The organism is Plantactinospora sp. ZYX-F-223 (assembly GCF_039649625.1).
Classification (GTDB): domain Bacteria; phylum Actinomycetota; class Actinomycetes; order Mycobacteriales; family Micromonosporaceae; genus Plantactinospora.
Window position 1 is genome coordinate 1 of sequence record NZ_JBDJAV010000014.1, and the last position, 194,433, is coordinate 194,433.

Genomic DNA, 194,433 nt, shown 5'->3' on the forward strand with positions numbered 1-194,433 from the left:
GCCTTTGTCAACCTGGACCGCGCGGCGCTCACGCACCGCGTCCGACCTTGCGGTCCGCAGGACCGCACGGGGAGGGTGAGAAAGGTTCACTGAGCGCAGGCACACCTCCGCCCTACCCGGCGGCCCGAGCGGGACGACCGCGCCGGCCACCGGGTAGGGCGGAGGTGTTTCCAGCCCTGCCGGAAAGGGTTCAGTCGAAGTCGGTGGCGGAGTACTCCCGCGACTCGACCAGCACCATCCAGTTGCCCGAGTTGTCCCGGGCCACCGCCTCGACGCCGTACGGGCGCTCCTCCGGGGTGTGGATGAACTCGACGCCCTTGGCCCGCAGTTCGTCGTACGCCTTGCGGCAGTCGTCCACCTGCAGGCCGAGTCCGAACATGCCACCGGCGTCCATCTCCCGGTTGATCGCGGTCACCATCTCCGGCGAGTACGGCGGCCCCGGCAGCGTCAGGTGCACCTGTAGTTCCGGCTGGTTCGGGTGCTTGACCGTGCACCACCGGTAGGAACCGTCCGCGAGGGTGATGTCGGTGTGCTCCTCGAAGCCGAGCACATCGAGATAGAACGCCTTCGAGGCGTCGATATCCTTCACGAACACGCTGGTGATCGAGATGTTGGTAATCATGCGACCAGGCTAGGAGCCGTCACCGGACCCTGGCTTCTCCCCGGTTGCGGAGCCGCGCTCGGCCAGCCCCCACATGAACACGAAACAGCCCGGGATCCGGGGCGCACCGTTGGCGGCCCAGCGGCGCTGGAACTCGCGCGGCGTCTCGCCGACCAGTTCCCGGAACCTGCTGCTGAACGAGCCCAGGCTGGCGAACCCGACCGCGTGGCAGACCTCGGTGACGGTGAGGTTGGTGGCGCGCAGCAGGTCCTGGGCCCGCTCCACCCGCCGCCGGCTCAGGTGCGCCGCCGGGGAGACCCCGTACGTCGCTGTGAAGAGGCGCTGGAAGTGGTACTTGCTGATCCCGGCCACCGCCGCGAGGGTGCCCAGGTCCAGCGACTCGGCGTAGTGCCGGTCGGCGTAGTCGCGGGCCCGGCGCAGGTGCACCAGCAGGTCTCCCGGGGCCCGGCGCGGCGGCACGCTCACGGCGGGCCAGTCTAGGCCATCCAAAATCGCCGACCGGTGAACCGGGCCGATAAACCACAACCAGGTGCGAAGAGTAGGCGCGTGTCCGTTCCGGCCCCGATCCGAACGCCCTTCTCCTCACGTGTCCGTTTGCCGCTTTCTCGCCCTCGATCACTCGTCGCGCCATTAGTACCGCCCCGCGTACTCTCTGCGACTTCGCAGCTCAAGGCCGGCATGTTTCCAGTTTCCGAAAACACTGTGGCCTGCGTCACATCAATTTTGGAAGGTGTTTTTCCGCGCCGGCACCCCGGGTACGGCCTGGGGCTAGACGAAATGCGTTTGCCGAAATCGCCGCAGCGCCAGGGACTCAGCAAAGGGGACGATGAAATGAATAGAGCGACGCAGATCGCGGTGGGAGCCGGTGTCGGCTACCTGGTCGGCCGACACCGGAAGCTGGGTCTGGTCGCGGTGCTGGGCGGTGCGGCGGTGGCCGGACGGCTCAGCGGCGATCGCCGGCTACTGCGCCGGGGCGCGAAGCTGCTCGGCGACTCCTCCGAACTGGGCCGGATCGCCGGGTTGGGCGCACCGCTGCTTTCGGCGACCCGGGCTGCCGCGACCAGCGCGGTCACCCGGCGGATCGACTCGGTCAGCGCGGGGCTCCGGGAACGGACCGACCGGCAGCGCGCAGCCGGGCAGCGCGCAGCCGGACGCGGGCGACCGGACGAGCCGGACGAGCCCGCCGAGCGCCCCCGCCGGAAGCTCTCGGACATCCGCCCGACGGCCCGGCGGGGTCGACGACAGGCCGACGTCGAGGACGACGACCTCGACGAGTTCGAAGAGGATCAGTACGAGGACGACGACTCGGTGGACGAGGAGCCGGACACCGAAGCCGACCTGCGGGACGAGGACGTGCGGGAGAGCGATGTCGACCACCCGGACGCCGACGCGGGTGACGCCGACGACGCGGATGACGCCGACGACCTGGCTCGAACCCGTCCGGCTGCCGGTCGGGAGAGCGAGCGGAAGCGTCCCGGATCGACGTCCCGGCAACCGGCCCGACGCCGGACTCCGACCGAGGCCGCTCCGGTGCGGCGGAGGACCCGATGAGCCCGGCCACCGACGCGGCGAAGAGCCGGCCCACCGGCGGGCGGGCGGCGCGCTCGGCCGGACTCACCGAGGCGCTCCGGGGCCTGGCCGGGGCCGCCGGTGAGCACGTCCTCGCGGCCGCAACCAGCCGGGTCGGCGGCACCACTGACCGGCTCGTCCGGTACGCCGAGCGCGGCGGCCCGGCCGGGGCGGCGGCGAAGGCCGGTGCCGGACGGCTGGCCGAGGGTTCCTCCCCGGTACAGGCCGGGTTGGCCGCCGGACTGGCCGCCGTCAAGGAGCGGGTCCGGACGGCGCTGGGCCGGGGCGGCGGCGCGAAGGAGAAGCTCAAGGTGACCAACATCGTGGAGTCGATCGAGGTCGGCGTGCCACGGCGGCTGGCGTACGACCAGTGGACCCGGTTCGAGGACTTCCCCCGGTTCATGAAGAAGGTGGAGCACGTCGAGCGGGCCTCGGCCGAGGAACTGGCCTGGAAGGCACAGATCTTCTGGTCGCACCGCAGTTGGCGGTCCACCGTCACCGAACAGGTCCGGGACGAACGGATCGTGTGGCGGTCCACCGGGGACAAGGGCTCGGTCGACGGCGCGGTGACCTTCCACGAGATCGCCCCCGACCTGACCCGGATCCTGCTGGTTCTCGAGTACCACCCGCAGGGCCTGGTCGAACGGACCGGCAACCTCTGGCGGGCCCAGGGCCGCCGGGTACGCCTCGAACTCAAGCACTTCGCCCGGCACCTGATGACCCAGGCGATCCTGCACCCGGACGAGGTCCGGGGCTGGCGGGGTGAGATCCGGGACGGGCAGGTCTTCCGCGACGACGACTCGGCCCAACTGCCGGACGGCGCCGGGCAGCGGCGCCGGGGCGCGACGGAACGGTCCGGTGCCAGCGGCCGGGGCGGGGTCGAACGCACCGGACGCGGTGGCGCGGGACGCGGTGGCAGCGGTGCCGAGCGCCGTGGTGACGGTACGGAACGCCGTGGTGACGGTGCCGAGCGGGTCGATGCCGAGCGGGTCGGACGTAGCGGTGGTGGAGGACGACGGCGATGACGGAGATCGTGCGACGGACGGACGGCGCCCCATCCGGTGGAAGCGACTCCTCGGACCTGGCCGAGGTGGTCGGGTTGATCCTGGACAAGGGCGTGGTCATCGACGCCCACCTGGCGGTCAGCCTGGTCGGCATCCGGCTGCTGACCGTCGACGCCCGGGTCGTGGTGGCCAGCGTCGACACCTACCTGCGGTTCGCCGAGGCGACGAATCGACTCGACCTGTCGGCGACCCGGGACAAGGGTCTGCCCGACCTCGTGTCCGGCCCGAAGGCCGGACTGGCGGAGAAGGCCGGGGACGCCCTCGGCGAGATCGTCGGCGGCAGCGGCCGGGACCGGGACCGCGTCCCCCGCCGCCGTCGCCGGGAGGAGGACTGAAATGACCCGCACATCCATCGACTCCGGCGTCGGGCAGCTCCTCTACGGGCTGGTGCCGGCGGATGTCGAGGTGACCCCGCAGGCTCGTGGCCTGGGCGACCCGCTCGGGCCGGTCACCACGATCCGGCATGGCGACATCGCCGCCCTGGTCAGCGAGACTCCCCTGGACGTACGGCTGGGACGTCCCGAGGACCTGCTGGCCTACCGTGACCTGCTGGACGGCGTCGCGGTGACCGCCGAGGTCCCGGTACTGCCGGTGCGGTTCGGCACGGTGCTGCCAAGTACGGCGGCGGTGACCGAACTGCTGGCCCTGCGCCATGACGAGTACCGGGCCGCGCTGGTCGAGCTGGACGGCCGGGTCGAGTACGTCGTCCGGGCCCGGTACGTCGAGCGGACCCTGCTGACCGGCGTACTGGCCAAGGAGCCGGAGGCCGCCGACCTGCGCGACCGGCTGCGTGGCCGGCCGGCGGAGGCCGACGTCGACCTGCGGATCCGGCTCGGCGAGATCGTCGCTCGCGCGGTGGAGGCGCACCGGGCGGCCGACACCGAGCGGCTGACCGAAGCGCTCGACCCGTACTGCCTGGCCGAGGCGCCGCTGCCGGCGCACCACGAGCAGGACGCCGCCCGGGTCGCGTTCCTGGTCGAGCGACGGCGCCGGGCGGCCTTCACGGACGCGGTGCGGGACCTCGCCGACGCGTGGCGGGACTGGGCGACGGTACGGATGGTCGGCCCCGCCGCGCCCTGGGACTTCGTCCCCTCCGCGTCGGGACGGTGACGGCCGGTGTTGGGCATCCTGCTCTCCCTGCCGCTCGGCCCGGTACGCGGGCTTGCCGGGCTGGCCCGGCTCCTCCGCGACCAGGCGGAACGCGAACTGCACGACCCGGTCAACGTGCAGCGCGAGTTGGCCGAGCTGGCCGAGGCGGCGGCGGCCGGCGAGATCTCCGAACCGGAACTCGCGCAGGCAGAGCAGCGGATCCTCGACCGCCTGATCGCCCGACCCGACGTGTCGGACGTGGTACCTGAAGGGAGATGACATGGCCGCGCGCACTCACCGCGCCGACCGCGGCCGGGAGCACGACCGCTACCCGGACCAGGACGACGACCATCGCGAGGAGGACGACCGCCCCGACGACGATCGGTACGACGACGACGCGGACGACGAGGACCGGGCCGACGACGAGTCGGACGACAAGTACGACGACGAGTCGGACCACCGGACCGGGGACCGGCGGCGGCCGGCGCGGCGGCGTACCGGCCCGGCCCGGGTGGTCTCCGCGCAGGTCGCGGCCCGAAACGGCGCGCGGCACATCGCCGGCCTGACCGGCAAGCAGGTCACCGGCGTCACCTCGCTGGACCGCACGGAGCGGGGCTGGGTGGTCGGTGTGGAGGTCGTCGAGGACGCCCGGGTGCCCTCCTCGGCGGACATCCTCGCGGTCTACCGGACGGAGCTGGACACCGGTGGGGAGTTGGCCGGCTATCGGCGGACCCGGCGCTATCCGCGCGGCCGGGGCGACAGCGGCACCGGGGCGGCGTGACCGACATGTCGATGCCACAACCGGCCTACGGCCACGGTCACGGCCGCCCGGCGACCAGCGACACCGGCAACCTGGCGGACATCCTGGAGCGGGTACTCGACCGCGGCGTGGTGATCGCCGGCGACATCCGGGTCAACCTGCTCGACATCGAACTGCTGACCATCAAGCTGCGCCTGGTGGTCGCCTCCGTCGACACCGCCCGGGAGATGGGGATCGACTGGTGGGAGCACGACCCGTTCCTCGGCGGCCGTTCCCGCCCGTCCGTCGGGTCGGGTGCCGACGCGGGACGGTCCGATCGGGCGCTGCCGAACCGGACCGATCGGCGGACGGAGGAGGAGGAGCGATGAGCGGCGGATCCGGGATCTGGCTGCACGCCGTGACCCGGCACCTACGGCCCGACCGGCTGGCCGGGCTCACCGGTACGGGCGGGAGTCCGGTCGAGGCGGTGTGGGTCGGCGACCTGGTCGCGGTGGTGACGCCGGTGGATCTCGACGAGTACGGCGAGGCGGCACTGCACCGGAAACTGGGCGACCTGCGCTGGCTGGCGGCGGCGAACGCCCACCACCGGGTCATCGCGGCGGTCTGGCGGCTCGGCCCAGTTCTGCCGACCCGGCTGGCCACCGTCTACCGGGACGAGCCAGCGCTCCGGGCGGGGCTGCACGACCTGCGGGCGGAGTTCGCCGCCGCCCTCGATCGGCTCACCGACCGGGCCGAGTGGGGCGTGAAGGCGTACTCGGTGCGCGTGGCCGACGAGGCGGCGACGACCGCGCGGCCGTCCGGCGGCGGCGGTGCCGGTGCGGAGTACCTGCGCCGCCGGCGCGCCGCGCTCACGGCGGGCGAGGCGGCCCGGCAGGCGGCGGCGGAGGGCGCCGAAGCCGTACACGTGGCGCTGGCCGGGTACACCGAGGCGGCCCGCCGGCACCGGCCGCAGGACCGGAGCCTGAGCGGGGTACCGGACCCGATGGTGCTCAACGGCGCCTACCTGCTGCCCGGCGGGCGCGCGGCGGGATTCGGGAACCTGGTCCGGGAGCTGGGCGCCCGGTACCCGATGCTCCGGCTGGAGCTGACCGGCCCGTGGCCGCCGTACTCGTTCGCCGGGCTCGACGACTTCGCCGGGCTCGACGACACCGGCAGGCTCGATGACACCGGCGGGCTCCACGACGCCGGTCCCGGCCCGGCCGACGCTGCTGGAGTGCGGCGGTGACCGGGCGGGAGGTGGTGGACAGCCGGCCGGTCGCGCTGGTCGACCTGCTCGACCGGGTACTCGCCACCGGAGTCGTGGTCAGTGGCGACCTGGTGCTGTCGATCGCCGACGTGGACCTGGTGTACGTCTCGCTGCGGGCGCTGCTCGCCTCCGTACGCGCCGCCGACCGCCGGGACCCGACCGACGGCGGTACCCCGTGCTGAGCCCGGAGCGGCGCCGGCCGGGGCGGGTCGAGGTGGACCGGGGTGGGGTCGAGCGTGGCCTGGCCGGCCTGGTGCTCACCATCGTGGAGCTGCTGCGGCAGTTGATGGAACGGCAGGCGCTGCGCCGGATCGACCAGGGTGACCTGACCGAGGAACAGATCGAGCGGGTCGGCAGCACCCTGATGGCGCTGGACGAGCAGATGACGGAACTGCGGGAGCACTTCGGCCTGACACCGGAGGACCTCAACCTCGATCTCGGGCCGCTCGGCCCGCTGCTGCCCCGGGACTGACCGGAGCCCGCCGGCTGCCCGTGAGCGGGACCGGAGCCGGCCGGGTGCCCGGGAGCTGCCCGGATCCCGGCCGCCGGTGCCGCCGGTGCGACACTGGCCCGGTGTCACCGCCCGAATCCGCCGCCGATCTGCCGGTCCGGCACGTCCTGCCGGCCCTGACCGAGACGCTGGCGGAGCATGGCGCCGCCGTGCTGGTGGCGCCGCCCGGGGCCGGCAAGACCACGCTGGTCCCGCTGGCGCTGGCCGACCAGGTCGACGGGCGGATCGTCGTCGCACAGCCGCGCCGGGTCGCGGCCCGGGCCGCCGCCCGCCGGATGGCGGAGCTACGCGGCGAACGGGTCGGCGAAACCGTCGGGTACGCGGTGCGCGGCGAGCGCCGGACCAGTGCCCGGACCCGGATCGAGGTGGTCACCACCGGCCTGCTCGTGCAGCGGCTCCAGCACGATCCGGAGTTGCCCGGCGTCGGCGCGGTACTCCTCGACGAGGCCCACGAGCGGCAACTCGACGCCGATCTGGCCCTGGCGTTCGGCATCGAGGTCCGGGCGGCGCTCCGTCCGGAGCTGCGCCTGCTGGCGATGTCCGCGACCGCACAGGCGGAGCGGCTCGGCGACCTGCTCGGCACGGCGGCGGAGCCGGCCCCGGTGCTGCACGCCGAGGGTCGGGCGTACCCGGTGGACGTGGTCTGGTCCCCGCCGCCCCGGCCGGTCGACCCGCCGCACGGGCTGCGGGTCGATCCCCGGCTGCTCGACCACGTGGCGGCGACCGTACGCCGGGCGCTGGCCGAGCACGACGGCGACCTGCTCGTCTTTCTCCCCGGCGCAGGGGAGATCAACGGTGTCGCCGGCCGGCTGACCGGGCTGGCCGGCACGGACCTGGTACGCCTGCACGGCCGGCAGTCCAGTGCCGAGCAGGACGCCGCGCTCCGCCCGGCCGCCGGTCGGCGCCGGGTCGTGCTGGCCACCGCCGTCGCGGAGACCAGCCTCACCGTGCCCGGGGTGCGGGTGGTGGTCGACGCCGGGCTGAGCCGGGTGGCCCGGACCGACCTGGCCCGCGGACTCGGCGCGCTGGTGACGGTGCCGGTGTCCCGGGCGGCGGCGACCCAGCGGGCCGGGCGGGCCGGCCGGGAGGCGCCGGGCCGGGTCTACCGGTGCTGGTCGGCAGCGGACCACGACCGGCTGCCGGCGCAGCCCGAGCCGGAGATCGCGGTAGCCGACCTCACCTCCTTCGCGCTCCAGCTCGCCTGCTGGGGGCGCCCGGACGGCGCCGGGCTGGCGTTGCCGGATCCGCCTCCGGCGGCGGCGATGCAGGTGGCCCGGGCCACCCTGGCGGCACTCGGTGCGGTCGCCCCGGACGGCCGGGTGACCGGGCGGGGCCGGGCGATCGCGGCGGTCGGCGCGCATCCACGGCTGGCCCGGGCCCTGCTGGACGGCGCTGCCCGGGTCCGACCGCACCGGGCCGCCGAGGTGGTCGCGGTACTCGCCGAGTCCGCTCCCGGTGACGACCTGGTCGCCACCTGGCGCCGGCTCCGCTCCGGTACGGACCCCGCCAGCACCAGGTGGCGGGCGGAGGTGAACCGGCTGCGGGCCGCCCTCGACGAGTCGCAGCCCTCCGCCGGGCGGGACGACCGACAAGGCGGGCCCGACAACCAACGGACCGGACCCGACAACCAACGGAACGGACCCGACAACCAACGGAACGGACCCGACAACCAACGGAACGGACCCGACGACCAACGGACCGGGCGGGACGGCCGACGGAACGGGCCTGACGACCGACGGACCGTACCCGACGACCGGCAGACCGGGCCGGAACTGCCGGACGACCTGGCCGCCGGGCTGCTGGTCGGGCTGGCGTACCCGGAGCGGCTGGCCCGGGCCCGGCAGACCGGCGCCGAGACGTACCTGATGGCCGGTGGCACCGCGGCGGACCTGGCGCCGGGCTCGCCGCTGGTCGGGGCGGAGTGGCTGGCGATCTCAGTGGCCGACCGGGCACCGGGCCGCCGGGGTGCGGTGATCCGCCAGGCGGCGGTGGTGGACGGGGCCACCGCCCGGGAGGCCGGTGCCGCGCTGCTCGGGCGCGAGCAGGAGATCGCCTGGTCCGGCGAGGACGTGGTGGCCCGCGAGGTGGAGCGGCTGGGCGCGATCGTGCTGCTGGACCGCCCGCTGGCCCGGCCGGATCCGGCCCGGGTCGCCGCCGCGCTGCGGGACGGGTTGCGTCAGGTCGGGCTCGACCTGCTGACCTGGCCCCGGCCGGCGCGGGAGCTGCGGGCCCGGCTGGCGTTCTGCCGGCAGGCCCTCGGCGGCGAGTGGCCGGAGGTGACCGACGCGGCCCTGCTGGACCGGGCCGACGAGTGGCTCGGTCCGGAGCTGGCCACCGCCCGACGCCGGGCCGACCTGGCCCGGATCGACGTCCCGGCGGCACTCCGCCGGCTGCTGCCGTGGCGCGAGGCGGCCCGGCTGGACGAACTGGCCCCGGAGCGGCTCGCCGTGCCGAGCGGGTCACGGTACCGGGTGGACTACTCCGATCCGGCGGCACCGGTTCTCGCGGTCAAGTTGCAGGAGACGTTCGGGTGGCGGGACGTGCCCCGGATCGCCGACGGGCGGGTGCCGGTGCTGCTGCACCTGCTCTCCCCGGCCGGCCGTCCGGTCGCGGTGACCCGGGACCTCGCCTCCTTCTGGCGGACCGGCTATCCGCAGGTACGTGCCGAGTTGCGCGGTCGCTATCCCCGGCACCCGTGGCCGGTGGACCCGACCGGGGCGGCCCCGACCCGCGGCCTCCGACCCCGCCGCGGGTAGCCGGCCGCTGAACCTTCGTCAACCCGGACCGAGGTCGTGTTGTCGGTGCCGGGCAGGCCGTCGATCCGCGCGGTGGCCACGCTCGACGCCTCACCTGCGCGCGGCACCCACGAGGAGGGCTTCCGCTCCGCATACCCTCGAGGAGCCGGCACAGGCGCGGTCAGGGGATGTCGATGACGTCCGCGACCACGACGGTGATGTTGTCCGGCCCGCCGGCCCGCAGGGCCAGGTCGACCAGCCGCTGTGCGCAGCCGGCCGGTTCGGGGTAGCCGAGCAGCGCCTCGGCCAGGCTATCCGGTCGGACCACATTGGACAGCCCGTCGCTGCACAGCAGCCACCGGTCGCCGGGTTGGGGCACCACGGTGGTGTAGGTGGGGGTCACCGGCTCGCCCTGTAGGGCCCGGGTGACCACCGCCCGGCGGGGATGGCTGTGCGCCTCCTCCGGGCTGATCACCCCCTCGTCGACCAGCATCTGCACGAAGGTGTCGTCCCGGGTGAGCTGGGTCATCGTGCCGCCGCGCAGCAGGTACGCCCGGGAGTCGCCGACGTGGGCCAGAGCGAGGCAGGCACCGGTACGGGCGAGCAGCAGCGCGGTGAGGGTGGTGCCCATGCCCTGCCGGTCCGGGTCCTCGGCGATCGCTGCCCGGATGCCCGCGCTCGCCGTGTCCACGGCGCCCTGCAGGGCGGCGACCAGCCCCTCCTCCGGAGTCTCCACGTCCAGCGGCCGGATCGCGTCGATGGCGATGGTGCTGGCCAGGTCGCCGGCGGCCATTCCGCCCATGCCGTCGGCCACGGCGAGCAGCCAGGGTCCGGCGTGCACGGAATCCTGGTTCGCGCCTCGGATCAGGCCACGGTCGCTCACCGCCACGGATCGCAGCTTCAGGCTCATGGCTGGCAGCCTGCCAAAAAGACGGCCGAAATGCTTGCAGTAGATCACCAACGGGCCGGAGTGGCGATCGAAATTTACCGTACGTGGCTACGGTGATCACGAACCGCGAGCCGTTCCAGCGCCGGTAGCTGGTCCGCAGCCACCCACCGGCCGGAATTCGATCCAGCTCGGTCGATTGACATGCCGGAAACGGACTGGCAACATCGGCTCCGTATTGGGAGCGCTCCCACCAGCGCTGCCGGTTCCACCCCCGCGAACCCGAGTGCTTCACCGCCGCGAACCCGAGTGCTGCGGGCCCGCTGGCGGCACGCCCACCGGAAGGGATCCCCCGTGCTCCGACCCCGCCACCGCCACCGCCGGTCCGCCCGCGCGGTCACCCTGCTCGCCACCGCCGCCCTGCTGCTCACCGGCACCGCCACCGGGGCGCAGGCCCGGCCCGACGGCTCCGCCGGCACCCTGGCGGTCACCGAACACATCGTCAACGGCACCTTCACCGACAGCACCGCCCCGTGGTGGTCCACCACCAACCTCACCCTCGCCCCGGTCGACGGCCAGCTCTGCACCGAGGTCCCCGGCGGCACCGCCAACCCCTGGGACGCCAGCCTCGGCCACAACAACATCCCGCTGGGCGACGGTGCCGGCTACGCGCTGAGCTTCCGTGCCTCGGCCAGCGCGCCGGTCACGGTGAAAGCGAACGTGCAGCTCAACGAGGACCCGTACACCACGGTCTTCTCCCGGGACGTCGCGCTCGACGCCACCGCCGAGGAGTTCGGGTACGAGTTCACCGGCACCCTCGACTCAGCCAACGGCACCCTCACGTTCCAGCTCGGTGGCGCCACCGAGGCGTACACGTTCTGCCTGGACGACGTCTCGCTGACCAGTGACGCCGACACCGCACCGCCACCCGGCGGCGCCGAGCAGTTGACCAACGGGGACTTCGCCGACGGCACCTCCGGCTGGTACTCCTACGGCACCACCTCCACCGGGGTGACCGACGGCCGGCTCTGCTCCGAGGTGCCGGGCGGACTGGCCAACCCCTGGGACGGCGGCGTCGGGCAGAACGACGTGACGCTGATCGACGGCGAGTCGTACACGCTCTCCTTCGACGCCTCCGCCGCACCCGGCGCGACCGTACGGGTGGCGGTGCAGCTCGGCGTCGACCCGTACACCTCGTTCTTCGCCGAGGACATCACCTTCGGCCCGGAGGCGCAGCACATCGAGCGGACCTTCACCGCCACCGCCGACACCGAGGCCGCCCAGGTGGCGTTCCAGGTCGGCGGCGCCGCCTCGGCATACACCTTCTGCCTGGACAACGCCTCGCTGCTCGGTGGCGAGGAGGAGCCGCCGTACGTGCCGGACACCGGGCCGCGGGTCCGGGTCAACCAGGTCGGCTACCTGCCGGCCGGGCCGAAGAACGCCACGATCGTCACCGAAGCCACCGAGCCGCTGGGCTGGGAGCTGAAGTCGGCCGCCGGTGCCGTGCTGGCCAGCGGGCAGAGCACCCCGCGCGGCGTGGACCAGGCGTCGGCGCAGAACGTGCACACCGTCGACTTCTCCGCGTTCCGCACCCCGGGCACCGGCTACACGCTGACCGCCGACGGCCAGACCAGCCACCCGTTCGACATCTCGACCGACGTCTGGAAGCAGCTCCGCTCCGACTCTCTCCAGTTCTTCTACATCCAGCGCAGCGGGATCGCCATCGACGGCGACCTGGTCGGCGAGGCGTACGCCCGGCCGGCCGGGCACCTCGGGGTGGCGCCGAACCGGGGCGACACGGACGTACCCTGCCAGCCCGGCGTCTGCGACTACCGCCTCGACGTCCGGGGCGGCTGGTACGACGCCGGTGACCACGGCAAGTACGTGGTGAACGGCGGCATCGCCACCTACCAGCTACTGAGCGCCTTCGAGCGGACCAAGACCGCGCCCACCGCCGGCGGCGGTGCGGCGCTGGCCGACAGCACGCTGCGGGTGCCGGAACGCGACAACGGCGTGCCGGACATCCTCGACGAGGCGCGCTGGGAGCTGGAGTTCCTGCTCCGGATGCAGGTACCGGCCGGGCAGCCGCTGGCCGGGATGGCCCACCACAAGATCCACGACCAGAACTGGACCGGGCTGCCCCTGCAACCCGAGGACGACCCGGAGCTGCGCGAACTGCACCCGCCGTCCACGGCGGCGACGCTCAACCTGGCCGCCACCGCCGCGCAGTGCGCCCGGCTGTACGCCCCGTACGACGCCGCGTTCGCGGAGCGCTGCCGGACCGCGGCCAGCACGGCGTACGCGGCGGCCAAGGCCAACCCGACCCGGTACGCCGATCCGCAGGACGGCAACGGCGGTGGCTCGTACAGCGACGGCGACGTCACCGACGAGTTCTACTGGGCTGCCGCCGAGCTCTACCTGAGCACCGGTGGCGCGTCCTACCTGGCCGACCTGACCGCCTCGCCGCACCACACCGACGACGAGGTCTTCGGGGCGCACGGCTTCGGCTGGGGCAGCACCGCCGCGCTGGGCCGACTCGACCTGGCCACGGTGCCGAGCGGCCTGCCGACGGCCGAGCGGGACCGGATCCGCGCCTCGGTGGTGGCCGCCGCCGACGGCTACCTGGCCACCGCGCAGGGCCAGGCGTACGGGCTGCCGATGCCGGGCACCCCGGGCAGCTACTTCTGGGGCGCCAACAGCAACATCATCAACAACGCCGTCGTACTGGCCACCGCCTTCGACCTGACTGGACAGCCGAAGTACCGGGACGGCGCGGTGCAGGGCATGGACTACATCTTCGGCCGCAACGCGCTGAACCAGTCGTACGTGACCGGGTGGGGCGAGAAGGCGTCGAAGAACCAGCACAGCCGGATCTTCGGCAACCAGTACGACGAGTCGCTGCCGAACCCGCCGGCCGGCTCGATCGCCGGTGGCGCGAACGCCAGTCTCGACGACCCGTTCGCCGAGGAACTGCTGGAGGGGTGCGCGCCGATGTTCTGCTACGTCGACGACATCGCCTCGTACGCCACCAACGAGGTGGCGATCAACTGGAACTCGGCGCTGGCCTGGATCGCCTCGTTCCTCGCCGACCAGGGCGGCGGCACCTCGGTGCCGGCCGGCTCCGGCTGCCGGGTGACGTACGTCAACCACGGCGCCTGGGCCGAGGGCGGCGGGTTCACCGGGCAGGCGACCATCACCAACACCGGCAGTACGCCGATCAACGGCTGGACGCTGAGCTTCGCGTTCAACGGCGACCAGAAGGTCCGGGAGGCGTGGATGGCGAAGGTGACCCAGTCGGGCGCCCGGGTCACCGCGCGGAACGAGTCGTACAACTCGCGGATCATGCCGGGCGCCAGCCAGATGTTCGGCTTCAACGCCACCACCGCCGGTGGCCCGAACCCGAATCCGGTGCTGTTCACGGTCAACGGGGTGCCGTGCGGCTGACCCGGTGATGCGGTGGAGCCCCGACCCGTGCGGCGACGGGTCGGGGCTCCGTCCTGCTCAGCGCAGCCAGTCGAGCAGCCGGTCGCCCTGCTGCCAGACGGTCAGTGCGGAGAAGACCCCGAAGAGCAGCACCGACCAGACCAGCGCCGCCACCCGGTACGACCGGGGCCGGATCTGCTCGGGCAGCACCCGACGGTTGAGCAGCAGCAGCAGGATCGAGTAGAAGAACATCATCAGCCCACCGACGCAGGCCGAGATGACCAGCAGGATCAGCGGCTGGTCGAAGCCGGCCAGCAGGATGGCACAGCCGAGCCCGACCAGCCCCCAGACCAGCACGAAGTAGATCCGGCTCTCGGAGAACCGGGGCAGGTACGCCGTCTTGAGCACGTCGGCGGCGAGCCGGCTGGTGTAGTCGACGATGCCCATCGCGGCGGCGAAGAGCGAGAGCGCTCCGACCACCCAGAACAGGGTGCCGAACCACGGACCGACGATCTCCTTCAGCCGCTCCCCCTCGACCTGGAGGAACGAGACGCCGTTGGCCAGCCCGGGCACCCCGTACACGGTGGAGTAGGCCAGCAGCGAGGTCAGCACGATGGTGACGAACGAGATCAGCGCGAAGGTGACCGCCTGCTCCCGGTTGGCCAGCCGCCACCAGCGCCGCCAGCGGGCCAGGTTCTCCTCGGTCGGCTCGAAGACGAATCCGCGACCGTCCGGGGCCGCCTCCTCCCGGCCGGTGACCGGGCTGACCAGCCGGGGCACGTACGTGCCCATGCCGTAGCCCTTGTCCCGGATCCAGTTGGACTGCACCAGGTTCTGCCCGCCGCCGGCACCGGCGAAGACCAGCGCGGAGAGCATCAGCGCGAAGCCGAGTTCGGTGGGGAACTCCGGGGCGGTCACCGCGGTGGGCAGGTCGCCCCAGGCCCGGGCCGAGATGGCGAAGACCACCGCGACCGCGATGAAGACCAGCACCAGGCCGACCTTGACGAACTCGACCCGCTCCAGCGCGGTGTAGACCACCGGGGCCAGGGTGAGGGTGGCGCCGATCAGCAGCAGCAGGCCGACCGCGATCCAGGTGGCGTCGCCGCCGAACAGGTACGTCAGCATGGTGGCCGAACTGGACGCCCAGCCCGGCCAGAGGTTGGCGAAGTAGACCATGATCGCGAAGACCAGTCCCCAGTGCCGCCAGAACCGCGAGAAGCCGGTCAGTGCGGTCTCCCCGGTGGCCAGGGTGTAGCGCTCGATCTCCATGTTCAGGAACCACTGGGTGACGATGCCGACCGCGGCGGCCCAGAGGAAGACCAGCCCCACCTGCGAGGCGATGTACGGAAAGAGAATGAACTCGCCGGACGCCAGACCGACGCCGGCCGCGATCACCCCCGGTCCGATGATCGACCAGGCCGACCGGGGTGGTGGGGGTAGTTCCCGTACGGTGACGCCGGGCAGGTGTTTCGTCGGAAATCGGTCGGCGGCGGTCTGCGTCATCGGTGACCTCCAGGGGACGGGCACCGGCCCGGTGCTCCGGACACCGCCCGGGCGTCTCGGTCAGCGGGGCCGAGTGCGAGCTCGATTCGCAGTGGTGGTGATGGATAGATCTTCTGCCAACATGGACGCTGTGCCTAGGGATGAAATCGTCGTCCGGCCCGGTGGTTCCGACGACGTCGCCGCGGTGCTCGCCCTGCTCGACGGCGCCACCCGCTGGCTGGTGGAACGCGGCCGCACCGGCCAGTGGGGCAGTGCGCCGCACTCCGGCAACCCGCGCCGGATCGACCAGGTCCGGCGCTGGGCCGCCGAGGGCGGCCTCTACCTGGCCGAACTCGCCGGCCGCCCGGTCGGGGCGATCGTCGTCGGCGCGGCGGTGCCGCACGTCCCGGCCGCGACCGAACCCGAGTTGTACGTCAACCTGCTGGTCAGCGACCGGGCCCACGCCGGGCGGCGGATCGGCGCGCGACTGCTGGAGTACGCCGAGGAACTCGCCCGGGCCCAGGGGCTCGCCCTGCTCCGGGTGGACTGTTACGCCGGTGACGACGGCGCCCTGGTCCGCTACTACGAGAGTCAGGGCTTCACCGCCACCGAACCGTTCACCGTGCCGCTGGTCGACCGGTCCTGGCCGGGCCAGCTTCTCGAACGCCGCCTGAGCCGCCGTACCGGCGAGGACGGGCCGGCCGGGACCTGAGCCGGGCACCGGGTCAGCCCCGCTCCGACCCGCCCGTCCGCAACTCGGGGAGCACCTTTGCCCCGAAGGCGTCGACGAAGGCGTCCTGCCGCTGCCCGACGTGGTGCAGGTAGATCTCGTCGAAGCCGAGGTCGGCGTACTCGCGCAGCAGGGCCGCGTGCCGGCCGAGGTCGGCGGAGACGTTGACCACCTCGGCGACCCGTTCCGGCGACACCTGCTCGGAGAGGACGTCGAAGTGGTCGGTCAACTCCAGGTCCCAGCAGACCGGCGGGGCGAAGACGTTGCTGCGCCACTGGTCGTACGCGATCCGGGCCGCCTCCGCCGGGTCGGGCGCCCAGCTCAGGTGGACCTGGAGGTGCAGCTTGCCCCGGCCGCCCGCGTCCCGGTAGGCGTCGACCATCCGGCGCAGCCGGGACACCGGCGCGTTAACGGTGATCAGGCCGTCCGCCCACTCGGCGCACCTCCGGGCGGTCGCCTCGGTCACCGCGGCGCCGACCAGCGCGGGCGGTTCCGCCGGCCGGGTCCAGAGCCGGGCCCGGTCCACCGTGACCAGTCCATCGTGGCTGACCTCCTCGCCGGCCAGCAGCGCCCGGATCACCTCGACGCACTCCCGCAGCCGGGCCGTCCGGATCTCCTTGCGCGGCCAGCCCGCCCCGGTGACGTGCTCGTTGCTCGCCTCCCCGGTGCCCAGCGCGGCCCAGAACCGGCCGGGATACATCGCGGCGAGCGTGCCGATCGCCTGCGCGACGATCGCCGGGTGGTAGCGCTGGCCGGGCGCGTTGACCACGCCGAACGGCAGCGTGGTGGCCTGGAGCGCGGCGCCGAGCCAGGACCAGGCGAAGCCGGACTGCCCCTGCCGGGCGCTCCACGGCGAGAAGTGGTCGGAAGACATGGCCGCGTCGAAGCCCGCCTCCTGGGCCCGGACGACGGCCCGGAGCAACTCGGCGGGATGGATCTGCTCGTGTGAGGCGTGAAGCCCGAAGACCGTCATGGCGGTCTCCCGTACCCCGCCGCACCCGGCCCGCACACCCGGTACGCCGACGAGGAAACTTTTTCCACCTGAACCGCGCGGCGCTCGCGCACCGCGTCCGCCCTTGCGGCCCACCGCACCGCAAGGGCAGGTCGAACATGTCCAATATCCGCGGACCGTCAATCGGGCCGGTACGGCGGTGTGCGCTACTCGCTGTGCGCGCCCGCGCCGGGTCCGCCCGAGGACCCCGCGCCGATCCAGACGGCCTTGAGGTTGCAGAACTCCCGGATGCCCTGCGCCGACAACTCCCGGCCGTAGCCGGAGTTGCCGACCCCACCGAACGGCAGTTCCGGATAGGACGTGGTCATCCCGTTGACAAAGACCATTCCGGCGTCCAGGTCGGCGACGAAGCGCTGCTGCTCCGCCGGGTCCCGGGTCCAGGCGTTGGCGCCGAGACCGTAGTCGGTGCCGTTGGCCACCTCGATCGCCTCTTCGTAGGAGCCGACCCGGTAGAGCCCGGCTACCGGGCCGAAGACCTCGTCGGCGTACATCCGCATCTGCGGGGTCAGCTCGGTGACCACGGTCGGTGGGTACCACCAACCGGGCCGGTCCGGCACCTCCCCGCCGCAGAGCACCCGGGCCCCCTTGGCGACGGCGTCCCGGACCTGCTCGGCCACCTCGTCGCGACCCCGCTCGGTAGCGAGCGGCCCGACGTCGGTCCCGTCGTCCATCGGGTCGCCGACCCGCAGCGCCGACATCCGGGCCACGAACGCGTCGGTGAACTCGTCGTAGACGTCGGTGTGCACGATGAACCGCTTCGCCGCGATGCAGGACTGGCCGTTGTTCTGGCAGCGGGCCACCGTGGCCACCTCGGCGGCCCGGGCCACGTCGGCCGAGGGCATCACCACGAACGGGTCACTGCCGCCGAGTTCGAGCACGGTCTTCTTGACGTACTTCCCGGCGACGGACGCCACCGACCGGCCGGCGCCCTCGCTGCCGGTCAGCGTCGCCGCCCGGACCCGGGGGTCGGCGAGCACCTGCTCGATCCGCTCTGAACCGATCATCAACGTCTGGAACGCGCCGGCCGGGAAACCGGCCCGGCGGAACAGCTCGTCCAGATAGAGCGCGGTCTGCGGCACGTTCGAGGCGTGCTTGAGCAGACCCGCGTTGCCGGCCATCAGGGCCGGTGCGGCGAACCGCATCACCTGCCAGAGCGGGAAGTTCCACGGCATCACCGCCAGCACCGGGCCCATCGGGAAGTACCGGCCGTACGCCGAGGTGGCACCGATCGAAGCGGCGTCGGCGGGCTCGTCGGCGAGGAACCGCTCGGCGTGCGCCGCGTAGTACCGGCAGGCCGCCGCGCACTTGGCCACCTCGGCCTTGGCCGACGCGTACGTCTTGGCCATCTCCGTCGTCATCATCCGGGCCACGCCGTCGCACTCGACCTCCAGCAGGTCAGCCGCGGCGGACATCCACCGGGCCCGGTCGGCGAAGGTGGTGCCGCGCAACTCGTCGAAGCCGGCCGCCGCCCGGGCGAGGGCGGCCGTCAACTGCTCGTCGGTCATCTCGTCAAAGGTCTTGAGCACCTGTCCCGTGGTCGGGTCGATGGTGGCGATCGACATGTCGTACTCCCTCCGATGTCGGCGGATCGGGCGGCGCGCGGGTCACGGGCGGGCCGGACCGGCTCCGTGTTCACTCGAAGAGCGAGTGCTTCGTGCCCGGCGGCTCCTCCCGGCGCCGCGCGGCCCGGCGTCGCTGCACCACCGCCATGTCGATCACGGCGGCCAGGGCGAGGATGCCGAGGACCACCGCGAGGACCAACAGGTCGGCCCGGAGCGCCAGCACGCCGAGCACCACACAGATCACCAGACCGAACGCGGCCAGCACCAGGCGCAGGTTGAGCGCGCTGTACGGGTGGCCAACCGTCCCTTTCGCCCCTCGGGGCTGCGATCTCGCGGCCATTTCGCCGAACTACCCGGTATGGGCCCGGACTAACCTGGCCGGCCGCCCCTGGGCCGCCGGCCGGCGCGGCTCGTGACCCTGAAGACGACGCTCGGCGTGCCGCCGGTCCGGCCCGGGCCGGTGGGGGATTTCGCCGCCCGGTGGGTATAACGGGTGGATGACGACCGGTCCCACTCCCCCGCCCAGCCACGCCGACCTGCTGACCCGCCCGCTCTTCGCGCACCTGGCGACCACCCGCCCGGACGGCGGGCCGCAGAGCAACGTGATGTGGTTCGACTGGGACGGCGGGCTGATCAGGATGACCCACACCAAGCGCCGGCAGAAGTTCCGCAACGTGCGGCGCGATCCCCGGGTCGCGCTCTCGATCGCCGACCCCGACGACCCGTACCGGTTCCTCGAGGTGCGCGGTGTGGTGGAGAAGGTCGAGGACGACGACGAGGTCGCGTCCTTCTACCGTTCGCTGCAACAGCGGTACGACAACGTCTACGAGATCAAGGACGCGCCGGAACGGGTCATCGTCACGATCCGGCCGGAGAGCTTCGTCGCCGTCACCAACGGACAGCCACAGCGCACCCGCTGACCGTCCACCCCGGTCACCGCCGTCCACCCCGGTTTCGCTGCCGGCAGGGTGTGCCGCCGGACGTCGGGTGTCCGTGATCCGCGTGCCGGCGGCGGCCGGCGAGGGTTCCGGGCCGGCGGCGGCGCCGCGTACAGTTACGGAGCGATTGCTGTCCGCTCTGCACCGGGGGAAGCATGCCCAGACGTTGGACCGCCGCCGTCACCGCGCTGCTCGCGGCCTTCGCGCTGGCCTGCGAGGGGTCCGACGGCGGCGGCGGGGGCCAGCCCGATCCCCCGCCCGCCCCGCCCCGGCCCGGGCTGCCCGGCTCGATCGCGGCGCTCGGCGACTCCATCACCGCTGGCTTCGGCTCCTGCCTGATCCTCGCCGCCTGCCAGCGCAACTCCTGGTCGACCGGGGAGAGCAGCCGGGTGGAGAGCCTCTACCGGCAGCTCCGCGAGGTGAACCCGGCCATCCGCGGCAAGGCGCACAACGAGGCGGTGAACGGGGCCCGCGCCTCGGGACTGGCCAGCCAGGCCGCCGCGGCGGTACGCGCCAGGGTGGACTACGTGACCGTACTCATCGGAGCGAACGACGCCTGCCGGGGCGGGATCGAGGACATGACCGGTGTCGCGGCGTTCCGCACCGAGATCGACCGTGGACTCGCGACGCTGAAGAAGGGCCTGCCGAAGGCTCGGGTCCTGGTGGTGAGCATCCCGAACCTGTACCGGGTCTGGGAGGTCGGCCACGAGGACACCCGGGCGGTACGCGCCTGGCGGGGGCGGATCTGCCCCGCGCTGCTGGCCAGCCCCACCTCGACCGAGCCGGCCGACCGTACCCGCCGGTCGACGTTCCGGGCCCGGATCGACGCGTACAACGAGCAGCTCGCCGCCGCCTGCAAGGCGTACGGGTCCCGCTGCCGCTACGACGGCGGCGCCGCGCACCGGGTGCGGTTCGGCCTGGACCTGCTGAACCGGCTGGACTACTTCCACCCGAACGTGGCCGGGCAGAACGAACTGGCCAAGGTGGCCTGGCGGGCGTCGGGCCTGGCCGGCCAGGCCCGACGAGCCGACTGAGGCTACCGGCCGGGCGGCATGATCACGCGGGGCCGGTACAGCTCCTGGGACCGGGCCGCCAGGCTCTTGGTGGCCGACGAGTTCGCCCAACTGCCGAGCACCACCGCCGCCCCCGGCACCGCCTTGGCGAGCAGCCGCTTCGCGGCCCGGACACCGGCCATCTGCGCCAGCTTCAGGCCGAGCCGCAACATCACCTGGGCCAGCGGGGTCTCCGACCGGCCCCGCAGCGCGTCGACGCGCTCCCGCCCGGCGGCCACTCCGAGCGCCAGCCGCGCCGTCTCGGCGATCTTGTGTACCCGTTGCAGCACCAGCAGGTCGGTGGCCCGGTCGGGGTGCTCGGGGTCGTGCCCGTACGCCGCCGCGACGTAGAGCACCATCCGGGCCTGGGTCCAGGCCAGCACACCCATGTCGAGGACCGCGCCGGGCAGGCCGGCGGCGCCGGATATCGCCCCGGAGACCCGGGCGTGGTTGACGAACTTCCGGATCGCCGTCTCGGCCATGGCCTCCGGCGTCATCTGCGGATACCAGGCACGGGTGCGCTCGGCCCAGGCCCGGGCCTGCGGCCCGATCCGCCGGACCGCCTCCAGGGCGAGGTGCTCCGGGGCGTACTGCGGATCGGCCTTCATCCGCTCCCACAGCCCGCTGGGTGGGGCGACGGTCAGCTCCGGGTCGTCGGCGGGCTCGGCCGGGGGCGGCTCGACTGCGGTCGACTCGGCCGGGGGCGGCTCGGCCGCGACGCCCGGGTCGACCTGGGCCACCCCGACGGCGGCGCCCGGTGCGGCGTCCGGACGGGATGCCGGCCCCGGGTTCGCGGCGGCCGGCGGCGTACGGTCGGTCGGCGGCACCGGCGCGGCGGTTCCGCCGCCGCCCGGCTGGGACTCGGTCACGGGACACTCCGGATGTCGAGGGAAGGAATCAGGGTACGACCACGGCCCGGCCAGGACCGACGAGCGGTACGCACCGCCGAGGGGCGGCACCCACGCCCAGATGGTCGACGATCGCGGCAGCCACCTGGCCGACGGTCAGCGCCGGCCGCGCAGCCGGGACACGATCCGGCGCATCCGGTGCTGGTTCGACGGCTTGGCGAATTCGCGCCGGCCCCGCTCGACGAGCTGCCGGCCCTGCGGGGATCTGAGGAACATTCGGATCCGTTGCACCAGTGACGCCATCTCGGTCCTCCTCGGGTGGTCCTGGTACCAGGTGTACCCGATCCCCGGCCGCGCCACACCGGCCGCGCGATTCGGACGGGTCCACGCCTCCATGGTGGCCGGACCGATCAAGTCGACGTCCCGCCCCGCTCAGCGCCAGGACGGGACGAGCGTGTCGACCACCCTGGTCGCCTGGCCCTCGTGCTTGGCGTAGTGCTCGGGGTAGGCCGAGTACTGCACCGCCTGGGCCGCCTCGGTCAGCCGCATCCGCTGCCACCCGGGCACCTGGCGCAGCGCCTCGAAGAACCGCGCACTCGCGTACGCCGGGTCCATCAGGCGGTTCACCGGGCCCCAGCCGCTGCTGGTGCGCTGCTGGAACAGCCCGACCGAGTCGTGGTCCCAGCCGGTGCCCTGGTGCCGGTAGCGCTTGGACTCCGGCAGCACCTCGCTGGCCCGGTTGAGCAGGTTGCTCTCCTGCATGGCGGTGGCCACCCCGATGATCAGGCCCCGGCGCGGCATCCCCATGTCCCGGCCGGTCCGGACGATGGCCCGGGCGTTGTCCATCTGGACCTCGGTCAGCCCGGCCACCGGTTTCGCGTCGTCCAGCGGGGAAGACGTGTCCGGGTCCGCCTCGTCCGACTTCGCGGCGCCCGACCGGTCGTGGTCACCGGAGCGGCTCGGCCGGTCCGCCGAGCGGTCGGCGCCGGACCGGTCGCCGGTGCCGTCGTCCGGCCGGGAGAGCGCGACCCGGTCCTCGGCGTTCGCGGTGCTGCCGCCGGCGGGGTCGGCCGAGGGCGAGACCGCCTCGACGGCGGCCAGCACGCCGAGGCAGCAGAGCAGCCCGGCGGCCACCGCGACTCCGGCCGGGCGGCGCAGGCCGAGCCGGTCCGGCAGCCCGGTCCGGGCGGCCAGGGCGCCGGCCCGGACGGCGAGCCGGCGGGCGGGTGCTGCGGTCCGGCCGGCGGCCCGGCGCGCCGCGCGCTCGGCGGTCCGGACGGCGGGCACCCGGCGGACCCGGGCCAGCCCGGGCTCGACGGCGCGGCGGAGGCGTCGCGCCTGGGCTAGCAGCAGGGCCAGGACCGGCCCGGTGGCGACCCGCAGTCGGGCGGCCGCCACCCCCGCCAGCCGGCCGGCCACGGTGGCGCCGGGCCGGACCGCCCGGTCGACGGCAGCGGCGGCCCTAGCGAGCCGGCCCGACACGGCCGGGCCGAGCGGCCGGAGCCGGCCGATCAGGGCCGACAGCAGGAGTACGAACCTCCGCAGCCGGGCCGGCGTGGGCCGGAGGGTCCCGGGCGACTGGCGCGGCACGGCGCCGGATGTCGGGTCGGAGGAGGAGGCATCATCCGATCGGACAGTGCTGGGCACGGCGGAGTTCGCGGTCTCAGAACGGTCGTCGTCAGGCATCCGACGAGGCTAGGCATGTCGAAGGCCGACTACGGGGAGTCACCAGGTGGGCTACACCACATCTGCTGACCGAGCATTCGGTCAGTGGACCGCAGGCGCGGGCAGCGATGGCCAACCGGAACAAGTGCGGCATTCCAGAGAAATCGCGCTTCAGCCATCAATCAGGCGTATACCTTCTAATCAACCGTCACTCCACGCACCATCGACCGCCTCCTCCGATCGGCTGAGTCGTGCTCGGCCGGCCGGTCCCCCACCGGGTACCCGGACCGGTCCGTCTCGTGAGACCGTGGACTATGGCACCGGTCACCGACCCGCTTCCGCGCCGCGACCTCCGTCGGTTGCCAAAGACCAACCTGCACCTGCACCTCACCGGCTCGATGCGCCCGGAGACGCTGACCGAACTGGCGGACCGGGACGGGCTGCCGCTGCCCGAGCCGCTGCCGACCGGCGCCCTGCACGGCTGGGCCGCGTTCCAGCGCCGCTACGACCTGGCCCGGGCGGCGCTGCGTACCGCCGGGGACCTGAGCCGGGTGGTGGCGGAGGCGACCGCCGACAATGTCGCCGACGGCGCCGGCTGGGTGGAGATCCAGGTGGACCCCACGACGTACGCCGACCGGCTGGGTGGGCTGGAGCCGGTGGTGGAGGCGGTACTCGCCGGGGCGGCCGGCGGGCGTACCGGAGTGGTGCTGGCGGCCAGTTGGGCCGGACCGCCGGCCCAGGCGGACCGGGTCGCCCGGCTCGCCGCCCGGTACGCCGGGCACGGTGTCGTCGGCTTCGGGCTCTCCAACGACGAGCGCCGGGGCCGGATCGCGGACTTCGTCCCGGCGATGCGGACGGCTACCGAGGCCGGACTGCTGGCCGTGCCGCACAGCGGGTTCTACGAGCCGGCCTGGCACGTCCGGGACTGCGTCACGCTGCTCGGCGCGCACCGGGTCGGGCACGGGCTGACCGCGGCGGCCGACCCGGCCACCCTCGACCTGCTGGCCGGGCGGGCGGTGGCGATGGAGGTGTGTCCCAGCTCATATCCGCCGTTCGGCGTCACCACCGGGCTGGCGGCCACTCCGCTGCGTGCCCTGCTCACCGCCGGCGTGCCGGTGGCGCTCGGCACGGACGATCCGCTGCTGTTCGGCACGAACCTGCTCGACCAGTACGTGCTGGCCCGGGACGTACTCGGCTGCACCGACGCCGAGCTGGCCACCCTGGCCCGGTCCTCGGTCGAGGCGTCCGGCGCGCCGCCGGAGATCCGCACGACGATGCTGGCAGGGGTCGCGGAGTGGCTCGGTGGAATGGACCAAGATAGCGGCAGCGTTTGCTACATCGGGGCGCCGTCCGCGAAGGCGCGTCCCGGCGTACCCCAAGGAGGTCCTGACCGGTGCTCGACCCGAACGAGCTCTACGAACTCACCGACGACCTGCCCGAGCTGGGTCAGCCGGTGCTGATCCAGGCGCTTTCCGGCTTCGTCGACGCCGGAAACGCGACCCGGCTCGCCCGGGAACACCTGGTGTCGACCCTCGAGTCCCGGACGATCGCCACCTTCGACGTCGACCAACTGCTCGACTACCGCTCCCGGCGCCCCACGATGATCTTCGTCGAGGACCACTGGGAGCACTACGAGCAGCCGAAGCTCGAACTGCACCTGCTGCGTGACGACGAGAACACCCCGTTCCTGCTGCTGTCCGGCCCCGAGCCGGACTTCCAGTGGGAACGGTTCATCGCCGCCCTGACCAGCCTGATCCGCCGGCTCGGCGTACGCGTGACGATCGGGCTGAACGCGATCCCGATGGCGGTGCCGCACACCCGGCCGATCGGGGTGACCGCGCACGCCACCCGGCCGGAGCTGATCACCGGCTACGAGTCCTGGCTGCAACGCATCCAGGTGCCGGGCAGCGCCGGCAACCTGCTCGAGTTCCGCCTCGGCGAGCAGGGCCGGGACGCGGTCGGCTTCGCGGTGCACGTGCCGCACTACGTGGCCCAGACCGAATACCCGGGCGCGGCCGAACTGCTGCTCACCTCGGTCTCCCGGGCCACCGGCCTGCTGCTGCCCACCGAGTCGCTGCGGACCGCCGCCGAGGCCGTCCGGGTCGACATCGACCGGCAGGTGGCGCAGACCGACGAGGCGACCTCGCTGGTGCACGCGCTGGAGGAGCAGTACGACGCCTTCACCCGGGGACGGGGCGGCCCGAACCTGCTCGCCAACCAGACCGGGCCGCTGCCCACCGCCGACGAACTCGGTGCGGAGCTGGAGCGCTTCCTCGCCGAGCAGGGCCGGCCGGGAGACAACCCGGGTAGCTGACGGCGGGACGCTTCCGCCGGGGCCCGTCGGCGGTGGTCCCCGGCGTCGCGTCGCGCACCTGCGTTCCCCGCCCGGATCGGGCAGGCTGGGGACATGCGCCTGGCGACCTGGAACGTCAACTCGGTGAAGGCCCGCCTCCCCCGGCTGCTGGACTGGCTCGCCGGCACGAAGCCGGACGTGGTCTGCCTGCAGGAGACGAAGTGCCCGGACGGCTCGTTCCCGGCCGACGAGGTCGGCGAGCTGGGTTACGAAGTGGCCAGCCACAGCGACGGGCGGTGGAACGGGGTGGCGATCCTGTCCCGGGTCGGCCTGGCCGACGTCGCGGTCGGGTTCGCCGACGAGCCCGGCTTCCCGGAGCCGGAGGCCCGGGCGATCTCCGCGACCTGTGCCGGGCTCCGGGTCTGGTCGATCTACGTGCCGAACGGGCGTACCCCGGACTCGCCGCACTACGAATACAAGCTCGCCTGGTTCGCGGTGCTGCGCGACGCACTCGAAGCCGAGCTGCGCACCGGACTGCCGCTGGTGGTCTGCGGCGACTACAACGTGGCGCCGACCGACGCCGACGTCTGGGACCCGGCGCTCTTCGTCAACTCGACGCACGTGACCCCGGCGGAGCGGCAGGCCCTGGCCGACCTGCGCGCCCTCGGCCTGACCGACGTGGTGCCGACCCCGATGAAGGGTCCGCACCCGTTCACCTACTGGGACTACCGGGCCGGGATGTTCCACCAGAACAAGGGCATGCGGATCGACCTGGTGTACGCCACCGGGTCGTTCGCCGAGCGCGTCACCTCGGCATATGTGGACCGGGAGGCCCGCAAGGGCAAGGGCCCGTCCGACCACGCCCCGATCGTGGTGGACACCGCGCCGGACGGCGGGTGAGCCGGCTTCCCGGGCCACGGTCCTGGTCGACGGCGGCGGGCCAGCGTGGCTGTCCCGTCGGGCCGTTCCCCGGCCTTCGACGCATGCCGGATCCCGGGCTCGCGGACAGCCGCTCGCCAACGCCTGCTCGGAAACGCGCTGCCGTACCCCCGGCCAGCGCCCGATGCCGAATAATGGCGGCGACGTTGGTCCGGCCAGGTGCGGAGGGCGGATGGAAGACGGCGGGACATGGTGATCGACCTCGGCACCGAGCGGTACGAGCCACCGGCCGAGGTCGCCAGGGCACCCCGCGAGGTGACCGTACGCCGATGGCGGATCGCGGCGGCAGCCGTCGCCGGAATCCTCGTGCTCAGCACCGGTGGTGCCGGGCTGCCTCCGGCGCCACCACTGCGCCAGGTCCACGCCGCGCCGATCGGCCCGGCCGACACCTACACCCTGGCTGACGGCCTGCTCGTCACCACCTCGGTGATCCACGAGGCCGACCCGTCGACACGCCGGATCGTCTGCCACGACCTCACCGACGGGCGGCGGCTCTGGTCCGCCGACTTCAGAGTCGACCAGGAGGGCCTCGGGCTGAGGCTCTCCGACGGAGTGCTGCTGGTCTTCGAGCGGCCGGCCGAAGGTGCACCGGCCCGGACCACGGCGCTGGATCCACGGACCGGGGAACGGCGCTGGTCGGTCCCGTACCGTTCGCTGCTGCTCCCCGGCGGGCCGATCGCGCTGGTCTTCGACACCATCTTCCGGCCCGAGTCGCGGATCCAGCCCGGCCAGGCCGGCAGCACCGGCGAGATCTACGGCGGGTCGGACGGGCACACCTACAGCGAGCCGCCGATCGGAACGATCGTCCGAGGGCTCGACCTCGGCACCGGCCGGCTGCGCTGGGAGTTGCCCCGGATCGACAACGCCCGGCTGGTCGAGGCGTTCGACGGGCGCCCGACCATGCTGCTGACCTCGTCGCCCGACGGTCACGTCGACGTGCGGGACGTGCTCTCCGGCAGGGTCGCACACCGGCTGGACTGGGCGGGCGGTGAGCTGGTCCTCGCGCAACGGGTCGGGGAGACCGTCGTGGCACTGGCGCAGTCCGGACCCGCGCTGGTCGTGACGGCGTACTCGGCGGATCTGCGACAGCGGCGGTGGAGCCGCTCACTGTCCGGCCCGAATCAGTTCGTCGAGCGCTGTGGTCCGCTGCTGTGCCACTCGGCGAATCTCCACACCATCGCGCTCGACCCGACCACCGGCGAGGCCCGGTGGGAGCATCCCGGGCCGCTACGGCTGCTCTCCTTCGGCCCGTGGCTGATCGAGATGGCCGCAGCCCCCGCACTCCGCCGGGTCCTCGACGCCCGGACCGGACGGACCGCGACCGAACTCGGAGGTTGGCGGCTGACCGAGGATGTCGTCTGGTCCGGTGCCGTACCGCTCGGCACGGACCCGCCCCCGCTGGTGCTCCAACCGGACCTCGTCAGGCAGCAGACCTGGTTCGGTGTACTCGACCCGGCCGGGCCGTCGGTCCGCCGGCTCGGAATCCTGCCGTACAGCGTGGAGGGGTGCATGGTGGCCCAGCGGTTCATGGCCTGCCGGAGCGGTGGTGCACAGCTCCGGGTCTGGCGCTACGAGGTGGCCCGGTAGCTGTCGTCGCTCCCCCTGGCGTTCCGGGCGGCTGCCCTAGGCTGAAGCCATGGCAGTAGTGAAGATCAACGCGATCGAGGTCCCGGCCGGCGCCGGTGCGGAGCTGGAACGCCGGTTCGCCGCCCGGCAGGGCGCGGTCGAGAACTCTCCCGGGTTCCTCGGCTTCGAACTGCTCCGGCCGGTGGCCGGCGAGAACCGCTACTTCGTCTACACGAAGTGGGAGAGCGAGGAGGCGTACCAGGCGTGGGCGAGCGGGCCGGCCCGGGAGGCGCACGCCCGTGGGCCCGCCGACGGCGGATCGGGCGGCGAGCAGCCCCGGCCGGTCGCCACCGGCGCCACGCTGCTGGAGTTCGAGGTGGTCCAGCAGGCCGGCCCCACCGCCCCGTAGCCGGCTGGAGATCACGGCTTGCGGGAATCGACCAGCGAGGCGAACGCGATGATGTTGTCCGAGTAGCCCGTACCGCCGCCGACCCAGCGTCCGCCGCAGGTGATCAGGCGGAGCCAGGGGCGGCGGAAGTCGCCGTACACCCGCTCGGCGGGCAACCTGTCCTTGTCGAAGTGCTCGACCGAGTTGACCTCGAAGATCGCCACCGACCGGTCCTGCCGGGTCACCTCGATCCGGGCACCCGGCCGGAGCTTCACCAGGTCGTGGAAGACCGACGGTCCGGTACGGGTGTCCGCGTGCCCGACGATGATCGCCGGCCCGAACTGGCCGGGGGTCGGGCCGCGGTCGTACCAGCCGGCCTCGTTGTGCTTCTCCAGCGCGGGTACGGCGATCGAACCGTCGTCGGCGAGCCCGACCCGGTGCACCGGGGCGCGTACCCCGATCGACGGGACCGCCAGCTTCACCGGCCGGCTCGGCGCGAGCACCGGGAAGTCCCGGGACGGCTCCTTGGTGCCGCCGTTCAGCCAGCGCCACGGCCCACCCGACGACTGGCCCAGCCCGGCACCGGTGGCGAAGACCCCGACGAGTACCAGGACGATCGCCAGCGGCCCGATCATGCTCCGGCGGGGGCGGCTCCCGCCGGATCGGGCCGCCGGATGCCGCAGGTGCGCCGCCGGCTGCCGGCCGCCGATCCAGGGGCGCCGGCCGGTGGAGGTACGGGCCATCGGGGCGGGACTCCTCCCGGTCAGGTCCGGCGGGGGGACGTCGACCGGGCCCGGCGACGGATGGCGACCAGGCCCAGCACGGCGCCGAGTACGGTGCTGGCCAGCCCGCCGGCCACCAGCAGTCCGCCCGGGTCGTCCCCGGCGCTGCCGCCGAAGCCGGTCGCCGGCCCCTTTTGCGGCCGGGTGGCGCCCACCACCATCAACCGGGTGGAGGCGGTCCCGCCGTCCGGGCAGCTCAGCCGGACCCGGTAGGTGTCCGCCCGGGTCGTCTCCGGCACGGTGGCGACCGCGGTGAGGAAGCCGGCCTGCGGCTGCACGGTCACGGAGCCGAAGGCCGGCGACTCGACCGTGGCGGGCTGGGTGTTGGTCCGGCAACTGGCCTTGATGCCGACCATGAAGCCGGCCTCGACGGTGCTCGGGTTGACCTGCACGAAGACGTCGGCGGCGCGGGCCGGGGCGGGCACGGCCAGGAGCAGGGCGAGCGGGACACCGCAGAGGATCGCGATGCGTCGACGCGTTGCCACTGGTCCCCCTCCCGGCGCCTCGGGCAGGGCCGGACGCGGGGCCTGGGCCTGCCGTATGCGGAAATCCTCTCATCTGTCGCCGCCGAGCACACCCGGTCCGGCGTTCTCGGGCAGATCCTCGTCGGCCGCCCGGTAGCTTCGCGGTCGGCTGGCCCATGGTCCCGCCGTCGGCCGCCCCGGAGCTTCGCCGTCGGCTGGCCCGCAGCTTCGCCGTCGGCTGGCCCGATCGCGTAGGCTGGCTCTCCCGTGACCCTCGCCAGCCAGGACCAGACCGCCGCGCCCGTGCCGGCCCCGCAGCCCGAGCCCGCCGGAATGTCGGGCCGGGTGCCGTCAGGCCGGGTGCCGTCAGGCCGGTTGGCGCAGATCCGCACCTTCCACCCGCGCCGGGGCCGGCTCAGCGCGCGGCATCTGGACGCGCTGGACCGGCTCTGGTCCGGGTACGGCCTGACCGTCCCGGTTCCGGAGCACGCCGACAGCGGTGACCGGCCCACCGGCGGCCGGCTGGACCTGGTCGAGCTGTTCGGGCGCGAGGCGCCGGTGGTACTGGAGATCGGTTCTGGGATGGGTGACGCCACCGTGGCGATGGCCGCCGCCGACCCGGGGCGGGACTATCTCGCCGTCGAGGTGCACACTCCGGGCATCGCCAACCTGCTCGCCCTCACCGAGCAGCACGGGCTGACCAATGTCCGGATCGCCCGGGGTGACGCGCTCGATCTCGTCCGGCACCTGTTGTCACCGGACCGGCTCGACGCCGTACACGTCTTCTTTCCCGACCCCTGGCCGAAGCCGCGGCATCACAAGCGCCGGCTGATCCAGCCGGCGCACGTCGCGCTGCTCCGCTCCCGGCTGGTCCCCGGCGGCACCCTGCACTGCGCCACCGACTGGCCGGAGTACGCCGAGAGCATGCGCGACACCCTGACCGCCGACCCGGAGCTGGTGAACGTGTACCCCGGCTTCGCCCCCCGCCCGGCACACCGGCCGGTGACGAAGTTCGAGCGGCGCGGCACGACCGCTGGGCGCCCGATCCTCGACCTGATCTTCCGGCGCCGCTGAGGACGCTGACGACGGAGGCAACCACACCGAGGCCGGCGAGATCAACTGGGCCGGGCCGGAGGATTGGCGTTGCCGAGCCGGGCCAGGCACGATGGACCGGCTATGACGCTCACCGACCAGCTGCCGGGCAGCGCCGACCCCGACACCCTCTTCGACGCGTTCGCCGGTTGGGCGCAGGAGCGTGGCCTCAGCCTCTATCCGCACCAGGAGGAGGCGCTGATCGAGATCGTCTCCGGGGCCAACCTGATCCTGAGCACTCCGACCGGTTCCGGCAAGAGCCTGGTCGCCGCGGGCGCCCACTTCGCGGCCCTGGCCGACGACCGGATCAGCTTCTACACCGCGCCGATCAAGGCCCTGGTCTCGGAGAAGTTCTTCGCGCTCTGCGAGATCTTCGGCGCCGAGAACGTCGGGATGCTGACCGGGGACGCCAGTGTCAACGAGGACGCGCCGATCATCTGTTGCACGGCGGAGATCCTCGCCAACATCGCGCTGCGGGACGGCGAGCGGGCCGACGTCGGCATGGTGATCATGGACGAGTTCCACTTCTACGCCGAGCCGGACCGGGGCTGGGCCTGGCAGGTGCCGCTGATCGAGCTGCCACAGGCGCAGTTCGTGCTGATGTCCGCCACGCTGGGCGACGTCACCCGGTTCGTCGACGACCTGACCCGGCGTACCGGGCGGCCGACGGCACTGGTCCGTAACGCCGAGCGGCCGGTCCCGCTGATGTTCTCGTACGCGATGACACCGCTGCACGAGACGCTGGAGGAGCTGCTCTCCACCCGGCAGGCGCCGATCTACGTCGTGCACTTCACCCAGGCAGCCGCACTCGAACGCGCGCAGGCGCTGATGAGCGTCAACGTCGCCACCCGGGCTGAGAAGGACATGATCGCCGAGGCGATCGGCAACTTCCGGTTCACCGCCGGCTTCGGGCGTACGCTGTCGCGGCTGGTCCGGCACGGCATCGGGGTGCACCACGCGGGGATGCTGCCGAAATACCGGCGGCTGGTGGAGACGCTGGCCCAGGCCGGGCTGCTCAAGGTCATCTGCGGCACCGACACCCTCGGGGTCGGGATCAACGTGCCGATCCGCACTGTCCTCTTCACCGGCCTGTCGAAGTACGACGGCGTCAAGACCCGGCTGCTCAAGGCGCGGGAGTTCCACCAGATCGCCGGCCGGGCCGGCCGGGCCGGCTTCGACACCATGGGCACGGTGGTGGTGCAGGCGCCGGAACACGTGATCGAGAACGAGAAGGCCCTGGCCAAGGCGGGCGACGACCCGAAGAAGCGGCGCAAGGTGGTCCGGAAGAAGCCGCCGGAGGGGTCGATCGGCTGGGGCCGGCCCACCTTCGACCGACTGGTCGAGGCCGAGCCGGAGCCGTTGACGTCGAGCTTCCAGGTCAGCCACGCGATGCTGCTCAACGTGATCAGCCGGCCGGGCGACGCCTTCGCCGCGATGCGGCACCTGCTGACCGACAACCACGAGGACCCCGCCGCGCAGCGCCGGCACATCCGGCGGGCGATCGCCATCTACCGGGCGCTGCTGGCCGGCGGCGTGGTGGAGCGGCTCGCCGAGCCGGACGAGCAGGGTCGACGGGTACGCCTCACCGTCGACCTCCAGCTCGACTTCGCGCTCAACCAGCCGCTCTCGCCGTTCGCGCTGGCCGCGATCGAGCTACTGGACACGGCGTCCCCGACCTACGCCCTGGACGTACTGTCGGTGATCGAGTCCACACTGGACAACCCGCGTCAGGTGCTCTCGGCCCAGCAGTTCAAGGCCCGGGGCGAGGCGGTCGCGGCGATGAAGGCCGACGGCATCGAGTACGAGGCCCGGCTCGAACTGCTCGACGAGGTGACCCACCCGAAGCCGCTCGCCGAGTTGCTGGACGCCGCCTACGAGATGTACCGGCGGGGGCACCCCTGGGTCGCCGACTACGAGCTGCGGCCGAAGTCGGTGGTCCGGGACATGTACGAGCGGGCGATGACCTTCGTCGAGTACGTCAACTTCTACGGCCTGTCCCGGTCCGAGGGGCTGGTGCTGCGCTACCTGGCGGACGCGTACAAGGCAGTGCGGCAGAGCGTGCCGGAGGACGCCAAGACCGAGGAACTGATCGACCTGATCGAGTGGCTCGGCGAGCTGGTCCGGCAGGTGGACTCCAGCCTGATCGACGAGTGGGAGCGGCTGCGCAACCCGGCCGACCCGGCCGCCGTGGTGGTGGACGACAAGCCGCCAGCCGTCACCGGCAACGTCCGCGCGTTCCGGGTACTGGTCCGCAACGCGCTGTTCCGCCGGGTGGAGTTGGCCGCCCTGCGTCGCTTCGACGAGCTGGGCGCGCTCGACGCCGAGGACGGCTGGGACGCCGACGCCTGGGCCGACGCGCTGGAGCCGTACTTCGAGGCGTACGACGAGATCGGCACCGGGCCGGCGGCGCGCGGGCCGGCGCTGCTGATGATCGAGCAGGGCCGGGACCGCTGGACGGTCCGGCAGATCCTCGACGACCCGGACGGCGACCACGACTGGGGAATCAGCGCGGAGGTCGACCTCGCCGCCTCCGACGCGGCGGGCACGGCGGTGCTCCGAGTGACCGAGGTCGGACAGCTCTGACGTCCCGCCGGCCCGGCGCGGCTACCTGGCGCCTTGCGGCCGCCTGGCCCGGGCGGTCCGGGCTCCTATCCTTGCCCGCATGACGATCACCGATCACGAGCTGGCCATCGCGGCGGCGCAGGCAGGGGCCGAGGTGGTGCGCTCGCACTACGGCACCGCGCTGGCCCGGTTCGCCAAGGGTCCGGGCGACTTCGCCACCGCCGCCGACGTCGAGGCGGAGCAGGCGATCCTGGCGGTACTGCGCGCCGCTCGCCCGGACGACACCGTGGTCGGTGAGGAGAGTGGCCGCACGGGATCCGCCGGGAACGGTCGGGAATGGCTGGTCGACCCGCTCTGCGGAACACTGAACTACGCCGCCCGCAGCATGCTGGTCGCGGTGAACGTCGCGCTGCGCTCCGGCCCGGAGACCACCGTGGCCGCCTCGGCCGACCCGTTCAGCGCGGAGGTGTTCTGGACCGACGGCACCCGGGCCCGGGTACGCCACGACGGCGTGGACGCCGAACTCCAGCCGTCGGCCGACTCGTGGTTGGTGGACGTCAACCTGGATCCGCCGTTCCCGAACGATCCCGCCTTCCGCGCGGTACGCCTGCTCGCCGACCGGGGGTTCGCGGAGCGGTTCCGCCCACGCGTGATCTCCAGCACCCTCGCGGTGGCCTGGGTCGCGGCCGGTCGGCGGGCCGGGTACGTGACCGACGGCCACCTGCGGGACAGCGTGCACTTCGCCAGCGGGATCGCCCTGTGCCGGGCCGCCGGCTGTGTGGTCACCGGCCTGCACGGGCAGCCGCTGCACACTGGGGTGGGCGGCCTCGTCGTGGCGGCCGACGAACAGACCCACGCCGCCCTGCTGACAGTGGTCGAGAAGCAGTTCCCGGCATAGCTGCCGGGCACTCGCAAGTCCAGTTGTCACACCCCGCTCACCCGACGGTGCCGAGTTCAGTGGCGATGAGGCGTCGCAAGGCGGCGCTGGCGGGCGGGCCCCAGGTGGCCTTGCCGCCGGGGCCGCTGTCGTTGCCGACGAAAATGCAGCCGAGGGCGCGCCACACCGCCCAGCCGCGCGCGCGTCGCAGGGTCGCGGTATCCAGGGTTGGCTGGTAGGCCGCGTGGAAGCGGTCGATGGCGCCATCCGGTAGCAGGATCCACCCGGCCGCGAGGTCACATGCCGGGTCACCGGCGCAGAGGTCACCGAAGTCGATCACGCCGCAAAAGGAGCCGTCGGCAGTGAGGACGTTGGCCGGGTGCAGGTCCGCATGGATCCACAGTGCCGGACCAGTCCATTCAGGCGCGGTGACCGCGTCGCGCCAGACGGCGTTGACGGCGTCGAAGTCACGGATCAGCCCTCGCTCGGCAGCGGAGGCGAGCCCCTTGGCGACCTCCTCTGCGCGGTCGACCAGCGGGCCGCCGCGGTCCCGGCCGGCGGGCGCGCCGTCAGGGGCAGGTTGGTGAAGAGCCGTCAGGAAAGCGGCCAAGGACTCGGCCGCGTCCGCTGCGCGCGTGACCGGGGTGCGGTCTGCTGGTGTGCCCGGAACCCAGGTGGTGATGAGCCATGGCCGAGGGAACCGTTCGGAGGGCTCGCCGATTCGCTGCGGGACGGGGACCGGCAGCGGAAGGCGCGGGGCCAGCATGGGCACCCAGGTGTGCTCCTTGCGCAGCAGTGCGTCCGAGTCCCGGGTCGCCCAGGGCAGCCGGACGGCGAGGTCGTCGCCGAGCCGCCACAGTTGATTGTCCCAGCCACGCGCGCCTAGGCGGACCGGGCGATCGGCGAGGTCGGGGTGCTGGTCACGCACCAGATTCCGGACCAGTTCCGCAGTGATCTCGATCTCAGCGTGGGACATGCGGACGAACTGTAGTCGCAGCGCCCGTAGGCGGAGGCTCCCCTCGGAGCTACTTGGCACTCTCGTTGCCCGTGCACCGAGTCCGTACGCCTTCGATGGCAAGTGTGACCAGTCGGTCGACGTCAGCCGCGCTGTCAGGCTCGGGTTCTGCGGCCAGGGCGATTGCGCTGACAAGCTTGAGTAGGTCGGCGGTGGTGACATCCGGGCGTACGCTGCCCGCGCGGCGCGCGCGGACGAGTAGCGCGTCGCCGGCATCCATGATCATCGTGTGGCAGGTGGCACCGAGCGTGGGATCGCCGCCAGGAGTTCCAGACATGATCGCTGTCGCGAGGCCACGGTTGGCTGTCGCGTGTGTGCCGACGGCTCGCAGCCACGTAGTCAGCGCGGGCCAGGGGTCGAGACTGTTGGCAAGGTCGTGGGCCTTGGCGCAAAGGGCCTCCACCCGGTCTCGGAAGACCGCCTCCAGTAGCGCCTGGCGCGAGGGGAAGTGCCGGTGCAACGTAGCGGAACCGACTCCGGCCTGGCGGGCGATCTCCTCCAGCGACGCCTGGGCGCCGTGCGCGGCGACGATGGCTCCCGCCGCGCCGAGGATCCGCTCGTAGTTGCGGCGTGCGTCAGCCCGCATGGGGCGCCCGGCCAGGGGTGGTGTTGCGCCGTCCGTGGGCACGGGGCCTCCAGCGACTTGCAAAGTGGGGTGGGCCCCCATATCGTAGCCCAACACAAACGGGGGGCCACCCCGTTTTTCCAGGCTGGCGACCCCGTCCCCTCGTAGCTCAGGAGCAAAAGATGGATACAACAGACAAAGCCATTGTTGTGGTAGGTGCGACCGGCTTGCAGGGCCGCGCCGTGACGAAACACCTGCTCAACAACGGCTGGCCGGTACGGGCTCTCACCCGCAATCCGGACAGCGCCTCGGCGCGGGCTCTGGCTGACATCGGCGCCCGGATCGTCCGCGCCGAGATGGCGGACGTCGCCTCCCTAATCGCCGCGGCGGAGGGCGCGTACGGCGTGTTCAGCGTCCAGCCGACAGTCGGCTCGCCCGGCACCGCGCCGGGGTTCACCGCCGACGACGAGATCCGGTGGGGCGTCAACGTCGCCGAGGCCGCGCACGCCGCCGGAGTCGCGCACTTCGTCTTCACCTCCGTCGCCGGTGCGGGCCGTCACGACGGCGAGAAGGTGCCGCAGAACCTGGTGAGCAAATGGCGGATCGAGCAGCACATCGCGGAACTCGGCCTGCCGGCGACGATTCTGCGGCCGGTGTCCTTCATGGAGAACTACACGGGCGGATACCACCTGCACAACAGCGCCGTGACCGCCGCGTTCGAGTCCGATGTCCCACAGCAGGTCATGGCCGTCGACGACGTCGGCGTGCTCACCGCGCTCGTCTTTGCCCAGCCGACGGACTGGATCGGGCGCGCGATCGACCTGGCCGGCGACGAGCTGACACCAGTACAGATCGCGGCGGCCATCTCCGAAGCCATCGGCCGCCCGCTGCCGTACGTGCAGATTCCGATCGACGCCATCCGGCAGATCGGCGAGGAATTCGCGTACGGGTACGAGTGGCTCAACACGCTCGGCTACCGAGCCGACATCTCCGGTGCACGCCGGATCCACCCCAACCTCATGGACCTCCGCACCTGGCTGACCGTCACCGGAGCGGCCCAGATCAGCACGTTCCTCGCCACCCAGGACGGCAGCGGACAGCACGCGTGAGCAACCAGAAGGCAGTCCTCGGGCGAATCGGGATCTGGGCCGGCCACCTTGACAACTACCCCGCCGCCACGCTCCGCAGCGCCGCCAGAACGATCGAGGATCTCGGCTACGGCACGCTGTGGTTCCCCGAGACGACTGGCCGGGAGGCGATGGCACAGGCCGCGATCTTGCTATCGGCCACCCAGCGGATCGTGGTGGCGGCAGGTGCCGCCGACATCTACGCCCGCGACGCGGTCACCACCGCAGCCGCGCAACGCACCCTCGACGAGGCGTACCCCGGACGATTCCTGCTCGGGCTCTGGGAAAGCCATCCGAGCCTCGCCGAGGACGTCCGTGGTCATCGCTTCGGCCCGCCGGTGACGACCATGCGCACCTACCTCGATGCGATGGATGCCGCTCCGTTCCGGATGCCGACAGCCTCCGCCCGACCGCGACGGGTGCTCGCCGCGTTGGGACCCGAAATGCTCACGCTCGCGGGCGAACGCGCCTGGGGCGCGCACCCGCTGGGCTTGCCTGTCGCGCACACCGCGAACGCGAGAGCTGTACTGGGCCCGGACGCGTTGCTGGCCGTCGCCCAACTCGTCATCCTGGACCCGACCCGTTCGAACTTGGCCGAACTGGCCCGCTCGTACGCCGCCGCGACCGTGCCCAACCGTCGCCCGCTGCTGCGTGAACTGGGTTTCGAGGAAGCGGAGATCGACTCCCTGAGTGACCGGCTCGTCAATGCGATCGTGGCCTGCGGGACTGTAGACGAGATCGCACAGCGGGTCGGTCAACACCTCGACGCCGGCGCCGATCACGTAAGTCTCTACGTGGTCACGCCCACACCCGAGACTCCGCCCCTACCGCAATGGCGGGAACTCGCCGCTCAACTCTCGGTCGGATAGGCAACCTCGGCGTCAGACCAGTCCGGCTTAGTCTGCTTCCGGGTGACTTGGCGTCAAAGCCCCAAACGTCGGCCTTCACGTACTTCATCATCCCGGCCGTCGTACCCGTCGATCGGAAGCCCGAGGAGGTCGGCCAGGGTCGGCTCCGGGGCTTGGGCCAGCGGCAGTGGAACCTGGCACCGTACCGCTGGCCACCCTTGAGCGGTCGTGGCCACGCCGTTGGCCAACTTCCCGCGGACTGGCCACCTTTGGCCAGACCGGACAGGCGATACGACCCTTTTGGGCTGGGCGGAGCGGCAGAAATCAATTAGAATGTGTGTACTAAAACGGCTTCTGAACTGGGAGGACAGCCGTGCCAGAGTCTGTCGCCACCGCGCCTACTGCCGCCCCCCTCCCCTACGCCACCCTGCTCGCCTTCACCCGCTACGTCGACCGCACCGGCCCGGCCAAGGCGACGTTCGTCGGCGGCCTGCGCAAGCAGCGCGCAAGCCGCTCCGGCTTCAACCCACACGGGCAGCTCGTCAAGGCACTCAAGACCGACATCGCGTTCCGGACCGGGGGCCGCCACCTGGCCGAGATCGCCGGCGTGGTCAAGCCGCGCTGGCGCCCGCTCTACGAGGCGCTGGTCCCGGGCGCGGTGAGCTACCTGCACTCGCTCGGCGACCTGTCGACGGTCGAGCTCGCCCAGACGCACGACGCGCTCGGGATGGTCGGCGACCTGCCGGTGAAGGTCAACCCGCACCTCGGCCTGCGCTACGACGACGGCCGGCGGGAGGCCGTCCGGCTGCACTTCGACGAACAGCCACCGAGCCAGGAGGCACTGCTGGCCACCCTGCACCTGATGGGCCGGCAGATGGACCAGGTGCTGCCCGGTGCCGAGCCGGTGCTGGTCGACGTACGCCGGGGCGTCGCACACCACTGGGACGCCGCCGTCCGCCCCGACCAGGTCGAACGCTGGCTTGCCGGCGAGGCGGCCGCCTTCACCGCCATCTGGTCCACCGCCGCCTGACCGAGGCGTGGATCGCGCTGTGTCCCGGAAGTAGTGCTGTCGGCCAGCCGTGGGTTCCGCGGTTCGCTGAAGTAGCGCGACCTTGAGGCCGGACCCTGCCCCGGTGTGCCGGGCACGCCGGGGCAGCTTCGTCCAGTCAGATCGTCAGTGACCAACCGTCCAGGCGACCGCCGTACGGGGCCGCCGCGTCCTGGACCCGCAGCCGCCAGCTGCCGTTGCGGGCCTCCGACGAGAGGTTCACCAGGTAGACCTCGTTGATCGGTGATCCACCGGCCACCCGGTTGCGCACCAGGTAGGAGCTACCGTCCGGGGCGACCAGCCGCAGCACGAGGTCGGCGACCCGGCCGTGCGAGATCCGCACGGCGATCGCGCTGGTCGTCGAGGCATTGCCCGAGCAGCCGGCGAGGGTGATCGGGCTCTGCACCGTACCGAGGTCCGGAATGGCCACCCCGGTGGCGGTGCTGCCGGCACAGGCCGTCGGTGTGCCGGCGGTCAGGTTCAGCGTCCAGGTGTCGAGCTGGCCGACGTCCAGAGGTGCCGCGTCCTGCACCCGCAGCCGCCACCGGCCGTTCGCCGTCTCGCTGGACAGGTTGACCCGGAAGGTCTGGTCTATGTTGTCCTCACCGCCGCCCGTCCGGTTCTGCAGCACGTACGCGCTGCCGTCCGGCGCCACCAGGCTGACCACCAGGTCGGCGCGGAATGTGTGCAGGATCCGCACCCGCACGGTGCTCGACGCCGACGCCCGGCCGGGGCAACCGGAGATGGTCACCCCGCTCTCCACCGTCGACAGGTCCGGGATCCCGACGTCGGTGTTGTTGGTGCCGGTGCAGCCGCCGGGGTTCGTGACGGTCAGCGTGTACCGGGCGATCCGGGTGGCGTACGGGCCGGTGCCGGTGACCGTCACCGGGTAGCTTCCGGGCAGTGCCGCCGAGCCGACCCGGATCGTCAGCACCGACGACCGGCCGGCGACGACGGAGGCCGGGCTGAACGTGGCAGTGGTACCCCTCGGCAGTCCGGCGGCGGTCAGCGCGACCGTCTGGGCCGACCCGGCGGTGACCCGGGTGCTCACCGTCGCGGTGACCGCGCCGCCCGGTCCGGCCGAGCCGCTGCCCGGGGTGACCGCGAGGGCGAAGTCGTGGGTGGGCGGCGGCACGTCGGCGACGTAGAGCAGGACGTTCGGCGAGCCGGGGCCGGGATTGGTGACCAGTCCGGGGGTGCCGCTGCCGACCAGCAGGTCCCGCACCTGCTGCGGGGTGTACGACGGATTCTGCGCCAGCACGAGCGCGGCGGCCCCGGCCACGTGTGGTGAGGCCATCGAGGTGCCGTCCGCCGCCCCGCTGGAGGTGTCGGTGGCGATGGTGGACGAGACGATCGCCACCCCGGGAGCGAAGATGTCGACGCAGGTGCCGTAGTTGGAGAAGCTGGCCCGGGCGTCGGTACGGCCGGGGCCGCCCTGGAAGCCGCCGGTGGCCGCCACGGTGATCGCGGCGGGGACGCTCGCCGGTGAGCCGCCGCAGGCGTCCACGTTCTCGTTGCCGGCCGCCACGGCGTAGCTGACGCCGTCGGCGATCGAGTTCGCCACCGCCGTGTTGGCGGCGCTGTTCGCCGGCCCGCCGAGGCTCATGTTCGCCACCGCGCGCTCGCCGGGGTCGTGGTCGCCGGTGACCCAGTCGACGCCGGCGATCACCTGTGCGTAGGTGCCGCTGCCGGAGCAGTCCAGCACCCGTACCGCGACCAGGGTCACGCCCTTGGCGACCCCGTACTCGGCGCCGCCGACGGTGCCGGCGACGTGGGTGCCGTGCCCCTGGCAGTCGCTGGCGGGTCCGCCGTCGATCGCGTCGAAGCCGGAGACCGCCCGGCCGCCGAAGGTCTGGTGGGTGAGCCGGATCCCGGTGTCGATGACGTAGGCCCGGATCCCGCTGCCGGTGCTCGGATAGGTGTAGCTGTTGTCCAGCGCCAGCGGGCGCCGGTCGATCCGGTCGAGACCCCAGGAGGGGGTCGGGGTCTGCGTACCGGTGAGCCGGACCCGGTGGTTCTGTTCGACGTACGCCACCGACGGGTCGGTGGCGAGCCGGCGGGCGGCCTCGGCGGAGCCGGTGAACTCGAAGCCGCGCAGCGCGTGCCGGTAGGTGCGGGCCACCTTTCCGCCGGCCCGGGTGGCGAGTACGCCGGCCCGGTCGGTCACCGAGTCGGCGCTGACGGACGCCTCGTCCAGGACCACCAGATAGCTTCCGGTGACCGCGGTGGCGCCACCTGAATGCCGGATCGTGCCGCCGGCCGGTGCGGCGGCTGCCGGTGCCACCGCCGCCGTGCCGAGCAGCCCGGCGGTCACCGCGACGGCCAGTCCGGCGGCGAGTCTGCCCGTCCCCCGCTGACCTGATGTGCTGGCAATTCTCATCGCCATTCTTCTCCCCTCCTGCCGATGGCCCAGGGCTCGCGCGACGGTGCCGCGACGCCGCCCCGGAAAACGGCTAACGGGACACTACGAGGGGTATTTGAATCCTGGCGGACAGTAACTGACAGCAGGTCAGTCGGCATCTGGACCGGGCGCGGCCGTTACCTTTCGACGGCGGGAACTATCGGCGGAGGGTCAGGATCAGGTCGGCGACCAGCGCCGTCCAGCCGGCCTGGTGCCAGGCGCCCAGCCCGGCCCCGTTGTCGCCGTGGAAATACTCCGGAAAGGCGATCAGGTCCTTCCAGTCCGGATGGGTCTGGAAGAGTTCGGCGACGCCGTAGATCGGGCGGCGCCCCCAGGCGTCCGGCACGAAGAGCGCGATCAGCCGGGCGGAGAGGTCGTCGGCGATCTCGGTCAGCGTGTGCTTGTTCCCGGACCGGGTCGGGTACTCGACCAGCAGGTCGTCGCCGAAGAACGCCGCGTGGTCCCGGAGCGCGGAGATCAGCATGAAGTTGGTCGGCATCCAGATCGGGCCACGCCAGTTGGAGTTGCCGCCGAAGAGCCCGGAGGTCGACTCGGCCGGCTCGTAGCCGACGGTGAACTCCTGCCCACCCAACTCCACCGCGAACGGCTGCTCCAGATGCCGGCGGGAGAGCGTACGCAGCCCGTACGGGGAGAGGAACTCCTCCTCGTCCAGCATCCGGGCGAGCAGCCGGACCACCTGGTCCGGGCCGACCATGGAGAGCAGCCGCTGCTGCCGCCCGTCACCGCCGAGCCGGCGACCGCCGATCACCCGGGCGTACTCCGGCTTGTTGGCCAGGAACCAGCGCAGCCGGGCGGTCAACTCGGGCAGCCGGTTCAGCGTGACGGTGGTCAGCCGGGTGATCGCGGCCAGCGGCAGCAGCCCGACCACCGAACGCACCTTGAGCGGGGTACTGGTGCCGTCCGGCAGCCGCAGCACGTCGTAGAAGAAGCAGTCCTCCTCGTCCCAGAGTCCCTGCTCGTAGGCGGCCGCCGCGATGTACGCGAAGTGCTCGAAGAACTTCGTCGCGATGTCCGAGTACGTCGGGTCGTGCACCGCCAGGATCAGCGCCATGTCGAGCAGGTTCAGCGCGTACATGGCCATCCAGCCGGTGCCGTCGGACTGCTCCAGCACCCCGGCCACCGGCAGCGCGGCCGACCGGTCGAACGGACCGACGTTGTCCAGCCCGAGGAAGCCGCCCTCGAAGACGTTGTTGCCGCCGACGTCCTTGCGGTTGACCCACCAGGTGAAGTTGAGCAGCAGCTTGTGCATCATCCGGGCCAGGAAGTCGAAGTCCCGGCCACCGTCGATCTCGAAGACCTTCAGCGCCGCCCAGGCGTGCACCGGCGGGTTCACGTCACCGAACGCCCACTCGTACGCCGGGATCTGCCCGTTCGGGTGCAGGTACCACTCGCGGAGCAGCAACAGCAGTTGCGCCTTGGCGAAGCCGGGATCGACCCGGGCGATGGTGACGCAGTGGAACGCCAGGTCCCAGGCGGCGTACCAGGGATACTCCCAGGGGTCCGGCATCGAGATGACGTCGAAGCTGTTCATGTGCCGCCAGGAGCTGTTCCGGCCGTACCGGTGCCCGTCCGGCGGCGGCGCGGCGGCCGGGTCGCCGGTCAGCCACTGCTGCACGTCGAAGTGGTAGAACTGCTTGCCCCACATCAGCCCGGCGATCGCCTGCCGGGCCACCAGCACCTCCTGCGGGGAGGCGCCCTCCGGGATCAGCCGGGCGAAGAACTCGTCCGCCTCGGCGCGCCGGGCCGCCATCACCGCGTCGTGCTCCGCCCCGAGGTCGAGCGGGGGCGCGGGCTCGCTGGCCGGCGGCGGGGCGGTCCGGGTGAGCCGCAGCTTGATCATCGCCTCGCCCCGGGCCGGTACGTCCAGCACGTAGTGCAGCGCCCCCTTGGTGCCCACACCGGCCGGATTGACCGTGTCGGCGCCGTTCACCACGTGGTCGTTGATGCCGTCCTTCGGGTACGCGCTGCGTCCGGGCAGTCCCCACAGCCGCTCGGTGTTGGTCTCGTTGTCGCAGAGCAGCGCGGCCGGCTCACCGTCGCCTTCCAGCACGAGCTGGCCGAGCACCCAGTGCTCGCCGACCAGCCGGCCCGGGGTGCCGTGCAGCCTCGGCACCTGGTCGCGGCCGGGCAGCCCCCAGGACCAGGTGTTCCGGAACCAGAGGGTGGGCAGCACGTGCAGGGTGGCCGGCTCGTCGCCCCGGTTCGCCACGGTGACCGAGATGCACATGTCGGTCGGCGACGCCTTGGCGTAGTCGACGGTCACCGCCCAGTACCGGTCGTCGTCGAAGATGCCGGTGTCGACCAGCTCGTACTCCGGCTCGTCCCGGCCGCGCGCGGCGTTGACCGCGACCAGTTCGTCGTAGGGGAAGGCCGCCTGCGGATAGTGGTAGCGCCAGCGCATGAAGGAGTGCGTGGGCGTGGAGTCCAGGTACCACCAGTAGTCCTTGACGTCCTCGCCGTGGTTGCCGCCGTCGCCGCCGAGCCCGAACATCCGCTCCTTGAGGATCGGGTCCGCGCCGTTCCACAGCGCCAGGCCGAAGCAGAAGGTCTGCCACTCGTCGCAGATCCCGGCCATCCCGTCCTCGTTCCACCGGTAGGTCCGGGACCGGGCGTGGTCGTGCGGGAAGTAGTCCCAGGCGGTGCCGTGCTCGCTGTAGTCCTCCCGGACCGTGCCCCAGGCCCGCTCGGCCAGGTACGGTCCCCAGGCCCGCCACGGCTCCTCGCCGGCGTCGGCCTCGGCCAGCCGGGCACGCTCCGGATCCAGTCCGGCACGCTCCGCGTCCCGCCCGTCGCCCATTCGACTCCCGCCCGTCATCCGACCGATCCGCTACGGTCATCCTTCCGATCATTGTGATCGGTCCCGGCTCACCCGGCCAACGATCGCGGTGACCGTCACCACCGCCCGTGTGCGCCGGGTCACCGGAGCGGGCATCATGGGCGCCATGCTGCCGATCGAGTTCGGGCCGCGGGTCTGCGGTCACCTGGAGGCCGGCGTCGACCTGGAGTGGCTGGTCCCGGACGGCCTCGGCGGATACGCGATGGGCACGGTGGGCGGGCTGCGTACCCGGCGCTACCACGGACTGCTGATGGTGGCCGGACAGACCCCGGCGGACCGCCGGCTCGGGCTGGTCAGCCTGGACCCGGAGCTGATCCTGCCGTCCGGCGCGGTGGTCCGGCTCGGCACGCACGAGTGGCGCTCCGGCGACGTCGACCCGCGCGGCTTCGCGCTGCTGGAACGCTTCGACCTGGTCGACGGGCTGCCACGGTGGCGGTGGCGGATCGGCGACCTGGTGCTGGAGCGCGAGCTGGCGATGGCGCACGGCCGGTCCTGCCTGGCGGTCCGGCACCGGCTGGTCGCCGGCGGCCCGGCCCGGCTCGGCCTGGCCGCGGCGGTGACCTGGCGGGACGGCCACGGCGAGCGGCGGGCGGACGGGCCGGCACCGAAGGTGGAGCCGGCGGCCGGCGGAGCGGTGGTCGAGGACGCGTTCCGGCTGGCCGGGCCGGAGTGGGTGGCCGAGGGGCAGTGGTGGCACGGGGTGTATCACCGGGAAGAGGCGGCCCGGGGGCTCACCCCGGACGAGGACCTCTGGTACGCGGGCCGGTTCACCGGCGCGCTCGACCGCCCCGGAGACAGCGTCTCGGTGCTCGCCTGGGCCGGCGACCTGACCGAACAGCCGCCGCCGGCCGACGAGCTGATCGAGGCGGCCCGCCGGCGCAACCGCCGGGTGGTGGCGGCCGGCAGACCGGCGGACGCGGTGGCGGCGACGCTGACCCTGGCCGCCGACGCGTTCGTGGTCGGCACCGGCACCGGGCCGGACGTGGTGGCCGGCTATCCGTGGTTCGGCGCCTGGTCCCGGGACACCATGATCGGGTACGAGGGGCTGTTCCTCGGCACCGGCCGCGCGGACGAGGGCCGGGAACTGCTCCGGGCGTACGCGGGGACGCTCTCGGAGGGGATGCTGGCGAACACCGCCGACACCGGGCGGGTGGAGTACAACACGGTGGACGGGACGCTGTGGTTCCTGCACGCGGTGGCCCGGCACGTGGCGGTCGCCGGGGACACCGACCTCGCCGCCGAGCTGCTGCCGGCGCTGCGCGCGGTGGTCGACAACCATTTGCGGGGCACCCGGTACGGCATCGTGGCCGACCCGGCCGACGGGCTGCTCACCCAGGGCTGCCCCGGGGAGGCGTTGACCTGGATGGACGCCCGGGTGGACGGCGAACCGGTGACCCAGCGGGCGGGCAAGCCGGTCGAGGTGAACGCGCTCTGGGTCAACGGGCTGGCGGCGCTCGTCGAGCTGGCCGGGCGGCTCGGCCAGGACGCCGGTGCCGCCCCGGCCGCGCACCAGAGGGCCCGGGCGGCGTTCCGGCGCCGCTTCCCGGCCCCGAGCGGCTGGCTCTACGACCTGGTCGACGCCCCGCCGCCGGCCTATCCACGCGGCGCCGACGGCCGGCACGACGACGACCTGCTCCGGCCGAACCAGCTCCTCGCCTGGTCGCTGCCGTACGCGCCGCTCGACCCCGATCCGGCGGTGCTGCGCCGGATCGGCGCGGCCCTGCTTACCCCGCTCGGCCCGCGCAGTCTCGCCCCGGAGAGCCCCGGCTACGTGCAGCGGCACCGGGGCGGCCCCGCCGAGCGGGACGCCGGTTACCACCAGGGCACCGTCTGGCCCTGGCTGATCGGCCCGTACGCGGACGCCTGCCGCCGGGCCGGGCTCGATGTCGACGAACTGTTCGCCGGGCTGGCGGCGCACCTGCCCGAGTACGGGCTCGGCTCGGTGAGCGAGACCGCCGACGCGGTACCGCCGCACGGTGCCACCGGAGCGCCCTTCCAGGCCTGGTCGGTGGCGGAACTTCTACGGGTACGGCGGAACTGACCGAGCGGCGGAACTGACCGAGCGGCGTTACATGCCCGCAACGGCCACGTCTTCGCCGGTTTTCCCGCCACGGGCACTATGGGCACCGACCCAATGACGCGTAGGCACCCGTAACAGGTGTCTCTACGCGCCTGCCTGGGAATCAACTAAAAGGGGGCTGGGCCATGTCACCGAACGCCGAGGTCATCAACTTCCCCGCGGCCCGCCCGCTGAAGGTGCTCATCCTCTCCTGGGAGTACCCGCCGGTGCTGGTCGGCGGGCTCGGCCGGCACGTGCACGCGCTGGCCACCGCGCTGGCCGCCGCCGGGCACCAGGTCACGGTGGTCACCCGGCACGGCGAGGGCGCCCCGGTGGAGGCGTACGTCGATCGCGTGCACGTGCTGCGCGCCCCCGAGGACCCGGTCGGGTTCCCGCTGGCCACCCCGAGCCTGCTGGCCTGGACGATGGCCTTCAACCACACGCTGACCCGGACCGCGCTGCGGGCCGCCCGGACCGGCGACTACGACGTGATCCACGCCCACGACTGGCTGGTCGCGCACACCGCGATCACCCTCGCCGACCACCTGGACATCCCGCTGGTCACCACGATCCACGCCACCGAGGCGGGCCGGCACCAGGGCTGGCTGCCGGACGAGATGAACCGCACCATCCACTCGGTCGAGCACTGGCTCAGCCACGAGTCGCACCGGGTGATCACCTGCTCCGGCTACATGCGCGACCAGGTGAACGCCCTGTTCGGGCTCCCGGCCGGGCACGTCGAGGTGGTGCCGAACGGGGTCGACGATCGGGCCTGGTCGGCCCAGCCCCGGGCGGTCGCCGCCGCCCGCAAGCGGTACGCGGGGGCCGGGCCGCTGATCGGGTTCGCCGGCCGGCTGGTCTACGAGAAGGGCGTACAGCACCTGGTGCACGCCGTACCGAGGCTGCGGGAGCGGCACCCGGAACTGCGGGTGGTGATCGCCGGAGACGGGCCGTACCGGCAGGAGTTGCAGGACCAGGCCCACCGGCTCGGGCTGGACCGCACCGTACGGTTCGCCGGCTTCATGACCGAGCGGCAGTTGCCGGCGGTGCTGGCCGCCACCGACGCCACGGTGGTGCCGAGCCTCTACGAGCCGTTCGGGATGGTCGCCCTGGAGGCGGCCGCCGCCGGGGCGCCGCTGGCAGTCGCCGCCACCGGTGGGCTGGCCGAGATCGTCGAGCCGGGGGTCACCGGGGTGACCTTCCCGCACAGCGACCCGGAGGCGCTGGCCGGTGCGGTCGACTCGCTCCTCGGCGACGAGGTCTTCGCCCGCCGGGTGGCCCGCCGGGCCCGGACCATGGTCGCCGAACGGTACGGCTGGACGAGCATCGCCGCCCGCACCGCCGCCGTGTACGCCAGCGCGGCGAATGCCGGCCCGGCGCCGCGGACCCGGGCCGGGAGCGGGGCGGCGCGGATCGTCGTACCCGAGGGGAACCTGCTGGCCCTCCACGGCGCCGCCTGCTGACCCGCGCCGACACCGCCGGAGCCGCCGTCGGACGGGCCCGGCGGGTCGGGTGTTCGGCGATTCCGTGAATTCTTTTCGGATCAAGGTTGCCAGCAGTGCCGGCGCCGCCGGAATTGATGCGGGAGGCGACGCCGGCTCGCTATCGTGTACCGCGGGTAGCAGAGAGGGACACCGCCGGTGCACCAGGGACGGATCGCCGATCGTTACCTGCTGCTGCACACCATCGGCACCGGCGGGATGGGGCGGGTCTGGCTGGCCCACGACGAGACGCTGCACCGCCCGGTCGCGGTCAAGCAGGTGGTGCCGCCGGGCTGGATGACCCCGGACGAACGCGACGAGTTGCGCTACCGGACGCTGCGCGAGGCGCGCACCGCCGCCCGGCTCAACCACCCCAACGTGGTCCGGGTCTACGACGTGGTGCACGACGACGACTCCCCGTGGATCGTGATGGAGTACGTCCCGTCCCGCTCGGTCCAGCAGGTACTGGAGACGGACGGGCCGCTGTCGCCGGTGCGTACCGCCGAGGTCGGATTGGCGGTGCTGGCCGCGCTGCGCGCCGCGCACGCCTCCGGAGTACTGCACCGGGACGTCAAGCCGCACAACGTGCTGATCGCCGACGACGACGGCCGGGTGGTGCTCACCGACTTCGGACTGGCCACCGTGGACGGCGGGGACGGCGCGCTGACCCGGGACGGCGTGGTGCTCGGCTCGCCGCAGTACGTCTCGCCGGAGCGGGCCGCGGACGGCTCGTCCACCGTCGAGTCCGACCTCTGGTCCCTGGGCGCCACCCTGTACGCCGCGGTGGAGGGTCGGTCGCCGTACCGCCGTCCGACCACAATGGCCACCCTGACCGCGCTGGCGGTGGCGCCGCCGGATCCGACCCGACTGGCCGGTCCGCTCCGCCCCGTGCTGGCCGGGCTGCTCCGCCGCGACCCCCGGCAGCGGCTGACCGCCGACGAGGTCGAACGGCTGCTGCGCCGGATCACCGATCCGCCGCCCCGGTCCGGCCGGCATCCGTTCGCCCTGGCCCGCAGCCTCGCCCGGCGGCCACCGACCCCGCCGACCGCCGACCGGCCGGTTCCGGAGGAGGCCCCGGCCGACCCGCCGGTCGAGCGGCCGCAGCCGAGCCGTCGACGGCCGCCGAACCAGCGCCCGCAGCCCGACGAGCGACCGCAGCCGAACCAACGGGCTGCCGGGGACCAGTCGCCGCGACCGACCCACCGGGGCCGGCCGGACCAGTACGCCGCACCGGACCGCTCGATCAATCCGGCCGGTCCGGCCGGCGCGGGGGTTCCGGGCCGGGCCGGTGTGCCGGGGCGGGCCGGGGCGCGGCCGGAGCGGCAGCCGCACCCGGTATCGGGTGCGCGGCGCGGCCCGGAGCGGCAGCTGGACCACGACCGGCCGGAACCGCCGGGCCGGAACCGGCGTCGGCGGCGTCCCGGCGGGCGGGTCTGGCGGATCGCGGCCACCGCGCTGGCCCTGACCCTGCTGGCCGGGCTCGGCACCGAGTTGACGCTGCGGGCCAAGCGGGCCGGCGAGAGCCCGCCCGACACACCGGGTAGCCAGCCGATGGCCGAGGTGGTCGGCGCGTTCCCGTGCGCGCCGCCGCCGGAGCGGACCGTACCGGTGACTGCCGCGCCGCGCCCGCCGGAGGAACGCTTCGGACTCGTCGACAACTGGACCTGGTACACCGACGCGTCCGGGTTCCGGATCGCCGTGCCGATCGGCTGGCAGCGCTACACCGACGGCGGAGTGGTCTGCTTCCGGGAGCCGGTGGCCGGCACCGGGCGGATGCTCAGCATCGATCCGAGCACCCCGCCGACCCGGGACGGCGAGCGGTACTGGCTCGCGGAGGAGCGGCGGCTGACCGGCGCGGGCCTGCTGGCCGGGTACGAGCAGGTGGACATCGGGCCGCTGGACATCCGGGCCGGTGGGGCGATCTGGGAGTGCCGGTGGACCAACAAGCGCGGCGACCGGGTACACATCGCCCGGATGCTGATCAACACCTCGCCCGGCCGGGCGTACACCGTCTCCTGGCTGACCCGGGAGTTCGACTGGGGCGTGAACCAGAGCTACCTGCGGATGGTCCAGACCAGCTTCCGGCCGGTCGACTGAGCGGAGCCGTACCCGGGCCGGGCGACACGCCGGAGTCCACTTGCCGACACGGTTTCCCGGTGCCGCCGCGCCGCCCCGAGTGCCGCGGCACGTACCGGCGCACACCCCGGCTGACCTGGCCGGCGATCCGTTCCGGAGACGCGTTCGCGCACACCGGAACGATGCGGTGGATCCGACCGTGACGTCGGCGACACCACTGTGGATCAAACGGTGATTGCCTCGCGATCCCCGGTTTGACACAGTGTCGCCAGCCGTGAGGGATGTACCCGGGGGAGGATGCACGACGATGATGGGGCCATCCCATGCGCTGTCCGGTGCCGCGGTCTGGTTGGCCGGGTCCTGGGGGCTGGACTACTTCGCCGGCTACGAGCAGTCGCCGCTGGCGATCGCGGTCGGCACGGCGGTCTGCGCCGGCGGGGCGCTCTTCCCCGACCTCGACATGTCCGGCAAGGTCACCCGCAACCAGGGTGGTGCGACCGTCGCCCGTACGTTCGGCGTGGTGTCGCTCTTCTTCGCCGAGGTGATGGAGAAGATCTCCCTCGGCGTCTACCACGCCACCAAACTGAGCAAGGATCCGCACCGGAACAACGGCCACCGCACGTTGACCCACACGCTGCCGTTCACCTTCCTGGTCGGCTGGGGCACCACCGCGCTCTGCACCGCGTACGGCAAGTGGGCAGTGATCGGCATCCTCTTCTTCATGATCGGTCTGGCGCTGCGCGGGCTCTTCGACGAGTGGGCGAAGCGGGCCGGCTGGGTGATCGTGACGATCGTGTCGCTGGCGGCGGCGTACTTCACCTTCCTGCACCTGCCCGGCGACCGGGGCTATCCGATGCTGGGGCTGGCGGTCGGGGTCGGCTGCTTCGTGCACATCATGGGCGACATCATCACCAGCAACGGGGTGCCGATCCTCTGGCCGGTGCCGATCAAGCGGCGGATGTGGATGATGATCGGCATCCCGAACAAGATCGCCGTCAAGGTGGGCGGCAAGGTGGAGACGATCGTGCTGCGCGGTGCCTTCACGGTGATCTCGATCCTCTCCACACTCGGCCTGGTCGCACCCTCCGTACTCCGGCGGTTCAACATCGAGGTCTGAGCCGCCCGCGCCCGGTCCGGACTCCGGCGGTCCCGGATTACGGGTCAGAGTGCCGGGGCGAGTCCCACCAGGCGGGCGCTCTCGTCCCGGAGCCGGTCGCAGCGCGCGGCGCCGGTGGTGTGCGGTGCGGCGGCGCACCGGCCTCGATAGCGCACCGGAGGCGGCCGGCGACGGCCGCCTGAGCGGGTCGACCGGTGCGGATCGACCGGCTCGGGAGGTGGCCGGGCCACCGGTGCGTTCACGCCGACGGCCGCACGGATCCAGACTGCCCTGGACTCAGCCAGTGCCCTGAGCTCAGACGGGCGCCCTGGACTCACGGCGGCCTGGACTCAGCCGGCGGCCTGAACTCAGACGGCGACCCGCTGGGCCGGGACCGGGACGGTCAGCCCCCAGGCCGCGAGCAGTTCCGGGGTGTTCGCCCGGCTGCCGTCCGCCACCGTGTCACAGGCGATGTCGACGATCTCGTCCTTGTGGGCCATGAGGTACGGCCGGGCGCCGACGTCGGCGTTGGCCAGCGCCGCGATGCCGGGCCAGTGCCGGCGGCCGAAGAGCATGGGATAGCCGCGCAACCCCTCGTAGGTGGCGCAGACCAGGGCCTCCGGATAGGGCAGCGCCGCCACCCGGCGTACCGCCGCCTCGGTCAACCCCGGCATGTCCACCGGGACCACCACCACCGCCTCGACCCGCCGGTCCGGTACGGCCTCCAGCCCGAGCCGGATCGACGAGCCGATCCCGGTGCCCCAGGAGCGGTTCACCACCACGGTCGCCCCGGAGAGGTCGGCGGTGGCGCGTACCTGTTCGGCCGCGGCCCCGAGGACCACGACCAGCGGCCCGCAGCCGGCCGCACGCATCGTGTCGAGTACCTGGTTCACCAGGGGTCGCTCTCCCTGGTGCAGCAACGCCTCCGGGCCGCCGATCCGGCGTCCCCCGCCCGCGGCGATGATCATTCCTGCGATCCGACTCAGCGCCATCACCTTCCGCCGGTCGCGCGACCCCCGCCGCGCGCACAACGGTCCCAACGAGCGGGCGCCGCCCAGGTATCGGCACTAATCGGACTAATTCGCAACTATGCCGCATTTGCGTAACAGTCCACCACCGAGACGTCCAGCGGGAACCGCACCGGGGTCTCGCCGAACAGCAGCCGCCCGGCCTGCGCCGCCGCCTCGTGCACCAGCGCGGTCACCTGGTCGGCCTGCTCCGCCGGACAGTGCACCAGCACCTCGTCGTGCTGGAAGAAGACCAGCTCGGGACGGCCCGCCCCGGCCTCGGCGCCGAGCCCGGTCAACCCGTTGCGCAGCCCGGCGAGCAGGGTCAGCGCCCACTCCGCCGCCGTCGCCTGGATGACGAAGTTGCGGGTGAACCGGCCCCGGGCCCGCGCGGCGGCCCGGGCCCGCGGCCCGAACGGGTCGACCGCGGCCGACTCCACCACCGGCCCCTCGCCCTCCTCCGACTCCCGCACCGAGACCGAGGCGGGTGGACAGGTACGCCCCAGCCAGGACCGGACCAGCCCGCCACCCTCGCCGGTCCGGGCCGCCGCCTCGACGTACTCGAAGGCGGTCGGATAGCTGCGGCGCAGCACCGCCAGCGCGGGGATCGCCTCGCCACCGGTCTGGCCGTACATCGCGCCGAGCAGGGCCAGCTTGGCCCGGGCCCGGTCACCTCCGAAGCTCTCCCGGGCCAGCGCGGTGTAGAGGTCACCCGCGCCACCGGCGGCGGCGAGCCGGGCGTCCCCGGAGACCGCCGCCAGCACCCGGGGCTCCAACTGGCCGGCGTCGGCGACCACGAACCGCCAGCCCGGATCCGCCAGCACCGCCCGCCGGACCACCTTCGGGATCTGCAACGCGCCGCCACCCCGGGTCGCCCACCGCCCGGACACCACTCCGGCCGGCACGTACTCCGGACGGAACCGGCCGTCCCGGACCCAGGCGTCCCGCCAGGTCCAGCCGTGCGCCGTCCAGATCCGGTAGAGCTCCTTGTATTCGAGCAGCAGCGGAACCGCCGGATGGTCGATCCCGCGCAGCACCCAGGCCCGGGTGCTGGGCAGGTCGTGGCCGGCCCGGGCGAAGGCCCGGAGCAGCTCGGCGGGCGACTCGGCGTGCAGGTGGCGTACCCCGAAGGCGGCCGCGATCCGCGCGGAGAGCTCCGCCAGCCGGCGCGGCGGCCCGCCCACCGGCGACGGCTCGCCGAGCAGGTCGACCAGGAGCGCGTCGTGCACGTCGGCCCGCCACGGCAGTCCCGCCGCGCCCATCTCGACGGCGATCAGCGCACCCGCCGACTCGGCCGCGACCAGCAGCCGGAACCGCCCGGGATGCGGCGTCGCCGCGATCCGGGCCTGCTGGTCGGCGTAGACCCGGAGCAGCGCGTCGAGGCCGAGTGGCGGCGGCCCGGGCGCCACGTCGAAGAGCGCGGCCTGGCCGTCGCCGGGCGGTGCGGCGGCCCGGGGCGGCGGATCGGCCGGCACCGGCGCACCGGTCAGCCGGGCGAACGCGGCGGCCAGGCCGCGCGGCTCGCCCCAGCGCCCGTCCTGGCCGAGCAGCAGTGCCTCGGTCAACTCGACGTCGTGGCAGCGCTCCACCCGGACGCCCCGGCGCAGCAGCCCTGGATAGATCGCGGCGGTGGAGGCCCAGACCCAGCGCGGCGGGTCGAGCCGCTCCCGGGCGGTGATCGCCGCGCCGAGGTCGGGGACCCGTTCGGCAGGGCCGGCGGGCCGGCCGTCCGGATGCAGCGGCGCGAGCCGGCCCCCGTCGCCCTCCTCGTCCCGCACCACCGCCACCAGCACGCCGACGATTCTGCCCGCCCCGACCGACATCCCCGGCGGCCCGGGTGAGCTCGGGCCGGGCCGCCGCTACCCGGCGGGCCGCAGCCAGCGACGGACGGCATGCCGGGATAGCGGCGATGGCACCCCATAGACTGAACCTTTTTCAACCTGGACCGCGCGGCGCTCACGCACCGCGTCCGACCTTGCGGTCCGCCGGACCGCAAGGGGAGGTTGAAAAAGGTTCACTTGTTATGCCTGATTGCCCAGAAAGCGCATCGCCGAATTGTCCGGGTGCAGCCGGAACTCCGCCGATCATGGGCCGGTCAGCGGCATCCCGGCGGCACGAGGACGCCGCGCGGCACGCTCCGGCGAGCCACCGACGTGGCACGACTCCAGCGGTCAACCCGAGCGGCGCGCTGGCCGGACTGACCCGAAACCTGCCGGTACGCCCCCTCCGGGCTGCTGGTGACCTACCTCATAAAGCGATACGCTGAGTCCTTCAGAATCAGCCCCATCGTGATTGAGCGGGGGAGCCTCAGCCGAGGCGGTGCGTGCTGGTGCCCCTAGACGCCGCCCTCCAGGAGGTTCGACAGGAGGGCACAGGGTGTCACAGGAGCGGCCGACTGAGTGGGACGTCCCACTGGGCGACCGAACCCTCGCCGTCGAGACCTCGGGGGACGCGAACGGGTTTCCCGTTTTCCTGATGCACGGAATGCCCGGCAGCCGCAGTGGCCCGAAACCCCGGAGCATGATCCTCCACCTGCTCGGCATCCGGTTGATCTGCTATGACCGGCCCGGCTACGGCAGATCCACCCGCCACCCCGGGCGCCGGGTCGTCGACGCCGCACTGGACGTGCAGGCGGTGGCCGATCATCTTGAGCTGGACGAGTTCGCTGTCGTGGGCCGGTCCGGCGGCGGACCGCACGCCCTCGCCTGCGCCGCCAGCGACCTGTTCACCGGCCGGCTGACCCGGGTCGCGGTGCTGGTCTCCCCGGCACCCTCCGACGCGGCCGGCCTGGACTGGTACGACGGGATGGCTCCCTCCAACGTCCAGGCGTACCGGGAGGCGACGTCCGACCGACGCAGACTGATCGAGTCGCTGACCATCCGGGCCGACCGCACCCGGCGGGACCCGTCGAGCGTCGTCAACTTCATCGACGGCGAGTTGAGCGCCGCCGATCGCAACGTGGTCGAGGATGTCGCACTGCGCCGGCTGCTGACCGAGAGCTACGCGGAGGCGGTGCGGTTCGGCGCCGACGGGTGGATCGACGACGCGCTGGCGCTCAGCCGGGACTGGGGCTTCGACCTCTCATCGATCAAGGTGCCGGTCCGGCTCTGGCACGGTGCCGAGGACAACTTCTCGCCGGTCGCGCACACCCGGTGGCTCCAGTCGCAGATCCCACACGCGGAGGTCGATGTGCAACCCGGGGTGGGACATTTCGCCGCCGTGCAGATCCTGCCGGACATCCTCGCCTGGCTCGCCCTCCCCGAGCCGGAACTGGTCGACCTCGGCCGGGGCGGTCCAGCCTGACCCGAGCGGCCCACGGCCCGGCCGGGCGGGGTCCGACACCCCTTCCGCGACCGGTGACCGGCGACCGCAGATCAGATCGGTGTCGATCCCGCACCCCGTCGGGCAGGGCCGCCGATCAGAACGGGTGCGGATCCAGCACCCGGTCGAGCAGCGTCCGCCGCCCCAGCGTCCGCACGTCCGGATGGCTACTGCCGAGCCGCTCGGTCAACTCCGCCAGGGCCGCCTCGAACTCCTCCGAGCCGGAGTCCGGCTCCCGCAGGTTGCGGATCAGGGCCAGGTTGGCCGCACCGCGCAGCGTGTCCGGGTGCTCGGGGAGGAGCGCCGTACGCATCACCTTGTGCAGGTTCTCCACCAACTCGAGCGCACCCGGGAGATCACCGGTCTCGGCCTTGCCGACCGCCAGGTTCATCTGGGCGGCGAGCAGGAACGGATGCTCCGGGTGCAGCATCTCGGCCAGTCCGCTCACGGCCGCCTGCGCCGACCTGCGGGCGGCCTCCCGGTCGCCGCGCGCCCGGGCCGCCACCGACAGGTTGTTCTCGCAGATCAGCATGTGCGGGTGGCGGGTGTCGAGCAGCTCCTGGTAAGCCGCCTGCACCGCTCGCAACTCCTCCTCCGCCTCGGCGACCTGGTGCAACGCCAGCCGGTTCGTCGCCCGGCTCAGCCGGGCCGCCAGCGTGTCGGGACTGTCGTCGCCGAACGTCATCCGCAACATGTCGTACGCGGCGTCGAGCAGCCGGCCCGCCTCGACCGCCTGGCCGACCGTCCGCAGCGCCACCGCCAGGTTCACCTGTGCGGTCAGCGTGGCCAGCGCGTTCGGCCCGGACAGGCTCCGGTAGCCCGCCAGAGCCTCCTGCGACTGGCTCAGCGACCGCTGGTAGTCGCCGGTCTCCCTGAGGTCACGGGCCAGGTTGACGGCGGAACCAAGCGTCCAGTGGTTGTTGCGGCCCAGCATTACCCGGCGCCGCTCGAACACCTGGTCGTCGAGGCGCTGCGCCTCCCTGATGTTGCCGGCCAGCCGCATCGAGGCGGCCAGGTTGTTCAGCGCGGTGAGCGTACGCGGAAAGTCCTCGCCGAAGTCGCGCGACCACATCCGATGGGTCTGCTGGTCCAAGGCCAGCGCCTCGCCGTACCGGCCCAGACCACGCAGGTCACCGGCAAGGCCACCGGCGGTCATCAGCGCGTCGGCGTGCGTCTCGCCGAGCAGTTCCCGCTGCTCGGCGAGGGTCATCTCGTCGTACGCGTGGGCGTCCTTGAAGTGGCCCTGGGAGCGCAGGATGTTACCGAAGTTGAACCGCAACCGCAGCAGTGGCGGACGGAGCATCTCGGGTACGGCCGGATCGGTGCTCTCCTCGATCCGGGCGGTCCACGCCGCCAGGATCCGCTCGGCCAGCTCGCGGGCCTGGTGGAGTACGCCGCGCAGCCAGATGTAGCGGACCCGCTCGACCAGCAGATCCAGCACGGCCGGGTCGTCGGAGTCGAGCGCCGCCTGCATGGCCTCCTCGGACTCCTCCAGGTGCGGCCAGAGTAGCTGGAAGCGGTCCCAGTTCTCTGCCACGTCGACATCGCTGTCCGGCCGGGCCGCGGCCAGGGCACTGATCACCTGCTGCCGGATGCTCTGCTGCTCCTGGCCGGTCATCCGTCGCTGGACGGCGTCCCGCAGCAACCGGTGCAGCTCGATCTGCTGGGCGCGGGTGTCGAGCCGCAGCAGCGCCAACCGGTTGGTCCGCTGGATCAGCTTCGCGGCGCCCGACCGGCTCGGCACCGACGGATCGGCCTGCCGCAGCAGCTCCCCGATGCCCTTGCTGTTGAGCAGCTCGATGGAGACCTTCACCGACAGCACCGAACAGATTTCCAGCAGCCGGTAGGCGCCCGGCGAGTCCTGCTTGAGCCGGTCCAGGGACGGGCCCCAGGTGTCCAGTGAGGTGCCCTGCTCGGCCAGCTGCACGAGGTAGTCGTCCACCGTGATGCCACTGTCGGCGAGGTAGGCACCGGCGGGGGCCAGCGCGATCGGCAGGTCACCGAGCGCCTCGGCGACCCGGTCGGCGTCCCGGTGGGAGATGTCGGGCGCCCGGCGCTGGAGCTGCTCGATGCTCTCGGCCCGGCTGAACGGGCTGATCTCGATCGTCTCCGCGCCCTCCTCCCAGGTCTTCTCCCGGGCGGTGATGATGATGTGGCCCCGACCGCCCTGCGGCAGGAAGTCCTCGATCTCGCGGTAGTCGGCGACGTTGTCGAAGACCAGCAGCCAGCGCGGGTACCGGTCGCCGCGGACCAGCGTGTCGAGCACCTGGCGAATGGCGGCCGGGACGTTCGCCTGCTCCGGCAGGCCCATCCGCTCACCGAGCTCGACCAGCTGGGTGTCGATGAAGATCTGCGGATCGGCCTCGATCCAGAACACCAGGTCGTACGCCGTCCGGAACCGGTGGACGTACTCCAGGGCGATCTGGCTCTTGCCGACCCCGCCCATCCCGTGCAGCGCGACCAGCGAGTAACCGCGGCTGGTGCCGGAACGGAGCAGTTGCCGCAGCGTGCGCAGATTCTCGTCCCGCCCGGTGAACTGCACGTTGGCCACCGGCGTCTTCTGCAACTCCGGTCCGGCGCCCGGATAGCGGGCCACGGTCGCCGCGTTGGCGTCGTCGGCGGCCGACGCCACCCGCCCGACCAGCCGCAGCAGGCTCGCCACCGCGTCGCCCGCCTTCGTGACCCCGGTCAGGAAGACCGACGTTTCGGGCAGGAACTCGGGCAGCGACCTGACGTCGTCGACGTACACCGCGAGCGGGGCACCCGAACCGGGGGTCTCCGCCGGTGGCAGGGAGTCCAGCGCGCTCTCCGCGTAGGCGGTCGAGACGATGGTCAGCGTCCGGATCGGCGAGCTGTCCCGGCCCGGGCTCCCCTCCCTCGACCAGACGTCGACGGCGCCGATCCCGGCCGGTCCGAGTACCCGCTCGATCCACTCCGCCCAGACCTGGTCCTTCGGCGAGTACCGCAGCAGGATCTCGCCCTGCGGCAGGAACCTCTTGCGCTCGAACTGGGACCGCAACTGGTCCCGCAGGACGTCCTCCATCCGGGGCAGCGACCGGACCTGGCCCTCCGTGATGGCCGCGGTCAGCCGCTCGTACGCCGAGAGCATCGCCCGGTCGGTGCCGAACGTCGCCAGCGTCTCCTCGTACGCGTAGTAGGCCACATAGGGGACCTCGACCTCGGCCCAGTAGTCACGCCGGTCGGCCTCGGTCAGCCCGGCGGGCAGGCCCGCGAACCGGTGCATGGCGAGCGCGCGGCCGGCGTTGGCCTTGTCCTGTTCGGCCGGGTCGACCCGCATCGGAGCCGGCAGCACCCGGATCCGCCGGTTGACGTACCGCTTGGTGACGTCCCGGGCGACCCGCGCCGCGCCCTCGATTCCCTGGTCGCTGAGGGTGAAGCAGTCGACCAACACGTCCGGCAGGTGGATGGTGCAGATGCTCGCCACGTCGCTCAGCCCGGTCCGGCTGTCGATCAGCGTGTAGTCGTAGTTGCGCCGCATATCCTCGCGCAGCGCGTCGATGAACGCCGCCCCACCCAGTCCGTCGTAGAAGACGTCCCAGTCCAGGCCGCTGATCCCGGCGGCGTAGTCCTGGTTCTGCCGGCCCGCCGAGAGGAAGTCGAGGCTGCCCCCGCCGGGGAAGGTGTAGTTCAGCGAGAAGGCGAAGTGTTGTACCCGGGCGAACTCCGCCTCCCAGCCCGCGGGCAGGAACCGGATCTTCGGTACGCCGTCGGCGTCCTTCGCCGAGGCCTGGGTCTCGAACCCGCGGATCATGTCGATGACCCCGCCGGTGCCGACCAGCACGCTCAGGTCGATGAACGGGTGATAGAACCGGTGCAGGCCGGGCGATTCCAGATCCCAGTCCGCGACCAGGACCTTCTTGCCGTTCGCGGCGAGGATCCAGGCCACGTTGGCCAGTGCCATGGTCCGGCCGGTGCCACCCTTGAACGAGTAGAACGTGACCACCTGGCCGTTGCGTTCGTCAGTCATCGTTCCTCTTCCGTGCCTGCGGGGATATCGCCCGGCGGTTCGGGGCGGCCGAGCTGTGGGCGCCGGACCCGGGGCCGGTCCGGCGGAAGGACGGGAGCGTTCTTGAGGTACTGCCGGCGTGCCTCGGTCACCAGCTCCGGCATGATCTGCACGAACTCCGGGAGCTGGCCGACCCGCTTCGCGGGGGGCCGGTTCGCCGCGCCGAGCATCCGGGCGACCCGGTCGGCGAACCGGGTGCCCACGGTCGCGGTGTGCGGATCGCCCTCGTTCAGCACCACCAGCGGGATCACCCACCGGGGCAGGCGCTTGAGGACGAGCGCCAGGTCGTGTTCACCGGCGCTGTCGCTGACCACCCACGGGTCGATGAGCAGGACCGAGGGGCAGCGGACCATCGCGTCACCGGCGTCCGCGAAGCTGGTGACGTGGGTGGCCAGCCCCAGCCGCTCGGCGGTGCTGGCCACGTATTTCGCGGCGGGTAGCGCCTGGTCCTGCCCGAACGGCCGCCACTGCTCGCTCCGCTCGGTGTAGACCCCGGGCTCCCGGTCCGGCGGCGCCTCGGCCACGGTCGGTGCGGCGACGACGACCACGAACTGGGCGTCCGCCAGGGAGGTGTGCTGCGCCTCGGCCACCCTGGGCACCCGGGAGGGCGGCAGCGGGTAGCGCTGCGCGATCTGCGTGACCTCCGCCGCGAGCCGGCCCAGGATCTCCTGGTACGCGGCGCGGTAGCTGGCGAGCATGCAGAGCGCCCGCAGGCCGTTCTCCGCGTACCCGGGGACGTCGCCGGCGAGTTCGAGCGCCTCGCGGGTCTCGGCGCTCTGGTCCCAGGACGGCAGCGGGATCCAGAGCACCGGGATGATGTGCCGGTATTTCTCGGCGATGGGGGACGCCTTCAACCGGCGGCGGAACGACTCCAGTTCGTCGAGCGGCCAGGAGTTGCTGAGGTAGGCGGGCGAGTAGAGCGGTACGAAGACCTGGGTGTTGCCGAGCGCCGCGGTCAGCGCCTCCTCCCAGTCCGCGCCGGAGTGCAGCTGTGCGTCGAAGAACCCGACCTGCCGCCCGTCGGCGGCGGAGATCCGGCTGCGGATCGCCGCCGACAGGTCGTCGAAGAAGACCTTCACCCACTTGTCGGGATCGAGCCGGGGATCCTCGAGCATCGGCGCGGAGTGGGCGTAGCTGAGGAAGAAGTAGGTGCCGTCGCCGATCGCCGCCGCTGCCGCCGCGCCGCTCCCGGTCATGTGCCCCTCCTGGAGAACTTCCGGGCAATTCCGCCGGGTGTGGTCAGGACCCGCGGCTCGACCCAGTGCGATCGGGACAGTTCGACGATGCGCTGCGCGAGTTTCCAGAGCACCACGTCGCTGGCCGGGTCCTTCATCGAGAGCAGGCCGTAGAGGCCCTCCTGGTGATAGGTCGGGACCAGGTCCTCGTCCGGGGTGCCGTCCGGGGAGAACCGCTGGACATAGTTCGGCGGCTCGCAGGAGTCCGCCGGGGTCCAACTCACCGGCAGTATGCAGGTCTCGTTGCTGGGCCGGCCGTCGCGGCGTACGACGGTGCGGCTGGCGAAGAGATTCCACTCCCGCGCGCACCACTCACTGTCCAGATAGGCCGGAGACAGCAACGCGACGAAGACCTGGCAGGTGCCGACGGCCTCCAGCAGGTCCGGGGTCCACCGCTCGCCGCCGCGCATGTTCCGGTCGATGTAACCGGGGTCCGCGCCGGTCGGCCGGCTCACCAGGGCGTTTACGTGAATCGACAGCTCGGAGAAGAGTCGCAGCGCATTGGTGTTGGCCTCCCGCCGGCCTCCGGGAGTGCGCCGCGGCGGCTTGATGACGGCGTAGCTGACAAAGAACAGTGGAGCGAGTGGATCGTCCACCACCCGGCCGTCGTCCAACTGCCGCTCTCCTGCCGTCGACCATGCGTCACCCCACACCCGTCGCCCAAGGTAAGCACACGGGTACCGGCCGGTCTATCCAGCTTTACGGTCGGCGGTGCTCCGCCATCCAGCTTGTCGCGAAATCGACCGTAGCGCGAAGATCCAGAAGCCGCGCCGCCGCGGCACCGACCGGGCCCCGACCGACCGGCAGACTGGTCTCGATCGCCGCACCGATCCGGGGAAAGTCGCTCATGTCGAGCACCGGCGCGCGGAAGTCGCACCGCTCCCGCCGGCCGTTCGCCAGCACGTAGCAGCGGTACACCCGCTCCGGTGGCGGGCCCGCCGGCCGGCGGGCGTCGGGACGGTACTCGGCCAGGTGCAGCGCGGTGCACCTGTCGTAACCGACGCCGAGCAGCAGTACGGCGGCGCCGGCGTCGTAGAGGCGGCCGAGTGGGGAGCGTTCCCCGAGGTGACAGTCGAGGTCGTGGGTCTGCGTGAACTCCACCGCGCGCCGGCCGAGGGCGGCGAAAGACGTGATCGGGTGCCCGCTGCGCGCCGCACCCGGCTGTCTGCGCAGGTGTTCGGCGAAGACCCCCATCCCCTCCGAGGGCGTGGTCGCCGGGTCGAACCCGGGCATCCGGGCCTCGTACCCGGCCCGCCCCGCCGCGTCCAGCCGCTCGGTGGCGGCGCGGAACGCGGGACCGGTCGTGGAGTTGCCGGCCGTCTGCGCCGGTACGACCACCGTCGCCTCCGGGCCAGCCACCCGGCGCAGCGCGGCCAGCAGGGTCGCCGGACCGCCCGGCACCGGCCCGATCCGCCGCATCGAGCAGTGCACCAGCACATCCTGGCCGGGTCGTACGCCGATCGCGGCCAGGTCCGCGGCGAGCCGCTCGGTCTGGCGGGGATCGGCGTACGTGGTGCGGGTCGCCGGGTCAGCGCTCATCGGGCCAGGAGTGCAGGGTCTCACCCATCTGCCGGACGAACCGTTGCCCGTGCTCCGTGAGGGCGCCGGTCCCGGCGAGCCTGTCGATCGCTCGTGCCGTCCACCCGTGGTACCGGCGGTAGTGTTCCCCGGCCTCGGCGCCCGGCCGGGCCCGCCAGATGTCGGCGATGGCCAGATGGGCGTAGGTGCCCTGGAGCGCCCCCTCCAGCGGTCGCGGCGCGTCCCGCCACGGCACGCGCAGCCGCCCCGGGTACGCCCGGTCGAACAGGACGGTGAGGTCCAGCAGGGCGCCGAGCTTCACGTGCTGGAACTCGTGCACCAGCAGCACGGCCAGCGCGTCGGGATCGGCGGCGACGGTGCCGACCGCTCCGAAGGCGTCCCGGGAGGTGGCGCTGCGCAACCGGCCGGTGGGATCGGTCCGCAACGGTGTGACGGCGCGCAGGCCGGCCCGCAGGCCCGGCGCCTGACCGGGCACCTCCCGCTGGATCCGGGCCCACGCGGCGGCCAGCGACCGCTGCCAGGACGCCAGCGCCGCCGGGTCGAGCCGAGCCGCCGCCGGCCACTCGTAGCAGTCCCGGTACGGGTCGAGATCCTCGACGAGGATCTCCCAACCGTCCAGCCCGGCCCGGCGTACCGGTCGCCAGGCGGCCGGCGGCGGCGCGTGCCCGGCCGCCGGCACGACGACGACCGAGGGCCCGGCGCGGGCGGTGAAACCGCCACCGGCGATGGACAGCAGCGCGCTCCGCTCCCCCGGTTCGTCGAGTGCGAGCGCACCGAGGCCCGGCAGGTGGACCAGGCCGGACCGGACCGGCACCTCGAGGTCGGCGACGACGCCGGCCCGGATCGCCACGGCTGCCGCCACCCCGGCCAGGTGCGCCCGCTCGGAGGTCTTCCCGGCCCGGTGCGCGAGGCACTGCCGCGCCCAGCGCCGCAGGTAGGGGTGGGCGAGGACCGCCGACACCGCCTCGGCCGCCTCCTCGTCGAGCCGGGCGAGCAGCTCCCAGGCGCTGGCGGTCGGGGTACCGGCGACCCGGTCGGCCAGCTCGACCAACAGCCCCCGGACGTATCCGAGCTGGGCGGCGGCGAGCCGCCGCAGGCTGGTCATCGAGCCGTGGCCGGCGCCGAGGTCTTCGAGCAGATCGCCGGTGGGCAGGCCGTCGAGCAGCAGGTCCCCGCCGGGGCCGGTCGGGACGGCCACCCCGGCCGGCGTCGCATCGGTCGCCGTTTCCCGGTTGATCGAAATGATCAGCTCCTTCAGGTCGGCACAGTAGACGGACGGATTGTCGAATCCGCCGACGTCGGAGTAACGGTGCGCCCGGAGCCCGCCGCCGCACTGCGCGACGACGGGGCACTGCCGGCAGGTCCGGCAGAGCCCGGACAGACCCCGTTGGCTGCCGACGAACTCCGGATGGGCGAGCACGGCGTCCGCTGGATGCTGGAAGACATCCAGCCCGATCCCGGCAGCGCCGTCGTACGCGGTCTTCATCGAGTCGGCCAGTTCCCAGGCACCGTCCGTCTCCACCACCGCGAGGTCCGCCGGGTCGAGCCCGACCGACTCGGTGCCGCTGCGCCCACCCGCCGCCGTGGCGAGCAGCGAGTCGAAGAGCCGGATCTCGACCGGCCTGCCGTCCCGGACCCACCGACGGTAGATGCGCAGCAGCCAGTCGGCGTACGGGGTCGCCGTGCCATCGGGCCGCGACGGCGGGGCGTTCCAGGTGGCATGCGGCAGCAGGAGGTCGATCCGGGGCGGCGCCTCGGCCAGCAGTGCCTCGTACACCCGGATCGGGTCGTTGCGCACGTCGATGGTGCAGAGGATGCCCGCGTAGCTGTGGCGGTATTCCGGGCGGCGCAGCAGGGCCAGCGCCCGGCGTACCGGCGCATGGCTGCTCGCCCCGCCCGCGAAGCGCCGGTGCCGGTCGTTGGCGGCGGCGTCGCCGTCGAGCGAGATCCCGACCCGTACGCCGTGCGCCGCGAACAGGTCGCACAGGCGCGGGGTCAGCAGCACCCCGTTGGACTGCATCCGCAGGTCGAGCTCGGCCACCGGCTCGATGGTGGCGCGCAGCCGGTTCAGCACCGCCGCCAGCCTGACCGGGCCGAGCAGCAGCGGCTCACCGCCGTGCAGCACCAGATGGATCCGCCGGAGTCCGTGCTCCCGGGCGTGCTCGGCGATCCGGGTGGCGGCGGCCCGCACGGTCTCCGGGGCGATCTCCCGAGGCCGCTCGCGCCAGCTCTGGTCCGCGTGCTGGTAGACGTAACAGTGGTCGCAGGCCAGGTCACACCGGCTGTGTACCTTGAGGACATACTGGCTCAGCCCGCGCGGCCGTACGTCGGAGTGGCCTCGCGCGGTGGGCCTCACGCGATCAGATCGACGATTGGAACGCTGCCACGTCGACGGCCTCGGCGTGCTCGCGGTCGTCGACGATCCGCCGTACGACGGGGCGGACCTGGTCGGCGGAGAGCTGGCGCAGCGGGGTACGCAGGATCGCGGTCAGGTCGGTAGACGTCTGCTGGGCCTCGACGGGTGCGGCATGGGCCACGACGGGTTCCCCCTCAATGCCGGTGACGCGGGCGGTGCGGTCGTCGGAGCGACGAACCTCACTCCATTCAGTAGCATAGGGGCCACCCGTCGTCATGTCACCGGCCGTCGCCAGGGCGCCCGCCAACGCCGCGGCGGAGCCGGCAGCCGGCCGGGTCACGCCACGCGGTCGCCCTCGTCGCGCAGCCGGGCGTGCAGGTGTACGTCGTGCCAGCCGTCCGCGTGCCACCACGCGCCGCGCAGCGTCCCCTCGACCGCGAACCCGAGCTTGTCGGCCACCCGGCAGGACGCGCGGTTCGCCGTCGAGTGCCGCAGCTCCAGCCGGTGCAGCCCGAGGCGGTCGAAGGCCCACGCCTGTACTGCCCGTACCGCCCGGCCGGCGAGGCCCCGGCCGCGGGCGGCCGGCAGCACCCAGTACGAGATCTCGGCCGACGCCTGGTCCAGCCGGATCTCGCGCAGCCCCACCTGGCCGAGCGGCTCGCCGGTCCGCTCCGCCACCACGGCCCAGCTCGCGTCGGTCTGCGCCGCCCAGCGGGCCGGCCACTGCGCCGTCCACTCCCGCGCCTCGTCCTCGCTGTCCAACCGGCGCAGATGCCACCGCTGGATTTCCGGACAGTCGAAAGCGGCCCGCACGGTGGCGGCGTCGTCCACCCGCCACGGCCGCAGGGCCAGCCCGCCGCCGGCGGTGAGCCGGGGTTGGCGGATCGTGCGCAGCGAGTCGGCCGGCAGGACTGGCGGCACCAGCAGGGGCATCCGTCCATGATGGCCGAGCACCGGCACCGGCGCGGTGCCGGCGTACCCGTTCCGATGCAGGGACTGGCCCGCGTCGCCGGCGCCGCCCGGTCCGTCGTCCAGCAAGCGGGCCCCGATCTCCTCGTGAGAGATCGGGGCCCGGTCTGGTGGGACGGCCCGCCGGTACGCGGCCGGCCGGGGAGTGTCGCGTCCGGTGGGCCGCGCTACTTGACCGCGCCGGCGGTGAGGCCGGACTGGATCTGCCGCTGGAAGATCGCGTAGACCAGGATCATCGGCAGGATCGCCATGGTCAGCGCGGCGAACAGCCCGGACCAGTCCGCCTCGTAACCGGCGTTGACCGAGATGTCGGCGATGCCCTGGGTGAGCACCCACTTGTCCTCGGCGTTGGAGAGCAGCACCAGCGGCAACTGGTACTGCGACCACTGCCCGATGATGTTGAAGATCCCGACGCTGATCAGGCCGGGCTTGGCCATCGGCAGCATCACCTGGAAGAAGAGCCGGGTGTGCGAGCAGCCGTCGATCATGCCCGCCTCGGCGACCGAGGTCGGCAGCGTCTTGAAGAACGCGGCCAGGAAGAAGACCGTGAACGGCAGCGAGTACGCGATGTAGACCAGGACCAGCCCGGTGTGCGAGTTGAGCAGGCCGAGGTTCTCCACCACGAAGAAGAGCGGCACCAGGGCCAGGAAGACCGGGAAGGCCAGCCCGGAGACGAAGAGGTAGTAGATCACCCGGTTGCCGACGAACTTGTAGCGGGCCAGCACGTACGCGGCCATCGAACCCAGCAGCATCGTGCCGAAGACGCCGCAGGAGACCACGATCACGCTGTTGACGAAGAACTTCCCGACCCGGGCCTGGGTCCAGGCGCGGCCCCAGTTCTCCCAGCGCAGCTCCGCCGGAAGCGTCCACGGGCTGCTGAAGATCTCCGCCGTGTTCTTGAACGAGGCCAGGAAGGTCCAGAGGATCGGGACGATCACGATCACCGCCCAGACCACCAGGGCGACGTGGCCCAGGCTGGACAGCAGTCGTACCTCGGACCTGACCTTACGGTCGCGGCCCTTGCCGGCCGCGCCGGCCAGCTTGCCTTCCCCCGGCCGGATCACCGGGCGCTCGGTCTCTGTCGTCATCTGGGGTCCCATCTCAGTACTCGATGCTCTCCCGCTTGGACACCCGCAGCATCAGCGCCGCGAACGTGATGGTCAGGAAGAACAGCGCCACCCCCATCGCCGAGGCGTAGCCGGCCCGGCCGTAGGTGAAGGCGTTGCGGTAGATCTCCATCGCGAGCACCGTGGTGGCCCCGTCCGGGCCGCCGCTGTCGATGGAGAGCACCGCGACGATGGCGAAGCAGTCGAACGCCGCGATGCCCAGATAGACCCAGGCCACCTGGAGGGTGTCCCAGAGCAGCGGGAGGGTGACCCGGAAGAAGAGGGTGACCTTCGTGGCCCCGTCGATCTCGGCGGCCTCGTAGATCTCGGTCGGGATGGACGCCATGCCGGCCGAGAAGAGCACCACGTAGAAGCCGACGCTCTGCCAGACCAGCACCGCGATGATCGACCAGAGGGCGAGGTTCGGGTTGATCATGAAGAAGACCGGCTCCAGCCCGATCTTCGTCAGCACGCCGTTGATCAGGCCGGACTCGTCCGGCCGGTAGACCATCTGGAACAGCACCGCGATGACCGCCACCGCCAGGACCTGGGGGAAGAAGAAGACCACCCGGTAGAAGGCGGACCCCCGGACCCCGACCCGCTGCCCGCCCCTGCTGCCGCCGCCGACGTTCAGCATGAAGGCGAAGAACAGCGCGATGGCGATGGTGATCAGCGGCAGGGCGAGCAGGATTATCCCGTGGTGCTGGACCGCCTTCCAGAAGGCCGTGTCGTTGAACAGCCGCTGGAAGTTCTCGAACCCGATCCACTCCGGCGTGCCGATGCCCCGCCAGTTCGTCATCGCGAGCTGGAACGCCTGGGCGTACGGCGCGATCACGAAGATCGAGTAGAGCGTGACCGGCAGGAAGAGAAAGCCGATCACGAACGGGTACTTGCCCTGCCGCATGATCACTCCATTCCGGTCAATCAGCGCGAGAACTTGGCGACGCTGCTGTCGGCCTTGATGGCGTCCGCGCGCTTCTGGATCCGCTCGGCCCACTGCTCGGCGGTGGCGCGGCCGAACATCAGTTCGTTGGTCGCCGTCCGGGCCTCAGTGTCCAGCTCCTTGTACCAGTTGTCGAACATCATGTTGAACACGTTCGCCCCGGCCGCCTTCAGCGCGGCCTGCGAGCTGGCCACGCCGGGCGGGAACGAGTAGCCCTCGCTGCCGGCCGGCACCACGGTGGCCGCACCGACGGTCTCGGTGAAGCCCCGGGCACCCGCCTTGGAGAGCATCTGCCGCATGTACTCCATGCCGCCGCGCGGGTTCTTGCTCTTGGCCGAGACGAAGTACCCCTCGCCGCCGGCCGCCCGGATCGCACCGGCCGGCAGCTTGTCCCCAGCGGTCAGGCTCGGCACCGGCATGAGCTGGTACTCGAAGCCGGCCGGCGTGTCCTTCTTCTGCTCGTTCTCCAGCCAGTCGCCGCTGGGGTAGAAGGCGAGCTTGTACTGGTTCTGCCGTAGCTGCACGTCGGTGTGCTTGAGGCCCTCGAAGCTCTTGTCGCCGTACTTGGCGCCGATCTCGGCCCAGGCCTTGGCGGACTGGATCACCGCGTCGGCCTTCCAGGCGTTCGGCTCCAGGTTGTCGATGCTCTTCAGCACGTCCGGACCACCGACCTTGGCGGCCTGGGTCAGGATCACGTTCCACATGTAGTACGCCGCGTTCGCCCCGGCGTAGCCGAACGGGGTGATGCCCTTGGCCTTGATCTTGTCGCAGAGCGCGGTGAAGTCGGCCCAGGTGGTCGGTACGGTCCAGCCGTTGTCCTTGAAGAGCTTGCCGGAGTACCAGATGCCGTAGACGGTCGAGACGTAGTAGAGCACGAAGGGCTTGCGCGCCCCGTCCTTGGTATTGAACATGCCCTGCTCGACCACGCCCGGGATGACGGTGTCCCGGACCTTCTTGTTCGGGTCGTCGACCGACGGCGCGTCCCACAGCTCGGTCAGGTCCTGGAGCTGGTTGTCGTTGACCAGGGCACCGAAGTCGAGGAACTTCTCGCCCGAGTTGTTGACGAACTCCGGCGGGTCACCGGCGGTGAACCGCGGCTGGAGCACCGTGGAGACCGCCTGGGTCGCCTGGTGCTTGATCTGCGCCTTCGGGAAGGCGGTCTGGTAGAGCTTCTCGTGCACGTCGGTGGCGTACTTCTCGCCGTAGCCACCGTTGAAGATGATCACCTCCAGCGCGGCGTCCTCCTTGACGCCGAGCGGGTTGGTGGCGCTCTTCTCCCCGGTCTCCTGCTCGGTGCTGCCCTCGTCGTCACCGCCGGTGGCGCAGGCGCCGAGCAGGCCCGCGGCGGGGATGGCGAACATCCCGGCCGCGGCGGCCCGGCGCAGCACCGTACGGCGGCTGGTGCCCAGCGCCGCCGGCAGGTCCGGCCCGGTCATGGTCGACGGATCAACGCGGTCCGACGCGTGGTCGGAGGTTGCGGACATCTTCATCTCCTCAGTTGAGAATCGGGTCGGGCCAGCCGGACGACTCCGGATGACCGGGACCTGCCAGCGGTGCGGTTACTCGTCCCCGCCAGGGACGATCGGGCCGGAGGCGGAACACGAGTACCTCCGCCCCGACGGGTCGGTGTCGGATGCGTGTCACGGCCGCGCCTCCTTGGTCGCCTTGTGCCCGCCCACCGCCCGGGCCGTCCGCTGGAACGCGGCGTGGGCCCGGTCGTGGGTGCGTTGGGCGACGGCGATGTAGAGCAGGTCGAGCACGACGAGTTGCGGATGCCGGGCGGAGAGCGCGTCCGGCCGGAAGGTGGTCGCCTGGCTGGCGGTGAGCAGTACGACGTCGGCCAGTTCGGCCAGCGGCGACCGGGGGAACCCGGTCAGCGCGACCGTGGTCGCGCCGTGGCTGCCCGCCTCGGCGAGGGTCTCGATGGTCTCGCGGGTCTGGCCGGTGTGCGAGATGCCCAGGGCGACGTCACCCTTGCGGAGCAGCGCGGCCCCGGCCAACCCCTCGTGTACGTCGTTCCAGGCCCACGCCGCCACGCCGATGCGGTGCAGGCTGAACTGCATCTCCTCGCCGACCAGCGCACTGCCGCTGGCGCCGAAGATGTTCACCCGGGCGGCTCCGGCGATCGCCTCGGCGGCCCGCCCGACCTCGGCCAGGTCCAGCAGCGCGGCGGTGTCGTGCATGGCCTGGGTGTCCGCCGCGATGATCTGGCCGAGCACCCGCTCCAGCGGGTCGGTCGGCTGGATCTCCCGGCCGATGTCGACGGTCCAGCCGGCGGTGTGCGCCCGGCCGGTCTCGGCGGCGATGCCGAGCCGCAGGTCGGCGTAGCCCTCGAAGCCCAGTGCCCGGCAGAACCGGGTGACGGTGGCCGGGGACGTGCCGCTGCGCTCCGCCAGCTCGACGATGGTGGCCCGGGCAGCGGCGGCCGGATCGCTGAGCACCTGCTCGGCCACCCGCTGCAGGGCACCGGTGAACTCGGTGAGTCGGGACCGGACCCGGACCAGCACGCTGTCCGCCGGTGAGAGCCCGGCGGCGGCCCGGCGGTCGGGCTCGGCGTCGACCACCGCGGTCCCCGCGATGGTGTCCGCCTCCTGCTCGACCATGGGCACGCCTTTCCGAAAAGGAAGTTAACTGTTAGTGGTAAAAGTTCTTACTAAGAGCCCCTCCTTGTCAAGACGATGGGCGAAGTTTTCAAACTGTTACCTGGGCCGCCCTGGCGCCGGACGATCCGCGCTTGCCCCGGACAGCCGCACCGAGCAGCATGGACGCCGATCAACTCCGCAGGTGGAAGGTGGTTGCCGGTCATGTCCGACGGCATTGTGGTGGGGCTCGACATCGGCGGCACCTCGACCCGGGCCGCGGTGGTCACGCTGGCCGGGGAACGCCTCGGCGCCGGGCTGGGCGGCGGCGGCAACCCGACCAGCCACGGCGCCGACCGGGCTGCCGAACAGCTCCGGGTGGCGCTGACCGACGCCCTCGCCGAGATCGATCCGGGACTGGTCTGGGCCGGCGCCATCGGGCTGGCCGGAGCGGGCCGGCTGCTCGCCGATCCGGCCGGCCGGTTCGCCTTCGACCGGACCTGGCAGGAGGTCGGGCTGCGCTGCCGGTACGAGATCTTCGGCGACGCCCTCATCGCGTACGCCTCGGGCACCGCCGAGCCGGACGGCACGATCCTGATCGCCGGCACCGGGGCGATCGCCGCCGAGGTACGCGACATGGCGTTGGACCGGGTAGCCGACGGCCACGGCTGGCTGCTCGGGGACGCGGGCAGCGGCTTCTGGCTCGGTCGGGAGGCCGTCCGGCGCGCGCTGGCCGACCTCGACCGGCACCGGCCGCCCGGCCCGCTCGGCACCCTCGTGCTCACCGAACTGCTCGGCTCGGCGCAGATCGCCGCCCGCCCCCGGGACACCGTCGACACCCTGGTCCAGACGGTGACCCGGCGTCCCGCCGTCGAACTGGCCGCGCTCGCCCCGCTGGTGATCCGGGCCGATCGGGACGGCGACCCGGCCGCCGCAGCGATCCTCGCCGAAGCCGCCCGGCTGCTCGTCGCCAACGTGGCCCGGATCCGGCCCGCGGACGCACGCACCCCGATCGTGCTCGGCGGCGGACTGCTCACCGGCGACACCCCGCTGACCGACGCGGTACGCCCGGCCCTGGCCGCGCGCTGGCCGCAGGCGCCGCTGCGCACTGCCGGGGACGGTGCGCTCGGCGCCGCCTGGCTGGCCGCCCGGAACCTGCCCGAGCTCACCGACCCGGCCGAGCTGCACCGCCGGCTGCTCGGGCCGGCCGAAGCCTGACCCGGGCACTTTCCCGGCCAGGCCGGAGTCCGTCGGTCCTACTTCAACTGGCCGGCGGTCAGCCCGGACTGGATCTGGCGCTGGAACAGCACGTAGACCGCCAGCACCGGCAGCATCCCGAGGGTGAGCCCGGCGAACAACCCGCTGAAGTCGCCCTGGTAGCCCTGGCTGACCGCCAGCGCCGCGAGCCCCTGCGCGAGCACCCATTTCGACTCGTCCCCCTGCATCAGCACCTGGGGCAGGATGAACTGGTTCCACTGGCTGAGGAAGTTGAAGATGCCGATGCTGACCAGGCCCGGGCGGGCCATCGGCAGCATCACCCGGAAGAAGAGCCGGAAGTGCCCGCAGCCGTCGATCAGCGCCGCCTCGGCGACCGAGGTCGGCAGGGTCCGGAAGAACGCGGAGAGGAAGAAGACCGTGAACGGCAGCGAGTAGGCGGCGTAGACCAGGATCAGCCCGGTCCAGGTGTTGAAGAGCCCGGCGTTGCGGACCACGAAGAAGAGCGGCACCAGGGCGAGGAAGACCGGAAACATCATGCCGCCGACGAACAGGTAGTAGAAGACCTGCCGGAACCGGAACTCGTAGCGGGCGAAGACGTACGCGGCGGTGGCGCCGAAGAGCATCGTCAGGGTCAGCGAGCCGGCCACCACGATGGCGCTGTTCAGGAAGTACTGCCCGATCCGGGCCTCGGTCCAGGCCCGCGCCCAGTTCTCGAAGCGCAGCGCGCCGGGCAGCCCCCACGGGTCGCTGAGGATCTCGCCGTCGCTCTTGAACGAGCTGAGGAAGACCCAGAGCAGCGGCAGCGTGGTCAGCAGCGCCCAGAGCAGCAGGAAGCCGTGCGAGAAGACGTTCACCACGCCCAGCTCGCGGCGGGGTGCCCGGTCGTCGGCCCCGGTCCGGCCGTCGGCGCCGGCGGCGGGCGGGGCCGACTCGGTGGTGTCGACGGTCGTCACGAGTACTCGATTCGGTCCCGGCGGCTGGCGCGCAGCGCCAGTACCGCCACCGACAGGGTCAGGAAGAACATCACCACGCCGATCGCCGAGGCGTACCCGAACTTGGTCTCGCTGCCGAACGCCGTGTTGTACATCCGCAGGCCGATCACGTCCGAGGAGTGGTTGGGCCCGCCGTCGGTCATCTGCTGGATCAGGATGAAGCCGTCCAGCGCGGCGATGGCCAGGTAGATCCAGGCGACCTGCACGGTGTCCCAGAGCAGCGGGATGGTGACCTTGGTCAGCGTGGTCCACCGGGAGGCGCCGTCGAGCATCACCGCCTCGTAGATGTCCTTCGGGATGGCCTGCATGGCCGCCCCGAAGAGCACCACGTAGAAGCCGACGTTGCTCCAGACCATCACCGCCAGCACCGCCCAGAACGCGGTACGCGGGTCGCCGAGCCAGGTCGGCGCGGGCAGCCCGATCCCGCGCAGCGTGGCGTTGAGCAGCCCGTTGTTGGGGTGGTAGACCTCCTTCCAGAGCAGCGCGATGATCACCACGGAGAGCACCTGCGGGAAGAAGTAGACCAGCTTGTACGCGCCGGAGCCGCGTACCCCGACCACCCCGGCGGTGCCGCGCCGGCCGCCCATGTTGAGCATGCTGGCGAAGAAGATCCCCAGCCCGATGGTGAGCACCGGCAGCAGCACCAGCAGGATCGCGTTGTTCTTGACCGCGTTCCACAGCGCGCCGTCGCGCAACAGGGTGGCGAAGTTCTCCAGCCCGACGTAGTCGGCGCTGGCCGAGTAGCCCAGCCAGTTGGTGGTGGAAATCTGGAACGCCTGGAGGTACGGCGAGAGCACGAAGATGCCGTACAACAGCAGCGGCGGCACCAGGAAGGTGATGATCAGCGGATACTTGCCATGTTTCACGGGACCGACATCCTGCCCACTCCACGCGGGAAGACCTTCCCCGCGACGATCGCGCCGGAGGGGCCGACCACACCGGCCGACCCCCACGACGTCACCCGACGACCTACTGGCGCTTGTACTTCTTGATGCTGCTGTCTCCGGCGATCTGGTCGGCGCCCTTCTGGCACTGGTCCAGGAACTCGGCCGGGGTGGTCCGGCCGCTGAAGAACTCGCCGCAGGCCGCGTCGACCAGCTCGCGCTCCAGCTTCCGGTAGTAGTTGTTGTAGACCCAGTTGAAGCCGTTGCTGCCGGAGGCGTCCAGCGCCTTGACCACGCTGCTCAGCCCGAACGGGAGCTGCGCGCCCTGGGTGGCGCCGGCCACCACGCTCAGGCTGGAGACCTTCTTGGTGAAGTCCTGGGCGCCCTTCATCGAGAGCATGGTGCGCAGGTATTCCAGACCACCGGCCCGGTTCTTGGCCTTGGCCGGCACGATGAACGGCTCGCTGGCGGTGCCGCGCATCGCCTCGAACGGCAGCTTGTCGCCCGCGCCGAGGCTGGGCGTCGGCGCGACGGTCATGTTGAAGCCGGCCGGGGTGACCTTGGCCTGCTCGCTCTCCAGCCAGGAGCCGCAGGAGATGAAGGCGGCCTTGCCCCGGCACCACTCGGTCTGCGACTGCACGTGGTCGAGACCGGGGCTGCCGGGCATGATGAAGCCGTCCTTGACGATCTGGTACCAGGCGTCCGCCGCCATCTTCATCGGCTCGGACTTCCAGGCGTTCGGCTCCAGGTTGTCGATCGCCTTCGCCACGTCCGGGCCGCCGAACTTGATCGCCATCGAGATGACCGGCCAGCTCATGTACCGGGGGTGCTTGCCGGCGTACGTCCAGGGGGCGATGCCGGCGGCCTTGATCTGCCGGCACAGCGCGATGTGGTCGTCCCAGGTCTTGCCGTACTGCCAGCCGCGGTCGCTGAACAGCTTGCTGGAGTACCAGATGCCGTACGCGGTGTACGCGTAGCTGAGCACCAGGAACTTGCCGTCGTACGACCCGACGTCGACCACGCCCGGCAGCAGGGTGTCCCGGACCTTCTTGCCCGGGATGTCGAGGCTGGGCGCGTCGAGCAGCTCGCTGAGGTCGGCCAGGGCGCCCTGCGAGACCAGGCCGTTGAAGTCGATCTGACCGGCGCCGGAGTTGTTCACCACGTCCGGCGGAGTGCCGTCGACGAACCGGGGCTGGAGGGTCTTGTTGATCTCCTGCGTGGCGGAGTGCTTGATCGTCGCCTTTGGATATTTCCCGGTGTACATCGCCTGGTGGGCTTTGGCATACTCTTCACCAAAACCACCATTGAAGATGACCACCTCGAGCGGCGCATCCTCCTTGACGCCGAGTGGGTTCTGCTCACTCTTCGTGCCTTCGAGCGACTCGCCGCCGCTGTTGTCGTCGCCGCCGCCGAGGGCGCAACCGGTCAGCAGGCCGGTGGCGGGGACGGCCAGCAGGCCGGCCGCGGCGGTACGACGGAGGATGTCACGCCTCTTCATAGCTTCTCCTCGGATCCGGTCCAGGTGGACGCCGCAGCCGGTTGGGGCGGCGCCCGCCAACGAGGCTCGGGGTCATCGGGTCGGTGGCACTGGCGGTGCTGGTGTTGGTGCCGGTCGGCGGCGTGCCGTCGACCGGTGGTGCGGGGTGGTGCCGCGCCGACAGGTGCGAGCGTTTCGACATACTGGTGCTTGTCTTCACTTAACATAAAGTTACTGAAGGATTCTTACGGAAGAGGGTGCCGGCAGCAAGCCCCGGCGGCCGAACCGTTACGGACCGGCAATCCACCCGGGTTGGCGCATAGCGCGTCGGCGGGCCGACGGAGTAGATAGCCTGGCCACATGCGCCGGCTGCGGGAGATCGCCGGCCGCACGCCCGCCCAGCGCGAGCGCTATGTCGACCTGCTCCGCGCGGTGGCGATCACCCTGGTGGTGCTCGGGCACTGGCTGATCGCCGTCCTCGACAACGACGACGCGGGGCGGCTGCGCGGCCACAACGCCCTGGAGGACATCACCTGGGCCCGACCGGGCACCTGGTTCTTCCAGGTCATGCCGCTGTTCTTCCTGGTCGGCGGCTACGCCAACGCCGCCTCCCTGGACAGCCACCGGCGGCGGGGCGGCGACGCCGGTGGCTGGCTGACCGACCGTAGCGGGCGGCTGATCCGGCCCACCACCGTGCTACTGGTGCTGCTCGCCCTCGCCGCCCTGGGCGCCCGGCTGCTCGGCGCCGGCCCGACCCAGGTCCGCGAGGTCGTCTGGTACGCCACGGTGCCGCTCTGGTTCCTCTCCGCGTACCTCTGCGTGGTGCTGCTGACCCCGGTGACGTACGCCCTGCACCAGCGGTACGGCCTGGTCGTGCCGGTGGTGCTGCTCGGGCTGCTCGCCCTCGGTGACCTGGCCCGGCTGCTCGGCGAGAGCCGGCTCGGGTACGGCAACTTCCTGTTCGGCTGGCTCGCCATGCACCAGGTCGGGTTCGCCTGGCGGACCGGCAGCCTGCCGATGCGTCCCCGGGTGGGCTGGCCGCTGCTGGTGGTCGGGCTGACCGCGCTGCTGCTGCTGACCCTGGTCGGCCCGTACCCGACCAGCATGATCAACCAACCGGACCAGCGGATCCAGAACATGTCCCCGCCGAGCCTGGCCCTGCTCGCCCTGGCCACCGCGCAACTCGGACTGATCATGCTGCTCCGCGCCCCGGCCGAGCGGTGGCTGCACCGGAGGAGCCCCTGGACGCTGGTGGTCGCGGTGAACTCGGTGGTGCTGACCATCTTCCTCTGGCACCTGACCGCCGTGATCCTGCTGGCCGGCGCGCTGGACGCGCTCGGCGCGCTGCCCACCCCGCCGGTCGGCAGCACCGCCTGGTGGCTCTGGCGGATCCCCTGGGAGATCATGCTGGCCGTGGTACTGGCGGTGCTGGTCGCCGTCTTCGGCCGGATCGAGCTGCGCGGCTCCCGCCGCCCGGCCACCCGGCCCCACTGGTTGCCGGCGGCACTGTGCCGTACGCTCGCCCGCCCGCTGCCTCGGCTGCTGATCGTCGTGCTCGGCTTCGCCGCGACCGTGGTCGGGCTGTTCAGCAACAGCGTCGCCCCGAAGAGTGGCGAGTACCTGCTCGGCCTGCCCGCCGGCGCCCTCGTCGCGTACCTCTCCGGAGCGGGCCTGCTCCGGCTGCTCCGCTCGGTACCCGTCCCGCCCCGGACCGACCGGCCGTCCCGCTAACCCGCCGGATCGGCCACCGCCCTCGCCTCGGTGTCGGCGAGCGCGACGGCCCCGGCCAGGATCGCCAGCGCCTCCCGGGCCTCGGACTCGGTCAGGGTCAGCGGCGGGCCCATCCGCAGTACGTTGCCGTAGAGGCCGCCCTTGCCGACCAGCAGGCCGCCCCGCCGGCACTCCTCGAAGACCCGGACGGTGGCCGCCGGATCGGGCTCGGTGGTGCCGGGCCGGACGAACTCGACGCCGAGCATCAGCCCCTTGCCGCGTACCTCTCCGACGACGGCGTGCCGGTCGGCCAGCTCGCGCAGCCCGGTGAGCAGTACCGCGCCGACCCGGGCGGCGTTGGCCTGGAGGTCGTGCTCCAGGAGGTAGTCCAGGACGGCGTTGCCGGCCGCCGTCGAGATCGGGTTGCCGCCGAAGGTGGAGAACGAGACCGCGTGCACCTCGTTCAGCACCTCGGCCCGGCCCACCACCCCGGCCAGGGCGAAGCCGTTGCCGATGCCCTTGGCGAAGGTGAGCAGGTCCGGCGTGACCCCGTGCGCCTGGTAGCCCCAGAAGTGCTCCCCGGTACGCCCCCAGCCGGTCTGCACCTCGTCGGAGATGAGCAGGATGCCGGACTCGTCGAGTACCTTCTTGTACGCGCCGAACAGCCCGTCCGGCGGGGCCACGAACCCGCCCACCCCCTGGATCGGCTCGGCGATCAGGCAGGCAACCTCCCCGCTGGTCTGGGTGGCCAGCACCTCGCGCAGGTCGTCGACGGCCGCCTCCACGTACTCGTCCGGGCCGAGCCGGGCCAGCAGGCCGCGCAGCCGGTCACCGGAGTGCAGCCAGCTCACCTGGAGCGGGTTGAGGCTGCTCGCCGACCAGCTCCGGTGCCCGGTGATCCCCATCGCCGCGTACGACCGGCCGTGGTAGCTGTTCCGCACCGCCAGGATCTGGTTCGACCGCCGGTGGTTGGTGGCGACCAGCAGCGCCGCCTCGTTCGCCTCGGTACCGGAGTTGGTGAAGAAGACCCGGGCGTCCGGGATGCCGGAGAGCGCCGCGATCTTCTCGGCCAGCTCGACCTGCTGGCGGATCAGGTAGAGGGTCGAGGTGTGCACCACCCCGGTGCCGAGCTGGCGCCGCACCGCCTCGTTCACCTCGGCGACGTCGTAGCCGAGCATGTTCGTCAGTACGCCGCCGAAGAAGTCCAGGTAGCTGCGCCCCTGCGAGTCGGTGACCCGGCGCCCGGAACCGGCGACGATCTCGATCGGCTCGGCGTAGTACAGCGGCATCCAGGACGGCATGACGGCCCGGTGCCGCGCCAGCAGTTCGTCGGTGGTCATGGTTCTCACACCCCTCAGCGGTGGGAACGCGGACTCCTGCACGCTCCCACCGCGCGGGGACGCCGGGCAACTGCCACCCTGTCGGGCACCGGGGCCCGGACATTGACATGCCGTCAACCCGGGCGGACTACTATTGCCTGTGCCCAACGGACAGCTCCGGCGGATGGACGCCTTCTCCTTTCCGGCCCACTCCTTCGACCCGGCCACCGGGGAGGCGGCCCTCGAATACGCGCTGACCGGCCCGGACGGCGAGCTGCGGTTCACCGAGCGGATCACCTTCCCGCAGCCTGCGACCCCGCCGTCGCCGGAGGCCCTGGCCACCTTCGGCCGGGTGCTGGAGCTGTTGCACCTGGTCGCCGGGGTGAGCTACTACAAGGCCGCCGCACCGCCCCGGCTGGTCCTGCCGGCGCCGCTGGGCGAGCAGGCCGTCGCGCTGGTCACCGCCGTCTACACCTCCGGCCTCGCCGAGTACGCCTACCGCAACGACCTGCCGCACGTGCTGGAGCTGACCCCGGAGCTGCCGCCCGGGCGGGTCGCCGAGCCGGCCGGGTGGGACAACTCGGACCGCCGGCCGCTCTCCACCGTGGGCGGCGGCAAGGACTCCATCGTCAGCCTGGAGGCGCTGCGCCGGGCCGGCTTCGACCCGGTGCCGTTCTCGGTCAACCCCAACCACATCATCGTCAGCGTCAACGAGGCCTCCGGGTTGACTCCGCTGGCCGCCCGGCGCCGGCTCGACCCGGCGCTGATCGCGCTGAACGCGGCCGGGGCGCGCAACGGGCACATCCCGGTCACCGCGATCAACTCGCTGATCGCGGTCGCCACCGCCGTCCTGCACGGGCTCGGCCCGGTGGTGATGTCGAACGAGCGCTCCGCCTCCGACCCGAACCTGGTCTGGCACGGCGTCGAGGTCAACCACCAGTGGTCCAAGGGGGTCGAGGCGGAGGGCCTGCTCCGGGCGGCGCTGGCCGGGCACGCCGGGCTGACCGAGCCGTACTTCTCGCTGCTGCGGCAGCTCTCCGAGCTGCACATCGCCCGGCTCTTCGCCCAGTTCAGCCGGTACGACGACGTGGTGACGAGCTGTAACGCCGCGTTCAAGCTGAGCGACCCCAGCGACCGGTGGTGCGGAAACTGCCCGAAGTGCCGGTTCATCTTCCTGGCGCTGGCCCCGTTCATGCCCCGGGCCCGGCTGGTGCAGATCTTCGGCGCCGACCTGCTGGCCGACCCGGCCCAGTCCGCCGGCTACCTCGAACTGCTCGGCATCGAGGCGCACAAGCCGTTCGAGTGCGTCGGCGAGGTCGAGGAGTCGGTGGTGGCGCTCGGCCTGGTCGCCGAGCACCCGGACTGGCGGGACGCCGCCGTGCTCCGCACCCTGCTCGACGCCATCCCGGCCGAAGCCTGGACCGCCGCCAACGCCACCGACGTGTTCACCCCGGCCGGCCCGCACTTCGTCCCGCCGACGTACGCCAAGGCGCTGACCGCGATCTCCTGAGCCGGGGCGGCGGCGTGGCCGGTCAGCCGTCCCGGACGGCGTCCAGGGCGAGCAGGGCGACGTGCAGCGACAGGCAGTCGTCCACCGAGTCCAGGTCGACCCGGAGGATCCGGGAGATCCGGGCCAGCCGCTCGTAGAAGGCCGGCCGGGACAGGTGCGCCGCGGCGGCGGCGGCCGACTTGTTCCGGCCGCTCTCCAGATAACCGCGCAGCGTGCCGAGCAACTGCTCACGGGGGTGTTCGGCGTCGTGGGTCAGCAACGGCCCGAGTTCGCGTTCGACGAAGGTCTGCAACCTCGGCTCGTCCCGGAGCAGGTGCAGCAGCCCGGCCAGCCCGACCTGGGGCAACCGGTACACCGGCAGGTCCCGTCGACCCCGGCGGGCGGCGTCGGCGACCTGGCGGGCCTCGATCAGCGAGCGCCGGGCCTCCCGTACGCTGCCCACACCCGAGCCGGCCGCCACGATCACCGCGCCCGGTGCGCCGTACGGCCGGCCGGCGGTCGGGCCGGCGTCCAGGCGTACCCGGTCCAGGGCCGCCGCGAAGGCGGCCAGCGCGCGCTCCTCGTCCCCGGCGTCCCGCAGCGCCAGCACGGCACCGACCGCCTGGTCGTCCAGGGTGCTGGCCAGCCCGCTCAGTTCGGCGTCCCGGAGCGCCTGGCTGACCGCCTCGGCCAGGTCCCGCAGCCGGGCCTGCCCGGCCGGGCCACCCGCCGCCGCGCCCGCGCCCGCCTCGTCGGCGCGGTACCGGACCACGACCCCGACCAGGTGCCGCCGGTCCAGGGGTACGCCGAGGGCGCGGGACCGCAGCGCCACCTCGTCGACCGGTCGGGTGTGGTCGAGCAGCGCGGTGAGCAGGGTGCGGTGGATCTGCCGCTCCAGCCCCTCGGCGTCCCGCCGGATCAGCCGGCCCAGCGCCAGGGTGGAGGCGGCCCGCTCGATCAGGATCGTCAACCGGGTCGACGGGCCGCCGGACGCGCCGGCCGGCAGCTCACCGGTCGGCCAGCGCAGCAGCAGCCGCCCCCAGTCCTGCCCCCGGGCGCCGACGGTGGTGTAGAGCCAGCCGGCGTCCGGGTCGTAGCCGGTCCGGCCGGTCGGGCGGATCCGCCGGGAGTGCTGCTCCCAGCCCCGCAGCAGCAGCTCGGCGCTCTCCCCCGCCGGGTCGTACGCCAGCACCTGCCGGGAGAGGTTCTCCAGGATCACCGGGCAGCCGGCCAGTACGGCGGCCTGCCGGACCACCTCGGCCGGCTCGGCGCCCTCGACGGAGAGTTCGGTGAACCGCTGGTGGATCTCCTCCGTCGCCCGCAGCTCGGCGAGCTGGGCGTCGACGATCAACCCGTGCACCGCCTCGGTGATCCGGACGAACGGCGTCACCCGGCACAGTTCGACCAGCGGCAGGTTGCGGCGCTCGGCCGCGTTGACCATCGCCCGGGGTACCGCCGCCGGATAGCGCCGGCCCAGCTCGACCAGGAGCCCGGAAACCCCGACGTCGGCCAGCTCGCCGATGAATGCGCGCAGTCCGGCGTCGTCGCCGGGCAGGCCGATCCCGGTGGTGAGCACCAGTTCGCCCCCGCTGAGCAGGGCGGCGATGTCCGGCACCTCGGCGGCGTGCACCCACCGTACGAGCCGGTCCAGCCCGGCCGCGCCGGCGACCACCCGGGGGCCGCCGTGCCGGACCGGGTCGAGGGCCAGCACCTCACGCACGGTAGGAAACACGGGCTCGACGGTACCGCCCGAGGCGTGCCGGCCCGACCCGCGCCGTCCCGGGCCGGCTGGCCGGTTACAGCGGGTCGTCGCGGCCCAGTTCCCAGAAGGCGACGGCGGCGGCCGCCGCGACGTTGAGCGAGTCGACGCCGCGACGCATCGGGATGACCACCCGGGCATCGCTGGCGGCCTGGGCGGCCGGGGTGAGACCGGCGCCCTCGGCCCCGAGCAGCAGCGCGGCCCGGTGCCGCTGTGCCGGGGTGAGCCGCTGGATCGGCACCGCGTCCGGGGCCGGCGTCATGGCGAGTACGGCGTAGCCAGCCGCCCGCACCTCGGCCAGCCCGGCCGGCCAGCGGTCGAACTTCGCGTACGGCACCGCGAAGACCTCGCCCATGCTGACCCGGACACTGCGCCGGTAGAGCGGGTCGGCACAGGTGGGCGAGAGCAGCACGGCGTCCACCCCGAGCGCGGCGGCGCCTCGGAAGACCGCGCCAAGATTCGTGTGGTTGTTGACGTCCTCCAGTACCGCCACCCGGCGGGCGTCCCGGAGCACCTGCGCCACGGTGGGCAGCTCGCGGCGGTGGAACGACCCGAGTACGCCCCGGTGCACGTGGAAGCCGGTGGCCCGCTCCAGCACGGCCGGGCTGGCGGCGTAGACCGGTGCGTCGCCGGTCACCAGGTCACCGAGCTGGTCGGCCCGTTTCGGGTCGACCAGGAAGGAGCGGGGCCGGTAGCCGGCCCGGACCGCCCGGCGCAGCACGAGTTCGCCCTCGGCGATGAAGAGGCCGTTCGGCGGTTCCCACCGGGTACGCAGCTCGACGTCGGTGAGCGCCCGGTAGTCGGCGATCCGGGGGTCCTCCGGATCGGTGATCACTTCGGCGGGCACGGTGGTCGGTGCGTCGGACACGGCGCCGATTCTTCCCCCGTCCCCGCGCCACGGCTCGGGCGGCCCCGATAGGTAGGAGATTTCCTACCCTTGACTGGTAGGACTTCGCCTACCTATTGTCGTCGGCATGGCTATCACGCAGATCCAGTTGCTCTCCCTGCCGGTGACCGACCAGGACCGGGCCCGGGACTTCTACGTCGACACCCTCGGCTTCGAGCTCCTCGGCGACAACCGGATGGGGCCGGAGCAGCGCTGGGTGCAGGTGGGCCCGAAGGGCGCCGCGACCTCGATCACCCTGGTCACCTGGTTCGACACCATGCCGCCCGGCTCGGTCAAGGGACTGGTGTTGGAGACTGACGACCTCGACGGCGACGTGGCCGAGCTGACCCGCCGGGGGGTAGCGATCTCCGGCGGCATCCAGGACGCGCCCTGGGGCCGGTTCGTCAGCTTCGACGACCCGGACGGCAACGGCATCGTGCTCCAGGCGACCGCCGGCCGTGGCTGAGGTCGACGTCTTCACCGCGGTCGCCAACCCGACCCGGCGGCAACTGCTCGGCCTGCTGCTGGACCGGGGCGAGCGGCCGGTGCAGGAGTTGGCCGACCACTTCGACATGCGCCGGCCGAGCCTGTCGGAGCACCTGCGGGTACTCAAGGACGCCGGACTGGTGGTCGAGCACCGGGCCGGCCGGCAGCGGCTCTACTCGCTCCGCCCGGAGCCGCTGCGGGACGTGGCCGAGTGGCTGACCCCCTACGAGCGGTTCTGGCGGGAGAAGCTCGCCGGGCTCCGCGACCTGCTCGACGCGATGGGCGTCGAGGAGGGCACCGACGGCCAGCAGCAGACCGCAGCCGTGACATCCGAGCAGGGCCGGGCTTCCGGCGAGCAGGAGGGGAAACGACGATGACCCAGCGCGGTGTGATCCGGGCCGACCAGTATCTCGCGCATCCACCCGGACGGGTCTGGCAGGCGCTCACCGAGCCCGACCTGCTGGCCCGGTGGTTCATGCCGAACGACTTCAAACCGGTGCCGGGACACCGGTTCACCTTCCAGACCATGGCCCGGCCGGACCACGACTTCGACGGCGTGGTGCACTGCGAGGTCCTGGAGGTCGAGCCGGAACACCGGCTCCGGCTCTCCTGGAGCGGCGGGCACCTGGAGACCACCGTCACCTGGACGCTGGCCGCCGAGGGGCGGGGCACCCGGCTCTTCGTCGAACACGCCGGGTTCGACCCCGACGACCCGGTCCAGCAGCACGCCTTCACCATCATGTCCGGCGGCTGGCGCGGCATGGTCTTCCGCCGCATCGCGGAACTGCTGACCGAACTGGACAGCGCGGCGGAGCGCGAGCCGGGCCGGTAGCGCCGCTCCGGGACGGGCGGACAGTCAGGGACGGGGACGGGCGGACAGTCCGGCAGGGACGGGACAGGGCTTGTCCGCCGGGTCCGGGCCGGACTGGCGGGTCCGGACCGGACGGTGGTGGTCGGGTTGTCCCGGCCGGGCAGGACGGCCGGGGTTGTCCCGGCCGGTCAGGACGGCCGGGGTTGTCCCGGCCGGTCAGGACGGCCGGGGTTGTCCCGGCCGGTCAGGACGGGGCGGGGCCGGTCGTGGCGGGGCCGAGCCCGCCACCTGCCGGCGCGACACCGAGGCCGCCGCCGGAGACCCGCGCCGCCACCGCACCGGCCGTACCGGGACGGGTCAACGCGGCCCGGCCGACCGCCGGCACCAGCCGCCGGGCCCGCCAGGCGATCCCGATGCCGGCGGCGAGCACGAACATCGCACCGAGGGCGTGCAGTGCCGAGGCCAGCATCCCGCCGACGCCGAGCAGCGGAGCCGCGATCATCAGCAGTACGCCGTCGGACTGGCTGAACACTCCGGACCGGTGCAGCGCCAGACCGGTCAGCCACCAGCCGAGGGAGTAGAGCACTCCGCCGCTGACGGCGATGACCTGGCCCGCCCTGCCGAACGCCGCCGTGGAATCCGGCAGCCCGCCGAACGGGAGTACCAGCATCGTTCCGGCGACCGCGACCAGCAGGCCGGCCGTACCGGCGCGCCGGGTGCGGGTGGTGACCAGCAGGCTGGCCAGCGCCATCAGCGCGAGCAGACCGAGCCAGAGCGCACCGATCCAGCCGAGGAGGTGGGCCGGACGCTGCTGGGTGAGGAACGGCGCGTTCCCGGCGCCGACCAGGGTCACCGAACCGTACACAATGGCATAACCGGGCAGTGACCAGACGGCGAGCCGGGCCAGCCGGCGCAGCGACCAGGCCCAGCTCGCGTCGCTGGCCGGTTCGCTGGTGCCGCGCTCCACCACGAACGGCAGAAAGCCGAAGCCGCCGTACGGCCAGCGCCCGGAAACCGGATCCACCGCGCCGACGGCGCCCGATCCGGCGCCGGCTGTCCGCTTCGGCACACTCGATGGCGGTGCGAGCGCCGGATCACGCTTGGGGTTCGAGGGGTGGTTTTCCGGTTTCGAGGGGTGGATCACGCGCCGTCACCTCGCTCAACGTGCTGCGCGGGCGGGCGCGGGCGCGATCCGCTTCGACGCCCCGCTCCTTCACACCACCCGTCGCTAGACCGATCGTGTCAGGTGTCGGGGCGCCGCGCGGACGCTTTGGTGGAATAAGCCGGGCGGACCGGACGGCGGCCGGTCAGCCGCGCTCGGGCCGCTTATCCACAGTGGAGTCTTCGAGCAGGCTGGCCGGCGGGACCGGTTCCGGTGCCGGCAATTCCTGCGTACCGGTGGGCCGGGAGGTCACCTGCGCCTCGGCGGCGCGTACCTCGGCGTTGACCTCCTGGGCCGCCTCGGCCGCCGCCCGGGCCGCCTCCGCCGCCTCGCGCTCGACCGCACCGGCGTCGACCCGCGCCCGGGGCTCGTCGCCGACCATCTGGCTGAGTCCGCCCAACGCGCCGCCCAGCCCTTCGAGCGCCTTGTTCAACTCGGCGGGCACGATCCAGACCTTGTTGGCGGTTCCGTTGGCGATCTGCGGCAGCGCCTGGAGGTACTGGTACGCCAGCACCTTCTGGCTCGGGTTGGCCTGGTGGATCGCGTCGAAGACGGTACGGATCGCCTTGGCCTGGCCCTCCGCCTGGAGGATCCGGGCCTGCCGGTCACCGTCGGCGCGGAGTACCGCGGCCTGCTTCTCACCCTCGGCAGTGAGGATCTGCGACTGCTTGTGCCCCTCGGCGTTCAGGATCGCGGCCCGGCGGTCCCGCTCGGCGCGCATCTGCTTCTCCATCGAGTCGCGGATGCTCGGCGGCGGCTCGATGGCCTTGATCTCCACCCGGGTCACCTTGATGCCCCACCGTCCGGTCGTCTCGTCGAGTACGCCGGAGAGGTGCCGGTTGATCTCCTCGCGGCTGGTCAGCGCCCGCTCCAGGTCGAGCGAACCGATCACGTTACGCAGGGTCGTGACGGTCAACTGCTCGATGGCCTGGAGGAAGTTCGAGATCTCGTAGGTCGCCTTCACCGAGTCGGCGACCTTGAAGTAGAGCACCGTGTCGATCGAGACGCCCAGGTTGTCCGAGGTGATCACGGGCTGGGGCGGGAAGCTGACCACCTGCTCCCGCATGTCGACCTTGGTGCGTACCGCGTCGATGAACGGCACCAGCAGGTTGAGGCCGGGGTGGAGCGTGCGCTTGTACTTCCCGAGCCGCTCGACCACGTCCTGACGTTGCTGGGGGACGATCCGCACCGCCCGGATCAGTGTGACCACCGCGATCAGGGCCACGGCGGCCAACAATATGCCCATCACAGTTTCCACACCGCTCACCTCTTTGTATCGGGCTGCTCAATCAGTAGCGTCGAAATCCTCGTGCCACACCAGCGCGGTCACGCCCTTGACCTCGATCACCCGCACCCGGTCGCCGGGGGCGAACACCTGGGTCGCGTCGTAGGAACGGGCGGTCCAGATCTCACCATCGATCTTCACCACCCCGCTGTTGGCGTCCACCCGTTCGAGCACCAGCGCGGTGCTCCCGGCAATGGCCTGCACGCCGAACGGCTGCTCGTCGCCGGTCAGCGCGGACTGGCGGTGCCGTCGGATGACCGGGCGGGCAACGACCAGGGTCAGCGCCGAGACGGCCGCGAAGACCACCGCCTGGAGCGCCAGCGGGGCGCCGAGGGCGGCCGCGCCGGCCGCGGCGAACGCCCCGACCCCGAACATGACCAGGAAGAGGGTCGTCGTGAAGATCTCCGCGACGACCAGCACGACGCCCAATACGATCCACAGGAGCGGCTCCACACGTCGATCCTGGCACGCCCACGCACCTACCGGCGACCCGCGATCGACAGACATAAGATCTCGCATGCCGAGATCCGGCCAATCGGGATTCCCGGCGCCCCGGTCCAGCCCGGTTCCGCCCCGCACGGTCCGGTTCGGATAATTCAGTCCGGTTCCCGTACCCGAGTCCCAGGAGGCAGCCCGTGGCCCCCCTGCCGCCGGAGTCCGGCCTACTGCCGGAGACCACCCGCCGGATCGACGCGCTCGTCGCCCAGGCCCAGGCCACCGGCCGGGCGCCCTCGCTGATCCTCGGGGTGCTCCGGGCCCCGGCCGCCGCCGGACCCGGTCCGGGCGGCGGGCTCGTGCACGTCGCCACGGCCGGCGAGACCCCGCCGCCGGACCCGGACATCCAGTACCGGATCGGCTCGATCACCAAGACGATGACCGCGGTACTGCTGCTGCGCCAACGCGACGAGGGGCTGCTCGACCTGGACGATCCGCTGGACCGGCACCTGCCCGGCAACCCGGTCGGCGCCGTCCGGCTGCGTCAACTCCTCGGCCACGTCGCCGGCCTGCAACGCGAACCGGACGGCGAGTGGTGGGAACGCTCCGCCGGTGCCGGCCTGGACGCCCTGCTGGCCGGTCTGACCAGCGACAAGCTGGCCTTCCCGGCACACCGCACCTTCCACTACTCCAACCTGGCGTACGGGCTGCTCGGAGCGGTGCTGGAGCGGGTCACCGGGGAGTCGTGGTGGAAGCTCGTCCGGTCCCGGCTGCTCGATCCACTGGGGATGGTCCGCACCTCCTACCAGCCGGCCGAACCGTACGCCCGCGGCTACGTCGTACATCCCTGGCACGGCACACTGCGCGAGGAGCCGCGTACCGACACCGGGGCGATGGCACCGGCCGGACAGCTCTGGGCCAGCCTGGCCGACCTGGCCCGATGGGCCGGCTTCCTCGCCGATCCGGATCCGGAGATCCTCTCCCCGGACACCCTGGCCGAGATGTGCGTTCCGGTGGCAATGGCCGACCTGGACTCCTGGACCGCCGGCTACGGGCTCGGCGTGGAACTGCACCGGGTCGGCGAACGGGTGTACACCGGGCACGGCGGCTCGATGCCCGGCTACGTGGCCACGCTCTCGGTGCACCGGCCGTCCGGCACCGGCGTGGTGGGCTTCGCCAACGCGTACGGGCTACGCGCCGGATCAGTGCCGGTGCTCGGCCGGCAGGTGCTCAGTACGGTGCTCGACGCCGAACCCCCGCCGGTCCCGCCCTGGCGTCCGGCGACGGCACCGCCGGCCCCGGAGATCGCCGAGTTGACCGGCCGCTGGTGGTGGATGGGTCGGGAGTTCGAGGTCGCCTGGGAGCCGACCGTCGAGGAACTGGTCTTCACCCAACTGCCGGTCGGTGCCGCACCGCGCTGGCGGTTCGGCCGGGACGCCACCGGCCGCTGGCGGGGCCGCTCCGGCATGAACAACGGTGAGGTCCTCGCCGTCCGGCGCGACCCGACCGGTGCGGCCACGGCCCTGGACATCGCCACCTTCGTCTTCACCCGCGACCCCGACCGCCTCGGCTGATTCCGGCACGGGAGGTTTCGCCGGTGACGGGCGGCAGCTCAGGGCGCGGTCGGGGCCGTGACGAAGTCGATGAGGCGTTCCATCGCGTTGATCAGGGGTGTCTCCACGTCGTGGAAGTTGTCCACCCGGGCGAGGATGCGCCGCCACATCTCGGCCGGCTCGGCAACCCCGAGGGCGGCACAGACACCCTCCTTCCACGGCCGTCCCGGCGGCACCACCGGCCACGCCCGGATGCCGAGCGCCGACGGCTTCACGGCCTGCCACACGTCGACGTACGGGTGGCCGGTGACCAGCACGTCCGGCGAGGTGACCGCCGCGACGATCCGGCTCTCCTTCGACCCGGGCACCAGGTGGTCGACGAGTACCCCCAGCCGCCGTCCCGGGCTCGGGCCGAACTCGCGGACCCGAGACGCGAGCGCGTCGATGCCGTCCAACGGCTCCACCACCACGCCCTCGATCCGCAGGTCGTCGCCCCAGATCCGCTCCACCAGCGCCGCGTCGTGCACGCCCTCCACCCAGATCCGGCTGGCCTTGGCCACCTGGGCGGGTACCCCGGCCACCGCCACCGATCCGGAGGCGGTCCGTCGGCGCGGCGCCGGTGCCGCCGACGGCGCCGGCCGGCGCAACGTCACCGGCTCCCCGTCGAGCAGGAACGCCGCCGGCAGCAGCGGGAAGTTCCGCCGCCGGCCGTGCCGGTCCTCCAGCACCACCGCACCGGACTCGAAACCCACCACCGCGCCGCAAAACCCCGAGTCGGCGTCCTCGACCACCAGGTCGGCCTCGGCCGGCACCTCCGGTATCACCTTGCGCCGCCGCCAGTCCCCGGCGAGCACGTCGTCGCCGTACATCCTCCCCATGGGAGGCGACGCTAGCCGCTCGCGGCCGGCCGGTCGGCGTTGACGCGCCGCCGAGCCCGCACCCGAGACAGCCGACACAGGAAGCACGTACCCTAGCCGCATGTCCCCCGCAACGGGCGCGGCGACTCTCGTGGCGCGCCGGTCCAGCCGCTTTGTGGCCTGGGTACGCGCATGGCGTGCCGGGCTCGTGCCGTACGACGAGATCGCCGACGAGATCGCCGCCGGCGAGGAGCACCTCGTCGCCGACGCCCCCGGCGCCTGGACCGACATACCGCTGCGCGACGCGCTCTCCGCCTTCTCCAAACTCTCGCCCGACGAGATCCGGCTGGTGCTGCCCGCTCCCGGCGATCCGCGCGGGCTCCCCGGTCCCGGCCCGTTCGCCTCGGCGGCCCTGCTGGCCGGCGAGGCGGTGGTCGCCCGCGGCCTGGGCGTGATTCCCGAGGTACGCACGCACACCAGCGGGTCCGGCGTGACGTTCGAGACGGTGCTCTGGCGGGTCTATCCGCTGCCGGAGACCGCTCCGGCCGCCTCGCTGGGCAATCCCGGTGCGGCCGAGGCCGAGGCCGAACTGGCGGTGACCCTGGCCGAGGCGACCGCGGCGCTGGCCCGGCTCGACGTCGCGCAGTGGCGTCCGGAACTGGCCGGTGCGCTCGCCGCACTGCGCCGCCCGGACAACGGGATGGACCTGCCGCCCGGCTTCGACCCGCGCTCCCGCCGGCTGTTCGCCCGGGCCAGCGTGCTGGACCAGGTGCTCGCGCTGGCCGAGCACGCCGCACCCGGTGGTTCGGTCAACGGATACGAGGCACAACAGCGCGACGCCGCGCTGCGCCCGCTCACCGCCGCCTGCCGCCGGGCGGTCGTGGCGGCCTGCAACGCCCCGCTCTCGGTCTGAGGTCGCCGTCCGTTCCGCCGAGCCGTCGCCCAAGCTGCGGTGATCGGCCCGCCGGCCCGCACCGGCGAGGAGACCGGCTTCTCCGAACGATCCCGACCCCTCCAACCCGCACTTACGTCCGCTGTAAGTGCCAGTGCCGCGTTGATCGGGTGGAAACCGGTTCAATGCGCCGACATCCGCGTAATTGCCGAGTACGGACCTGTTTCGTGGTAGGCCGACCGGCTCGTGGATGGCGGGACGACGGGGAAAGATCCCGGATACAAAGGTGCGGTAGGGTCCTCGTTCCATGGGCGGCACCCCGAATACGATCGATCTCGCACAGACCTCCTCCGCGAATCCTCCCGGATCCCGGCGACAGTGGTTCAACCGTCGCTCCGTCGTCGAACTGAGCTGGGTGTTGTTGGTCCTGGTCATTGCCAGCGCCCTCTGCATGGCCCGCTACGAGGACCCCCGCCGGATCGCCTCCTCCGGCGACAGTTACTGGTACATGCGGCAGGCGCAGATCTTCGCCGGCGCCGATCCGGCGACCGCGTCGGCCCAGGCATCCTTTCAGGTGTGCCGCGACATCAACCGTTCGGCCAAAGAGCGGAGAATGCCCCGCGCCTGTCGCAACGGATATCCCCAGGCAGGCATTTCTCCCAGGTACATCGCGATTTTCGACAGCCGGCCCGGATATCCGCTGTTCGCGGTACCGTTCGTGAAGATCCTCGGCCTCTGGCAGGGCATGGCCGCGGCGACGCTGATCATCGCGGTCGGCGTCGGCCTGCTCACCTATCTGGCCGTCTGGCTCGCCTTCGGAATACGCCTGGTCTCCGTCATCGCGGCGGCCATGGTCTATACCCTGCCGACCGGCTTCTGGATAACCCGGATGCTGGCCGACGGTGCGATGATGGTCGGCTGCCTCGCCGTGCTGATCGGCGCGATGCTGCTCTGGCGAAACCGGTTCAGCGGGATACCGATCGCGCTCGCGGGCTTCGCCTGGACTTTCTCCACCAAGTCGGCGAACGGCGTCGCCATGGCCCTGGTACTGCTGGCCGCGAGCCTCGGCGCGCTGCTGACCCGGTTCCCGAACCGGCGCGGCGCGCTGCTCACCGGTGGGCTCGGCCTGGCCACCCTGGTCGGCTGGTTCGCGCTCAGCGCGGCCCTCAAGCTGCCGTCGTTGAGCGAGGCCATCCAGGACTACGCGACCACCCACTACATCCGGCCGGACACTCCCGAGCCGTACACCTGGCTCTGGGAGAGAAACCTCCTATGGTGGCCGGGCGCTCTCGAACACATGATCGTCTCCCCGCTTCCCCTGATCGCGGTGATTATCGCAACGCTGATCTTCGTCATCCGCACCAGACACCTCACCTTCCTGTGGCTGGGTACCGGGCTGAGCGGGCTGGCGATGCTCGTCGCGAAGCCGGTCGACTCGGAGGTGGAACGGCTGATGATCCCGGTCTGGATCCTGGTCTCCGCCGCCCTCGGGTACGCCATCGTGGCGGCGCTTCCGGCCGGCTGGTCCGGCCGGCCCGGCACGGAGGGAGCCGCCCGGCCCGTGGACCGGCCGCCGTCACCGACGCCGAGCCGACCGGACCAGCCCGGTCGGCCAGCGCCCGGAGCCGGCACGGAGGCGGCCGGTCCGGCCGACGAAACGCGCACCGGTCCGGCCGACGAGGCGCGCAGCGGTCCGGCCGGCCGGGAGCGCACAGATCCGGCCGACGACGGTCTGAATCCGGCCGGGCCCGCAATGGCCTGAGCCGGTCCACGACCGTCTGAACAGAGCCGGCCACACGGGACGGAGAAGCCGGCACCGACCCCGCGCTCGCGCACCGCGAAGGTGGCGTGCTGCGGTCGGTGCCGGGCTCAGATCTCGTCGATCAGGTCGGCGACCGAGGAAACGATCCGGGACGGCAGGTACGGATAGCGTTCCGCCTCGGCCCGGGTGCTGATCCCGGTCAGCACCAGTACGGTCTGCAACCCGGCCTCCAGCCCGCAGAGGATGTCGGTGTCCATCCGGTCGCCGATCATCGCGGTCGTCTCGGAGTGCGCGTCGATGGTGTTCAGCGCCGACCGCATCATCATCGGGTTCGGCTTGCCGACGAAGTACGGCTCCACCCCGGTCGCCTTCGAGATCATCGCCGCCACCGAACCGGCGGCCGGCAGGGCACCCTCGGCGGACGGGCCGGTCGGATCCGGGTTGGTGCAGATGAACCGGGCCCCGCCGTCGATCAGCCGGACCGCCTTGGTGATCGCCTCGAAGCTGTACGTCCGGGTCTCGCCCAGCACCACGTAGTCGGGTGCGAAGTCGGTCAGCACGTACCCCACGGCGTGCATCGCGGTGGTCAGCCCGGCCTCCCCGATCACGTACGCCGTGCCGCCGGGGCGCTGGTCGGCCAGGAACTGCGCGGTGGCCAGCGCGGCGGTCCAGATCGCATGCTCGGGGACGTCGAAGCCCATCCGGTTCAGCCGGGCCTGGAGATCCCGGGCGGTGTAGATCGAGTTGTTGGTGAGGATCAGGAACGGCTTGCCCGAGGCGCGCAGTGCCCGGACGAACTCGGGCGCGCCGGGCACCGGCTGCCCCTCGTGCACCAGCACCCCGTCCATGTCGGTGAGCCAGCTCTCCACCGGCTTCCTGTCGCTCATGCCGGCACTCCGCTGCGCTCCGTGCCGTCATGAGGCACACCCACACCGAGCTGGCCGATTCCCTCGCTACGCTCGCTCATGCCGGCACTCCGCTGCGCTCCGTGCCGTCATGAGGCACACCCACACCGAGCTGGCCGATTCCCTCGCTACGCTCGCTCATGCCGGCACTCCGCTGCGGTGGGCGTGCGGGCTGCTCTCGTTCATGGCTCTCCTAGCGGATGGGGTCAGGGGCGCCGGACCGGCTGGCAGCAACCGGCCGGACAGGTGTCCCAGGCGGGCAGCGTACCCAGCCGGCGTCGCGCCGCCGTGTCGGCCGGGTTAAGCCGCTCGGTCACCAGCTCCCGGACCATCGCCACGAACCTCGGGTCGGTGCCCGGGGTACCGGCCCGGACGAAGTCGAGGCCGAGCTGCTTGGCGGTCGCCGCCGCCTCGGTGTCCAGGTCCCAGACCACCTCCAGGTGGTCGGAGACGAAGCCGATCGGGCTGACCACCACCGAGGTGACGCCGTCGGCCGCGAGCACCCGAAGGTGGTCGTTGACGTCCGGCTCCAGCCACGGCACCTGGGGCGGACCGGAGCGGCTCTGCCAGACCAGGTCGTACGGCAGGCCGGGGGCGGCCCGCTCGGCCACCAGCGCGGCGGTCTCGCGGAGCTGGGCCTCGTACCTGCCGCCCTGCGGTCCGGCGGAGGCGGCCATCGAGACCGGGATCGAGTGGGCGGTGAAGACCAGCCGGGTGCTGTCCCGCCGGGCCGGGTCGAGGGTGGCCAGCGCGTTGGCCACCGCGTCGGCGTGCGGCTCGACGAACCCGGGATGGTCCCAGTACTGCCGCAGCTTCTCGATCCGGGGCGCGTCCGGGCCCACCGCCGCCCGGGCGGTCGCGATGTCCTCCAGGTATTGCCGGCAGGAGGAGTAGCCGCCGTAGGCGCTGGTCACGAAGCCGAGAGCCGAGGTGACGCCGTCGTCGCGGAGCTGGGCCACGGTGTCGGCGAGCATCGGATGCCAGTTGCGGTTGCCCCAGTACACCGGGAGGTCGAGCCCGTGCGCGGCGAAGTCGGCGCGGATCGCGGCGAGCAGGTCCCGACACTGCTGGTTGATCGGCGACACGCCACCGAAGTGCTGGTAGTGCTCGGCGACCTCGGCCAGCCGGTCCGGTGGCACGTTCCGCCCCCGGGTGACGTTGGCCAGGAACGGCAGGACGTCCTCCGGCCGTTCCGGGCCACCAAACGAGATCAACACAACGGCGTCGTACGACATGCCACCATTGTTCCCGCCCCGGCCGAGCCGGCGGGCAGGGCCCCGCCCGCCGGCAGCGCCGGACGGACGGGGCCCTCCTCACATCGCGGCGCCGAGCGCGTGGTAGCCGCCGTCGACGTGCACGATCTCACCGGTGGTGGCCGGGAACCAGTCGGAGAGCAGGGCCAGGCAGGCCCGCGCGGCCGGCTCCTGGTCGGTCAGTGCCCAGCCCAGCGGGGCCCGCTCGGCCCAGGCCTCCTCGAACTGCTGGAAGCCGGGGATCGACTTCGCCGCCATGGTGCGCAGCGGCCCGGCCGAGACCAGGTTGCTGCGGATCCCCTTCGGGCCCAGGTGCAGCGCCAGGTAGCGGGAGGCGGACTCCAGCCCGGCCTTGGCCACCCCCATCCAGTCGTACACCGGCCAGGCCTTGGTGGCGTCGAAGGTGAGCCCGACCACCGCGCCACCGGCGCTCATCAGCGGCAGCGCGGCCACCGCGAGCGCCTTGTAGGAGTACGTCGAGACGTGCACCGCGGTCGCCACGTCCTCCCACGGCGCGTCCAGGAAGCCGCCGCCGAGGCAGCTCTGCGGCGCGAAGCCGATCGAGTGCACCACCCCGTCCAGCCCGTCGACGTGCTCGCGGACCCGGTCCGCCAGGCTGGCCAACTGCTCGGCGTCGGTGACGTCCAGCTCGATCACCGGGGCCGGCTCGGGCAGCCGCTTGGCGATCCGCTCGACCAGCGACATCCGGCCGAAGCCGGTGAGTACCACCGTCGCACCGTTCTCCTGGGCGAGCTTCGCGACCGAGAACGCGATCGACTGGTCGGTGATGACACCGGTGACGAGCAGCCGCTTGCCGGCCAGCAGTCCAGACACGTGAAGATCCTCCATACCCTCGTGGTCCCCCGCGTCCCGTGGCCGGTCCGGGTCCGTCCCGGCCGATCACGGCGCCTGGGCGATTGTGCCAGTCGGTGCCCCGGGCCCGGGCCGGTCAGTGCCCCATGCCGAGGCCGCCGTCCACCGGGATGACCGCCCCGGAGACGTAGCCGGCGGCGTCGGAGGCCAGCCAGGCCACCACCCCGGCCACCTCGTCCGGGCTGGCCATCCGGCCCGCCGGGATGGACTTGCGGATCTCCGCCTTGCGCTCCTCGGTGAGCACCGCCGTCATGTCGGTGTCGATGAACCCGGGCGCGACCACGTTGGCGGTGATGTTGCGGCTGCCCAGCTCGCGGGTGATCGACCGGGCCACCCCGACCAGGCCGGCCTTGCTCGCCGCGTAGTTCACCTGGCCGGCGCCGCCGGAGAGGCCGACCACCGAGGAGACGAAGACCATCCGACCCCACCGGGCCCGGAGCATCTTGCCGGAGGCCCGCTTGGCGCACCGGAACGCGCCGGTCAGGTTGGCGTCGACCACCCGGGTGAACTGCTCCTCGGACATCCGCAGCAACAGCGTGTCGTCGGTGATCCCGGCGTTGCACACCAGCACCTCGACCGGGCCCAGCTCCGCCTCGACCGCCGAGAACGCCTCGTCAACCTGGGCACTGTCGGTGATGTCACACCGGACGCCGAACAGGTCGGCGGGCGGGTTGCTGCCCCGGTGGGTGACCGCCACCCGGTCGCCCTGTTTGGCGAAGGCCTGCGCGATGGCCAGGCCGATGCCCCGGTTGCCTCCGGTCACCAGCACGGTTCGGGCCACGGATGTCCTCCTCACGGACGGTACGGACGTGCGGGTTGGAGACTAGGCGCTACCGGCAGGTAATCCGTAACCCGGGTGGCGTGCTACCCGGGTACTACCGGCGGAATCGTGCCACGGGGTGACGACGGTCGGGCTCCGGCACCCGTACCCTGCCCCTGATGGAGAACGGCACCGCTGCGGTCCTGCGCGTCGGCCGGGACGACCTGCGCCGGCTGCTGGTCGGGGCGGACTTTCCGCTGTCCCCGCCGCTCGGCCCGCCCGGCAGGTGGCGGCGAGTGTGGCGGGGCGCCCGGCCGTTCCTGGCGCCGGTGCTGGTCTTCGCCCTGGTCGGCATCACCATCGCCGGCATCCAGTACCTCACCGACACCCGGGACCTGCCCGGATGGCTGGCGATCGGGCTCGGCGTCGGCGGGACCCTGCCGGCGGTGCTGGCCCCGCTCCGCCCGCTGCTCGCCTGGCGGTTCGGCTACCCCCTGCTCTACCTCGGTGTGATCGGCGCGCTGCCGGACGAGGACTGGCCGTGGAGCCCGGTGCAGATCATCGCCTTCTTCTTCGTCCTGCTGGTGCTGGCCGCCCGGACCAGCCTGGGGATCGCCGCCTGGGCGGGGCTGCTCAGCGTGCTGCCGGTGTACCTGTTCGTGCCGGCCCAGGCGAACGCGCACGGGGTCGCCCTCCTCTTCCTGGCGATCCTGATCGTCGGCGACCAGGTGCGGCGGCGCCGGCAGAGCCAGCGAGCCCTGGCCGAGCAGGCCGAGCGCAGCGAGCTGGAGCAGGCTCGCCGGGCGGTGCTGGAGGAACGGACCCGGATCGCCCGGGAGATGCACGACGTGGTCGCGCACCACATGTCGATGATCGCGGTGCAGGCGGAGACCGCACCGTACCGGCTGACGGAGCTGCCCGAGCCGGCCCGGGCCGAGTTCACCGCGATCGCCGGGTCGGCCCGGGAGGCGCTGGTGGACATGCGCCGGCTGCTCGGCGTACTCCGCAGCGAGTCGGCGGCACCGGAGACCGCGCCGCAGCCGGGGCTGGCCGACGTACCGGAGCTGGTCGAGGCGGCCCGCCGGGCCGGGATGGCGGTGACGGTCGCCACCGGTCCGGAGCCGGCGCAGGGCCGGCCGGTGCCGGAGGCGGTCGGGCTGGCCGCGTACCGGATCATCCAGGAGGCGCTGGCCAACGCGGCCCGGCACGCTCCCGGGACCGCCGTGCGGGTGTCGGTGGACGCGGACGACCGGGCGCTGACCGTCGGCGTCTGGAACGACCCGGCCGGTCCCGGCGCCGGCCGCCCGGGAGACGCCGCCGGCCCCGCCGGGCACGGACTGACCGGGATGCGGGAGCGGGTCCGGCTGCTCGGCGGCCGGCTGCGGGCCGGCCCGACCGACGACCAGGGGTACGTGGTCACCGCGCACCTGCCCTACGACCCGGAGCCGACCGAACGGTGAACCTTCGCCAACCTGAATCGCGCGACGTACCCGCCCCGACCTCCACCTGCGGCCGGGACGGACCGCAGGGGGCGGTTGACAGCGGTCCGGTGCGGACGGCCGGCGCCGAGCACGACGGAGGTCCGCGATGATCCGGGTGCTGATCGCCGACGACCAGGCGATGGTCCGGCAGGGGTTCGGGGCGCTGCTGGCGGCCCAGCCCGACCTGCTGGTGGTCGGGGACGCGGCGAACGGCGCCGAGGCGGTCACCGCGGCCCGGCGGCTCGACCCGGACGTGGTGCTGATGGACGTCCGGATGCCGGTGCTGGACGGCCTGGCCGCGACCCGGCAGCTCCTCGGCGACCGGCCGGAGGCGGACCGGCCCCGGGTGCTCATCCTGACCACCTTCGACCTCGACGACTACGTCTACGAGGCGCTGCGGGCCGGCGCCAGCGGCTTCCTGCTCAAGGACGCCCCGGCCGCCGACCTGGTGCACGCGGTCCGGGTGGTCGCGGCCGGGGACGCGCTGCTCGCCCCGGCGGTGACCCGCCGGCTGATCGCCGAGTTCGCCGCCCGGCCCGGCCGGGACCGGCCCCGGCCGGTCAGCCTGGCCGGGCTCACCCCCCGGGAGACCGAGGTGCTCCGGCTGATCGCCCGGGGCCGCTCCAACGGCGAGATCGCCGCCGAGTTGGTGGTCGCCGAACAGACCGTGAAGACCCACGTCGGGCGGATCCTGAGCAAGCTCGACCTGCGCGACCGGGCCCAGGCGGTCGTCGTCGCGTACGAGTCCGGGCTGGTCACCGCCGGCGACTAGTTCCCCGGCCCGCCGGCTGGTACCCCGGTCTGCCGAGCCGGCGCGGTACGCCTCCGGGCGGCGGGCGGCCCGCACCGGTCGGGTCGTCCCCCGGTAGCCCGGCGGTAGTCCCCGGGTAGCCCGCCGAAAGCCGTCCCGTGGCGTGACGCGGCAACCCATGCCGACCACGCATTCTCTGCTCCGAAGGCGATCGGAGGGAGATCGGGATGGTGTGGCGACCGGCGGTACGGGGAGCGGTGGCCGGGCTGCTCGCGCTGGGGCTGATGGTGCCGCCGCCGGCCGGGGCGAGCGAGGTGGCGGTGGCGCGGGCCGGGTTCGTCGAGGCGTACCCGGCGGTGGCGGCGGCGATGCGGACGGCCGGTGCGCCGTACGCCGGCTGGGTGGCCGCCGGCCGCTCCTTCCTGGCGTTCGATCCGCACGGTGACGGGCTGGCCGTGGAGGTGCTCGGCGACCTCGGCACCGCCGACCGGATCGCGGTGCTGGTGCCGGGGGTGGACAGCACGCTGCGGGACTTCGACCGCGGCCTGGGCGGGGTACGCCGGCGCGCCCCGGCCGCCCAGGCCCGCGCCCTGTACGACGAAATCCGCGCCACCCGGCCGGGTGCCCGGGTGGCCGTGCTGGCCTGGCTCGGCTATGACCCGCCGAACGGGCTGGGCCGGGCGGCGGCCCGCTCGGAGCACGCGCGGGCCGGGGCGGACGCCCTGGTCGAGCTGACCCGGACGCTGGCCCGGCACCGCCCCGACGCGACGGTGACGCTGGTCGGGCACAGCTACGGCGCGCTGGTGGTCGGGCTGGCCGCACCGGAGGTGCCGCCGCAGGTGACCGACCTGGTGACGCTGGCCGGGATCGGGATGGGCGTGGACCGCGCCGCCGCGCTGGGCACCGGAGCCCGGGTCTGGGCCGCCGAGGCGCCGGACGACTGGATCCGCCGGCTGCCCCCGGTGCGGGTGTTCGGCTTCGGGCACGGCGTCCGGCCGGCCAGCCCCGAGTTCGGGGCCCGGCCGCTGCCGGTGGACGGGGTGACCGGCCACGACGGCTACCTGGTGCCGGGCAGCGCGACGCGGCACGCGGCGGCCCTGGTCGTACTCGGCGTGGCCGGGACGACCACCGGCACGGCCGGCCCTGCCACCGGGACGGCGGTGACCCCCCGGTGAGCGTCCTCGACCGACGATCGATGAACCCCCTCGAACGGCGGCGAACCGACGGCGCGGCCCCGCACCCGTCCTCCCGGGCCGGATCGGACGGCGGCGGCCGGGACCGGGGTATCGACGGGCTGCGGGCGTACGCGATCGGCGGGGTGGTGTTCGGGCACTGGCTGGTCACCGCCCTGGTACTCGGCCCGGACGGCGCGCTGGGCACGGCCAGTCCGCTGGCCGCGATGCCGGCGCTGGTCCCGGTGACCTGGCTGTTCCAGACGCTCGGGCTCTTCTTCTTCGTCAGCGGGTACGCCTCGGCCCGGTCGCTCCGCTCGGCCGCCGCCCGGGGCCTCGGCCCGGCACGGTGGCTGCGCCAGCGGCTCGGTCGACTGGGCCGGCCGGTGCTGCTGCTGCTCGGCGGCTGGCTGGCGGTGCTGGCCGTGGCCGCCCTGCTCGGCACTCCGGCGGGCACCCTGCGTACCGTCGCCACGCTGGTGGTCAGTCCACTGTGGTTCCTGCTGCCGTTGGTGGTGCTGATCGCGTCGACCGCCCCGCTGGCCCGGGCACTGGACCGGTACGGGCCGGTCCGGCTGGCGGTACCCGCCGTGGCGTTGGTCACGCTGAGCGACCTGGCCGGGCGGAGCGGCGATCCGTCGGGCTGGCCGGTACCGCTGCCCGGGGACGGGGTGTGGCGGGTACCGGTCGCGGTGCTGGCCGGCTGGCTGCTGCCGTACCTGCTCGGGATGGCCCTCGCCGACGGCCGGCTCGGCGGCCGGCGGACCGCCGTCGGGCTGTTGCTGGCCGGTGCCGCCGGGATGGCCGGGCTGGGCTGGGCGGGCTATCCGCTCAGCGCGGTCGGGGTACCCGGGGACGGCATGTCCAACCTGGACCCGCCGTCACTGTTCGCGGTCAGCCTGGCGCTGGCCCAGGTCGGCGCGGCGCTGCTGGTCCGGCAGGTGCTGGCCGGCGCGCTGGCCCGGCCGGGCCGGTGGGCCGCGGTGAACCGGCTCAACACCGTGGCGATCAGCGTCTACCTGTGGCACCAGAGCACCCTGCTCGGGGTGACCGCGCTGGCCGCGCTCGCCGCCCGGCTGGCCGGCACGGGTCCGGTACCCGGACTGCACACGGTGCCGGACGGGCCCGGCTGGGTGGCCGCCCGGCTGGCCTGGCTGCCGCTGCTGGTCCTGGTCCTGTCCGTGCTGGTCGGGCGGGCCGGCGGCGACCGGCGGCGGCACCGCGACGGCCAGCGGCCGGCGTCCGGGACGCTTCCGGGCGTCCCGGACCGGCACGGACAGTGACCCTTGCCACCTGAACCGCGCGGCGCATGCGCCCGACTTCCACCTGCGGCCACGACGGACCCAAGGGGAGGCTGAAAGGGTTCAGTGACGAGCAGCGGGGCCTGATCCGCGCCCGGCAACGGTCGGAGTGCCGACACCCGGGGACCCGAATGGCCGACTGCGGCCACCGGGCTCTCCGGGTGTACGATGACTCACGTTCCAGGTCCGGTCGACAGATGGAGGTGATCGCTGTGCGAAATAGCGATCCTCCCAGTCGTGGCCGGGTCCTTGGTCAGTCCGCCTGAGCCGTGACATCTCCCGCCGACTGACCCAGTTCCGCTCCACACCGCATCCCCGGACCACTCCGGCATCTGCCGGCGTGCCGTCCCCGCTGTGCGAATCCGACGGCTGTCGCCGAGCCGAGGTGTGTGGAGCCGCCCGGTCACGACTTCGTGTGCGCGTCCACTGATCCCCGAGACACCCCGCCCGGCCCTGCGCCGGCCCGGGAGGTCTCCAGTCGCCACCCGGAGAGCAGAATCATGCAGCGTTACGTCGCCCCGCTGGGCTTCACCCTCGCCGCCGCCTGGGTCGTGCTGGTCTTCATCCTGGTCCGCGCGACCCCGTGACGACCGCCACCCCCGGGCCGACCGTCGACCCGTCCACCGGCGCCGTCCGCACGGTCGTCCGAGCGGCAGTCGTCCGTCCGCACGTACCCGGCCGGGCCGGTGACCGGCACCGACCGGGTACGTCCGCACACCTGTCCCCGCCCCGGCCGGCGCCCGCCCGTCAGACCAGGCGGGACGTCCAGAGCAGGCTCAGCCCCGCCGCGCAGAGCGCGAAGAGCAGCGCGATCCCCGCGTACCACTGGGTGATCTCCCGGGCCTCGGTACGAAACCCGATCGAGCTGCCCATGTCCTGGTAGACCTGCTTCAGCTCGTTGACCGAGGCCGCCTCGTAGAAGAAGCCCTGGGTCGTCTCGGCGAGTTCGGCCAGGGCCAGCCGGTCGACCGGCACCCGCTGCACCTGGCCACCGATGTCGACCTGGCCGGAATCGGTGCCGAACGCGATGGTCGAGACCGGCACGTTCGCCGCCTGCGCCGCCGCAGCGGCCTCCTCGATCGAGCGCCCCGAGGTCCGGTAGCCGTCCGAGAGCAGCACGATCCGGGCCGGCGGGATGCCCTGGGCGCCGTCCGCCGGCACCGACCGGATCGCCTCCAGGCAGGTGAAGACGGCCTCGCCGGTCGCGGTAGCCTCGGCCAGCACCAGGCCGTCGATGGCCTGGGTCACCGCCGGGCGGTCCTTGCCCGGCGGTACCAGCACGTTGGCCGACTTGGCGAAGGCGACCAGCCCGAGGTTGTAGGTCGGCGGCAGCTCCGCGACGAACTGCTTCGCCGCCTCCTGGGCCGCCTCCAGCCGGTTCGGCGGCACGTCGTCGGCCTCCATCGACAGCGACACGTCGATCGCCAGCATGATGGTGGCCCGCTCCAGCGGCTCCTTGGTGTCGACCGCCGGCCGGGCCATCCCGGTGGCCAGGATCAGCAGGCTGAGCAGCATCACCCCGGCCGCGGCGTGCCGGCGCCAGCCGATCCCCTTCGGCGCGAGGGTGCGCAGCAACTCGACGTTGGTGAACCGCATCGCGTACGTACGGCGATGCAGTTGCCGCCAGACGTACGCCCCGGCGAGCAGCAGCACGGGCAGCACGGCCAGCAGCCACCACGGTTGCAGAAAACGGATCATCGTGTCGTCCCCCGGGTACGGGCGTGCCGCTGCGCTGCGACGAAACGCACCATGTCCAGCAGCCAGTCGGAGTCGGTACGCAGCCGCAGGTGCGCCGCTCCGGCGGCCCGCAGCTGGTGGGCGATGGCGGCACGCTGGGCGGCCGCCGCGGCGGCGTAACGGCGCCGCAACCGTGGGTCGGCGGTCTGCACCTCGTGCAGCTCCCCGGTCTCGGGGTCGACGACGGGCAGCACCCCGACGTCCGGCAGCTCCAGTTCCCGCGGGTCGACCACCTCGACGGCGAGCACCTCGTGCCGGACCCCGAGCTTGCGTACCGGGCGTCCCCACTGCTCCGGCGGGGCCAGGAAGTCGGAGATCACCACGGCCATCCCGCGTCGCCGGGGCGGGCGGTTGAGCGCGTCGACCAGCAGACCGAGGTCGGTCCGCCCCGGCCGGGTCGGCGTGCCGGCGATGGTCCGGAGCAGTCCCTGCGCCTCCTTGCGCCCCGGCCGGGCGGGCAACCGCAGCACCCCCGGTGGCGTGGCCGGGGATCCGGTCCGGCCGTCCCGGGGCGGGCCGGTGCCGATCACCGCGCCGATCCGGTTGCCGCCGCGCACGGTCAGGTGGGTGATCGCCGCCGCCGCCGCGATCACGAGTTCCCGCTTGAGCCAGCGGCCGGTGCCGAAGTCGAGGCTGGCCGACAGGTCCACCGCCAGCCAGGTCTCCAGCTCCCGGTCGGCGACCGTACGCCGGACGTGCGGCACGGTCGTCCGGGCCGTCACCGGCCAGTCCATCCGGCGTACGTCGTCGCCGGGGCGGTATTCCCGGGACTCCCCCGCCTCGGTGCCGGGCCCCGGCAGCAGGCCGAGGTAGTCGCCCTGGAGCAGCCCGTCGAGTTTGCGGGTGACCAGCAACTGCAACCGGGAGAGTACGGCGTCGGCCCGGGCCGGACTGCTGTCGGTCGCCGACATCATGCCGGCGGGCGCCCGGGCCACGCCGGGTTGGCCGCCGGCACCCCGGACGCGGGCCCGAGGACGGGTCCGGAACCGTTCGGCGGGGCGGGGGTGGCGTTCTGCCGGGGCGCGACCGAGGGCAGCGGGATGGTGGACATCACCCGGTCGACGACGTGGTCGGCGGGGATGTTGTCGGCCAGCGCGTCGTAGCTGAGCACCAGCCGGTGCCGGAGGATGTCCGGGGCGATGTCCTGGACGTCCTGCGGCAGCGCGTAGTCCCGGCCGCGCATCAGGGCGAGCGCCCGGGTGGCCCGGACGATGCCGAGCGAGGCGCGCGGGCTGGCGCCGTACTGGATGAGCTGGGCCACGTCCGGCATCCCGTGCTCGGCCGGTGCGCGGGTGGCCAGCACCAGGCGTACGGCGTAGTCGACCAGGGCGTTATGCACGAAGACCTTGTCGGCCTTCTGTTGCAGCCCGACGAGTTCGAGCGGGGTGAGGACCGACGCCGGCTCGGGGGCGCTGACCCCCATCCGGTAGACGATCTCGCGCTCCTCGGCGTCCGTGGGGTAGCCGACGATGATCTTCATCAGGAAGCGGTCCCGCTGCGCCTCGGGCAGCGGATAGACACCCTCCTGCTCGATCGGGTTCTGGGTGGCCATCACCAGGAACGGGTTCGGCACCCGGTGGGTCTGCCCGCCGATCGACACCTGCTGCTCGGACATCACCTCGAGCAGCGCCGACTGCACCTTGGCCGGTGCCCGGTTGATCTCGTCGGCGAGCAGGAAGTTCACGAAGACCGGCCCGAGCTCGACGTCGAACTTCTCGCTCGACTGCCGGTAGATCCGGGTACCGACGATGTCCGCGGGGACCAGGTCCGGAGTGAACTGCACCCGGGCGAAGGTACCGCCGACCACCCGGGCCAGGGTCTCCACCGCGAGCGTCTTGGCCACCCCCGGTACCCCTTCGAGCAGGCAGTGCCCGCGGGCCAGCAGGGCGACGAACATCCGCTCCACCATCCGGTCCTGCCCGACGATGACCCGCTTGACCTCGAAGAGGGCTCGTTCCAGCAGGGTGGCGTCCTCGGCCGGGGTGCTGCCCACGGTGGGGACGGCACCGCCGACGTCGGGCGGGGTCGGGGTGTCGGGCGTCGTCGGCTGGGCCACCGGTCCTCCACAGCGGGGTCAGGAAATCAGGGGTCGGCGCGCGCCGACGCCCCCAAGCGTCGCACGTCGAGCTGAGAGACCGCGAAGGGAGAACCGGATTTGCGGTTCCATCCCGCGCATTTGCGCCTCGGCGAGGCGCGCAATCCGGAAAACGGTCGATGGTGGGTAGACATAGAGGGGTTTTCTCTGTGTACGATGCAGCGAATCGCCGGGCGGCTCCCCCCGTGGCCGCCCGGCGATCTCTTCCTCCGGGCTCCCTCCGCCGGCGCCGTAGACTCGCCGCCGTGAGTGACGGGTCCGCAGCCGCGAGCGGTGGCTCTCCACCGGCAGACAGCCCGCCCCGGATCTGCTCGGCCCGGGGCTGCCGGGCAGCGGCCGTCTGGGCGTTGCACTGGAACAATCCCCGGCTGCACACCCCGCAGCGGCGCAAGACCTGGCTCGCCTGTGCCGACCACCGCCGCTCGCTCGGCGACTTCCTCGGCGCGCGCGGGTTCCTTCGCGAGGTAACACCCGCCGGGGGATCGCCTACGCTCGACACGTGAGCGAGCGAGGCGGCGACCGAAGCGAGCACGGCAGCGCAGACCGAAGCGAGCACGGCGAGGACGACCGAAGCGAGCACGGCGCGGCGTCGACCGGTGAGCCGGCGTCCGGACGGTCCCGAGCCGGGCCGACCGACCCGCTGGAGCCGTGGCCGGAGACCGTGCACTGGCAGCCGGTCTCCACCGACCTGATCAAGGTGGAGGCACTGCGGCTCGGCATCGGCATGCTGGCCCTCGCCGCCGGCGCCGGAGTCGGCCTGGCGCTCACCGGCCACTGGTTCTTCGGCCTCCTGCTCGGCGCGGTGGTCGTGCTGACCGTCTGGCGGCTGGCGGTGATCGTCCGGGCCGTCCGGGCCTGGGGGTACGCCGAGCGCGACCACGACCTGCTGGTCCGGCACGGCCTGCTGGTCCGGCGGCTGTCGATCGTGCCGTACGCCCGGATGCAGTTCGTCGATGTCACCGCCGGGCCGCTGGAACGGGCCTTCGACCTGGCCACCGTGCAACTGCACACCGCCGCCGCCGCGAGCGACGCCCGGGTGCCCGGCCTGCGTCCGGCCGAGGCGTCCCGGCTGCGCGACCGGCTCACCGCCCTCGGCGAGGACCGGGCGGAGGGTCTGTGACCCCCGAGGAGGCCGCCGAGCCCCGGCAGCGGCTGCACCCGTTGAGTCCACTGCTGCACGGGGCGAAGTCGCTGGTGGTGATCGTCGCCGCGCTCTCCTGGTCGACCCTGTCCCGGGTCGGCCTCGGCTTCTTCGCCCTGCTGGTGGCGGTACTGCTGGTCGGCGCGCTCGCGCTCTCGGTGGTCAGTTGGTACAACACCGGCTACCACATCGTCGGGCGGGAGCTGCGGATCCACGAGGGACTGCTGTGGCGGCGTACCCGGGCGATCCCGCTGGAGCGGTTGCAGTCGGTGGAGGTGGTCCGGCCACTGCTGGCCCAGCTCAGCGGGCTGGCCGAGCTGCGGCTGGAGGTGGTCGGCGGCGGCAAGACGGAGGCGCCGCTGGCGTACGTCACGGTGGCCGACGCGGTGGCGCTGCGGGAACGCCTGCTGGTGCTGGCCGGCCGGGCGCCGTCCGGCCCGACCGGAGCGCCCGCCGAGGCCGCCGGCCCCGACACGGTACCGCCCGGGCAGCCCGGAGCGCCGTGGCCGGGTCAGCCCGGCGTACCCGGCCTTCCGGGGCTGGTCGGCACCGCCGAGCCACCGGCCGGCCGGCACCTGCACGCGGTGTCCAACCGCGACCTGCTGGTCAGCCAGCTCCTCACCCCGCAGGCGTTCCTGCTGCCGTTCGGCCTCGCCTTCGTGCTGACCCAGTTCTTCACCGAGGGCTCGTGGTCGTTCATCGCGGTCGCCAGCACCCTCACCGCGATGGCCGGGGTGGTGCTCCAGCCGATCCGGCGGGTACTGGACGACTGGAGTTTCCGGCTGGCCCGCGACGACGCCGCGCTGCGGGTCCGGCACGGTCTGCTGGAGACCCGGGCCCAGACCGTACCGCTGGACCGGCTCCAGGCGATCGGGGTCACCTGGCCGCTGCTCTGGCGGATGAAGGGGTGGCTGCGGATGCGGCTGTCGGTCGCCGGGATCGCCAGCGGTGAACTGGACGACCGGAGCCACCCGGACCGGCTGCTGCCGGTCGGCGACCTGGGCACGGCACAAATGATCATGTCGGAGATCCTTCCCGGGGTGGCGATCACCGGCACCCTCACCCCGCCGCCGGCCCGGGCCCGCTGGGTGCACCCGCTGGCCCGTACCGCGCTCGGCGCCGGGCTCTCCGCCCGGGTCTTCGCGGTCCGCTCCGGACTGCTGACCCGGGAACTCCTCGTCGTGCCGTACGCCCGGATCCAGAGCGTACGGGTGGTGCAAGGTCCGCTGCAGCGCCGGCTGCGGCTGGCCACCGTCTACGCGGACACGGCCGGCGGGCCCGGCGCGGCAGCCCGGGACCGGGACCTGTACGAGGCGTGGGCGCTGGCGGCGGAACTGACCGTCCGGGCCCGGGCCGCCCGGGTCAGCGACCCGCGCTGACCGTCCGCTCCGGCGCCGGCCCCGACTCCGGCCCGCTGTCGGTGCCTGCCCCGGCCCGGGCACCTGTGCTGGCCTTCGGGGCGCTGTCGACGTCCGGCCCGGGCTCCCCGGCCGGCCCGGTGCCGGCCTGGGAGGTCGCCGCCCCGGCCGGATCCGGCTCGACCGGCCGGCGGCGGGCCCTGCGCGCCGCCCACCAGCGCTCGGCGAGCCCGACGACCAGGAAGGTCACCCCCACGTACGCCCAGCCGACCAGTACGTCGATCACGTAGTGCTCGCCCGCGTAGACCAGGGTGAAGGTCATCGCCAGCGGGTAGCAGAGCAGCAGCGGCCACCAGCGTCGCCGGGTCGCGCCGAGGAAGAAGACCACCACGAAGAGCGCCCAGGCGGTGTGCAGCGACGGCATCGCGGCAACCGGGTTGGAGGCGATCTGACCGGCGTTGAGCAGGTTGCCGGCGCCGTGCATGCCGAACTCCCGCCAGCCTCGGGTGGAGATCCGGGCGACCTCCTCCAGCATCCCGTACTGGGCGGCCCACCAGGGCGGCGCGGCCGGGTAGAGGAAGTAGGTCACCAGGCCACTGGCGCAGAGAAAGCCCCACCGGCGCATGAACGCCGCCCAGCGGGGTCGGGAGCGCAGCCAGAGCACCACCGCCGCGGCCAGGGTGACCACGAAGTGCGAGAAGTAGACCCAGCTCACCCCGACGTCCCACCAGTGGATGCCGTCCGGGTCGTAGAGGTGCTGTTGCAGCCAGACCGTCGGGACCTGGCCGTCCATCGCCCAGCCGAACATCCACCGGTCGGTGACGATCAGCTCGTAGGCGTGCGGTGTCGCCCCGTTGTCCGCAAACCCCCGGGAGAGGTTGTACAGGGCCAGCAGCACCACCACCGGCAGCCAGTCCCGGGCGAATCCCAGGTGCGTCCGCCAGGGGCGGTCACTGCGCCAGGCTATGGTGGCGGCCCAGAGCCAGGCGAAGGCGTACAGCGGGTCGGTGGGCAGGCCGATCAGCAGCCAGGCGGCGACGAAGGCCACCGCCCAGATCGACATGGCGACGAACCGGCGGCGGCGCCGGCCGTCCGGGGCCGCCGGACCGGGCGGCGGCGCGGGTGGGGTGTCGGTGACGGTAACGAGCATCGCCGTCCAGGTTAACGGCGCCGGTACGCCGGACTCCGGGAGGGACGGACGGCACGCGGTACCGCGCGGACCGTGGGACCGGATTCGATCGGGCTAGCAACTCGCTTGCTAGCTTAGCAACTCAGTTGCTAGTGTCCCGGGCCATGTCGGTCTCCCGGATCCTGCTCGGCCTTCTCGAACCGCACTCCCAACACGGCTACGTGCTGCGCCGCCGCTACGACGAGTGGTTCGGCAACAGCCGCCCGCTCAAGTCGGCCCAGGTCTACGCCACTCTCGGCCGGCTGGACCGGGACGGGCTGATCGACCTGACCGGAGTGGCCAGCGGGGTCGGCCCGGACCGCCGGGTCTACGCCATCACCGAGGCGGGCGTCGGCGAACTCGACCGCTGGCTCGACGAGCCGGAGGTGCCCGAGGTGACCGGCAGCCGGCGGGTGCTCTTCGCCAAGGTGCTGATCGCACTCTCCAGCGGCCGACCGGCCGAGCCGATGCTCGACCGGCAGCGCCAGGCGCACCTGGCCCGGATGCGCGAGCTACGCGCCCAGCGGCAGGCCGGCGACCTGCTCGCGCAGCTCGACGCCGACTTCGAGATGTACCACCTCGACGCCGATCTGAAGTGGATCGACGGCGCCGTCGCCCGGCTCGCCCGGCTGGCCGCGCTGGTATCCCGCGTCGACGACGCGGAGAAGGAGTCCCGATGACATCCCAGGGCAGCACGATGACTCTCCAGGGCCGTGACCTGGCCATCCGGTTCGGCCGGACCGTCGCGCTCGACGGCGCCGACGTGACCATCGCCCCCGGCGAGATCGTCGCCATCATGGGACCGTCCGGCTCCGGCAAGTCGACCCTGCTGCACGTACTCGCCGGCATCCTCCGCCCCGAGCACGGCGAGGTACGCCTCGACGCACAGCGCATCGACAACCTCTCCGACAGCCGGCGCAGCAGCCTCCGGCTCCGGTCGTTCGGCTTCGTGCTCCAGTTCGGCGACCTGGTGCCGGAGCTGTCCCTGCGGGAGAACGTCGAACTGCCGTTACGGCTGCTCGGCAGGCCCCGGGCCGAGGCCCGGCGCCGAGGTGCCGAGTTGCTCGGCCACCTGGCCGTGGCCGAGCTGGCCGACCGGCGCCCGGGGCAGGTCTCCGGCGGTGAGGCACAGCGCGTCGCCGTCGCCCGCGCGCTCGCGCACCGACCGTCGGTGATCTTCGCCGACGAGCCGACCGGGGCGCTGGACAGCGCGGCCGGCGAGGTGGTGCTGGACGCGCTGACCGGGCTGGCCCGCAAGGAGGGCAGGTCGGTCGTGATGGTCACCCACGAGGCCCGGGTCGCGGCGTACGCGGACCGCACCGTCTTCCTCCGCGACGGGCGGGTAGCCGCATGAGGCGGTGGATCTGGCTCGGACTGAGGCTGTCGATCGGCTCCGGGCGGGGCGGGCTGCTGCGTACCGCGCTGATGTCGTCCGGGGCGGCGCTCGGCGTACTGCTGGTGCTGGCGTCGCTGGCCACGGTCTCGGTCGCCGGGGCGCAGCACGAGCGGGCGGAGGCGCGCACGCCGGTACGGGAGGAGAAGCCGGCCAGCCCGTCGGCACTGCGGATCTACGACATTGAGGACGCGGTCGGCGGCCGGGTGCTCCGGCGTACCGCCGTGGTGGGCGCCACCGCGACCAGCCCGCGCCCGCCCGGGGTGGCCGTGCTGCCCGCGCCCGGGGAGATGGTGGTGTCGCCGGCCCTGCGCGACCTGCTCGCCACCGACCCCCGGGCGGCCGGGCGCTTCCCGCAGCGGATCATCGGCACGGTCGGCCCGGCCGGGCTGCTCGCCCCGGACGAGCTGCTGGCCTACGTCGGCGCCCCACCGGCAGCGGTGCCGGAGGAGGATCGGATGCTCGACGAGCACTGGCCGGTCACCGGCTTCGGCCATGCACTGGAGTACGCCCTCGGCCAAGGCTCCGGACCGGACGTCTTCACCCCGGCCCGGATCCTGGCCACCGCCTTCGGGCTCTTCGTGCTGGTCCCGTTCGGCGTCTTCCTGGCCACCTGCGCCCGGCTCTCCGCCTCCACCCGGGACCGCCGGATCGCCGCGCTGCGGCTGCTCGGCGTCTCGGCCCGGCAGGCGACGCTGGTCAACGCGGTGGAGACCGGGGTGGTCACGATCGGCGGCGCGTTGCTCGGCCTGACCGGCTTCGCGATCCTCGCCCCGCTGTCGGAGGGCTGGCGGATCGGCCGGCTGCGCTGGTACGCCGCCGACCTCGCCGTACCGGTCCCGGTGGTCGTCGGCATGCTCGCGCTGACCGTGGCGTACGCGGTCGCCATCGGCGTCCTCGCCACCCGACCGGCCCGGGTCAACCCGCTGGCCGTGCGCCGGGACGCGCCGCACCGCCGGCCCGGCGTCTGGCGGCTGCTGCCGCTGCTGGCCGGGCTCGCCGGGGCGGTGCTGGCCGGCTGGACCGGCCGGCACGAACCCCACCAGTCCGACGCCCTGCTCTTCGCCCTCTCGATGCTGCTCATCGGGCTGGCCTTACCGCTGGCCCTGCCCACCCTCGGGTACGCCGCCGCCGCACTGGTCGCCCGGCTGCCGGGTACCCCGGTCTGGCTGGAACTGGCCGCCGCCCGGCTGCGGCACGCCCCCGGGGTGGCACCCCGGCTGGTCGCCGCCTTCACCGTGATGATCTACGTGGCCGGGATGGGCTCCCTCGGCGTCAGCCTGGTCGTCGACGTCCGCGACCTCGGCGCGGCCGACCCGGGCGGGCCCCGGATGTACTCGGTCCGCGGCCCGGGGCCGATCCCGGCCGCCGAACTGCGGCAGGTCCCCGGCGTGCAGGTCGTCGACCTGGCCAGCCTGCCGGCGACCGTCTCCGGCGAGCAGGGCTATCTGATCGTCGGCGACTGCGCGGACTTCACCGGCATGTTCAGGCTCGACGCCGGGGAATCCTGCGTGGACGGCCGGGTTTACCGGCTGGTGCACGAGCACTGGTTCGGCGGGCCACCGCTGCCGGAGCCGGGTAGTGAGGTGATCGCGCAGGGCGGCACCCGGATCCCGGTACCGGAGCAGATCCTGCACACGCGGATGCGGTTCGACGTGGGGATGGGCGGCATGATGCTGGTCACCCGGCAGGCGCCGGTCGCCGCCACGCTGAACGTCCCGCCGTCCTCCTCGATGCAGTTGGTGGCGAGCGACCCGGCCACCGCCGACCGGGCCGCCCAGGTGCTGGCCGCCCAGGTGCCGAGCCACTATCTCGGCGGCGACCTCGGCGCCCGGCGCGGCTTCGACACGGAACTCCTGGTGACCCTGCTGGTCACCGGGCTCACCGTGACCTTCGTGCTCGGCATCGGGGCGTTCGCCGCCGCCGCGATCGACCGCACGGTGGAGCGGCGCCGCGACAACGCCACGCTGGCCGTGGTCGGCACCAGCCCGCGCACCATCACCGCCGGAGAGGTCGGGTTCGGCACCCTGCCGCTGGTGATCGGGCTCGGCCTGGCCAGCCTGGCGACGGTCACCCTCGCGGCCGTCCTCGCCGGCCTGCTCGACCTGGACGTGGGGCGGGTGTTCGACCGGGTCGCCCCGGCGCTCTGGCTGGCTGGCGGGGCGCTGGCGGTCGGGCTGGTGCTGATCGCCGTACCGGCCTGGCTGACCCAGCGGATCACCGCCGAACAGCTCCGCCGCCCCTGACCGGGCGGCGGTCGGGAGCAGCCGATACCCGGGGCAGCTCGGCCCCCGGGTACCGGCCAGGTCGCCGGCACGGGCGGGCCGCCGGCATTGCGCAGACGAAGGCCCGCCGGGCGTACGGGTCGAAGCTGTGGACTATCCGATAGCGGTACGGCGTGTCGCACCGTGTCGGCAACGCCGGTCGGCGGAACATCTACGCTTTGCCCATGGACCAGGAACACCCGGCCGAGCAGGCGCCGGAGTCACCGTCGGAGTCGGACCCACCGCAGGTCAGCGGGCCCACGACGGAGCCGCAGAGCGTATTTCCGCCGGGCCTGACCGCCCGGGTCGAGCTGACCGTCACCGACGTCGACACCGCGCAGGCGGTCGGCTCCGGCGACGTGCCGGTGCTGGGCACGCCCCGGGTGCTGGCGCTGGCCGAGGCGGCTACCGTCGCCGCCACCGCGAGCCGGCTGCCGGCCGGGATGACCACCGTCGGCATGCGGGTGGAACTCGACCACCGGGTGCCGACCGCGATCGGCCGGACCGCCGTGGCGCAGGCCCGGCTGGCCAAGGTCGACGGGCGGCGGCTGCTCTTCGAGGTGGCCGTCACCGAGGGCGCGACGACGGTAGCCGAGGGCCGGGTGGAACGGGTCCTGGTGGACCGGCACCGGTTCGTGGAGCGGGCTCTCGGTACGGCATGACGACGACCATGGGCATCGCCTTCACCGAGATCGCCGACCGGGTGTACGTGCTGCGCCAGCCGCTGCTCGACGTCAACGTGACCCTGGTGGTCGGCGACGGCACGGCGCTGGTGGTGGACACCCTCTCCACCGCCGGTCAGGCCGCCGAACTGCTCTCCGCCGTCCGGGGGCTCACCGCCGATCCGCTGGTGGTGGTCAACACGCACCACCACTTCGACCACTGCTTCGGCAACGCGGCGCTGGCCGCCGGGGGCCCGGTGCCGATCTACGCCCACTCCGAGACCGTCCGGCTGCTCCGCGAACAGCCCGCGCTGGTGCGCCGGCAGGCGTACGACGAGGTGCTGCCGGCCGATCCCGGGCTCGCCGCCGAGCTGGCCCGGACCACGATCCTCGCCCCCACCCACCCGGTGCACCAGGAGGCCACGATCGACGTCGGCGGCCGGGCGGTGCTGCTGCGCCACCTCGGCCGGGGGCACACCGAGGGTGACCTGGTGGTGCAGGTACCGGACGCCGACGTGCTGGTCGCCGGTGACCTGATCGAGCAGAGCGGCCCGCCGGCCTTCGAGGACGCCTTTCCGCTGGAGTGGGTGGAGACGGTCGCCGCGCTGCTCCGCTGCCTCACCCCGGGCACGGTGGTGGTGCCGGGCCACGGCACGGTGGTCGACACCGAGTTCGTCCGGGTCCAGCACGACGACCTGGCCACCATGAGCTGGCTGATCCGCAACGGGGACGCCGATCGGGCCCCCGCCGAGCGGGTCGCCCAGCGCACGCCGTTCGGCCCGGAGGCCGGCCTCGCCGCCGTCCAGCGCGGGTACGCCGAGCTGCGCGGCGACGCCTAGCAGCCCGACGTTCGAGGGACGGGTGACCGAGGAGGGTGGCCGGCGGCTGTTACGCAGCGCGGCCACCCCGCAGCGGGCCACCTTCCTGGAACTGCTGCTCGATCTGGTCTTCGTCTTCGCCCTCACCCGGATCTCGGCCCGGTTGATCGCGGACTTCACCGGCGACCAGCGCGGCGTACCGGCCGGCGTCGGGCAGTCCCTGCTGCTCTTCCTGGCCCTGTGGGCCCTCTGGTCGCTGACGGTCTGGTCGACCAGTTGGCTGGAGCCGGAGGCGCCGGTGGTGCAGACCGTCGTCGTGCTGACCACCATCGGTGCCATGGTGATGGCCGTCGCGGTACCCGACGGCTTCGGCGAGCGGGCCCCGCTCTTCGCGGTCACCTTCGTGGCCCTCCAGATCGGCCGGGTGGTGTACTTCCACCTCGCCGAGCACGGCCGGCCGGATCCGCGGCAGTCCATCCGGATCCTGTTCTGGCTCGGCCTGAGCGCGCCGCTCTGGGTCGTCGGCGGGCTGGTCGAGGAGGGCACGGTCCGGGGACCGCTCTGGACCGTCGCGGTACTCGTCGACTACACCGGGCTGCTCCTCGGCTGGCCGACCCCTCGCCTCGGTGCGCAGCGGCTCGGCGTCCGCCGGATCGCGGCCGAGCACCTGGCCGAGCGGTACCAGCAGTTTCTCCTCATCGCGCTCGGTGAGGCGATCTTCGTCATCGGGCTGGCCTTCAGCGGCAGCCGGTTCCACGCCGAGCAGACGGTCGGGTTCGCGCTGGCGCTGGCGAGCACCCTCCTGCTGTGGCGGATCTACTTCCATCTGGCGGGACGGGTGCTGGGCGCGGCGATAAGCCGCTCCCGGAACACCTCCCGGCTCACCACCGACCTGGCGTTCGCCCACCTCGCGATGATCGCCGGGATCGTGCTGACCGGCGTCGGCTTCGAGCTGTTCATCACCGAGCCGCTCGACGACCTCGCGGCGACCTGGCTCGTCGCCATCCTCGGCGGCCCCGCGCTCTTCCTCGCCGGACGATCGGTCCTCGAGTTCCAGGTCTTCGGCCGGATCTCCCGATCCCGGGCGGGCGGTCTGCTGGCCCTCGGGCTGCTGACCCCGGCAGCCCTGCACCTGCCGCCGCTCGCCGCCGGTGCCGCCGTCACCGTGGTACTGCTCGGGGTCGTCGGCGCGGACGCGCGGCGCTCGTACGGCAGGCCGGTGGAGGAACCGGCACCACCGGTCTAGTGTCCGGTGCCGTCGCGGCCGGCGGGGCGGGTCAGCCGGGGAAGCGGCGGGCGACCTGCGCCCGGGTCGGCATCGAGACCGCGCCGCCCGGGGACTCGCAGACCAGCCCGGCGACCTGGAGCGCGTAGCCGACCCGGTCGGACCAACCGGCCGGGTCCGCCGGGAGGCCGTCGGCGAGCAAGCCGGCGATCAGGGCCGCCATCACCGAGTCACCCGCGCCGGTGGCGTCGACGGCGTCGACCACCGGCGCCGGCAGGCGTACTCCAGCGGTGTCGGCGGCGGTCGAGACCAGCGCGCCGCGCGGACCCAGGGTGACCACGACGGTGCCGGCGCCGAGGTCGTGCAGCCGCCCGGCGACGGCCTCGGCAGAGGCGTCGCCGTAGAGCACCTCGGCGTCGGCCACACTCAGCTTGACCAGGTCGGCGGAGGCGACGAACTCGGCCACCACGTCCCGGAACCCGGCCACCGCGGCCTGGTCCGGCAGCAGCCGGGGCCGCACGTTCGGGTCGAAGACCCGCAGGCCGGTGGCGAGCGTCCAGGCCCGCCGGGCGGCGGCCAGCACCGGCGGGCAGAGCAGCACGATCGAGCCGGCATAGAGCACCGAGGCGCCCTCGACCAGGGGTACGTCGAGATCCTCCGGCCCGAGCAGCCCGTAGGAGAGCGGTTCCCCGTAGAACCGGAAGTCGGGTTCCGCCCCGGCGAAGGTGGCCACCGCCAGCGCGGTGGGCACGGGGCGGACCACCACGCCCCGCCGGCCGACCCCGGCGACGGCCAGGAAGTCGGCGATCCGCCCGGCGAGTACGTCGTCGCCGAGCGAGCCGGCGAACTCCACCTCCGCGCCGAGCCGGGCCGCCCCGACGGCCACGTTCAGCGGGGCCCCGCCGATCGCCTGCCGGTAGACGGGCTGCCCGTCGTACTCGCCGTCCAGCAGGTCGACGAGGGCCTCGCCCAGCACCACCGCGTATCCCATCCGAGCCCTCCCGCACCGCACCGCATCGCACCGGCCGAGTCCGGTGTTCCCCCTGACCCTGGCACATCGGCGGTTCCGTCGTGCCCACCGGGCGGACCGGGCGGCGGCTCCCGCCCCGGGGAGCGTGATCCGCGACGGTGCACCGGACGGGTCGGCCGGACGTCCGACCCGGTGGCCAGCCGTTCCGCCGGGAAACATTTCATCGAGAGATTCCTATTGCCTCGGGCCGGGTTCCGTGATGCGATTGCCCGTACCGAGCCAGTGCGGGGGCTGACGCGCTGTGCCGGGTGCCGGCAAGGGGCCACGCGAAGGGCACACATCCGTGATCGGACTGTGCGCCGTGTCGCCCGTCTGCCGTCCGGCAGATACCAGCCCACCACCTCTGGCGGGGCGGACCGGCGATACCGCAACCAGTGTCGGAAGCGGGCGCCCGCCGTGTCGCGGGTCCCCCGCAGGTCGTCCGCAGCGTCGGTTACCAGCTGCGACACTGAACCTTTTTCAACCTGAACAGCGCGGCGAGTGCGCCCGATCTCCACCTTCGGCCGCCACCGACCGCGAGGGGAGGTTGCAAGAGGTTCACTGCCCCCAGAAGGAGAACTCGGTGAAACGTCTACGCAGGATCGCGGTACTCGGAGCCGTGGCCGCGCTCACCGCCGGTGTCATCACGGTGGTCAATCCCACTCCGGTCACCGCGCACGGTGCCGCCATGGCGCCGGGCAGCCGTACCTTCCTCTGCTGGAAGGACGGGCTCAGCCCGCAGGGCGACATCAGGCCCAACAACCCGGCCTGCGCGGCCGCGGTAGCGCAGAGCGGGGCCAACTCGCTCTACAACTGGTTCAGCGTGCTGCGCTCGGACGCGGCGGGCCGGACCACCGGCTTCGTCCCGGACGGGCAGCTGTGCAGTGGCGGCAACAGCAGCTTCAGCGGCTACAACCTGGCCCGCAACGACTGGCCGCTGACCCACCTGACCGCCGGTGGCAACTTCAACTTCAAGTACAGCAACTGGGCCCACCACCCCGGCACGTTCTACTTCTACGTGACCCGGGACGGCTGGAGCCCGACTCAGGCGCTGAACTGGAGCGACCTGGAGGCGACGCCGTTCCTGACGGTGACCAACCCGCCGCAGCAGGGCGCGGTCGGCAGCAACGAGGGCCACTACTACTTCAGCGGGCGGCTGCCGACCGGCAAGAGCGGCCGGCACATCATCTACTCCCGCTGGGTCCGCTCGGACAGCGCCGAGAATTTCTTCGGCTGCTCCGACGTGGTCTTCGACGGCGGCAACGGCGAGGTCACCGGGGCTGGCCCGGGTGCCAACCCGACCAACCCGCCCACCGGCAACCCGACCACCCCGCCGACCGGCAACCCGGGCCCGGCCGCCTGCACCGCCACGTACCGGTCGACCGGTAGCTGGAGCGGCGGCTTCCAGGCCGAGGTGACCATCCGGAACAGCGGCACCACCGCGCTGAGCGGCTGGAGCACCCAGTGGACCTGGGCGAACGGCGAGACCATCGGCAGCCTGTGGAACGGCACGCACAGCCAGAGCGGCAGTACGGTGACCGTCCGCAACGTCGCGCACAACGGCAGCCTCGCCCCGGGTGCGAGCGCCACGTTCGGCTTCGTGGGCAGCGGCAACAGCACCGGCGCCCCGACGCCGACCTGCACCAGCCCGTAACCGCCACCGCAGAACGCGACGGGCCCGGCGTCGGCGGCGTCGGGCCCGTTCGCTGGGCTCAGGAGGTCGGACGGGCGGTCAGCGGACCATCGAGCCGACCACCGGCTTGGTCAGCAGGGCCGACTGGTTGCGCTGGATGCCCGGGTCCAGGGTGCGGGCCACGAAGATGGCGTGCCAGACACAGAAGATCAGCACGGTCCAGATCTTGCGGGAGTGGTCGGCCTCGCCCCGCTGGTGCTCGTCGAGCAGCCGCATCGCGTACGACAGGTCGAGCAGGTCGCCCGCGCCGGAGATCGAGAAGATGTGCCGGGCCCAGTCGTACATCTCGCCGGCCAGCCAGACCCGGGTCGGGGTCGGGAAGCCCAGCTTGCGCCGGTTGACGATGGCCGGCGGCACCACGCCCTGCAACGCCTGCCGCATGGCGTATTTCGTCGCGTCGGAGCGGGGCGGCAGCTTCAGGTCCACCGGGATGCCGGCGGCGACCTCGAACACCTCCCGGTCGAGGAACGGCACCCGCACCTCCAGCGAGTGCGCCATCGAGATCCGGTCCGCCTTGACCAGGATGTCGCCGCGCAGCCAGGTGTAGAGGTCGACGTACTGCATCTTGGTCACGTCGTCCAGCTCGGTGCACTCGGCGTAGATCGGCGCGGTCACGTCGGTGTAGCGCACCCCCGGGTCGTACCGGCGGAGCAGCTTCTGCTTCTCCTCCTCGGTGAACATCCGGGCGTTGCCGTAGTAGCGCTGCTCGATCGGGGTGGTGCCGCGCTCCAGGAAGCTCTTGCCCTTGACCCCCTGCGGGATCGCCTTGGAGACCGCGCGCAGCCCCTTCTGCACCCCGCCGGGCAGGCCGTTGACCGCGCCGAGCGAGAGCGGCTCCCGATAGATCGTGTACCCGCCGAAAAACTCGTCCGCGCCCTCGCCGGAGAGCACCACCGTGACATGCTCGGCGGCCTTCTTGGCGACGAAGTAGAGCGGCACCAGAGCCGGGTCGGCGACCGGGTCGTCCAGGTGCCAGACGATCTTCGGCAGCGCCTCCATCATGTCCCGGGGGCCGATCTTGGTCGGGATGGTGGTCACCCCGAGGTGCCGGGCCGAGTCCTGGGCCACCTCGATCTCCGAGTAGCCGGGCACGTCGTAGCCGACGGTGAAGGTGAGGATGTTGGGGTTGAACTCCCGGGCCAACGCCACCACGGCGGTCGAGTCGATGCCGCTGGAGAGGAAGCAGCCGACGGGCACGTCGGCCCGCATGTGCATCCGGACGCTCTCCCGCAGCGTCTCCCGGATCCGGTCGTAGAGCTTCTGCGGCTCCTGCACCGGGGCGGGCCGGAACACCGGCCGGTACCAGCGGCGCACCTCGATCTGCCGGCCCGGGCTCCAGGTCAGGTACTCCCCGGAGCCGATCCGGTTGATCCCCTGGTGCAGGGTGCCGGGCTCGGGGACGTACTGCAACGTCAGGTAGTGCGACAGGTTGGCGGTGTCCACCCCGGCGTCCCCGGCGTGCGCCGACGGCGCGAACGGCAGCAGCGCCTTCTTCTCCGAGGCGAGGTAGACCCCGTCCCGGGTCTGCAGGTAGTGCAGCGGCTTGATCCCGAAGTAGTCCCGGGCGCCGAAGGCCCGGCGCTGCTGGCGGTCCCAGATCACGAAGGCGAACATCCCGCGCAGCCGGGTGAGCACCTGCTCTCCCCAGTAGTGGAAGCCGGCGACGATCACCTCGCCGTCACCGGCGGTGGCGAACTGGGCGCCGTAGTCCCGGGCCAGCTCCTCGCGCAGCTCGATGTAGTTGTAAATCTCGCCGTTGAAGGTCAGCAGGTAGCGGCCGCCCGCGTACGGCAGCGGCTCGTGGCTGGACGCCACGTCGATGATCGAGAGCCGCTTGTGCGCGAAGACGGCGTCGGTGTACCCGTCCGGGGTGGAAATCACCTCTACACCGGTCTCGTCCGGTCCCCGGTGGTGCAGGCATTCCAACGCACCGGCCAGGGCGTCTCGGTGTGCGCCGGCGTTGCCGTGCGCGCTGAAGAAGGCCAGGAGTCCGCACATGGCGGTCATCTTTCCACGCGGACCCGCCCGCTGTGCCGGCACCGCCACCGAGACCGACCGGTCCAGGCACGGTACGGTCGGGGCACGCCAGAAGCGCAGATCAGGTCAGCCGGACGAGGGACCGGGTCGCCGGCCGGCGGGGAGTCGGATCGATCCCCCGGCCGCGCGCCGATCACGCCTCGCCCGGAACGGGCCGGACGAGGGAGGAGCGGCGATGTCAGACGAGCGCACCGACATCACGGCGGAGCCGGCCGAGGTGGACGGGACCCGGACCGAGTCACACGACCCGGACTTTCCGGAGAAGTTCCTCGAGTTCATGCGGCAGGGCTGGCGGGACAGTACCCTGCCGGTCGGTCCCCGCCCCGAGGTGCCCAACCACGCCAAGCGGCGGGCGGCGCTCTCGGCCGCGCTCCCCGGCGAGACCCTGGTCATCCCGACCGGCCCGGAGAAGGTACGCGCCAACGACACCGCCTACCGGTTCCGCCCCGGCAGCGACTTCGTCTATCTGACCGGCGACCACGATCCGGGCAGCGTGCTGGTGATGCGGCCGAACGGCTCCGGCCACGACGCCGTGCTCTACATGCGCCCCCGGTCGTCCCGGGAGAGCGACGAGTTCTTCCGCAGCCGGGACGGCGAACTCTGGGTCGGCCGCCGGCACACCCTGGCCGAGAAGTCGACCGAGCTGGGCATCGAGACCGCGCCCCTGTCCGACCTGCCGGCGGCGCTGGCCGACTGCGCTCCCGGGCGGACCCGGGTGCTGCGCGGGCTGGACCCGGCGGTGGACGGCGCGGTGCGGCCGTACGAGCCGCCGAAGAGCGCAGCGGCCGAGGACTCCGAGCCCCCGCTGGGCCGGGACCGCGAGCTGGCCGCGCTGCTGAGCGAGCAGAAGCTGGTCAAGGACGAGTGGGAGATCGCCCAACTCCAGGAGGCGATCGACGCCACCGTACGCGGCTTCGAGGACGTGGCCCGGGTGCTGCCGGCCGACCGACCGGTCAGCGAGCGGCTGCTGGAGGGGGTCTTCGGGCTGCGGGCCCGGCACGACGGCTACGACGTCGGCTACAACTCGATCGTCGGCTCCGGCGAGCACGCCACGATCCTGCACTGGATCCACAACACCGGCATCACCCGCCCGGGTGAGCTGCTGCTGATGGACATGGGCGTGGAGGGGCGGCACCTCTACACCGCGGACGTGACCCGGGTGCTGCCGGTCTCCGGCACCTTCTCCCCGCTGCAACGCCAGGTCTACGACATCGTGTACGCATCCCAGCAGGCCGGGATCGACGTCATCCGGCCCGGGGTGAGCTTCAAGGACGTGCACCGGACCTGCATGCGGGTGCTCGCCGAGGGGCTCGCCGAGCTGGGCCTGCTGCCGGTCAGCGTGGACGAGGCGATGGACGAGACGTCGATGGTCTACCGCCGGTGGACGCTGCACGGCTTCGGGCACATGCTCGGGCTCGACGTGCACGACTGCGCCAACGCGCGCAAGGAGAGCTACCGGGACGGCACCCTCGGCGAGGGGTACGTGCTGACCGTCGAGCCCGGGCTCTACTTCCAGCCCGAGGACGACCTGGTCCCTGCGGAGCTGCGCGGGATCGGCATCCGGATCGAGGACGACGTACTGGTGACGGCGGACGGCGCGGTCAACCTCTCGGCCGGGCTGCCCCGGCGGGCCGACGAGGTGGAGTCGTGGCTGGCGGCCCAGCGCGCCGCCGGATTCCGGCTGCCGGGCTGACCCCGGCCCCGCTCGCGTCGCCGGTCGGGCACCTCGCCGGCCGGCGACGCGCCGGTGCGAAGAAATGCCTCGATCGTTTCACGTTCGCTGCGGGCAAACCTCGACGGTACGATGGCGCTGCGTCCCGCACCGGATAGCAGGAGAGGTGTGGTGCCCGGAAACAGCCTCGGCGAGCCGCCCCGCGCACCGACCAAGAGTGTGCTCAGACTGGTGTTCGCGCTCGCCGGGGTGGTCGCCTTCGTCTGTGGCTACATCGGGCTCTATCAGCACATCAACCGGATCGGCGGGTACGGCGACAACCCGTACGACCTGATCTACTACGACCTACAGCTCTTCGTGCTCGGCTCTCCGCCGCTGGACGAGGGTGGGCCGTTTCCGCCGCTGCTGGACTTCGCCCGGTTCGCGGCACCGGCCGTCACCGCGTACGCCGTGGTGGAGGCCTGTCGGCTGCTCTTCGCCACCGAGCTGCGCCGGCTGCGTGACCGCAACGCCCGGGGGCACGTCATCGTCTGCGGCGACGGCCTGGTGGCGGACACCCTGACCCGCCGGCTCCAGGCCGCCGGGCACCGGGTGGTGGCAGTCCGCTCCGACGACACGACACCGTCCGGCACCGGCCGGGTGGCCCGGGCCGCCCGCGATCCGAACGTACTGCGCGGCGCCGGCATCGGGCGGGCCAAAGCGGTCTACGCCTGCACCGACGACAGCGCGACCAACGCCGCGATCGGGCTGGCCGCCGCCCGGCACGGCCGGTCCCCGCTGGCCGTGTACGCCCAGGTCGCCGACCCCGAACTCTGTCTCGCCCTCCAGGCCCGGCACCTGGGGCTGGCCCGGCACCCCGGCGCCCGGCTGGACTTCTTCAACATCGACGACCTGGCCGCCCGGAAGCTCCTCGCCGAGGACCCGCTGATCGCGGTGGACGGCCGGCCGCCCCGGGTGGTGGTGCTCGGCGCCACCGCGTTCGGCCGGGCGGTGCTCGTCGAGCTGGCCCGGCGGTGGCGGGTACGCGACCCGCACGGCGCCCGGCTGGTTCCGCTGGTCCTGGTCGACGAGGCGGCGACCGAGGCGGCGGCCCAACTCACCCACCGCTATCCGTTCCTGTCCCGGGTCTGCCGGATCATCCCGCTCGACGGCGGGCTCACCGAGCTGCTCGGCCAGCTTCCCCGGGCCGGCTTCCCGCTCCCGCCGGACCGGGTCTTCATCTGCTACGACGACGAGGAACGGGCGCTGAAGACCGCGCTCACCGCCGAGCAGCTCTGGCACGGCGGGCCCGGCTCGATGGTGGTCCGGCTGGACCGGCTGGCCAACCTGCGGGAGGCGTTCGGCAGCGGGCACGGCCTCGGCGTCCTCGACGACCTCTCCGGCGCACTCCGGCTCTACGGCGTGGTGCACGCGGCCTGCGACCCGGCGCTGATCGGGGACGACCTGGTCGAACGGCTGGCCCGGGTGATCCACGAGAGTTACGTGGTGGCCCGGCGCCGGCACGGTGATCGGCCCGGCAGCAATCCCGCGCTGGTGCCCTGGGAGGAGTTGCCGGAGTCGCTGCGCCGGGCCAACCGGGCCCAGGCCAAGGACATCGGCCGGAAACTGCGCGAGTTGGGCTGCGCCCTGTCGCCCCGGGTCGGGCCCGGCGACGAACACGCCCTGGAGGAGCCGGAGATCGAACGGCTGGCCGTCCTGGAGCACCAGCGCTGGCTGGCGGAGCAGGTGGCGAGCGGGTGGCGGTACGCGCCACACCGCGACGACGAGCGACGACTGCATCCGGCGTTGAGCCCCTGGGAGGATCTACGGGAAGATCTCCGGGAGCGTAACCACGAAGCGGTCCGGGAACTCCCGGTCATCCTGGCCGACGCGGGCTTTCGGATCGTCCGCGTCGGGCACGCGTAACCACGAACGGACGGTGCTGGATGGCCCGCATCGGTGTCACCGGGCACGTAGTGCTCGCCGACGGCACGGCGGAGCTGGTCTACGCCCGGCTGACCGAGGAGCTTCGCCCGTACGCCGGGCCGGAGCTGCACGGCATCACCTGCCTCGCCGACGGCGCCGATCAACTCTTCGCCCGGGCGGTACTGGCCAGCGGCGGGAGCTACGAGGCGGTGATCCCGGCTCGGGACTACCGGCAGCGGGCGGTGCGGGCGCACAACCTGTCCGCCTTCGACGAGCTGCTGTGCCGGGCCACCTCGGTGTCGTACATGCCGTTTCCGCGCTCCGGGCGGGAGGCGTACCTGGCGGCGAGCCTGGAGATGCTGCGCCGGTGCGAGCGGCTCTTCGCGGTCTGGGACGGCAACCCCTCGGCGGACGTCGGGGACACCGCAGACGTGGTCCGGGCGGCGCAGTCCCGGAACCTCCCGGTGACCGTGCTCTGGCCGGCCGGCGCCCGCCGCCGCTGACCGATGGACGGCGAGGTCCGTCACCGGCGACTGACGGCGTCGTTGCCGGTGAGCAGGGCGCGGGCCAGCGGGGTGAGTGTGTGGTGGGCGGCCTTGCCGTGCCGGGTGGTGCGCAGCAGCCCGGCGTCGCGGAGCACGCTGGCATGCTGCGACGCGGACGGGGTACTGATGCCGGCCCGGCGGGCCAGGTCGGTGGTGTTCGCCCCGACCAGGGCGGCCCGGAGCACCGCCGCCCGGGAGCGCCCGAGCAGCGCGGTCAGCGGATCGCCGGTGGCCGCGGCGGCGCCGAGCGCGTACACCGGAACCGGCCGGTGCCCGGGGGCACGACCGCCCGGGGTGCGGGGCCGGCGTACCGGATAGGCCAGCACGACCGAGTCCGGTTGACCGCCGACCCAGAGCTTCCGGGCGAAGACCGACGGCACCAGCAGCAGGCCGGCGCCGTTCGGCCGCAGGTCCAGGTCGACGGCGGAGCTCACCGAGAGCACCGGGTTACGCCACGCCGCCCACGGGTCGAACATCGCCAGCAGGGCCTCCACCCCGCCGGTGGCCAGGGCACGGCTGCGCTCGTTGACGTCGAGCCGGACAACCGACTCCCAGGTCGCCAGTTCGGCGGCGACCCGGCGGTCGTAGTAGCCGCGCACCGCCGCAGCAAGGCTCCGGGCCCGGCGTACCGAGGTGGTGAGCAGCCAGGCGAGCGCGCCCTCCAGGGTCCGGTCCTCGGAGAGCGGGGCGAGCAGGTCGGCCGAACCGGCCCGGCCGTCCGGGGCCGGCGTCGGCCTGCGCCGGCCACCCGGACCGGCACCGGTCGACTCGCCCAGCTCGCGCAGCCAGCCGGCGAGTTCCGGTCCGGCCACCGGATCGGCCGTGCCGTCGGCCGGCGCCCCGGCGAGGCTGACGACGACCTCGTACAGCGGGAGGGGCGCGGGTGCGATCCGGGTCCGGGCGATGTCCTCGGGGCCCAACCAGATCCGGATCATCACCACCTCCACGCCTCGGCCGAGCCGCACCGCCCGACTGTTGTCTGCTCACGAGACGCGATCACCCCGCCGCCCAGTTGTCGGCTCTCTGGACGGTTTGGACCCAGTCAAAAGCATTGCCCGGACGGGCTGATCGGCTCGTAACTGGGAGGCAGGAGCCGGCCGGTGATGGCCCGGTCCGGCCGGACGGACGACCGTCGCGCCCGGCGAGGTCCCGCCGCCCCGGGCTGCCGGTGCGGCACCGATGCGAAGGAGTCCTGATGCCGGTGTCCAGACGGATGACCTGGAGCGCGGCGGCGCTGGCCGTCGTACTCGCCGCGACGGGGTGCAGTGGCGACGGCGAGGACTCGAGCACCCCGGACGCCGACGCCGTGGTCCGGATCGGGATCGCCGAGCCGCAGCACCTGCTCCCGTCGGACACCACCGAGAGCGCCGGGGCGCAGGTGCTGGCCGCCCTCTACACCCCACTGGTCGAGTTCGACGAGAACAAGAAGCCGTTCGAGGTGGCGGCCGAGTCGATCGCGTCGACCGACAACAAACTGTGGACGGTGAAGCTGAAGGGCGGGTACACCTTCCACAACGGCGAGGCGGTCACCGCCGACAGCTACATCAACGCCTGGAACCACGCGGCATACGGGCCGAACGCCAAGGGCGGGGCGTACTTCTTCGGCCAGATCGAGGGGTACGAGGATCTCCAGTCGACGGACCCGGACGGCGACGGCCCACAGAAGGCTCCGGAGCCGAAGGCCCGGAAGCTGACCGGCCTGAAGAAGGTCGACGACCTCACCTTCACCATCACCCTCTCCGGGTCGTTCGCGGAGTTCGAGTCGGTGCTCGGCTACCACGTCTTCGCGCCGCTGCCGAACGCCGCCTGGGCCTCGGACGGGGTGCTGAAGGAGGGCTTCGAGGACGCTCCGATCGGCAACGGCCCGTTCAAGATGAAGGGCACCTGGCAGCACGACAGCCGGATCGAGGTCGAGCGGTACGACGCCCACCCCGGCCCCAAGCCGAAGGTCGGCGGCGTGGTCTTCCAGATCTACCAGGTACTGACCGCCGACTACGCCGACCTGCTCGCCGGAAACAACGACGTGACCCGGCAGGTGCCGATTGAGGCGCTGAGCACCGCGCCGGGCGACCTGGGCGACCGGTTCAAGAAGAGCCCGCTGTCGTCGTTCCAGTTCCTCGCCTTCCCCACCTTCCAGCCCGAGTTCGCCAGGGCGGAGGTACGCAGGGCGATCTCGATGGCGATCGACCGGGACGAGCTGGTGAAGACGGTCTTCAAGGACTCGCAGACCTCGGCACGCTCCTTCGTCTCCCCACTGGTCGCCGGTGCCCGACCGGACACCTGCGGCGAGGCGTGCCGGTTCGATCCGGCCCGGGCGAAGGCCGACTACCAGGCGGCCGGCGGGCCGGCGAAGTTGCAGATCTCCTACAACGGCGACGGCGGCCACAAGGAGTGGATCGAGGCCACCTGCAACCAGCTCTCCAACAACCTCGGGGTGGACTGCACCAGTACCCCGGAGGCACGCTTCGCCGACCTGCTGAACAAGGTGGAGGCGAAGACCCCGGTCGGGATGTTCCGGATGGCCTGGTCGATGGACTACCCGTCGATGCAGAACTACCTCGGGCCGCTCTACACCACCGACGGGTCGTCGAACTACTACGGCTTCAGCAACGCCGAGTTCGACCGGCTGGTCGCCGAAGGCGAGCGGGCGCCGAACCAGGAGGAGGCGATCAAGAAGTACCAGGAGGCGGAGCAGATCCTGGCCCGGGAGATGCCGGTGATCCCGCTCCGGTTCGGCCAGAACAACTTCGGCCACTCGGCCCGGGTCAGCAACGTCGAACTGGACGCGTTCGGCCAGGTCGACCTGCTGAAGATCGAGGCGACCGGCTGACCGCCCCCGGCGCGGCGGGCTGAGCGCTCCGTCGCAGCCCGTGTCCGACGCCCCGTTCTGCGCCGCCGGTGCCCTCCGGTGGCGGGGGACGGGGCAGCGCGGTTCGGCCGGCTCAGGAGCGGCAGGGTGGGACCTCGGCGGTGGCGCGGAATCGGTAGCCTGCCGCCATGAGACCGGTGCGCCTCGCGCTCGCCGCCCTGCTCGGGCTGTCCGTCACCACCGCATGCCAGGGCGGCCCCGGGGTGACGCCGGGTCGGCAGTACTCGTGCTGCGCGGACCGCGCACCGGAGACGGCGTACCGGACCGGCGACACGGTCACGTTGCGATGGACGGTCCGGACGATCGGCACGCCGAGCGGCCCGCCGCAGGTGGAACTCAACGCGCGGCTGGTGGGCCCGTATCCGGACGTGTCCGCGCTCAAGGCCGCTCCGGACACCCGGGAGGCCACCGGAGACGTCACGGTGGCGGCCCCACCGGTCCGGCCGACCGGGGCGGCGGGAGAAGAACCGACCAGCGTCCTTCAGATTCCCGCCGACGCCGGACCCGGCTACTACAGCCTGGTCTGGTCGGCGGACGAGCCCGGTGGCTCGTTCAGCGCCGCGGGCATCGTCCAGGTGGTCGCCGGTTCCTGACCTCCCCGGGTACGCCGGGATGGGTGACCCTCCTGCCCGGGTAGACCCGGTGGGGAAAACCGGTTGCCCGGCGTACTGGCCGGGTAACAGGGTGGAGAGGTGCTGACGCCACCGGACGATCTTCCCGAGGACGTGCTCCGGTCGGCGCTGGTCCGGGAGTGGGAGCTCGGGGTCGCCTCGCTCGAATACCGCGCGGTGGGCCGGGGCAGCCACCACTGGGAGGTCGTCGGCATTGAGGGCGGCCGGTGGTTCGTCTCCGTCGACGACCTGACCACCAAGCGGCTCAGCCTGACCGACCCGCTGGACGCGGCGTACGCCCGGTTGCGGGCCGCGCTCGGCACCGCCCGGCGGCTCCAGGGGCACGGCTGCGGGTTCGTGGTGGCCCCGATTCCGACCCGGGGCGGCGAGCCACTGGTCCGCACGGGCGACCGGTTCGGCGTGGCGGTCTATCCGTACGTCGACGGGGAGAGCTTCCGGTGGGCCGAGTGGGCCTCCCCGGCGCACCGCCGGGGCGTACTCGATCGGGTGATCGCCGTGCACGCGGCGCCGGCGGCGGCCCGCGACCATGCCCCGGTCGACGACTTCGCCATCCCGCACCGGGACGAGTTGGAGGTCGGCCTGGCCGGCACCGGGCGCGTCCCCGACACCGGCCCGTACGCCCGGCTCGCCGCCCGGCTGCTCGCCCGGCACGCGGCACCGGTACGCCGGCTGCTCGCCCGGCACGCCGAACTCGTGCTGGTGGCGCGGGCCCGACCGGCCCGGATGGTCCTCACCCACGGTGAGCCGCATCCCGGCAACACCATGCGGACCGCCGACGGTTGGCGGCTGATCGACTGGGACACCGTGCGGATCGCGCCGCCCGAGCGCGACCTCTGGCTGATAGAGCCCGGTGACGGCTCGGTGCTCGACGGCTATGCCGAGGCCACCGGTGTGGCGCCGCTGGCGGAGATGCTGGAGCTGTATCGCGGCTGGTGGCATCTTGCCGACGTCGCCGAGGAGACGAGCCGGTTCCGGGCCCCGCACACCGGGACCGAGGACGACGACGAGTCGTACGCGATCCTCCGCTCGGTGCTGGAGCACATCAGCACCCTGCCGACCGCCCAGGTCTGAACCGTGCTGACCGCCTGCTGTGGCACCATTGATCAAGATATGTCGGAACGCTCGGTGGCGGCGCGGTCGAGCTTCCACCCGAGGAGATTCCGGCGGGAAGGGTCGAGATGCGCGCCCGGAAGTGGACGGCCCTGGTCGTGCTGCCGGCGCTGGCCGCCTGTGCCACGCTGCTCGGCTGCGACTCGCGGGACGAGGAGAAGCGGCCGTCCCAGGCGGAGACCCTGCGCGCCTACCAGCCCCGGTTCGAGGAGCTACGGCGCAGGCTCGGCCAGGTCCGGTCGGTGCTGCCAACCGGCAAGGTGGGCCGGGATTCCTGTCAGGTCCCGGGCCCGCTGGATCCGGCGTTCACCTACCGGACCGGGGACGAGGAGCAGAACGGGAACACCGCCGAGGTCTTCGTGGAGCGGTCCCTGACCGAACCGGACACCCGGCTGCACTGGGACCGCAGCTTCCAGTACGGCGACACGCTGCTGCTCGACGCCCTGCACTGGACCGGGCCGCGCGGCCCGCTGGGCGAGAACCACTTCGAACTCTGGCCGCAGCCGTACTACTGGGACGAGGGCGACGACCGCGAGCTGCGGGCCACACTGGACCGCGCCCTCGACACGCCCTACCTGGTGGTACTCCGGATACGCACGTACACCCCGCCGACCTCGCAGGACGGTCGCACCGCGATCGGCTTCGTCGCGAGCGTCGAGCTGGACGGCTTCGTGGTCGACCTGCGACAGGTGAGGCTGCTCTGCTCGTTCGGCGCCGCCGGGCGGTACGCGGCACTGCACGTCATCAACATCGGGCCGGGCCAGTCCTGGGGAAGCCGGGTCTACGAGGAGTTGCAGGGGTCCGCGGGACGCCGGATCGCCGAGAAGCTGGAGTCGCTGACCGGCGGCACCGCCGACCCGCCACGGACGACGACCGCCTGGCGGTGAGGACCGGGCACGTCAGAACACCGTGGTGATCGGCGTGGGCCGCCCCGTCTTGGCCGAGGTGAGCCGCCAGGCTGCCGAGATCAGCCCGATGTGCGAGAACGCCTGCGGAAAGTTGCCCAGTTGCTCGCCGGTACGCAGGTCGATCTGCTCGGCGAAGATGCCGAGGTCGTTGGCCCGGGCCACCAACCCCGCGAAGAGCGCGTCGGCCCGATCCTGTTCACCCAGGAGCGCGAGACAACCCACCAACCAGAACGAGCAGATGACGAAGCCGGCGGAGTCGTCGGACCAGCGCCGGACCAACCCGTCGGTGGTCAACTCCCGTTCGATCCGCTCGATCGTCGCGCGCATCCGCGGATCGGTCGCGGAGATGAACCCGACCAGGGGAAGGACGAGAACCGAGGCGTCCAGCCGGTCCGACCCGAAGGCGTCGGTGAAGGCACCGACGCCGGGGTTCCAGCCGTACCGCAGGATCGCCTCCCGGATCTCGTCGCGGACGGCCGCCCACCGCGCCACCTCGGCCGCCTCGCCCAGCATGGCGTCGAACCGTACGGCCCGGTCCAGTGCAATCCAACATCCCAACTTGGCCGTGAGGTAGTGCCGTTCCTCGCCCCGCAGTTCCCACATGCCCGAATCCGGCAGCCGCCACGTCTCGACCGCGCGCTGGGCCATGGTCCGCAGCATCCGCCGTACCGGCTTGGGCATGGGGTCGAGGCGCTTGCGCAGCAACCACGCGGCGTCCAGCACCTGGCCGAGTACGTCCTGCTGGCGCTGGTGCCAGGCGTCGTTGCCGAGCAGCACCGGATCGTTCTCGCCCGGCTCGCCCAACATCCCGAGCTCACGTTCGGCCAGATCACGCTCTCCCTCCACGCCAAACATGATCGGTACCGGCGCCACGTGCGCGTCGCCGATCGACTCGGCCAACCAGCAGAACAGCCTGTCCGCCTCCTTCGGGCAGGCCGCGACGGAGAGCATGCGCAGGGTGAGACTGAAGTCGCGCAGCCACACGTAGCGGTAGTCGTAGTTGTCGTGACCCTCCGGCCGCACCGGCACAGAGGTGGTGGCCGCCGCGACGACACCGCCGCTGGGCTGGTAGGTCAACCCCATCAGCAGCAACGTGCTACGCCGTACCAACTCCGAATGCTCCCCTTGGTAGTCGTGCTCCGCCATCCAGGAGCGCCAACCCTCGACGGTGTCGGACAGCACCGCCGGCACGTCGGGAGGTACCGGTGCGTCCTCCCGGTAGCTCGACCAGTAGGCCAGCGAGAAGCTCTCCCGCTGGCCCGGTCCGATGGTGAACGACGAGGAGGCCGTCGTCTCCTGGCAGTCCACCGGCACGCTCGCGGTCATCCCGAGAGTGGCGCCGGTGGCGGTCCCGATCACGGTCTGACCGCGCGGCTCGAGGTAGGCGCGCACGCGGCCGTACTCGAAGTGGGGTGCGTAGGACATCACCATCGGCACCTCCCCGGCGAGCCCTTCCACCAGCCGCAGGAGCAGACCGGGCGGGCTGCGGCCGATGTCGTGCCCCCGGCCGCGGCCCAGGGTCAGGGCATCGGTGACCGCCACCGACCCCTCCTCGGTGTTGAAGACCGTACGCAGCACCAGCGTGTCCTGCAGGTAGCTCCGCTCGACCCGGTACTCGCCTGCCGGGCGGATCCACCAGTGCCCGCCACTCTCGTCGAGCAGGCGAGCGAAGACCGAGGGCGCGTCGAACCGGGGCGGGCACCACCAGTCCACCGACCCGTCCCGGCCGACCAACGCACCGGACCGGCCGTCGGCGAGATAGCCGTAGTCGTCGATCCGACGGGCGCACATCGCACGCCACCCCCCGGCTGGTCGATGTCCGGCGACCCCGGTCGCCTCTGCTCACCCCTACGTCTCCGGGCGGTCGCTTACCCCCACTCCGGCCGACCTAACCGACCGACGTCCGCGCCCGGCTCTGGCTGACCTTCGCCCGAGGTCAGCGCCAGCGTGTGCACGGTGCCGAGTCGGCGGCCTCGCGCTGAGCTCCGGCTGAGGTGGTCGGCCGGAGCCCGGTCGTCGTAGGGTCGGCCGGTGGATCCCAGCGAGATGGTCGGGGCGGCCCTGGCGGTCGCCGAAGCGGGCCTGGCGGCCGGGGAACAGCCGATCGGCGCCGTGGTGGTGCTGGGAGACGAGATCGTCGGACGGGCCTTCACCCGGGAACGCGGCCTCCGGCGCCGGCTGGTGCATGCCGACCTGCTGGCGATGATCGAGGCCGACGAGCGGCTGGGCTGGCGGGAACGCCGTGCTCCGCTGCGGCTGGCGGTCAACCTGGAGCCGTGCGTGATGTGCCTGGGCACGGCGATGGCGCTCGGCGTGGACGAGGTCTACTTCGGACTGGAGTCGCCGAGCGACGGCGGCGCCTCGGTCGCGGCGAGTTGGCGGCCGGAGCCGGCCGTACCGTGGTTCGCGGCTCCGTCGGTGCTGATCGGTGGAATCCGCCAGGAGGAGAGCCGGGAGCTGTTCCGCCGCTGGTGCGCGACCGCGCCTGATTCGCCCGCCCGCCGCTGGGCCGAAACCCTGGTCACCCCGTCGGCCTGAGGCTCTGGCCGGGCCGCCGCCCGACCGGTCGCCTCGCCGGACGCGGCCGCTCGGCCCAGTCCCAGCGAATCTGGTTGGACCGCCGCTACCCCGTTACCCGGGGCCTATCCGAGAACCTGCGACGACAGCGTCCGCCATCCATCATCGTGCGCAAGCCGCACCGCCGCTCGTACGGTCTCCGGGCGGGGCGGCACCAGCGGCAGCCGCACCGAGGAGGTCGGGATGCGGCCCTGCGCGTGCAGCACCGCCTTGATCACTGTGGGGTTCGGCTCGGCGAAGAGCGCGGTGGAGAGCACGGCGAGGCGGTGCCCGAGCGCCCGGGCCCGGGCGGTCCCGCCGGACCGCCACGCCTCGGCAAGCTCCACGAAGGCGGCGGTGCCGACGTGTGCCGAGGCCAGGATGCCGCCGTGCGCGCCGAGCGCCAGCAATGGCGAGATCAGCGCGTCGTCGCCGCCCAGCACCGCGAAGTCGGGCGGCAGCTCGGCCAGCAGCTCGACGGTACCGCTGTCGATGCCGCCGACCGAGTACTTGATCCCGGCCACTCCGGGCAGCTCGGCCAGGCGCCGGATCGCACCCGTGGAGAGGTGCTGGCCGGTCCGGTACGGCACGTGGTAGACGACCAGCGGTACCGGACTGGCGGCGGCCAGCGCCGCGAAGTGCGCGAGTACCCCCGCCTCGCCGGGGCGCAGGAACGGCGGCACCACGCTCAGCGCCGCCACCACCTCGGCCCGGCCGGGCAGCGCCGCCACCGCCTCCACCGCATTGGCTCCGACGATCAGCGGAGCGTTCCGCTCCCGGCACACCCGGGCGATGACGTCGACCACGGCGTGCCGCTCCCGGACGTTCAGCGAGGCCGGCTCCGCCGTGGTGCCCAGGGCCACCACGCCGCCGGCACCGGCCGCCAGCACCTGGTGGGTCAGGGCTTCGAGCGCGCCGAGCGCCACCGCGCCGGTGGCGTCGAACGGGGTGATCAGCGGTACGTACACACCGGTTAACGTCATGACCACAGCGTCCGGCAGGCAGACCCGTAAGGTCTAGCAGCGCTTTCTGAACAGAAGCGTAAGCTTTCCTGATGCTCGACGTACGTCGGCTCCGGCTGCTCTGCGACCTCGCCCGGCTCGGCACGATCGCGGCCGTGGCGCAGGCGCACACCTACACCGCGTCGGCGGTCTCCCAGCAACTGGCCGTGCTGGAGCGGGAGGCGGGCGTACCGCTGCTGGAGCGCACCGGACGGCGGGTCACCCTCACCACGGCCGGCCGGGTGCTGGTCCGGCACGCCGAGACGGTCCTCACCGCGCTGGAGCAGACCACGGCCGCGCTCGCCGCGGTCACCACCGGACCGACCGGCCCGCTGCGGATCGGTGCCTTCCCCACCGCGGTCCGTACGCTGCTCCCGGCCACTCTGGTCGCACTCGGCCACCAGCATCCCGGGCTGGAACTGCGGGTGACCGAACTGGACCCGGTGGCGGTGCCGGCCGGGCTGCGCGAACGCCGTCTCGACGTGGGCCTGCTGCACGACTACGACGTCGTACCGGTGGAGCCCGATCCCGGGCTGGACACGGTGCCGCTGCTGGACGAGACGGTCTTCCTCGCCGTGCCCACCAGCGTCCCCGAAGCCGCCGACCCGCTCCGGGACACCCGGGACGCCGCCTGGATCCTGGCCAGTCCCGGCACCCTGTGCCACACGGCGACCCTGCACGTCTGCCTGGCCGCCGGCTTCACCCCCCTGGCCCGGCACCACGCCGACGACTTCGCCACCGTGCTGGCCCTGGTCGCCGCCGGGCAGGGCGTCTCGCTGATCCCGCAGCTCGCCGCCGCGCAGCCACCGGTCGGGGTCCGGCTGGTCCCGCTGGACACCCGGCGACGGACCCGGATCGCGTACCGGCGCGGCGGCGCCAGCCATCCGGCGACGGCCGCCTTCGTCTCCGCGATCCGCGCCGCCACCAGCACGTTCCTCGGCCGCTGACCCGGCCGGGTCTGGCCGGCACCGCCCGCTGCGCACCGCCGCGCTCGGCCCGGCGCCGCCCCGTCCGTGCACCCAGCTCGACAGTCCGCGCAGCGGCTACCCTCCGGTCGCCCATCGGGGCCGCTCCGGCCCCGGGCTCCGCCCGGCAGCGGCCACCGCCACTACCCTGGGCCGGTGCGGAGACGACGGTGGACGAAGCTCGGGGCGCGGCGGCGCAAGAAACTCGGCAAGCGGCTGGCGGCGGCGGTGCTCCGGGACGACGTGCCGCAGGTGGCCGCGCTGCTGGCCGCCGGCGCCGACCCGAACGCGGCGACCTCGGACGGCAGCACTCCGCTGTACCGGGCGTCCGTGCAGGGGCTGGCCCCGGTCGTACGGCTGCTGCTGGCCGCTGGAGCGGCGCCGGACGCCGAGAGCGGGCGGGGCGACGAGGGCACCCCGTTGACCGGTGCGGCTGCCTGGGGACACGCCGACGTGGTACGCGTACTGCTGGCGTACGGCGCCGACCCGGAGCGTCGGGAGGACTCCGGCACCGGCGCCACCCCGCTGGACTGGGCGGTACGCGGCGGGCACCAGGAGACCGCCGACCTGCTCAGGTCGCGGCCTAGCTAGTCGATCTCGCAGGCCCGACCGTTCACCGTGCAGCTGATCGGCCGCTCGCCGTCACCCCAGTGCTCGAACTGGAACCGCAGCGGATCGGACCGTCCACTGGGGAGCGGCGCCCCACTCCGGAAGATCCACCGCCCGTCGTCGCGGTCCACCGACGGCCGGGGCGCACCCTCGACCCAGAAGCCCCACAGGTCGTCGACCTCGTTGCGGAACCGCAGCTCCACGGTCCAGGACTGCGCCGAGCCGGCCTCGTTCCGGACCAGCACCTCGGCGATGAACGAGTCACGGTACTCGGCGAGTACCCGATAGCGGCCGGTCAGCGGCTCGGGCGGCTTCGGCGCGGAGCTGGTCGGCCGGGCCTGCGGCGGTGTGGTACGCGGCGGCGCGGCCCGGGACGCCGCCGGCTTGCCGCCGCCGTTCGGCCTGGTCGCGGTGGGCGTCGGAGTCCGGGGCCCGGCCGACGGCGAACCGCCCGGACTCGCCGGGTCGGTGGCGGAGTCCACCGGCGACGGGGTCGAGCCCGGGGCGAACGGCCAGGCCGGATCGGGTGCGCCGGAGGTGCGCCGGTCGCCGGTGAGGAATCCGCTGGCGAACGCGAAGAGCACGATCATGACCAGGACGCCGGCCAGCACGACGATCCACGGCGCCGCCGCCAGCAACCGCGGCCGGGTCGGTTCGGGGGCGCTCACCGTGCCGGGATCCGCACCGCGATCTCGTTGCCGAGTCGCCGTCCGGCGGAGAGTTCGAGGTCGTCGCCGCTCCAGAACCGCCCGGGGTCGTACCAGCTCGGCCGGCGCCCGGCCTGGAGCAGCCCCATCGCCTGGTAGGTCGCCGCGACCACCTCGGCGCAGTAGGCCGTCTCCAGAGTGCTGTCGCTCGGTCGGCGGCGCACGGCGGGGGCCCGGCCACGCAACCACCGCCAGGCGAGCTGGGCGGTGGACGGGAACGGCGTTCCGTCCAGGCGGGCGATGGTACGCAGCACCCCGTTCTCCATCTCGTCGTCGACCGTCGGTTCGAGTTGCCGCAGCCAGGCGCGCTGACCGTACCGGACTCCCCAGATCCGGACCGCGTCGCGCAGGTCGTGCAGTTGCACGCCCCGGTGGTGGCTGCCCGACCACATGTCCGGCAAGGACCGGCCGAGTTCGGCGTGCCACATTAACGGCGGCAGGTCCTCGATGACCACGGACATTCCGACATGGTTGACCGGACTGTTCGTGGTGAACTGGATCGCCCGATCCGGCACGCTGCGCCCCCGGAAGACCCACACATCGCCGGTACGGGTCAGCTCGACCGCCTCGTCGAGGCTGAGTTCGCTGCGCTCCTCGGCCATCGCTCCCACCTCGGTCCGCCCGTCCGCCCCGGGCCTGCGACTACCCTAGGCGGATGCGCTGGTGGAAGGTAATCGGTGTGGCGAGTGTCGTCGGGGTGGCCGCCACCGGGGTGGTGCTGGCCCGGGCCGAGCGACGCCGCCGGGCGTACACACCGGAACAGATCCGCGACCGGTTGCGGGAACGGCACGCCGAGGCGGTCGGCAGTGCAACTGACCGGACCGGGTGATGGTGCTGGCCGAGGAGGGCTGCGACTTCGTCCCCCAGCCGGCCGAGCCGTACACCATCTCTTTTCCGCGTAACGGCATCAGCCGGACGCTCTACCAGCTCGACGAGGTGATCCGGGCGCAGGGCCTCGGCGCGGTCGAGCCCTGAACCGGGGACTCGGCGTCCCGGAATCCGGACAGGCTTGCGTTTATAGCAAGACGGACGTACGGTTTTGTTGAGTCGAACGAATGTCGGTAAGGGTTACCTGAGCCCGGTGCCCAGGTAATGGGTAGGAAAGACTCGGTACCACGCCCGGTCGCCCACCGGCCGGGAGGCCGGCCGGACCCGCCCCCGGAGACCGACGGCATGGGCCGGGACGAAGACAGCGTGAAGGAGTACGACGTGGCGAGCCTCGACACCTTCGGTGCGAAGAGCCAGCTGCGCGTCGCAGACGCGAGCTACGAGATTTTCAAGATCAACACGGTACCCGGGCACGAACGCCTGCCGTACAGCCTGAAGATCCTGCTGGAGAACCTGCTCCGCACCGAGGACGGCGCGAACATCACCGCCGAGCACATCCGGCAGCTCGGCGACTGGGACCCCACCGCCGACCCCAGCGTGGAGATCCAGTTCACCCCGGCCCGGGTGCTGATGCAGGACTTCACCGGCGTGCCCTGCGTGGTCGACCTGGCCACCATGCGGGAGGCGGTGCGCGAGCTGGGCGGCGACCCGACCAAGGTCAACCCGCTCGCACCGGCCGAGCTGGTGATCGACCACTCGGTGATCGCCGACCTCTTCGGCCGGCAGGACGCCTTCGCCCGCAACGTCGAACTGGAGTACGGCCGCAACAGGGAGCGCTACCAGTTCCTCCGCTGGGGCCAGACCGCCTTCAACGAGTTCAAGGTCGTCCCGCCCGGCACCGGCATCGTGCACCAGGTCAACATCGAATACCTCGCCCGGACGGTGATGGAGCGCGACGGCCAGGCGTACCCGGACACCGTGGTCGGCACCGACTCGCACACCACCATGGTCAACGGGCTCGGCGTGCTCGGCTGGGGCGTCGGCGGCATCGAGGCCGAGGCCGCGATGCTCGGCCAGCCGGTCAGCATGCTCATCCCCCGGGTCGTCGGCTTCAAGCTGCACGGCGAGGCGCCGGCCGGCACCACCGCCACCGACCTGGTGCTGACCATCACCGAGATGCTGCGCAAGCACGGCGTGGTCGGCAAGTTCGTCGAGTTCTACGGCCCCGGCGTCAGCGCGGTGCCGCTGGCCAACCGGGCCACCATCGGCAACATGTCCCCGGAGTACGGCTCCACCGTCGCGATCTTCCCGATCGACGAGGAGACGGTCCGCTACCTGCGGCTCACCGGGCGCTCGGAGCAGCAGGTCGCGCTCGTCGAGGCGTACGCCAAGGAACAGGGCATGTGGCACGACCCGGCCGCCGAGCCCGACTACAGCGAGCGGCTCGAACTCGACCTGTCGACGATCGAGCCGTCGCTGGCCGGCCCGAAGCGCCCGCAGGACCGGGTGCCGCTCGGCAACGCCAAGACGCTGTTCCGGTCCGCGCTGATCGACTACGTCGGTGACGGCGTCGGCGCGCACGGCCACGCCGACGAGGCGAGCGAGGAGTCGTTCCCGGCCAGCGACCCGCCGGCCAACGCCGTCAACGACCCGGCCGACGCGCCGCGCGAGCTGGTCTCCGCCGCCACCGGGGCGAAGGGCCGGGCCAGCAACCCGATCCGGGTCACCGGCGACGACGGCGTGGAATACGAGCTCGACCACGGCGCGGTGGTGATCGCCGCGATCACCTCCTGCACCAACACCTCCAACCCGCAGGTGATGATCGGCGCCGCGCTGCTGGCCCGGAACGCCGTCGACCGGGGACTGTCCCGCAAGCCGTGGGTGAAGACCACCCTGGCCCCCGGCTCCAAGGTGGTGATGGACTACTACGAGCGGGCCGGCCTCACCCCCTATCTGGAGAAGCTCGGCTTCCACCTGGTCGGCTACGGCTGCACCACCTGCATCGGCAACTCCGGCCCGCTGCCCGAGGAGGTCTCGGCGGCGGTCAACTCGCACGACCTGTCGGTGGTGTCGGTGCTGTCCGGCAACCGGAACTTCGAGGGCCGGATCAACCCGGACGTCAAGATGAACTACCTGGCGTCCCCGCCGCTGGTGGTGGCGTACGCGCTGGCCGGCACGATGGACATCGACCTGGCCAACGAGCCGATCGACACCGGCGCCGACGGCCAGCCGGTCTACCTGCGGGACATCTGGCCCAGCGCCGCCGAGATCGACGAGGTCATCGCGAACGCGCTGCGCAGCGAGATGTTCACCAAGGACTACGCCGACGTCTTCGCCGGGGACGAGCAGTGGCGCTCGCTGCCCACCCCGGAGGGCGACACCTTCGCCTGGGCCGGCGAGTCGACGTACGTGCGCAAGCCCCCGTACTTCGAGGGCATGGACCGGGAGCCGGCGCCAGTCGTGGACATCTCCGGCGCCCGGGTGCTGGCCAAGCTCGGTGACTCGGTCACCACCGACCACATCTCGCCGGCCGGCTCGATCAAGCCCGACTCCCCCGCCGGGAAATACCTGGCGGACCACGGCGTACCCCGGCACGAGTTCAACTCGTACGGGTCGCGGCGGGGCAACCACGAGGTGATGATCCGGGGCACCTTCGCCAACATCCGGCTGCGCAACCAGCTCGTGCCGGGTGTCGAGGGCGGGTTCACGGTCAACCACCTGACCGGCGAGCAGACCTCCATCTACGACGCCTCGGTGGCGTACCAGTCCGCCGGCATCCCGCTGGTGATCCTGGCCGGTACGGAGTACGGCTCCGGCTCGTCCCGGGACTGGGCGGCCAAGGGCACCATGCTGCTCGGCGTGCGGGCGGTGATCGCCCAGTCGTACGAGCGGATCCACCGGTCGAACCTGATCGGGATGGGCGTGCTGCCGTTGCAGTACCCGGCCGACACCGACGCGGCCTCGCTCGGGCTGACCGGCACCGAGACGTTCTCGATCAGCGGGGTTACCGCGCTGAACGAGGGGCGGATCCCGGGTACCGTCCGGGTGACCACGGACACCGGTGTCGAGTTCGACGCGGTGGTCCGGATCGACACCCCGGGCGAGGCCGACTACTACCGGCACGGCGGCATCCTGCGGTACGTGCTGCGCAAGATGCTGGCCGCCTGAGTCAACCCGCCAGTTCCGCGGAACCGGGCCGGTCACCCTCGGGTGGCCGGCCCGGCCCGGTTCCGGCGACTTGACCTCAATCGAGGTTGAGGGCACAGACTCGGCCCGTCCACACGACGACGGGGAGGATGTCTGATGCGAGCGGCGGGTTTCACCGAGTACGGCGGTCCGGAGGTGCTCCGGCTGCTGGAGCTGCCCACTCCGGTGCCCGGCCCCGGCCAGGTACGGATCCGGGTGAAGGCGGCCGGCGTCCAGCCGTACGACTGCGCGGTCCGGGCCGGCTGGACGCCGCCGGGGGTCACCGGCGGCCTGCCGAGGGTGCCCGGCAACGAGTTCGCCGGCATCGTCGACCAGCTCGGGCCGGACGTCACCGGCGTCCGGGTCGGTGCCGAGGTGCTGGGCTTCGGCCAGCTCAACTGCTACGCCGAATACCTGGTGATCCCGGCCGACCAGATCACCGCCAAGCCGCCGGGCATGCCCTGGGAGGTGGCCGGTGGCTTCACCGCCGGGGCGCAGACCGCGCACATCGCCCTCGGCGAGTTGGGCCTCGCCCGCGGCGAGACGCTGCTGGTGCACGCCGCCGCCGGTGCGGTCGGCACGGCGGCGGTACAGCTCGGCGTGGCGGCCGGCGTGACGGTGCTCGGTACCGCCAGCCCGGGCAACCACGACTACCTGCGGTCACTCGGCGCGACCCCGGTGGCGTACGGGCCGGGCCTGGCCGACCGGATCCGCGCGCTCGCACCGGACGGGGTGGACGCGGCGCTGGACGGAGCCGGCGGCGACGCGCTGCGGGTCAGTCTGGAGCTGGTGCCGGACCGGACGCGGATCGTCACCCTGGTCGAGCACGACCGGGCCGAGGAACTCGGCGTCCGGCTCAGCCGCAACCTCCGCTCGGCGCGCCGGCTGGCCGAACTCGTCGACCGGCACACCCGGGGCGAGTTGCGGATCCACGTCCGCCGGACGCTGCCGCTGGAGCACGCCGCCGAGGCGCATCGCGAGGTCGAGACCGGCCACGGCCGGGGCAAGCTGGTGCTCACCCTCGACTGAACAAGGCGACCGGACCGGTATCGTCGGTGCGGCGCGGGCCGGCTCCAGCGGGCGCCATCACCGGAAACCATCAGGCAGGGGGACTCCGTGCGGCAGAGTTCGGCCCGGGCGGGCGGGGTACCGGCGCTCTTCGCGTCCGCGCTGGCGACGGATCCGGTCCGGCCGTTGCTCACCTACTACGACGACGCGACCGGGGAGCGCACCGAACTGACCGCCGAGGCGCTGGCCGGGTGGGTGGCCCGGACGGCGAATCTGCTGGTCCACGGGTGCGGGCTGGGCATCGGCGCCCGGGCCGCGGTGCTGTTGCCGCCGCACTGGCAGACCGCCGCCGTACTGCTCGGCACCTGGTCGGCCGGAGTGTCGGTGAGCTTCCACGGCACCGCCACGGCCGGGCTGCCCCGGCTCGGCCCGGGCGTCGAGGAGCCGTTCGACGTCACCTACGCCGCGCTGGGCCGGATCGACGACTGGCTCGACCACGTACCCGAGGCGGCGCACCGCTTCGTGCTCGGCTTCGCCCCGGACGCCGCCCCGCTGGGCGAGCCGCCAGCCGGCTACCGGGACTACCTCACCGAGGTACGCCGGCACGACCCCAACCTGCGGCCGTACGTGCCGCTGCGGCCCGACGACCCGGCCAGCGTGGACGGCACCAGCTACGCCGACTGGGGCCGGCTGGCCCGGGGGATGGCGGACGAGGTCTTCGGACTGCACCCCGGCGACCGGGTACTTGTCGACGCGGCCGCGCACGAGCACCCGGTGAAGTGGCTGCTGGCGCCGCTGGCCGCCGGCGCCACGGTGGTGCTCTGCGCCAACCTCGACCCCGCGACGGTGCAGCGGCGCAGCCGGGCCGAACGGGTGACCCGGGTGCTCTGAACGCCCGCCTCCGGTTCAGCCGGTGGTGGAGGTGTCCGGCAGCAGGCTGGTCGCACCGGGCACGTACGGGTCGAGCAGGTGGGTGGCGAGCACGATCCGCTGCCACCGGCTGACCGGTACCCCGCTCGACTCGGCCAGCCGCACCACCGTGCGCCAGTCCCGCGAGCAGCGGGCCCGGATCCGGCCGATCAGCGACACCAGTTCCCCGGCCGCCGTACCCGCACCGTCCCGCCGGCGGGCCTCGGCGACGTCGGCCAGCTCGCCGAGGGTCCGGTCCAGTTCGAGGTCCACCTCCGGAGTGGCCGCCTCCAGCCGGTCGGCCAGGGCGAACGCCTCCGACCGACCGTCCGGGGACGGACCCGCCGCCCCGCCGAGCGTGCGCCGGTAGAGACCGGCCCGGGTCTCGTGGTTGCAGAGCACGGCCAGCTCCCGGAGCAGGTCGGCCGGCTCGTCGGCGGCGTGCACCAGGTTGAGCTGGTAGTTGAAGCTGCCGACGTCGTAGCGGAGCTGGCCGGGCCGGCAGCGGACCGGATCGGCCGGCCCCTTGGCGGTGCTGAGCACCAGCGAGGCCGGCTCGGGACGGCCGGGCAGAGCGAGCAGCAGGAGCAGGCACTCGCACGCCGTGACGTAGAGGTCGGCGGCGTCCCGCCGGTCCCGGCTGGCGGCGTTGAGGCCGTACTGCCACAGCGCCCGTACGCCGTGCCGGTCGATGGTCACCGTCGCCGCCCAGACGATGCTGAAGCCGTACGCCAGCACCCAGCGCAGCACCGGGCCGAGCCGGCGGCTGACCACGGCGTCCGGCTTCAGCAGCAGGAGGGCGTGGTCGTGACAGAACTCCTCGATCCGGCCACCACCGACGGCGAGCAGGTCTTCGAAGCTCTCCCGGAAGTACGTGTCGACCGCGTAGAGGGACCGCTTCTGGGGAAGCGTCGACAGGAAGGCGGGGATCTCCTCGGCGCCGGGGGTGGCCATCGCGGGTCACTCACGCAGTTCCGCGGCTCGCCGTCCGACCTCTCCCGGGCTGAGCAGCTCACCGTCGAGCACCACGCCGACGAATCCGTCCAGCGGGATGTGCTCGAAGACCGGCGCGCCGAGGCGGGCGAAGACCGGCGCGGGGACCAGCTTCAGCGCGGTGGTGACGATCAGGGTGGGCAGCGTCTCCGCCAGTTCCCGGGTGCCCCGGATGTTGAGCACGGTGTCCGGCCCGATCGCGTCGGCGCCGGCCAGCGCGACCGCCGGCTCGCCGGTACGCAGCGACTCCGGCAACTGGGCCAGGATCTGCTTGACGATGGAACTGCTCGGCGCGTAGGTGACCGGGACACCCTGCTCGCCGACCCAGGTGACCGCCGCCTTCACGGTGTTCTCCACCGCGTGGTCCAACTCGGCCCGGATCCGGCGGAGCGCCTCGGCCGGCTCGGCGGAACGTACCGCGTTGGCGATGTGCCACATCGGTGCGTAGCCGGGTAGCCGGGCCGTCAGGAACTCGGTCGCGTCGGCCGCCGCGGCGGGATCGTCGACCAGGTCGAGCAGACCCTGGATCACCAGCCGGGCCACTCCGGTGGCCCCGGCCGTGGTGACCGTGACGGCCTCGCGAAGCGATGGCGGCAACGTAGCTTGGTCCATGATGTTCGGGCTCTTTCCATTCCGGGTCTGGTCCCCTGAGGACAGGACTACCTCCCGGCATCGAGAGTGCCCGATCTGCGCGCACCCCGGCACCGAGTTTGGTAGTTCATATCAAACGGACACCCCGGTTGGAGCCGAATGCCCAAATAGCAGCGGCGGTCACCGCCCGACGACACGCAGTGCCCCCGCGCGGCCGGGCCGCGCGGGGGCACTGGCGGACGGTCGGGACCCACCTCCCGACCGTCCGCCCCGGCTGGCCACCGACTGACCGGTCAGCCAACAGACCGGGTCAGCCTGGGGATCGGGTCAGCCGGAGATCCTTCCGGTGCCGGCACCGGCCCGGACCGACGCCGGCACCCCGGCCGGCGCGTCGAGCTGGTACGCGTAGTACGTGCGCGGCTCGACCACCGAACCCGCCGTCTCCGGTACGCCGGAGTTCACGAAGATGTTGTTCCGCTGTACCGCCCGGCCGGGTCCACTGTCGGCATAGCCGCTGGCCGAGTAGAGCGGGTACGGCACGTTCTCGAAGTAGTTCCCCTCGACCAGCACGCCGGCGTTCTCGGTGGAGGCGACGGCGTACAGCTCGTTGCCGAGGAAGTAGTTGTTGTAGACGTGCACCGGCTCACCGAACCGGACCCGGGGGTGCCGCTGCCGGCTGTTGTCGAAGAAGTTGTGGTGGATGCTGACCTTGAGGTGCCCGATGTCGGTCGAGGCGGCCCCGTCGGAGTGGCTGATCAGCATGCTCTTGTCGGCGTGGTCGAAGTGGTTCCAGGAGACCGTCACGTAGTCGGCACCCCGGACGATGTCGACCGAGCCGTCCACCGCGCCGGTGAACCGGTTGTGGTCGATCCAGATGTGGTGCGATTCCTGCCCCACGTTGACCGCGTCGTCCTCGGCGTTGGTGAAGTTGAGGTTCTGGACGATCACGTTGTACGACCGGTAGAAGTCCAGCCCGCCGCCGTCGATCGTGGCGTTCGCACCGACGCCGATGATCGTCTTGTTCGGCCGTACCCCCTGCTTGCTGGTGATCTCGATGGTCCCCTGTACCCGGATCACCAGCGGCCCGACCGTGTCGATGTATTCCAGGAAGTCGGTCGAGTTGGTGGCGGTGACCACCGGTCCACCGGCACCGCCGGTGGTGCCGTTCTGGCCGAGCGCGCTGACGCCGGCGAAGCCGTCCGGCTGCCCGACCGGGACCGCCAGCGCGGTGGTCGGCGGCGGGGTCGCCCGGGCCGGCCCGGTGCCGCCGGCCAGTGCGGCGGTCACCGTCACGGCGAGCGTTGCGGCGAGGGCGGCGCCGAGGGGGCGCCAGCCCGGCGCCCGGCGTACGAGGAGGTTTCCGTTCATCGGGTCAGCCCAGCTTTCCCACCCCGGCACCGGCCGGGACGATGGTCGGGATGTCGGCCGCGTTGTCCGGCTGGTAGCGGTAGAAGCCGCTCGGCTCGGGCACCGTGCCCCGGGTCTCGATCGGGTGGTTGCAGTCGACCAGGATGTTGCCGCGTTCGGCGATCCGGCCCAGGTCGCCGCTGAACTCGACCCGGCCGGGATTGTTGACGCTGTAGAAGTAGTTGTTCTCGACCAGCACCGCGGCGTCGTAGGTGGAGGCCACGCCGTAGCTGTTCTCGAAGTAGTAGTTGTTGTAGACGTGCGTCATGGCCGAGAAGCGCACCCGGGGGTGCCGCTGGTCGGAGGCGTTGAACCAGTTGTGGTGGTAGGTCACCCGCAGCCGCCCGATGTCCTGGGGCCCGGCGTCCTCGTCGTGCGAGAGCAGCAGCGTCTTGTCGTGGTCGTGGAAGTGGTTCCACGAGACGGTGACGTAGTCGGAGCCGCGCTTGATGTCGACCGCGCCGTCGTCGCCGTTGGAGAACTCGTTGTGGTCGATCCAGATGTGGTGCGAGAACATCTGCACGTTGAGCAGGTCGTCGGTGGCTCCGGTGAGGTGCAGGTTCCGGATGATCACGTTGTGCACCGCGTCGGCCGGCGGCGCGGTGACGTCGTCGTCCACCGGCAGGCCGATGTTGAGGCCGCCGCCGGAGAGGGTGGCGTTCGACCCGATGCCCACGATGGTCTTGTCCGAGGTGACGTTGTGCATGCCGTCGCTGTTGCCGGTCGGCAGGGTGATGGTGCCGGCGACCTGGATGACGTACGGGCCGGGTCGGGCGATGTAGTCGAGGAAGGCGGCCGTGCTGTTCACCGTGACGACCGGCCCACCGGCGCCTCCGGTGGTGCCGTCCTGGCCGAGCGCGTTCACGCTGGCGAAGCCGTCGGCCGGGCCCGCCGGTACCTGCACGGTCGGTCCGGAGATGCCGGGCGTCAACGAGATGCGGGACGGGCCGGGCGGAGCGGCCTCGACCGTGACGTCGCCGGTATCGGTGAAGAGGGTGGCGGCCTGTGCGGCGCCGGGGCCGTAGCCGAGGGCGGCGGCCAGCGCGACGGCGAGCCCGACGCTGGCGGGCCGCCGCCAGCGTCTGCCGGCCGGTCTGCCCGGGGCGGCGGTGCCGGTGCTGATGCTCGGTGAGGTCACGAGTCTTCTGCCTTTCCGGTGGTGGCGGGGATACGCGGCGGTGTGGCGGTGTGCGCGGAGCAGGCTCGACCGGCGCGGCGGGGTGCGGTTGCAGCGGGCAGCGCCACCGGGGGGCGGCCGGTGCGGGTACGCCGGCGGGACGGGTCTGCGCACTTCGAGGCGGTGGAAAGACGTCGGGGTGGGTGCTTCGGAGGGGCCGGAAAGCGCTTTCCTAACGCCACGATAGGAACCGGAGAGAACTATGTCAATGAATGCGCCCCGGCCGGGCCCGGCAACGCCCCGCCGCGTGCCGCCCATCACCCGAGCGGATGGTGGGCGGCGCGTTCGACGCTGTGCCAGGATCTTGGGCATGGACGACAGGACGATTCTGAGCCGGATCTCCGACCTGGTCGACGAGGAACACCGGCTCCGCAACCACGCCCAGCAGGTCGAGAACTCGACCGACGAGGACCGGACCCGGCTGCGGGAGTTGGAGGAGTCGCTCGACCAGTGCTGGGACCTGCTCCGGCGGCGCCGGGCCGCCCGCCAGGCCGGCAACGACCCGGACACCACCGGGGCCCGCAGCGTGAACGAGGTCGAGAAATACCTCCAGTGAACGTCTAGCGCAGCCCCGCCTCCCGGAGCAGTTGCCCGGTCAGCACGCCCGGGTCGACCAGCTCGCCGGGGAGTCCCCGCGCCGCGAACCAGGCGGCCACCACCCGAACGTCCCGGGCCAGGAACTCCCGCCCGCTCGGGTTGGCGACCACGTCCACCACCTGCGGCAGGTCGATCAGCACCAGCCGGTCGGAGTGCACCAACAGGTTGTACGGCGACAGGTCACCGTGCGCCAATCCAGCCCGGGCCAGTACGACCAGCGCGTCGACGAGCTGGTCCCAGAGCCGGCGCAGCGACACCGGATCGGGCCGGAGCTGGGCCAGCCGGGGCGCCGCCTCCCCCTGCACCGGATCACCGACGAACTCGAGCATCAGCTCCGTCCCGATGAGCTGCACCGGGTACGGCACAGCGATGCTGCCCAGCTCCGACCCCACCTGCCAGAGCCGGGTCAGCGCGGCGAACTCGGCCGCAGCCCACTGGCCGGCGATCATCTGCCGGCCGAACGCGGTACGCCCCTCCATCGCCCGGTTCTCCCGGGACCGGCGCACCCGGCGCCCCTCCAGGTAACCGGCGTCCCGATGGAAGAGGCGGTGCTCGGGGTCCCGGTAGCGCTTGGCGGCGAGCAGGCAGCTCCGGTCGCTGTCCGGTACCGCCCGGCGGACCAGGTGTACGTCCGCCTCCTTGCCGGTCTTCAGCACACCCAGCTCGGTGTCGATGGCGGCCAGCTCGGTGACCAGCCAGTCGGGATGCGGCTCCGGCCCGTGCACCGCCTGGTCCCAGGTCGACCAGCGGTCACCGACGTCCGGTGTGTCGGTGTCGGCGTTGGTGTCGAACGCGGCCGCCGTGGCGTGCCGGTTCCGTTTCAGGAAGCGCGGCTCGTCGTCGTCGAACCGGCGGATGGTGCGGCCGCCACGGGAGCGGGCCGAACCGGAATAGTCGTCATAATCGCGTGGCACTGGAGGAATCCTCTGGTCGAGTCGGAAGAGAACAGGCGAGAGCGCAGCACAACGACAGCCACCGTCACCCCTCCTTCCACTCGGCCGGGCGGTGCCCGGGATGCGATACGACCCGGAGAGACCAGGCAGGGTCCTCCGACGCGCAATGCTCGCCGGTCCGGCGAACGGCGGTCAACCGAATTACCGCCGCGCGGCCGGGCGCGGCCTTCCTGGTGGCCGTCACGATCGCCGTGACGGTGTCGGACTGCTCACCCGACGCCGGGTCGGGCGGCGGGGCGGACCGGAATCAGGCGGCGAGCACCGTGGCGACGGCGGCGATCAGCCCGTCCACCGTCTTGGTCGGTGCGTACCGGCGCTCCATCCAGCGGCGGCCCCGGTGCAGCCAGACGCTGGGCAGCCCGACCGCGGCGGCTCCGCCGATGTCGGCCTCCGGGCTGTCCCCGACCATCCAGGCACCGCGCAGCCGCATCCGGACCCGTTCGGCGGCGAGCGCGAAGATCCTGGGGTTCGGCTTGCTGACCCCGACCTCCTCGGAGATCACCCAGTCCGCCAGATAGCGGTCCAGGCCGGTACGCCTGATCTTCATCTCCTGGAGCCGCTCGGTGCCGTTGGTGACCGCCACCGGCACCCAGCCGGCCTCGTCGGCGATCCGCAGCGCGCAGGCGATCAACGGATCGAGCCGGGTGTATTCCACCACTCCCTCGTGCAGCGCCTCGACCAGGTCGATGGAGGGGATCCGGAGGCGGTACCTGTCGCGGATCGCGTCGGCCACGTCCCAGCGGTTGGTCAGCCCGTCGGCGTCCACCGAGAGCAGCCAGTCGATGTCACTCTCGGGTGCTCCGATCTCGTCCAGGAACCTCTGCGCCCAGGTCCGGAACGGGCCCGCCCGGTCCAGCAGAGTGTTGTCCAGATCGAGGAGCAACAGCGGCACTTGCGCACAGTACGGGACGCACCCGGTCGGACAACAGTCCCAGCATGTAAACAACCCGGGTTGGCCGGGCTGACAACAGGCGGTCAACCGGTCAACAGGGTCCGTACCCCGCCCTGCCCGGGCAGCCGGTCGGCGAGCATCCGGTGCGCGTCGCGTACCCGGTGCAGTTCGGCCGGGTCGAACCGCGCCACGACGACGGCCGCACCGGAGTCCGCGGCCCGGCGCAGCACCTGGCCCTCGGGGTCGTAGATCGCCGCGCCGCCGTTGAACCGCCACGGCGCCGGGCCACCGACCGCGTTGGCGAAGACCACGTACATGGTGTTGTCCAGCGCGCGGGCCCGGTAGTAGAGGTCACGCCGGTGTTCGGAGCCGACGAGGTAACCGCTCGGGCAGAGATAGCCGTGCGCCCCGTCGGCCGCCGCCGCCCGGCCGTGCTCGGGGAAACAGCCGTCGTAGCAGACCCCGAGACCGAGCCGCCAACCGTCGACCAGCAGGGTCGCACCGCACCGCCCGGGCGTGAACAGCGCGTTCTCGTCCGGGCCCCAGAGGTGCTGTTTGGCGTACCCGGCGCTGACCCGGCCCGCGCCGTCCACCACCAACGCCGAGCAGGTCCGCCGGCCGTCCGGGTGCCGGACCGCCGCGCCGACCACTACCACCACCCGGCGGTCCCGGGCGAGGGCACGCAGCGGATCGAGCCGGGAGTCCGCCACCTGCCCGTCGTGGTCGGCGGCCACGTCGGTACCGGCCGGATCGCCGGCCAGGGTCGGCGGGTGGTACGCCGGCAGGAACAGTTCCGGAAGTACGACGACCCGGGCGCCGTCGTCGGCGGCCCGCCCGGCCAGCCGGGCGGCGGAGCCGGCGTTCCCGGCCACGTTCCCGGGTTCCGCTTCGGCCTGGACCGCGGCGACGGGCAGTGCGGCGGCCGGCGGTTCGGCGGTGGTCTGCGTCACGGCCGCGATGATAGCCGGGCGCGGATCCCGCGCCGATCTTGCGAACGTGCCGCCGGAGAGGAAAATCGGCCCGTGCCCGACGCCTTCTTCCTGCCCACCGATGACCCCGAGCGGTTCGTCGCCACCCCGGCCACCGAGGGGCCGTGGAGCAGCGGCCTGCAACACGGCGGACCGCCGTGCGCGCTGCTGACCCGTGCCGTGGAACGGGCACCCAGCTCGCTGGACGGGCCGGCCCAGGTCACCCGGCTGACGGTGGAGTTCCTCGGCGGCGTGCCGGTGGCCGAGGTCGCCGTCCGGGCCGCCGTTGCCCGGCCCGGACGCTCGGTCGAACTGGTCGAGGCCGAACTGCACGCCGCCGGGCGGGTGGTGCTGCGGGCCCGGGTGTGGCGGATCCGGCGTACCCCGGTGGACCTGCCCGCCGAGGTGGTCACCCCGCCGGCCCCACCACCGCCCCGGCCGGCCGAGCCGTCCCGGTTCGCCGAGCCGCGCTGGCAGATCGGCTATCTGCGGGCGGTCGACTGGCGGTTCGTCGACGGCCACTTCGAGCGCCCCGGCCCGGCCTCGGCCTGGGCCCGGCAACGGATCCCGCTGGTGGCCGGGGAAGAGCCGAGCCCGCTGCAACGGGTCGCCCTGCTCGCCGACTCCGGCAACGGGCTGAGCCGGCTGCTGGACATGGAGCAGTGGTGGTTCATCAACACCGAACTGACCGTGCACCTGCACCGGCAGCCGGTCGACGAGTGGCTGCACGTACGGGCCGGCACGACCCTGGACGGGCACGGGTCCGGGCTGGCCGAGACGGTGCTCTCCGACGCCAACGGCCCGCTGGGGCGGGGCGCCCAGGCCCTGATGGTCGGACGCCGGACCGGCTGAGCCACCCGTCGGTTCGCCGGACCGGCCGAGCTCCGTCGCGGCGCCGGGTCGTGCGACAACCCAAGACGTACGTACGGATTGCATACCGGGCCGCTGCCTGGCACGATCGGGTGGTGCCCAGGGTAAGTCAGGACCAGCTCGACGCCCGCCGTCAGGAGATTCTCGGCGCGGCACGGGCCTGCTTCGCCCGGCACGGCTACGAGGGTGCCACCGTGCGCCGGCTCGAAGAGGCGACCGGGCTCTCCCGGGGAGCGATCTTCCACCACTTCCGGGACAAGGACTCGCTCTTCCTCGCGGTCGCCGAGGACGACGCCGCCGCCATGGTCGCCACGGTGGCCCGCAACGGTCTGGTGCAGGTCATGCGCGACCTGCTGGCTGGTGCCACCTCGCCGGACACCACCGGCTGGCTGGGCAGCCAACTCGAGGTGTCCCGGCGACTGCGCACCGACCCGGAGTTCGCGAAACGCTGGGCGGAACGCTCGGCGAGCCTCGCCGAGGCCACCCGGGAGCGGCTGGCCCGGCAACGGGACGCCGGGGTGCTGCGCGACGACGTACCGATCGAGACGCTGGCCCGGTTCCTGGAGCTGGCCTACGACGGGCTGGTGCTGCAACTGGCGATGGCCCGGCCGGCCGGCGACCTCGGCGCGGTGCTGGACCTGGTCGAGGAGGCGGTCCGCCGGCCGGGCGGCTGAACACGGTCGCCCCGGACGGCAGCGGTCGGCCGCTGGCAGGTTTGCCGAACCGCGACCGGGCCGGCTGGCGTACCCGATCCACAATGGTGGCAGTCCGACCCCCCGTACGGCTGGAGTCACCCGATGGACGTGCTAGCGGTGCGGACCGAGACCTGGGGCGTACCCGGGCCGGTCTTCCTGACCCTCTACCTCACGATCGCCGGGCTGATCCTGCTCGGCACCCTGCTGCACCGGCTGGTCGGGTTCGCCGGGCGCCGCCCGCCCGGGGCGGAGCGACTGCACCCCGTCCAGCTCGCCTGGTTGTCCGGCGGTGACCGGCTGGCCGTGCACGCCACGCTCGGCGGGCTGCGCGCCGCCGGGGCGGTCGGCACGACCGCGCAGCACCGGCTGACGCAGACCGGGCCGTTGCCGATGCGGGCCACGCCGCTCGACGCCGCCGTGCACCGGGCGGCCGCGCAGGGCGTACGCGGACGGACGCTCGACAACGATCCCCGGGTCCGGGCGGCGCTCGCCGACCTCCGGGCCGACCTGGCCCGGAGCGGCCTCGCGCCGTCCCCGTCGGCCCGCCCGGTCGCCCGGATCGGCCCGGTACTGCTGCTCGGGCTGGTGGCGGTCGGCCTGGCCCGGCTGGTCGCCGGTCTGGCCGGCGGCCAGCCGGTCGGCTACCTCGGGCTGAGCCTGCTGGTGCTCGCACCCACCAGCGTGGTGCTACTCTGCGCGGTCCCCCGCCGGACCCGGGCGGCGAACGCGCTGCTGCGCGACCTGCGCGGGCAGCACCAGCATCTCGCGCCCCGGCACGCGCCCGCCTACGCCACCTACGGCGCGGCCGGCGCGGCGTTGGGGATCGCCCTGTTCGGCACGGCCGCGCTGATCGAGTTCGACCCGGCGTTCGCGGTCGAGGCGGAGGTGCAGCGCGCGATGAGCGGCTCGGCGGCAGGCGGCAGCGGCTGGACGGCTGGCAGCACCGGCGGCGGCTCCGGCGGCGACAGCTCCAGCGGCGACGGTTCGGGGGGCGGCGGCTGCGGCGGCGGCTGCGGAGGATGCGGCGGGTGCGGCGGATGACGACCGGAGCCGGTGTGCCAGTGCCAGAAGCCGGATACGGGGTAGGGATCGGCTGGCGGCCCGAGATCGCCGGCTTCGTCGCGGAGCTGCCGGGCCTGCGCTTCGTCGAGGTGATCGCCGAGTCGATCCCCGCCGCCGGGCCGCCGCCGGGCCTCGTCGAACTGCGCGACCGCGGCGTGACGGTGGTACCGCACGGGGTGCGGCTCTCCCTCGGCGGTGCCGACCCGGTCGAGCCGGCCCGGGTACGCCAGTTCGCCCGGGCCGCCGAGCTGCTGGACGCGCCGCTGGCCAGCGAGCACATCGCCTTCGTCCGGGCCGGTGGGATCGAGGCGGGGCACCTGCTGCCGTTGCCGCGTACCCGGGAGTCCGTCGACGCGGTGGTCGGAAACGTCGCCCGGGTACGGGCCGAGCTCTCCGTCCCGCTGGCCCTGGAGCCGATCGCCGCCATCTTCGACTGGCCGGACGACGAGCTGGACGAGGCGGACTTCCTCACCGAGATCCTGGACCGGACCGGCGCGCTGCTGCTGCTGGACATCGCCAACGTCTACGCCAACGCCCGCAACCGGGGCACCGACCCGGTCCACCTGCTCGACCGGCTGCCGCTGGAGCGGGTCGGCTACGTACACGTCGCGGGCGGGGCGGCCAGCGACGGGATCTACCACGACACGCACACCGACCCGGTGCCGCAGGAGGTACTCGACCTGGTCGCCGAGCTCTGCGCCCGGCACCGCCCGCCGGCGCTGCTGCTGGAGCGCGACGGGCACTATCCACCGGCGGCGGCGCTGCGCGCCGAACTCGACGCGATCGCCGCCGCCTCCGGCTACCCGGCGGTGACCTGAGGTGACCGCCGATGCCCGCACCGGGCCGGCCGGGACGCTGGCCGACCGGCAGGCCGCGCTGGTGGCCGCGCTGGTGGCCGGGGCGCCGCTGCCACCCGGCTTCGACGCCCGGCTGGTCGGGGTGGCCCGGTCGGCGCTGCTGCACAAGCGGGCCGGCGAGGTCGCCCGGCACTGGCCGCTGCTCGCCGCCGTGCACGGCCGGCGCTGGTCGGCCGTCTTCGCCGCCTGGGCGGCGGACCGCCCGACCTCGGGCTCGATCCGGGACGGCTGGGACCTGGCCCGGCACCTGGCCGCCGAGGGGACGCTACCGGCGCCCGCCGCCGAGGAACTCGCGGTCCGGGAGGCCGGCTGGCGGTACGACGGCCGCACGCCCCCGCGCCGGCGCCGGCGCCCGGCGCTACGCCGGACCGGCAACGTGCTGGTGGTGCAGGTCGCCGGTCGGGTACGGACGTGGACCGTGCCCGGCTCCCGGGCCGCCTTCCGTTCGTGACTGCGAGGCTCGCAAACCCGGCTCACTCCTCGCACTCACGGTGCCGCCGTTCGCTCGTGACTGCGGGGCTCGCAAACCCGGCTCACTCCTCGCACTCACGGTGCCGCCGTTCGTTCGTGACTGCGGGGCTCGCAAACCCGGCTCACTCCTCGCACTCACGGTGCCGCCGTTCGTTCGTGACTGCGGGGCTCGCAAACCCGGCTCACTCCTCGCACTCACCGGGGACCCGAAGATCGACTCAGTGCCGCCCGGGTCATAGGATCCCTTCCATGGATCTCGGACTCGCGGACCGGGTGTACGTGCTGACCGGCGCCTCGAAGGGACTCGGCTTCGCCACCGCCCGGGCCCTGGTGGCCGACGGTGCCCGGGTGGTGATCTCGGCCCGGGATCCCGACCAGGTGGCCGCGGCGGCGGGCCGACTCGGCCCGGACGACCGGGTACTGGGGCTCACCGCCGACCTGGCCACCCCGGACACCGCGACCCGGCTGGTCGACACCGCCCTGGAACGGTTCGGTCGGCTCGACGGCGGCCTCGTCTCGGTCGGCGGACCGCCGCCGGGCAGCGCCGCCCAGGCCACCGACGCGCAGTGGCGGGACTCCTTCGAGACCATCTTCCTCGGCACGGTCCGGGCCGCCCGGACGATCGCGGCGGCACTGCCCAGCGGCGGCGCGCTCGGCCTGGTGCTCTCCAACTCGGTGCGGGCGCCGATTCCGGGGCTCGGCATCTCGAACGGGCTGCGGCCGGGGCTGGCCGGAGTGGCCAAGGACATGGCCGACGAGTACGGCCCGCGCGGCGTACGGGTACTCAGCCTGCTGCCGGGCCGGATCCTCACCGACCGCAACCGGGAACTCTTCGCCGCCAGCGGAGACCCGGAACGGGCCCGGGCCGACGCGGAGGCGGCGATACCGCTGCGCCGGATCGGCGACCCGGATGAGTTCGGCCGGGTGGCCGCGTTCGTGCTCTCCCCCGCCGCCAGCTATCTGACCGGGGTCACCATCCCGGTCGACGGCGGCGCGCTGCGCAGCCTCTGAGCTGGTCTCGGCCCGCCGACCGGCTCGCGGGCCGGGCTAGAGTTGCCACCCGTTGTGGAGGTGAGCGTGATTTCGAGCGTTGGCATAATCGTGGCCGCCGTCGTCGGCGGGCTCTGCTGCCTGATGGTGGTGACCGCCGTGGTGCTGCTGGTGGTATGGGCGGCCCGGAAGAACCAACGGCCTTGACAGCGGCCCGGCCGTCCCGGCCCCGGCCGACCCCGGCCGAGGTGGCGGCGGCCGCCGACCGGCTGCTCCCCGACCTGATCGCCCCGGACCTGGACGTGCTCTTCTGCGGCATCAACCCGGGTCTCTACTCGGCCGCGACCGGCTGGCACTTCGCCCGGCCCGGCAACCGGTTCTGGCCGGCCCTGCACCGGGGCGGCTTCACGCCGCACCTGGTGGACCCGGCCGACCAGGCCGAACTGCTCGGCTACCGGCTGGGCATCACGAATCTGGCGGCCCGGGCCAGCGCGCGGGCCGACGAACTGACCCGGGAGGAGCTCGTCGAGGGCGGCCGGCTGCTGGTCCGCAAGGTCCGGCGCTACCGGCCGCGCTGGGTCGCGGTGCTCGGGGTCACGGCGTACCGGACGGCGTTCGAGCGGCGTACTGCGCGGATCGGCCGGCAACCGGAGACGCTCGGCGGGGCGCGGCTGTGGGTGCTGCCGAACCCGAGCGGGCTGAACGCGCATTTCACCGGGCCCGGATTGGCCGCCGAGTTCGCGGCGCTGCGCGCGGCGACTCTGGAGGAGCCGGCGCCGGTGGCGGAGGAGGCGGTCAGACCGGGTCGAAGTCGGGGCGCGGCATCGTGATCACCGGCTCCGGGCCGACCGCGTCGGCGTACGGGGCCGGGGAGTCGGCGACGGCGAACTGCGTCCGGTACAGCTCGGCGTAGAGCCCGCCGACGGCGACCAGCTCGTCGTGCCGGCCCCGTTCGACGATCCGCCCGCCGTCCAGCACCAGGATCTGGTCGGCCTCCCGTACGGTCGACAGCCGGTGCGCGATGACCAGTGCCGTACGCCCGCTCAGCGCCACCGACAGCGCCCGTTGCACCGCCGCCTCCGACTCGGAGTCGAGGTGTGCGGTCGCCTCGTCGAGGATCACGATCGACGGGGCCTTGAGCAGCAGCCGGGCGATGGCGATGCGCTGCTTCTCGCCGCCGGAGAACCGGTAGCCCCGCTCGCCGACCATGGTGTCGAGCCCGTCCGGCAGCGAGCGGACCAGCTCTTCCACCTGGGCGCCGCGCAGCGCCGCCCAGAGTTCGTCGTCGGTCGCGTCGGGCTTGGCGTAGCGCAGGTTCTCGGCGATCGTCTCGTGGAACAGGTGCGAGTCCTGGGTCACCACCCCGATGGTGTCGCGCAGCGAGTCGAGGGTGGCGTCCCGGACGTCGACGCCGCCGACCCGGACCGCCCCGTCGGTCACGTCGTAGACCCGGGAGACCAGCATCGAGGTGGTGGACTTGCCGGCGCCGGAGGGCCCGACCAGGGCCACCAGCTGGCCCGGCTCGACGGTGAACGAGACGCCGCGCAGCACCGGCTCGTTGACCGTACGGTCCAGCGTGGCGACCTCCTCCAGCGAGGCGAGCGACACCTCGGCGGCGGTGGGATAGCGGAACCGTACGTCGGAGAACTCCAGCCGCCGGGCACCGCGCGGGATCTCGACCGCGTCCGGCTTCTCGGCGATGGACGGGGTCAGGTCGAGCACCTCGAAGACCCGGTCGAAGGAGACCAGCGCGCTCATCACGTCCACCCGGACGTTCGACAGCGCGGTCAGCGGGCCGTAGAGGCGGGTGAGCAGCAGGGCGAGCGTCACCACCGTGCCGGCGCTGACGTTGCCCTGCACGGCGAGCCAGCCGCCGAGCCCGTAGGTCAGGGCCTGGGCCAGCGAGGCCACCAGCAGCATCGCCACGAAGAAGGTGCGGGAGTACATCGCGGACTGGATGCCGATGTCACGGACCCGCTCGGCCCGGTCGCCGAACCGCCGCGCCTCGACCTCGGGCCGGGCGAAGAGCTTGACCAGCAGCGCCCCGGCCACCCCGAACCGCTCGGTCATGGTGGCGTTCATCTTGGCGTCGAGGTCGTACGACTCCCGGGTGATCTCCGCCAGCCGGCGGCCGACCCGGCGGGCCGGGATGATGAAGATCGGCAGTAGCACCAGGGAGAGCGCGGTGATCTGCCAGGAGAGCGTGAACATCACGGCGGCGGTGAGCACAAGCTGGATGATGTTGCTGACCACCCCGGAGAGGGTGCTGGTGAAGGCCCGCTGCGCGCCGGTCACGTCGTTGTTGATCCGGCTGACCAGCGCCCCGGTCTGGGTGCGGGTGAAGAACTGCAGCGGCATCCGCTGGACGTGGTCGTAGACCCGGGTCCGCAGGTTGAGGATGATCCCCTCGCCGATCCGCGCCGAATACCAGCGCTGGGCCAGCGAGAGCAGCGCGTCGACCACCGCGAGGCCGGCGATCACCAGGGCCAGCCGGACGACCAGGCCGCCCGCGTCCGGGCCACCCCGCGAGATCGCGTTGATCACGTCACCGGCCAGCACCGGGGTCGCCACCCCGATGATCGCGGCGAACACCACCGTGACCAGGAACACCACGATGTCCCGCCGGTACGGCCGGGCGAACTCCACCACCCGCCGTACGCTGCGCCGGCTCACCCGGTGTGCGGTCACCTCGTCGCGGTTGCGCAACGAGCGCAGCATGCTCCAACCGCCCATGCTGGCACCGCCACCCATCGGGTTCACCACGCGCGACCTCCCAGTCGTCCTCGACGACTACGACAACCGGAGTGGCGGCCCGATTCTTCCCGAATGGTCCCTTGATCACACACCCCGTCGGCTGACCACGCAGCCGTCGGGCTCCAGCCTATTCGCCGGCTCCGACAAGATCGCGCATCCGCCGGGCCTGCGCCTCGCGCTCGGCCCGCTGCTGCTCCGCCGGAGAGCGCCCGGAGGCGCCGGCGAGCAGCGCCTTGATCTCCACCACCGCGTCCCGGTTGCCGCTCAGGATCGCCGCGGTCAGGTCCTGGACCGCCGCGTCGAGATCGTCCGGCGGCACGACCACGGTGGCCAGGCCGAGCCGCTCCGCCTCGGCCGCGTCGATCCGCCGCCCGGTCACGCAGATCTCCAGGGCCCGGGCGTAGCCGACCAGGTCCACCAGCCGCTTGGTGCCGGCGAGATCGGGCACCAGGCCGAGGGTGACCTCGGCCATCGCGAACGTGGCGTCGGAGGCCAGCACCCGCAGGTCGCAGGCGAGTGCGAGCTGGAAGCCAGCCCCGATGGCGTGCCCCTGCACCGCCGCGATCGAGATCAGGTCGGGCCGGTGCAGCCAGGTGAAGCCGGCCTGGAAGCCGGCGATCCGCTCGGCACACTCCTCCGGCGGCAACGCGGCCATCTCGGCCAGCGAGTTCTCCGCCCCGGACCGGCCGGTCGCCACCGAGAGGTCGAGCCCGGCAGAGAAGGCCCGACCTTCGCCCCGTACCACCACGACACGTACGTCGCCCGGGAGGTCCCGGGAGAAGTCGCGCATCGCCCGCCACATCTGTGGGGTCTGTGCGTTGAGTACGTCGGGCCGGCACAACGTCAGTGTCGCGACCGGCCCGTCGCAGTTGAGTCGTACGCCGACGGTCACGAAGACGTCCGTGGGCGTACGGGTCCGGACCACGCTGCTGAGCGGGTCACGCCTTCTTCCGACGACGCGCGCCGCCACGCTGACGAAGCTGTACACCAGACTCGGTGAGCACCCGGTGGATGAACCCGTAGGAACGGCCGGTCGAGGCCGCCAGGGCGCGGATGCTTTCGCCGGAGGTATACCGCTTGACCAGGTCCTTGGCGAGCGTCTGGCGCTCGGCTCCGACGATCCGGCGACCCTTCTCAGTGCTGGTGGCTGTGCCAGTGGCTGCCATGTTGATTCCTCACGTCCCAGACTGTGCGGTTCGATACGGTCCCACCTATTAGACCGCCTCGAACGATCATGCGCTAGATATCAACTCTTCGCCAACCGACACGCACAGCAGTGTCAGTTTCCCGATTGAGTGATTGCGCCACCGAGGCCGTCCACACCCACCATCCGAGCTTCCGCCGCACGTCAGCAGGGATTTCGAGCCGCGGCCGTCCGGTCGCGACCCGGGCCGGCGCGGTTTTCTCGGCCCTCGGTCGAGTTTCCTTCCACGCAACGGGAGTTTCGCCTCATCATCCGGCGAGTTTCGTTCTTCCGACGTCAAGTTTCGGCTCCCGTCGGGGAGAGTTTCGTGCCCGGCTCGGATTCCGTAGGGGCGGATTCCGCAGAATGGTGTTCCGGTCCGCGCAGTGTCGTCTGTGGCTCGCCGCCGGCAAACCCCGCGACATTGTCGTACTGACCGTCCTCTTGGTCACGTCGTCACCAGCGAGACCGTACCGATCCCGGCAGATCGTCGTCGGTCAGTACCCGGAATCCCGCCGCCGGCCGGCGGCGGGACCGCCGCTAGGCCAGCTCGACCAACTCGAGCAGGTCGTCGCTCCAGGCATCCTCGTCGCCGTCGGGCAGCAGGATCGCCCGGTCGGGCTTGAGCGCCAGCACCGCGCCCGGATCGTGGGTGACCAGTACGATCGCCCCCGGATAGCGGGCGATCGCGTCGAGCACCTGCTCCCGGCTCACCGGGTCGAGGTTGTTGGTCGGCTCGTCCAGCAGCAGCACGTTCGCGCCCGAGCAGACCAGGGTGGCCAGCGCCAGCCGGGTCTTCTCGCCGCCGGAGAGCACCCCGGCGGGCTTGTCCACGTCGTCGCCGGAGAAGAGGAACGCGCCGAGGATCTTGCGCAGGTCGGTGTCGGACTGCTCGCTGGCGGCGCTGCGCATGTGGTCCAGCACGCTGCGGTCCACGTCGAGGGTCTCGTGCTCCTGCGCGTAGTACCCCAGCCGCAGCCCGTGGCCCGGCCGGACCTCGCCGGTGTCCGACTCCAGCAGCCCGCCGAGGATCCGCAGCAGGGTGGTCTTGCCTGCGCCGTTGAGCCCGAGGATCGCGACCCGGGAGCCCCGGTCGACGGCGACGTTGACGTCGGTGAAGATCTCCAGCGAGCCGTACGACTTGGAGAGCCCGGTGGCGGTCAGCGGCGTCTTGCCGCACGGCGCCGGGCTGGGGAACCGGACCTTGGCCACCTTGTCGGCGACCCGGGCCTCCTCCAGCCCGGAGAGCAGCTTCTCGGCCCGGCGGGCCATGTTCTGCGCGGCCACCGTCTTGGTCGCCTTGGCCCGCATCTTGTCGGCCTGGGCCATCAGCGCGCCGGCCTTCTTCTCGGCGTTGGCCCGCTCCCGGCGGCGGCGGCGCTCGTCGGTCTCCCGCTGCTCCAGGTATTTCTGCCAGCCGACGTTGTAGACGTCCACCACCGAGCGGGTGGCGTCCAGGAACCAGACCTTGTTGACCACGGCCTCCAGCAGCGAGGCGTCGTGGCTGATCACGATCAGCCCGCCCTTGTGCGCGGCGAGGAAGCCACGCAGCCAGGTGATCGAGTCGGCGTCCAGGTGGTTGGTCGGCTCGTCGAGCAGCAGGATCCCGCCGCCGTTCTCGGCCGCGTCCCGGAACAGGATCCGGGCCAGCTCGACCCGGCGGCGCTGACCGCCGGAGAGGGTGCCGATGGTCTGCGCGAGGACCCGATCGGGCAGGCCGAGGTTGGCGCAGATCCGCGCCGCCTCCGCCTCGGCGGCGTACCCGCCGAGGGAGGCGAACTGGTCCTCCAGCGCACCGTACCGGCGGACCAGCCGGTCGTCGCCGGTGCCCTCGGCGAGCTGCTCCTCGATCTCCTTCATCCGGGCCATCAGCACGTCCAGCCCCCGGGCGGAGAGCACCCGGTCCCGCGCGGTGACCCCCAGGTCGCCGGTACGCGGGTCCTGCGGCAGGTAGCCGACCTGGCTGCGCCGGTCGATCTGCCCGGAGTAGGGCTGGCCCTTGCCGGCCAGCACCTTCAGGGTGGTGGTCTTGCCGGCGCCGTTTCGGCCGACCAGGCCGATCCGGTCGCCGGGCTGGACCCGCAGCGTGGTGTCGGACAGCAGGATCCGGGCGCCGGCACGGAGTTCCAGGCCGCTCGCAGTGATCATGTCGGAGGACTCGCTCTCGGGGTCGAAGGCTGACTCAGGGCACACGAACGAGCCGGCGGACCACGGATCCGTCGGCTCGGGGCGTTCAGCCTTCGCAGAGCAGCACGGTCCGATTGTACCGGGCGGGCGGCGGGACCCGGGACCGGATTACCGATCAAGATCACGGGGTATCGACAAACCGCGACATCGGGCACGAGCAGGCATCGAGCGAGGCATCGGCGATCAGGGCGATCGGGGTACGTGATGGAGCTCAACGAGGACGCACGGATCGATACCAGTCAGGTGGAGGACCGGCGTGGGTCCGGCGGCGGGCTGGCCGGCATCCCCATCCCGACCGGCGGTGGCCGGGGCGGCGTGGTCGGCCTGATCATCGCCGTCCTGGTCACCCTGGTCGGCGGCGGCTTCGGGGTGAGCCAGCTCACCGGCGGGGGCGGCGAGGAGCAGGGCGACAACACCGCGCTCGAGCAGCGGTGCCAGGCCGATGACGCGCTGGGCCAGCTCGACTGCCGCAACACCCTCTACGTCAACTCCATCCAGGCGTACTGGCAGCGGGCGATGCCGCAGCACTTCGACCGGCCGTACCAGGAATCCGACACGGTCTTCTTCGCGCAGGCGGTGAGCACCGGCTGCGGGCAGGCCGACTCCGGGGTCGGGCCGTTCTACTGCCCGCTCGACGACCAGGTCTACATCGACCTGAGCTTCTACCGGGTACTCGCCGAGCAGCTCGGCGCCCCCGGCGAGTTCGCCCAGCCGTACGTGCTGGCGCACGAGTACGGCCACCACGTGCAGGACCTGCTCGGCACCGAGCAACGGGTACGCGACCAGCGGCAGGCCAGCCCCGACGAGGCCAACCGGCTCTCGGTGCTGCTGGAACTCCAGGCGGACTGCTACGCCGGCGCCTGGGCCCGCAACGCCACCGGCACCGCCGACGACCGGGGCGTGAAGATCTTCACCAGCCTCACCGAGCGGGACATCCAGGAGGGGCTGGACACGGCGGCGGCGATCGGCGACGACGCGATCCAGCGGAGGTCCGGCGGCCGGATCGACGAGTCGCAGTTCACCCACGGCAGCTCGGCTGACCGGCAGAAGTGGTTCGGCACCGGCTACTCCAGCGGCGACCCGACCTCCTGCGACACCTTCGGCACCGCCCGCTGACCATTCCGCCGCAGGTATCGCCGGCTAGGGATCGCGGACCAGCACGCGGACCGCCCGGGCGGCGGAGATCGCGTCGACCAGTACGGTGTGCCGGGGTTCGGGTACGTCGAGCAGCCGCTCGGCCCGCAGCGCCGCCACCGGGGCCAGCCGCCGGTCGGCCAGGATGGTCTCCACCGCCCGCCGGTCGCCACCGGCCACCACGGCGGCGAGCCGGCCGGCCTCGGGCAGCAGCAGCCGGACGGCCAGCTCCGCCCCGTCGGCCGCGGCGGCCTTCGCCTGGTTGTCCCGGCGCCGGGCGAACCGCTGCTGTGACCAGCCGCCGGCCGCGGTGCGGCCCTGCACGTACCGGCTGTCCACCTTGGAGACGACGAGGCGGTCGCCCTCGGCGACGCCGACCGCCACCGCACCCTTGCGGGCCAGCAGCAGGCCCAGCCGCCGGGGTGCCGCGACCTGCGCCGCGAAGGTGGGCAGGTCGTCCGGGGCGGGCACGCCCGGCGGCGGATGCAGCACCGCGAGCGTGCCGTCCGGAGCGGTCAGCCGCAGCCCGTCCGGGCCGGCGTCGACCGCCGGCGGCCCGCCGTGTCGCTCGGCGAAGCCGTCGAGCCAGCGGGCGAGCCGGGCCGGGGGCACGTCCACCCAGCGGCCGCCGCCGGCAGCGGGTCGGCTGTTCACCCCCGAACGGTACGACGTCCACCGCCGGCACCCGGCCGCCGGGTCCGCCCGTGCCATGAGTTCCGGGAACGGTCGCACCCCGCCGCGGGTCCGACCCGTCCGCTGGTTTCTGGCACAGCTCCCGCCCGGAGAACGTCGGGCGAGCGACCGCAGGTCCCGGTCAGCGCAGCAGCAGGTGGACGGCGAGCGCGGCGATCAGGGCGCTGGAGACGAGGGCGGTGCCCAGCCTCCCCCGGGGTCCGGAGAGCACCCGGCCGATGAGCGAACCACCGGAGGCGACCAGTAGCTGCCAGCTCGCCGAGGCGACGAACGCGGCGAACACGAAGACCACCTCCGCACCGCCCGACCAGTCGGTGGCGGCCCGCCGGCCGAGCACCAGCGCGGCGAAGTAGAGGATCGTCATCGGGTTCAGCAGGGTCAGCGCCAGCAGCCCGCCGTACGCCCGCAGTGGCGTGCCCAGGCTCCGGTCGGTCCTGGCCGCCCGGCCCGGGTCGGTCCGGTGCCGGACGGCGCCCCAGGCGCCCGTACCGGCCAGCAGCAGCAGTACGCCGACCGCGACCCAGCGCAGCGGCTCGGCGATCGGCTCGATCAGGCCGGCCAGCGCGGCGCCGCCGAGCACCGCGACGGCCGCGTAGAGCCCGTCGGCGGTGGCGACCCCGAGCGCGGCGGCGGCGCCGACCCGGATCGAGGTACGCGCGGTCAGTCCGATCACGAGAATGGCGATGGCGCCGACCGGTATGGCGACGCCGTATCCGGCGAGCAGGCCGGCGACGAGCGCGTCGGTCACGACGGTGCCGCGCTGATCGACGCCAACCGGGTGCGCTTCCGCTGTCGCCGGGCGGCCCGGTCGGGCACGGCGACGGAAACGGAGGTCCACGAGACAGGCGTGATCACGGAACGATTCTGGCCGGTCGCGGGGCCGGTCGCGACGGATTATCCGCCAGTGCCGCACCGCCGATCCAGGACTATCTATCGGCCCGGCGAACTCGTTACCATCCGGTAGCCGAATGTTGCTCACATTCGCTCGTACCGTCGGAAGGATCCCCGATGGCCCACCGTCCCCGCCGCCGCGCCGCCGCCGGGATCGCGGTGCTCAGCGCGGCCGTGCTCGCGTTCACCGCCGCACCGGCACCGGCCGCACCGCCGCCCGGCCCGGCCGCCGGTCCCGCCGCCGCGCCGGCCAGCACCGCCTTCGCGGCCGGCGACTACTGCCTGGGCGAGTGCGCCGACATCCTGCCGCCGGGCCAGAACGGCAATGCCACCCTGGTCGAGGTGCTGGCCAACCAGGCGCTCGGGGTGCTGCCCCGGCACGCCGGCGACCAGCTCGACCGGTACGCCAGCCTGGTCTACGGGTACGCCGGGCTGCGTGAGGAGCAACTCGGCGCCTTCTTCAACGACGCCTCCTTCGGCGTGCCGCCCGGTCAGGTCGAACGCAGCTACTCGCCGCGCGCCGACGTCACCGTCGTGCGGGACCGGGCGACCGGCGTCCCGCACGTCACCGGCACCACCCGGGGCGGCACCATGTTCGGCGCCGGTTACGTCGGCGCGGAGGACCGGCTCTTCACCATGGACCTGCTCCGGCACGTCGGCCGGGGCACCCTCACCCCGTTCGCCGGCGGGGCACCGGGCAACCGGGCTCTCGAACAGAGCGTCTGGCGGAACTCGCCGTACACCGAGGCGGACCTCGCGGCCCAGGTGGCCGCGCTGCGCCAGCGGGGTCCCCGGGGCGAGCAGCTCTACGCCGACGTGCAGGAGTACATCGCCGGGATCAACGCCTACATCCGGCACTGCATGGCCAACCGCAACTGCCCCGGCGAGTACGTGCTGACCGGGCACCTGGACGCGATCACCAACGCGGGTGGGCCGGAGCCGTTCCAACTGACCGACCTGATCGCGATCTCCGGCGTGGTCGGCGGGCTGTTCGGCGGCGGTGGCGGGCACGAGATGCAGTCGGCGCTGGTCCGGATCGCCGCCCGGGCGAAGTACGGGCCGGTCGAGGGTGACCGGGTGTGGACCGCGTTCCGGATGCAGAACAACCCGGAGACGGTGCTGACCCTGCACGACGGGCAGAGCTTCCCGTACGGCAACGCCGACCCGGACGCGCCCAGCGTGGTGCTGCCGGACCCGGGCTCGGCCCGGCCGGAGGCGGTCACCGCCAACCCCACCGGGTCGGCCCGGCAGGCCACCGGCGGACCGTCGGAGCTGGCCGCCGCGCTGTCGGGGCTGACCATCACGCCACGGGGGATGTCGAACGCCGCCGTGATCTCCGGTGCGCACTCGGCCACCGGCCACCCGATCGCGGTCTTCGGCCCGCAGACCGGCTACTTCGCGCCGCAACTGCTGATGGTGCAGGAGTTGCAGGGGCCGGGGATCAGCGCCCGGGGGGCGGCGTTCGCCGGGGTCAACCTCTACGTACTGCTCGGCCGGGGCCAGGACTACGCCTGGAGCGCCACCTCGGCCACCCAGGACATCACCGACACCTACGCGGTGCCGCTCTGCACCACCGACGGCAGCGCACCGACGCTGGCCAGCAACTTCTACCGCTATCGCGGCCAGTGCCTGGCGATGGAGGAGATCTCGCACGTCAACTCCTGGCGGCCGACCGTCGCTGACGGCACGGCGGCCGGCTCGTACACGATGATCGCCCGGCGGACCAGGCTGGGGCTGGTGGCGTGGCGGGGCACGGTCGGCGGGGTGCCGCACGCGTTCACCCAGCTCCGGTCGACGTACCGGCACGAGGCCGACTCGGCGATCGGGTTCCAGATGTTCAACGACCCCGCCGCGATGGGCTCCGCCGCCCAGTTCACCGCCGCGGCGTCCGAGATCGGGTACGCCTTCAACTGGTTCTACGTCAACTCGCGCCAGGCGGCGTACGCCAACTCCGGGCTGAACCCGGTGCGGGCCGCCGGATCGAACCCGAACCTGCCGATCCGGGCCGAGCCGGCGTACGAGTGGCAGGGCTTCGACCCGGCCACCAACACCGCGAACTACCACCCGGCGTCGGCGCACCCGAACTCGGTCGACCAGGACTACTACGTGAGCTGGAACAACAAGCAGGCCGCCGACTACGGCGCGGCGGACGGCAACTTCAGCTTCGGCCCGGTGCACCGGGGCGACCTGCTGGACAAGCCGATCCGGGCGGCGATCGAGGCCGGGCAGAAGTTCGACCGCGCCTCGCTGACCGCGCTGGTGCAGCGGGCCGGCCTCACCGACCTGCGCGGGATCGAGGTACTCGACGAACTGGTCCGGGTGCTGGAGAGCCAACCGGTCGGCGACGCCGGCCTGGCCGGGGTGATCGGCCGGCTGAAGGCGTGGCGGCAGGCCGGGGCGCTGCGGGTGGAGACCTCGGCCGGCGCGAAGACGTACCAGCACGCCGAGGCGATCCGCGTCTTCGACGCCTGGTGGCCGTTGCTGGTCCGGGGCCAGTTCGCCGGGCCGCTCGGCGGCGACCTCTACCAGACGCTGGTCAACGCGATGCAGATCAACGAGTCCCCCTCCGGGCACCAGCAGGGCGACACCCCGGGCCTGCCTGGTTCGGCCGCCGCCGCCCAGACGCACAAGGGCTCGTCCTTCCAGTACGGCTGGTGGGGTTATGTCGATGCCGACCTGCGGGCGGTGCTCGGCGAGCCGGTGTCCGGCGGGCTCGGCCGGACGTACTGCGGCGACGGGAGCCTGGCCGCCTGCCGGCAGATCCTGCTGGACACCCTGCGCACCGCCGCCGCCCAGCCGGCCGCCGAGGTCTATCCCGGCGACGCGCACTGCGCCGCCGGGGACCAGTGGTGCGCCGACGCCATCGTGCAGTCCCCGCTGGGCGGGATCCGGCACGCCAGCATCGCCTGGCAGAACCGGCCGACGTACCAGCAGGTGGTCTCCTTCCCGGCCGCTCGCGGCAACGGCCCTGCCGCCCCGTACCCCCGCCGGTAGATCTTGACGATTTGTTGTCGTTCCGGCAGCAACAAGTCGTCAAGATCTATGGGTTGTCGGGCGCCAGCCGGCGGTGGTGAGGGCGCGGTGGAGTTGGGTGGCGACTTCGGCGGGGTGGTGGCGGATTTGGTGGGCGGAGAAGCGGAGTAGGCGGTCGCCGTCGAGCCACACGTCGTTCTGCCGGCGCATGTCCGCCTCCCAGTGGCGTACCTGCATGTGGTGCGCACCGTCGACCTCGACGTGCAGCCGCCAACGCCGCCAGTACGCGTCCAGATAGCGCACCCGACCGCTGGCATCCCGCCGCCGTTCCTGGAGGTCGGGCCGGGGTAGCTGGTAGCGCCGGCAGAGCCGGACGAAATCGATCTCGGACAGCGCTTCCGCGCCGCCTTCGGCATCCCGGGCGGTCTCCCGCACCAACGCCCGGCGACGGGCTCGGGGTAGTTCCTCGACCACCTTGATGATCTCCCCTGGCAGCACCAGGCGCTGCTGGCACCCGGCCGCGATCACCGACCGTGCCTCGTCGTCGGTACGCGCCCAGCCGGCCGCGTCCACCAGCGAGCGGTACTGGTCCGTCTCGGACGCGCCGCCTGCACCTGATCCGGCGGCAGTGACCTGGTCCGGTGCACCCGCACCCCGGGCATCCCGGGCGCGAGCCGGCGACGTGCGGTCGAGCTGCTGTGCCCCTCCGGCACCAGTACGTCGATCGGCTCCGGCCGGAACCCCCGCAGTCCCGCCTCGGCGGCTGCGCTCAGGCCGGCGAGCACGGCGTCGGATCCGACCGACAACACCGCCACCCAGAGTTGCTGGGCCCGGGTCAGCTCACCCGGATGCGCCACCAGTACGCCACGGCACCATCGCCGCCACCGCCCCGCCGCCAGCAGATGCCGCACCTTCGCGGGCGACAGCGCCCGACTGGCCTGCCCCCACGTCACCACCTGTGACTGCTCGAACAGCAGCCACTCCCACTCGCTGCCCTCGTCCCCCGGCATCCGCACCGGGGAAGTCCACCGGAGATGTTGACGAGTTGTTGTCGTTCCCGCGACAACAACTCGTCAAGATCTGCGACAGGCGGGCCGCTCAGACGTTGAAGCCGAGGGCGCGGAGCTGGTCGCGGCCCTCATCGGTGATCTTGTCGGGGCCCCACGGCGGGAGCCAGACCCAGTTGATCCGGATGTCGTTGACGAGGCCGCCGCCGGGGCCGGTGGTCAGCGCCTGCCGGGCCTGGTCCTCGATCACGTCGGTCAGCGGGCAGGCCGCCGAGGTGAGCGTCATGTCCAGGGTCGCGACGTTCTCGTCGTCCACGTGCACCCCGTAGACCAGACCGAGGTCGACCACGTTGATGCCCAGCTCGGGGTCGACGACGTCCTTCATCGCCTCTTCGATGTCGGCGACCGCGGCCCTGCCGGTCGACCCCGTCGACTCGGCCGACGCGGTCGTCGTGTCCTGATCAGTCATGCCGTCTTCACCTCGCTCCGCTCGTTACTGTCCTCGTTGCCGGCCTCGACGTCCACTCCGGCCCGGGCCGCGGCATCCTTGAACGCCATCCAGGGCAGCAGCGCGCACTTCACCCGCGCCGGATAGCGGGCCACCCCGGCGAACGCCACCGCGTCGCCGAGGAGTTCCTCGTCCGGGGTCACCTGCCCGCGCCCGGACATCAGCTCGACGAACGCGGCGTGCACCGCGAACGCGTCCCCGGTCTGTCTGCCGGTGAGCAGCTCGTGCAGCACGCTCGCCGACGCCTGGCTGATCGAGCAGCCGAGGCCGTCGTACGAGACGTCACTGAGCGTGCCGTCGTCCAGGGCGACCCGGACGGTCACCTCGTCGCCGCAGGTGGGGTTGACGTGGTGCGCCTCGGCGGCGTACGGCCCGCGCAGCCCGCGCCCGTGCGGATGCTTGTAGTGATCCAGGATGATCTCCTGGTAGAGCTGGTCGACCTGCATTACCCGAACACCTTCCGTACCTGTTCCAGCCCGCGCACCAGGGCGTCGACCTCGCTGGTCGTGGTGTACAGGTAGAACGAGGCGCGGGTCGTCGCCGGTACGCCGAACCGGACGCAGACCGGTCGCGCACAGTGATGGCCGACCCGCACCTCGATGCCCTCGGCGTCCAGCACCTGACCCACGTCGTGCGGGTGGATGCCGTCCAGCGCGAACGAGATCGTCCCGCCCCGGCCGACCGGCACCGACGGACCGAAGATCCGCAACCCGGGCACGGTCTCCAGGGCGTCCAGCGCGTACGCGGTCAGTTCCTTCTCGTGCCACTGGATCGCCTTCATGCCGATCCCGGAGAGGTAGTCCACCGCCGCGCCCAGCGCCACCGCCTCGGCGATCGGCGGGGTACCCGCCTCGAACCGGGCCGGCGGCGGCGCGTAGGTCGAGCCGGTCATCGCGACCGTCTCGATCATCGATCCGCCGCCGAAGACCGGCGGCATCGCGGCCAGCAGCTCGCCCCGGCCCCAGAGCACCCCGATCCCGCTCGGCCCGCACATCTTGTGCCCGGTGAACGCGATGAAGTCGGCGTCCAGGTCGACCACGTCGACCGGCAGGTGCGGCACCGACTGCGAGCAGTCGAGCAGCAGCAGCGCGCCGACCTGCCGGATCCGCTCGGTGATCCGGGCGGTGGCGTTGATCGTGCCGAGGATGTTGGACATGTGCACGATCGAGACCAGTTTGGTCCGCTCGTTGACCAGCTCCTCCAGCCCGGACTCGTCGAGCCGGCCGCTGTCGGTGACCGGGAACCAGCGCAGCGTGGCGCCGGTCCGCTCGCAGAGGAGCTGCCACGGCACGATGTTGGAGTGGTGCTCCATCTCCGAGATCACGATCTCGTCGCCGGGGCCGAGCCGGAACCTCGGGTCACCGCCCGCGCCGAGCGAGGCGTTGGAGAAGGCGTACGCGACCAGGTTGATCGCCTCGGTGGAGTTCTTGGTGAACACCACCTCGTCCGGGCTCGGCGCGTTGACGAAGGTCGCCACCTTCGCCCGGGCCCCCTCGTACGCCTCGGTCGCCTCCGTCCCGACGGTGTGCACCGAGCGGGAGACGTTGCCGTTGTGCCGCTCGTAGTGCTCGCGCAGCGCGTCCAGCACCTGCCGGGGCTTCTGCGAGGTGTTCGCGCTGTCGAGGTAGACCATCGGGTGGCCGTTGACCTCGCGCCCCAGGATCGGGAAGTCGGCGCGTACCGCCTCGACGTCGTAGCGCGGCACGTCGTCGTACTGTGGCATCCCCGGCGGGATCGCGATGCTGGTCATCTCGACGGTGCCCTTCCGGTTCTCAGGCCCGGGCCGTGCCGGCGCCGGCGACGTACCGCTCGTAGCCCTCGGCCTCGAGCTTCTCGGCCAGCTCCGGGCCGCCCTGCTCGACGATCCGCCCCGCCACGAAGACGTGCACGAAGTCCGGCGTGATGTAGCGGAGGATCCGGGTGTAGTGGGTGATCAGCAGCAGCCCGGTCTCGCCGGTCTCGCGGACCCGGTTGACGCCCTCGCTGACCACCCGCAGGGCGTCGATGTCCAGCCCGGAGTCGGTCTCGTCGAGGATCGCCACCTTCGGCTTGAGCAGCTCGAGCTGCACGATCTCGTGCCGCTTCTTCTCACCGCCGGAGAAGCCCTCGTTGACGTTGCGCTGGGCCATCGCCGGGTCCATCTGGAGCCGCTCCATCGCGCCGCGCAGCTCGCCGGCCCAGGTGCGGAGTTTCGGCGCCTCGCCGTCGATCGCGGTCTTCGCGGTGCGCAGGAAGTTCGCCACCGACACCCCGGGCACCTCGACCGGGTACTGCATGGCGAGGAAGAGGCCGGCCCGGGCCCGCTCGTCCACGGCCATCGAGAGCACGTCCTGACCGTCCAGCAGCACCTCGCCGCCGGTGATCTCGTACTTCGGGTGCCCGGCGATCGAGTACGCCAGGGTCGACTTGCCGGACCCGTTCGGGCCCATGATCGCGTGGGTCTCCCCCGCCCGCACGGTGAGGTCGACCCCGGCCAGGATCGGCTTCAGCTCGCCCTCGGGCAGCCGGACCGACACCTGCAGGTCACGGATCTCCAGAACGCTCATGGTGCGGTAACTCCATTGCTCGGTGTGAGACTCAGGTAGATGTCGCCGTCGCGGATCTCGACGGGGTAGACGGGTACGGGTTCGGTCGCGGGCAGCCCGGTCGGCTCGCCGGTACGCAGGTCGAAGCGGGATCCGTGCAGCCAGCACTCCAGGGTGCAGCCGTCGACCTCGCCCTCGGAGAGCGCCACGGCGGCGTGCGAGCACTCGTCGCGTACGGCATAGAAGTTGCCGTCCTCGGCGTGCACGACGGCGATCTCGGTGCCGTCCACGTCGGCGGAGATGACGCTGCCCTTCGGCACGTCCTCGGTCGAACAGATCCGGATCATCAGGAGCCAGCCTTCATCAGCCGGGTCTCGATCTGCTCGCCGAGCCGGTTCCGCAGCTCCTCGGCCGGGATCTTGTTGAGCAGTTCGGCGAAGAAGCCCCGGACCACCAGCTTGCGCGCCTCGTCCTCGGGAATGCCCCGAGCCATCAGGTAGAAGAGCTGCTCGTCGTCGAAGCGCCCGGTCGCGCTGGCGTGCCCGGCGCCGGCCACCTCACCGGTCTCGATCTCCAGGTTGGGTACCGAGTCGGCGCGGGCGCCGTCGGTCAGCACCAGGTTCCGGTTGATCTCGTACGTGTCGGTGCCGGTCGCGGCGGCCCGGATCAGCACGTCGCCGACCCAGACGGTGTGCGCGCTGACGCCCTGCAACGCGCCCCGGTAGCCGACGTAGCTGCGGCAGTCCGGCACGCTGTGGTCGACCATCTGCCGGTGCTCCAGGTGCTGCCCGGCGTCGGCGAAGTAGAGGCCGTACAGCTCGGCCTCGCCGCCCCGGCCGGTGTATTCCACGCTGGTGTACTGCCGGACCAGCTCGCCGCCGAGGCTCACCTGGATGTGCGTCACCTTGGCGTCCCGGCCGAGCCGGACCTTGAGGTGCTGGGCCTGCACCGCGTCCGGCGCCCAGTCGGCGACGGTGACCAGGGTCAGCTTCGCGCCCTCGTCGACCGCGACCTCGACGTTGTCGGCCAGGGTCACCGAACCGGTCTGCTCCAGCACCAGCGTCACCTCGGCGAACCGGCCGACGTCGACGAAGGTGTGCCCGAAGGAGGCGCCGTCGGCGCCCTGCCCGACCAGCCGGACGGTGACCGGCTGGGCCGGCCGGGTCTCCGGGGCCACCGCCACGACCACCGCCTCGCCGGCCCGGCCGTGCGCCAGCGCGCTGATCCGGTCGAACGGGGTCAGCACGCTGCCGATCCGGGTGTCACCCTCGTGCACGCCGCCGAAGGTCACCCCGTCCGGCAGCGCGGCGACCTCGTAGCGCAGCCGGCCGTCGACCGGGCTGAACGTGTCGTCGGCCAGGCCGCGCAGCCGCTTCAGCGGGGTGAACCGCCACTCCTCCTCCATGCCGGTCAGGGCCGGGAAGTCGCGGACGTCGTAGGAGCGGAGCGTCTGCGCCTTTGTCTGCGCGACCGGCGCGGCGGGCGCGAATGCTTCGGTAGTCATCTCTTCCTTGGTCTTGTCTGGCGAGGTCCGAGGCGGGATGCGGCGGCGGCCGGCGTCAGCCGACCGCGCCCTCCATCTGCAGCTCGATCAGCCGGTTGAGCTCCAGCGCGTACTCCATCGGGAGTTCCTTGGCGATCGGCTCGATGAAGCCGCGCACGATCATCGCCATCGCCTCGTCCTCGGTCATGCCCCGGCTCATCAGGTAGAAGAGCTGGTCCTCGCTGACCTTGGAGACGGTCGCCTCGTGCCCCATCGCCACGTCGTCCTCGCGGATGTCGACGTACGGGTAGGTGTCCGACCGGGAGATGGTGTCGACCAGCAGCGCGTCGCACTTGACGGTGCTCTTGCTGTGGTGCGATCCCTCCAGCACCTGGACCAGGCCACGGTAGGACGTCCGCCCACCGGCCCGGGCGATCGACTTGGAGACGATCGTGCTGGAGGTGTGCGGCGCGGCGTGCACCATCTTGGCGCCGGCGTCCTGGTGCTGGCCCTCGCCGGCCATCGCCACCGAGAGCACCTCGCCCTTGGCGTGCTCGCCGGTCATCCAGACCGCCGGGTATTTCATCGTCACCTTGGAGCCGATGTTGCCGTCGATCCACTCCATGGTCGCACCCTCGTGGCAGACCGCCCGCTTGGTGACCAGGTTGTAGACGTTGTTCGACCAGTTCTGGATGGTCGTGTAGCGGCAGCGGGCGTTCTTCTTGACGACGATCTCCACGACCGCGCTGTGCAGCGAGTCGGAGGAGTAGATCGGCGCGGTGCAGCCCTCGACGTAGTGCACGTACGCGCCCTCGTCGACGATGATCAGGGTCCGCTCGAACTGGCCCATGTTCTCGGTGTTGATCCGGAAGTACGCCTGGAGCGGGATCTCCACCTGCACGCCCTTCGGCACGTAGATGAAGGAGCCGCCGGACCAGACCGAGGTGTTCAGCGCGGCGAACTTGTTGTCGCCGACCGGGATCACCGTGCCGAAGTACTCCTTGAAGAGGTCCTCGTGCTCCTTGAGCGCGGTGTCGGTGTCCAGGAAGACGACGCCCTGCTCCTCCAGGTCCTCACGGATCTTGTGGTAGACCACCTCGGACTCGTACTGGGCGGCGACACCGGCGACCAGCCGCTGCTTCTCGGCCTCCGGGATGCCCAGCTTGTCGTAGGTGTTCTTGATGTCCTCGGGCAGGTCCTCCCAGCTCGCGGCCTGCTTCTCGGTGGACCGTACGAAGTACTTGATGTTGTCGAAGTCGATCCCGCCGAGGTCGGCACCCCAGTTCGGCATCGGCTTGCGGCCGAACAGCCGCAGCCCCTTGAGCCGGAGGTCGAGCATCCAGGCGGGCTCGTTCTTCTTGGCGGAGATGTCCCGGACCACCGCCTCGTTGAGGCCGCGCTGGGCAGCGGCGCCGGCAACGTCGGAGTCGGCCCAGCCGTACTCGTAGCGTCCCAGGGCGGCGAGCTGCTCCTCCTGCGTCATGGGCTGGACGATCTGCTCGGTCATCTATCTGTCCTCACACTGCTGGCGGAAGGTTTGGGCTGGGTCGGGATGTGCGTGGTGCACACCCCGTCGCCGTGGGCGATGGTGGCGAGCCGCTGCACGTGGGTGCCGACCAGGCGGGAGATGACCGCCGTCTCGGCCTCGCACAGCTGGGGAAACTCCGCGGCCACGTGGGCCACCGGGCAGTGGTGCTGGCACAACTGCCCGCCGGAGGCGATCGTGGACGCGTTGGCAGCGTATCCCTCGGCGGTCAGCGCCCCGGCGAGTGCCTCGGCCCTGGCCAGCGGGTCGTCCCCGGCGCCCTCCATGGCGGCCCGGCAGCGGGCCTCCAGCGCCGCGACCTGCTCGGCGGCGAAGGCGTCGACCGCGTCCGGCCCGCCGTACCGGGAGATCCAGCGCAGCGCGGCGGTGGCCATCCCGTCGTAGGTGTGGGTGCCGCAGCGGCGCCGGCCGGAGTCGGTGAGCCGGAAGATCCTGGCCGGCCGGCCGCGACCGCGCTGACCCCGGACGACCTGGTCACGGGCGATCACGTCGCCGTCGGCGAGCATCGCGTCCAGGTGGCGGCGGATCGCCGCCGGGCTGAGCCCCAGCTCCGCGCCGAGCTGCGCGGCGGTGGCCGCACCGTGCTCCAGCAGCAACTGGGTCACCCGGTCCCGGGTCGGGCGGCCCTCCGGACCGGCGACCCCAGCGGCGGCGGCCACGGCGGAACCGGCGACCGGATCGGTCACCCGCTCCTGCTCCGAACACGCCGCCAGGTTTTTCACTACGCCAACGTTACGTATTTCGTCCGCGGTCCGCAAACCCGGTGTCCGGTGATCCAGACCACCGGACGGCGGACGCGCCGTCCAGCATGATCACATTTGCACGTACCATGGCCGGCGTGAGCCGATTCGGCGAATTTTCTGGCAAACCCACCCTATCGCGACTGGCCCTCGCCTCCGTGGTGGGCAACGTGCTGATCGTCGGCACCGGCGGCGCGGTCCGGCTGACCAAGTCCGGGCTCGGCTGCCCCACCTGGCCCCGCTGCACCGACTCCTCGTACGTGGCGACCGCCGAGATGGGCGTGCACGGGGCGATCGAGTTCGGCAACCGGCTGCTCACCTTCGCGCTCGCCGCCGTGGTCATCGCCGCGATGGTCGCCGCCTGGCGGCAGCGCCCCGCCCGCCGAGGGCTCCGGCTGCTCAGCGTCGGTGCCGCGTTCGGCATCCCGGCACAGGCGGTGATCGGCGGGATCACCGTGCTCACCGACCTGAACCCGTGGGTGGTCGGGCTGCACTTCCTCGCCTCGATGGCGGTGATCGCGGCCGCGTACGCGTTCTGGCGCCGGACCCTCGAACCGGACGGACCGGCCCGGCCGACCGTACCGGCACCGCTGCGTACGCTCGCCTGGCTCACCGCCGGGGTGGCCGCCGCCGTACTGGTGGTCGGCACCTGGGTGACCGGCAGCGGCCCGCACTCCGGCGACTCTGGGGCGGCCCGCAACGGCCTGGACCCGGAGACCATCTCCCAGGTGCACGCCGACACCGTCTTCCTGCTCGTGGGCCTCTCCGTCGCGATCTGGTTCGCGTTCCGCGCGGTCGGCGCGCCGGCCGGCGCGGTCCGGGCGGCCGGACTGCTCGTGCTCGCCGAACTCGGCCAGGGCCTGATCGGCTTCGTGCAGTACGTCACCGGCCTGCCGGTGGCGCTGGTCGGCGCGCACATGCTCGGCTCCTGCCTGGTCTGGCTCGCCGCCCTCGCGGTGCTCTGGTCGACCCGGGAACGCACCGCCCTCACCGCCCCGCTGAGCCAGGCCCGGCCCGATCTCGTCGGCACGGCGCACTGAACGACGGCCGGCGCGGCACCTGAACGGCCGGCCCGGCGCCGCACCCGACGGCCGGCCCGGCGCCGCACCCGACGGCCGGCCCGGACCCGAACCCGACGGCGGCGAGACGGTCTGGAGCCGAACCCGACGGCGGGACGCTCAGCCCAGCCGGGCGGCGATGGCGTCAGCCAGCCGGCCGGCCGCGCCCGGGTCGTGGGCCAGGAAGAGCGACGGTTCGGTGAGTTCCACCTCGACCAGCACCGGCGCGCCGGCCGGACCCGGAATCAGGTCCACCCGGGCGTAGAGCGGCCGGCCCGGCCCGCCCGGCAGCGCCGCCAGTACCCGCTCGGCAACCGCGATTTCCGGCTCCGCCGGGGTACGCGGGGTGATCTGCTCCGGCCGGAACAGCCCCTCGACGCCGTAGTCCGGGCCGACCAGCATCGGCCCCTTGCGGATCGCGTGGCTGAACCGGAGCCCGTCCGGGCCGGCGACGAAGAGCAGCGAGGTCTCCCCGGCGGTGTCCACGGCGGTCAGGTACGGCTGCACCATCACCCACCGGCCCGCCGCCTGGAGCCGCTTGACGTGTGTGGCGGCGAGCTCCCGGTGCTCCGCGTCGGCCAGGTCGTACCGGCCGGTGTCCAGGCTTCCGGCGCCGACGACGGGCTTGACGACGTACTCGCCGGGCTCCGGCGGGAGCGCCCAGTCGTCGGCGGGATCGAGCCAGGTCGTCGGCACGGTCGGCAGCCCGGCCTCGGCGAGTTCCCGCAGGTAGCGCTTGTCGGTGTTCCAGCGCACCAGGTCGGCCGGGTTGGCCAGCCGGGGCACGGTCTCGGTCCAGGCGACGAACTCGGCGTGCCGGGTCGGGTAGTCCCAGGGCGAGCGGAGCACCGCCAGCGCGTAGCCGGCCCAGTCCACGTCCGGGTCGTCCCAGACTGCCGCCTCGACCCGGATGCCGCGTTCGGCGAGCGGATCCAGCAACAGCCGGTCGTCGGGGTCGAGTCCGGGAAGTTCGCTACAGGTAATGAGTGCGACCCGGGGCTCGCCCCGGGTCGCACGGCTGTTATCGGACAAAACTATCAACGAGCGAAGGTACGCCGAGCCATCGACCGCCAAAGATCGTTACTCGGACGCATCTGGTCCATCAGTTCCCGCTCCCATTCGTTCTCCACGGCTACCCCCGCCTTGGCGCAGGCCAGTCGCGCGACATCGGTGCTCTCCGCGAACTGGTCAGCCCACACGCCGTCCTCCCCCACCAGGACAATGCGTGCGCCCCGCTTGCCGACGTACTCGATGACCGCCTTCGCGCCGCCGTGGCCGGCGGCAAACGACTGGATGCCAGCGACCAGACCGTTGGGGGTCTGACCCGCGACGGTCTGCTCGGCCGTCGGCGTCGTATCGGAACCATCTGCCATAACGCGAAGCCTAAGCAGACTTCGACCGGCACGAGGGGCAGCTACCGATAATTTGTGATGCCGATTACGGTGACGTTTACCGGAGCTACTCACCAGCTTTGGGCGATTTTTCGGTGTATACGCGATTAATTCAAAGCCATCATTCACGTTCAGGTCTGGCAAACGGGACGAACGGGGACGAAGGCCCCGAAACCGTCAGAGCAGCGCGTCGACCGCGACCGCGGCGAAGACGATCGTCAGGTACGTGATCGACCAGTGGAACAGCCGCATCGGCTTGACCGGCCCGCCCCGGGCGGCCCGCTGGCTCAACCGGTGCGCCTCGACGACGAACATCCCGCCCGCCGCCAGCACGGTGAGCCCGTAGACCGGGCCCATGCCGAGCGGCCAGACCAGCACCGACGCCGCCACGGTCAACCAGGTGTAGACGACGATCTCGGTCGTGACCCGGCGGATCGAGGCCACCACCGGCAGCATCGGGATGCCGGCCCGGGCGTAGTCGTCCTTGAACTTGATGGCCAGGGCGTAGAAGTGCGGTAGCTGCCAGAAGAACACCACCGCGAACAGCCCCCAGGCCCGCGGCGCCAGCGAGCCGGTCACCGCCGCCCAGCCGATCAGCACCGGAGCCGAGCCGCAGATCCCGCCCCAGAAGGTGTTCTGCCAGGTCGTCCGCTTCAACCACATCGTGTAGACGAGGTCGTAGTAGACGATGGCGCCCAGGGTCAGCGCGGTGGCCAGCCAGTTGGTGAAGACCGCCATCAGGGTCACCGAGACCACCGCCAGCACCAGCCCGAAGACCAGCGCGCTGCGCGGCGCCACGGTGTGCGTCGGCAGCGGCCGGCGCTTGGTCCGCTTCATCACCTGATCGATGTCGCGGTCGATGTAGCAGTTCAGCGCGTTGGCCGCGCCCGCCGCCAGCGATCCGCCGACCAGCACGACGCCGACCAGCCAGAGCGACGGGATCCCGTCGGCGGCCAGCATCATCGTCGGCACCGTGGAGATCAGCAGCAGCTCGACGATCCGTGGCTTGGTCAGCGCGACGTACGCCCGGATCAGAGCGGCGACGTCCCGGCGCCGGGTCACCTCGCCCGGGGTCCCCGCAGCCGGGGCACCGCCGGTCACGGGGCGCTCGGTGATCATGCTCACGGATTGCCACCTTCCGGCGTCGGGCACACGGGTGATTCGGCTGCGGAGGCAGCGCGGGTGGCGGGCGGCCGAGGGCCAGCACGCCGACCGACAGCCTACGCGTCGTCGTTTTCGCTGCCCGGGCGACCCTTCTTCGGTGCGAACGATCACACTTCCGGCGAACCGCATCGCCGGTGGACGAGACCGGGAGATGGTCGTCCAGACGTGCTGCCCGGTCGCCGCTCGACGCTTGCCGGGTTGTCGTACAGGTGTGCTTGGCTCTGCTCATGCCTCGTCGTCGAGATCCGGCTGCGCCTGCGTCGTGCACCGCACCGCCCGGATCGGTCTACGCCTCACGCCCGGGCAGCGGCGGCGGTGTTTCGGCCTGTTGCGCTCAGCCGGCGACGTGTGGGCGTGCGTGTTGGAGATCAACAACTGGCGGCGAGCCCGCGGAGCCGCGCCGTTGGCGGGTTACCAGGAGTTGTGTCGGGAGTTGACCCGGGCGGGCTCGGGCACATTTGCGGACCTGGACACGACGGGTGCTCGATCCGTGTTGCGCCGGTTCTCCGACGCCTGGTTCGCGGCGGCGAAGCGCCGTGCCGAGGGTGACACTTCCGCCCGGTTCCCGCGCCGTCGACGACTACTGGTGCCGCTGCGCCGGTATCACGGCACCTTCACCCTCCACGGTCGCCGGGCACGGATTCCGACTGCCAAGGACGCTCCACCGTTGTGGCTGCGGCTGGCCCGTGACCTGCCCTACGCGGCCGAGCAGATCCGCTCGGTCACCCTGCTCTACGACGCCGGTCGCATCTTCCTGGACGTCACCGCCGAAGTACCGGTGACCTCGTACGAACCGGGCACTGGCCCGGAGCCTGATCGGGTAGCTGGAGTGGACCTGGGAGTGATCCACCCGTACGCGGTGAGCGGCCCGCATGGACAGGCCCTGCTGGTGTCCGGACGCGCGCTCCGCGCCGAGCACCGCCAGCACCTGACCGACACGAAACACCGCCGCCGGGCGGTCGCCAGGCGGGCACCCGGCCGGGGTGAGCAGGGCTCTCGGCGATGGCGGCATTACCGGCGGCGGGCCCGCCCTGTGGAAGGGCGGCATCGTCGCCGGATCCGACAGGCCCAGCACGAGGCCGCGAAAACTGGTCGCCTGGGCGGTCGAGCAGCGGATCGGGACTCTGAGGGTAGGTGATCCACGGGGCGTCCTGGACATCGATGCGGGCCGCCGGCACAACCTGCGGCTACGCCAATGGCAACTCGGTCGCCTCATCCGGATTTTGGGTGACAAGGCGGCTGCCGCCGGAATTAGGATGCAACTGGTGGACGAGCGAGGGTCGTCATCGACCTGCCCGTCCTGCCTTCGGCGGGTGTCGAAACCCCGAGGGCGGGTCTTCGCCTGCCCACACTGTCAACACCTGGGCCACCGTGACCTGATCGCGGCGGCCATCATCGCCACCCGCACCCCGGGCGGCGGACCCACCGCCTCAAACCCGCCGTTCCGGGTGGGGCGGTCACGCACCGTCGAGCGGCCGACACCTACCGGGTGCGGGCCGGTCCCGGCGTGACTTCCGCCGCCCTTCAGGCGGCGGGGGTCGATTGGCCAGCGGTGGCCCGCCCCACCAGCCGGTGGGGAGTCGCTCGCTCAACAACGCGAGGATCCACACACCACCGGGGGATCCGGTGAACGTTGATGGACACCGCACTAGGGTCATGAGGGAGGGTTCCGCCCATCACGCCGAGGAGCACACACGATCGTGGCTGACAATCGACCCGAGCAAACCTCGCTGAGCTGGTCCGATCTCGACCAGCGTGCCGTCGACACCGTCCGCGTGCTGGCCATGGACGCCGTGGAGAAGTCCGGCAACGGCCATCCGGGTACGGCGATGAGCCTGGCGCCGGCCGCATACCTGCTGTTCAACCGGGTCATGCGGCACGACCCGACGCACCCCGACTGGACCGGGCGGGACCGGTTCGTGCTGTCGGCGGGCCACAGCAGTCTCACCCTCTACATCCAGCTCTACCTCAGCGGGTACGGACTCGGCCTGACCGACCTCAAGGCGCTGCGGCAGTGGGGCTCGCTCACCCCCGGCCACCCCGAGCACGGGCACACCCGGGGCGTCGAGACCACCACCGGCCCGCTCGGCCAGGGGCTCGGCAACGCGGTCGGGATGGCGATGGCCGCCCGCCGCGAGCGCGGCCTGCTGGACCCGGACGCCTCGCCCGGCACCTCCCCGTTCGACCACCACATCTGGTGCATCGCCTCCGACGGCGACATCGAGGAGGGGATCAGCCACGAGGCGAGCGCGCTCGCCGGGCACCAGCGGCTCGGCAACCTGATCCTGATCTACGACGACAACGAGATCTCGATCGAGGACGACACCAGGATCGCCAAGAGCGAGGACGTGGCCGCCCGCTACGAGGCGTACGGCTGGCACGTGCAGACGGTGGACTGGCGCAGCGGTGACGCGGACCAGGGCCACTACCACGAGGACGTCCAGGCGCTGCACGCCGCGCTGCTCGCCGCCAAGGCGGAGACCGGCCGGCCGTCGTTCATCGCGCTGCGCACCATCATCGGCTGGCCGGCGCCGACCAAGCAGAACACCGGCAAGATCCATGGCTCCGCGCTCGGCGCCGACGAGGTTGCCGAGACCAAGAAGCTGCTCGGCTTCGACCCGGCCCAACACTTCGAGGTCGACGACGAGGTGCTGGCGCACGCCCGCCAGGTGCTGGAGCGGGGCCGGGCGGCGCACGCCGAGTGGGACACCGCGTACCAGGCGTGGGCCGACGCCAACCCGGAGGGCAAGGCGCTGCACGACCGGCTGGCCACCCGTACGCTGCCGGCCGGCTGGACCGACGCGCTGCCGGAGTTTCCGGCCGACGCCAAGGGGATCGCCACCCGGGCCGCCTCCGGCAAGGTCCTCCAGGCCCTGGCCCCGGTGCTGCCGGAACTCTGGGGCGGCTCGGCCGACCTGGCCGAGAGCAACAACACCACCATGGAGGGCGAGCCGTCCTTCATCCCCAGCGAGTACGCCACCAAGGCGTTCCCGGGCAACGAGTACGGTCGCACCCTGCACTTCGGCATCCGCGAGCACGCGATGGGTGCGATCCTGAACGGCATCGCGCTGCACGGCGGCACCCGCCCGTACGGCGGCACCTTCCTGGTGTTCAGCGACTACATGCGCCCGGCGGTCCGGCTCGCCGCGCTGATGAAGCTGCCGGTGGTCTACGTCTGGACGCACGACTCGATCGGTCTCGGCGAGGACGGCCCCACCCACCAGCCGGTCGAGCACCTGACCGCGCTGCGCGCCATCCCCGGCCTGGACGTGATCCGGCCGGCCGACGCCAACGAGACCGCCTGGGCCTGGCGGCGGGCGCTGGAGCACACCGACCGGCCGTCGGCGCTGGCGCTGAGCCGGCAGCCGCTGCCGACGCTGGACCGGACCGAGCTGGCCGGCGCCGACCAGACCGTCAAGGGTGGCTACGTGCTGGCCGAGGCGTCGAACGCGCAGCCGCAGGTGATCCTGATCGGCACCGGCTCCGAGGTGCAGCTCTGCCTGGCCGCCCGGGAGCGGCTGGAGGCCGAGGGCACCCCGACCCGGGTGGTCTCGATGCCGTGCCAGGAGTGGTTCCGGGAGCAGGACTCGGCCTACCAGGACGCGGTGCTGCCCCGCGACGTGCGGGCCCGGGTCAGTGTCGAGGCCGGCATCGCGATGTCCTGGCGGGACCTGATCGGCGACAGCGGCGAGGCGGTCAGCCTGGAGCACTACGGCGCGAGCGCACCGCACAGCGTGCTCTTCGAACAGTTCGGATTCACCCCTGACCGGATCGTCGCGGCCGCGCACGCGTCGCTGACCCGGGTGGGCCAGATCACCGGTGAGACCACCGGCAACTGAGGGAGCGTTGCAGACATGACTGACCGGTTGGGTGAGCTCACCGCCGCGGGAGTGGCGGTCTGGCTCGACGATCTTTCAAGGGTGCGGCTGAGTTCGGGCAACCTGGACCAGCTGCGCCGGGAGAAGCACCTGGTCGGGGTGACCACCAACCCGACCATCTTCGCCAAGGCGCTCAGCGACGCGGACGAGTACAACTGGCAACTGCGGGACCTGGCGGTGCGCGGGGTCAGCGTCGAGGAGGCGGTCCGCGCGCTGACCACCTACGACGTGCGGTGGGCCTGCGACGTGATGCGCCCGGCGTACGACAGCAGTGCCGGGGTGGACGGTCGGGTCTCGATCGAGGTGGACCCGCGGCTGGCGTACCAGACCGAGCCGACGGTCGCCGAGGCGAAGGCCCTGTGGTGGCTGATCGACCGGCCGAACCTGTTCATCAAGATCCCGGCGACCGAGGCCGGGCTGCCGGCCATCACCGCGACCCTGGCCGCCGGGATCAGCGTGAACGTCACGCTGATCTTCGGGTTGGAGCGCTACTCGCAGGTGATGGAGGCGTTCCTGGCCGGCCTGGAGCAGGCGTTGGCGAACGGGCACGACCTGTCCAAGATCGCCTCGGTGGCCTCGTTCTTCGTCTCCCGGGTCGACACCGAGGTGGACAAGCGGCTGGACAAGCTCGGCGGCGGTGCCGGCCGGCCGGATCTGGCCGCGCTGAAGGGCAAGGCGGCGGTCGCCAACGCGCAGCTCGCGTACGAGCGGTACTCCGAGGTCTTCTCCTCGGACCGCTGGCAGGCGCTGGCCGACGCCGGCGCCCACCCGCAGCGCCCGCTCTGGGCCTCCACCTCCACCAAGAACCCGGAGTACCGGGACGTGATCTACGTCGAGGAGCTGATCGCCCCCGGCACCGTCAACACCATGCCCGAGCCGGTGATCGACGCCTTCGCCGAGCACGGCGAGATCCGCCCGGACACCGTCACCGGCGCCTACTCGGAGGCCCGGGAGGTCTTCACCGGGCTGGCCGCGGCCGGCGTCGACTTCGACGACGTGATCGCCACCCTGGAGCGGGAGGGCGTGGAGAAGTTCGAGGCGAGCTGGCTGGAGCTGCTGGACGGGGTCCGCAAGTCGCTGGAGGCCGCCGCGCAGGGCGCCGGCGAGCCGAACCAGGCCGCCGGGGAGAACGCCGAGGCGGCCCTCCGGGCCGGAGGCAACGCGTGACCACGGGGCAGGGGCAGGACCTGCTCGACGGCGGCTGCGAGGGGGCGGCCGGGCTCGCCGTCTACGGTGCGGAGGCGGTCGACGCCGCGGCCCCGGCCTCGGCCCGGGCCGCGCTGCTCGCCGAGGACGTACCGGCGCGGCTGGTCGGCAAGGACCCGACGCTGTGGGGGCCGGAGGCGCAGGCCGAGGCGGCGATCCGGCTCGGCTGGGTGGACACCTTCCGGCGCAGCCGGGAACTGCTCCCCCAACTCGCCGAGCTGAAGGCCGAACTGGCCGACCTCGACCACGTGGTACTCGCCGGGATGGGCGGCTCGTCGCTGGCCCCCGAGGTGATCACCCGTACCCTCGGCAGGTCGCTGACCGTGCTGGACACCACCGACCCCGGTCAGGTGCGGGCGGCGATCGCCGACCGGCTGGACCGGACCGTCGTGGTGGTGGCCAGCAAGTCCGGCTCGACCGTGGAGACCGACAGCCACCGCCGGGCGTACTGGCAGGCGTTCCTCGACTCCGGGCTGACCGAGGCCGAGGCGGGCCGGCGCTTCGTGGTGGTCACCGATCCCGGCTCGCCACTGGCCAAGACCGCCGAGGAGATGGGCGCGTTCGTGGTGCTCGCCGACCCGGACGTCGGGGGGCGCTACTCGGCGCTGACCGCGTTCGGGCTGGTCCCGTCGGCACTGGCCGGGGTCGAGGTGGCGGAACTGCTGGACCAGGCCGAGGAGTTGGCCGGAGCGCTCGGCGGGGCGCAGGACAACCCCGGGCTGGCGCTCGGCGCCGCGCTCGGTGCCGCCGCCACCACCGGCCGGGACAAGGTCGCACTGGTCTCGGACGGCACCGGCATCGACGGCCTCGGCGACTGGGCCGAGCAGTTGATCGCCGAGTCGACCGGCAAGAACGGCGTCGGCATCCTGCCGGTGGTGGTCGAGGACCCGGGCAGCCCGGGTGCGACCGGACCGGACGTGCTGACCGTCACCTACGGCGGCGGGCTCGCCGCCGGTGCGGTGCCGGGCGGCGGCATCCGGCCCGACCTGGCGGTCAACGGCCCGCTGGGCGCGCAGTTCCTGGCCTGGGAGTACGCATGCGCGGTCGCCGGGGTGGTGCTCGGGATCGACCCGTTCAACCAGCCGAACGTGACCGAGTCCAAGGAGAACACCAACCGGCTGCTCGGCACCGGGCTGCCGATCGAGACACCGACCTTCGTCGACGGCGGGATCGAGGGGTACTGGTTCCCGGGCGAGCCGCAGCGGACCGACCCGCTCCCCGGTGACCTGGCCGGGGCGCTGCGGCTGCTGTTGGACGGGCTCGGCGACGGCGGCTACCTGGCCGTGATGGCCTACCTCGACCGGTTCGCCGACGCCAAGACCGCGCAGGTGCGCCCCGGGCTCGCCGCCGCCTCCGGCCGCCCGGTCACCTTCGGCTGGGGGCCCCGGTTCCTGCACTCCACCGGGCAATACCACAAAGGCGGCCCGCAGCTCGGGTCGTACCTGCAGATCACCGGGGACGTGGCCGACGACCTGCCGGTGCCCGGCAAGCCGTACTCGTTCGGGCAGTTGCAGGCCGCGCAGGCCGCGGGCGACCGCGAAGCCCTCGCCCAGCGGGGCCGGCCGGTGCTCCGGCTGCACCTGACCGACCGGGGCGCCGGACTTCCCCACCTGCTCGATGCGGTACGGGGTCTGCGGAGTTGACGACAACCCGGCATGCTGACACTGACGGACTGAGCGAGGAGGGGGAACCGTGAATCCGCTGCGCGACCCGCAGGACCGGCGGTTGCCGCGGATCCCGGAGCCGTGCGCACTGGTGATCTTCGGCGTCACCGGGGACCTGGCCCGCAAGAAACTGCTTCCGGCGGTCTACGACCTGGCCAACCGGGGGCTGCTGCCACCGGGCTTCGTGGTGCTCGGGTTCGCCCGGCGCGACTGGGGCGACGGCGACTTCGAGTCGATGGCCCGGCACGCCGCCCAGGCACACGCCCGGACACCGTGGCGGGACGAGGTCTGGGGCCGGCTGGCCGGCAACATCAAGTTCGTCGGCGGCGCGTTCGACGACGACGCCGCGTTCGACCAGCTCGAAGCCACTCTGGACGAGCTGCGGGACAGCCACGGGATCGGCGGCAACGCCGCCTTCTACTTCTCCATCCCGCCGGCGGCGTTCCCGACCGTGCTCAAGCAGCTCGCCCGGACCGGCATGGCCGACAACGACAAGTGCGGCGGTTGGCGGCGGGTGGTGGTGGAGAAGCCGTTCGGGCACGACCTGCCCTCGGCAAAGGCGCTCAACGACCTGGTCGACGACGTCTTCACCCGGGACGACGTGTTCCGGATCGACCACTACCTGGGCAAGGAAACCGTCCAGAACATCCTCGCCCTGCGCTTCGCCAACAGTCTCTTCGAGCCGCTGTGGAACTCCAAGTACGTCGACTCGGTGCAGATCACCATGGCCGAGGACGTCGGGATCGGCACCCGGGCCGGCTTCTACGACGCGACCGGTACCGCCCGGGACGTGCTGCAGAACCACCTCCTGCAACTGCTCGCCCTGGTGGCGATGGAGGAGCCGACAAGCTTCGACGCCAGCGAGATCCGGGCCGAGAAGCTGAAGGTGCTGCGCGCGATCACCCTGCCGGTTGACGTGCACGCCGGCACCGTGCGTGGGCAATACCTGCCCGGCTGGGTGGCCGGTAAGCGGGCGGTCGGCTACCTCGACGAGGAGGGCGTGCCCCCCGACTCGACCACCGAGACGTACGTGGCGGTCCGGCTCGGCATCCAGAACCGGCGCTGGGCCGGGGTGCCGTTCTACATCCGGGCCGGCAAGCGGCTGCCGCGCCGGGTGACCGAGGTCGCCATCATGTTCAAGAAGGCGCCGCACCTGCCGTTCAACCCGGCCGACATGGAGATGCTCGGCAACAACCAGCTCGTGATCCGGGTCCAGCCGGACGAGGGCGTGGTGCTGAAGTTCGGCTCCAAGGTCCCCGGCACCACCATGGAGGTCCGGGACATCGCGATGGACTTCCAGTACGGCGAGGCGTTCACCGAGTCCAGCCCCGAGGCGTACGAGCGGCTGGTGCTGGACGTGCTGATCGGTGACCGGACCCTCTTCCCGGACGCCGCCGAGGTCGAGCAGAGCTGGCAGGTGATCGACCCGCTGGAGGAGGCCTGGGAGGGCGTCAAGCCGGAGCCGTACCGGGCCGGTGAGTGGGGTCCCCGGGCGGCGGACGAGCTGCTCGCCCGGGAGGACCGGGCGTGGCGGCGGGCGTGACCTGCCGAGGATCGCGACAACAACCAGGAGGCATCGTTGATCGGCTTGTGGGACACCACCGGTAACGAGGTGGTTAAGGCCCTGGCCGCCGAGCGGCGCAGCGCCGGCGGAGTTGCCAGCGGCATGGCGCTGACCCTGATCGTCGTCGTCGACGAGCCGCGGGTCCGGGAGGCCGAGGCGGCGGTCACCATCGCCTCGGCCGCCCACCCGTGCCGGATGGTGGTGGTGGTCCGCTCCGACATCGAACGCGACCGCAACCGGCTCGACGCCGAGATCGTGGTCGGCGGCCGGCTCGGTCCCGGCGAGGCGGTGGTGACCCGGATGTACGGCCGGCTCGCCCTGCACGCCGAGTCGGTGGTGATGCCGCTGCTGGTGCCGGACGTGCCGGTGGTGACCTGGTGGCACGGCGAACCGCCGGCCGAGATCGCCAACGACTTCCTCGGGGTGGTGGCGGACCGCCGGATCACCGACTGCGCGCAGACCACCGATCCGGTGGAGGCGCTGCGGCAGCGAGCCCGGGACTACGCGCCCGGCGACACCGACCTGGCGTGGACCCGGATCACCCCGTGGCGCACCCTGGTCGCCGGGGCGTTCGACGCCACCGAGGGCAACCCGGTCACCTCGGCCACCGTGGTCGCCCCGCACACCGACCCGACCGCGGCACTGATGATCGGCTGGTTGAAGTCCCGGCTGGGGCTGCACCCGCACTGGGAGCACACCAGCGAGTTCCCCCGGATGCGCTCGGTGGAGCTGCGCTGCGCCAACGGCGACGAGCTGGTGCTGACCCGGGACAACAACCAGGCGACGTTCCGGCGTACCGGGCAGGCCGACCGGCAACTGCCGCTGGTGCGCCGCCCGCTCGGCGACGAACTCGCCGAGGAGCTGCGCCGGCTCGACCCGGACCAGATCTACGCCGAGGCGCTGGGCGCCGCCGCCGGGGTGGCCGGGCTGGACCGCCGGCCGGCCCAGCGGGTGCACATCTGGAAGGACCCGTCGAAGCAGCCCCAGGGCGTGGCGTGACCGAAACCACGGTGGTGGTGCACGCCGACCCCGAGCTACTCGCGCAGGCGGTCGCGGCCCGGCTGCTGGTCAGGATCATCGACGCCCAGGCAGAACGGGGCGAGGCGAGCGTGGTGCTGACCGGCGGCCGGATCGCGGCAGCGGTCCACCGGGCGGTACGCGAGCTGCCGGCCCGGGACGCGGTCGACTGGTCCCGGGTCGACGTCTGGTGGGGTGACGAACGGTTCCTGCCGGCCGGGCACCCGGAGCGGAACGAGACCCAGGCCCGGGAGGCGCTGCTCGACGCGCTGCCGCAGCTCCGGGTGCACCCGATGCCCGCCTCGGACGGGCCGGACGGTGCCGACCCGGAGGCGGCGGCGGCCCGGTACGCGGCCGAACTCACCGCGGCCGCTGGCCCGGGTACGGCCACCCTGCCCTACTTCGACGTGCTGATGCTCGGGGTGGGCGAGGACGGCCACGTCGCCTCGCTCTTCCCCGAGCATCCGGTCGCCTACGAGAACCGGCCGGTGAGCGCGGTGCGGGGCAGCCCCAAGCCTCCCCCGGTGCGGATCACCCTGACCCGGGGTGCCATCAACACCGCCGAGGACGTCTGGCTGATCGCCAGCGGCAGCGGCAAGGCCCGGGCGGTCGGCATGGCGCTGAGCGGTGCCGGGCCGGTGCAGGTGCCGGCGGCCGGAGTCGCCGGGGTGCAGCGGACGCGGTGGCTGCTGGACCGGGCGGCCGCAGCCGAGGTGAAGCCCACGTTCCGCAGCCTCCGCTGAATCGACGGGGTTGCCGCCAGCCACGGTCGCCCGGTGTCACCGGCCCGGGGCTCGGTCAGGCTTCACCTCGCCGGGCCCGCAGTGCGGCCAGCGCCTCGGCGAGAATCGCCTCGGCGTCCGCCTCGCTACGCCGCTCCTTCACGTACGCCAGATGCGACTTGTACGGCTCCGTCCGCGGCCGTCCGGGCGGATTGTGCACGTCCTGCCCGGCTGGCTGCCCGCAGTGCGGGCAGTCCCAGGTCTCCGGAATCTCGGCCTCGGCCGCCAGCAGGATCTCCTGCATGTGCCCGCTGCCGCACCAGTAGGTGACCGGACGGCGGGGGGCCGGTTCGCATCGCTCGGTCGGCCTGGCTGGGCCGGCACCGACTCGGCTGCCACGGATGGCACTGCCACTGGGCACGACTGCTCGCTCCGTTCGTCAGAGGGGGCCCCTGGGGGTATGACAAACTGCGCGCGGCCCACGTTAGCGGACCGCGCGCAGTTTGTACGCCCTGGTTGTCAGGTCGTCTCGGCGAGACGCAGCCAGAGCCCCAGCCCGACGATGCAGGCGAACCAGACAAGACCCACCAGAACGGTGTATCGGTCGAGGTTCTTCTCGGCCACCGAGGAGCCGGCCAGGCTGGAGCTGACCCCTCCGCCGAACATGCTCGACATCCCGCCGCCCTTGCCCCGGTGCAGCAGGATCAGCAAGGTGAGCAGCACGCTCGTGATCACCAGCAACACGATCAACGTGTATGCGAACCAGATCGGCATGGTAGGGGTCAGTCCTCTCAGCTACGCGGGGCTCGTCAAGGATAGCGACCGTCAGCGGGCGATGTGCTCCGGGAACCGGCAGATCTGCACGAACTCCTCGGCGTCCAGGCTCGCCCCGCCGACCAGCGCGCCGTCCACGTCGGGCTGCGCCATGATCGCGGCGATGTTGGCCGCCTTCACCGACCCGCCGTAGAGCACCCGGACCTGGCTGGCGGTCTCCGGACCGTGCACCTCGGCGATCCGCTGCCGGATCGCGCCGCAGACCTCCTGGGCGTTCTCCGGAGTCGCGGTCTTGCCAGTACCGATCGCCCAGACCGGCTCGTACGCGACGACGAGCTTGGCCACCTGCTCGGCGGTCAGCCCGGCCAGCGACCCGTCGAGCTGGCCGCGCACGTACGCCACCTGCCCGTCCTGCTCGCGGATGTCCAGGCCCTCGCCGACGCAGACGATCGGGGTCAACTCGTTGGCCAGCGCCGCCTTCACCTTGGCGTTGACCAGAGCGTCGTCCTCGTGGTGGTACGTCCGCCGCTCGGAGTGCCCGACGACCACATAGGTGCAGCCCAGCGCGGTCAGCAGCGCACCGGAGATCTCCCCGGTGTACGCCCCGCCCTTGTGCGGCGAGAGGTCCTGCGCGCCGTACCCGATCAGCAGCTTGTCGCCGTCGACCAGGGTCTGCACCGTCCGCAGGTCGGTGTACGGCGGCAGCACCACCGTCTCCACGTCGGTCAACTGCTTCTCGTTGAGGCTCGCGGCGAGCTTCTGGATCAGCAGGTTGGCTTCCCGGTGGTTGAGGTTCATCTTCCAGTTGCCGGCCATCAAGGGGCGGCGGGTGGGCGCAGGGGTGGCCACTAATGCTCCAGAGCGACGATGCCGGGGAGGGCCTTGCCCTCCAGGTATTCCAGCGAGGCTCCCCCGCCGGTCGAGATGTGCCCGAACGACGACTCGTCCAGGCCCAGCGCGCGGACGGCCGCGGCGGAGTCACCGCCACCGACCACGGTGAAGCCCTTCACGGAGGTGATCGCCTCGGCCACCCCCCGGGTACCGGCGGCGAACGGGGCCAGCTCGAAGACGCCCATCGGGCCGTTCCAGAACACCATCCGGGCCGTACCGGCCATGTCGGCGAACTCGGCGACCGTGCGGGGGCCGATGTCGAGGCCGAGCCGGTCGGCCGGGATCGCGTTCACCGGCACGGTGTCGTACGCGGCGTCGGCGCTGAACTCGGTCGCCGCCACCACGTCGACCGGGAGCACGATCCGGTCGGCGCCCCGCTCCAGCAGGTCCCGGCAGGTGTCGAGCATCTCCTCCTCGAGCAGCGACTTGCCCACCTCGTGCCCCTGGGCACGCAGGAAGGTGAAGCACATGCCGCCGCCGATCAGCAACCGGTCGACGGTCGGCAGCAGCGCCTCGATCACGGCGAGCTTGTCGGAGACCTTGGAGCCGCCGAGTACCACCACGTAGGGGCGGTCCGGCTCGTGCCGCAGCCGGGCCAGCACCTCGACCTCGCGGAGCACGAGCTGGCCGGCGAAGTGCGGCAGCCGGGCCGGTACGTCGTAGACGCTGGCGTGCTTGCGGTGCACGGCGCCGAACGCGTCGTCGACGAAAGCCTCGGCGAACGCGGCGAGCTGGTCGGCGAAGGCGCCCCGCTCCGCCTCATCCTTGCTGGTCTCACCCGGGTTGAACCGCAGGTTCTCCAGCAGCGCGACCTGGCCGGCACCGAGCTCCTCGACCGCCTTGCGGGCGGACTCGCCGACCGTGTCGGTGGCGAACGCGACCTCGGTGCCGAGCAGCTCACCGAGCCGGGCCGCGACCGGGGCGAGGCTGTATTTCGGGTCGGGCGCGCCCTTGGGACGGCCCAGGTGCGAGCAGACGACGAGGGCGGCCCCGGCGTCCCGCAGCGCGGTCAGCGTCGGCAGTACGGCCCGGATCCGGCCGTCGTCGGCGATGGCGCCGGTCTCCTTGTCGAGGGGCACGTTCAGGTCGGCGCGCACCAGTACTCGCCGGCCCGAGACCCCCTCGGCGAGCAGATCGTCGAGGTTGCGAATGGTCACAGCCCCGCACCGACCAGCTTCACGAGGTCGACCAGGCGGTTCGAGTAGCCCCACTCGTTGTCGTACCAGCCGACGACCTTGACCTGGTTGCCGATCACCTTGGTCAGGCCGGAGTCGAAGATGCACGAGGCCGGGTCGGTGACGATGTCGGCGGAGACGATCTCGTCCTCGGTGTAGGTGAGGAGGCCCTTCAGCGGCCCCTCGGCGGCGGCCTTCATCGCGGCGTTGATCTCCTCGACCGAGGTGTCCCGGCCGGCGTCGATGGTCAGGTCGGTGGCCGAGCCGGTCGGGATCGGCACCCGCAGCGCGAAGCCGTCCAGCTTGCCCTTGAGGTCGGGCAGCACCAGGCCGATCGCCTTGGCGGCACCGGTCGAGGTCGGCACGATGTTCAGCGCGGCGGCGCGGGCCCGGCGGAGGTCCTTGTGCGGGCCGTCCTGGAGGTTCTGGTCCTGGGTGTACGCGTGGATGGTGGTCATCAGCCCCTTCTCGATGCCCACCGTGTCCTGCAGCACCTTCGCCATCGGCGCCAGGCAGTTGGTGGTGCACGAGGCGTTGGAGATGATGTTGTGCTTCGCCGGGTCGTACATCTGGTGGTTGACCCCCATGACGACCGTGACGTCCTCGTTCTTGGCCGGCGCCGAGATGATGACCTTCTTGGCCCCACCGTCGATGTGCGCCTTCGCCTTGGTGGCGTCGGTGAAGAAGCCGGTCGACTCGATCACGACGTCGGCACCGAGGTCGCCCCAGGGCAGCTTGCTCGGGTCCTTCTCGGCGAAGACCTTCATGGTGTGCCCGCCGACGCTGATCTCGTCGGCGCTCGCCTTGACCTCCTGCGGCAGCCGGCCGAGGATGCTGTCGTACTTGACCAGGTGCGCCAGCGTGGCGTTGTCGGTCAGGTCGTTGGCGCCGACCACCTCGACGTCGGCGCCCGACGCGAGCACCGCGCGGAAGAAGTTGCGGCCGATCCGGCCGAATCCGTTGATGCCAACCCGGATGGTCACTGGGTCCATCTCCTTGTGTTTCGGTTCACCGCCGGTTGGAGCGCGCGGCGAAGGTGGGCGCGCCGACCGCTGGAGCCGGCCGCTGGATGTCACCCCGGCCGTCTCACCGCGACCTCTGGGCGGTCAGCACGGCGGAGAAGGCCGGTACCGGCCCCATCGCCGTACGCTGCGACCTTATCCGAGCGCGCCGCTCCGCGTTGCGTCGGGGCACAATCCGGCCAATCGACTTCACCGGCGGGGGTGCGAGGAGCGCGCCGGGAGCGTCAGACCGCCAGCATGTCCGGGGTGACCGCCGCTTCGGTGTCGGGGATGCCCAGGTCACGGGCCCGCTTGTCGGCCAACGCCAGCAGCCGGCGGATCCGCCCGGCGATCGCGTCCTTGGTCAGCGGCGGGTCGGCCAGGGCACCCAGTTCCTCTAGGGATGCCTGCCGGTGCTCCAGCCGCAGCCGGCCGGCCGAGGTGAGGTGGTTCGGGGCGTCCTCGGCGAGGATCTCCAGGGCCCGGGTGACCCGGGCGGCGGCGGCGACGGCGGCCCGGGCCGAGCGGCGCAGGTTGGCGTCGTCGAAGTTGGCCAGCCGGTTGGCGGTGGCCCGCACCTCGCGGCGTACCCGGCGCTCCTCCCAGGAGAGCACGCTGGAGTGTGCGCCGATCCGGGTCAGCAGCGCGGCGATCGCGTCGCCGTCCTTGACCACCACCCGGTCCACCCCGCGCACCTCGCGGTACTTGGCGGTGATGCCGATCCGGCGGGCCGCGCCGACCAGCGCGAGCGCCGTCTCCGGGCCGGGGCAGGTGATCTCCAGCGCGCAGGAGCGGCCCGGCTCGGTCAGCGAACCGTGCGCCATGAAGGCACCCCGCCAGGCCGAGACCGCGCAGCAGACGTTCGCCGCCACCACGTGCGGGGGCAGCCCGCGTACCGGCCGGCCGCGTACGTCGAGCAGCCCGGTCTGCCGGGCCAGCGCCTCGCCGTCCTTGACCACCCGGACGATGTAGTGGCTGCCCTTGCGCAGCCCGCCGGAGGCGAGTACGTGGATCTCGCTCGGATATCCGTAGACCTCGGCGATCTCCCGGCGCAGCCGACGGGCCACCGCGCCGGTGTCGAGTTCCGCCTCGACCACCACCCGTCCGGAGACGATGTGCAGTCCGCCCGCGAAGCGCAGCAGGGCGGCCATCTCCGCCCGCCGGCAGCAGGGCTTGGGCACGTCGACCCGACTCAGCTCGTCCTTGACCGCAGCCGTCATCGCCATCTTGTCGTCACCTCGTGGGCCGGTCCCGGCGGGTGCCGGTGATTCGTAGGTGCTTGGTTGTTGATTCGTAGGTGCTTAACGATCGGCGCCCAGGAGAGGCACCAGCGCGGCGCCCAGCGCTGCCGGATCGTGCTGGGGCCCGCCGTCCGGTACGGCCACCGGGGCGAGCACGAGCCGCGCACCCAGCGATTCTGCCGCACGATGCACCGGTTCGGGGTCACCCACCGCCTTTCCGTCCGCCAGCACCACGTCGACGGTGAGCCCGGGCAGGTACCAGCCGAGCGCGGCCAGGTGGTCGGCGAGGGAGAGGCCGAGCGTCTCCGCCTCGTTGGCGAGGTTCAGCGTGACCAGCCGGCGGGCCCGGCTCGCCACCATCGCCGCGGCCAGCTCCGGCACCAGCAGGTGCGGGATGACGCTGGTGTACCAGCTTCCCGGGCCGAAGATCAGCCAGTCGGCCTCGCGGACCGCCGCCACCGCCTGCGGGCAGGCGCTCGGCCCCTCCGGGGTGAGCCGGACCGACTCGACCCGGCCGTCGGTGACCGCCACCGCGTGCTGTCCGCGTATCGTCTGCACGGCACTCGGCCGGCGCGGGTCGGCGCCGCGCACCCGGGCCTCGATGCCGACCGGCTGGCAGGCCATCGGCAGCACCCGGCCGACCGCGCCGAGCATCGCGGCGGCGTGGTCGAGCGCGGCCACCGGGTCGCCGAGCAGCTCCATCAGCCCGCAGAGCACCAGGTTGCCGACCGCATGCCCGGCCAGCGGGTCGGGACGCGGGCCGCCGCCGGCAAACCGGTGCTGGAACAGCGCGGCGCTGCGCCGGGTCCCGGGCTCGTCCGCGGCCAGCGCGGCGAGCGCCTGCCGCAGGTCGCCGGGGGGCAGCGCGCCGCGTTCGAGGCGCAGCCGCCCGCTGGAGCCGCCGTCGTCGCCGACCGTCACCACGGCGGTGATGTCGAGGTCCAGCTCCGGCGCGCAGCGGCGCAGCGCCCGCAGCGACGCCGACAGGCCGTGCCCGCCGCCGAACGCGACCACCCGCAGCTTCACTGAACCTCTTTCCTCCCCCGCTTGCGGTCCGTCGTGACCGCGGGTGGACATCGGGGGGCGCGCGCCGCGCGGTTCAGGTGGAGAAAGGTTCACTCGCGCCCCAGGTCACGATGGTGCGGCGTGGCCGAGAGCCGGGCCTGGCGCAGCCGGGCCGCGAGTTCCTCGGCGATCGCCACGCTGCGGTGCTTGCCGCCGGTGCAGCCGACCGCCACGGTCAGGTAACGCTTCCCCTCCCGCTCGAAGCCGGGCGCGGTCGCGTTGATCAACCGGGCGTACGTCTCGACGAAGGTCACCGCGCCGTGCTGACCGAGCACGTACCGGCTGACGTCCTCCTCCCGGCCGGTGTGCTCACGCAGCTCCGGCACCCAGTACGGGTTGGGCAGGAAGCGGGCGTCCAGCACGAAGTCGGCGTCCGGCGGGAGGCCGTACTTGAAGCCGAAGGAGAGCACGGTCACCCGGAGCCGGCGGGCGTCCTCGCCGCCGAACAGCTCCTCGACCCGGCTGCGGAGCTGGTTCACGTTCAGGTGGGAGGTGTCGATGATCACGTCGGCCTGGTCGCGGGCCTCCTCCAGCAGGCCGCGCTCGACCGCGATGCCGTCGGCGAGCCGGCCGTCGCCCTGCAGCGGGTGCGAGCGCCGGACGCTCTCGAAGCGCCGGATCAGCACCTCGTCGTCGGCGTCCACGAAGACCACCCGGGGCTGGAAGCCGCGTTCCTTGAGTGCCCGGATCGCCCCGGCCAGGTCGGTGGAGAATGCCCGGCTGCGCACGTCGAGCACCATCGCGGTCTTCCGGGCCGCCCCACCGGCCTGGAACGCCAGTTCGGCCATGTCGAGCATGAGCGCCTGCGGCAGGTTGTCCACCACGTAGAAGCCGACGTTCTCCAGTGCCCGGGCAACGGTGCTGCGGCCACCGCCGGAGACCCCGGTGACCACCACCAGGGTGGTGTCCGAGCGGGTCGGCTCCGCCGGTTCCGCCTCGGACCGGGTCCGCGCCGGCTGCCCCCCGTCCGGTGCCTGTTCCGTCTCGTACTCCCTGCTCTGGTCTTTCGCGCCCGTCGGCGACTCGTCGGTCGCCAGCCGAGTCTCGCTCACGCTCCACCCCCAGCCGTACCCGCCTGCCGGATCGACGGTACGCCGCCCGGATGCGGGTTCGGCGAGGGTCGACCACCCGACGAGGTTGGAGACGTAATCTACCCGGCCGTCGGAATCTCCCGGGCCGGCGGCCCAGCCGGATTGCCGTTCGCGATTGCTAAAGGAATCTTTCTAGAGTTATCTTTAGGGTATGCCGCCGCCACCCAGGTCCGAGATCCGACTCACCGACCCCCGGGCCCTCCGGGGGTACGCGCACCCGCTCCGGATGGCCCTGCTCGGGCTGCTCCGCCGGGAGGGGCCACTGACCGCGACCCAGGCCGCCGAGCGGCTCGACGAGAGCGTGCCGAACTGCTCCTACCACCTGCGCCAGCTCGCCAAGTACGGCCTCGCGGAGCGGTCCGAGGGCGCCGACGCCCGGGAACGGCCCTGGCAGGCGACCGCGCTCAGCACCTCCTGGGACGACCTCTCCGACGATCCGGAGGCCCGGGCGGCGGCCAACCACCTCAACGCGATGGTCCTGGACCACTACGTCGCCCGGGCCCGGGCCCACCTGGCACAGCGGCCGTACGAGCCGGCGGACTGGCGGGCGGTGCTCGGCTTCGGCGACGCGCTCGTGCACGTCACCGCGGCGGAACTGGCCGAACTGACCCGCCGGATCGAAGCCCTGCTCGCCGAGTACGACGAACGGATGACCGACCCGTCGACCCGGCCCGAGGGCTCCCGGGCGATCGGGCTCATCCAACTGGTCGTACCCACCGAGCCGCCGACGCCACCGGCTGCCGCAGAGCGAGCTTCCGGCTCGACCGGGGAGCCGGGGCGATGACCGGCACGCTGACCCCGCCCGCGGTCGAACGCCGCCGGCGCTGGGTGCCGGAGCTGCTGCGCCAGGCACCGTTCCGGCGGTACTGGTCAGCCCAGACCGTGTCACTCTTCGGCGACCAGATCTCCGTGCTCGCCCTGCCCCTGCTGGCGGTGCTCGGCACCGGGGCCGGCCCGGCCGAGATGGGCTACCTCACCGCCGCCGCACTGATCCCGAACCTGCTCTTCTCGCTGCTCCTCGGCGCCTGGATCGACCGCTACCCGGAGAAGCGCCGGGTGATGATCCTCGCCGACCTCGGCCGGGCGGTGCTGCTCGCCGCCGTGCCGGTGGCGTACCTGTTCGGGGTGCTCTCCCTCGGCCAGCTCTACGTGGTCGCCTTCCTGACCGGCACCCTGGCGGTGCTCTTCGAGGTCGCGCACAGCACCCTCTTCGTCTCGCTGGTGCCCCGGAAGAACTACGTCGACGCGAACGCGCTGACCAACGGCAGCCGGGCGATGTCGTACGTCGCCGGGCCGAGCGCGGGCGGAATCCTGGTGCAGACCCTCACCGCACCTGTCGCACTGCTCGTCGACGCGGTGACGTACCTGGTCTCCGCGCTCTTCCTGGCCCGGATCGGACCGACCCGACCGACGGAGCCGTCCTCGGACGGCGGCGTCGTGCTCGGCATCAGGCAGGGACTCCGGTTCGTCGTCCGCTCCCCGATCCTCCGCTCGCTGCTGCTCGGCACCACCACGCTGAACCTCTTCAACTACATGTTCACCGCGCTGTTCGTGCTCTACGCCAGCACCGAACTGGGGCTCTCCCCCGGCATGCTCGGGCTGGTGATCGGAGCCGGCTCGGTCGGCGCGCTGCTCGGCGCGGCGGTCACCGGTCGACTCGTCCGCCGGCTCGGCATCGGCCGGACCGTGCTGGTCAGCTTCGTGCTCTTTCCGGCTCCGCTGGTGCTGGTGCCGCTGGCCGGCGGGCCGACCCCGGCGGTACTGGCCGCGCTCTTCGTCGCGGAGTTCCTCTGCGGGCTCGGCGTGATGATGCTGGACATCACCGTCGGCTCGCTACAGACGGCGGTCATCCCGGAGATGCTGCTGGCCCGGGTCACCGGCGCGAAGCGGACCGTCAACTACGGGATCCGGCCGATCGGCGCCGCGCTGGGTGGCAACCTGGGCGCGGTCCTCGGGGTACGCCCGACGCTCTGGATCGCCACCGTCGGGGCGCTCGCCGGGCTGCTCTGGGTGCTGCCGACCGCGATACCGAAGCTGCGCCACCTGCCGGAGCCGGATCACGCCGCCGCCGCGTGATCCGTTCCTGATC

Annotated in this window: 177 protein-coding genes and 1 pseudogene; 90 read left to right on the forward strand and 88 right to left on the reverse strand. The window is 72.6% G+C overall.

Annotated features, from left to right (window positions below; genetic code table 11):
* Positions 1-190: 190 nt before the first annotated feature.
* Positions 191-622 carry a VOC family protein gene (locus AAH979_RS15780; protein WP_346258852.1) on the reverse strand — a complete coding sequence of 144 codons (432 nt, stop codon included), beginning with the start codon at positions 620-622 and terminating at the stop codon, positions 191-193.
* 9 nt (positions 623-631) lie between these two features.
* On the reverse strand, positions 632-1,087 hold the full coding sequence (locus tag AAH979_RS15785) for an AraC family transcriptional regulator (RefSeq protein ID WP_346258853.1): 456 nt from the start codon (positions 1,085-1,087) through the stop codon (positions 632-634).
* 366 nt (positions 1,088-1,453) lie between these two features.
* On the opposite strand from AAH979_RS15785, the gene AAH979_RS15790 reads away from it, so the two are divergent.
* The 11 genes and pseudogenes from AAH979_RS15790 to AAH979_RS15840 all read left to right on the forward strand — a co-directional run bounded on the left by AAH979_RS15790 (position 1,454) and on the right by AAH979_RS15840 (position 9,617).
* Positions 1,454-2,173: a hypothetical protein gene (locus tag AAH979_RS15790; protein WP_346258854.1), complete on the forward strand. Its 720-nt coding sequence runs from the start codon at positions 1,454-1,456 to the stop codon at positions 2,171-2,173.
* Positions 2,170-3,216: an SRPBCC family protein gene (locus tag AAH979_RS15795; RefSeq protein ID WP_346258855.1), complete on the forward strand. Its 1,047-nt coding sequence runs from the start codon at positions 2,170-2,172 to the stop codon at positions 3,214-3,216. The genes AAH979_RS15790 and AAH979_RS15795 overlap by 4 nt, the downstream gene beginning before the upstream one ends.
* Positions 3,213-3,419: pseudogene (gene gvpJ / locus AAH979_RS15800) on the forward strand (gas vesicle protein GvpJ); the annotation flags it as partial. The gene AAH979_RS15795 and the pseudogene gvpJ, both read left to right, overlap by 4 nt.
* Before the next feature lie 172 nt (positions 3,420-3,591).
* Positions 3,592-4,365 (forward strand): GvpL/GvpF family gas vesicle protein, encoded by a 774-nt coding sequence (locus AAH979_RS15805; protein ID WP_346258856.1) that lies wholly within the window; start codon positions 3,592-3,594, stop codon positions 4,363-4,365.
* Positions 4,366-4,371: 6 nt separating this feature from the next.
* On the forward strand, positions 4,372-4,623 hold the full coding sequence (locus tag AAH979_RS15810) for a gas vesicle protein GvpG (protein ID WP_346258857.1): 252 nt from the start codon (positions 4,372-4,374) through the stop codon (positions 4,621-4,623).
* Between the two features lies 1 nt (position 4,624).
* Complete coding sequence (gene gvpO, locus AAH979_RS15815) at positions 4,625-5,125, forward strand: gas vesicle protein GvpO (RefSeq protein WP_346258858.1); 501 nt, start codon at positions 4,625-4,627, stop codon at positions 5,123-5,125.
* 5 nt (positions 5,126-5,130) lie between these two features.
* Positions 5,131-5,472, forward strand: coding sequence for a gas vesicle protein (locus AAH979_RS15820; protein WP_346258859.1), 342 nt, complete (start codon positions 5,131-5,133; stop codon positions 5,470-5,472).
* Positions 5,469-6,329, forward strand: a complete 861-nt coding sequence (locus tag AAH979_RS15825; RefSeq protein WP_346258860.1) for a GvpL/GvpF family gas vesicle protein — start codon at positions 5,469-5,471, stop codon at positions 6,327-6,329. Before AAH979_RS15820 ends, AAH979_RS15825 begins: the two co-directional genes overlap by 4 nt.
* The gene (locus tag AAH979_RS15830; protein ID WP_346258861.1) at positions 6,326-6,532 is read left to right on the forward strand and encodes a gas vesicle protein; all 207 of its coding nucleotides are present in this window, start codon (positions 6,326-6,328) and stop codon (positions 6,530-6,532) included. The genes AAH979_RS15825 and AAH979_RS15830 overlap by 4 nt, the downstream gene beginning before the upstream one ends.
* Positions 6,526-6,822, forward strand: a complete 297-nt coding sequence (locus AAH979_RS15835) for a gas vesicle protein K (RefSeq protein WP_346258862.1) — start codon at positions 6,526-6,528, stop codon at positions 6,820-6,822. Before AAH979_RS15830 ends, AAH979_RS15835 begins: the two co-directional genes overlap by 7 nt.
* A gap of 101 nt (positions 6,823-6,923) precedes the next feature.
* Entirely contained in the window at positions 6,924-9,617 is a 2,694-nt protein-coding gene (locus AAH979_RS15840; RefSeq protein WP_346258863.1) for an ATP-dependent helicase C-terminal domain-containing protein, read from the forward strand.
* A 160-nt stretch (positions 9,618-9,777) separates the two neighbouring features.
* Here AAH979_RS15840 and AAH979_RS15845 read toward each other — a convergent pair whose 3' ends face one another.
* Positions 9,778-10,506, reverse strand: coding sequence for a protein phosphatase 2C domain-containing protein (locus AAH979_RS15845; RefSeq protein WP_346258864.1), 729 nt, complete (start codon positions 10,504-10,506; stop codon positions 9,778-9,780).
* A 330-nt stretch (positions 10,507-10,836) separates the two neighbouring features.
* Here AAH979_RS15845 and AAH979_RS15850 point away from each other — a divergent pair, with 330 nt between their 5' ends.
* Complete coding sequence (locus AAH979_RS15850) at positions 10,837-13,926, forward strand: glycoside hydrolase family 9 protein (protein ID WP_346258865.1); 3,090 nt, start codon at positions 10,837-10,839, stop codon at positions 13,924-13,926.
* A 57-nt stretch (positions 13,927-13,983) separates the two neighbouring features.
* Here AAH979_RS15850 and AAH979_RS15855 read toward each other — a convergent pair whose 3' ends face one another.
* Positions 13,984-15,408 (reverse strand): Nramp family divalent metal transporter, encoded by a 1,425-nt coding sequence (locus AAH979_RS15855; protein WP_346258866.1) that lies wholly within the window; start codon positions 15,406-15,408, stop codon positions 13,984-13,986.
* A gap of 121 nt (positions 15,409-15,529) precedes the next feature.
* Between AAH979_RS15855 and AAH979_RS15860 the strand changes: the two genes are divergently transcribed.
* On the forward strand, positions 15,530-16,099 hold the full coding sequence (locus AAH979_RS15860; RefSeq protein WP_346258867.1) for a GNAT family N-acetyltransferase: 570 nt from the start codon (positions 15,530-15,532) through the stop codon (positions 16,097-16,099).
* Between the two features lie 13 nt (positions 16,100-16,112).
* On the opposite strand, the gene AAH979_RS15865 is transcribed toward AAH979_RS15860, so the two are convergent.
* The 3 genes from AAH979_RS15865 to AAH979_RS15875 all read right to left on the reverse strand — a co-directional run bounded on the left by AAH979_RS15865 (position 16,113) and on the right by AAH979_RS15875 (position 19,031).
* Positions 16,113-17,090, reverse strand: coding sequence for a TIGR03885 family FMN-dependent LLM class oxidoreductase (locus AAH979_RS15865; protein WP_346258868.1), 978 nt, complete (start codon positions 17,088-17,090; stop codon positions 16,113-16,115).
* Between the two features lie 185 nt (positions 17,091-17,275).
* Positions 17,276-18,691, reverse strand: coding sequence for an NADP-dependent succinic semialdehyde dehydrogenase (locus AAH979_RS15870; protein ID WP_346258869.1), 1,416 nt, complete (start codon positions 18,689-18,691; stop codon positions 17,276-17,278).
* A gap of 70 nt (positions 18,692-18,761) precedes the next feature.
* A complete protein-coding gene (locus AAH979_RS15875; RefSeq protein WP_346258870.1) occupies positions 18,762-19,031 on the reverse strand; it encodes a hypothetical protein in 270 nt (89 codons plus the stop codon).
* 157 nt (positions 19,032-19,188) lie between these two features.
* Between AAH979_RS15875 and AAH979_RS15880 the strand changes: the two genes are divergently transcribed.
* Entirely contained in the window at positions 19,189-19,611 is a 423-nt protein-coding gene (locus tag AAH979_RS15880) for a PPOX class F420-dependent oxidoreductase (protein WP_346258871.1), read from the forward strand.
* Positions 19,612-19,784: 173 nt separating this feature from the next.
* Positions 19,785-20,663, forward strand: coding sequence for a GDSL-type esterase/lipase family protein (locus AAH979_RS15885; protein ID WP_346258872.1), 879 nt, complete (start codon positions 19,785-19,787; stop codon positions 20,661-20,663).
* 2 nt (positions 20,664-20,665) lie between these two features.
* On the opposite strand, the gene AAH979_RS15890 is transcribed toward AAH979_RS15885, so the two are convergent.
* From AAH979_RS15890 to AAH979_RS15900, 3 genes are all read right to left on the reverse strand, one after another.
* Entirely contained in the window at positions 20,666-21,325 is a 660-nt protein-coding gene (locus AAH979_RS15890) for an EcsC family protein (RefSeq protein WP_346259004.1), read from the reverse strand.
* A 360-nt stretch (positions 21,326-21,685) separates the two neighbouring features.
* Entirely contained in the window at positions 21,686-21,832 is a 147-nt protein-coding gene (locus AAH979_RS15895) for a hypothetical protein (protein ID WP_346258873.1), read from the reverse strand.
* A gap of 129 nt (positions 21,833-21,961) precedes the next feature.
* The gene (locus AAH979_RS15900; protein ID WP_346258874.1) at positions 21,962-23,215 is read right to left on the reverse strand and encodes a hypothetical protein; all 1,254 of its coding nucleotides are present in this window, start codon (positions 23,213-23,215) and stop codon (positions 21,962-21,964) included.
* A gap of 338 nt (positions 23,216-23,553) precedes the next feature.
* Here AAH979_RS15900 and add point away from each other — a divergent pair, with 338 nt between their 5' ends.
* The 5 genes from add (at position 23,554) to AAH979_RS15925 (ending at position 28,401) form a co-directional block, all read left to right on the forward strand.
* Entirely contained in the window at positions 23,554-24,654 is a 1,101-nt protein-coding gene (gene add, locus AAH979_RS15905) for an adenosine deaminase (protein ID WP_346258875.1), read from the forward strand.
* Positions 24,588-25,508, forward strand: coding sequence for a PAC2 family protein (locus tag AAH979_RS15910; RefSeq protein ID WP_346258876.1), 921 nt, complete (start codon positions 24,588-24,590; stop codon positions 25,506-25,508). The genes add and AAH979_RS15910 overlap by 67 nt, the downstream gene beginning before the upstream one ends.
* Before the next feature lie 93 nt (positions 25,509-25,601).
* A complete protein-coding gene (locus AAH979_RS15915) occupies positions 25,602-26,387 on the forward strand; it encodes an exodeoxyribonuclease III (protein WP_346258877.1) in 786 nt (261 codons plus the stop codon).
* Between the two features lie 228 nt (positions 26,388-26,615).
* On the forward strand, positions 26,616-28,013 hold the full coding sequence (locus AAH979_RS15920; protein ID WP_346258878.1) for a PQQ-binding-like beta-propeller repeat protein: 1,398 nt from the start codon (positions 26,616-26,618) through the stop codon (positions 28,011-28,013).
* Between the two features lie 49 nt (positions 28,014-28,062).
* A complete protein-coding gene (locus tag AAH979_RS15925; protein ID WP_346258879.1) occupies positions 28,063-28,401 on the forward strand; it encodes an antibiotic biosynthesis monooxygenase in 339 nt (112 codons plus the stop codon).
* Between the two features lie 11 nt (positions 28,402-28,412).
* On the opposite strand, the gene AAH979_RS15930 is transcribed toward AAH979_RS15925, so the two are convergent.
* Together AAH979_RS15930 and AAH979_RS15935 are read right to left on the reverse strand one after the other, a co-directional pair.
* Complete coding sequence (locus AAH979_RS15930; RefSeq protein WP_346259005.1) at positions 28,413-29,015, reverse strand: class F sortase; 603 nt, start codon at positions 29,013-29,015, stop codon at positions 28,413-28,415.
* Between the two features lie 128 nt (positions 29,016-29,143).
* Positions 29,144-29,647: a hypothetical protein gene (locus tag AAH979_RS15935; RefSeq protein WP_346258880.1), complete on the reverse strand. Its 504-nt coding sequence runs from the start codon at positions 29,645-29,647 to the stop codon at positions 29,144-29,146.
* Positions 29,648-29,959: 312 nt separating this feature from the next.
* Here AAH979_RS15935 and trmB point away from each other — a divergent pair, with 312 nt between their 5' ends.
* The 3 genes from trmB to AAH979_RS15950 all read left to right on the forward strand — a co-directional run bounded on the left by trmB (position 29,960) and on the right by AAH979_RS15950 (position 34,178).
* Positions 29,960-30,700, forward strand: a complete 741-nt coding sequence (gene trmB, locus AAH979_RS15940; protein WP_346259006.1) for a tRNA (guanosine(46)-N7)-methyltransferase TrmB — start codon at positions 29,960-29,962, stop codon at positions 30,698-30,700.
* A 102-nt stretch (positions 30,701-30,802) separates the two neighbouring features.
* The gene (locus AAH979_RS15945) at positions 30,803-33,301 is read left to right on the forward strand and encodes a DUF3516 domain-containing protein (RefSeq protein WP_346258881.1); all 2,499 of its coding nucleotides are present in this window, start codon (positions 30,803-30,805) and stop codon (positions 33,299-33,301) included.
* Between the two features lie 79 nt (positions 33,302-33,380).
* Complete coding sequence (locus AAH979_RS15950; RefSeq protein ID WP_346258882.1) at positions 33,381-34,178, forward strand: inositol monophosphatase family protein; 798 nt, start codon at positions 33,381-33,383, stop codon at positions 34,176-34,178.
* A gap of 37 nt (positions 34,179-34,215) precedes the next feature.
* On the opposite strand, the gene AAH979_RS15955 is transcribed toward AAH979_RS15950, so the two are convergent.
* Both AAH979_RS15955 and AAH979_RS15960 read right to left on the reverse strand, forming a co-directional pair.
* Positions 34,216-35,133: an aminoglycoside phosphotransferase family protein gene (locus AAH979_RS15955; protein WP_346258883.1), complete on the reverse strand. Its 918-nt coding sequence runs from the start codon at positions 35,131-35,133 to the stop codon at positions 34,216-34,218.
* Between the two features lie 49 nt (positions 35,134-35,182).
* Positions 35,183-35,758: a helix-turn-helix domain-containing protein gene (locus AAH979_RS15960; RefSeq protein ID WP_346258884.1), complete on the reverse strand. Its 576-nt coding sequence runs from the start codon at positions 35,756-35,758 to the stop codon at positions 35,183-35,185.
* A gap of 161 nt (positions 35,759-35,919) precedes the next feature.
* Between AAH979_RS15960 and AAH979_RS15965 the strand changes: the two genes are divergently transcribed.
* The 3 genes from AAH979_RS15965 (at position 35,920) to AAH979_RS15975 (ending at position 38,742) form a co-directional block, all read left to right on the forward strand.
* Positions 35,920-36,846, forward strand: coding sequence for an NmrA family NAD(P)-binding protein (locus AAH979_RS15965; protein WP_346258885.1), 927 nt, complete (start codon positions 35,920-35,922; stop codon positions 36,844-36,846).
* A complete protein-coding gene (locus AAH979_RS15970) occupies positions 36,843-37,733 on the forward strand; it encodes a TIGR03620 family F420-dependent LLM class oxidoreductase (RefSeq protein ID WP_346258886.1) in 891 nt (296 codons plus the stop codon). The genes AAH979_RS15965 and AAH979_RS15970 overlap by 4 nt, the downstream gene beginning before the upstream one ends.
* Before the next feature lie 352 nt (positions 37,734-38,085).
* On the forward strand, positions 38,086-38,742 hold the full coding sequence (locus tag AAH979_RS15975) for a hypothetical protein (protein ID WP_346258887.1): 657 nt from the start codon (positions 38,086-38,088) through the stop codon (positions 38,740-38,742).
* Positions 38,743-38,878: 136 nt separating this feature from the next.
* On the opposite strand, the gene AAH979_RS15980 is transcribed toward AAH979_RS15975, so the two are convergent.
* Both AAH979_RS15980 and AAH979_RS15985 read right to left on the reverse strand, forming a co-directional pair.
* The gene (locus AAH979_RS15980; protein WP_346258888.1) at positions 38,879-41,146 is read right to left on the reverse strand and encodes a S8 family serine peptidase; all 2,268 of its coding nucleotides are present in this window, start codon (positions 41,144-41,146) and stop codon (positions 38,879-38,881) included.
* A 172-nt stretch (positions 41,147-41,318) separates the two neighbouring features.
* Positions 41,319-43,997 (reverse strand): glucosidase, encoded by a 2,679-nt coding sequence (locus AAH979_RS15985; protein WP_346258889.1) that lies wholly within the window; start codon positions 43,995-43,997, stop codon positions 41,319-41,321.
* Positions 43,998-44,124: 127 nt separating this feature from the next.
* Here AAH979_RS15985 and AAH979_RS15990 point away from each other — a divergent pair, with 127 nt between their 5' ends.
* The 4 genes from AAH979_RS15990 to AAH979_RS16005 all read left to right on the forward strand — a co-directional run bounded on the left by AAH979_RS15990 (position 44,125) and on the right by AAH979_RS16005 (position 50,751).
* Positions 44,125-46,059 carry an amylo-alpha-1,6-glucosidase gene (locus AAH979_RS15990; RefSeq protein ID WP_346259007.1) on the forward strand — a complete coding sequence of 645 codons (1,935 nt, stop codon included), beginning with the start codon at positions 44,125-44,127 and terminating at the stop codon, positions 46,057-46,059.
* Between the two features lie 164 nt (positions 46,060-46,223).
* A complete protein-coding gene (locus AAH979_RS15995; RefSeq protein ID WP_346258890.1) occupies positions 46,224-47,540 on the forward strand; it encodes a glycosyltransferase family 4 protein in 1,317 nt (438 codons plus the stop codon).
* 177 nt (positions 47,541-47,717) lie between these two features.
* Complete coding sequence (locus AAH979_RS16000; RefSeq protein WP_346258891.1) at positions 47,718-49,655, forward strand: protein kinase; 1,938 nt, start codon at positions 47,718-47,720, stop codon at positions 49,653-49,655.
* Positions 49,656-49,941: 286 nt separating this feature from the next.
* Positions 49,942-50,751 carry a metal-dependent hydrolase gene (locus AAH979_RS16005; RefSeq protein WP_346258892.1) on the forward strand — a complete coding sequence of 270 codons (810 nt, stop codon included), beginning with the start codon at positions 49,942-49,944 and terminating at the stop codon, positions 50,749-50,751.
* Positions 50,752-51,098: 347 nt separating this feature from the next.
* Here the strand turns inward: AAH979_RS16005 and AAH979_RS16010 are convergent, their stop codons facing one another.
* Positions 51,099-51,698: an NTP transferase domain-containing protein gene (locus AAH979_RS16010; protein ID WP_346258893.1), complete on the reverse strand. Its 600-nt coding sequence runs from the start codon at positions 51,696-51,698 to the stop codon at positions 51,099-51,101.
* A 119-nt stretch (positions 51,699-51,817) separates the two neighbouring features.
* Positions 51,818-53,560, reverse strand: a complete 1,743-nt coding sequence (locus AAH979_RS16015) for a bifunctional 3'-5' exonuclease/DNA polymerase (protein ID WP_346258894.1) — start codon at positions 53,558-53,560, stop codon at positions 51,818-51,820.
* Between the two features lie 652 nt (positions 53,561-54,212).
* Between AAH979_RS16015 and AAH979_RS16020 the strand changes: the two genes are divergently transcribed.
* Positions 54,213-55,040: an alpha/beta hydrolase gene (locus AAH979_RS16020; protein ID WP_346258895.1), complete on the forward strand. Its 828-nt coding sequence runs from the start codon at positions 54,213-54,215 to the stop codon at positions 55,038-55,040.
* 115 nt (positions 55,041-55,155) lie between these two features.
* On the opposite strand, the gene fxsT is transcribed toward AAH979_RS16020, so the two are convergent.
* From fxsT to AAH979_RS16075, 11 genes are all read right to left on the reverse strand, one after another.
* The gene (fxsT, locus tag AAH979_RS16025) at positions 55,156-59,046 is read right to left on the reverse strand and encodes an FxSxx-COOH system tetratricopeptide repeat protein (RefSeq protein ID WP_346258896.1); all 3,891 of its coding nucleotides are present in this window, start codon (positions 59,044-59,046) and stop codon (positions 55,156-55,158) included.
* Entirely contained in the window at positions 59,043-60,281 is a 1,239-nt protein-coding gene (locus tag AAH979_RS16030) for a TIR-like protein FxsC (protein ID WP_346258897.1), read from the reverse strand. The genes fxsT and AAH979_RS16030 overlap by 4 nt, the downstream gene beginning before the upstream one ends.
* Positions 60,278-60,973 (reverse strand): TIR-like protein FxsC, encoded by a 696-nt coding sequence (locus AAH979_RS16035; protein WP_318399384.1) that lies wholly within the window; start codon positions 60,971-60,973, stop codon positions 60,278-60,280. Before AAH979_RS16035 ends, AAH979_RS16030 begins: the two co-directional genes overlap by 4 nt.
* A gap of 46 nt (positions 60,974-61,019) precedes the next feature.
* Positions 61,020-61,859, reverse strand: a complete 840-nt coding sequence (locus tag AAH979_RS16040; protein WP_346258898.1) for an AAC(3) family N-acetyltransferase — start codon at positions 61,857-61,859, stop codon at positions 61,020-61,022.
* On the reverse strand, positions 61,849-64,215 hold the full coding sequence (locus AAH979_RS16045; RefSeq protein WP_346258899.1) for an FxsB family cyclophane-forming radical SAM/SPASM peptide maturase: 2,367 nt from the start codon (positions 64,213-64,215) through the stop codon (positions 61,849-61,851). Before AAH979_RS16045 ends, AAH979_RS16040 begins: the two co-directional genes overlap by 11 nt.
* Positions 64,216-64,219: 4 nt before the next feature.
* The gene (locus tag AAH979_RS16050) at positions 64,220-64,396 is read right to left on the reverse strand and encodes a hypothetical protein (protein ID WP_346258900.1); all 177 of its coding nucleotides are present in this window, start codon (positions 64,394-64,396) and stop codon (positions 64,220-64,222) included.
* A 155-nt stretch (positions 64,397-64,551) separates the two neighbouring features.
* Complete coding sequence (locus AAH979_RS16055; RefSeq protein ID WP_346259008.1) at positions 64,552-65,148, reverse strand: GNAT family N-acetyltransferase; 597 nt, start codon at positions 65,146-65,148, stop codon at positions 64,552-64,554.
* A gap of 203 nt (positions 65,149-65,351) precedes the next feature.
* Positions 65,352-66,272, reverse strand: a complete 921-nt coding sequence (locus tag AAH979_RS16060) for a carbohydrate ABC transporter permease (RefSeq protein WP_346258901.1) — start codon at positions 66,270-66,272, stop codon at positions 65,352-65,354.
* A 13-nt stretch (positions 66,273-66,285) separates the two neighbouring features.
* Positions 66,286-67,194, reverse strand: a complete 909-nt coding sequence (locus AAH979_RS16065) for a sugar ABC transporter permease (protein ID WP_346258902.1) — start codon at positions 67,192-67,194, stop codon at positions 66,286-66,288.
* 20 nt (positions 67,195-67,214) lie between these two features.
* Complete coding sequence (gene ngcE, locus AAH979_RS16070) at positions 67,215-68,717, reverse strand: N-acetylglucosamine/diacetylchitobiose ABC transporter substrate-binding protein (RefSeq protein ID WP_346258903.1); 1,503 nt, start codon at positions 68,715-68,717, stop codon at positions 67,215-67,217.
* 156 nt (positions 68,718-68,873) lie between these two features.
* Positions 68,874-69,836: a MurR/RpiR family transcriptional regulator gene (locus AAH979_RS16075; protein WP_346258904.1), complete on the reverse strand. Its 963-nt coding sequence runs from the start codon at positions 69,834-69,836 to the stop codon at positions 68,874-68,876.
* Positions 69,837-70,037: 201 nt separating this feature from the next.
* On the opposite strand from AAH979_RS16075, the gene AAH979_RS16080 reads away from it, so the two are divergent.
* Positions 70,038-71,030 carry a BadF/BadG/BcrA/BcrD ATPase family protein gene (locus tag AAH979_RS16080; RefSeq protein ID WP_346258905.1) on the forward strand — a complete coding sequence of 331 codons (993 nt, stop codon included), beginning with the start codon at positions 70,038-70,040 and terminating at the stop codon, positions 71,028-71,030.
* Between the two features lie 38 nt (positions 71,031-71,068).
* Here AAH979_RS16080 and AAH979_RS16085 read toward each other — a convergent pair whose 3' ends face one another.
* The 3 genes from AAH979_RS16085 to ngcE (AAH979_RS16095) all read right to left on the reverse strand — a co-directional run bounded on the left by AAH979_RS16085 (position 71,069) and on the right by ngcE (AAH979_RS16095) (position 74,404).
* The gene (locus AAH979_RS16085; RefSeq protein ID WP_346259009.1) at positions 71,069-71,893 is read right to left on the reverse strand and encodes a carbohydrate ABC transporter permease; all 825 of its coding nucleotides are present in this window, start codon (positions 71,891-71,893) and stop codon (positions 71,069-71,071) included.
* Between the two features lie 86 nt (positions 71,894-71,979).
* Entirely contained in the window at positions 71,980-72,888 is a 909-nt protein-coding gene (locus tag AAH979_RS16090) for a sugar ABC transporter permease (RefSeq protein WP_346258906.1), read from the reverse strand.
* 103 nt (positions 72,889-72,991) lie between these two features.
* Positions 72,992-74,404 (reverse strand): N-acetylglucosamine/diacetylchitobiose ABC transporter substrate-binding protein, encoded by a 1,413-nt coding sequence (ngcE, locus tag AAH979_RS16095; protein ID WP_346258907.1) that lies wholly within the window; start codon positions 74,402-74,404, stop codon positions 72,992-72,994.
* A gap of 339 nt (positions 74,405-74,743) precedes the next feature.
* Between ngcE (AAH979_RS16095) and AAH979_RS16100 the strand changes: the two genes are divergently transcribed.
* Complete coding sequence (locus tag AAH979_RS16100) at positions 74,744-76,114, forward strand: acyltransferase (RefSeq protein WP_346258908.1); 1,371 nt, start codon at positions 74,744-74,746, stop codon at positions 76,112-76,114.
* Here the strand turns inward: AAH979_RS16100 and AAH979_RS16105 are convergent.
* Positions 76,111-77,433, reverse strand: coding sequence for an aspartate aminotransferase family protein (locus tag AAH979_RS16105; protein WP_346258909.1), 1,323 nt, complete (start codon positions 77,431-77,433; stop codon positions 76,111-76,113). The genes AAH979_RS16100 and AAH979_RS16105 overlap by 4 nt on opposite strands.
* Positions 77,434-77,572: 139 nt before the next feature.
* Between AAH979_RS16105 and AAH979_RS16110 the strand changes: the two genes are divergently transcribed.
* Positions 77,573-78,922: a hypothetical protein gene (locus AAH979_RS16110; RefSeq protein WP_346259010.1), complete on the forward strand. Its 1,350-nt coding sequence runs from the start codon at positions 77,573-77,575 to the stop codon at positions 78,920-78,922.
* Positions 78,923-78,944: 22 nt separating this feature from the next.
* On the opposite strand, the gene AAH979_RS16115 is transcribed toward AAH979_RS16110, so the two are convergent.
* Both AAH979_RS16115 and AAH979_RS16120 read right to left on the reverse strand, forming a co-directional pair.
* Entirely contained in the window at positions 78,945-80,633 is a 1,689-nt protein-coding gene (locus tag AAH979_RS16115; RefSeq protein WP_346258910.1) for a PucR family transcriptional regulator ligand-binding domain-containing protein, read from the reverse strand.
* 64 nt (positions 80,634-80,697) lie between these two features.
* Positions 80,698-81,507, reverse strand: coding sequence for an RNA methyltransferase (locus AAH979_RS16120; RefSeq protein WP_346259011.1), 810 nt, complete (start codon positions 81,505-81,507; stop codon positions 80,698-80,700).
* A 127-nt stretch (positions 81,508-81,634) separates the two neighbouring features.
* Between AAH979_RS16120 and AAH979_RS16125 the strand changes: the two genes are divergently transcribed.
* The 3 genes from AAH979_RS16125 to AAH979_RS16135 are packed head-to-tail and all read left to right on the forward strand — an operon-like array spanning position 81,635 to position 82,864.
* Entirely contained in the window at positions 81,635-82,012 is a 378-nt protein-coding gene (locus tag AAH979_RS16125) for a glyoxalase superfamily protein (protein ID WP_346258911.1), read from the forward strand.
* Entirely contained in the window at positions 82,005-82,409 is a 405-nt protein-coding gene (locus AAH979_RS16130; RefSeq protein WP_346258912.1) for a metalloregulator ArsR/SmtB family transcription factor, read from the forward strand. Before AAH979_RS16125 ends, AAH979_RS16130 begins: the two co-directional genes overlap by 8 nt.
* On the forward strand, positions 82,406-82,864 hold the full coding sequence (locus tag AAH979_RS16135; protein WP_346258913.1) for an SRPBCC domain-containing protein: 459 nt from the start codon (positions 82,406-82,408) through the stop codon (positions 82,862-82,864). Before AAH979_RS16130 ends, AAH979_RS16135 begins: the two co-directional genes overlap by 4 nt.
* Positions 82,865-83,087: 223 nt before the next feature.
* Here AAH979_RS16135 and AAH979_RS16140 read toward each other — a convergent pair whose 3' ends face one another.
* The 3 genes from AAH979_RS16140 to AAH979_RS16150 all read right to left on the reverse strand — a co-directional run bounded on the left by AAH979_RS16140 (position 83,088) and on the right by AAH979_RS16150 (position 85,743).
* Complete coding sequence (locus AAH979_RS16140) at positions 83,088-83,912, reverse strand: hypothetical protein (RefSeq protein WP_346258914.1); 825 nt, start codon at positions 83,910-83,912, stop codon at positions 83,088-83,090.
* Positions 83,913-84,150: 238 nt separating this feature from the next.
* Entirely contained in the window at positions 84,151-85,263 is a 1,113-nt protein-coding gene (locus AAH979_RS16145) for an SPFH domain-containing protein (RefSeq protein WP_346258915.1), read from the reverse strand.
* 27 nt (positions 85,264-85,290) lie between these two features.
* A complete protein-coding gene (locus tag AAH979_RS16150; protein WP_346258916.1) occupies positions 85,291-85,743 on the reverse strand; it encodes an NfeD family protein in 453 nt (150 codons plus the stop codon).
* 182 nt (positions 85,744-85,925) lie between these two features.
* Between AAH979_RS16150 and AAH979_RS16155 the strand changes: the two genes are divergently transcribed.
* Entirely contained in the window at positions 85,926-87,299 is a 1,374-nt protein-coding gene (locus AAH979_RS16155; protein WP_346258917.1) for a serine hydrolase domain-containing protein, read from the forward strand.
* A 38-nt stretch (positions 87,300-87,337) separates the two neighbouring features.
* Here the strand turns inward: AAH979_RS16155 and AAH979_RS16160 are convergent, their stop codons facing one another.
* Positions 87,338-88,156: a DUF3097 domain-containing protein gene (locus tag AAH979_RS16160; RefSeq protein WP_346258918.1), complete on the reverse strand. Its 819-nt coding sequence runs from the start codon at positions 88,154-88,156 to the stop codon at positions 87,338-87,340.
* A gap of 100 nt (positions 88,157-88,256) precedes the next feature.
* Here AAH979_RS16160 and AAH979_RS16165 point away from each other — a divergent pair, with 100 nt between their 5' ends.
* Together AAH979_RS16165 and AAH979_RS16170 are read left to right on the forward strand one after the other, a co-directional pair.
* Positions 88,257-89,048 (forward strand): hypothetical protein, encoded by a 792-nt coding sequence (locus tag AAH979_RS16165; protein ID WP_346258919.1) that lies wholly within the window; start codon positions 88,257-88,259, stop codon positions 89,046-89,048.
* 400 nt (positions 89,049-89,448) lie between these two features.
* Positions 89,449-90,789 carry a hypothetical protein gene (locus AAH979_RS16170; RefSeq protein WP_346258920.1) on the forward strand — a complete coding sequence of 447 codons (1,341 nt, stop codon included), beginning with the start codon at positions 89,449-89,451 and terminating at the stop codon, positions 90,787-90,789.
* Positions 90,790-90,896: 107 nt separating this feature from the next.
* Here AAH979_RS16170 and AAH979_RS16175 read toward each other — a convergent pair whose 3' ends face one another.
* The 4 genes from AAH979_RS16175 to fabG form a co-directional block, all read right to left on the reverse strand.
* Positions 90,897-91,676 carry an HAD-IIA family hydrolase gene (locus tag AAH979_RS16175; protein ID WP_346258921.1) on the reverse strand — a complete coding sequence of 260 codons (780 nt, stop codon included), beginning with the start codon at positions 91,674-91,676 and terminating at the stop codon, positions 90,897-90,899.
* Between the two features lie 224 nt (positions 91,677-91,900).
* Positions 91,901-92,929: a ferrochelatase gene (locus tag AAH979_RS16180; protein WP_346258922.1), complete on the reverse strand. Its 1,029-nt coding sequence runs from the start codon at positions 92,927-92,929 to the stop codon at positions 91,901-91,903.
* Between the two features lie 78 nt (positions 92,930-93,007).
* Positions 93,008-93,781: an enoyl-ACP reductase FabI gene (gene fabI / locus AAH979_RS16185; RefSeq protein ID WP_318399352.1), complete on the reverse strand. Its 774-nt coding sequence runs from the start codon at positions 93,779-93,781 to the stop codon at positions 93,008-93,010.
* A 115-nt stretch (positions 93,782-93,896) separates the two neighbouring features.
* A complete protein-coding gene (gene fabG / locus AAH979_RS16190; protein ID WP_346258923.1) occupies positions 93,897-94,601 on the reverse strand; it encodes a 3-oxoacyl-ACP reductase FabG in 705 nt (234 codons plus the stop codon).
* 158 nt (positions 94,602-94,759) lie between these two features.
* On the opposite strand from fabG, the gene AAH979_RS16195 reads away from it, so the two are divergent.
* The 5 genes from AAH979_RS16195 to AAH979_RS16215 all read left to right on the forward strand — a co-directional run bounded on the left by AAH979_RS16195 (position 94,760) and on the right by AAH979_RS16215 (position 99,872).
* On the forward strand, positions 94,760-96,040 hold the full coding sequence (locus AAH979_RS16195) for a sensor histidine kinase (protein ID WP_346258924.1): 1,281 nt from the start codon (positions 94,760-94,762) through the stop codon (positions 96,038-96,040).
* 127 nt (positions 96,041-96,167) lie between these two features.
* Positions 96,168-96,833 carry a response regulator transcription factor gene (locus AAH979_RS16200; RefSeq protein ID WP_346258925.1) on the forward strand — a complete coding sequence of 222 codons (666 nt, stop codon included), beginning with the start codon at positions 96,168-96,170 and terminating at the stop codon, positions 96,831-96,833.
* Positions 96,834-97,039: 206 nt separating this feature from the next.
* A complete protein-coding gene (locus AAH979_RS16205) occupies positions 97,040-97,987 on the forward strand; it encodes an alpha/beta hydrolase (protein WP_346258926.1) in 948 nt (315 codons plus the stop codon).
* Between the two features lie 20 nt (positions 97,988-98,007).
* Positions 98,008-99,267, forward strand: coding sequence for an acyltransferase (locus AAH979_RS16210; RefSeq protein ID WP_346258927.1), 1,260 nt, complete (start codon positions 98,008-98,010; stop codon positions 99,265-99,267).
* A 431-nt stretch (positions 99,268-99,698) separates the two neighbouring features.
* A complete protein-coding gene (locus AAH979_RS16215; protein ID WP_346258928.1) occupies positions 99,699-99,872 on the forward strand; it encodes a hypothetical protein in 174 nt (57 codons plus the stop codon).
* Between the two features lie 160 nt (positions 99,873-100,032).
* Here AAH979_RS16215 and AAH979_RS16220 read toward each other — a convergent pair whose 3' ends face one another.
* From AAH979_RS16220 to AAH979_RS16230, 3 genes are read right to left on the reverse strand one after another with little or no spacing between them, the layout of a single operon-like run.
* Entirely contained in the window at positions 100,033-100,983 is a 951-nt protein-coding gene (locus AAH979_RS16220) for a VWA domain-containing protein (RefSeq protein WP_346258929.1), read from the reverse strand.
* The gene (locus tag AAH979_RS16225) at positions 100,980-101,936 is read right to left on the reverse strand and encodes a DUF58 domain-containing protein (RefSeq protein WP_346258930.1); all 957 of its coding nucleotides are present in this window, start codon (positions 101,934-101,936) and stop codon (positions 100,980-100,982) included. Before AAH979_RS16225 ends, AAH979_RS16220 begins: the two co-directional genes overlap by 4 nt.
* Positions 101,933-103,078, reverse strand: coding sequence for a MoxR family ATPase (locus AAH979_RS16230; protein ID WP_346258931.1), 1,146 nt, complete (start codon positions 103,076-103,078; stop codon positions 101,933-101,935). Before AAH979_RS16230 ends, AAH979_RS16225 begins: the two co-directional genes overlap by 4 nt.
* Positions 103,079-103,362: 284 nt before the next feature.
* Here AAH979_RS16230 and AAH979_RS16235 point away from each other — a divergent pair, with 284 nt between their 5' ends.
* From AAH979_RS16235 to AAH979_RS16245, 3 genes are all read left to right on the forward strand, one after another.
* A complete protein-coding gene (locus AAH979_RS16235) occupies positions 103,363-103,620 on the forward strand; it encodes a hypothetical protein (protein WP_346258932.1) in 258 nt (85 codons plus the stop codon).
* A 137-nt stretch (positions 103,621-103,757) separates the two neighbouring features.
* Entirely contained in the window at positions 103,758-104,237 is a 480-nt protein-coding gene (locus tag AAH979_RS16240) for a PH domain-containing protein (protein ID WP_346259012.1), read from the forward strand.
* Entirely contained in the window at positions 104,234-105,637 is a 1,404-nt protein-coding gene (locus AAH979_RS16245; RefSeq protein ID WP_346258933.1) for a PH domain-containing protein, read from the forward strand. Before AAH979_RS16240 ends, AAH979_RS16245 begins: the two co-directional genes overlap by 4 nt.
* Here AAH979_RS16245 and AAH979_RS16250 read toward each other — a convergent pair.
* Positions 105,621-106,766, reverse strand: a complete 1,146-nt coding sequence (locus AAH979_RS16250; protein WP_346258934.1) for a phosphatase PAP2 family protein — start codon at positions 106,764-106,766, stop codon at positions 105,621-105,623. The genes AAH979_RS16245 and AAH979_RS16250 overlap by 17 nt on opposite strands.
* Positions 106,767-106,909: 143 nt before the next feature.
* Between AAH979_RS16250 and AAH979_RS16255 the strand changes: the two genes are divergently transcribed.
* The 6 genes from AAH979_RS16255 (at position 106,910) to AAH979_RS16280 (ending at position 113,167) form a co-directional block, all read left to right on the forward strand.
* The gene (locus AAH979_RS16255; RefSeq protein ID WP_346258935.1) at positions 106,910-107,464 is read left to right on the forward strand and encodes a helix-turn-helix transcriptional regulator; all 555 of its coding nucleotides are present in this window, start codon (positions 106,910-106,912) and stop codon (positions 107,462-107,464) included.
* The gene (locus tag AAH979_RS16260; RefSeq protein WP_346258936.1) at positions 107,461-108,138 is read left to right on the forward strand and encodes an ABC transporter ATP-binding protein; all 678 of its coding nucleotides are present in this window, start codon (positions 107,461-107,463) and stop codon (positions 108,136-108,138) included. Before AAH979_RS16255 ends, AAH979_RS16260 begins: the two co-directional genes overlap by 4 nt.
* Entirely contained in the window at positions 108,135-110,423 is a 2,289-nt protein-coding gene (locus AAH979_RS16265; RefSeq protein WP_346258937.1) for an FtsX-like permease family protein, read from the forward strand. Before AAH979_RS16260 ends, AAH979_RS16265 begins: the two co-directional genes overlap by 4 nt.
* Before the next feature lie 203 nt (positions 110,424-110,626).
* Positions 110,627-111,103: a thioesterase gene (locus tag AAH979_RS16270; RefSeq protein ID WP_346258938.1), complete on the forward strand. Its 477-nt coding sequence runs from the start codon at positions 110,627-110,629 to the stop codon at positions 111,101-111,103.
* A gap of 8 nt (positions 111,104-111,111) precedes the next feature.
* Positions 111,112-111,942 carry an MBL fold metallo-hydrolase gene (locus AAH979_RS16275; protein WP_346259013.1) on the forward strand — a complete coding sequence of 277 codons (831 nt, stop codon included), beginning with the start codon at positions 111,112-111,114 and terminating at the stop codon, positions 111,940-111,942.
* A gap of 22 nt (positions 111,943-111,964) precedes the next feature.
* Positions 111,965-113,167, forward strand: coding sequence for a low temperature requirement protein A (locus tag AAH979_RS16280; RefSeq protein WP_346258939.1), 1,203 nt, complete (start codon positions 111,965-111,967; stop codon positions 113,165-113,167).
* A 31-nt stretch (positions 113,168-113,198) separates the two neighbouring features.
* Here the strand turns inward: AAH979_RS16280 and AAH979_RS16285 are convergent, their stop codons facing one another.
* Positions 113,199-114,137, reverse strand: a complete 939-nt coding sequence (locus AAH979_RS16285) for a PfkB family carbohydrate kinase (RefSeq protein ID WP_346258940.1) — start codon at positions 114,135-114,137, stop codon at positions 113,199-113,201.
* A gap of 637 nt (positions 114,138-114,774) precedes the next feature.
* Between AAH979_RS16285 and AAH979_RS16290 the strand changes: the two genes are divergently transcribed.
* Positions 114,775-115,809: a lytic polysaccharide monooxygenase gene (locus AAH979_RS16290; protein ID WP_346259014.1), complete on the forward strand. Its 1,035-nt coding sequence runs from the start codon at positions 114,775-114,777 to the stop codon at positions 115,807-115,809.
* Between the two features lie 78 nt (positions 115,810-115,887).
* On the opposite strand, the gene asnB is transcribed toward AAH979_RS16290, so the two are convergent.
* Positions 115,888-117,846, reverse strand: a complete 1,959-nt coding sequence (asnB, locus tag AAH979_RS16295) for an asparagine synthase (glutamine-hydrolyzing) (protein ID WP_346258941.1) — start codon at positions 117,844-117,846, stop codon at positions 115,888-115,890.
* A 214-nt stretch (positions 117,847-118,060) separates the two neighbouring features.
* On the opposite strand from asnB, the gene AAH979_RS16300 reads away from it, so the two are divergent.
* The 3 genes from AAH979_RS16300 to AAH979_RS16310 all read left to right on the forward strand — a co-directional run bounded on the left by AAH979_RS16300 (position 118,061) and on the right by AAH979_RS16310 (position 121,965).
* Entirely contained in the window at positions 118,061-119,578 is a 1,518-nt protein-coding gene (locus AAH979_RS16300) for an aminopeptidase P family protein (protein ID WP_346258942.1), read from the forward strand.
* Positions 119,579-119,728: 150 nt separating this feature from the next.
* On the forward strand, positions 119,729-121,462 hold the full coding sequence (locus AAH979_RS16305; RefSeq protein WP_346258943.1) for a RyR domain-containing protein: 1,734 nt from the start codon (positions 119,729-119,731) through the stop codon (positions 121,460-121,462).
* A 20-nt stretch (positions 121,463-121,482) separates the two neighbouring features.
* Entirely contained in the window at positions 121,483-121,965 is a 483-nt protein-coding gene (locus tag AAH979_RS16310; protein ID WP_346258944.1) for a hypothetical protein, read from the forward strand.
* Positions 121,966-121,985: 20 nt separating this feature from the next.
* Here AAH979_RS16310 and AAH979_RS16315 read toward each other — a convergent pair whose 3' ends face one another.
* Positions 121,986-122,972: a winged helix-turn-helix domain-containing protein gene (locus AAH979_RS16315; RefSeq protein ID WP_346258945.1), complete on the reverse strand. Its 987-nt coding sequence runs from the start codon at positions 122,970-122,972 to the stop codon at positions 121,986-121,988.
* 230 nt (positions 122,973-123,202) lie between these two features.
* On the opposite strand from AAH979_RS16315, the gene AAH979_RS16320 reads away from it, so the two are divergent.
* The 4 genes from AAH979_RS16320 (at position 123,203) to AAH979_RS16335 (ending at position 127,505) form a co-directional block, all read left to right on the forward strand.
* Positions 123,203-124,837 (forward strand): ABC transporter substrate-binding protein, encoded by a 1,635-nt coding sequence (locus AAH979_RS16320; RefSeq protein WP_346258946.1) that lies wholly within the window; start codon positions 123,203-123,205, stop codon positions 124,835-124,837.
* A gap of 167 nt (positions 124,838-125,004) precedes the next feature.
* The gene (locus tag AAH979_RS16325) at positions 125,005-125,469 is read left to right on the forward strand and encodes a hypothetical protein (protein WP_346258947.1); all 465 of its coding nucleotides are present in this window, start codon (positions 125,005-125,007) and stop codon (positions 125,467-125,469) included.
* Positions 125,470-125,568: 99 nt separating this feature from the next.
* Positions 125,569-126,579 carry a phosphotransferase gene (locus AAH979_RS16330; protein WP_346258948.1) on the forward strand — a complete coding sequence of 337 codons (1,011 nt, stop codon included), beginning with the start codon at positions 125,569-125,571 and terminating at the stop codon, positions 126,577-126,579.
* Between the two features lie 107 nt (positions 126,580-126,686).
* Entirely contained in the window at positions 126,687-127,505 is an 819-nt protein-coding gene (locus tag AAH979_RS16335) for a hypothetical protein (RefSeq protein WP_346258949.1), read from the forward strand.
* A 12-nt stretch (positions 127,506-127,517) separates the two neighbouring features.
* Here the strand turns inward: AAH979_RS16335 and AAH979_RS16340 are convergent, their stop codons facing one another.
* Positions 127,518-129,317, reverse strand: coding sequence for a glycoside hydrolase family 15 protein (locus tag AAH979_RS16340; RefSeq protein ID WP_346258950.1), 1,800 nt, complete (start codon positions 129,315-129,317; stop codon positions 127,518-127,520).
* A gap of 240 nt (positions 129,318-129,557) precedes the next feature.
* Between AAH979_RS16340 and AAH979_RS16345 the strand changes: the two genes are divergently transcribed.
* Positions 129,558-130,064, forward strand: a complete 507-nt coding sequence (locus AAH979_RS16345) for a deaminase (RefSeq protein ID WP_346258951.1) — start codon at positions 129,558-129,560, stop codon at positions 130,062-130,064.
* A 104-nt stretch (positions 130,065-130,168) separates the two neighbouring features.
* On the opposite strand, the gene AAH979_RS16350 is transcribed toward AAH979_RS16345, so the two are convergent.
* A complete protein-coding gene (locus AAH979_RS16350) occupies positions 130,169-131,065 on the reverse strand; it encodes a dihydrodipicolinate synthase family protein (protein ID WP_346258952.1) in 897 nt (298 codons plus the stop codon).
* Between the two features lie 71 nt (positions 131,066-131,136).
* Here AAH979_RS16350 and AAH979_RS16355 point away from each other — a divergent pair, with 71 nt between their 5' ends.
* Both AAH979_RS16355 and AAH979_RS16360 read left to right on the forward strand, forming a co-directional pair.
* Positions 131,137-132,030: a LysR family transcriptional regulator gene (locus tag AAH979_RS16355; RefSeq protein WP_346258953.1), complete on the forward strand. Its 894-nt coding sequence runs from the start codon at positions 131,137-131,139 to the stop codon at positions 132,028-132,030.
* Between the two features lie 174 nt (positions 132,031-132,204).
* Positions 132,205-132,639: an ankyrin repeat domain-containing protein gene (locus tag AAH979_RS16360; protein ID WP_346258954.1), complete on the forward strand. Its 435-nt coding sequence runs from the start codon at positions 132,205-132,207 to the stop codon at positions 132,637-132,639.
* Here the strand turns inward: AAH979_RS16360 and AAH979_RS16365 are convergent.
* On the reverse strand, positions 132,636-133,325 hold the full coding sequence (locus tag AAH979_RS16365; RefSeq protein ID WP_346258955.1) for a cellulose-binding protein: 690 nt from the start codon (positions 133,323-133,325) through the stop codon (positions 132,636-132,638). The two genes, AAH979_RS16360 and AAH979_RS16365, sit on opposite strands and share 4 nt — an antisense overlap.
* Entirely contained in the window at positions 133,322-133,966 is a 645-nt protein-coding gene (locus tag AAH979_RS16370) for a hypothetical protein (RefSeq protein WP_346258956.1), read from the reverse strand. Before AAH979_RS16370 ends, AAH979_RS16365 begins: the two co-directional genes overlap by 4 nt.
* Before the next feature lie 53 nt (positions 133,967-134,019).
* Between AAH979_RS16370 and AAH979_RS16375 the strand changes: the two genes are divergently transcribed.
* The 5 genes from AAH979_RS16375 (at position 134,020) to AAH979_RS16395 (ending at position 139,277) form a co-directional block, all read left to right on the forward strand.
* Positions 134,020-134,193, forward strand: coding sequence for a hypothetical protein (locus tag AAH979_RS16375; protein WP_346258957.1), 174 nt, complete (start codon positions 134,020-134,022; stop codon positions 134,191-134,193).
* Positions 134,193-134,339 carry a hypothetical protein gene (locus tag AAH979_RS16380; protein ID WP_346258958.1) on the forward strand — a complete coding sequence of 49 codons (147 nt, stop codon included), beginning with the start codon at positions 134,193-134,195 and terminating at the stop codon, positions 134,337-134,339. The genes AAH979_RS16375 and AAH979_RS16380 overlap by 1 nt, the downstream gene beginning before the upstream one ends.
* Positions 134,340-134,558: 219 nt before the next feature.
* On the forward strand, positions 134,559-137,360 hold the full coding sequence (locus tag AAH979_RS16385; protein WP_346259015.1) for an aconitate hydratase: 2,802 nt from the start codon (positions 134,559-134,561) through the stop codon (positions 137,358-137,360).
* A gap of 135 nt (positions 137,361-137,495) precedes the next feature.
* Complete coding sequence (locus tag AAH979_RS16390; RefSeq protein ID WP_346258959.1) at positions 137,496-138,407, forward strand: NADP-dependent oxidoreductase; 912 nt, start codon at positions 137,496-137,498, stop codon at positions 138,405-138,407.
* Between the two features lie 87 nt (positions 138,408-138,494).
* Complete coding sequence (locus tag AAH979_RS16395; protein ID WP_346258960.1) at positions 138,495-139,277, forward strand: TIGR03089 family protein; 783 nt, start codon at positions 138,495-138,497, stop codon at positions 139,275-139,277.
* A 15-nt stretch (positions 139,278-139,292) separates the two neighbouring features.
* On the opposite strand, the gene AAH979_RS16400 is transcribed toward AAH979_RS16395, so the two are convergent.
* The 4 genes from AAH979_RS16400 to AAH979_RS16415 all read right to left on the reverse strand — a co-directional run bounded on the left by AAH979_RS16400 (position 139,293) and on the right by AAH979_RS16415 (position 143,424).
* Entirely contained in the window at positions 139,293-140,249 is a 957-nt protein-coding gene (locus tag AAH979_RS16400) for a nucleoside-diphosphate kinase (RefSeq protein WP_346258961.1), read from the reverse strand.
* Between the two features lie 6 nt (positions 140,250-140,255).
* A complete protein-coding gene (locus AAH979_RS16405; protein WP_346258962.1) occupies positions 140,256-140,900 on the reverse strand; it encodes a hypothetical protein in 645 nt (214 codons plus the stop codon).
* Between the two features lie 306 nt (positions 140,901-141,206).
* A complete protein-coding gene (locus tag AAH979_RS16410; RefSeq protein ID WP_346258963.1) occupies positions 141,207-142,247 on the reverse strand; it encodes a pectate lyase in 1,041 nt (346 codons plus the stop codon).
* Between the two features lie 4 nt (positions 142,248-142,251).
* On the reverse strand, positions 142,252-143,424 hold the full coding sequence (locus tag AAH979_RS16415; protein ID WP_346258964.1) for a right-handed parallel beta-helix repeat-containing protein: 1,173 nt from the start codon (positions 143,422-143,424) through the stop codon (positions 142,252-142,254).
* A 349-nt stretch (positions 143,425-143,773) separates the two neighbouring features.
* Here AAH979_RS16415 and AAH979_RS16420 point away from each other — a divergent pair, with 349 nt between their 5' ends.
* The gene (locus AAH979_RS16420; RefSeq protein WP_346258965.1) at positions 143,774-144,019 is read left to right on the forward strand and encodes a DUF2630 family protein; all 246 of its coding nucleotides are present in this window, start codon (positions 143,774-143,776) and stop codon (positions 144,017-144,019) included.
* Between the two features lie 4 nt (positions 144,020-144,023).
* On the opposite strand, the gene AAH979_RS16425 is transcribed toward AAH979_RS16420, so the two are convergent.
* The 3 genes from AAH979_RS16425 to AAH979_RS16435 form a co-directional block, all read right to left on the reverse strand.
* Positions 144,024-144,974 carry an RIO1 family regulatory kinase/ATPase gene (locus tag AAH979_RS16425; RefSeq protein WP_346258966.1) on the reverse strand — a complete coding sequence of 317 codons (951 nt, stop codon included), beginning with the start codon at positions 144,972-144,974 and terminating at the stop codon, positions 144,024-144,026.
* Between the two features lie 286 nt (positions 144,975-145,260).
* Positions 145,261-145,905: an HAD family hydrolase gene (locus AAH979_RS16430; protein ID WP_346258967.1), complete on the reverse strand. Its 645-nt coding sequence runs from the start codon at positions 145,903-145,905 to the stop codon at positions 145,261-145,263.
* Between the two features lie 83 nt (positions 145,906-145,988).
* Complete coding sequence (locus AAH979_RS16435; RefSeq protein ID WP_346258968.1) at positions 145,989-146,855, reverse strand: carbon-nitrogen hydrolase family protein; 867 nt, start codon at positions 146,853-146,855, stop codon at positions 145,989-145,991.
* A 72-nt stretch (positions 146,856-146,927) separates the two neighbouring features.
* Here AAH979_RS16435 and AAH979_RS16440 point away from each other — a divergent pair, with 72 nt between their 5' ends.
* The 7 genes from AAH979_RS16440 to mug all read left to right on the forward strand — a co-directional run bounded on the left by AAH979_RS16440 (position 146,928) and on the right by mug (position 152,648).
* Positions 146,928-147,725: a thioesterase family protein gene (locus tag AAH979_RS16440; protein ID WP_346258969.1), complete on the forward strand. Its 798-nt coding sequence runs from the start codon at positions 146,928-146,930 to the stop codon at positions 147,723-147,725.
* 113 nt (positions 147,726-147,838) lie between these two features.
* Entirely contained in the window at positions 147,839-148,417 is a 579-nt protein-coding gene (locus AAH979_RS16445; RefSeq protein ID WP_346258970.1) for a helix-turn-helix domain-containing protein, read from the forward strand.
* Between the two features lie 123 nt (positions 148,418-148,540).
* The gene (locus AAH979_RS16450; protein WP_346258971.1) at positions 148,541-149,479 is read left to right on the forward strand and encodes a TIGR04222 domain-containing membrane protein; all 939 of its coding nucleotides are present in this window, start codon (positions 148,541-148,543) and stop codon (positions 149,477-149,479) included.
* On the forward strand, positions 149,476-150,318 hold the full coding sequence (locus AAH979_RS16455) for a DUF692 domain-containing protein (RefSeq protein ID WP_346258972.1): 843 nt from the start codon (positions 149,476-149,478) through the stop codon (positions 150,316-150,318). Before AAH979_RS16450 ends, AAH979_RS16455 begins: the two co-directional genes overlap by 4 nt.
* A 1-nt stretch (position 150,319) precedes the next feature.
* Positions 150,320-150,808 (forward strand): hypothetical protein, encoded by a 489-nt coding sequence (locus tag AAH979_RS16460; RefSeq protein WP_346258973.1) that lies wholly within the window; start codon positions 150,320-150,322, stop codon positions 150,806-150,808.
* 269 nt (positions 150,809-151,077) lie between these two features.
* Positions 151,078-151,839, forward strand: a complete 762-nt coding sequence (locus tag AAH979_RS16465) for an SDR family oxidoreductase (protein WP_346258974.1) — start codon at positions 151,078-151,080, stop codon at positions 151,837-151,839.
* A 182-nt stretch (positions 151,840-152,021) separates the two neighbouring features.
* The gene (mug, locus tag AAH979_RS16470; protein WP_346258975.1) at positions 152,022-152,648 is read left to right on the forward strand and encodes a G/U mismatch-specific DNA glycosylase; all 627 of its coding nucleotides are present in this window, start codon (positions 152,022-152,024) and stop codon (positions 152,646-152,648) included.
* Here mug and AAH979_RS16475 read toward each other — a convergent pair.
* The 4 genes from AAH979_RS16475 to AAH979_RS16490 form a co-directional block, all read right to left on the reverse strand.
* Positions 152,614-154,569 carry an ABC transporter ATP-binding protein gene (locus AAH979_RS16475; protein WP_346259016.1) on the reverse strand — a complete coding sequence of 652 codons (1,956 nt, stop codon included), beginning with the start codon at positions 154,567-154,569 and terminating at the stop codon, positions 152,614-152,616. The two genes, mug and AAH979_RS16475, sit on opposite strands and share 35 nt — an antisense overlap.
* Positions 154,570-154,699: 130 nt before the next feature.
* Positions 154,700-155,464, reverse strand: coding sequence for an enoyl-CoA hydratase/isomerase family protein (locus AAH979_RS16480; RefSeq protein ID WP_346259017.1), 765 nt, complete (start codon positions 155,462-155,464; stop codon positions 154,700-154,702).
* 46 nt (positions 155,465-155,510) lie between these two features.
* A complete protein-coding gene (locus AAH979_RS16485) occupies positions 155,511-155,738 on the reverse strand; it encodes a helix-turn-helix domain-containing protein (protein ID WP_007462679.1) in 228 nt (75 codons plus the stop codon).
* Between the two features lie 557 nt (positions 155,739-156,295).
* Positions 156,296-157,903 carry an ABC-F family ATP-binding cassette domain-containing protein gene (locus AAH979_RS16490; protein ID WP_346258976.1) on the reverse strand — a complete coding sequence of 536 codons (1,608 nt, stop codon included), beginning with the start codon at positions 157,901-157,903 and terminating at the stop codon, positions 156,296-156,298.
* Positions 157,904-158,146: 243 nt separating this feature from the next.
* Between AAH979_RS16490 and AAH979_RS16495 the strand changes: the two genes are divergently transcribed.
* A complete protein-coding gene (locus AAH979_RS16495) occupies positions 158,147-159,058 on the forward strand; it encodes a neutral zinc metallopeptidase (protein WP_346258977.1) in 912 nt (303 codons plus the stop codon).
* A 24-nt stretch (positions 159,059-159,082) separates the two neighbouring features.
* Here the strand turns inward: AAH979_RS16495 and AAH979_RS16500 are convergent, their stop codons facing one another.
* Together AAH979_RS16500 and AAH979_RS16505 are read right to left on the reverse strand one after the other, a co-directional pair.
* Positions 159,083-159,730: an acVLRF1 family peptidyl-tRNA hydrolase gene (locus AAH979_RS16500; RefSeq protein WP_346258978.1), complete on the reverse strand. Its 648-nt coding sequence runs from the start codon at positions 159,728-159,730 to the stop codon at positions 159,083-159,085.
* Positions 159,731-159,890: 160 nt separating this feature from the next.
* Entirely contained in the window at positions 159,891-160,517 is a 627-nt protein-coding gene (locus AAH979_RS16505; protein ID WP_346258979.1) for a LysE family transporter, read from the reverse strand.
* A gap of 260 nt (positions 160,518-160,777) precedes the next feature.
* Here AAH979_RS16505 and AAH979_RS16510 point away from each other — a divergent pair, with 260 nt between their 5' ends.
* Positions 160,778-163,654, forward strand: coding sequence for a penicillin acylase family protein (locus AAH979_RS16510; RefSeq protein WP_346258980.1), 2,877 nt, complete (start codon positions 160,778-160,780; stop codon positions 163,652-163,654).
* Between the two features lie 39 nt (positions 163,655-163,693).
* Here AAH979_RS16510 and AAH979_RS16515 read toward each other — a convergent pair whose 3' ends face one another.
* The 10 genes from AAH979_RS16515 to AAH979_RS16560 form a co-directional block, all read right to left on the reverse strand.
* Positions 163,694-164,206 carry a DUF559 domain-containing protein gene (locus AAH979_RS16515; RefSeq protein ID WP_346258981.1) on the reverse strand — a complete coding sequence of 171 codons (513 nt, stop codon included), beginning with the start codon at positions 164,204-164,206 and terminating at the stop codon, positions 163,694-163,696.
* On the reverse strand, positions 164,158-164,649 hold the full coding sequence (locus AAH979_RS16520) for a hypothetical protein (RefSeq protein ID WP_346258982.1): 492 nt from the start codon (positions 164,647-164,649) through the stop codon (positions 164,158-164,160). The genes AAH979_RS16515 and AAH979_RS16520 overlap by 49 nt, the downstream gene beginning before the upstream one ends.
* Before the next feature lie 82 nt (positions 164,650-164,731).
* Entirely contained in the window at positions 164,732-165,109 is a 378-nt protein-coding gene (locus AAH979_RS16525; RefSeq protein ID WP_318399293.1) for a metal-sulfur cluster assembly factor, read from the reverse strand.
* Positions 165,106-165,594: a Fe-S cluster assembly sulfur transfer protein SufU gene (gene sufU, locus AAH979_RS16530; RefSeq protein ID WP_346258983.1), complete on the reverse strand. Its 489-nt coding sequence runs from the start codon at positions 165,592-165,594 to the stop codon at positions 165,106-165,108. The genes AAH979_RS16525 and sufU overlap by 4 nt, the downstream gene beginning before the upstream one ends.
* Entirely contained in the window at positions 165,594-166,898 is a 1,305-nt protein-coding gene (locus AAH979_RS16535; protein ID WP_346258984.1) for a cysteine desulfurase, read from the reverse strand. The genes sufU and AAH979_RS16535 overlap by 1 nt, the downstream gene beginning before the upstream one ends.
* A 22-nt stretch (positions 166,899-166,920) precedes the next feature.
* Positions 166,921-167,694, reverse strand: coding sequence for a Fe-S cluster assembly ATPase SufC (sufC, locus tag AAH979_RS16540; RefSeq protein WP_346258985.1), 774 nt, complete (start codon positions 167,692-167,694; stop codon positions 166,921-166,923).
* Complete coding sequence (locus AAH979_RS16545) at positions 167,691-168,020, reverse strand: non-heme iron oxygenase ferredoxin subunit (protein WP_318399289.1); 330 nt, start codon at positions 168,018-168,020, stop codon at positions 167,691-167,693. The genes sufC and AAH979_RS16545 overlap by 4 nt, the downstream gene beginning before the upstream one ends.
* Positions 168,020-169,177: a Fe-S cluster assembly protein SufD gene (gene sufD / locus AAH979_RS16550; protein ID WP_346258986.1), complete on the reverse strand. Its 1,158-nt coding sequence runs from the start codon at positions 169,175-169,177 to the stop codon at positions 168,020-168,022. Before sufD ends, AAH979_RS16545 begins: the two co-directional genes overlap by 1 nt.
* 55 nt (positions 169,178-169,232) lie before the next feature.
* Positions 169,233-170,663, reverse strand: coding sequence for a Fe-S cluster assembly protein SufB (gene sufB / locus AAH979_RS16555; RefSeq protein ID WP_346258987.1), 1,431 nt, complete (start codon positions 170,661-170,663; stop codon positions 169,233-169,235).
* Positions 170,660-171,361 carry a metalloregulator ArsR/SmtB family transcription factor gene (locus AAH979_RS16560; RefSeq protein WP_346259018.1) on the reverse strand — a complete coding sequence of 234 codons (702 nt, stop codon included), beginning with the start codon at positions 171,359-171,361 and terminating at the stop codon, positions 170,660-170,662. The genes sufB and AAH979_RS16560 overlap by 4 nt, the downstream gene beginning before the upstream one ends.
* Before the next feature lie 170 nt (positions 171,362-171,531).
* Between AAH979_RS16560 and AAH979_RS16565 the strand changes: the two genes are divergently transcribed.
* Complete coding sequence (locus AAH979_RS16565) at positions 171,532-172,482, forward strand: COX15/CtaA family protein (RefSeq protein ID WP_346258988.1); 951 nt, start codon at positions 171,532-171,534, stop codon at positions 172,480-172,482.
* A 138-nt stretch (positions 172,483-172,620) separates the two neighbouring features.
* Here the strand turns inward: AAH979_RS16565 and AAH979_RS16570 are convergent, their stop codons facing one another.
* From AAH979_RS16570 to AAH979_RS16580, 3 genes are all read right to left on the reverse strand, one after another.
* Positions 172,621-173,532 carry a hypothetical protein gene (locus tag AAH979_RS16570; RefSeq protein ID WP_346259019.1) on the reverse strand — a complete coding sequence of 304 codons (912 nt, stop codon included), beginning with the start codon at positions 173,530-173,532 and terminating at the stop codon, positions 172,621-172,623.
* 5 nt (positions 173,533-173,537) lie between these two features.
* Positions 173,538-173,873 carry a hypothetical protein gene (locus AAH979_RS16575; RefSeq protein ID WP_346258989.1) on the reverse strand — a complete coding sequence of 112 codons (336 nt, stop codon included), beginning with the start codon at positions 173,871-173,873 and terminating at the stop codon, positions 173,538-173,540.
* Between the two features lie 195 nt (positions 173,874-174,068).
* Complete coding sequence (locus AAH979_RS16580; protein WP_346258990.1) at positions 174,069-175,016, reverse strand: heme o synthase; 948 nt, start codon at positions 175,014-175,016, stop codon at positions 174,069-174,071.
* A gap of 397 nt (positions 175,017-175,413) precedes the next feature.
* Between AAH979_RS16580 and AAH979_RS16585 the strand changes: the two genes are divergently transcribed.
* The 7 genes from AAH979_RS16585 (at position 175,414) to pgl (ending at position 185,127) form a co-directional block, all read left to right on the forward strand.
* Positions 175,414-176,193 (forward strand): hypothetical protein, encoded by a 780-nt coding sequence (locus AAH979_RS16585; protein WP_346258991.1) that lies wholly within the window; start codon positions 175,414-175,416, stop codon positions 176,191-176,193.
* 562 nt (positions 176,194-176,755) lie between these two features.
* Entirely contained in the window at positions 176,756-178,894 is a 2,139-nt protein-coding gene (gene tkt, locus AAH979_RS16590) for a transketolase (RefSeq protein ID WP_346258992.1), read from the forward strand.
* Positions 178,895-178,909: 15 nt separating this feature from the next.
* On the forward strand, positions 178,910-180,100 hold the full coding sequence (tal, locus tag AAH979_RS16595) for a transaldolase (RefSeq protein ID WP_346258993.1): 1,191 nt from the start codon (positions 178,910-178,912) through the stop codon (positions 180,098-180,100).
* A 20-nt stretch (positions 180,101-180,120) separates the two neighbouring features.
* Positions 180,121-181,782, forward strand: a complete 1,662-nt coding sequence (locus AAH979_RS16600) for a glucose-6-phosphate isomerase (protein ID WP_346259020.1) — start codon at positions 180,121-180,123, stop codon at positions 181,780-181,782.
* A 49-nt stretch (positions 181,783-181,831) separates the two neighbouring features.
* On the forward strand, positions 181,832-183,346 hold the full coding sequence (gene zwf / locus AAH979_RS16605; RefSeq protein WP_346258994.1) for a glucose-6-phosphate dehydrogenase: 1,515 nt from the start codon (positions 181,832-181,834) through the stop codon (positions 183,344-183,346).
* Positions 183,347-183,382: 36 nt separating this feature from the next.
* Positions 183,383-184,366, forward strand: a complete 984-nt coding sequence (locus AAH979_RS16610; protein WP_346258996.1) for a glucose-6-phosphate dehydrogenase assembly protein OpcA — start codon at positions 183,383-183,385, stop codon at positions 184,364-184,366.
* Positions 184,363-185,127 (forward strand): 6-phosphogluconolactonase, encoded by a 765-nt coding sequence (pgl, locus tag AAH979_RS16615; protein WP_346258997.1) that lies wholly within the window; start codon positions 184,363-184,365, stop codon positions 185,125-185,127. Before AAH979_RS16610 ends, pgl begins: the two co-directional genes overlap by 4 nt.
* Before the next feature lie 55 nt (positions 185,128-185,182).
* On the opposite strand, the gene AAH979_RS16620 is transcribed toward pgl, so the two are convergent.
* The 8 genes from AAH979_RS16620 to rapZ form a co-directional block, all read right to left on the reverse strand.
* Positions 185,183-185,527 carry an RNA polymerase-binding protein RbpA gene (locus tag AAH979_RS16620; RefSeq protein ID WP_346258998.1) on the reverse strand — a complete coding sequence of 115 codons (345 nt, stop codon included), beginning with the start codon at positions 185,525-185,527 and terminating at the stop codon, positions 185,183-185,185.
* A gap of 98 nt (positions 185,528-185,625) precedes the next feature.
* On the reverse strand, positions 185,626-185,880 hold the full coding sequence (gene secG / locus AAH979_RS16625) for a preprotein translocase subunit SecG (RefSeq protein WP_101367013.1): 255 nt from the start codon (positions 185,878-185,880) through the stop codon (positions 185,626-185,628).
* Between the two features lie 51 nt (positions 185,881-185,931).
* The gene (gene tpiA, locus AAH979_RS16630) at positions 185,932-186,696 is read right to left on the reverse strand and encodes a triose-phosphate isomerase (RefSeq protein ID WP_346259021.1); all 765 of its coding nucleotides are present in this window, start codon (positions 186,694-186,696) and stop codon (positions 185,932-185,934) included.
* Between the two features lie 32 nt (positions 186,697-186,728).
* The gene (locus AAH979_RS16635; RefSeq protein WP_346258999.1) at positions 186,729-187,928 is read right to left on the reverse strand and encodes a phosphoglycerate kinase; all 1,200 of its coding nucleotides are present in this window, start codon (positions 187,926-187,928) and stop codon (positions 186,729-186,731) included.
* The gene (gap, locus tag AAH979_RS16640; protein WP_346259000.1) at positions 187,925-188,929 is read right to left on the reverse strand and encodes a type I glyceraldehyde-3-phosphate dehydrogenase; all 1,005 of its coding nucleotides are present in this window, start codon (positions 188,927-188,929) and stop codon (positions 187,925-187,927) included. The genes AAH979_RS16635 and gap overlap by 4 nt, the downstream gene beginning before the upstream one ends.
* A gap of 263 nt (positions 188,930-189,192) precedes the next feature.
* Positions 189,193-190,173, reverse strand: coding sequence for a DNA-binding protein WhiA (gene whiA, locus AAH979_RS16645; protein ID WP_107263068.1), 981 nt, complete (start codon positions 190,171-190,173; stop codon positions 189,193-189,195).
* Positions 190,174-190,248: 75 nt separating this feature from the next.
* Entirely contained in the window at positions 190,249-191,214 is a 966-nt protein-coding gene (yvcK, locus tag AAH979_RS16650; RefSeq protein ID WP_346259001.1) for a uridine diphosphate-N-acetylglucosamine-binding protein YvcK, read from the reverse strand.
* An 89-nt stretch (positions 191,215-191,303) separates the two neighbouring features.
* Positions 191,304-192,152, reverse strand: a complete 849-nt coding sequence (rapZ, locus tag AAH979_RS16655; protein WP_346259022.1) for an RNase adapter RapZ — start codon at positions 192,150-192,152, stop codon at positions 191,304-191,306.
* Positions 192,153-192,495: 343 nt separating this feature from the next.
* Between rapZ and AAH979_RS16660 the strand changes: the two genes are divergently transcribed.
* Positions 192,496-193,128: a helix-turn-helix domain-containing protein gene (locus tag AAH979_RS16660; protein WP_346259002.1), complete on the forward strand. Its 633-nt coding sequence runs from the start codon at positions 192,496-192,498 to the stop codon at positions 193,126-193,128.
* Positions 193,125-194,420: an MFS transporter gene (locus tag AAH979_RS16665; protein WP_346259003.1), complete on the forward strand. Its 1,296-nt coding sequence runs from the start codon at positions 193,125-193,127 to the stop codon at positions 194,418-194,420. The genes AAH979_RS16660 and AAH979_RS16665 overlap by 4 nt, the downstream gene beginning before the upstream one ends.
* The last annotated feature ends 13 nt before the right edge of the window (positions 194,421-194,433 follow it).

What these genes read in the sequence shown, in the direction of transcription:
- AAH979_RS15855 (WP_346258866.1), bottom strand. Translation starts at nt 15,408, where the DNA reads ATGACGCAGACCGCCGCCGACCGATTTCCGACGAAACACCTGCCCGGC.
- AAH979_RS16475 (WP_346259016.1), bottom strand. Translation starts at nt 154,569, where the DNA reads ATGGGTGGCGGTGCCAGCATGGGCGGTTGGAGCATGCTGCGCTCGTTG.
- ngcE (WP_346258907.1), bottom strand. Translation starts at nt 74,404, where the DNA reads ATGAAGAGGCGTGACATCCTCCGTCGTACCGCCGCGGCCGGCCTGCTG.
- AAH979_RS15985 (WP_346258889.1), bottom strand. Translation starts at nt 43,997, where the DNA reads ATGACGGGCGGGAGTCGAATGGGCGACGGGCGGGACGCGGAGCGTGCC.
- AAH979_RS16265 (WP_346258937.1), top strand. Translation starts at nt 108,135, where the DNA reads ATGAGGCGGTGGATCTGGCTCGGACTGAGGCTGTCGATCGGCTCCGGG.
- AAH979_RS16010 (WP_346258893.1), bottom strand. Translation starts at nt 51,698, where the DNA reads ATGATCATCGCCGCGGGCGGGGGACGCCGGATCGGCGGCCCGGAGGCG.
- AAH979_RS16310 (WP_346258944.1), top strand. Translation starts at nt 121,483, where the DNA reads ATGGCCCGCATCGGTGTCACCGGGCACGTAGTGCTCGCCGACGGCACG.
- gvpO (WP_346258858.1), top strand. Translation starts at nt 4,625, where the DNA reads ATGGCCGCGCGCACTCACCGCGCCGACCGCGGCCGGGAGCACGACCGC.
- AAH979_RS15965 (WP_346258885.1), top strand. Translation starts at nt 35,920, where the DNA reads ATGGATACAACAGACAAAGCCATTGTTGTGGTAGGTGCGACCGGCTTG.
- AAH979_RS16410 (WP_346258963.1), bottom strand. Translation starts at nt 142,247, where the DNA reads ATGAACGGAAACCTCCTCGTACGCCGGGCGCCGGGCTGGCGCCCCCTC.
- AAH979_RS16200 (WP_346258925.1), top strand. Translation starts at nt 96,168, where the DNA reads ATGATCCGGGTGCTGATCGCCGACGACCAGGCGATGGTCCGGCAGGGG.
- AAH979_RS16260 (WP_346258936.1), top strand. Translation starts at nt 107,461, where the DNA reads ATGACATCCCAGGGCAGCACGATGACTCTCCAGGGCCGTGACCTGGCC.
- AAH979_RS16465 (WP_346258974.1), top strand. Translation starts at nt 151,078, where the DNA reads ATGGATCTCGGACTCGCGGACCGGGTGTACGTGCTGACCGGCGCCTCG.
- AAH979_RS15915 (WP_346258877.1), top strand. Translation starts at nt 25,602, where the DNA reads ATGCGCCTGGCGACCTGGAACGTCAACTCGGTGAAGGCCCGCCTCCCC.
- AAH979_RS16375 (WP_346258957.1), top strand. Translation starts at nt 134,020, where the DNA reads ATGCGCTGGTGGAAGGTAATCGGTGTGGCGAGTGTCGTCGGGGTGGCC.
- AAH979_RS15900 (WP_346258874.1), bottom strand. Translation starts at nt 23,215, where the DNA reads ATGCCTGACGACGACCGTTCTGAGACCGCGAACTCCGCCGTGCCCAGC.
- AAH979_RS16065 (WP_346258902.1), bottom strand. Translation starts at nt 67,194, where the DNA reads ATGCGGCAGGGCAAGTACCCGTTCGTGATCGGCTTTCTCTTCCTGCCG.
- AAH979_RS15960 (WP_346258884.1), bottom strand. Translation starts at nt 35,758, where the DNA reads ATGCGGGCTGACGCACGCCGCAACTACGAGCGGATCCTCGGCGCGGCG.
- AAH979_RS15880 (WP_346258871.1), top strand. Translation starts at nt 19,189, where the DNA reads ATGACGACCGGTCCCACTCCCCCGCCCAGCCACGCCGACCTGCTGACC.
- AAH979_RS15955 (WP_346258883.1), bottom strand. Translation starts at nt 35,133, where the DNA reads ATGTCCCACGCTGAGATCGAGATCACTGCGGAACTGGTCCGGAATCTG.
- AAH979_RS16005 (WP_346258892.1), top strand. Translation starts at nt 49,942, where the DNA reads ATGATGGGGCCATCCCATGCGCTGTCCGGTGCCGCGGTCTGGTTGGCC.
- AAH979_RS16575 (WP_346258989.1), bottom strand. Translation starts at nt 173,873, where the DNA reads ATGGCAGATGGTTCCGATACGACGCCGACGGCCGAGCAGACCGTCGCG.
- AAH979_RS15895 (WP_346258873.1), bottom strand. Translation starts at nt 21,832, where the DNA reads ATGGCGTCACTGGTGCAACGGATCCGAATGTTCCTCAGATCCCCGCAG.
- AAH979_RS16420 (WP_346258965.1), top strand. Translation starts at nt 143,774, where the DNA reads ATGGACGACAGGACGATTCTGAGCCGGATCTCCGACCTGGTCGACGAG.
- AAH979_RS16565 (WP_346258988.1), top strand. Translation starts at nt 171,532, where the DNA reads ATGGCCGGCGTGAGCCGATTCGGCGAATTTTCTGGCAAACCCACCCTA.
- AAH979_RS15820 (WP_346258859.1), top strand. Translation starts at nt 5,131, where the DNA reads ATGTCGATGCCACAACCGGCCTACGGCCACGGTCACGGCCGCCCGGCG.
- trmB (WP_346259006.1), top strand. Translation starts at nt 29,960, where the DNA reads ATGTCGGGCCGGGTGCCGTCAGGCCGGGTGCCGTCAGGCCGGTTGGCG.
- AAH979_RS16040 (WP_346258898.1), bottom strand. Translation starts at nt 61,859, where the DNA reads ATGAGCGCTGACCCGGCGACCCGCACCACGTACGCCGATCCCCGCCAG.
- AAH979_RS16285 (WP_346258940.1), bottom strand. Translation starts at nt 114,137, where the DNA reads ATGGGATACGCGGTGGTGCTGGGCGAGGCCCTCGTCGACCTGCTGGAC.
- AAH979_RS16160 (WP_346258918.1), bottom strand. Translation starts at nt 88,156, where the DNA reads ATGGGGAGGATGTACGGCGACGACGTGCTCGCCGGGGACTGGCGGCGG.
- AAH979_RS15790 (WP_346258854.1), top strand. Translation starts at nt 1,454, where the DNA reads ATGAATAGAGCGACGCAGATCGCGGTGGGAGCCGGTGTCGGCTACCTG.
- AAH979_RS15920 (WP_346258878.1), top strand. Translation starts at nt 26,616, where the DNA reads ATGGTGATCGACCTCGGCACCGAGCGGTACGAGCCACCGGCCGAGGTC.
- AAH979_RS16205 (WP_346258926.1), top strand. Translation starts at nt 97,040, where the DNA reads ATGGTGTGGCGACCGGCGGTACGGGGAGCGGTGGCCGGGCTGCTCGCG.
- AAH979_RS16510 (WP_346258980.1), top strand. Translation starts at nt 160,778, where the DNA reads ATGGCCCACCGTCCCCGCCGCCGCGCCGCCGCCGGGATCGCGGTGCTC.
- AAH979_RS16335 (WP_346258949.1), top strand. Translation starts at nt 126,687, where the DNA reads ATGCGCGCCCGGAAGTGGACGGCCCTGGTCGTGCTGCCGGCGCTGGCC.
- AAH979_RS15885 (WP_346258872.1), top strand. Translation starts at nt 19,785, where the DNA reads ATGCCCAGACGTTGGACCGCCGCCGTCACCGCGCTGCTCGCGGCCTTC.
- AAH979_RS15845 (WP_346258864.1), bottom strand. Translation starts at nt 10,506, where the DNA reads ATGAGCCTGAAGCTGCGATCCGTGGCGGTGAGCGACCGTGGCCTGATC.
- AAH979_RS16545 (WP_318399289.1), bottom strand. Translation starts at nt 168,020, where the DNA reads ATGATCCGGATCTGTTCGACCGAGGACGTGCCGAAGGGCAGCGTCATC.
- AAH979_RS16390 (WP_346258959.1), top strand. Translation starts at nt 137,496, where the DNA reads ATGCGAGCGGCGGGTTTCACCGAGTACGGCGGTCCGGAGGTGCTCCGG.
- AAH979_RS16490 (WP_346258976.1), bottom strand. Translation starts at nt 157,903, where the DNA reads ATGATCACTGCGAGCGGCCTGGAACTCCGTGCCGGCGCCCGGATCCTG.
- AAH979_RS16325 (WP_346258947.1), top strand. Translation starts at nt 125,005, where the DNA reads ATGAGACCGGTGCGCCTCGCGCTCGCCGCCCTGCTCGGGCTGTCCGTC.
- AAH979_RS16340 (WP_346258950.1), bottom strand. Translation starts at nt 129,317, where the DNA reads ATGTGCGCCCGTCGGATCGACGACTACGGCTATCTCGCCGACGGCCGG.
- AAH979_RS15860 (WP_346258867.1), top strand. Translation starts at nt 15,530, where the DNA reads ATGGACGCTGTGCCTAGGGATGAAATCGTCGTCCGGCCCGGTGGTTCC.
- AAH979_RS16485 (WP_007462679.1), bottom strand. Translation starts at nt 155,738, where the DNA reads ATGGCAGCCACTGGCACAGCCACCAGCACTGAGAAGGGTCGCCGGATC.
- AAH979_RS16350 (WP_346258952.1), bottom strand. Translation starts at nt 131,065, where the DNA reads ATGACGTTAACCGGTGTGTACGTACCGCTGATCACCCCGTTCGACGCC.
- AAH979_RS15870 (WP_346258869.1), bottom strand. Translation starts at nt 18,691, where the DNA reads ATGTCGATCGCCACCATCGACCCGACCACGGGACAGGTGCTCAAGACC.
- AAH979_RS16660 (WP_346259002.1), top strand. Translation starts at nt 192,496, where the DNA reads ATGCCGCCGCCACCCAGGTCCGAGATCCGACTCACCGACCCCCGGGCC.
- AAH979_RS16020 (WP_346258895.1), top strand. Translation starts at nt 54,213, where the DNA reads ATGCACGGAATGCCCGGCAGCCGCAGTGGCCCGAAACCCCGGAGCATG.
- AAH979_RS16180 (WP_346258922.1), bottom strand. Translation starts at nt 92,929, where the DNA reads ATGTCGTACGACGCCGTTGTGTTGATCTCGTTTGGTGGCCCGGAACGG.
- fxsT (WP_346258896.1), bottom strand. Translation starts at nt 59,046, where the DNA reads ATGACTGACGAACGCAACGGCCAGGTGGTCACGTTCTACTCGTTCAAG.
- ngcE (WP_346258903.1), bottom strand. Translation starts at nt 68,717, where the DNA reads ATGTCCGCAACCTCCGACCACGCGTCGGACCGCGTTGATCCGTCGACC.
- AAH979_RS16195 (WP_346258924.1), top strand. Translation starts at nt 94,760, where the DNA reads ATGGAGAACGGCACCGCTGCGGTCCTGCGCGTCGGCCGGGACGACCTG.
- AAH979_RS16275 (WP_346259013.1), top strand. Translation starts at nt 111,112, where the DNA reads ATGGGCATCGCCTTCACCGAGATCGCCGACCGGGTGTACGTGCTGCGC.
- AAH979_RS16030 (WP_346258897.1), bottom strand. Translation starts at nt 60,281, where the DNA reads ATGACCGGGAGCGGCGCGGCGGCAGCGGCGGCGATCGGCGACGGCACC.
- AAH979_RS16210 (WP_346258927.1), top strand. Translation starts at nt 98,008, where the DNA reads ATGAACCCCCTCGAACGGCGGCGAACCGACGGCGCGGCCCCGCACCCG.
- AAH979_RS16255 (WP_346258935.1), top strand. Translation starts at nt 106,910, where the DNA reads ATGTCGGTCTCCCGGATCCTGCTCGGCCTTCTCGAACCGCACTCCCAA.
- AAH979_RS16080 (WP_346258905.1), top strand. Translation starts at nt 70,038, where the DNA reads ATGTCCGACGGCATTGTGGTGGGGCTCGACATCGGCGGCACCTCGACC.
- AAH979_RS16300 (WP_346258942.1), top strand. Translation starts at nt 118,061, where the DNA reads ATGTCAGACGAGCGCACCGACATCACGGCGGAGCCGGCCGAGGTGGAC.
- whiA (WP_107263068.1), bottom strand. Translation starts at nt 190,173, where the DNA reads ATGGCGATGACGGCTGCGGTCAAGGACGAGCTGAGTCGGGTCGACGTG.
- AAH979_RS15925 (WP_346258879.1), top strand. Translation starts at nt 28,063, where the DNA reads ATGGCAGTAGTGAAGATCAACGCGATCGAGGTCCCGGCCGGCGCCGGT.
- AAH979_RS16320 (WP_346258946.1), top strand. Translation starts at nt 123,203, where the DNA reads ATGCCGGTGTCCAGACGGATGACCTGGAGCGCGGCGGCGCTGGCCGTC.
- AAH979_RS16135 (WP_346258913.1), top strand. Translation starts at nt 82,406, where the DNA reads ATGACCCAGCGCGGTGTGATCCGGGCCGACCAGTATCTCGCGCATCCA.
- sufU (WP_346258983.1), bottom strand. Translation starts at nt 165,594, where the DNA reads ATGCAGGTCGACCAGCTCTACCAGGAGATCATCCTGGATCACTACAAG.
- AAH979_RS16075 (WP_346258904.1), bottom strand. Translation starts at nt 69,836, where the DNA reads ATGGTCGAGCAGGAGGCGGACACCATCGCGGGGACCGCGGTGGTCGAC.
- secG (WP_101367013.1), bottom strand. Translation starts at nt 185,880, where the DNA reads ATGCCGATCTGGTTCGCATACACGTTGATCGTGTTGCTGGTGATCACG.
- AAH979_RS16250 (WP_346258934.1), bottom strand. Translation starts at nt 106,766, where the DNA reads ATGCTCGTTACCGTCACCGACACCCCACCCGCGCCGCCGCCCGGTCCG.
- AAH979_RS15780 (WP_346258852.1), bottom strand. Translation starts at nt 622, where the DNA reads ATGATTACCAACATCTCGATCACCAGCGTGTTCGTGAAGGATATCGAC.
- AAH979_RS16665 (WP_346259003.1), top strand. Translation starts at nt 193,125, where the DNA reads ATGACCGGCACGCTGACCCCGCCCGCGGTCGAACGCCGCCGGCGCTGG.
- AAH979_RS16525 (WP_318399293.1), bottom strand. Translation starts at nt 165,109, where the DNA reads ATGACTGATCAGGACACGACGACCGCGTCGGCCGAGTCGACGGGGTCG.
- AAH979_RS16450 (WP_346258971.1), top strand. Translation starts at nt 148,541, where the DNA reads ATGGACGTGCTAGCGGTGCGGACCGAGACCTGGGGCGTACCCGGGCCG.
- AAH979_RS15990 (WP_346259007.1), top strand. Translation starts at nt 44,125, where the DNA reads ATGCTGCCGATCGAGTTCGGGCCGCGGGTCTGCGGTCACCTGGAGGCC.
- AAH979_RS16125 (WP_346258911.1), top strand. Translation starts at nt 81,635, where the DNA reads ATGGCTATCACGCAGATCCAGTTGCTCTCCCTGCCGGTGACCGACCAG.
- AAH979_RS15945 (WP_346258881.1), top strand. Translation starts at nt 30,803, where the DNA reads ATGACGCTCACCGACCAGCTGCCGGGCAGCGCCGACCCCGACACCCTC.
- AAH979_RS16535 (WP_346258984.1), bottom strand. Translation starts at nt 166,898, where the DNA reads ATGACCAGCATCGCGATCCCGCCGGGGATGCCACAGTACGACGACGTG.
- AAH979_RS16355 (WP_346258953.1), top strand. Translation starts at nt 131,137, where the DNA reads ATGCTCGACGTACGTCGGCTCCGGCTGCTCTGCGACCTCGCCCGGCTC.
- AAH979_RS15865 (WP_346258868.1), bottom strand. Translation starts at nt 17,090, where the DNA reads ATGACGGTCTTCGGGCTTCACGCCTCACACGAGCAGATCCATCCCGCC.
- AAH979_RS15995 (WP_346258890.1), top strand. Translation starts at nt 46,224, where the DNA reads ATGTCACCGAACGCCGAGGTCATCAACTTCCCCGCGGCCCGCCCGCTG.
- AAH979_RS16380 (WP_346258958.1), top strand. Translation starts at nt 134,193, where the DNA reads ATGGTGCTGGCCGAGGAGGGCTGCGACTTCGTCCCCCAGCCGGCCGAG.
- AAH979_RS15875 (WP_346258870.1), bottom strand. Translation starts at nt 19,031, where the DNA reads ATGGCCGCGAGATCGCAGCCCCGAGGGGCGAAAGGGACGGTTGGCCAC.
- AAH979_RS16015 (WP_346258894.1), bottom strand. Translation starts at nt 53,560, where the DNA reads ATGTCGGTCGGGGCGGGCAGAATCGTCGGCGTGCTGGTGGCGGTGGTG.
- AAH979_RS16220 (WP_346258929.1), bottom strand. Translation starts at nt 100,983, where the DNA reads ATGATCCGTTTTCTGCAACCGTGGTGGCTGCTGGCCGTGCTGCCCGTG.
- AAH979_RS15950 (WP_346258882.1), top strand. Translation starts at nt 33,381, where the DNA reads ATGACGATCACCGATCACGAGCTGGCCATCGCGGCGGCGCAGGCAGGG.
- AAH979_RS15930 (WP_346259005.1), bottom strand. Translation starts at nt 29,015, where the DNA reads ATGATCGGGCCGCTGGCGATCGTCCTGGTACTCGTCGGGGTCTTCGCC.
- AAH979_RS16495 (WP_346258977.1), top strand. Translation starts at nt 158,147, where the DNA reads ATGGAGCTCAACGAGGACGCACGGATCGATACCAGTCAGGTGGAGGAC.
- AAH979_RS16105 (WP_346258909.1), bottom strand. Translation starts at nt 77,433, where the DNA reads ATGACCACCGACGAACTGCTGGCGCGGCACCGGGCCGTCATGCCGTCC.
- AAH979_RS16060 (WP_346258901.1), bottom strand. Translation starts at nt 66,272, where the DNA reads ATGACGACAGAGACCGAGCGCCCGGTGATCCGGCCGGGGGAAGGCAAG.
- sufD (WP_346258986.1), bottom strand. Translation starts at nt 169,177, where the DNA reads ATGACTACCGAAGCATTCGCGCCCGCCGCGCCGGTCGCGCAGACAAAG.
- AAH979_RS16405 (WP_346258962.1), bottom strand. Translation starts at nt 140,900, where the DNA reads ATGGACCAAGCTACGTTGCCGCCATCGCTTCGCGAGGCCGTCACGGTC.
- AAH979_RS16455 (WP_346258972.1), top strand. Translation starts at nt 149,476, where the DNA reads ATGACGACCGGAGCCGGTGTGCCAGTGCCAGAAGCCGGATACGGGGTA.
- AAH979_RS15825 (WP_346258860.1), top strand. Translation starts at nt 5,469, where the DNA reads ATGAGCGGCGGATCCGGGATCTGGCTGCACGCCGTGACCCGGCACCTA.
- AAH979_RS16165 (WP_346258919.1), top strand. Translation starts at nt 88,257, where the DNA reads ATGTCCCCCGCAACGGGCGCGGCGACTCTCGTGGCGCGCCGGTCCAGC.
- tpiA (WP_346259021.1), bottom strand. Translation starts at nt 186,696, where the DNA reads ATGGCCGGCAACTGGAAGATGAACCTCAACCACCGGGAAGCCAACCTG.
- AAH979_RS15795 (WP_346258855.1), top strand. Translation starts at nt 2,170, where the DNA reads ATGAGCCCGGCCACCGACGCGGCGAAGAGCCGGCCCACCGGCGGGCGG.
- AAH979_RS16400 (WP_346258961.1), bottom strand. Translation starts at nt 140,249, where the DNA reads ATGGCCACCCCCGGCGCCGAGGAGATCCCCGCCTTCCTGTCGACGCTT.
- AAH979_RS16270 (WP_346258938.1), top strand. Translation starts at nt 110,627, where the DNA reads ATGGACCAGGAACACCCGGCCGAGCAGGCGCCGGAGTCACCGTCGGAG.
- AAH979_RS15805 (WP_346258856.1), top strand. Translation starts at nt 3,592, where the DNA reads ATGACCCGCACATCCATCGACTCCGGCGTCGGGCAGCTCCTCTACGGG.
- sufC (WP_346258985.1), bottom strand. Translation starts at nt 167,694, where the DNA reads ATGAGCGTTCTGGAGATCCGTGACCTGCAGGTGTCGGTCCGGCTGCCC.
- AAH979_RS16370 (WP_346258956.1), bottom strand. Translation starts at nt 133,966, where the DNA reads ATGGCCGAGGAGCGCAGCGAACTCAGCCTCGACGAGGCGGTCGAGCTG.
- AAH979_RS16100 (WP_346258908.1), top strand. Translation starts at nt 74,744, where the DNA reads ATGCGCCGGCTGCGGGAGATCGCCGGCCGCACGCCCGCCCAGCGCGAG.
- AAH979_RS15980 (WP_346258888.1), bottom strand. Translation starts at nt 41,146, where the DNA reads ATGGCGATGAGAATTGCCAGCACATCAGGTCAGCGGGGGACGGGCAGA.
- asnB (WP_346258941.1), bottom strand. Translation starts at nt 117,846, where the DNA reads ATGTGCGGACTCCTGGCCTTCTTCAGCGCGCACGGCAACGCCGGCGCA.
- AAH979_RS16225 (WP_346258930.1), bottom strand. Translation starts at nt 101,936, where the DNA reads ATGATGTCGGCGACCGACAGCAGTCCGGCCCGGGCCGACGCCGTACTC.
- tal (WP_346258993.1), top strand. Translation starts at nt 178,910, where the DNA reads ATGACTGACCGGTTGGGTGAGCTCACCGCCGCGGGAGTGGCGGTCTGG.
- AAH979_RS16055 (WP_346259008.1), bottom strand. Translation starts at nt 65,148, where the DNA reads ATGCCCCTGCTGGTGCCGCCAGTCCTGCCGGCCGACTCGCTGCGCACG.
- AAH979_RS16175 (WP_346258921.1), bottom strand. Translation starts at nt 91,676, where the DNA reads ATGAGCGACAGGAAGCCGGTGGAGAGCTGGCTCACCGACATGGACGGG.
- sufB (WP_346258987.1), bottom strand. Translation starts at nt 170,663, where the DNA reads ATGACCGAGCAGATCGTCCAGCCCATGACGCAGGAGGAGCAGCTCGCC.